This is a genomic window from Neobacillus niacini, assembly GCF_030817695.1.
Classification (GTDB): Bacteria; Bacillota; Bacilli; order Bacillales; family Cytobacillaceae; genus Neobacillus; species Neobacillus niacini_F.
In genome coordinates, this window is the sequence record NZ_JAUSZQ010000002.1 from 2,503,579 (window position 1) to 2,734,264 (window position 230,686).

Sequence of the window (230,686 nt, forward strand, 5' to 3'; positions counted from 1 at the left end):
GTCTTGAAGGGTTGCAGGTAACTGTAACCTTTAAGCGTAGACAGTTAGCGCAATGGGCCGTAAGCCAAATGGTTGAAGGGATTGAGCTCCGAAATATTTAACTCGAGAGGGCTGATGGGTTTGCCTCTGCAGAAAGCAATATTTCTATTAACGATATGGCGAGATAACAGAAACCTCTCCGGAGTCGGTGACCATGGCACATTAGATATTGGATGAGGATAAATTCAAGAAAAACTATTCTATGCAAACATTACATAGAGCAATTCAAATTTTAAGATCTTTTTCAATTGATAAAAATATGCTTACATTAACAGATTTACATAAAAAAAACAGGTCTATCAAAATCGAGTTTGCAACGATTATTGTCTACCTTGGTTTTTGAAGGACTACTGCAAAAGAATGAAGAAACCAAAAAGTATCAGTTGGGAATTGAACTGCTATTTTTCGGAAATTTAGTAGAAAAAAATACAAGTTTATTATCGATACCTAAACCCGTGATGGAAGCTATTAGGGAGCAAACAAGTGAGAGTGTCAGCTTAAACGTTATTGAAGACCATAAACGAAAATGTATTGAAAACCTGCCAAGTAAATATGAGATTCAAACAAGACACATGTGGGGCAGGAATCTCCTCTTTATGCTGGGGCTTCTGCAAAAGTCCTGCTGGCTTATTTTTCACCAAAGCAGCTTGAGAGATATGTAAAACGTATTGAATTGGAAAAAATTGCAGATAATACGATTACTCTTAAAGAAACATTAGTGAATGAGTTGAATAGTATTAGGAATCAAGGTTACGCATTTAGTAATGGAGAACGGGTAAAAGGCGCTGTATCCATAAGTGCACCTATTTTTAATCCATTTAATGAAATATTAGCTGGAATGTCCATTATCATTCCATCCGCAAGATTTGAGGAATATAATTCGGAAGAGTTAATTGAACTATTAAAGAACGGTACTTCGGAAATAACTAATAAGTTAAAAACATTTAATTAAATAACTCATTTTTTAAAATGATACCCATAAAAACGGCATGAGGTTTATTAACTCTCATGCCGTTTTCTTTTTTAAAGCCACTTTTAAGATAAAAAAGGGATATATAGTTGACAGAATATTATCAATAAATTAAAATTATTTCATACCATATTCAGATAATAGTTACCGTAATACGATAAAAGTCGGTTTGTCAATTTAAAAAAAGGAGGAGCAGGGAATGCAGCTGATGTCCTACATGAAAAAATACTATCAGCTTAAAAACGTAATGGAAACTACTGGGCTTACTTATGGATTGTCCGATAAAAGAACGGTTGCCCTCAGCCACGAACTAGATTCATTAATAACTGAAATTATGAGAATTAAATATCCAGTAACAGATCGACAAGCAAGTAAGTATGAAAAAATCATGAAGTAGAAATATCTTACAAACTCTCATATTTCATAATGGAGGATGATCATGTGTTAAAGAAAGTTTTAATTGCCAATCGCGGCGAAATTGCTGTTCGTGTCATTCGCGCGTGCAAAGAATTAGGAATTAATACAGTCGCTGTATACTCAGAAGCAGATAAAGAAGCATTACATGTGCGGCTTGCAGATGAAGCATATTGTATTGGGCCACACTTATCAGCCAAAAGCTACTTAAACATCACAAATTTGCTGAGTGTTGCGAACGTTACCAATGCAGATGCTATTCACCCCGGTTATGGGTTTTTGGCAGAAAATGCTGATTTTGCCAAACAATGTAATGAGAACAACATCATTTTTGTCGGACCATCGCCTGAGGCAATCAGTAAAATGGGGGCAAAAGCTGTTGCACGAGAGACAATGCGGGTAGCAGGTGTGCCGATTGTCCCCGGTACAGCTGGGGTTATTGAAGATATGGAGGAGGCACTTCAGATTGCTAGAAAGATAGGCTACCCTGTAATTGTAAAAGCAACTGCTGGCGGCGGGGGCAAAGGGATGCGGGTTGCGGAAAGTGAAGAAGAACTAAAAAAGGCTATTTCCATGGCGCAGCAAGAAGCAGAAACGGCTTTTGGCAATTCGGGTGTATATTTAGAAAAATATATCGAGGAACCACGTCATATTGAAATCCAAATTATCGGTGATAATTATGGAAATGTAATGCATCTAGGGGAACGAGATTGCTCTATTCAAAGAAGGCACCAAAAACTAATAGAAGAAGCGCCATCCCCTGCACTTAACGGAGAATTAAGAAGGAAAATGGGCGAGGCGGCCTTAAAAGCGGCAAAAGCGGTTCAATACTCTGGAGCAGGTACGATTGAATTCTTATTAGATAAACACAAGAATTTTTATTTTATGGAAATGAATACAAGGATTCAAGTGGAACATCCTGTAACGGAGTTTATCACAGGTGTTGACTTAGTCAAAGAACAATTATTGGTTGCATCTGGGCAAAAACTTTCGTTTACCCAAGAAGAAGTAAAGATAAATGGCTGGGCAATTGAATGCCGTATTAATGCGGAAAATCCAGATAAGAACTTTATGCCTTCACCAGGGAAGGTTGGATTTTACCTGCCGCCTGGGGGTCTTGGGGTCCGTGTTGATAGTGCGGTTTATCCAGGTTATACGATATCGCCATTTTATGACTCAATGATTGCGAAGTTAATTGTTCACGGAAAAGACCGGGAAGAAGCGATAGCAAGAATGAAAAGGGCATTAAATGAGTTTGTTGTCGAAGGAATTGATACGACGATTGCTTTTCATCTTCGATTATTAGAACATCCTGAATTTATTTCTGGAGATTTTACAACGAAGTTCTTAGAAATTCATGACCTATCAGTTTCACCTATATAAAGGGTTACATAAATCAAATATGATTGAAAAATATCAATTAGAGGAGTGTTGAGACATGTTTAAAATCAATGAAATTAAAGAATTAATACGTACGGTAGACCGTTCTACAATTGGAGAATTAACGATTAAAGGGGAAAACAATCAGCAAATTACCATCACGAAACAAATGAATGTCGGACAAGTCATCTATTCCGGTGAAATTCAAGAATCAGCTATTCCTAACCCAACTCCAGTAATAGCCGAGGCAGCCCCCGTCAAAAACCAGGAGCCGCCCGGTCAACAGCCTCATGAAAGTCAAGCACCTGTAACGAATGTAGATGAAACATCCACTCAAACCATTAACGCTCCAATGGTTGGAACTTTTTATTCTTCCCCTACACCTGAATCAGAACCCTATGTAAGAGTAGGCGATCAAATATCGGAAAATACGGTACTTTGTATTGTCGAAGCGATGAAGCTGATGAATGAACTAGAAGCGGAAATCAGCGGTGAAGTGGTTGATATTCTTGTGGAAAATGGCCAAGTGGTTGAATATGGTCAGCCTCTTTTCCTTGTTAAAACTGCGTAAGAAAATAGGAAGCACACAAAAGAAAGGAGGAAAAGGAAATGGATATGTTCGATAAAATTGAAATAATGGAAGTAAGACGTGAAAAAGTTATGTTAGGCGGCGGTGAGGAACGGATTGAGGCCCAACATGACCGTGGAAAATTTACAGCAAGAGAGCGGATTGAATTATTGATAGATGAGGGAACATTTGTTGAAATCAATCCGTTTATTGAAAATCGCGGTCTAGAGTATGGTGCCGGGGATGCGCCAGGTGAAGGGGTCGTGACAGGTTACGGTAAAATAAATGGCCGTGTCATTTTCTTATTTGCGCAAGATTTTACTGTGTTCGGCGGTGCGTTAGGGGAAATGCACGCAGCCAAGATTACCAAAATTATGGATTTAGCAGCTGAAAATGGAGCACCTGTAATTGGGTTAAATGATTCCGGCGGGGCGCGAATCCAAGAAGGTGTATTGTCTCTCAATGGCTATGGCCAGATTTTTTACCGTAACTCTATTTATTCAGGGGTGATCCCGCAAATTTCCGTTATATTGGGACCTTGTGCAGGAGGAGCTGTTTATTCACCTGCTATTACAGATTTTGTTTTTATGGTAGAAAAGACCAGTCAGATGTTTATTACCGGCCCAAAGGTAATTGAAACGGTAACAGGTGCAAAGATCAATAGTGAGGATTTAGGCGGTGCATCTGTACATATGTCAAAAAGCGGAAATGCCCATTTCGCAGCAGCTACCGAGGAAGAGGTTTTAACAGAAGTACGGCGATTAATCAGTTTTCTGCCGTCAAACAATGAAGAAAAGCCACCTTATAAAAAACCGGAAAACAAAACCCCAATCAATGAGCGAATCGATGAATTACTTGATGTTGTCCCAATTGACGGAACCAAGGTATATGATGTTCGGAAAGTGATTCGGTTAATTGTTGATGATGAAGATTTTATGGAAGTGCAGCCAAAGTTTGCAAAGAATATTGTCATCGGCTTTGGACGCATCAACGGTGATACCGTTGGAATCATCGCCAATAATCCAAAGACGATGGCGGGAGGGCTTGATATTGATTCCTCAGACAAATGTGCTCGTTTTATCCGTTTCTGTGATTGCTTTCAAATTGCATTAATCACCTTTGAGGATGTAAGTGGTTTTATTCCTGGAATCCAGCAGGAGCATGGCGGTATTATCCGTCATGGGGCAAAAATTTTGTACGCGTATTCGGAAGCGATTGTTCCGAAAATTACGGTGATTCTTCGTAAAGCATATGGCGGTGCCTATGTAGCTTTAAACAGTAAAGCAATTGGGGCCGACCTAGTATTCGCTTGGCCAAATGCGGAAATTGCCGTGATGGGACCTGCTGGGGCAGCAAACATTCTTTTTGCAAAAGAAATCAATGAAAGCAGCAAGCCCGAAACTGTCCGCCAAGAGAAAATCGATGAATACCGCGAGCGCTTCGCCAATCCGTATGTGGCAGCGGCAAATGGGATTGTTGATGACGTCATTGATCCGAGAGATACAAGATATAGGATAGCGAGCGCCTTAGAAGTGCTAAAAAACAAGAAAAAAGGCTTACCGATGAAAAGACATGGAAATATACCACTCTAACCTTTCAAGGTAATTGTGAAATAGCCATTTCAATACTAAAAAAACTTAAAGAGGGGAGCGAGCGATAAGCAAATAGGTAGATGCTTACGCGACTTATAATGAAGAAAGTTTTAGATCAATTTTCAGAATTTGAAATCCCAAGTTATAAAAAGTGGCGTGAAGTAACAGAAAAATCCCTAAAAGGCACTACCTTTGAACAAGGGCTTGTCACCGAGACCTATGAAGGGATTTTGCTTCAACCAATGTATCGGAAGGAGGATGCAGAAAATCTTCCTTTTATTCACACTTTACCAGGTAAAGCCCCGTTTACTCGAGGTACACACACACTTACAAATGGATGGGAGATCAATCAAGAAATCAATGTTGCTACACCAATAGAATTTAATAAAGTTGCACGGCACGATCTTAACCGTGGGCAGACTGCACTAAATATTGTCCTTGATACACCAACGAAATGGGCCGTAAATGCAACTGATGTAGCTTCAGAAGCCGGTAAAGCGGGCCTTTCGATTTCAGGGATAAAGGATATAACCAACATATTAGAAGGTATTAACATTAAAAATGTCCCCATTCATGTTCATGCTGGAGCCAATTCATTACCGCTTTTTTCTCTGTTTATTGCTCATTTAGAACAAGCAGAACTGCCTGTAGAAGACTTGTGTGGATGTCTAGGAATGGATCCGCTTGGGGAACTAGTGACGAGTGGATCATTACCATATGAGTTAGCGGATTGTTATACACTAATGACCGATCTCACCAAATGGGCAAATTACCACACACCAAACTTACAGACCGTGCTGGTTCATGGAAATGCCTATCATAATGGTGGAAGCAGTGCGGTTGAAGAATTAGCTTTTTCCTTATCAACTGGGGTTGAATACTTACACGAGCTTACTAGTCGGGGTGTAGACGTAAATATAGCCGCAAGATGTATCCGTTTCTCGTTTTCAATGGGATCAGATTTTTTTATGGAAGTGGCAAAATTACGGGCAGCAAGAGCACTTTGGGCTAGAATTGTTGAAACTTTTGGCGGGAATGAAGAAGCTCAAAGGATGACAATACATGCACGAACATCTGCATGGACAAAAACGATTTTTGACCCGTATGTGAATATGCTTCGAGCTACAACAGAGGCTTTTGCTGCCGCAGTAGGCGGAGCTGACAGTATACATGTTAGCTGTTTTGATGAAGCAATTCAAAAATCAACCGATTTTTCACGGCGAATTGCACGGAATACCTCAATCATTTTAAAAGAGGAAGCACAAATTGTCAGGGCCATCGACCCTGCTGGTGGTTCATGGTACGTTGAAGTTTTGACAAATGAAGTAGCAAAAAAGGCCTGGGAGCTTTTCCAACAAACAGAGGAAAAAGGCAGTATGTCGCAGGCGATAATAAATGGATTCCCACAAGAAGTGGTTCAAAGAACTGCCGTAAAACGAGCAAGGAATATTGAGCAGCGGAATGATATTTTTGTCGGGACAAATATGTATGTGAATAAGGATGAAAAAGGGCTAGATTGGCCAGCAGATGATGAAACAGCCCAAATTGTTGATCATCTTCAACAGGTCAAAAGTCGAGCCTATATTCCGGTTGGAAGCTTAATTGCCAAAGCAAATAAAATCGAAGCTGCTGTTCAGGTAGCGAAACAAGGAGCTTCGTTAGGTGAATTGGCGAAAGCTACAGGGAGAAAAACGGAAGCAGTTATTTGTGCGAAAGCGATCCTACCTACTCGAGGCGCCATTTCGTTTGAAGAACACCTTAAGACAGAAGGAGCTGCTGTATCATGATTAAACCTGATTTCAGCCAAATAACATACACAGACGAGGTGAAAGCAGAATTTAACGATTGGCGTATCCAAGCAGAAAATATTTCTGGTAAGTCTTTAAAAGAATTAGCGGTTTCTACCTATGAATCGATAGAAGTAAAGCCGCTCTACACAAAAGAAGACACAAACGGAATGAAGCATTTGAATTATACAGCGGGAATTGCACCCTTTTTCCGCGGGCCATACCCGGCCATGTATAAAACGCAACCATGGACGGTTCGTCAATATGCGGGCTTTTCAACAGCGGAAGAGAGTAATGCGTTTTACCGCAGAAACTTAGCGGCTGGTCAAAAGGGCCTTTCGATTGCTTTTGACCTCGCTACACACCGAGGTTATGACTCCGATCATCCAAGAGTAGTGGGTGATGTGGGGAAAGCTGGGGTTGCCGTTGATTCCATTCTGGACATGAAAATTTTATTTGATGGAATTCCACTAGACCAAATGTCAGTTTCGATGACAATGAACGGTGCTGTTTTACCCATCATGGCCTTTTACATTGTTGCGGCTGAAGAGCAAGGAGTACCGCAAGAAAAGCTTTCCGGAACGATACAAAATGATATTTTAAAAGAATATATGGTTCGGAATACCTACATTTATCCACCGGCACCATCAATGAAAATTATCGCAGATATTTTCGAATATACATCAAAGTATATGCCAAAGTTTAATTCAATTAGTATCTCAGGTTATCATATGCAAGAAGCAGGGGCCACAGCCGATATTGAATTAGGCTATACGCTTGCAGATGGATTGGAGTATGTCAGAACAGGCTTGAAAGCCGGTATGAATATAGATAAATTTGCTCCACGTCTATCTTTTTTCTGGGCAATTGGAATGAATTACTTTATGGAAGTGGCAAAAATGCGAGCAGCTCGGTTAATTTGGGCCAAGCTGATGAAAGGGTTTAACCCGAAAAACGAAAAGTCGCTGGCACTTCGGACACATTCACAAACATCTGGATGGAGCTTAACAGAACAGGATCCCTTTAATAATGTTACACGTACGTGTATTGAAGCAATGGCGGCTGCCCTCGGTCATACCCAATCGCTTCATACGAATGCACTTGATGAAGCAATTGCCTTGCCGACCGATTTTTCTGCTCGGATTGCCCGTAATACACAATTATACCTTCAGAGTGAGACTGGAATTACCAATGTATTAGACCCATGGGGCGGCTCTTATTATGTGGAGTCACTAACCGCTGAATTACTAGAAAAAGCTTGGGCACATATTGAAGAAATCGAATCACTAGGCGGGATGGCAAAAGCGATAGAAACAGGATTGCCAAAAATGAGAATAGAAGAAGCTGCTGCAAGAAGACAGGCCCATATTGATTCTGGTAAAGAAGCTATAATTGGTGTGAATAAATACCGTCTGGAAAAAGAAGACCCCCTTGAGATTTTAGATATCGATAATACAGCCGTTCGTGAAGCGCAAATTAGCCGCTTAGAGAAACTTCGTGCTGAAAGAGATGAGTCAAAAGTTGAAGCGGCATTGCAAGCGATCACAAAAGCAGCTGAAACGGGGGAAGGAAATGTCTTAGGGTTAGCAATTCATGCTGCTCGTGTTAGAGCAAGCTTAGGAGAAATTTCGGATGCATATGAAAAAGTTACGGGGCGGCATAGGGCAATCATTCGCTCCATTAGTGGAGTATACAGAACGGAGTTTGGTGAAGAAGACCAAGTAAAATTAGTGCGTGAAATGGCTGACCAGTTCGAAGAAAATGAAGGTCGCCGTCCTCGAATTATGGTTGCGAAAATGGGTCAGGATGGACATGACCGAGGAGCAAAGGTAATTTCGACCGCTTTTGCCGATCTAGGTTTTGATGTGGATATCGGTCCATTATTTCAAACCCCTGAGGAGGCTGCCATTCAGGCTGTCGAAAATGATGTCCATGTACTAGGGATGAGTTCGCTTGCGGCTGGACATAAAACGTTACTTCCTCAAGTCATAGATGCACTAAAGCGTTTAGGCAGAGAAGACATTGCTGTCGTGATAGGCGGTGTAATTCCATTCCAAGACTATGATTACTTGAAAGAAAAAGGAGCCTCTGCCATTTTCGGACCCGGAACGGTGATCCCGGTTGCAGCACAACAAGTGATTGAGGAAATAAACCGTCGTCTTGGCTTCGCATCGGGAAATGATAATAAATGAAAAATTTATGTCGATATGTTGCGGCAATTGAATAGCTATTCCAATAAACAAACGTTATTAAAGTAGAAGGGAGGACGGAATGACTGAGGAAATAAAGGTCCAATCAAATCAGCTCTTTCCGCCTAGACGAAGACAACTTTCGGTTGATGATTATGTACAAGGTGTAATGAATAGTGATCGTGCCATTATTGCACAAGCGATAACATTGGTGGAAAGCAATTTACCGCACCATAGAGAAAAGGCCCAAAAAGTATTGAAACAGCTCATGCCATATACCGGAAAATCAATTCGGGTCGGTTTTACAGGAGTTCCGGGGGCAGGTAAGAGTACGTTAATTGAATCATTTGGGATGATGCTCTGTGAGCAAAATCATCGAGTTGCAGTATTAGCCGTTGACCCGACAAGCAGTATTTCCAAAGGCAGTATTCTCGGGGACAAAACGCGAATGGAACAACTCTCCCGCCATCCAAACGCATATGTTCGACCATCACCTTCAGGTGGGACATTAGGCGGGGTCACGAAAAAAAGTCGAGAAACGCTTCTTATTTGTGAGGCCGCAGGGTATAACGTAATTATTGTTGAAACGGTGGGAGTCGGTCAAAGTGAAATAACTGTCCGTTCCATGGTGGATTTTTTCCTAGTGTTGATGTTGACTGGTGCGGGCGATGAATTGCAAGGAATAAAAAAAGGTGTGATGGAATTGGCAGATGCGATATTCATCAATAAAGCTGATGGTGCAAACAAACAATCTGCCATCACTGCGAAGATGGAATACAATCGATTGCTCCATTTCATCCAGCCGATCACGGATGGCTGGGAAACAAAGGCGTTTACCGTGTCCGCATTAACAGGCGAAGGCATATCGCACATATGGGAGGTTATTGAGAAATATAAAGAGGTCACTATTCGTACAGGAATATTTGAGACGAAAAGAAAAGAACAAATGATTAACTGGGTCCATTCTATGATTGGTGATAAGTTAAAGGAGAGATTTTACGGGAAACCATTGATGAAACAATCGATTGCCGAAATAGAGCAGCTGCTTATTCATGGTCACACTTCACCGTCGCTCGCTGTCCAACAGTTATTCAGAATCTATGATGAAAAACGATAAGAAACGATAAGGAAATAAGGCAGGCAAACATGGCAAAAAAACAGTGAGAAGATAAGTGTAAATGAGGGGGAACAGGCAGTGGTTGAAAAGATAGGTATTGTTGGAGCCGGAACAATGGGAAATGGTATTGCTCAAGTTGCCGCAGAGGCCAGTTTTCGAGTCATCATGCAGGATATCGATGAACGTTATGTTCAAAAAGGATTAGATACTATTAATACAAACCTTCAACGAGCGGTCTTGAAAGGAAAAATGAAGGAAGAAAGAGCTCGGGAGATTTCAGGGCGAATTTATGGCACTGTGAATTTACAGGACTTGTCAGAAGTTGACATTGTAATTGAAGCTATTATTGAAAAAATGGATGTGAAAAGGGACTTATACAAAAAACTAGATAAGATTTGTCAATCATCAACCATATTAGCATCCAATACTTCTGGTTTAAGCATTACAGAAATTGCCGGTTATACAAACAGGCCAGACAAGGTTTTAGGAATGCACTTTTTCAACCCTGCTCCGGTAATGAAGTTAGTGGAAATTATTAAGGGGCCGGGTACTTCTAAGGAGTCTATTCAAATAATTAGTAATTTGGCAGAGTGTTTTCGGAAAAAGAGTATTTTAGTAAATGATGCCCCGTTATTCGTGGTCAATCGGATTCTAGTATCCATGCTAAATGAAGCGGTCTTTGTTTTGTACGAAGGGACCTCTAGTGCAGAGGACATTGACCAAGCGATGATGCTGGGAGCCAATCATCCGATTGGGCCTTTAGCATTAGCCGATTTAATCGGCCTTGATACGTTGCTATACGTCATTGAAACACTTTATACCGAGACTGCTGATTCTAAGTACAGGCCATGTCCGCTCTTGAAGAAGCTAGTTAGGGCAGGACATATTGGGAAAAAGAGCGGTAAAGGCTTCTATAGTTATCAGTAGAATAGTATTTTGGTTTTTTTGTTTAATAATTGATATTTGGAGTGTCTGTTTAAGTAAAGGAGTTACCTTCTCAACAAATGGAGGACAAAAAAAGGGTGAAACTTAGGAATCATTGGGAGACATTATAACATTCTCGGAAGTCAGGGGTTAGTGAAGCAATAAGTAGGATTAACCCAAATCAAACCATTTTCGTTGCTGGATATTGCAACGAACCACAAACATTAATCGAAGAACTGGTTGTTCAGAGAGATTAATGGGGACAACTTTATATATAAGTGCAGCTGGCAGACCTTTATTGTATGCAAAAGAGGAAAGTCTTCCTTATTTTCGAATTTCACACATTTCTTTCCACTTCAGGCTTAAAATATGCAATCTGTGAATATATTCCGATTAATTTATCTCTAATCCCAAAATTAGTCCAAGAATCAAAAGTGGATGTGACCTTTATTCAGGTTACACCCCCTAACAATGACGGCTTTTGCAGTTTAGGTATTTCGGTTGAGGCCGTCCATGCTATTGTAAAAAGGCAGATTAATTCTTAGCGGAAGTAAACGAGCAGATGCCATTTACCCACGGGAATACCTTGATTAGTGTTGACAAAATTGACTGTTTTGTTCCGTCATCCCGGCCGCTTCTTTCAATTCCCGATTGCAGATTGAGCGATGTCGAAAGACAAATAGGTGAACATGTGGCTAGTCTCATTCCCGATGGTGCTACCATTCATGGGGAATAGGTAATATTCCGAACAGTGTTTTATATGCATTAAAGGATAAAAAGGATTTGGGGGTCCATTCAGGTTCCATTAGAGATCCAATCATTGGTTTAATTGAAAAAGGGGTCATTACGAATCGAAAGAAAACAATCCTCCCGGATAAAGTGGTTTGCACGACATTACTTGGGACGGACTAATTATATAAATAAGTTAACAACAATCCCCTGATTGAACTTCATCCTGCGGAATTTACTCATAATGGAACCATTTTAGCCCAAATCGATTATTATATTTCAGTTAATGCAGCATTAAATGTTGATCTTACGGAGCAAATAAATGCGGAATCGATCAATAACAAAACGATTGCCGGAGTTGGCGGGCAAATGGACTTTATTCGCGGTACTCAGTATTCAAAAGGTGGAAATTCAATTATTGCAATGCCTTCCACATAAATGGAGGGAGAATATCTCGAATTAAAGCATCTGTAGATAAAGTTACTTCGCTAAAGTCAGAAATCGACTATGTTGTGACGGGATATGGGATTGCAAATTTGTTTGGGAAGAGCCTGCATGAAATTGCACAAGCATTAATTTCGATTGCACATCCAGATTTTCGGGATGAACTAGAGTAACAGTGGGGAAGATAATTTTTATCCAATAAAGTTAATTGACAGAATGTTTTAAATATAATATTATTAATTTATACCGAAATTCAATTGTAAACACCGTTATACGATAAAATAATGCGCAATTGCCCCAGAGAGGGTTAAAATTGAAAGGAGAGAATCTTATGGGTGATGTTTATATAGTTGGAGGAGCACGGACACCTTTCGGAAGTTTTGGTGGGGGTTTAAAGGATGTTTCTGCAACAGATTTGGGAGTGATCGCAAGTAGAGGAGCAATTAAGAAAAGTAATATCCCAGTTGAAGAGATTGGTCATGTGTTTGTCGGAAATGTGATTCATACATCCAAAAATGCCTCTTACTTAGCAAGGCATGTTGCTTTAAAAGCAGGAATTCCGATTGAGACACCTGCTCTAAGCCTTAATCGGTTATGCGGTTCTGGATTGCAGGCTGTCGTCTCAGCAGCTCAATCGATTTTGTTACATGATACGGAAGTGGCATTAGCAATAGGGACAGAAAATATGAGTCAGTCCCCACATGTATTAAGAGATGTCCGTTTTGGGACGGGTCTTAAGTCACCACAAATGGATGACATGCTTTGGGCTACGCTGACTGATGAATATACTGGTTGCGGCATGGGTGTCACGGCAGAAAACCTGGCAAATAAATATGAAATAACCCGGGAGGAACAAGATCAATTCGCCGTTCAATCCCATCAAAAGGCTGCAAAGGCGCAAAGCTCGGGCAGATTCCAACAAGAAATTACCCCTGTAACAATAACGGATAAAAAGGGGAAACAAATCATTGTATCAGAAGATGAACATATTCGTCCCAATACATCATTGGAAGGCTTAGCAAAATTGAAACCTTCCTTCAAAAAAGATGGAACGGTCACTGCAGGAAACGCCAGCGGTATCAACGACGGGGCCGCCGCCTTAGTTCTGGCAGGGGAATCCTATCTACAAAGAAACTCTGAAATAAGACCTATTGCTAGAATTCTATCATGGGGGATTACTGGAGTAGATCCCCATATCATGGGAATTGGACCGGTTACTGCTAGTTTACTAGCTTTAAAGAAGGCAGGGCTCAGCATTAACGATATCGATTTATTTGAATTTAATGAAGCATTCTCTGCCCAATTTCTTGCAGTTCAAAAAGAACTAGATATTAACCGGGAAAAGGTAAATGTAAACGGCGGTGCCATTGCTTTGGGACATCCAGTTGGCGCAAGTGGGGCAAGAATCATTCATTCCCTGGCAATTGAATTAAAAAATCAAGCGAAAAAGATTGGTCTTGCTTCGCTCTGTATTGGCGGGGGACAGGGGATTACCATCATTATTGAAGCAATCTAAAAGGAACTCCTTTCAATATAATCAAAGGAGAAACGAAAGCCGAATTTTGAATAGAAAAAAAGAAATTTTGTTAGATTAATAGGAGGGTAAAAGATGAAAATTTTCGTCATTATGAAACGAACCTTTGATACTGAGGAAAAAATTAGCCTTAACAAAGGGAAGATTGATCAAAGCGGGGCAACTTTTATCATCAATCCTTACGATGAATACGCTATTGAGGAGGCAATTTTGCTACGTGACCAGCATGGCGGGGAAGTAACCGTTGTAACAGTCGGCGATGAAGACTCCGAGAAAGAACTTCGTACTGCATTAGCCATGGGGGCGGATAAGGCTGTATTAATTAATAGTGAAGATATAGAGGAACTCGACCAATTCACAACCGCAACACTCCTTGGTACATATTTAAAATCACAAGAGTATGACATTATTCTTGGTGGGAATGTCGCGTCTGATGGTGGTACTGGACAAGTCGGTCCGCGGGTCGCAGAAATGTTAAGTATACCGCAGGTAACAACTATTACAACCCTTGAAATAGCAGATGGCAAAGCAACCATTATCCGGGACGTTGAAGGGGACGAAGAAACGATTCAGGTGTCCCTTCCAGTTCTCGTTACAGCCCAACAAGGATTAAATGAGCCGCGTTATCCATCCTTGCCAGGCATTATGAAGGCAAAGAAGAAGCCGCTTGAAACCATTGATCTTGATGATCTAGATCTTGAAGAGGAAGATGTTGAAGCAAAAACTTCCACAGTACAAGTATTTCTTCCATCAGCCAAAAAAGCGGGAAAAGTTCTTGAAGGTGATGATACTGCAAGTCAAGTTAAGAAATTAGTGTCACTATTAATGTCTGAAGCAAAAGTCATTTAATGGGGGGATCGTAATGAGTAAAAAAGTATTAGTAATTGGGGAAGTACGTGATGGAGAATTACGGAAAGTATCACTTGAAGCAATTGCTGCTGGGAAAGTAGTAGCCGGAGGTGGAGAAGTAGTTGGGGTACTTCTTGGTGAAAAAGTCGACGTACTGGTAAACAGTTTCTTTCAATATGGTGCAGACCGGGTCGTTGTTATTAATCATTCAGCTCTAAAAAGCTATACAACAGATGCCTATCAACAGGCACTCCTACAAGTTATCAAAACAGAGAATCCAGAAGGAATAATCCTTGGTCATACTGCAATTGGGAAAGATTTATCACCAAGATTAGCGATGAAGCTTAAGGCTGGATTAATTTCTGATGCAATTGCAGTAGAAACTAATGGGGATGAAACAGTATTTACCCGACCAATCTATTCCGGTAAAGCATTTGAAAAAAAGAAAGTAAAGGAAGGAATTATTTTTGCCACAATTCGTCCTAATAATATTACAGCCCTTGAGAGGGATGATTCTAGAAACGGTGAAATTAAACAACTTTCTGTAGAGATTCAAGATCTCCGCACTGTGATAAAAGATGTTGTTCGAAAAGCAGTTGGTACTGTCGATTTATCAGAGGCAAAAATCATTATTTCTGGAGGCCGCGGCGTAAAAAGTGAAGAAGGATTTAAGCCGCTGCAAGAATTAGCTGATGTTTTGGGCGGAGCAGTTGGAGCTTCCCGCGGTGCCTGTGATGCTGGTTATTGTGACTACTCTTTGCAAATTGGTCAAACAGGCAAGGTGGTAACGCCTGATTTATATTTTGCGATTGGAATATCAGGAGCGATTCAACACTTAGCAGGAATGTCCAACTCCAAAGTCATTGTTGCAATTAATAAAGATCCAGAAGCCAATATTTTTAAAGTGGCGGATTATGGAATTGTCGGCGATTTATTTCAAATTGTACCAATTTTAACAGAAGAGCTTAAAAATGTATTACATGTAAAAGAGACAGTGTAAGTAATAGTAGAATTGATCATAGAAATTCCAATATTTACTGTTATAAACATCATTGGTTTACTGCTAGTACTTTCTTCTCTATAAAATATAAGTTATTAAATAAAAAGGGGTTGTCCAAAAATCATTTAAAACTGACTTTTTTGGAACCTCTTTTTATTTTTTTAAAAAAATTGTGTTAAGAAATTAGGGATGTTGATTCCCACTAGAGGTGCTTCACTTCCCGCGGGCGTTCCGAGGAGACTCCGTGGGGTCTCCCATTCCCCGTACTCCCGCAGGAGACTCGCTCCTTAAGCGTGGACACTTAGTAAATGGGCTGTTAGCCAAATGGTTGAAGGGATTGAGCTCCGAAATACTTAACTCGAGAGGGCTGAAGCGTTTGCCTGTGCAGAAAACAATATTTCTATTTCGATATGGCGAGATAATAGATACATCTATTCTTGTTAAAAAGTAGTAATCCGGTATTTTGCCTTTATCTATGAGGATATCAAAAAGCATAATCATGTAATTGCTCGTAGATCTTCCGAACTATATTAAGGTCATTTTATCTATTTCAGTCTGCAAAGTTTGATTTATCTGAAAATTAGAAATTGACTATGAAGTAATTAACCTTTATAATATTCATTACAGGTATAATAAACCGATAGGTGGTAAAAGACCGCTTGTGATTTAAAATATAATAAAGAGGTGCAAAAAATGAAAGCTCTCCAAATACCCGTGGTGGACCTTCCAAAACATACCGAAGATTTAAGGTCAGAAGTTAGACAGTTTATCAAAGATGAGATAGCAAGTGGTTCATTTGAACCGAGGTGCGATTCTTGGTTAAGTGGGTTTTCAGCTGGATTTTCAAGAAAACTAGGAGAACAGGGCTGGATAGGCATGACTTGGCCAAAAAAATATGGCGGGGGGGAAAGATCCTCTATTGAAAGATATATTGTGACGGAGGAATTATTGTCCGCAGGAGCCCCTGTTGCTGGGCATTGGATTGCTGACAGACAGTCTGGCCCGCTTTTTCTTAAATTTGGAACGGAAGAACAAAGGGAATTCTTTTTACCGAAGATAGCTAAAGGAGAATGCTTTTTTTCCATCGGTTTGAGTGAACCGAATGCGGGTTCAGATTTAGCTGCCCTCCAAACCAGAGCAGTTAAGGTCGATAAAGGGTGGATTTTAAATGGAAGCAAAATTTGGACAAGTGGAGCTCATAATGCGCACTACATGATAACGCTTTGTCGGACCTCTCCTATGAATCCAGATAACCGCCATGGTGGAATGAGCCAACTAGTTGTGGATTTAGCTGCACCTGGAGTAACCATTAGACCTATTCACCTTATGACAGGAGAACATCATTTTAATGAAGTATTCATGGAAGATGTTTTTGTACCAGATGATATGGTAGTTGGTGAGATTGGAAACGGTTGGAAACAAGGGATGGCTGAATTAGCTTATGAACGAAGTGGTCCTGAACGGTTTCTAAGTACCTACCCGCTCTTAAATGAACTGACAAATAGTTTATTAGAAAATGGAGATACAAAAGGTTTGAATGAGGTAAGTAGGGTAATATCGAGATTATGGACATTGCGGAATATGTCTTTAGGCATTGCCCAAATGTTAGAAGATGGAATTCCTTCAAATATTATTGCATCTTTAGTAAAAGACCAAGGAACGAAATTTGAACAAGAAATGGCTGAGATTGCTAGATTAATTGTATCAGTCACTCCATCTACACAATCGGATTCTCGATTAGGAAGACTGATGGCGCAGTCCATTCTTCAGTCTCCAGGATTTACTTTACGTGGAGGAACGACCGAAATTCTTCGGGGAATTGTTGCTAAGGGGGTTATTCAAAAATGAGTGAAATGCAAGAAATGATTATGGAATCTGTTACTAAACTTTTTGATAAGTATTCAACGAAAGAAGTTATTAATGAGTCAGAAAATGGACGTTGGGCGCAAGAATTATGGGAACAGTTAGTGGAAAATGGGATGGTAACGGTCGCAATACCAGAAGAATTGGGAGGCAATGGGGGGGATTATTCCGATGCGTTAAGTATTTTGCGTTTAGCTGGTAAATATTCTGCTCCTATTCCACTTGCTGAAACTTATTTAGCGAATTGGATTTTGATGGGGTTAGGTGAAAACGTAACAGACGAAATCACGACTGTTTCCTGTTCAAAGGATGTAAATCCTATACAGCTTCAGAAAAATGGCGATGGTTGGGTTGTTTTTGGTAGTGTAAAGCAGGTACCTTGGGCGCGATTTGCGAAAAAGTTATTAGTAATGGGAGAAACATCGGAAGGCTCAATCGTAGCACTTATTCCACTAAAAAATGCGAAAATCATTCAAGGGGAGAATCTTGCTGGGGAAGCAAGGGATGAAGTGATATTTAATAACGTTTATCTACATGATTGTAAAACAATTAAAGTGGATGGGGTTTTACAAAAGAAAAATATACTTTATGGTGGGGCGCTAACTCGTACTGCTATGATGGCGGGTGCTTTAGAGAATATCATGGAGTTAACCGTTCAGTATACAAATGAGCGCTCTCAATTTGGCAGACCAATTCATCGTTTTCAAGCGGTTCAACAACATCTAGCAATGCTAGCAGGCGAAACAGCTGCAGCGAGTACTGCTGCTAATTGTGCGGTTGATTCCTATGGGAAGGATTTATTCACTAATGAGATTGCATTTGCTAAAATTCGCGTCAATGAGGCTGCAGGAAAGGCGAGTTCAATTGCTCATCAAGTATTAGCGGCAATTGGATTTACATATGAGCATACGTTACACCACAGTTCGCGTAGACTTTGGTCATGGAGAGATGAATTTGGAACAGAAACTGATTGGGAGCAGATTGTAACGGAGCAGCTAGTCACTTTAAAACAAGATGGACTTTGGTCAATGATTACAGGGAATGAAAATAAACATCAAAAGGTGGAATTATAAATGAGTGATTTGATCTTTACTGTAGAAAATGATATTGCTAGGATCACCCTAAATCGGCCGGACTCCTTAAATGCTTTTAGCTTAGAAATGATTGATTTATGGATTGGTGCATTGGAAACGATCCGTGACTCCGACAATATTCGGGCCGTTGTTTTGAATGGTAATGGTCGAGGATTCTGTGCTGGTGGTGATGTTAAAGCCATGGTAAGAGGAGAAGGATTCCTTCAAAGTGATGGACAGTTGGACATTACCTCCACAGCGTTGGCTCGAAAAAATTCAATTTGGAAAAAAGTACAAAGAGTACCTTTGATTTTACAGGAAATTGATGTTCCAGTCATTGCTGCTATTCATGGAGTTGCCTTTGGAGCAGGATTTGACATGGCCCTTGCCTGTGATATTAGAATAGCTGCAGAAAACACGAGAATTTCCGAAAGTTATGTGAAGGCTGGTATTGTGCCAGGTGATGGTGCTGCATGGTTTTTACCAAGATTAATAAGAATGGATAAGGCTCTGGAATTGTTATGGACAGGTAAACAATTATCAGCGCAGGAAGCGAAAGAGCTTGGACTGGTGACCCATGTGGTTGAGGATGAAAAGTTGAATGATTTTGTGAATGAATATGTTGAGAAACTGGCAAATGGTCCAAAGGAAACAATGCGTTTTATTAAAAGAGCGGTCTATCAAGGTCAGGAAATGAGCTTGCGTAATTCCTATGATATGATTTCATCTGCAATGGGAATTGTGACCGAGCTTGAAGATTATCAAGAAGGTGTTAGGGCAATTGCAGAGAAAAGAAAACCAAACTTCAAGTAACCTTGAACTGCTGCCAGAAAAGGGCAGTGGTTTTTTATGATTAACTTTTAGTTGGAGTTTTTGACAATAGTAAGCTATGAAATTCATCTTCCCAAAACCATTAATTGAAAATTAAAAGATAATCGAGAAGTATGAGTAAAATTATTGTAGGTAAAATTTAACTCCTTCTTTTGGTGAAGGATCGAAAGATCGTTCACCAAAGCTACTATGAAGTGATATCGTTCCTTAAATCTTAAGTTTATAGGTGGGGAGATAAGCAAATGAATAATTCAAAGCTGTGGACGAAGGATTTTATTATTTTTACGTTTGCATCATTTTTTTTGAACTTTATATTTTTCTTATTATTGGCAACTATTACGGTGTATTCAATGGATGTATTTAACGCCTCAGAAAGTAAAGCTGGACTTATTGCTGGTATTTTTTCTGTCGGCATGGTTGTATCTCGTATCTTTATAGGAAAATATATGGATTGGTTTGGACGTAAAAGGCTCTTATATAGTGGATTAATTTTGTTTTTGATAGCGTCATTAATGTATTTGTTCGTTAAGAGTTTGACCTTTTTAATCATTGTGCGATTAATCCATGGTGTGGGGTTTGGAATAAGTACATTGATAATGACTACAGTCGTCTTGGATACTCTTCCAAAGGAAAGAAGAGGGGAGGGGGCTGCTTATTTTAATTCATCTGCTACGATTGCAACGGCAATAGGGCCATTTCTTGGAATCTTCCTGCTTCAGTATACAGAACACAAATCACTATTTATTTTGCTATCTATAGTTGCTATTGTAAGTGTTTTAATTTCACTATTTGCGAGAATCCCAAAAACAGAGATTACAAAAGAACAACTTGAAGAAATGAAAGGGATTAGGCTTAAACAGTTTTTTGAAGGGAAGGCACTGCCTATTTCCATTGTCGCCGGCCTTATAGCGGTAGCTTATTCAGGAGTCATTTCATTTCTTACTCCTTATGCTATTGAGATAAAGTTAACAACTGCAGCAAGTATATTTTTCATTATCCTAGCTATGTCCTCATTTATTTCAAGATTTTTTACTGGACGGTTGTTCGATACTAAAGGAGAAAATGTTGTTATGTATCCAGCAATATTATTGTTTTCGTCTGGTATTCTGATTCTTAGTCAGTCCCATCATGGTTTTGTCCTTTTAATGGCTGGATCGTTAATAGGAATTGGGTTTGGGACGATATTTTTCTGTTCCCAAGTCATAGCATTAAAAAAATCACCACCACATCGGGTAGGATTAGCTATTGCAACTTTCTTAACATTTATCCAAGGAGCATATGGGATAGGACCATTTTTATTAGGATATCTAATTTCTGTGGTTAACTATCGTGGAATGTATATTACTTTAGCTATTTTATCCCTGTTTTGTATCTTTTTATATTACTCACTTCATGGTAAGGAAAGTACAAAACGCATACAAACTTCAAATGAATATTCTAAAAATGTATAGGCTAGCCGATACATTTTGAAATATTCAATTGATTAAATTTTAAAGTATAAATGAGTTCACATGCATTACTAAAAAAGGGGGCTTGTATTATGGTTGCTGTACCTAAACCTGCATCCACAGTCGTACTAATGGATGATTCAAGAGTTTATTTAACAAAACGGCCAACATCAATGAAATTTTTAGGGGGATATCATGTTTTTCCTGGCGGGGCCATTGAAGAAAGGGATCAAAACATAAATAGGAATTATGTAAATACTGAAGGGACAGAAGCTTCTCTCACTCCTGCTCATTACATAGGTGCAGCAAGAGAGTTGTATGAAGAGGTAGGTGTTTTGTTAGGAACCAAGAAGGATGGAACCCCAGTGCGAATACCAAAGGAAAATGAGCTACAATATAGGAAACAACTTTTAAATCGAGAAATTTCATTTTCCCAATTGTTAGAAAATGAAGAACTCAATTTTAACATACAATGCCTAACTTATTTTGGTCAAATTATTACACCAGAGAATCACCCCATTCGCTTTGATACGCGTTTTTTCCTGGCAAAGCTCCCTCAAGGACAATATCCATCACCTGATCAAACGGAGATCGAAGGAGCAGACTGGTATTCGCCTGATGAGGCTATAAATGCTTTAAGAAACAAGAAAATAAGACTGGCACCCCCAACAATCTTAACCCTTAAAACAATAATGAACTATCAAAAAGGTGGTACGCTTAGGATGAAAGTAACAAAAGATGATATATCTACACTAATTCAAAAATTACGAGCGTTCTGGAATGAATAACAAGAATAATTGTACGAATGATTTTTTATTTCTATTAAAACGGTCAAATTATTTTTCCGTAAATTATGATGATGAATGACCCCCTGCTCTCCGCAAGAAGGGAAAAAGGCATATGAGAATTCATGAAACAAATTCATGTATTTTATGGCCTTTTTTTTGTTCCCACTTCCTCATTCGTTAGATGTTGTCTAAAAAGAAACTATGAATATATTATGCTTAAATAAAACCGAAGATTGATGATTATTTGAAATATTATTTACAATCGAAAGATTTTGCTCCTTACTATTTAGGAAGAATTTAATAAGTGAATTTAAGAATAATTAAATTATTTTCTGATAATTCATAATTGACTAATGATTTAAAAGTATATATAATATTGAATAGAGGATACCATTACCGATAATTGATATATTTAGTTAGGGGGGTGTTAGTATTTAGAATTATTCAACAAGAGTTAAAATGCAAGAAAGTACAAACGAATTAATTTAAAGAATAGATGTGAACCTGAACAATGAAAAAATATACAATTAGGGGCACTATTTTTTCTCTTTTTCTCTGTATTTACTTAATTTCCGTTACTTTTAAAGTCGACGCTCTTGTTATTGGAGTAAAGATTCTATATTGTCTAACATTAATTATTTCCTTGCATTCTACTGAATGGAAAAGCAAATTCCTGTCATTTATTTTTATCATTTCAAGTTTTGTTTTGTCTTACTACAGTGGACATAACATTGTATCGTTACTTGATGGATATCCAATGGTGCTAAGTGTGTTAAGTTTAATGGTTATTATGCCGATTTTTTCACTGCCTATTGAAATGGGCCCTTATCCACAAGCAGTTGAAACATTGTTGATGGCAAAAAAACGTAGAATGGGCTCCCATTTTTTTTATAATTTAACAACTTTAATATCATATTTATTAGCAGCATTCATAAGTATGGCTGCAATTGTAATGACTAAAAGTACATTGTCAAAAGCTATTCGATCATTTAAAAAAGAATATCAAATTCAAATAAATATAAAAGCATTAATTAGGGGTTTTTGTCTAGTAATAATTTGGACACCTGTTGCTGCTATGAGTTTATCTGCATTAGAAAGTGTTAAAGGTTCCTGGATTACTTATTTTGTACCTGCATTATTTTTAAGTCTACTTTTACTCGTAATAGACATAATAATTGGCTTTTGGGAAATTCCTTTGACCTACGCTAATAATAAAAAGGTTATTAAAACTGAGAATCCAATACAGACCAAAAAATATTTGTATGCTAATTTATTTGAACTTATCTTTATCTTTATAATATTTATTATTTCATCCAATTTCTTTGCGCATCTAGTTAATGTCTCCTTAATCCATGCATTGTGTGTAATGTCGATTATCATCACTATTGTTTGGGCTATTAGAATAAGAGAGATTAAGAGTATTGCTTACAAAATCAAGTATACCTTCTTAATAGATATATCCAATAAAGATGATCAATTCTCATTGTTTTTGTCCCTTGGTCTGTTTTTATATTCCTTTGAACATAGTATTTTTTTAGAGTTGTTTAATAATATTATTAGTATAATTTTTCCATATTTGGGTGTAGGGCTTATCTTTATTATTGGTTTTATTCCAATTCTATTATGTCAAATTGGAGTTTTCCCCATATTATCCGTGATATTGCTAGCAGGTACTATTGATCCAGAATCAATAAAACTAAAGGCTGAATGGTTTGCGTTACTAATAACAGCGGGGGGTGGAACGGCATTTATGTTTAGCCAATTAAGCGCCACTAACCAATTTATCGCACAACTATTAGAAGTATCTTCGTTAAAAGTTGCTAAAAGTAATAAAAAATTTGCGCTAGTTCTTTGGTTTGTTTCTTGTCTATATGTAATTTTTCTTCAACATTTTTTCTCATAGACACATTCAATAAATTTAAAATAATTGATTAAAAAATATAAAATTGGGAGGAATAATTGTGGCTGGAGCATTGGAAGGTATACGTGTTCTTGATTTATCTAGGGTTTTGGCAGGTCCATTTAGCTCAATGATTTTAGGGGATTTAGGTGCAGATGTAATAAAAGTGGAAGGACCTAGGTCAAAGGATGATACAAGATTTTGGGGGCCACCATTCAAAGGTAATGAAAGTGCTTTTTATTTTTGTACTAATCGAAATAAACGGGGGATTACTGTCGATTTAAAGACAATCGAGGGTCAGAATATAATAAAAAAATTAATTGCTGAATCGGATGTAGTTATTCAGAATTTTAAAACTGGAACTCTAGAGAAATTTGGATTAAGTTATGAGGAAATGAAGAGCATAAATCCTGGTATTATTTTGGCTTCAGTTACTGGGTTTGGTGCTACCGGACCATATAAAGAATTCCCGGGATATGATTATATAATCCAAGCAATGTCAGGATTAATGAGTATAACTGGCGACAAACAAGTAGGTCCTACTAAAGTAGGTGTAGCTATCACTGATGTGATCACTTCTTTATATACGACAATAGGAGTTTTGGCAGCGTTAAATGAAAGAAATGAATCAGGAGAAGGCCAACATATAGATATTGCTCTACTAGATTCGGCAGTATCATCATTAATAAATATAGCTAGTAATTATTTAACCTCTGGAATGGTTCCTGGACTTTTGGGGAATCAACATCCGAATGTTGTCCCATACCAAACATTTGCTTGCAAAGACAGAGAAATGGTTATTGCTGTTGGGAATGATCGGCAATTTAAAAAATTTACGGAAGTAATAGGTAGACCAGAACTTGCTGATGACGAGTTGTATAAAAATAATCCTAGTAGGTTACAAAATAAAGATAAACTAATTTTAATCATATCAGAAGAACTAAAGAAAAAAACCTCAAGTGAGTGGCAACCATTACTACAGAATGCAGGTATACCTAATGGTCCAATTAATGATATGAAAAGTGTTTTTGAAGATCCACAAGTAAATGCAAGAGAAATGATTGTGGAAATGGAACATCCAACTGCCGAAAAAATTAAAATTGTTGGGAGTCCATTAAAACTTTCTAAAACACCAGTAGAGATTAAACGACATCCACCTCTATTTGGTGAACATACGAACGAGGTACTCGAGGAACTTGGATATACGATAGAAGATATAGAAAATTTGAGGAATTCTGACGTAATTTAATAAGAGGGGGCTATTTGATGGTCCCTAAATATACTAGTAATAGAAGCTATACCCTATTTATAAAATAGGGTATAATTAATATAAACATAATTATATTGTCATATTTATTTAGGGGGATATTACATGGATGACAATAACTTTAAGAAAAATTATTCAATGCAAACTTTACATAGGGCCATTCAAATCTTAAGAGCGTTTTCTACCGAAAACAAAATGCTTTCTCTAACTGAATTGCATAATAAGACGGGATTATCTAAATCAAGTTTACAACGTTTACTTTCAACCTTGGTATTTGAAGGTATTTTGCAAAAAAATGAGGAAACTAAAAAGTATCAACTTGGTATAGAATTATTATTTTTAGGTAATTTGGTTGAAAAAAATTCGAGTTTATTATCAATTGCGAATCCAATTATGAAGTCCATTTCTGAAGAAATTGGAGAAACCGTATCTTTGAGCGTAATTGAAGAGAATAGACGTAAATGTATAGGGACAATTCAAAGTAAATATGAACTTCAAGCAAAGGTGTTTGTTGGTCAGGAATCCCCTTTGAATGCTGGGGCCTCAGCAAAAGTACTGTTAGCTTTTCTGCCAGAGGAAGATTTAGTAAAGTACCTTCGGGAAATTGAGCTGCCCAAATTGACTGACAACACTATCACATCTAAAGATGAGTTGTTAGATGAATTATCTAAAATCAGTGACCAAGGCTTTGCAATCAGTTACGGTGAACGCCTTAAAGGAATCATAGCGATAAGTGCACCAATTTTTGATCCCTTTAATGAAATATTAGCTAGTTTAACTGTTGTTATACCAACTGCGAGATTTGAAGAGTATAAAAAACAAGTGCTAATTGATCTTATAAAGAACGGGGCATCAACAATAACGCAAAAAATAAAAACAATTAATTAAATTTATTGAGGAGCATTTAAAAGATTATGCTCCCTTTCTTTTTTACAAACTTTTTCAATATTTAAAATTCAAAAATTATTTTATTTTTGTTATTCTTTATAAAGACGCTTATAAGGAGGGAATTATTTTTGGTCCTTAAGAGTGAAATGAGGAAGTATATTTACAATGTGTTTAATAATGCTAGTGTAGTGGATAAGCAAAAATATGCAATCCTAGGTTTTAATAAATATTTTTCGTTTGAAATAGCGAGTTTGTTCAGTTATTCAATGATTAATCAAGTGGGAATCGGGACTAGATTGTGGACCTTTGGAAAGGAATCTTCTATTACAGATATTATGGAAGACTTTAGTGAAATTCCAGTATTATTTACGGCGATAGAAAATAAACAAGCACAATGCTTTAAAGAGGATGAACTTGTTATAAGATTCCCAAATAAGTACATTGAACGATTTAATATTTGTCATGATTTCTATGTTGTTCCAATAACATATAACAGCAGTGTTATCGGATGTTCAACCCTACGAAAGCCTAGAGAATCTTTCCATTCCCAAAAAGAAGTTCTCCAAGAACTGACCTTTTATGGACAACTTTTAGGTGAATACTTTGAAATAGAGAGAGTGAAGAAAAATAAGCGTAAAAAATTAAGTGACCGGGAAACTGAAGTGCTTCAACGCATGGCTTTTGGGGAAACAATTAAAATAATGGCCGCTAATATGGGGATTAGTGAGTATACTGTGCGGGATTATATTAGATCTACATTTATCAAACTTCAAGTTGAACATCGAGCCCATGCAGTAGCTGAGGCGTTAAGACAAGGGTATATTTCTTAGCCGCAGTAGTTTTGCCATGGAAATTTCTCTTAAATAGAAGAAGCATTTGTTAGATTCTTTTATTAAATAAAGCTTACTATCGCTTTCAACTGCTAGTTATACGACCATCCTTCGTCTTGAAAACAATTTTGCCTGTAGTTTGGCTTTCACCAATCCATTTATCTAGAGCAGATGGTGTTAGATCGTGCTCACGAACGAGGTTTACCTTCAGGCACAGTAGCACCATATGCTTCTCTTTTAGTCATTGTAAATTATCCTCAACTTTATTATCTGTAGTCTACTTAACCTTATAATTTCTGTCTAGACAAGTTTAGCCTATCCAGAAATCCCAATACAGACTATTTTTAAAGGTCATTCAGATTGTTATATACAGTCTTTGAAAAGATTAGCCCCCTTCATTTTAGGGGGTTTATATCGTTGGTCAATTGCTATAGAGTTATTAATGAAAGCACTTACAAATAATTTTAAGAGGTGGATGATCCATGAGAAAAGAAATTATCTCACTTACAAAAGGACTCGATAGAAATTCATTTGCTTACCAACTATTTACAAAAGCCAAACGTCACGGGGTATGGAATCCAGCTGACATTGACTTTACCCAAGACAAGAAAGATTGGGCACAATTATCGGATGCCCAAAAAGATAATATGAGATTGCGATTTTCAAGATTTATTTCTGGTGAGGAGTCAGTAACAATGGACATCCTTCCAATGATCATGACAATGGCTAAAAAAGGCTGGATTGAAGAAGAACTATATTTGACTTCCTTTTTATTTGAAGAGGCAAAGCATGTTGACCTTTTCCATATCCTACTAAATGAACTTGGGGAGTCTTCAGACCTTTCTCATTATCATTCAGATTCACATAAAAAGATGTTTTATGAACTTCTCCCACAAATCATGAATCGTCTATTGGATGACCCGTCTAACAAAAATATTGCTGAAGCTGCAGCTTTCTACAATATGTTTACCGAAGGAGTACAAGCTGAAACTGGATATTTTGGTCTTTATGAAGGCATCATTAAATCGAATTTAATGCCTGGTTTAGCAGAAGGAATCGCCAATTTAAAAAGAGATGAATCACGACATATTGCATTTGGCACGTACCTTCTACAACGATTGATTTCTGAGGAACCAGAATTATATGACTTTGTTTGTGAAAAAATGGAAAAAGAATGGATGCCAATTGCAGCTGAAGTTTGGAAGGGATATGCCTCTGACGCAACGGATCCTTTTGGTGTGAAAATCCAAGATGTATTGGATTTTTCAGAGAAACAACTTAGAGTAAGGATGAATATTTTAAAAAATGCAAGTCTAAATAAAATGGATGTAATTGAATTAATTTAAGTATGACGTGGCTCGTAGATTACTAATCTATGAGCTTTTAAATGACTGACAGAAAAAGAAAAGGGGATATTATATGACTCATACAAAACAAATATTAGAATATTCGTTATATATTAATGGGAAATGGCAGGAGTCCGTTAGTGGTAAATCTTTTGAAGTGAAAAATCCAGCAAATGGAGAAGTTGTAGCGAAAGTTGCACAGGCGGGCAAGGAAGATACTGAATTCGCGATTGCTACAGCACGAAAGGCCTTCGAATCTGGGGTATGGTCAAGAAAAAAATATAAAGAAAGAGCGGATATCCTTGGTGTATTTGCCAGCAAGTTATTAGAAAATGCAAAAGAAATAGGATATTTAGAGATTATAAGTTCTGGTGCAATTGCAAGGCGGGCAAACATCGATGCAATAAAAGCAGCCGATTTAATTAATCAAACGGTAAAAAAGCTACTTCAATTTCCACAAGTGGAGTTTCTCCCAGTTGTTGGTCCAAATCAAAATGAAATTTGGAGAGAGCCTGTAGGGGTCGTTGCGGCAATTACTCCTTGGAATTATCCAATGCTACTAGCAATGCTGAAGATTGTACCAGCACTCGCAATGGGAAATTCAATTATTGTAAAGCCCGCTTCTAGTACTCCTTTAACGACATTAAAAATAGCTGAATTAGCTACCGAAGCTGGAATTCCAGATGGTGTATTTAATGTCCTTCCGGGTCCAGGGGCTGATGTTGGATCAATTTTAGCAACTCATCCTAACATTGATAAGGTCGCATTTACAGGTTCGACTGAAGTTGGAAGAGAAATTATGCAACTTGCTTCAGGGACAATAAAAAGGACGACTCTTGAACTAGGTGGGAAGTCTGCAGCAATCGTTCTGCCAGATGCTGACCTTGGAATTACAATTCCAGGAGTTCTATTTGGTTTTTGTTTTCATTCAGGACAAATCTGTCAATCCGGCACGCGTTTATTAGTTCATGATTCAATCTATGATGAAGTGGTGGAACGCCTTGCAAAACAAGCAATGAAAATTAAGATAGGAGATCCTCTAGATGCGACCACAGGAATGGGGCCAGTTATTTCAAAAACACAACTTGACATAATTCTTGGTTATATCGAGAAAGGAATCAATGAGGGTGCTCGATTAGTATGTGGAGGTAAGCGATTAGCAATTGAAGGCTTAGAAAATGGATATTTTATTGAACCGACAATTTTTGCGGATGTAAACAATAATATGACAATTGCAAGAGAAGAAATCTTTGGTCCGGTTCTCTCGGTCATCCGCTATTATTCGGTTGATGAAGCGATTAAAATTGCAAATGATTCTATTTACGGACTAGCTGCAGGGGTGTGGACAAGTGATGTTAATGCTGCTAAACGGATTGCTAGTCAATTACAAGCAGGAACAGTATGGATTAATGATTGGCACACAATGAGGTATGATGCTCCATTCGGAGGATACAAACAAAGTGGAATAGGCCGAGAACTAGGTGAAGATGTACTTTATGAATATTCACAAGCTAAACATATTCACACTTCTCTTACGACTGATTTAAATAAAAAGCCCACTTTTAAAATTCTATATTAGTTCAAAATCTATTTAAAGGAAAAAGGTGATTAAATGGAAATAAGTACATTTTTTGAGTATTCCACAAAAACTATTATAAATAGTGGCGCTGGGTCTAGGGTGATGTTACCGAGCTTAATAAAAAGATTAGGCGGGAGCCGAGCGATTCTATTTACGGATAAAGGTTTAAATCAGGCAGGTGTAACAGAAAAAATCACTGAATTATTTGCTGAAATGTCTGTACCCGTACAGCTAGTAGGAGTTTTTGATGAGATTGAACAAGATGCACGAGCAAAGACAGTGAATAAAGCGATTAAAATGGTAAAAGAATTAAATGGTGATACACTTCTTGCTCTTGGAGGCGGAAGTGTCCTAGATACTGTGAAAGCAGTTAGGTGGGCATTGCAAAGGGGACATAATGAAGTTGAAAAGGTGTTAACTTTTAGCATTAAGGAACAATGGCATGAGGCAGAGGAAAATACCATCCCGATTATTGCAATTCCGACAACCGCTGGTACGGGTTCAGAGGTTTCAACAGCAGCATTAGTATATAATGAAGAATTAAAACTAAAGACTGCATTGACTAGCCCATATTTATGTCCTGATATCGCCCTGCTTGATCCGGAATTATCGGTCGGGTTACCTCCAAGGATTACAGCATTTACTGGGATGGATGCCTTAACACATGCTATCGAAGGATATTTTTCTCCTCGTGCTAATCCAATAACAGATGCTTATGCCATCCAGGCAGCAAGATTAATAGCAGATAATTTACCTACCGCGGTAAAGCAAGGTACAGATGTTGATGCGAGGGCAAAAATGCTGATGGCTAGTTCGATGGCTATTCTTGCATTTACACTAACCACTAGTGTAATCCCCGTTCATAACCTTGCCCATGTTTTTGGAGCAAAATATGGTGTCCCGCATGGACTAGCAAATGCAGTCTTACTTCCGGAAGTAATGGGGGCAATGCCTGCCCTATATCTTCCTAGAATACAGGAATTTGCCGCTCATTTGGGTATCGTTGAAACCTCTCAAAAACAAGGAAAATTGCCTAAGAGAAGTGGTATCGTATATTCGGAATTTAAGAGATGAGATTGGACTGCCAAATACTTTTACTGAGTTTCAAATTGAAAATTTAGATAATATTGAGTTATATGTTCATAATGATCCTACGGCACTTGGATTTAAGATTCCAGTTGATGTAATATCACAAATTGCTAATAAGGTTTCCGGAATCCGATCTAAAGTTATTTAAAATTTGATAGATTAAAAAAATGATACAATTACTTAGACAACAAGTATTCAACTTTGTAAGAGAATACTTGTTGTTTTTTCAATTTTATCCCTGTAAAACCAAAACGCCTGGAATGAATATCCAGACGTTTTGATACATTAAATTGAATACCCGATTTATGATTTCACTTCTTCTACAGCGCCTTCAATATAACCGAAGCTTGCGAATTTAGGATCTGGTTTTCCGCCCCATTGGTCTGTTGTTTTCGGGTGCCTTTCCAATAATTTTGCTTTTCTTGGTTTTTCTTCCGGGAACTCTTCCATTTCAAAACTATATTCTACAGTCAAATTATCTGGATCCTGGAAGTATAGGAATATGGAGCCCGATGGACCATGTCGCCCTGGCCCAAAAGTAATTGGTACTTCATTTTCAATTAAGCGATTACGGCCTCTTCCGACATCATCAATGTCGGATACCATGAAGTTGATATGATGAAGTTGATGTCTTTCCCCACGGGCAATTGCGAAAGTATGGTGATAAGGATTTGGAAATACACGCATCCAAGCAAGTGTTTCATCATGATAATCAGAGACTTTAAAGTTCATAACCTCTGTTAAAAATTCCAGGCATTTCTCGAATTCAGGAACCTTGATAACAACATGTCCAAGTCTAGCAATATTTGTATGTGTTGGTTGGAATTCTGTTGCCATTTGTGTAATATCACTATAAAATTCAAAGGTAATTTGGGTATTAGGATCATGAATTCTGAATGTTTTTCCTTGACGAAGGGCTCTTTGCTCTTCTTTGTCAAGGAATTTAGGGTCTAGCCCAACATTTTTAAAATGATTATAGGCGATTTCAAGCTGTTCTGGGTCTTCGACTTCTAAGCCTACGCGCTTAAGACCAGGTGTACTGCTTGGGTATAATACAAGATTATGGTGATCCCTGCTGCATCTGAAGAAAACAGGACCGTTTTCCGATTGTTCTACAAGTTTTAAACCGACAATATTTTCGTAAAAATCACGTGATTGGTCAATATCTGTAACATTTAAAGCAACATAGCCTAATTTTTGATAACGTATCATTCCGGCACCTCCAAATTTTATAAAACAATACTTACTTTTCCTTGTGGTCTTAAAGAATCTAAATCCATTAGTACTCGTTTTTCTTTTATTTTTATTTCCCCATTTACCTTAGTAAGTTTATAATCAATCCTTCCTACAAAGGGGTCTAACTTTTCTCTTTTAGAACGATAAGTTACGAAATTACATGTTACTTCAGCGATTTCGTCTTCTATCCCTCTAATTCTGACATTGCTAAATAAATGACGTGTCCGAGAATGAGGATATTCGACATGAGCTTCTTTTTTTAGTAATCGCTCTGCCCGCTGAACAATCCTTTGATGATTATCTGAAATGATGAACAATTCTTCCCGGAAATCTGCATCTAATTTATCGGTAGGAGGGACTAGATAATGGGCATCTTCGGTAAAGAGTCCTGCCCACTCAATTAATTTCCACTCATCAAGCAAACTAGCTTCGTAGTATAAGAAATCTTCGACTTCGATTCTTGTCATTTCCATATTAAAAGGCACCTCTTTCTATTCCTTGGCCATAATTTCATTCCATTGTTTCCAAAAAACCCGCATATGGTACTCATCTGTACTGTGAGGAGTCTCTCCGGCTAACTCCTTATTCATTCCCTTATTAACGTTATTCCATTGTGCTTCTTTATTGTTTTCATATCCTTCCTGACATAGTTCAAGTGCTTCGTTATCATCTGGAGTTGCGAAGCCGCCAGGTCCTAAAAATTCTAAGAAATTATTGATTCTTCTTTCTTTAAACTCAGTATTTTCTTCTTTAGGAGCGATTGCCCATTGGTTTACCTCCATGTAGCCTGGTTCCACTGGATAAAACGTTCTTAAGGTTACAGCCATGATGTTATTTACAACGAGGTTTGGAAAAATAACCATATTATAGTCATTTTCATAAATTCTTTTTGCATATTCTTCTCCAAAGCGATCAATTAATTTTTTTTGGATTTTCTCAATATCCTCTTTTGCTTTTTCCCCAAATGCAGGAACCCACCTAGCTACCGGTCTGCCCCAAGGTAAAGAATTTTTTTCAGTAACAAAATGTCCATTTCCTAGGTCCTTCGCTACATTATAATTTGATCCTACTTTTGGCATTTGCCCATTTCCATTTTGTTCTTTTAAAATCTCAAAATAGGTTTTATGTGTAGGAATACCGTGATATCCATCCGCGCTATTTTCTACAAGTAATTTCCAATTGGCCCTCATACTATATTCATGGGTTCCACCTAAAATTTCCATTCCAATTTCTGATTGATCTAAAACCAAATCAAGATACTCTTTAGCTCCGGCCAAGTACTCCTCTAGTGAGATAGCGTTTTCATCAAAATTTACAAAAATCAATCCTCGATAATTTTCAATTCTAGGAACTTTTACAAGGTCAAATGAATGATCGCAATTCATATTATCCGCATAACCATCACGACCAGGTGCTCCTACCAATTCACCTTTGGAATTGAAGGTCCAGGCATGATAAAAACATTGGAAGTTTTTGGAGTTCCCTCGGCGATCACGGCAGACCATAGCGCCACGATGAGGACATGCGTTAAGAAACGCCTGAATCTTCCCCTCACTACTTCGGTTATAAATTAAATTTCTACCTCCAACCTTCCTCATAATAAAATCATTATTATTTGCTACCTCTGATTCATGTCCTAAGTAAAGCCAGCATTTATCAAAAATCTTTTCCTTTTCCATCTCCAATATTTCTTTTTCAGTAAATACTTTTCTAGCTACCTTAAATTCACATTTCTCCTTATCTTCTTTGATATAATGTTGCTGTTGTTTTGTTGTTGTTTGGGACATAATCATACTCCTTTTGGTGTTAATAAGAATATTTAAATATTTCTGTAATTTAATGCTAACACTCGCTATAATATATGTAAAATATTTGTTATGAATATTCATTATTCGAATAAAGTATATCCTTAAAACGATTTTGTAGGAGGGCATGTAAATTGGATATCAGACAATTACGATATTTCATTACAGTAATAAAAGAAGGACAAATCACTCGTGCAGCAAAAAAATTAAATATGACACAACCTCCTTTAAGCCAGCAATTAAAACTGATGGAAGAAGAACTAGGTACTCCATTAATTAATCGGACAGGAGGGAAGGTCCAATTAACGACGGCAGGGAAAATATTATATGAAAAAGCGGAACCAATACTACTTCAATTTGATGAAATCATTGAAGAACTTAAGGAAACGGCAGACGGATTACGTGGTGAGCTCTCTATTGGTTCTATTAGATCGTTTGCTCTCTCAAAATTCCCTCCACTACTAGTAGACTTTCGGAATCGTTTTCCACTAGTCACCTATAAGATATGGGAAGGGGATCCATCTAGCGTATGTAAACTTTTAGAAAACAGAGATATTGAACTTGGCATTATTCGCTTCCCAGCTAAAATCGATATGAAGTTAGAGCAAGTAAGTTTAAACGTTGAACCTTATGTTGTCTGTATACCTAAACAGTGGGAAAAGAATCCTGTGAAAACTGCTGTAACTATTCAGGAAATTAAATATATCCCATTAATGCTCGTTCATAATAATTACAAAGAGGGAAGTTATGAAAAGATTGTTAAGGAATGGAAAGTGCGAGGTTATAGCCCGAATATTATTTGTGAATGTCAGGATGCAGCAATTCTACTATCCCTAGTAGCAGCAGGTGTAGGTGCTACAATTATTCCAAAATCCATAACATCATCCTATTCAACCGAAAATATCAGAATCATGGAAATTAGTGATTGTTCGCTTCAGTCGGAGACAAAGTTAGTTTGGTCACATTCTCACACGCTTTCTAAAGTTGCGAAACGGTTTATTGAAACATTAAGGTAGCGATAAGACATTTAAGGAGAATAATAGAAGGATTACCAGATTGCATAGGTAGGTACTGTGACAGGGGAAAGGATATTAGTCAAAGGATTCTAAATTCCCAAGGATTTAATTTTTCACTTGAGAATTTAGAATTTATTCATTTCCTACGCATAAGTGCAGTAAAGTCTCTATCTACGCCCTTACAACGCTTGCCAGTCAGCAAGTTTTCTTTAAAAGTTAACCATTCATATAATTAGGTAGCCATAAAGCGAGTTCTGGGAATATCATCACAAGAGCAATACAAAGTAAAAATAAGAATATAAACGGCCAGACAGCTGAGTAAATTTTTTGTAAACTTATATCTGGCGCAACACCTTTCATAATAAATATACTCATTCCAAATGGAGGGGACAGACCGCCAATACATACTGCAATCGTAAATAAGATACCAAACCATACTAAATCAAATTCTAAAGAAGTTAATAATGGTAGGATTAACGGTGCTGTGATTAATAGGACGGCAATGGTATCCATTACCATACCCAAAGCTAAAAATACGGCCATGATTATTAATAAAATCAGCCAGCGGTTGATATCAACTCCAGTAATGTAGTTTGCTATACTTTGTCCAATCCCTGTAACGCTTACTATTCTGGCGTAAGCCACGGCACCGATAACAATCCAAAACACTAAGGAGAAGAGTTTGGTTGACATTAAAAACATATTCTTAATATTACTAAAAGTCAATTTTCTTTTAGCGGCAGCTGCTACAAGAGCACCAACTACACCTACGGCCCCAGCTTCTGTTGGGGTAGTAATCCCAAAGTAGATGGATCCTAGTACAACTATAATTACAAGCATTGGAAGGGCAATTGACTTTAGTGAAATTAGTTTTTCCTTAAATGTAAATCGTTGATCACTACTAATAGCTGGTCCCATCTCTGGTTTTATGAAACATAATACTAACGCATATATTATGAACAATATAGCTGCTAAGATTCCAGGCACAACACCTGCCATAAATAAAGCACCTGTGGACTCACCAGATTCTGATGCATATACGATTGCAACGATACTCGGTGGGATGAGAAGACCTAGTGTTCCCCCCGCCATGATAACACCGATTGTTAACTTATCATCATAGCCCCGTTTTAACATCGACGGTCTAGCAATTAGGCCTAAGGTAGCTGTTGCAACGGAACTGATTCCAACCATAGCTGCAAAAATGCTTGATATGATTACAGTTCCGGCCGCTAACCCGCCGCGCAATCCGCCAAACCAACGGTAAATACATTCATACATGTCATCAGCTAAATCACTGTACATTAAGATAGCAGCCATAAATATATAAAGCGGAAGAGCAGTAAGGGTAGATTTCGTAAACTCGCTAAATGACCCTAGAACAAAGCCATCGATACTTGGAAGTCCATCCCAGAAAATAAAGCCAAGAATTAGAGAAATACCACCCATTGTGAAGCCAACGGGTACACCGATTCCGAGAAATAGAATTAAAGAACCAAAGATAATAAGTGAAATCAACCCGATATCCATTCTATAGTCCCTCCTCTGAATCGTATAGTACCTCTCCGGTTACAATGATATAAACATCATTAATTAATTTGACTATACCTTGAAGGGCGAGTAAGAGACCGCCGATGGGAACCATTAACCATTTTGTCCAAAGTGGTATTATCAAGGCCCCACTAGTTTGCGCACCAATAGAATAGTAGTGAAGCACATAATCTGTGCCTAACCAAAGAAAGGCAACAGCTATAAGAAATAAAAATAATAGATAGATTAAATCAATTAATGATCTTATTCTTAATGAAAACTTATCAAAAAAAATATCGACGCGAACATGCTGTTTGATAACTACACCGTAACCACCCAACAGAAAAGCAATTAAACCAGTACAGATAAGTGCTATATCAAATCCATATCCGGTAGACGAATTAAAAAAGTACCTAAGTACAACATCAGCAAATAAAAAGGCAGTGGCAATGGTGATTAGAATTCCCGCGACCCACATCATCGAATTGTTTATTTTAGTAATGACATCCATTATGTTAACTATACTTTTTTTCATGTTTTATCTCCCCCCAATAGAAAATAAAAGGAAGAAGAGAACAAGGTAGGGTTAAAAGCTAACTTCAGTCATTTCACTTGTTCTCTTCTATTTATTTTGTGTTTACTAGTTATTTATTTAAATATTGTTTTAAATACTCTTGCCCTTCTTCTGAATTGAGGTAGTTTTCCCCTTCCTCAACTAAGATGTCATATATTTTTTTGGTTCTTTTATTAAATTTAGAGTAGTCTTTCCAACTGCTTTCAATTGCAAGTTCCCTCATCTTCTTATATTCATCTAAATCCATTTTGACGACTTCAACATCATGTTCGTTCGCAAAATCAATAGCCTTTTTGTAAGTTTCCATTGACGCGTTTCTAGTTTCTTGTTCCATTTCTTTAGCTACGTCAGAAATTGTATCTTGAAGATTTTTTGGCAGGCTATTCCATGTGTCTAAATTCATAACAATATCACCCATTCCATATTGCCAAGGCGGAATCGTTACATAATCAACAACTTCATGCAGATTGGATGTCTCTAATGCAGAGTATGGATAGGTGAAAGCATCAATGGTTCCTCTAGACATTGCTTCATACAATTCTGAATAAGGGACAGATGCGATTCCAGCGCCCAAATGCTTAAAGTAGGAAGTGGAAACATTAGTTACTGAATTAATAAGGGTTCCTTCAAAATCTTTAACGGATGCTAGCGGTTTATTAGAATTAAAGCCAGAAGGACCTGACGTCCAATTAAGCAGCAGCTTTACATTGTATTCTTCAAGGGCTTGACTATACAACTCACGTACTTCCGTGTCGTACAATGTACTAAACGTTTGCTCTTCACTAATATTCCAATAAGGAAGAGATAAAAATAATCCTTCAGGAATCTTATCGCCCCACATTGCAGCATTACCGTTCTGTATATCAAAAGTACCTTTGGCCAGTGCATCAATAGCTGTTTCTTGACCAGATAATTGATTGGTGTAAAAAATTTCAATCTTTACTTTTCCATCTGTTCTTTCTTCTACCAATTCAGCAAAACGTTCTTGGGCAAAATATTTTGGTTCCCAATCGGTAACAGAAGCTGTAAAGGCAGAGTTCATCTGCAATGTAAAGGTTTCATCATTAGAACCTGTATCTGTATCACCTGATGCTGTTGTTTCATTTTTTCCACATGCACTTATTACAATAAGAATTAACATGAAGATAGCAAATAAATATACTTTTCTATTTTTAAAATTACTAACCATTACTTGATGTCCCCCTGACATATATTTTTTTCCTAATCATTCTAAAGCAGAAAGGCAAAATGTAAACGATTGTTATTTTTGAAATGCTAATGGCTTGTAGTTGTTAACTTGAAGATAATAGGTAGGTTTTTTTTTAGTTTTTTAACAAGAAACATAACCCATAAAGAACGAAAGGTGTGATTCCTCATAGTAGAAAATAACTGAATAAAAACATATTAGTTATCTGAAACCCCTTTCATTTTTCCGTGTTCATTATTTACTAGTAATCCCTCCTCTCTATTACTCTTAAAAAATTTCTTCCATCTTTTTTTGTTGCTAGATAAATAGTGAGTCCCTTTCTTGTAGAAGAGGCGCAAATATAATTAATATGGTAATTATATTCAAGTTATTAAATAAGCAAGAATCGTGCCAAAACGTATTGTGGGTAATTACAAGTCCAAGCCATTCATTGTTATAAAAAAAGTGTCGCAATAATGTTCAAACTTAGTTAGTATTTGTATGTATTTCAAACATCCTTGCCAAGTTGAACCATAAAGCATTTATTACAACAAATATTAAGGATATTCAGGATGTCACACGGGTAATTCATTCAGTATTGTTTAAATGAAAGACAATAGGATGTTTGTGATAGTTTGACATTCAAACAGTTATGGGTTCGTTTCCAGAAATAAAGAATATAGGGAGAGTGTTTACTATTTATAAAGAACATTAGATATCATTTGGCATGAAAATTGCTAGTAATAATGGTGTGGTGTGATGAAGAGAATTTGTTTACAAGTTAAGGAGGAAAATAAGAATGGTAGAATTAGTTAGTGTAAAAAAAGAGGCTGGGATAGCTTTGGTGACGATAGACAATCCACCTGTAAATGCGTTAAGCAGGAAAGTATTAGAGGAATTAGCTAGTGTATTCGCAAACCTTGAGGATGATCCTGGGGCAAATGTTGTCATTCTAACCGGTGCGGGTAACCGTGCTTTTGTGGCTGGTGGAGATATCAAGTCATTTCCGAAACGTTTAAATATGAAAAAATCTGAACTAAAGTTAAGCAATATGGAAAATCACGAAATTTATAATCAACTGGCTAATTTTCCTAAACCCACCATTGCATTTCTCAATGGCTACACATTTGGTGGAGGATGCGAACTTGCGTTAACATGTGATATTCGAATTGCTGAAGAACAAGTGCAGTTAGGCTTGCCGGAAGTGAAATTAGGTCTTTTTCCAGGTGGCGGAGGGACACAGCGACTGCCACGATTAATTGGGGAGGCAAAGGCAAAGGAACTAATGTTTACAGGTGAAGCCATTTCAGCGAGTGAAGCGAAAGAAATTGGCTTAGTAAACCAAGTGGTACCTGAAGGGGAAGGGTTGCAAGCTTCTTATACGGTGGCGAAAAAAATGGTCAATCATTCGCTTCAGGCATTGAGTCGAATAAAGAGGGTTATTAATGAGGGTGCTGAACTTCCGCTTAGTTCTGGATTGGAATTAGAGGCGGAAGAGTTTGCAAGTATTTTTCAAACACAGGATGTTAGGGAAGGAGTGCAAGCTTTTCTTGAAAAACGGAAACCTAATTTCCAGCATCGTTAATGGTAATGGAATCATAAATCTTTATACCCAATCCTAGCTTAACAAATGGAGAGGAAGATATTTTAATGGAACAAAAAGAAGTGAAATTCCCAAAATATTCGATGAAAGTCGATGAAGGAATCTATCAAATTACCCTTCCTACACCATATCCTGTAGGACCAGTAAATTTATACTTAATCGAAGGTGAAATATTAACATTATTGGATGTTGGCCCTAAGACAGAGGAGGCATGGGAAGGGCTAGTGAATGGGGTGGAAGAAATTGGTTATACACTTGATGATATAAAGCAAATTCTTATTACACACTACCATCCCGATCACACCGGCATTTTGCAACGGGTAAAAAGAGAAACTGGAGCAAGGGCACTAGGGCACCCATTACTTGGGCGGTATCTTCGTTTTAATGAAGAATTCATCAATTTTCGAGCTGGATTTTTCCACCAATTATATAAGGAAAACGGGGTCCCAGAGGAGTTTTTTGATTTAGTAGAATTAAATGAAGCAAACAGAAGACGATTCTCAGAACCAAGTGAAATTGATATTGTCTTAAAAAATACCCAAACGGTTCCAGGATTGAAGGATTGGCAGGTGATTTATACACCAGGACATTCGCAGGATCATCTATCGATATATAGAAAAAATGATGGGGTATTTATCGGTGGTGACCACATAATTGAAAACACATCCACCAGTATCTCGATTGAACCCCCATGGGACGAAACGAGCAAAAGGCCGCAACCACTTATTCAATATCGAGCGGCATTGGAAGTGTGTGCTAATCTTGAAATAACTAAAATCTATTCTGGACATGGCAACCCAATAGATAATCATAAAGAAATTATCACAAAGAAACTTGAGAGTCATTGGCAAAAAGCAATGGAAATTTTCGGCCTAATAGAAGTAGATAAAAAAACAGCCTTTGATTTAACGAAGCTACTCTATCCAAAAAAGTATCAAAAACTGCTAAACCTTACGTTAGCACAAACAATTGGGCATTTAGATTTATTATTGTTAGTACAACAAGTCAATGTTCAAAAAAAAGATGGTGTCTTTTATTATTCAAAACAAGGACCAATCTAAAGGTAGAAAGGAAAAGATAATATGTTAAAAGGCATTAAAGTAATTGACTTTTCGCAAAATGTTCCAGGTCCATATGCCACGTTGCGGCTTGCTAATCTTGAAGCAGAGGTAATAAAAATAGAACCAAAAACAGGTGAAAGTGCGCGCTTTTCAAGAGACAATCCTAAAGAGGAATCAAATTTATTTAAGAGCATGAACAGAGGGAAAAAAAGTATTGCCCTTGATTTAAAAAATATCGAGGATCAAAATTTGGCCAGGGATCTGATTAAAAAAGCGGATGTGTTAATCGAAAGTTTTCGTCCTGGAGTTCTTAGTAAGTTAGGTCTTGGTTATCCAGAAGTAAGTCAAATAAACTCAAAGATTATTTATTGCTCCCTATCAGGGTACGGACAAAATGGACCACTGCATCAATTTGGAAGCCATGATTTGAATTATATGGCTTTGAGTGGTGTATTGTCCCAGTTGACAGACAAAGATAATAGGCCTGTCCATCCAAGTATTACCTTAGCTGATTTAATTGGCGGGATAGCTGCTAGTGAATCAATCGTCGCTGCCCTTTTTCAAAGAGAAAAAACGGGAAAAGGTTGCTATTTAGATGTTTCAATCCTTGACGTAATGATTTCCATGATGAGCATTCATAGTTTAATAGAATCTGTAACTGGCGAAGAGTCAGGACTCCGTGTATTAAATAAAAATGTCATTTGTTATTATTTATATGAAACAAGTGATGGCAGATTCATTAGTTTTGGAGCATTAGAATCAAAGTTTTGGAAGAATTTCTGTTACGCAGCAGGTAAGCCGGAATGGCTATCTGCGCAATTTACTCCTCCAAATCCAGATAATCCCATTTTTCTTGAGATCCAGGGGTTATTTAAAAGCAAATCATATGCTGACTGGGTAGCTTTTTCTCAAGAAGTAGACTGCTGTATGGCTCCAGTTGTAAAAACAAGTGAAATTCATCAACAACCATATGTTAAGGAAAGGAAGCTTTTGTTTAATGAAAATGGAATCAGACAGACCGTTACACATTATTCACAAAGCAAAGAAGAAAAAACCTACCCTAAGCTCGATGAGCATGATATTGAAATTTTAAAAAAAGTTAAGTAACTCAATAAAAAAATGGCGTGGTTAATAAAACCACGCCTTTTATTGTGTTCGATAAAATTATTAGAAAATATGCAAAATTTGTAATATTGTATTTACTAGTGATAGAATAGTTTTAGATTCAGACGGGAAGGGGTGTTGATTTGAATGCTTCATTTAAAAAATGTGATGGAACCTGTGAAGGAGTGTTTATTTCCAGAAACTTCGCTTATTCAGACAATAAAATTTATGAAAAAGACGAAATGGAATACCGTACCTGTAGTAAATCAATCAGGTAAATTAATCGGTGTTTTTACACGCAGTAGTCTTTACAATATGCTGTTATTAGAGCTCGATTACTCAACGCCAATAGAAAATTTTATTAAGAACGACATTGGGACTACAAATCAGCATAAAGAACTTAATAACATAGAAGAAGGTATATCAAAAAGTGAAGTAGGAACAGGAATTATTGTTGATGATGATAGGAAACCCGTTGGAATATTAACGCCACAGACAGCAGCGAAAAATTATATAAAGAACACTCGTTTGTTAAAAGAACAACTAGAAATCATTTTAAATACCTCTAACTTAGGCGCAGTAATGACGGATGAAAGTGGAAGGATTATTTTTGTTAATTATGTAGTTACTAAGATGATTAATCAGCCGGCACATACATTAATATCAAATAATCTACAAATGATCATCCCAAATTTGAATCTTTCCGGTGATGAGAGAGAAGCGACTTATCAACTAAAAATCAGGGAAAATACGTACATTGTTCGATTGTCTAGATATAGGAAAACGAGAGAAAATCATGGTTATATAGCATTATTTCAAAATACTTCAGAAATTGAAAATTTGGCACAAGAATTAAAAATAGTCAATCGATTGAAACGTGTCCTTCAAACAATTATTGATCATGCTTATGATGGGGTAGTGATGATAAATGAAGAGGCTAAGATTACTTTTTATAGTCCTCAGCTCATTGAATTATTTGAATTGGAGAACGAAACAATCAATGGCAATCATGTCGACGAAGTTTTACCTCAACTCCATTTATCAAATGTTCTGAAAACTGGGGTTGCTGATATAAGTGAATTAATGGAGAAAAAGGGAATTAAATACATGATTCATCGGATTCCTATTTATCAGGATGAACAAATTATTGGTGTCGTTGGGAAAATTGTTTATCGACAATTACACGAGGTTCGCGAACGGTTTAGAAGTTATGAGTCATCTGAAAGAGGAGTGAAAAATAATAAAACAGAGGAATCAAAATTCACTTTTAATGAGATTATTACGGAAGATTCACAAATGAAAAAGTTAATAAAAAGTGGTTATAAAGCTGGCAAAGGCAATACTACTATCCTAATTAGAGGGGAAAGTGGTACTGGTAAAGAGTTATTTGCTCATGCATTACATAGTTCGAGTTTTTGTGGTCAAGGTCCATTTATTACCGTAAATTGTGCTGCGATTCCTGAGCATTTACTAGAGTCTGAGTTTTTTGGCTATGAAGGTGGAGCTTTTTCGGGTGCAAATCAAAAAGGAAAGATAGGAAAGTTTGATTTAGCAAATGGTGGCACTCTTTTTCTAGATGAAATTGGGGATATGTCTCTGCCTCTTCAAGCAAAATTACTTAGAGTTTTACAAGAACGAGAATTTTACCGAGTTGGTGGAACGGAGAGAATCGGGGTAAATGTAAGGATTATTGCTGCTACAAATAAACCGCTTGAGGATATGGTAAGTGCAGGAACATTCAGAGAAGATCTATTTTATCGACTCAATGTTATTTCGGTTGAATTACCTCCGCTAAACAGGCGAAGGAAAGATATCTTATTATTAAGTGAATTCTTTATAGAAAAGCTCAACAAGCAAAATGGAACGAGTATCCTAGGATGGGAGCCTTTAGTGGAGCAGGTTTTACTTGAATACGATTGGCCAGGAAACATTCGTGAGTTGAGAAATGTCTGGGAAAGAGCGATGATTTTTGCTGAAAGCGGAAAGGTAAAACTTGAAGACTTACCTGATTATTTACTGAAAAAGGTGGGGTATGATCTTGGATTTGAGGATTCAGAAGATGAAATGTGCGATTTTTCTTTAATGGAAAGAGCTGAGCAATTTGCTATTCAAAAGGCATTGGTACAAGCGAATGGAAACAAAAGCAAAGCATGTAAGTTGTTGGGGATTAGTCGTTCGCTTTTATATGATAAATTAAAGAAATATGAATTTGAAGTATGTGAATAAACATGCTAAATAATAAAGACAAAAGGTAGGTATCCTTCTTGATACGAAGGATCCTGTCTTTTTTTGTTTTATTACAGAACATTAGGTTGATAGTGGTGTATGTTTTATAAACAATATTCACTGTACCGGATGGGAGAAATATAAATTTAAATATATAAGCCCAGAGCGGTCAACTCCTTTAAGTTTTCTATGGACCTTTTAATATATTTGGAATGAAAATTGCATTCAGTTAAGTATGGAAAAATATTTTATCTTGAAAAAGTACATTAAGGAGGAACCAATTTGAAAGAGGAAGTTGTCATTGTAACAGGTGGAGGAAGTGGTTTAGGAAAAGGAATGGCAAAAAAATTTGCTTCAAAAGGTGCATATGTAGTAATAACGGGAAGAACATTAGAAAAGTTGAATAACACAAAAAATGAAATAGAAACATTTCAAAATCAAGTCTTATGTATACAAATGGATGTAAGGGATTACCATTCAGTTGAAAGGATGGTACAGGAAACAATTGAACGTTATGGAAAAGTAAACTATTTGGTGAATAATGCGGCTGGAAATTTTAAATGCCCTTCTGAAAAATTATCGATAAATGGATGGCATGCAGTTGTGGATATCGTATTAAATGGAACTTGGTATTGTACTCAAACTGTTGCAAAAGAATGGATTAATAAGAACCAGTCCGGTTCTATATTAAATATTTCAACAGCCTATGCTTGGACAGCTAATCCGGGTACGGTTCATTCTGCTGCAGCAAAAGCAGGTGTTCTCGCAATGACACGAACACTTGCTGTCGAATGGGGACAATATGGTATAAGGGTTAATGCCATCGCACCAGGACCAATTGAAGAAACTGGGGCAGCAGAATATTTATTTCCTTCGGAAGATGATAAGAAAAGATTATTAAAAGGTATACCTGCTAATCGGCTTGGAAAAATAGAAGAAGTTGCAAACCTCGCAAGCTATCTAATTTCTAATGAAGCCCAATATATAAACGGTGAATGTATCACGATTGACGGAGGGCAATGGTTAAAAAAGTAAGGGAGTCCTTTTCAATTTATTAGAGCAGGATAGGGAATAGTTTGCTAGGTCCAATTTAAAATTGATACATCCTAGCAGTAAAGAATTGAAATAAGAGAGTAGCAATACGCGAGCTGGGTGAAGGGAGAGAAGATTATGCATTATGCTTACAGAAATATTCGAGTGGAAAAGCCAATTTCAAATATTGCTGTTATGAGCTTTATTCGTCCTGAAAAACTGAATTCTTTGACCATTGGTGTTATTGATGACATGTTAGACTTTTTAACAAGGTTAGAGAATGATAGTGAAACTACTGTATTAGTTATGCGTGGAGAGGGAACTAGAGCGTATTGTAGCGGATTAGACTTTGACAATGTGTATCCATCTGAGGTGAAGGGAAATTCTACTTATTCTTATGAAATTCAAAAAAAGTTATCTCGGATTGTGCTTGCAATAAGAAATAATCCACAGATTTCGATTAACCTCTCATTTGGTTACAGTATAGGTAGTGGTTTTTTTACGGCAATGGCCTCTGATATAAGAATAATCGCAAGCAATGTGAAATTTTCAGTTCCATTAATAAAAATGGGGATGGGGGCTTGTGACATTGGTTCAAGTTATTTTCTATGCAGAGAACTTGGTGCAGGACCTGCTAGAGACTTACTTTTGACTGGAAGAATGCTAGAAGCCGAAGAAGCAATGCGTCTTGGATTTGCTTCTGAATGTGTTCCATTCGAAAGGCTTGATGAAATTGGGATGACTAAAGCAGAAGAAATTGCCCAGTTAGATCCCATCGCTCTAAAGTTTAGTAAGCAAGTGCTTAATTTTGCCGAAAATGCAAATAGCCTTGAAGATGTATTAATGTTTGAGAACAGAAACAATCAGCTGATTAGGATATACAAAGGTGAAAGAAAATCTATCTAGTATGGAGGGAATGGAAATGAGTTATAAATATCAAGATATCGAAATTAAAAATAAAGATGGTATATGTTTAATTACATTGAATAGACCAGATAGGAGAAATGCGATTGCGCCGAATATTAGAAAAGAATTAATAGATATTTTTAAAAGAATACAACATGACAATGAAATTAGTGTGGTAATTTTAACAGGTAAGGGGAATGCTTTTTCTGCGGGAGGAGACTTAAAGTATTTACAAACAATAGGTACATCAATAGAGGGTAGAAAAAGAATGAAAGACGGACAGGAACTACTCCTTGCAATGTTGGAATTAGATAAACCGATTATTGGAGCTGTAAATGGTGTGGCAGTGGGTGCAGGATTTAGCCTAGCATTAGCATGTGATATTATTATTGCGTCTGAATCTGCATTATTTTTTCAAAGTTTTACAAAAGTCGGTGCTGTACCGGATCTTGGGGGAGCCTATTTTCTTTCTCAACTGTTAGGACCCTATTTAGCAAAAAAAATAATGTTTTTGGGAGAGAAAATCTCCGTAAAGCAGGCTTTCGATTTGCACATAGTGAATAATATTTGTTCTGAAGAAAATTTAATGGAAGAAGCTTATTTAATCGCAAAACAACTGGCGAATGGCGCTGGTACTGCGATTGGATTGACGAAACAGTTGATAAATAAAAGTATAAATGGTTCCCTTCAAGAAGTTTTGGAATTAGAAGCTATCTATCAAGGAGTATGCTTTGAAACCGATGATTTCAAGGAAGGTGTATCTTCTTTCTTAGAAAAACGGTCACCGATTTTTTCAGGGAAATAAGGGATTGGTTCAACGGGGAATGGGTTCTATTTAAAACAATTACTGAATGATTGAGCACCATTATTAATTTGTCAGACCAAAGTCCAGTTTATTTTTGGGAAAAGTTGAAGCAGGTTCATAAGTGCGAATTAAATAGACTGTGGTATTTGTAAAAGGGGGAATAAAATATGGGCATTGAAGTCAAAAAATTAATAATACAGGAGAATACAGAGACAGTGCTTAATAAAATCCAAATACCTTCCATTTCTATATATAATATTTTCGAACGGTCAGCACAGGACTTTCCAGAACATATAGCCGTTATCAGTGGGGAAAAAGAAATTTCTTATTCTGAATTAAAGAACTTAGTTGATTGTTTCGGAGCGGCGTTATATTCTCGAGGGTTTAAGAAAGGTGAGAGATTCGGAATCATGCTGCCCAACTCCTTAGAATATTTAATTGCCTATTTTGCAATACAACGTCTAGGTGGAATTGTAGTCCAGGTGAATCCTATGTATAAGGCTTCTGAATTGAATCATATGTTGAGAGATTCTGAAGTTGCGTGGTTTATTTGTCGTCAGGAACAAATACAAAAGTTGGACAAGATTGGATTTGCTGATAATCTTAAAATCATTTTAACAAACCAAAGTGACGAAACACATGAAACCGTATATGGATTGATAAATGAAGGTCATCAAGAATTACCTCCATTAAATATAAACAGTAAGGATGATGTTGCAGTTATTCAGTATACAGGTGGGACGACTGGGAGATCTAAAGGAGTAATGCTTACTCATTATAATATTGTGGCTGATTTTCATCATCAAGATCCGACAAAGGCTGGTCTTTTATCCCCTGCCAATGAACGAATTCTGGGGATCGCACAATTGTTTCACGGTATGGGTATTTCAGGACTATTGCAGATAATAGGTATTGCTGGAACGTATATTCCTATTGAAAGGTTCCAGATTGACCAATTATTAGAACTGATTCGAAGATATCGTCCAACCATATTGTCAGCTGTTCCGACTATCTTTATTTCACTACTCAATCACCCTGATTTTTCTAAAAAGGATTTAACCTCGCTCAAATTTTGTGGTTCAGGGGCGGCTCCTGTTCCAAGCGAAGTTGTAAATGAATTCGAAAAATTATCTGGAGCTCGGATTGCTGAAGGCTATGGTTTATCAGAAGCTACCACAATGGTACCAGGAATCCAGTGATAGGTTTAAGAAAGCATGGTAGTGTAGGTATTCCAGTTCGAAACACAGAGGTGAGAATTGTCGATTTAAGCACAGGGACCAAAGAAATGCCACCTGGAGAACCAGGTGAGATCATTGTTAAAGGTCCTCAAGTTATGAAAGGATATTGGAAAAATCCAAAGGAAACTGCGAATGTTCTCCGAGATGGCTGGTTGTACACAGGGGATATTGGAACGATGGATGAAGATGGTTATATCTTTATTGTTGGCAGGAAAAAAGAAATGATTATAGCAGGTGGTTATAATATCTATCCGATTGAAATAGAAGAAGTAATCTATCAGCATTTTGCAGTAGCAGAAACTTGTGTATTTGGAGTTCCGGACAACTATAGAGGCGAGACAGTAAAGGCTGTAATTGTGCTAAAAAAAGAGATGAAGGTTACGGTGGAGGAGATTATTGAGTGGTGTAATGAACGGCTTGCCAGATATAAGGTTCCAAGGTTGATAGAATTCAGAGAATCATTACCAAAGACTGCTGTTGGAAAAATTCTTAGAAAAAGTTTAATAGATGAGGAAATAAAGAAATTGACTTGATTAATATAAGAATAATAATTGCGTAATTTAATTTAAGAGATTTTTTTTAGTTAATGGCGAGGAAGTATTGTATTAGATAACCGAAATATAGAAGAACTTGTGGTAAACTCTGGGCTTCTTATTTAAAAAAATTTAGTAAATTCAAAATAATTAGGAATTAACATTTAAATATTTCTTTTATGGAGGGTTATTCATGTGTATAAGAAGGTTAATTATTATTGGTGTTACTTTAAGTATTGTTTTATTTTTAGCAGCCTGTGGGGGAAAAGAGAATACAAATAGTACAGGTGGTGAATCTGGAAAAGGGGCAGAAGAAATAACGATGGTAGCAAACTTTCTTCATCCTAATAGTCACCATACAGTCGTTAATGCCTATAAGCCATGGGTAGAGTATGTAGAAGAAAAAACCAATGGACGAGTTAAAGTAGAATTGTATACAGGTGGAGCACTTGGAAGTTCTACAACTGTATTACAAGACGTCAGTGGCGGTGTATATGATTTTGGTGGTCCAATGACTCCAACATACCATTACGATACAGAAATTTTCCCGCTTACGATTGGCGATTTGCCATTTGCATTTTCTGATATAGAAAGTGCTGCAAATGTCATGGATCAATTTATTGAAAAACATGCACAAGAAACGTTTAAAGATATTGTGTATATGGGAGTAACAGCTAATGATCCATTTACTTTGATCTCAAGTAAACCAATCAATACGTTTGAACAAATGAAAGGGTTAAAAATAAAGGTGGGTGGAACAGTTGCTGGAGAACTTGCAAAAAGCTTAGGAAGTACCCCAGTTGCCATCGCATATGAAGACACATACGATGCCCTTCAAAAGGGAATTGTTGATGCTGCACTATTTCCTGGTACTGGCTCCATTTCAAACAGTTATTATGAAGTAGCTCCTTATATGACTAATATTCCTGCATACATGTCATATAATGTACCTGTAATGAATAGAGCTTTTTACGATAATCTTCCAGATGATTTGAAGAAATTATTTGAGGAAGATTTAGCTCCAAAACTGGTAGAGCTCTACGAAGACACCTATTTAGCAGAAATCGAAAAACTCGAAACTGAATGGATAGATGCCGGTGGAAATGAATTTATTAATTTACCCGAAGAGGAAATGAAAAAATTTAAAAGAACAGCAAAACCAATTTGGGACCAATGGGTTGAAGAAGCTAATAAGAGAGGCTACCCTGGTGAAGAAATGATGGAAGATTTTATAGAATTGATAGAGAGTGAGGGACTTGAGACCCCATTTTAATTAGTCACTTACTTAGTGAAAAGTGGGAGCAAAATAAAAATATAAAGTTTGAGGTAAGGTTTTCTTCTTTCTGTTTGGGAGAAGGGGGCCTGCCCTCTTTTGTTTGAAAAAAAGACATTTTGCGTGTATAGCAGACACACATTATTAAGACGATGTAGGTTTTTCGAACAATATTTAGGGAAAAGAGAAAAAGCCACACAGAGTGTTAGAAAATAGAATGCTAGAAATATACACATACAATGAAAATACTACTGGATTCAATTTCTAAGGAATGAAATGAATTATTGGCACAATAATTGCATTATTTAAAGTGTACAAAAATATATCCAGTTAATAGGGGGAATGAAAATGAGAGAAGTGGTTGTAGTCGATGCTATTCGTACTCCTGTTGGGAAGCGTAATGGTAGTTTAAGTTCCGTTCGTCCCGATGATATGGCAGCTCAAATCTTAAGGGGGTTAGTAATGCGTACCGGAATATCACCGGGATTGGTTGAAGATGTGATTTTAGGATGTGTCATGCAAGTCGAAGAACAAGCAATGAATATCGCACGTGTAGCTGCATTAATGGCAGACTTTCCAATTCATGTTCCTGGTACTACAGTTGATCGGCAATGCGGTTCAAGTCAGCAAGCTGTTCATTTTGCAGCTCAAGCAATAATGAGTGGAGATATGGATATTGTGATTGCAGGTGGAGTTGAAAGTATGTCTCGAATCCCGATGGGATCAACGAGAAAAAATACGACATGGAGTGAAAACTTAACATCACGGTATGAAATGAAAGGACAAGGGGTTGGAGCTGAATTAGTTTCTCAAAAATGGGGATTGAGCCGTAGCCAGCTCGATGAGTATTCATTGGAGAGCCATAGAAGAGCCATTCAAGCACAAAAAGAAGGACGGTTCGAAAGAGAGATTATGCCAATTGAAGTTACATTGGCGGATGGCTCCAAATCAATAATGACTCAGGATGAAGGTCCGCGTAAAAATACAACAATAGAAAAGTTAGGGTCACTAAAGACAGTTTTCAAGGAAGATGGTGTAATACATGCTGGGAATTCTAGCCAGATAAGTGATGGTGCTGCTGGTATTCTTTTGATGTCAAAAGAAAAAGCAATTGAACTAGGCTTAAAACCACGGTTTCGGATTATTGCTCGTTCGGTAGTTGGTTCGGATCCTACGTTGATGCTTACAGGCCCAATTGAAGCATCAAAACGGGTACTAAAAAAAGCTAAGCTTACAATAGATGATATGGATATCTATGAAGTCAATGAAGCGTTTGCACCTGTCCCCCTAAGCTGGTTAGAAGAATTGAAAGCAGATCCACAAAAACTAAATCCAAACGGGGGCGCAATTGCATTAGGACATCCGTTAGGGGCTAGTGGAGCGCGGTTAATGGTTACGCTCATGCACGAACTTGAAAGAACTAGGGGACAATATGGCCTTCAATCAATTTGTGAAGGCGGCGGCATGGCCAATGCGACAATTATCGAAAGAATCAATTAAATAAAGTAAAGGGAGGATACCTAAATGGAAATGAAAAATAATGTAGCAATTGTTACAGGAGGAAGTTCAGGGTTAGGTGAAGCCGCAGCTAAACATATTGTTGAAAAAGGTGGAAAAGTAGCGGTATTGGATTTAAATGAGGAGAAAGGTCTTGCCTTGGTAAAAGAACTGGGACAGGAAAATGCTCTATTTATAAAGACAGATGTCTCCAATGAATCAGAAGTTCAGACAGCTATTAATATTACGGTTGAAAAATTCGGGAAAATTACTACAGCAATAAATTGTGCAGGAAGAGGCGTAGGTAATCACCCTAAAAAGGTGATTAATAGAGGAAATGAACCACATGGCCTTGATACGTTTTCAAAAGTGATTCAAGTGAACCTTATTGGTACATTTAATGTGCTTCGCTTAGCAGCGCAGCAAATGGCAGAAAACACTCCTAACGAAAATGGCGAACGCGGAGTCATTATCAATACTTCATCCATAGCTGCTTACGAAGGTCAGATTGGTCAAGTAGCATACAGTGCTTCAAAAGGTGGAATTGTAGGCATGACATTACCAGTTGCCCGTGATTTAGCAAGGTATGGAATCCGTTGTGTGACGATTGCTCCAGGACTAATGGATACTCCTGCATTTGGTATGGTATCTGATGAAATAAGAACATCGCTAGAAAAAATGGTACCGTTTCCATCCCGCTTAGGTTACCCAAATGAATATGCAATGCTAGTACAGAGCATTATTGAAAATCCAATGCTGAATGGGGAAACAATCCGCCTAGATGGCGCTATACGAATGCAGCCGAAATAAAAGTATTGAAGGATAGCATACACTTATTAAAATATTATTTTGATAAGTGTATACTTCATGATTTATTAGATAAAAAGATTATTATACTTAAACTAGCTATTTACTATTAATTGAACGTATATGAACAACCACTTAAATAGCAGAGTAAAAAAATTGGAGGGATTTTTCAGTGGATAGAGCTTTTATGACGGCAGAACATGAAATTTATCGCAGTTCACTTAGGAGATTCTTGGAAAAGGAGGCGCTACCCTACTTCGATGAATGGGAAGAAACGCGAGAAGTCCCAAAATCCTTTTGGAAAAAGTTTGGGGAGCAGGGCTTTTTATGTCCATGGGTTGATGAAAGGTATGGTGGATTAAATGCTGACTTCGGCTATTCAGTGATCTTAACAGAGGAGCTTGAAAAAGTAGGGAGCGGTCTCGGAGGTCCACGACTTCATAATAATGTTGTTATGCCTTACATTGAAGCTTTCGGCACTCCTGAGCAAAAAGAAAAATGGTTACCCAGGAGTATTACGGGTGAGTTAATCTCCTCTATTGCTATGTCAGAACCAGGGGCTGGTTCGGATTTATCAGCCATAAAAACAACTGCTGTTAGAGATGGCGATCATTATGTAATAAATGGAGAAAAAACATTTATCAGTAACGGGATATCAACTAATTTTGTCATACTTGTCTGTAAAACAAACACAAAAGTAACCCCACCACATAAAGGGATTAGTCTAATTGTTGTTGATGCAATTGATGAAGACATCCCAGGTTTTAAAAAAGGAAAAAAGCTAAAAAAGGTAGGACAGCACAGCGCAGATACGGCTGAATTAATTTTCGAAGACGCAAGGGTTCCCGTCGGAAATCTTTTAGGAGAAGAAGGGCAAGGATTTTATTACTTAATGAAGAATTTGCAGCAAGAACGATTAATGATGGCGATTTCCGCCGTTACTTCAGGACAAAAAATGTTGGAGCTGACGATTAAGTATGTTAAGGAAAGAAAGGTTTTTGGCAAAGAAATAAGCAAATATCAAAATACCCAATTTAAACTTGCCGAAATGGCAACCCAGGTTGAAATTGCCAGAACCTTTGTCGATAATCTTATTGGCAAACATATGGAAGGGAAAAAGATCATTAAAGAGGTGTCAATGGCTAAGTGGTGGACAACGGAAATGGTGAAAAAAATGGTTGGGGATTGTATGCAGTTGCATGGTGGATATGGCTACATTGAGGAATATGAAATTGCAAGGATGTACCGGGATCTTGCGGTTACCACTATTTATGGAGGAACAAGTGAAATTATGAAAGTAATCATTGCTAAGGAATTAGGTCTTTAATCAATAATAGCTGGCAAACCAAGTATTTTTAAGGAAAAGTTTTTTACTTATATTTGTAGTAAATTGTTTAAAATAAATTTACCTTTTTTAGGAGGGAGTGCTTGAATGAATGTCGTTCATCTACTTATAAATAGTGCAGAGCGTTTTCCCGATAAAACAGCTGTCAAGTTTAAAAATAATGAATTGAGCTACCAAGAACTTCAAAATAAAGTCTTGAAGTTAGCAACTGGTCTAAGTGGTGTCGGAATTGGAAAAAACATGAATGTTGGCCTGATGATGCAAAATGGTTTTGAATATATCATCTCCTACTTTGCGATTCTTGCAGTGGGAGGCACTGTTGTTCCGATTAATCCGCAATTAAAAGAAAAAGAGTTAACTTATTTAATAAATGATTCGGAAGCAAAAGCACTTTTATTTGACGAGCTATCTTTAGAAACTGTTGATAATACGAAAACTGAGTTAATAACTGCGAATATACTTATCAAATTTCTTGGTCAAAATAACCCTTCTTGTGATTGGACAAAATTACTTGATAGCCCCCAACTAGATGAATATGAACTTGCTTTCTTAAAAGGGAATGATACAGCACAAATTATCTACACTTCCGGGACGACAGGCCGACCAAAGGGAGCAATGATCACCCATAACAATGTTTTGTGGATGGTAAAAGCTTTAGCAGATGTAAGAGAAACAAACGAAGGGGACCGTGTACTTGTTGTTGCCCCACTTTTTCATGCGTTTGCAAAAGTAGGAGGCTTTTTAGGCTCTTTTTACAAAGGTGCAACAATTATTCTTGAAGAACGATTTAACCCGGATAAAACGCTAGAGTTGATTGATTGCGAGAAAATAACTGTATTTAACGGGTTGCCTACAATGTTTGCTAAAATCATTCAATCTCCCAAATTAAAAGAATATAATTATTCCTCTCTACGTATTTTAGGTTCGGGAGGTGCAAGCATTCCTGGTGAGCTTCTTAAGAGAATAAAAGCTGATTTGGGTGTTGAAGTTCTTGAAGGGTACGGACAAACCGAATCTACTGTTTGCATAACGACTCAGCGGCCACGTGAAGTAAAGGTAGTCGGGTCTGTTGGAATCCCAATACCAGGAGTGGAACTTCGGATAGTGACCCCTGATAATCAGGATGTACCTCAAGGTGAAGTAGGAGAGATTATTTTTCGTGGTCCAAATGCATTCAAGGGATACTATAACAAGCCCGAAGCAACGGCTGAAACCATCTCCAATAGCTGGGTCTATTCAGGGGATTTAGGTTATCAGGACGAAAAAGGGAATTTGTTTATCGTTGACCGAAAAAAAGATATGATCATTCGAAGTGGATACAATGTGTTTCCGCGTGAAATTGAAGAATATCTTTATGCCCACCCAGCTATTCTTGAATGCGCGGTTATTGGGGAACCAGATGATATTGTAGGAGAAGAAATTGTTGCCTATGTCGTTACAAAAAATGAAATAACGGAAGAGGAACTTTCTTCTTATTGCAGAAAAAGTATGGCGAAATACAAAGTACCTAGAATTTTCCGGTTTATGGACGAACTCCCAAAAACGACAACAGGTAAAATTACGAAGGTTTCCTTAAGAAAAAATAAAACCTTAAACAAAACTAAATAAAATCCTTCTGCAGGTAAATGGGGATAAGGGGAAAGAGACTTTTCAGGAAACAAGTTATCGCTACTATATTCAGAATAGTATAAATTTATAGTTAACTAAAATTTTTGGGGTGTTGTAAGTGAGCAATGTTGGTTTTAGAATTTTCAAGGAAATACCTAGAATAGAAAGAAAGGAAGTGATAGAGGAGTTTCGGCAAATACCGACCTCAAATATTGCCGACATGATGGGACGGTTTGCATCCATTGGCGGGGAAATAAGAGCTTTTCATAATCAGGGATTGTTGATGGCAGGTCAAGCGTTTACCGTTCGAGTTTCTCCTGCTGATAATTTAATGATGCATATGGCATTGGAATTGGCTCAGCCTGGCCAGGTTGTCATTGTAGAAGCAGGTGGAGATGTTACCAATGCAATTACTGGTGAAATAATGTGCACCTATGCAAAGCAAAAGGGAATAGAAGGTTTTATTATTGACGGTGCCATCCGCGATCGAGCAGGTATTTTAGCATTGGATTTTCCAGTATATGCGAAAGGTCTACAGCCGAGAGGCCCGCACAAAGATGGTCCAGGGGAAGTGAATGTTCCAATCAGCTGTAATGGGGTTGTCATTCATCCCGGTGATATTGTAATTGGCGATGATGATGGTGTTGTCGTTATTCCTTTAGAAGAAGCAGAAGGGGTACTAATAAAAGCGAAAGAAAAGGTGGAACAAGAGCGTAAAATGATGGAATCCATCTATGCTGGGACATTAGATCAATCCTGGGTTTACAAGAAGATGGAAGAGAAGGGGTGTGATATTTATGATAAATATCCAAGCCGTAGAATTGGAGAATTACGTTAGGGAAATTTTTTTAGCAGTCGGTCTTAATCAAGAGGAAGCCATAGAAACAGCCAAACATTTAGTAACAGCTGATCTTAAGGGAGTAAGTTCACATGGTGTCCACCGCGTACCTATCTATGTAAAGCGTTTAAGGCTTAATGTCATTAGCAATAATTCTTCTATTCTAGTAGAAAGAGAAACACCGGTAAGTTTAAAGGTGAATGGCGGAAATGGGATAGGTCCGTATGTAGTACGCCAAGCGATAGAGTTAGGGATACAAAAGGCCAAGGATATAGGGATGTGTGCCGTTGCTATCCATCATTCCAACCATGCAGGTATACTGTCATACTACACTGAATTAGCTGTCAAGAACGATCTAATAGCGTTTGCAACAACGAACGCACCAGCTAATATGGCACCATTTGGAGGGAAGGAACGCTATTTTGGTACGAATCCTTTTTCTATTGGTGTGCCTGCAGGAAATGAACTGCCATATATTTTAGATATGGCTACTAGTGTTGTTGCTAAAGGGAAAATTATTAAAGCAATGAATGATAACAAATCGATACCGTTAGGCTGGGCTATTGATAAGGATGGCAATGATACTACGGATTCCAAAGCTGCATTTGATGGTTTAGTATTGCCATTAGGAGGAGCTAAGGGGTATGGATTGGCATTCATGGTGGATATATTTTCAGGGATATTAAGCGGCGCTAATTGGGGTCCACATATCAATGATTTATACAGTAATTTTGAAACTCCACAAAATCTTGGCCAATTCATTTGGTTGATGCGTCCGGATTTATTTATGGAAATGGAAGATTTTAAAGCGAGAATGGATCAAGCAATTAGGGAGATTAGGTCAGTAGAAAAGACTCCAAGTATAAGCCGTATTTACATCCCAGGCGAACTGGAACACGATCTTTATGTAAACAGAATGGAAGAGGGTATCCCTTTAGAAGATACAATATGGACTGAATTAAAGTTATTAGGTGATGAGTTGGGCTTAAATAAAAGTTATGTGATTTAGGTAAATAAGAGAATTAGGAGGAATAAAAAAAATGAAATATGTTCAAAACACAAATGAATATGTTATTCGGCTCCAAGATAATCAAAAACATTTATATCATATTGATATTAATGAAAATGTATTAAACGATTTTTTGGCCAAAGTAAAGGATATTAACGTACAGCGTATAGAATATGTTCCGTTTATGCGCTTTTTTATAGCAAGTGAGTTAAGAAACTTAATTGGTGAAGATTTTCATAAAACACTTAAAGGGATATTGCAAGAAAGAGAAACAGGTGGTTTTACATTAGGTGTAGAGCATGTAACGAATGATAAGAATGATTATTTAAAAATTTCTACCGCGATTACTCATTTGGTAGGGATTTCAAACTTTGATTCGATGACTGGAACCTATTATGCTAGTTTTGATGTAACGCATTCGGATGATAGTGATACCTATTTGCGACAGCCATATCGTACTTTAGAGTTTCATACTGATGGTACCTTTGTGAAACAGCGTACTGACTGGCTTCTTATGATGAAATGGGAGGAAAGAAACGCCAACGGTGGGGATTCGCGGCTTTTGCATTTAGATGACTGGGATGAGATGGACAAATTCAGAAATCATCCGCTTGCAGGTCATAAGTTTAAGTTTTCTTATGCCCATAAACAAAGTAAAAAAACAGAGGACGATGTCTATAAAACTACCTTCTTTGAGATGAATAATGCTACATGTATTAACTTTAACGACCAGGCGACGCATCCGGAGACGGTTGAACAGGGCGTTTATTTAAAGGAGCTTTCTGATTCCATGGAAAATTCGCCTGGAGTTCAGACTTTACCATTGCCAGAAGGAAGATTAGTTATGTTAAATAATCATTTTTGGCTGCATGGAAGAGAGGCATTTAAGGAGGACCAGGGTTTATTTCGTCAACTAATGAGACAGCGAGGAAGCTTTGGGAACTAGTAATTTAGTGGGTTTTTATTAGGGTTACTGAAATTTTAAAATTTCAAAGTCAGGAGGTCGATGCGAATGATAGCAGCGATTTTAAGGGATGTTGTCAAACCTGGTGAAAAAATTGCAGAAATATATCTTGAGAATGTTCCGGATCCAGAACCGGACACCGGTGAAGTAGTTGTACGTTTAAAAACAGCAGCTTTAAATCGACGTGATGTCTATATTCGCCAGGGACTCTATCCAAAGATTACAGCACCTTCTATTCTAGGTTCAGATGGGGCTGGTATGATTGTGAAACTGGGTGAGGATGTCCAAGGGATGGAAATAGGGGATGAAGTGATAATAAATCCTGGTCTAGATTGGGGAGATGACCCTAATCGGCCAGGTCCTGGTTTTTCTGTGTTGGGTATGCCAACAGATGGAACCTATGCAGAGTACATTAAAATATCTGCAAAAAGTGTCTTTCCAAAACCAAAGCACCTTACTTGGGAGGAGGCTGCTGCTCTTCCATTAGGTGGTTTAACCGCTTATCGGGCCGTGGTGACAAAAGGTCGTGTTAAGACTGGGGATACAGTGATTATTCCTGGGATTGGAGGGGGTGTTGCAACTTTTGCACTCCAGATAGCTGTTGCTAAAGGAGCCAAAGTTTATGTGACATCAAGCAGTAATGAAAAAATAGAAAAGGCGATAAAACTTGGTGCTTCAGGCGGTGTGAACTACCGTGAACAAAATTGGTCCAAACATTTAAAAGAGCTAACAGGTGGGGCCGACTTATTAATTGATAGTATCGGGGGAGAAGTATTTCCGGAATTAATTAGCCTTGCTAATTATGGTGCCCGAATCGTTTCGTTTGGAGCAACTCTTGGTCCGGTTAAAAAAGTAGTTATGCCTCGTATTTTTTTTAAGGAACTGACTATTAAGGGTACTCAGTTGGGATCAGACAAAGATTTTGTTGAATTAATAGGTCTATATGAAAAAAACAAGATAAAACCAGTGGTCGATAGTGTCTTTTCACTTGAACAGGTTAACGATGCACATAAAAAAATGGAGAGTGGCTCCCAGTTTGGTAAAATAGTCTTATCCATTTTATCTTAAATGGCTGGCATGCAGTCGTTGATATCGTCTTAAATGGAACTTGGTATTGCACTCAAGCTGTTGCAAAAGAATGGATAAATAATAACCAACCTGGTTCGATTTTAAATATTTCAACTTCCTACTCATGGACAGCTAATCCAGGTACGGTTCATTATTAGCGATGGATCGTACCCTTGCTGTAGAATGGGGGCATTATGGAATTAGGGTGAACGTAATTGCCCCTGGCCAAATTGCTAGAAAATATTAGGAAATATTCCTTTAAAGCGTTTAGGAAATACAGAGGAAATTGCGAATCTTGCAAGTTTTTTACTCTCAAAGGTCGGAATATATTAATGGAGAATGTATAATTATGGACGGTGGTCAGTGGTTAACAAAAGCTAGTTTTTAAGTTGATTTATGCAAAACAATAATAGTTCAATTAGTAGGGTATCACTATCCATTTTGAAATGAAAGAACCAAGCAAATAACAGAGGTACTACGTGCTGAGAATGAATAAATCATGTGTAAGGGGAGAAATAGTTGTAATAGAAATAAAAGTAAAATTATGCATAAAATATTTTGAATATTATAAAAATTAATATTCTAGGAGGAGTTAATAAACCATGAGCCAATCAAATCGAGTTGTTAATCCATTAATTGCCTTAAGTATGTTAAAAAGGAACGATAATTCGTTTAATCCTTTCCCTTGGTATAAAAAAATGAGGGAAGAATCCCCGCTACTTTATAATGAAGAATTGGATTGCTGGAGTGTTTTTTCATATGAAATGGTCAAAAGAGTAGTAGAAAATAAAGACTATTTTTCAAGCGCAACTGGGGTAAAAAAGGAACAATCCTTATCAAGGTCAATGATAACTATGGATCCTCCTCTGCACACAAAAATACGCAGTATAGTAAATCGTGCTTTTACTCCGAGAGTCATGAAGGCATGGGAACCGCGTATACATGAGATTACCAATGAATTAATTGCAAAAATGGAAGGGAAACGAGAAATAGATTTCATTGAGGAGTTTGCAGGACCATTACCAGTTATAGTAATTGCTGAAATGCTGGGAATTCAGTCAACAAATATGAAAAAGTTTAAAGAGTGGAGCCATATTATATTCAGTACACCAGTTGATAATTCTGATGAGGAAGTACGAATATGGAAAGAAGCCAAATTAAAAGCAGAAGCGGAATTGGAAGAATTCTTTAATGAAATTATTGCTGACAAGAGAAAGAATCCAGGTGACAATGATATTATTTCTATATTAGTTAAAGCAAATGAAGTTGGGGAAAAGTTATCTGGAGAATACATTGTGCCATTTTGTAACTTATTATTGGCAGCTGGTAATGAGACAACAACGAGTTTAATTGGCAATTCCATCTATACTTTCGCAGAGCAGCCAGAAATCTACCGAAGTCTTCAAAGCAATCCTTTGTTAGTATCACATGCAGTTGAGGAATCGTTAAGATTTCGAAGTCCTGTCCAAGTAATGAGAAGAATTGTTAAGAAAGACCTAGAGTTTTATGGTCAACAATTAAAAGAAGGACAACTCGTATTTTTCTTTCTTGGAGCAGCGAATCGTGATGAACGTGTGTTTGAAAATCCAGAAATCTTTGACTTGAATCGCTCAAATAAAAGAGATCATATGGCATTTGGCGGGGGAATTCATTTTTGCTTAGGTGCTCCTTTGGCAAGACTTGAAGCAAATATTGCTATATCAAGTTTACTAAAGAAATATTCAGCTTATGAGTTTCCTTTAACATTTGAACTTGATCCAATTCCTAACAGCGGTGTGGGCTATGGTTTAAATAGTCTTAATCTATTATTAAAACATAGATAATGTATCTTAAACAAGTATTTACTATATTAAATAAATATTTATTATTTTAAACTCCATAGCTTACTAGGATTGGATCCAAGTATGTAGTGCCTAGTAGTCTATTAAATTTCAAAAATAGTCCAATCATTTCGGATAACACAGATTATTAATAATAGGACAATTTAAACTAAATGGGATACTAATTGTGATTAATTGACACAAACAATTTAAGGAGGGAAATTTCTTGATGATTAAATCTATGGATGAATTTACTTTGACAATCAATGGAAAGCAAATAGAAACGAAAGAAACGATAGGAGTGATTAATCCAGCAACAGAAGAAATAGTAGGCCACGCACCTGTAGCCAGTAAAAATGATTTAGATCTGGCAGTAAAAGCTGCAAGAAGTGCCTTTCCAAAATGGGCCTCTAGAAGTTTTGAAGAACGAAGTGAATTAATTTTACAATTTGCAAACGCTATATCCGAGAATCAAAAAGAGTTAGCAAGTCTTTTAACTCTTGAACAGGGGAAACCCCTTTCTTTTGCAGAAAGAGAAATTAACATGGCTGTTTATTGGTTGAAGGAAAGTGCAAATCATAGGCTGTCCACTGAGGTTCTTGAAGAATCAGAAACAACTTATATCGAAAAACACTACACTCCACTTGGTGTAGTTGGGGCCATAGTCCCATGGAACTTTCCAGTACTCCTTGCAATGTTTAAAATTCCATTGGCACTTTTATCTGGAAATACTTTGATCGTTAAACCATCGCCATATACACCGTTAACAACCTTAAAGATTGGGGAAATTGCAAGTACAATTTTTCCAGATGGAGTTTACAATACACTATCAGGGGATGATGCTCTTGGTCCGATGATTACTGGGCATCCAGGTATTGATAAAGTTAGTTTTACTGGTTCAACTGCAACAGGAAAAAAGATTATGGAAAGCGCTGCAAAGAATCTAAAGCGTGTTACCTTGGAACTTGGAGGTAATGATGCAGCAATTATTTTACCAGACGTATCTATTGATGAAGTGATTCAACCGATATTTTGGGGGATGTTTCTAAATAGTGGGCAAGTTTGTATTAATGCAAAACGTATTTTTGTCCACCATGACATTTACGATAAATTTGTGGATAAATTAATCGAATACGCAAAAACGGTACGTGTAGGTAATGGTCTAGAACCTGCTTCACAGTTAGGACCAGTACAAAATTTAGTTCAATATAAAAAGGTAAAGAATTTAATAAAGGAAGCCAAACAAAATGGTTTAAAATTTGCATTCGAAGGAGAAGCCCCCAGATCGGGCTACTTTATTCCAGTGACCATTGTGGATAATCCTCCAGAAAATGCAAGAGTCGTAACGGAGGAGGCGTTTGGACCTATAGTCCCTCTATTAAAATATCAAAGCTATGAAGAGGTCATAGAACGTGCGAATAGGAGCCAATATGGATTAGGCGGTTCAATCTGGGGGAAGGATATCGAGTTAGCCAAATCCATTGCTGATAAATTGGAAACAGGAACAGTGTGGATAAATGAAATAGGTGCTTTATCTCCTACAATCCCTTTTGGAGGCCATAAACAATCTGGCTATGGAATTGAGGGTTCGGTGGAAGGGCTCAAAGAGTATACAAATACAAAAATTATTAGAATCAACAAAAGATAATAATCCTAGATTTTATATTCTAACCAACTTACTATATTTCTTTCTGTTAGGAATTTGTAATTTAGTGAGGGGAATTTCAATTGAGAGTTGCTTTTGATCTCTTCCTTGACTATGTTCTTATTTATTTTTTTGGAACATAGATCCAAACAATAATGAATTGATAGGAGGTATTCCCTTGAAAATTAAAGCAGCGGTTACTCACAATATCGGTGAAGATTTTAAAATTGAAGAAGTAGAATTGTCGAATATAAAAGAGAATGAAGTATTAGTAAAAATAGTTGCAGTTGGTGTTTGCCATACTGATGCAGTTGCATGGCAAGCGGGCATTTCTCCCTTTCCGATTGTATTAGGACATGAGGGTTCTGGAATTGTAGAGAAAATTGGTTCAAATGTTAGAGCAGTTCTGCCTGGAGACCATGTTGTTCTGTCCTATTCCTCTTGTCGTGAGTGTGCAAATTGTCTTTCCGGACATCCCTCGACATGTATAAGGTTCGCCGATTTAAACTTTAGGGGAAAAATGGAAGATGGGTCAACTCGCTTATCCCAGAACAACCATCCAATCTCAACATTTTTTGGTCAATCTTCTTTTGGGACCTATGCTATTGCGAATGAAAAAAACATTGTAAAAGTAGAAAAGGATATTGATTTAGCACTATTAGGGCCCCTCGGGTGTGGAATCCAAACAGGTAGCGGGACGGTATTAAATAAATTAAGACCAGGTTTTGGTTCTACTATCGCAATTTTCGGATGTGGTGCAGTAGGCTTAAGTGCGGTAATGGCAGCTAAAATTGCAGGATGCAAAAGTATAATTGCAATTGATATAAATGATGAACGATTAAATTTAGCTAGTGAAATAGGGGCAACTTATATTTTGAATGGCAGCAAGGAAGATGTAGTAAACGAAATTACAATGTTAACTAATGGGGGTGTAGATTTTGCTTTAGAGACCACCGGGGTGCCCAATGTTGTGAAAAAATCAATAACAGCGTTAAGACCTCATGGAAAATGTGCAGTTGTTGGAGTAACACCAGAAACAACACTTGATATCAATGATATGGTATCCAAAAGTAAAACATTGATAGGAGTTATCGAAGGAGATGCGATACCTCAATTATTTATCCCCGAATTAATTGCGTATTACAAAGATGGTAGGTTTCCATTCGATAAATTGGTAAAATATTATCATTTTGAAGAAATAAATCAAGCATTTGAAGATTCTAAAGAAGGTTTGACTATTAAACCAATATTGAGAATAAATTGAATGTGAAGTTATAGAGAAACTATTAAACCGTGTTATTTTGGTTAATCCCAATAATATCCCTATCAAAATGAGGTTATTTGTATATTTAAAGTTCAAATCAAACGCCTCCTGATGCATTACAGAAGAAGATAATAAATGCAAATATCTTTGGAGGTACCGGAACCATTTCAAATAGTTATTACGAGGTGGCTCCTTATTTGACAAAAGTGGATGCTTATATGACATATAATGTCCCAGTTATGAATCGTAAATTTTATAATTCACTACCAGATGATATTAAGAAGATATTTGATGAAGAGTTAAATCCAAAATTTGTTGAATTAATGACAAAATCATATCTCAATGAAATTGAAAAACTTGATTCGCTTTTTGTTGATAGTGGAGGGAAAGAAGTTATTACCCTTTCAAAAGAGGAATTGGATAAATTCAAGGGAACAGTGAAACCGATATGGGATCAATGGGTTGAAGATGCGAATGAAAGAGGTTATCCAGGGGAAGAAATGATGAATGACTTTATCGAATTGCGCAAAAGTGAAGGGCTTCAAACTCATTTCTAATATTTTAATATTAGAAATTTTAAAGGGCTGGCTTAATAAAAAATTCATTTATTTTTGAGTGCAGCCTATATTTTTATCCATTTTATTAATATTGCTAGGAAAGGAGAATGAATCATGAATTAAAATTATACCAATATCCTCGTAGAAAAACCTACATCAAAAATTGCGGTACTGAGCTTAATTAATACCGAAACATTAAATTCTTTGACTGGCGGGGTGATTGATGATTTAACTGATTTTATCACCAAAATTAAAATGGATGAGCAAACCACAGTTTTAATCATGCGTGCAGATGGGACAAAGGCAATTAGTAGCGGTATGAATTTTAAGGACGTGTTTCCTTCAGAATTAAATACTACTGCACACGCCTACTCGATTCAGCAAAAGCTATGTGATGTCATTGCTGGCATAAATAACACTCATCAAATTGTGATCAATCTATCCTTTGGGCACTGTAATTTACAAGCTTAATTAAATTTTCTAATTGTATTAAAAATGAATTGGGACTCCTAATTCAAATACATATTAAACGGGAGTGATATTGAATCAACCAACCTTTACTGAGACTAAGCCTTGCCTGAGTTGCTAAATGTATTTTGAAAAATTAGTCAAAATTCGGAACGCTACAAGATTTGATTTAAATTAATTCCTTTTTTTAGAGCTGTTCCCAAATTTAAAACAATTATGGGAATAGCTTTAATTTTTTTCAAGCAATGATTATCGACCAAATACTAGTATTAACTAAAACTATTGTCAAATCTTGTAATCTGATACAATAATATAGTATATTTAAGGGCTTCATTCCTCCTGCTTTTTTCCTAGTTACTAGTATTCCCTTTGGAAATGAAAACCTATTTATTACAATTGGATCAAAAAATATATGATTATTAAGATTTTTTAGACAATATTGTCAAAAAGGGAATAAAATAATAATTTTTGGTTGCAATATTCTGATAATTAGATTAATATAAAAATATAGAATGTTACTGATAACAGTTACCGTATAACGGTATATTTGAATTTAGGGGAAACAAAATGGAAACCATTAAAAAAGATTTGATAAGGTATGATCTTGAAAAATGTTAATTTAAAGTTCCACGCCAAGCTTTTTACGAAAAAACATTTTTAAAGGAAGAAAAGGTAAAAATTATTTTTCTAAATGTTGGCTTTATGTTGGTCATGAATCGGATCTACTAAAAAAGGTGATTTTCGAACTAGGAGAGCAGGAGGGCGCCCAATTGTTTTTACTTGAGGACAGGTTTGCGAAATTAGGACATTCATTAATTCTTGTCTCATAGAGGGGTAATAGTTTATCGGGGGCAGAAGGGAATACAAAGCGTTTCGCTGTTTTTATCAATCTTGGGCATATAATAATGAAGGGGGATTAGTTGGACAACCCGGACCTTAGACGGGTATCTTGGAAATATTTTTAATAGGAAAATTATTAAAACCACTCAACAGAATTGGAAGCGTTTTATTTAGTGAGTAATTGCATAAAGAATTTAGCTTGTTGATAATGTCAAGTATCAGATTGCTTTCCCAATAGTTATTTCTTTAAAACAAATGAAGGAAATTGTGAGAAAAAAAGGTATTAAGGTTGGCAACATCCAAAATTATTTAAAAAGGATGACGGTTTATTAATGATAATTGATATGCACACCCATTTTACTCCAGAAAAATTGCCGGAAATGAGGAATCTGGCTGGTAGTAACCTATGGCCAATAATGGAAATGACAAGTGAACAAACTGGCAATGTCCTAATTTCAGGAAAGGTGTTCCGGAAATTAACCAATCAATCATGGGATGCTAACCGACGAATAGAAGACATGGATAAAGAAGGTATTGATATTCAAGTGATTTCGCCAATGCCCGAACTTTTATCCTATTGGTTTGAGCCTGAAGATACATTGGAGTTTTCTCGATATATTAATGACAAACTATCCGAACTAGTTCAGGTAAATCCTAAAAGGTTTTACGGGTTGGGAATGGTTCCCTTGCAGGATCCTCAATTAGCAGCAAGGGAGCTAAAAAGATTAAAAAAGGACTTTAACTTAATTGGGGTAGAAGTAGGGAGTAATGTCAACGGACGTCCTATCGGTGATCCTTATTTTCATCCTTTTTTTGAAGCTGCCGAAGAGGAGGGCATGGCAATATTTGTTCATCCCCTCCATCCTTTAGGGAAAGAAAGATTAATAGGACCGATGCAACTCCAAGCATATATTAACTTCCCATTTGAAACAGGATGGGCTGGAGCATCTCTTATCACTGGTGGTGTTTTAGAAAAATACCCGAATTTACGTATTGCATTAAGTCATGGTGGAGGAAGTTTGTTTTCCATTTTACCTAGATTAGAACATGGTTGGAAAACAAATGAAAGCCTTAAAGCTTTAATGAAAAAGTCTCCAATGGAATACGGTAAAAAGTTGTATTTCGATACTTTAGTATACGACGAACTTACATTACGGCATTTAATAAACCTGATTGGAACTAGTAATTTACTTATAGGGTCCGATTACCCATATCTTATTAGAGAAAAATCCCCAGGGAACCGGGTCAAAATGCTCAATCTTACTGAAGAAGTGGAGAAAAGTATTTTTAAGGCCAATAGTTTAAAGTTTCTCGGAATTTAATAAGTAAAATTTTAGCTACATATAGAAAGGTGAAATACGATGAATGGAAATAATCATAATCAAATAAGTGAGATTGCAAATTATTTATGGCAAGCAGAATTGGGGGGGGAAGAAGTTACTAAAATAACAGAAATTTTTGATAATGTTACTTTAGAAACTGCCTATCAAGTTCAACTAGTAAACATTAATAAAAAGGTTACAAATGGAGATAAAATAGTTGGGAAGAAAATTGGCCTGACGTCAAAAGCAATGCAAGATCTATTGCAGGTCGACCAACCAGATTACGGTCATTTACTTGCTAGTATGAGTGTGCAAAATAAAGGCTTAATCTCTGTAAATCAAGTGTTACAGCCGAAAGTAGAAGGAGAAATTGCCTTTGTCCTAAAAAAGGATTTAACAGGTCCAGAGGTAACGGTAGAGGATGTGCTTGAAGCAACAGATTATATATTGCCAGCTCTTGAGATTGTTTCTAGTAGAATAAAAGATTGGAAAATATCATTGAATGATACGGTTGCAGATAATGCTTCTAGTGGTTTATTTGTATTAGGGGAACAACCAATTCCTGTTGAAAAAGTAAACCTTAAAACAATAGAAATGGAATTCTTCAAAAATAAATCATTGGTAAATACTGGGGTAGGAACTGCAGTATTGGGAAATCCAGCTTATTGTGTTGCATGGCTAGCTAATAAACTGTCTGAGTTTGGAATTTCCCTGAAAAAGGGGGAAATCATTTTATCAGGTGCGCTGTCAGCTGCTGTAGATGCTGTTGAAGGGGATTTGTTCACTGCCCGTTTTACACACCTTGGTGAAGTAAGTGTTAACTTTAGTGAGTAAAAAAAGGGGGGTGATGAATAAACGCTCTAGTAAACGCTTTTACAATCCTTTTGATATTTTTAAGTGGTTACATTTAGGTCTTGTTATAATACCAAGTTTGAAAAGGAAAACCACAGAAAATTAATCAAGATTTTTAGATAAGAATAAGTTAAACATAAACCATTTTATATTAACTACTATTAATCTACCTAGTTTTGTTGATTTATTATTAAAGACAAAAACTATTCAATCAATTAGGAGGATCTTACATGAGAGTAAAGAGTTTAGGTATTTTTGGTATTATCTTTGGAATTGTATTATTTTTATCAGGTTGTGGTGGTTCTGATAGCACAAGTTCTAGCGATGAATCTAGTGGGGAATCAGAAGAATCAATAACAATGGTGACTAATTTTTGGCAACCTACTGCACACCACACAGTGAAAAATGCATTTGAACCTTGGGTGGATTACGTAGAGGAGAAGACCAATGGGAGAATCAAGGTAGACCTATACTCCGGAGGAGCACTTGGTTCTTCAACAACTGTATTACAAGATGTTAGTGGTGGTGTTTATGATTTTGGTGGTCCATTGGTTCCAACATACCATTATGATACAGAATTATTTCCACTGACAATTGGAGATTTGCCTTTCGCTTTCCCTGATATCGAAAGTGCAACTCGGGTAATGGATCAATTTATTGAAAAGCATGCACAAGATTCATTTAAAGATATTGTGTATATGGGGATTGGTGCAAGTGATCCATATACATTGATTTCTAGCAAACCGATTACAAAGTTTGAACAAATGAAAGGGTTAAAATTAAGGGTAACTGGAACTGTTGCTGGAGAACTTGCAAAGGGTTGGGGAAGTACGCCTGTGGCTGTTGCATATGAGGATACGTACGATGCCCTTCAAAAGGGAATTGTAGACGCTAATATCTTCCCTTCAACTGGATCGATTTCTAATAGTTATTTTGAAGTAGCACCATATTTGACAAATATACCTGCTTACATGTCCTATCAAGCACCGGTTATGAATCGTGCTTTTTACGATAAACTTCCAGACGATTTGAAGAAATTATTTGAAGAAGATTTAGCACCTAAATTGATAGAAATGTATGAGGATACCTATTTAGCAGAGGTTGAAAAAATTGAAACGGAATGGATTAATTCTGGTGGAAAGGAATATAAAGAATTTCCAGAGGAAGAATTAGACAAATTTAGAGGGACAGTTAAACCAATTTGGGATAATTGGGTCAAAGAGGCTAATGGTCGAGGCTTGAATGGTGAAGAAATGATGAACGACTTTATTGAATTGTTAGAGAGTGAAGGACTTAAAGCACCATTTTAATTCGTTTCTCCACAGGTATCTATACCCATACTAGGTGTATAGATACCTATTAAAAGAAAGTAGGTGTTTCGTTTGCAAGTTTTTCAAAAAATAGTGGATACTATCTCGAATATTTCGAAGTGGATTGCACTTACTGCGATTATGATTATGATGTTGTTTATTATGGCCGCAGTTACAAGTAGGGCATTTCATAATCCAATCATTGGTGATTTCGAAGTGGTTCAGTTGGCAATGGTCGTGACAATTATGTTTGGTTTAGGTTATACCCAATCACAGGATGCTCATGTTAAGATAGGTCTAATTGTTGATCGGCTTCCAGCCCGTTTTCAATCCTTCATTGATGTCATCGCTTATTTAATGACATTTGTCGTTTGCATGGCGATTACTTATGTATTTTGGGGTGTTGCAATGAAGAATATGTTGGATACCGTTATCTCCTCAGAACTAATGCGTATTCCGCATTATCCATTTAATTTTATAGTTGCAATTGGTTTTTTCATTTGGGGACTTGAAGCTTTATTGAGGTTTATTCTCTCAATTAATAAAACATTTAAAAGGAGTGTACCTGAGGTAAAGGAAGAAGAGGTGAACACACAATGGATTTAGAAATAATAGCACTTATCGTTTTACTCGCTATGTTTGTTCTAATGTTTTTAAAGATTCCTATTGCGATTTCAATGGCAGTTCCTGCATTTGTTGGAATTCTCTATTTAAGGGATTGGACCGTATTAAAATCAGTTATTGAAACAGTTGTTTGGAAACATAGCTATAGTTATACCTTATCAACAATCCCACTGTTTGTATTGATGGGGGAAATTCTTTTTGTGACAGGCATAAGCAGTTCATTATTTGAGACTTTTAGAACTTGGGTTGGAAGGCTAAAGGGAGGCTTGGCAGTCGCAACCATTGGTTCATCTGCACTTTTTGCTGCAGCTTCTGGTTCAAGCTTGGCTAATACTGGAACAATGGGTGTCATCGCTTCCAAAGAAATGACTAAAGCTGGTTATAGTAAGTCCCTTGCAGGAGGCTCTATCATTGCCGGCGGAAGTTTGGGCATGCTAATTCCACCAAGTACCATGTTTATTATTTATGGAATGATGACTGAAACCTCGATTGGTAAACTTTTAATTGCAGGTATCATTCCTGGAATTGTGCTTAGCCTTTTATATGTAATTACTGTCTATGTATCTATTTTAATCAACCCAAGCCTTGCTCCTAGAGGAAAAGGAAGCAGTTGGAAGGAAAAATTCTACTCTTTGAGGCATACAGGCTGGATTTTACTATTATTTTTAATTGTAATTGGTGGTATGTACATTGGGTTGTTTAGCCCAACGGAAGCAGCAGGTGTCGGAGCATTTTTTGCATTAATCATTGCATTATTGATAAGAAAGCTTACGTGGCAAAATTTCATTGAGTCGTTATCAAGAACATTGAAAACAACAGGTTTTATCTTTGCTATAATGTTAGCAGCTTTTTTGTTTAACTATTTATTAACCATTACACGACTCCCACAAGCATTAGCAGGATTTTTCACAGATTTGAACATGTCTCCATTTGCCCTTTTCTTGTTGATCGTCTTCATGTATCTCATTCTCGGAGCTATAATGGATACAATGGCCATGATTGTCATAACTGTTCCTATTATTATGCCGTTGATTCAAGCGATGGGCTTTGATTTAGTATGGTTTGGCGTATTTATAATTCTTGTAGTTGAAATGGCAATGATGTCTCCTCCAGTAGGAATGTTATGCTTCGTCTTAGATGGTGTTGCCCCTGATTTAAAAATAGAAAATATTTTTAAAGGAGCCATACGATTTATGATTCCAATCCTTGTATTAGTTATGCTGTTGTACTTTGTTCCAGAAATTGCGACGTTTTTGCCAGATAATATGAGGTAACCAAAATATTAACCATTTAATTTTTTAAGGGGAAAAGGTGTGGGCAGACAAGGTGTTGTTATCGGGTCAGCCTTGTATTCAATTGATTTTTTTGCATTCTTTTGGAAAAATATAACAACAACTTGCGGAATATTATTAATAATTATAGTATTCCGCTTTTTTATGCAAGTTGACTGCTACATTAAATGCATAATCTAGTCTCCCTAATTGATCTACAACTCTAGTAAGCAATTTTTTGTGTCTATCTCTTTAGTAACATCTGTTTTGATACCAATAAACCGCTCACCAAGTATATGTTCGCTATCTTGTAGTCCCTTATTTATGTCCGCATCATAAACAAAGGCTCCTTTCTTAATTAATTACTACGATTTTCGAAAAATTATTTTGTGAAGTATTGACAGTAAATTTTGAATGTTATAAAATTTGTATAAAGATAACGTATACCGACATACGATAATCGGTTCCAGAAAGGTATAATTCAATCGAAAAAAAGGGGGTATATTATTGGCCAGAATAATTACAAGAACTGAAATAGAAGATTTTTTATTTTTTGAAGCGAGTTTATTAGATGAGTGAAAATTTGAAGAATGGGCATCGCTATTTACAAATGATGCAAATTATCTTGTTCCGCCAACAGACAAACTTGATGCAGATCACCACGAAGAACTTTTTATGATTTCAGACAACTATGAAAGAATTGTTCAAAGAGCAAAAAGGTTATTTAAAAGAGAAGCACATGTTGAATATCCTCATTCTAGGACTCGTCATACTACTAGTAATGTAAGAATTGAAAATAGGGAAAATGAAGTCATCGACGTTACCTGCGATTTTATTACATACCGCTCGAAGCGAGAAAAGTTAGATTCATTTATTGGAAGGATCGATTACAAGCTGGTTGAGCAGAATGGTGAACTAAAAATAAAACAAAAGCGTGTATTGTTGGACTTAGATTCATTAAGGCCACAAGGGAAGGTAAGTATAGTTTTATGAAAACCTTTACTTCAGAAAACTGTAGAAATCTTACCATAGAAAGGGGGTGTATTGGATGAATAATAATCAATTATTAGCAGGGAAAGTTGCTGTAGTTACAGGAGCAGCTAAAGGGATTGGCTTTGAGCTCGCTTTGGATTTAGCAAAAAATGGTGCAAATATATTAATTGCAGATGTGTTGGAAACCGAGGCTAAATTAGCTTGTGAAAAATTAACTGAAGCTACAAATTGTCAATCAACATATTATATTGGTGATTTGAGTATTGAAGAGCATAACATTCAAATGATTTCTAAGGCACTAGATACATGGGGAAAAGTGGATATCCTTGTAAACAATGCAGGTGGGGGCGTTATATTACCCTTTTTGGAACAAACTCCTGAAACATTAAAACAAACGATTGACCGTAATTTATGGACGACACTTTGGGCTTGTCGCACGGTTTTACCACATATGATTGAACGCAAATTTGGAAAAATCATAAATATTGGTGCCGACTCTGTAAGAAATGGCTTGCATAACCATGCTGCCTATAATGCAGCAAAGGGTGGAGTCCATGCCCTAACTACTGGACTCGCTCGAGAATTTGCAGGTTACAATATAACCGTTAACACTGTTGCGCCATGTATGGTTGCAACTGAACGGGTAAAAGAGAAAATGAAAGCTCCTAATCAAGACATGGAAGAATTCCTTAAAGTAATACCATTAGGAAGACCAGCAGAAATGTCTGAAGTTGCTTCTATGGTTAGCTATTTAGCTTCAGATAATGCGTCGTTTATAACGGGACAAGTAATTAGTGTAAATGGTGGAAGTACGATGTTGTAATTTTAATTATTTAATAGATTTATAGATTAATAAAATTAATGCCTGAACGGGGGAGAAAAAATGTCTGATTTAAAAGAAGCATATGTAAAAACAGGTAACTTTTCGACACATTATTGGGAGCAAGGTGAAGGACATCCTGTCATTATGATCCACGGTGGGGGAGCAGGAGCCGATGGTTATGGGAACTTCAAAAAAAACTTGCCGATTTTTGCTAATGCAGGTTTTCGTGCTATTGCTTATGATATAGTCGGTTTTGGAAAGAGCGATAAACCTGATCCGAAGGAATTCGATTATACTTATGAGGCAAGGGCAAAGCAGTTGATTGATTTTATAGATGCTTTAGATTTAGAACCAGTCACATTGATTGGAAATTCAATGGGTGGAGGTACTTCTTTAGTAGCTACCCTAAAATCTCCGGAAAAAGTTAAGAGATTAATCCTTATGGGTTCGGCTGGGCATAGAAGACCACAGACTCAGGAAGAAATACAAAAATCAAATGCCAGAAATGCACTTTATAATTTTAAACAAACAAAGGACGGTATGAGAAATTTAATAAGCGGTTTAACAAATGATGCCTTTGAACTTGATGAAGATTATCTAGATTATCGATTTGAAATTACTCAATTACCTGGAACGATGGAAGCATATAGGGCAACAATGAAAAATTTAACAGAATTAGGATTATATCTTGAGAAAGAACAACTTGAAGCGATAAAACAAAATACACTTTTTGTTCATGGGAAAAAAGACAAAATGGTTCCTATTAGCCATTCATATGAGATGTTTGAGCATATAGAAAACTCACGTCTTTATGCAATTTCCAATTGTGGTCATTGGGCAATGTTAGAGTATCCAGAAGAATTTAGTAAAGTTTGTATTGACTTTATTAACGAATTTTAATAATTTTTCAAAACCCTAAATTTATCATCACAGGAGGAAACAATGATTAGATACAAAAAGTTAGGTTATGTTGCTTTAAATGTAACAGATATTGAAAAGTCTGCTCAATTTTATGAGGAAGTTGTTGGTCTCCAATTAGTAGAACGCGTGGAAAATGGACCAGTGTTTTTTAGATGCAGCCGCGATCATCACAACATTGTTCTATATTCCGGTGATGAACCTGGCCTTAGAAGAATAGGGTTAGAAGTGGAAGACCCAGAACAATTGGATATTGCATATAACTATTTAAAAGAACAAGGTTTAGATCCGATTGAATTGGATGTCAAAGAACGTCGGGAACTAAAACAAGATCGAACGTTTCGTATTGAAGACCCAGTAGTTGGGGTAACATATGAGTTTTATTCAGATATTACTCAAGTTGCAGAAGAGTTTAAACCGACGGTTACTAATATAGCCCGCTTAGGACATGTTGTTCTCAATGTAGTTGAATTCGATGAAGTATTGAAATTCATGACTGAGACGCTTAACTTTAAGCAATCCGACCGTGTAGGGGAAAGAGTAGTATTTTTGAGATGTTTCCCTAATCCTTATCATCATTCTTTTGCGATTGGCAGGTCTAATAAAAATTCATTGCACCATGTGAATTTTATGGTAACAGATATTGATGATGTTGGTAAAGCGCGCAATCGACTGAATAACTATGAAACGCCGATAGTATTCGGTCCCGGTAAACATGATCCATCAGGAAGTATCTTTTTATATTTCTTAGATCCGGATGAGATGACGCTTGAATACAGCTTTGGTATGGAAGAATTTCCTGAGGAAAAGCATCGTAAGGCTCGTTTATTGGATAATTCTCTTCCTATTATTGATACATGGGGCGGAAGACCGGATCCGAAAATGGCTAAAGTAGGGAAGCTCAATTAACCTAAGTTTTTATCAAGGAAATAACTCATTTTTATTGATAGGTTTGTCTAGTTGATTCTTGAATCTGTATAAATCTATCATAAAATGATAGATTAACTAACTGGTTATATTGAGTTTCTTTAAAGTTAACAGATAGGAAAGTAAAACGGAGTATCGTCCTACAGTCAAATGAGTTGTTTTGCTACTTGTTACTATTGACTGCTTATGGAGATACTCTTTTTAATTTTGTGAAATAAATGGAAAAACGAATGTTATGGGGGGAGATATTGTGCTGATTGGTGATTTATTACAATTGAAAGCAGAACAGCAGCCTGACCATCCATTTTTATTATTAGATGAGGATACGTATACATATATGGAATTTAACCAAAAAGTGAACCAGTGCGTAACCTTTTTACAAGAAAAATATTATATAAAAAAAGGGACTCATGTTTGTGTAGCCCTTCCTAACGGTATCGATTTTTTATTGATGTTTTTTGCTGTTGCTAAATTAGGGGCAATTCTAATCCCGGTTAATCCAAAATTTAACGCTGATTTACTATCCTATATTATCTCTCAAAGTGAAAGCTCACTGTTTGTCCACCAAAAAGATATTGATACTTCGAATACTGTTTTGGGTGTCAAAAGTTTAGCTATTGATAATGGTCAGCTTTTAAATTTCATTCGCGACATGCCGGAAGCGGAGCGGTTCGAAGAGGATCTTCATTCTTATGAAACGTTCAGTATTATTTATACGTCTGGTACAACTAGCAGACCAAAGGGAGTAGTGAGTACTCATAAAACCTATATAGCAGCCGGGAAAGATATGGTTGATGCACTTCAGATTTCTAAGGATGAAATTACCTATCTATTTTTACCATTGTTTCATGCTAATCCGCAATTTTATGGGATTATGTCTGCATTGGTGGCTGGAAATACACTTTTAATAGATAAAAAGTTTTCAGCAAGGGAATTTTGGAACAAAGTTCGAAAGCAGAGCTTTTCAATCTTTACCTATGTCGGAACAGTGCTATCTATATTAGCTAAAACATCCCCAACAGAAATGATTCCAAGTATGGTTCGAGGTGTAGGTGGAGGGGCACCAGCAGAGGTTTGGACACATTTACAGACAAAATGCGGACTAACAATCCATGAACTTTACGGGATGTCAGAAACAGGGGGTTTCGTAACAATAAATTCATGTGAAGAGTGGAAATTTGATAGTGTTGGAAAAGCAAGAGAGTGTGTAGAGGTTGCCATTTTAAATGAAAACGACCAAATTTGTTCTATCGATGAGGTTGGTGAAATTGCGGTCCGGCCAAAAGAGCCTTTTGTTTTATTTAATGGTTATTATAATGATACTGAAAAAACATTAGAAGCAATGTCAAATCTCTGGTTTCATACAGGTGACACTGGCTGGATAGATAATGAAGGCTATCTGCATTTTAAAGGGAGAATAAAGGATATTATTAGAAAAAAGGGAGAAAATATTTCTCCTTCCTATATAGAAGAAGTTTACCAAAGAATTCCTGCCATTAAAGAATCTGTATGTATTGGTATCCCAGATAATATGGTTGGGGAAGAGATAAAATTATGTGTTGTTATGGAGGAAAATAATTATCAACCTAATGAATTACATGAGTGGGGCAAACAACATCTTCCTGAAGAAATGATCCCGAGATATTTTGAGAGAATGGATCAGTTTCCAAAGACATCAACGGAGAAAGTTGAAAAACATAAACTGAAATACATTAATGCTCAGGTTATTGATATAAAAAATAGTATTTTAAATTAAATATTCGGTTCCTAAATAAATAGAGGTGATGATAAAGTGAACGGATTAAAAGTGGATCATATCACGATTGCTGTTAAAGATTTACCAAAAGCCAAGCAATTATTTACTATGCTTTTTAATGGTGAATTTATTAAAGAGATAGAATTAGAGGAACAAAATGCACGGGCAGCCTATTACTTATGGAATGATATAGTGATTGGGCTGGAGACTCCTTTAAGTGATTCAGGGGACATCTATCGCTTCCTCGAAAGAAAGGGGGAAGGGGTTCATCATATTGCTCTTAATACAAATAAATTAAGCAGTATTAGTGATGAATTAACTGAACTTGGTGTGAAAATCATTGGTGAACAGGAAAAGGATAGGGTGAAAAGAGAAGCATTCACCCATCCTAAGACGTCTTTGGGAGTTCTTCTCCAATTAATGGAATGGGAAGAGCCTTATAAGAGTTCTTTGGAGAAAAGGTTAGAGATACTAGGAGAAGAATAACAAATGATTTAGAGAGTATGGGTATACTATATCAACTCTAGGAGGTATAAAGTGGAGGCAATGCAAACGGTTGGTTCAATTATTAAGAATGTAAAAAATGAAAATAGAAAAACATTAACTGAAATCGAGTCGAAAGAAATCCTAAATGAAATCGGTATAGCAACACCTAGATTTGAATTAGCGACAACTGCTGATGAAGCAGTATTGTTTGCAGACAAACTTGGGTATCCTGTTGTATTAAAAATTGTATCACCGGAAATTACACACAAATCTGATGCAAACGGGGTAATGCTTAATTTATTATCCGCAAATGAAGTAAAGAATGCTTTCAGTAAAATCATAAATAATGCATTTAAATACGATGAATCAGCACGAGTATTAGGTGTATCTGTCCAAACGATGATTAAAAAGGGAACTGAAGTAATTATTGGGATGAAACGTGATGAAAATTTTGGTCCCGTATTATTGTTTGGATTAGGTGGGATTTTTGTAGAGTTATTGAAGGATGTATCCCTAAAGGTATTGCCGCTTGATGATGTGGATATTGATAAAATGTTTGCGGAAATTAAAGGCGGAAAAATACTCAATGGCTACAGAAATTCGAAACCTGCCGATTTGGAGGAATTAAAGCAAATTATTAAGAAAGTGGCTCAATTATCTTCTGAATATCCAGAAATTTTTGAATTGGAGTTAAACCCGGTATTAGTTCAGGAAAAAGATAAGGGTGCGATTGCATTAGATGCGCGTATTATACTTCAATAATAAGGATGTGAAATAGATGAGTAATTATAGTGTAATAAATAAATTAATAAATCCTAAATCCATTGCCATAGTAGGGGCTTCGAATAACACAAATAAACATGGGGGCAGAATTATCGCCCATTTGTTAAAACATCATTATCCAGGAGAGATATACCCAATTAATCCGAAAGAAACAGAAATTCAAGGTTTTACATGTTATAAATCCTTAGACGAGGTACCTTTTAATATTGATTTAGTGTGTTTTTTAATCTCTCCTAATTATTTAATGGATGGATTGCGTTCATGTGCAAATAAGAAAATTAAGATGGTAATGATCCATTCTTCTGGGTTTGCAGAAATAGGTGAAGATGGTGCCCAAATCCAAAAGGAGATTGTACAATACGCTAGCGAAAATGGGATTAGAATTTGTGGACCAAATACAATTGGTGTTGCGAATGTAAATAATCATGTTTTTGCAAGTTTTAGTATGTCGATGATGACAGATGTAGTACCAATGAATGGTACCATTTCCTATATAACGCAAAGCGGAGCAGTCGGCGGTGCGATGTTAAGCCAAGGCTGGGAAAAACACATCGGGATCAATAATTGGATAAGTTCAGGCAATGAGGCAGATTTAGATACAGCAGATTTTATTGACTACTTAGCTGAGGATAAGATGACAAAAACCATATGTGTTTTTCTCGAAGGCGTAAAAGATGGCAGGAGGTTTATCGATGCCTTAGCTCATGCAGCAAATCAAAAAAAACCATTAGTTATGTATAAAAATGGTCGAAGTGAAGTAAGTCAAAAATCTGTACAGTCACATACTGGTGTACTTGCTGGTAATTATGATGTATATGAAGCCGTTTTTAATCAATTTGGCGTCATTAATGCAGTCGACTTAGACGACCTTTTTGACTATGCAATTGCTTTGGACTCCCTTACTCACATCAAGGGAAAAGGGGTAGGAGTTATCTCATCGTCAGGTGGAGCTTGCACACTAATAACAGACAACTGTATTAAACATGGATTAGAAGTACCGGATATTACAAATGTAAGTAAACAAAAGTTAATGGATATTGTACCAGATTTTAGCACACCTCAAAACCCGTTTGACACAACAGCCCAAATTTTAAGTGACCCAGACTCATTTAAACAAAGTTTAAAAATATTGATTGATGATAGCAATCTTGACGTGATCGTAGTTATGCTAACGACTTTAGGCGGTGATTTAGCGAGTAAAATAGCAGATGATATTATTGAACTTTCAAAGAAAACAAAAAAACCTATCATTGTAGCTTGGACTATAGCAGAATCACTGGCAAAGGAAGGAATGGATAAACTTCGGAAGGCAAAGGTTCCACTTTATCCGAGTGGGGAAAGAGCAATAAAAGCATTGGCTGCCACAGTTAAATATAGCTCTTTTCAAAGTGAATGGGAAAAGAAGAAAGATAATTATAATGCCTGTTTATTTTCAGAAAAAATCATTACTATCTAAGTGGGTTTATTCAGGAAAGGAGGGGCATTTTGAATTTATCATTAACAGAGGAACAGCTTAGCTTAAGGACAATTATCAAGGATTATACAAAAAACTGCATCGTACCCACCGCTGATGAAAGGGATCGTGCGGATGTCTATCCAGTGGATATCATTAAAGACATGGCTAAATTAGGTTATACAACCTTAACTGTTCCGCAACAATTTCGAGGCGAAGGCCGTTCTAAAGTAGATCTCTGTATATTAATGGAGGAAGTAGCATATGGGTGCGCAGCAACAGCTATTTCCTTAATAACCATTTTCCAAGCACAAACGATGCTGTTAACGTTCGGTAATGAAAAGGTGAAGCAAGAATACCTTCCTATGTTTCGAGACGGGCTTGTTGCATCTTATTCATTAACGGAAGCCGCCCGTGGCTCTGATATCCGTTCAGTGGATACGAAAGCAGTAAAAAAAGGGGATAAGTGGGTAATCAATGGAAAGAAAACATTTATTACGAGTGGTTCAGCGGTAGAATTTTTTATATTGCTTGCAGAAACGGATAAGGGTGTTTCTATTTTCGCAGTGGACCGAAATCTTCCAGGAATTACGATTGAAACTGGAGAATATTCACAAACCTTTGGGTTGAGGAATGGACCGCACATGGATGCCTATTTTACGGATGTCATTCTCCCGGATTATTGCTTGATAGGCGTAGAAGGAAAAGGGGTAAAGCAGGCTGTAACTGTGCTGAATAATAGCAGAACTGCAGCAGCAGCTATTAGTGTTGGAATCGCTCGTGCTGCCTATGAAAATAGTTTGCATTGGGCAGCAAATCGGTTGGCGTTTGACCAAAAGGTAATCGATTTTCAAGGTATTCAATGGATGTTTACCGATATGTTAACAAATATTAATGCTGCAAGACTATTAACTTATCAAGCTGCATTCCTTCTTGACGAAGGTAACCCAGCAATAACAGAGGCTAGTCAAGCTAAACTGTTTGCTGGTCAAATGGCGACAAAGGTTTGTACGGATGCTATTCAAATTTGTGGCGCTTATGGAACAACGGTAAACGCCCCTTTTGGAAGGTATTTAAGAGACGCTAAGGCATACGAAATTGCAGGTGGCAGTAATGAAATCCTACGTAACTCAATCGGTAAAGAAATAACAAAAGAATTTTTTAAGAAACAAGTGGTTTGATTTATTCAGAATCTGGGAGTGTAAATAACAATGAATGAAAACAATACTTTAGCTGATGGTTCATTAAAAAAAGAAAAGTTAGTTATACTCCTATTAGCTTTTAGCTCAATCCATGTTATAACCAATACAGCGATGTTTACCCTTGCCTTACCTCAAGTAATGGAACAGTTTGCCATCGAAACAGCAGGTGCTTCCTGGATTATTACTGGGTATACCATTGTACTTGCTGTTTCTACTCTTGCATTCACGAGGTTGGCAGATTATTTGTCACCTCGATTTTTATTAATATTTGGAATCATGTGTTTTGGTATTTTTTCTATCGTAGGATTCTTTAGCCATTCTTTTTGGATGTTAATAGCAGCGCGATTGCTTCAGGCGGCTGGTGCTGGTTCGATATCTGGGGTAGCGTTAATATCTGTTTCACGATATGTACACCCTAAAAAACGAGGGAAAGCAGTGGCAATAATTTTAGCTGCCAACTCCCTTGGACTTGGATTAGGTCCAGTCATAGGAGGAGTTATCACGACTTACATTGGTTGGAGTTACCTATTTTTAGTAACTAGTCTGGTGCTATTATCTGTACCCGTTTTCTATTTGTATTTGCCGAAAGCTCCTCCCAAAAAGATATCACTCGACTTTCTCAGCGCTGGATTAATTGCGGGAGGGTCGGTTACGACACTTTTATTTATTACAAAATACAATTTTTGGGCATTGATTGCGAGTATAATTATTTTTTATTCCTTTTGGAGAAGGATAAAACATTTCAATAATCCATTTGTTCAGCCTGAGCTTTTTAGTAATAAGCGCTTTATTACTTTAGTTATGATTAATGTCATTCCTTATATGAATAGTATGGCGATTTTATTCTTATTTCCGCAATTTCTTATTCGGGAAGTAGGCTTAACAGCAGCTGCAGCGGGATTTATTATCCTCCCAGGGGCATTAATGACGGTTTTAACTGCTAGAATAATAGGCAGTTGGATTGATAAACATGGTATTTCCCTTATTCTGAAAACTTCCCCATGGGTAATATTACTAGGTCTATTATTAATCGGCTTATTTGGCTATCGTTCGATTTTTACATTATTAATTTTATATATTTTTGTGAGCGTAAGTGCAACATCCCTATATACCAGTGCTACGAATGAAATAGCTAATATTCTTCCAAAAGAACAGCTGGCTGCTGGGACAGGATTATTGCTATTAGCTAAAATTTTAAGTGGTGCGATAAGTGTCGGGATTATTAGTAGTGCATTAATGTTGCAGCAAGACTTAACCCTTACCCAAGCAACTTCTAATATTTTTATTGGGATGGGGTTTTCTATGGGAATTGGAATATTATTTTCTTTACTCTATCTAAAATTAAAACACAGCAGGGAAACACTTCAGGTAGAGATGGGAGTAAATAAAAAAGTTTAAATTTGCAGTTAAACTTAGGCTTGTACCCCTCAGATGGATTATGCTCGACATTCATCCATCTGAGTAATTTTTTTGATCAGCGACAATTCTTATAGACTTGTTTCCCATTTTTTATTTTTTTACCTCAATTATTTATGTTAGTTAATAATCGCCGTTTGCCACTTGTTGCTGAATTGTTTTGATAAAGTCTCTTGTCGATGCGGATAACGGCTTTTCTTTTGAGCGGATATAGCCGCATATGACTGTTGAACGTTGATGATTAATAAACGGGATAGGTACAATTTTTGAATGCAACGGACCATAATTGCTGTTAAAAGAAAACTCCGATAGGATGCTTATCCCTAAGCCTTCTGTAATTGCCTTTTTTATCGTTTCAGTGTTGTCAGTCTCAAAGATAACCTTCAAATCACCATGTTGACTTGAAATTTCTTCAAAAATCGGAATGGTAGGTTTGTGTACGATAAGCGTTTGAGAATGAAGATCTTCCGGTGTTATTCTTTCTTTAATTGAAAGGGGAGAATCCCTGTGAACACATGCGTACATTCTGCCTTGAAACAGTGTGTCGAAATATAGGGTATTTTCATACTTTTCTTTTAAATCATTCCATAACACCTCGTAGGTTGAAAATATCCCTATATCTGCCTTGTTTTCTAGGATTATATTAACAACGCGCTGCATTTCAATCACTTTAATGATGGTATTCGGATTATTGGCTTTAAATGTAGATATCGTCTTAGGCAGCATTTTTAATAAAATACTTGGACTGGAAACGATGGTCAACTCATTTGCTAATTGCAGTTGGTGTAGGTAGGTTACTCTCTCTAAATCTAGGATTTTATCTTTAATTTCATATAGTTTTTCAATTATTACTTTTCCTATTTCAGTAGGTTTTGTCCCCTGTCTAGAGCGTGTAAAAACTTTCACCCCATACTGCTCCTCAAAATTCAATATTGACTGACTGATGGCAGAAGTGGATATATGAAGGTTGTTTGCTGCTTCTGAAATAGACCCAGTTTTTCCAACTTCAATTATATAGTGCAATTGCTCCGTTTGCATAAATACTTTCCCCCATGTCTTTAAAAAAATTAAATTGAATGGTTTTATTTAAGATTTATTTTAGATTATACCAATTTATAAAAATATAACAATTATTTAATTTATATGGTTGTAAGCGCTATTTGAGATGTGTTTTTTATTCCGGAAAAAGTGGATTTAACTAAAGTAAAAACTGATTTACTATATATGAACCTATCGATATAATTAATATTGTAATATTCAAATAAAATATACTTTTCAAAAAATGGAGGAATGAGATTTGTTTAATTTTACTGATGAACAAAAGATGATTCAAACTACTGTTAGAAACTTTGTGCAAAAAGAATTAATTCCTATTGAAAATGAAGTGTTAAAAAACGAACGTGAAGGGAAACCAGGTTTAAGTAAAGAAAAGCTTAAAAGAACTTCAATTAAAGGGAAAAGAAATGGGTTTTTGGGGTATTGAAACTCCTGAAGAATATGGCGGAGCAAATATGCCTCCTACTACCCAAGCGATAATAAAGTTGGAATTGAGTAAATCCTTTGTTCCTTTCAAATTTGGAGGTTGGGTACATAATATTCTCTTTTCTTGTAATGAAGACCAGAAACAAAGGTACCTCATTCCCGCAGTACAAGGCGAGAAGGCTGTCTGCTTTGCCTTATCTGAAGCAAGTTCAGCATCTGATGCAACCAATATGCAGACAACGGCAAAAAAGGACGGGAATGATTGGATTATTAATGGAGAAAAAATCTGGATTACTGGTGGTCACTCAGCTGATTTTGCCATCGTTTTTGCTGCAAACGATAAATCAAAGGGAGCAAAAGGTGGAATTACTGCATTTCTAGTTGATCGCGAGATGGGATGGAAATCTGAGCTAATTGATACAATGGTATCTAACCATGAACCTGCAACACTAATTTTTGATAATGTCCGCGTACCTGAGGAAAATGTAATTGGAGAAGTAGGATATGGATTCAAATATGCAATGCAATTTATTAACCATAATCGTGGATATGTAATTCCTGCTTATAGTATTGGTGCAGCTGAAAGAATGCTATCTATGGCTGTGGAATATGCAAATACACGTACTTCCTTTGGAAAGCCTCTTGCTGAAAGACAAGCTATTCAATGGATGATTGCAAATTCAGCTACAGATATTGAAGCTGCAAAAGGATTTCTTTTCCGTTCTGCTGCTTTGGCAGAAAAAGAAGGTTCTTGGAAAACTGGTAATGATAGTAATCAATTCCGTACGCTTTCTTCAATGGCGAAATTATACAATGCAAATATGGTCAACCGAGTTGTTGATGATGTGATGCAGATCTTTGGTGGAATGGGAGTAACAAAAGAATTACCAATTGAACGCTGGTATCGAAATGTAAGGGTTTACCGTATTTTTGAAGGTTCTGATGAAATGCTTCGTCGGACAATTGCTAAAAACCTGCTTAATGAAAAAATTAAGGTCGGGGAAATAGAATAATATAGGAAAATTAGCACTGATGGATAGTTAAGGAAATCTTCATTTTCTATCAGTGCAATATTTTATTTTGGAGGTTGTTATGGCTATTCAATTAGAAACAATTAGACCGTTACTGGATCCCAAAAGCATCGCGATTATAGGTGCTTCTGCTGATTTCAATAAAATTGGTGGCAGACCAATTAAAGCATTGCTTGATCATAATTATCAGGGCGAAATTTTCCCAATCAATCCAAAATATGATTCAATAGCAAATTTGGCCTGTTATCCCAGTTTAAGCGATGTACCTAGTGAAATTGATTTAGGGATCATTATTCTTCCTGGTTCAGCAGTACATAAAGCAGCCATTGAATGTGGTGAGCGTGGAGTTAAGGCAATTATTGTTATGAGTGCAGGGTTTGCTGAAGTAGACGAAAGTGGTAAGGCAAAACAAGATGACTTACTAGAGATTTGTGAAAAGTATGGCATGAGAATGCTTGGACCCAATACTGTAGGTTTATTTAACCTTTGGAGTGGCGTAATGGCAAACTTTGGCATAGCTCCTTACTTGGGAAGTGTTGAAAAAGGAAAGATTGGCATGGTTAGCCATAGTGGATCGTTTTCGAGCGCGTTATTTTTACATGCGTCCCGAAATAATATCGGATTAAGCTACTTTGTAGGTATTGGCAACCAGGCAGATGTAGATGTAGCTGATTGTATAGCGTACATGGCTGAAAGTTCAAATACAGATGTCATTCTTTGTTATTTTGAAGGGATAAATGACTTAAATAAACTAGAAGAGGCTTTAAAACTAGCAAAAGAAAATAATAAAGCTGTTTTAGTTCTTAAATCCGGCCGGACCGCAGCAGGGAAAGAATTAGCATTAAAACATACATCAAGTGATGCTGGGGACGACTCAGTATATCAGGAACTATTTAATAAATATGGTGTGTACCGTGTCAATAGTTTCGAAGAGATGTTTGATATTGCTAAAGCCATCGTTTTATGTGGAATTCCTAGTGGGAAAAATGTAGCTGTTTTTTCAATTTCTGGAGGTGCAAATATTTTATTAGCTGACCAGTTAATCGAAAATGGTGTGCATTTTGGTCAGCCTGATAAGGAAACACAAAAGGAATTGTTGGAGATGGTTCCGTTTGCAAATTTGGCAAATCCAATAGACATGACAGCTCAATTACTAAATCAGCCAGAAATTATGCGTGAATTTATCAAGAAAGTGCTGTCTCAAGGAAATTACGATATATCATTAGTATATTTAGCGAATATTTTATACAACGAAAAAACGTTAGATCAGTATTTAAGTATCTTTAAAGATTTAAAAGAGACCTTTCCTAATATGCCATTTATATTGTCAAATTCAGCTCAAACAGAAAAAGTCTTTGCTGACTTAGGAATTGCTACTTATGATGACATTTATCGTATGGGAAGGGTAACCATCGCATTGAATCAATTTCATGATAACTTCAATACCGATAAAATAAAAGCACATTCATAAAATAAAGAGGGAGTGTCTAAGCTGAATATTGCCATTGAAACAATGCTGAATCACCGATCGCTTAGGAATTACAAAGATGAACCTATACCGGAGCCAGTTCTTGACATGATCATTCAGGCAGCACAGGCTGCTCCATCGTGGATTAATGGTCAACATGTGTCAATTATTGTGGTTAAAGATAAGCAAAGAAAGAAAAAATTATCTGAATTAACAGGGAACCAAGCACATGTTGACAAAGCTCCAGTGTTTCTTGTTTTTTGTGTTGATTTTTACCGTGCTGGCATTGCAGCTGAAATGGAAGGGTACGATTTTGTTATTCCGAATGAAATTGATTCTATTTTGATTGGCGCAACAGATGCGGGAATCATGCTAGGGAATGCAATCACTGCAGCTGAGTCTCTTGGTTTAGGAATTATCCCTATTGGTGGGATTCGTCGAAATCCCCTTGAAGTGATTGAATTGCTTGAATTACCAAAGTATGTATTTCCTTTATGTGGATTATGTATAGGTTATGGTGCTGACTCCCCTTTACAGAAACCAAGACTGCCTAAAGAGTCTGTAGTCCATCATGAAACCTATAACCATGAGATAAAAGGGTATATTGAAGCGTATAATCCTCAGATTTCAAATTATAATTTGGAAAAGTCGAACGGTGAACTATCGACGAATTGGACACAGCGAATAGCGAAATATTATAGCACCCAAAAGTATAAAAGTATTTATAAAATGCTAAAACAACAAGGTTACAACGTGGAAAAAGAAAAATAGAGGGGAATCATTTTTTATCCTCCAAAAATGCTGATAGTGACAGTAAATTCAAACTAAGGGAGTGTAATGCTATGAATGAAAGCGTATTAGTAGAAAAAGAGAATACCATTGCAAGTATTATGTTGAATGAGCCAAATTCTCTTAATGCCCTTAGTCTAAATTTGCAAAAAGAATTGTTAAATTCTTTAATAGATTTAAAAGATGATGTTTCTACGAAGGTAGTTGTTATATCTGGAAAAGGGAGAGCTTTCTGTGCCGGTGGAAATATTAAAACAATGAATCTTGGAAAACCTCTATATCAAGTAAAGGAACAAATGGATAAAGCTAGCGAAATAGTTAAACTTATTCATAATTTTAATAAACCCATTATTGCTGCGGTTCATGGCTATGCTGCAGGTGCAGGCTTCAGCATTGCTCTAGCATCTGATTTCATTGTGGCCGAAGAAGACGCAAAGTTTAGCCTTGCATTCAAAAATATAGGTCTTATTCCAGATTTAGGGGCTCATTATTTTCTAACAAATATTGTTGGTCCATGGAAAGCCAAGGAATTGATTTATCGGGGAGCAAAAATTACTGGGGTAGAAGGTCGAGATTACGGATTTATCAATAAAGTGGTTCCTAAAGGACAAGTTTTAGAAGCTGCCTTTGAATTAGCAACTGAATTAGCTCTTGGCCCTACTAGGGCATATACTTATTCAAAATCAATTATCAATCAGTCAGTCTATAAAACACTTGATGAAATTATAGAGTTAGAAAATTACTCTCAAAGTTTATTAAGGGGAACAAAAGATAATCGGGAAGGAATAGAAGCATTTCTTTCCAAGCGATTCCCAGAGTTCTCTGGAGAATAGTCATGCGCTAGAATATAAAGACTTATTATAGTTTATTCTGGAATGAGGAGTGATAAATTGGATACCTTGGATTTGAAGCTAGCGTTAAAACCTAAAGGTGTTGCTGTTTTTGGTGCATCTGCAAAGATTGGATCAATAGGAAATAAAGTTGTAAATAATTTTAAAAACCGAAACTATACAGGCGAAGTCTATTTGGTTAATCCTAATTATCATCAAATCGAAGGGTATCCTTGTTTTCCCTCTCTACTTCAAGTTTCAGGGAATGCTACCATCGACCTTGCCATTATTGCATTACCGGTGAAAGCAATGGAACATGCCATTCAAGAATGTGTGATAAAAAAAGTCCGGGTTGTATTAATTGTCAGTGGTGGTTTTGCGGAAATTGGACCTGTAGGATTACAGATTCAAGAAAATATCGCTCAAATGTGTAAGGAAAATAATATTCGAATTATCGGTCCCAATACATTAGGTATTTATAATGTGAAGGATCAAATTGTTCTCGGTTTTGGGTCTATCAAGGAACTTTTAAAAGGGGACGTTGGTTTGGTCACCCAAAGTGGTGGGGTTGGTTCAATGCTATTTTCGATGGGGATGGAAGAAGAAATCGGATTTTCTTATGTTTATATGATGGGTAATCAGATTGATGTCACCACTGTTGATACACTTGAACTTTTAGTCGATGACGAGGATACCAATGTAATTGGGGCATATCTAGAAGGAATTCCAAATGGAGAATTATTTAAACAGGTTTCAGAAAAAGCATTAGAGCAACATAAACCTATTATCGTATATAAATCAGGAATAACAGATGCAGGGCAGAAAGCTGCCCTTTCACATACAGGTTCACTAACGGGGTCAGCAGAAGTGTTTGAATTAGTTGGGAAGAAATACGGAATTATATCTGTTGATGGAATTCCGGAATTTATAGATGCAATTAAAACATTTAGATCAGGAAAGAGATCAAAAGGAAATCGCGTTGCTTCGGTTGTTATTTCAGGGGCTGTCGGAATAATGATAGCTGATGGCTTATCGAAACAAGAGTTTATTCTACCAGAACTATCTGAAACCACGAAAGAAAAATTGCGACTAGAAATACCTAGCTACTTAAATATAAATAATCCAGTAGATATTGCAACAACTTTGTATACAAAGCCAGCATTATTTAAGCATACTATTGAAACCCTCATCGAAGCAGAAGAAGTGGATATGCTGCTTATCGATTTTCCAATAACTTATAAAGACAAAGAAATGCTTTTTGCCCCAGATATAGTCGAAGTTGCAAATAAAACGACTAAGCCTATTTTTGTTATCTCCCACGGACCGCAGAAATTAGTATTCGAATTTAAAAACTTTTTAAGTAAGAACAATGTTCCTGTTTTCAATTCTGTAAATAGTGCCACAAAAATGGCAAGAAATTTACTTGATTACGAGGAAACATACACTAGAAATGTAAATTCTGCTATCCTTTCTCATGAAAGTATGGTTAATAAAGAAGATTTACCTTTTATTCAACCAGATAAGAACGTATTAACCGAACCAGAAGTAAAAAAAGTCTTGAAAAGGTTTGAAATTCCTTCTCCAAAAAGTGTTATTAGCAGGAGTTTGGAGGATTTGCTTGAGGGTACAAAAAACTTAAATTACCCTTTAGTTGCCAAAGTTGTGTCCCCTGAGATTACGCACAAAAGTGATGTGAATGGCATTGTGTTACCGATTAACAGTGAAGAGGAACTAATCAATGCTTACCATTCTATTCTTAAAAATGTTTCCCAACATAAACCTTTTGCATCAATTGAAGGGATACTAGTTGAGGAACTTGCGAAGGGACCATTTATTGAAAAACGATTATGGGAGTTACCAGGGATCCTATTTTTGGACCAGTTATCTTATGTGGTCTAGGTGGGATTTATGTTGAAGTAATTAAGGATGTTTCTAAACGGTTACTCCCTATTTCAAAACAGGATGCAATTGAGATGATAAAGGAATTAAAGGGATATAAAATTTTTACCGGAATTAGAAATGGTGTAACTTACGATGTTGATGCTTTAGCAGATACCCTAATCAAGGTTTCAAATATTGCATCTTCTTTAGGAGATGAATTAGAAGACTTTGAGATTAATCCTTTAATCGTCTTTGAAAAGACAAAAGGAGTTATGGCATTAGATGGGCTTATAACAAGAAAACAAGGAAAAGGGGTAAATGTTACTCTTTAATTGATATTAGCAAAAAGAAAATAATTTGTTTTGGTAGTTTTATACCAAAAGCCAGTATTAAATGGGGTGCGGAAATGATGCTTATTGTTTGTGAAAAACATGTCACTAATGGGGTGAAAGAGATAGATGCACCTCATGTCCAACGAATTATCAATTTAAAAGATAAAGGATGTCTATTTTGTAATCAAAAAGCCAGTTACAAAATATTTGAAATTCTTGATATCAATCCAACATTACGCAATAGGCTTAAAGTGCAGAAAATGCTTCAATTTGCAAATGAAACCTAATTAGATACTGAAAAAGTTAGACAATACAATATTTTGGACGAAAACTATTATTAAGGGATGAAAGGGAGGCCGATTTTGTTGGATTTTGAAACTATCTTATTTGAAAAGAGAGGGCAAATTGCTCTCATTACACTTAATCGACCTGAAGTAATGAATGCAGTTAATCGTAGGCTATCGGTTGAAGTTGGATTCGCTCTTGAGGAATTCAATAACGACCCTGATCTACGTGTAGCCATTATAACTGGTGCAGGAGAAAAAGCGTTTTGTGTTGGTTCTGATTTGAAGGAAAAGTTAGAGATTGGTCTTTCGATTCCTGATGAAATCAAAGAATGGACAGAAAAATTAAAAGAATGGGGATTTGCTGGGATTACCAAAAGGCATATTTCTAAGCCAATTATAGCTGCCGTAAATGGATATGCCCTCGGTGGTGGATTTGAAATTGCCCTTTCCTGTGATTTGATTGTGGCATCTGAAAAGGCATCTTTTGGATTGCCAGAAGTAAAACACGGTCTTATTGCTGGTGCAGGAGGTTTACTGCGTTTGCCTAGGAATATTCCTGTTAAAGTAGCAATGCGAGCAATTTTGACTGGTAAGAGTTTGTCAGCAGAAGAGGCAAAAAGTTGGGGAATTGTTAATGAAATTGTTCCTCACGATGATGTTCTCTCTGCAGCTATTAGGCTTGCTGAGGATATTATTAAGAATTCCCCGACAGCTGTTAGCTTTAGTAAAGAGGTCGTATACCGTGGGTTAGACTCAACGCTTACCTTTCCACCTGATGGATGGAAAATAAATGATGATTATATTTCTCAAGCCTTTGATAGCGATGATGCTAAGGAAGGGATCCGGTCTTTCGTCGAGAAGAGGGAGCCTAATTGGGGTAGAAATAATAATCAATAGACATGAATTTTACTTAAAATATAAAAATCTTGAAGTGGCAGGTTCTTAACTATGAATTATCAATATATTAAAGTTAAAAATGAGGAAGGGATAATTAATATCACATTAAATCGTCCCCCTTATAATGTTCTTCATATTCCAGCGCTAAATGAATTACTGTTTGCTTTCAATGGGCTAAGGAAGCGGAAGGGACATTAATCCTATTGGATGCTGAAGGGAAATCGTTTTCATCTGGGGTTGATATTGGTGACCACAAGCCTGGAAAAAGTGATGAGATGAACGTATTTTATCAAATTTTTAAGACAATGTTTGAAATCGAAAAGCCGATTATTTGTGCTGTGGATGGTTATGCTCTTGGGGGCGGCTGTGAATTGGCGATCTGTAGTGATATTGTAGTTGCATCAGATAGAGCAAAGTTTGGTCAACCTGAAATCAGAGTTGGTGCCATTGCCACACTTGCTGTTTATATGTTGCCGCGGCTTTTGTCTTGGCCAAAGGCAATGGAACTTCTTTTGAGCGGAGAACATATTAGTTCGGAAAGAGCAGAAAAAATAGGTTTGATTAATGCGGTTTTACCTAGTGTAGATTTTGCAGAAGAAGTAGATAGCTACATTCAAAAGTATTTAAAAAACAGTCCCTTACTGCTTAGAAAAGTAAAGAAAGCTCTTATGGTTAGTAAGAATAAAGAGTTTGAAGAAGCTATAGTAGATGTTAGAAAAATTGTGAACGAAGAAATATTAACTTCACATGATGGGATTGAAGGACTCAATGCATTTTTGGAAAAGCGTAAACCGGTATGGTTAGGGAAGTAAAATTCATTTATTTTCATTTGCGGTAATTTAATAACAAAATAAAGGAGTTCTTTTAAAGAATGATTGATACTAGTTTTATTTGAATAAAAAGTGAGGTTGAAGAGTTTGAAATTGAGAAAGGGGCTATTCGTAACTTTGTTCGTGTCATTGGTGATAACAATCCATTGTATCATGATGAAGAGTATGCTAAAGCACACGGTTTTGAAAGTATAGTTGCTCCGCCAACATTTGTATCAAGTTTTCGGTAACAAAAACAAACATGCCGATATTTGAAGATTTAAAGACTCTCCATGGAGGACAAGAATATATATATGAAAGACCAGTTGTTGCAGGGGACAAATTAAAATGTACAAAAGAAATTGTTGACGTTCAAACAAAACAAGGAAAAACCGGACCAATGACATTAATAATTACCGAGGATTGGGGAGAGGATTTAAGTGGAAATTTAGTGTTCCTTGGTAGAAGAACAATTATCTTAAGGTGAGAGGAAAGGGAAGGGGCAGTATGATTCCGTTTAATGAATTAAAAATTGGATTAGATTTAGGTCCACTAATAAAACCACCGATTGAAAAGGTAGATTTAGTAAAATATTGTGGAGTTGCCCAAGATTTTCACCTAATTCATACCGATGACGAGCTTGCACGAAAAGATGGTCTGCCCGGCGTTATAGCCCATGGAATGCTGAGCATGGGTTATCTTTGTCAATTAGTGGGACAATTGGTAGAAACGAAAGGATTTATACGGCGTTTGCAAGTTCGATTTACGGGAATGGTTTTCCCAGGAGATATCATTACATGCAGAGCAAAGGTAATTAATATAAATGAAAATACGCGTACAGTTGAGTTAGAGGTAACTGCAGAAACATCAAATGGTAAAATTGTTAGCATTGGTGAGTCGACGTTAATATATTATTAATAAATCACTAGGTTTTGTGTTAATCTAATTAAAATATCCTGAATTTTCAATTTTATTATTTTATTCAAAAAAAGGCCCTTTAAAAACAACTTATTAGGTGGAAACCTGTTCAAATCTACTGATAAAGGACAAATTTCATGGACAAGAACATGATTATTAAACCAAAAATTTCAAATGGACACTGGATTTCACCTTTAAATTAACTATTTATTGAATGGGAGATTGTATGGAACTAAACCTAGTAAATAAGAATGCAGTTATTACAGGTGGTAGTACTGGAATTGGATTATCGATTGCTAAAGAAATGATAAAAGAGGGCATAAATGTACTTATTGTCAGCAGAAATAAAGAACATCTCTTAAAGGCAGAGGAGCTTCTTACAAAGAATAAATTGCTTAAACATCAGCAAGTATATATTCTACAATGTGATTTAATGAATGATGAAGCTGCAAAGGAAATTAAAGAAAAGGCTGTTTCTCTATTTGGGCGAATTGATATCCTCGTAAACAATGCTGGATCGGCACCAGCTGGCTCATTTTTAGAATTGACAGATAAAGACTTTTTTGATGCTTGGAATTTAAAATTATTTAGTCATATACGTTTAACCCGCGAAATATCTTCCCAAATGATTGAACAAAGAAAAGGGAAAATTGTAAATATTATTGGTATTAGTGGTAGAACACCATATGCAACTTTTCTCCCTGGAAGTACTACTAATGCAGGTTTTCTGAATTTTACAAAAGGCTTATCCAAAGCTTTGTCACCATATAATATTCATGTAAATGCTATTTCACCAGGTGTTACAGCAACAGAACGGTCTGAAACACTGGCTAATCAAAATGCTAAAACAAAGGGGACTACGATAGAGGAAGAAAAGGCTAGAGTAAGAGCTGCAATTCCATTAGGAAATTTAGTTGACCCAAAGGAAATTGCCTATATGACTCTATTACTCGTCTCTGATATCATGCAGTCAATAACTGGAACGGAAATTACGATTGACGGTGGTCAACAGCCGGGAATGTAACCAGTAAATACCATATCGACATCAAGGCCTCTGACCTTTGCTGTTCTGAGGTTTAGTCTATAATGCCAAATCATAGGGTTGGATTAAAATTAAAGTTCAATTTAGTATAGTAAACTATTAACAAACTCTTCAATGAGGGGTGAAAATATGAAGAAAATTGGTTTTATAGGTTTAGGTAGGATGGGACTTCCAATGACTAAAAATCTATTAAAAGCAGGTTATGAAACATATGTCGTCAGTCGAAGTCGTTCACCAATTGAAGAGGCTATTTCTCTTGGAGCAAAAGAAGCTTCTTCTGCTAGGGAGTTAATACGAACGGTTGATCTAGCATTCACATGTTTACCAACTCCGCAATCGGTTATCGATGTATATCAAGGGAACAATGGAATCATTGAAGGATTAGCCGAGGGTAAGATAATAATTGATACTTCAACGATTAGTCCAGACCTTAGCAGGAATTAAGTGAACAAATTTCAGCAAAGGGCGCTACCTTTCTTGAAGCACCTATCAGCGGCGGAAGTATTGGTGCAGAACATGGCACTTTAACTATTATGTGCGGTGGCGATAAGAATGCTTTCAAAGAATCATATGAGGTTCTTAAAGTGATGGGTGAATATGTAGTGTTTGTGGGCCAAGTAGGTAATGCGAGTACAATTAAACTCATTAATAATATGTTATTTGTTGCAAATACAATTGCACTTTCTGAGGCCTATTCACTGGGAGAGAAGGCAGGGATAAACTCCAATATATGTTTGACATTATTAAACGAAGTACAGGTTATTCAAAGTCGATTGATTTTATTCGGGGGAATAAGATTGATCAAGGTTTAAATAGGCTGCTTGAAGGAAATTTATTTAAGAAAGATAAACAGATAATAATAGAACTTGCCAATGAATTGGATGTACCCCTAATGATTGAAAAAAAGGAAATCAAATAAAATATTATTATGAATATGTGGGAAATATTCCCTCCTTTATTATGTCGGGAATTTAGCATTATATACTAAGTAGTGATGTATAAGCATTTTTTGAAAGATTTTTTCACAAACAAATTTACTGAGGATAAATAACATTTTGTTCTTCAAAAGTAAAAAAATGTTTAAAATATATTCTGAAAATTATAGGTTTAATTTATATTTTGAAAATTCTATTTTATTAATAATTAATAATTAATAATGAATCCCGTTATACGATAAAAAGAGTGAGTTATATAAAAATGAAATAGCTAAAGTGATGGTGATTACAGTGGAAACAAATACTGAAATTAGGGTAAAAAATGACGTTATTGATGAATTAGGACATGTAAATAACAGCATTTATATAACTTACCTTGAGCAGGCAAGGAAAGAATGGTATAGCTTAGCCGGGATTCCTATACATGAAATGCTAAAAAAATCAATTGGGACTGTAGTATTAAGACTTGATATATTTTTTGTAAAAGAAGCCAGGGAAGGTGATATTTTAAAAATAAGAACCAATCCCGTCCGAATGGGAGAGAAAAGCTTTATATTTGAACAAATTATCTTTAATCAAGCGGGTGAAATCATAACAGAAGCAACGGTTACAAATGTAATGTTTGATTTAACAGAAAGGAAAAGTATCCCTGTTATTCAAGAAATATCTCGTCAATTCCAGAGTGCGATGGCATGCTACAAGTAGGAAGAGTATATGTGGGGGAATTTTTTTTTAGGGGGTTATTTACATTGATAAATCATATTGTAATAATAAAATTTAATAATACTACAACCGAAAATGAAATGAAAGATGTATGTTAGAAGATTCAAAGCAATAAATAATCTAATTCCCGGCTTATTTGCTACTGAAGCTGGAATTACTTTTTCAGAACATAGTAAAGGTTTTAAAAAAAAAGTGCCAGGCACCATTGAGCTGCACCCCGAAAGTTAGAGTGAAATCTAACCTTTGGGGTGTATTTTTATGGAAAAATATAGTGAAAAGTTTAAATTAATGCTTGTAAAGGAATATCAAGAGGGGAAATTGAGCTATAAGCAATTGGCAGAGAAGCATGGTATGAAAACCAGTTCCCAGATTAAAAGATGGGTTAAAGTCTTCGAAAAATTCGGAGCGGAAGGAATAATGAGGAAGAAGCATAAGGAAACTTATCCTGTTCAATTCAAGCTTGATGTATTAAGCTTTATGAAGAGAACAGGTTCTTCTGAAACGGAAACAGCCCTCCATTTTGGGTTAACGAATCCTCCCTTGATAGCTTCATGGAAGAAAGCTTTTCATGAGGCTGGTGTTGAAGGCCTGAATAAACTTAAAGGACGACCTTCTATGTCTGATAAAGCAAAGAACAAAAAAAGCACGGAACCAAAAGAAATGACTTATGAACAAAAGTTGGAAAAAGAAAACGAACTTCTACGTTTAGAGGTAGAATACTTAAAAAAGTTGCGAGCTTTTCAGATAGATCCGGATGGCTATCTCGAAAAGCACAAGCAGCGTTATCATTTGAACTCAAAGAAACCTTCAAATTAAAAGATGTTTTACAAATCGTCGGCATTCCCGAATCCTCTTACCATTATCATATTAAAAACATGGAGAAGGATAATCCAAACCAGGAATTGGAGGAAAGCATTCAATCCATTTTCGAAGAACATAACGGAAATTATGGTTATCGTCGTATTCATTTAGAATTGAAAAACCGTGGTATCAAAGCGAATCCTAAGAAGGTTCAACGCATCATGAATAAGCGTGGACTCAAGGGAGATAAGTTCAGATTAAAATCACGTAAGTACAGCTCTTAAAAAGGAACGACGGGAACTGTTGCCAAGAACCTTATCAATCGCCGCTTTCATACAAATGTGTGTCATCAAAAATTAACGACAGATATTACAGAATTCAAGTGTTCAGACGGTGTAAAACTGTATCTAAATCCAATAATGGATATGTTTAATGGTGAAATTCTATCGTACGGGATAAGTATGCGCCAGACCCTAGAATTAGCGCTCAAACCTCTCGAGGAAGCTCTAGAAATTGTAAAAGATTCAAGGTTTAGAACAACTGTACATTCTGATCAAGGATGGCATTATCAACATAATAAATGGGTAAAAACGCTCAAAGAAAACAACGTGTTCCAGAGTATGTCGCGAAAAGGAAACTGTTTAGATAATTCGCCCATGGAGTACTTTTTCGGATTACCGAAACAAGAAATGTATTATGGGGAAGCACTGTGCTCTTTTGAGGAATTAAAAAAGAAATTGAAGAATATATCAATTATTATAATAACAAGCGAATAAAGCAAAAATTGGCAGGCATGAGTCCGGTTCAATACCGTATCCATACCAGCCAATTAGCTGCTTAATATAAAACTCTAACTTTTCGGGGTCACATCAATATCGCGGCTCTTTTTCCAAAGATTTATAATCCAATTTTTTTGTCTAACATACCTGGTTTTTTAGTTCCTTCAATAACGGTGTATTCATTCTTTTTGTAGGCAAACCAATAAGCCATTCCAATAAATAGTGCTCCGCCAACGGCATTTCCTAAAAAAACAGGGATAAAATTACCTAGATAATCCATCCATGTGAGGTGCCCTGCAAATATCGCTGCTGGTATGACAAACATATTGGCCACCACGTGTTGGAATCCAATCGCGACAAAAGCCATGGTTGGGAACCATATCCCTGCGATTTTACCCATCATGTCTTCACTACCATATGATAACCAAACCGCTGCTGCCACAAGCCAGTTGCAGCCGATCCCTGAGACAAAAGCTTGAAGAAAGGAATTATCCACCTTATGTTCAGCAATATGTACGGTACTTTCCAAATAGACGCCTGTTTCTGTTAAACCTACAATATGCCCAAAAAAGTAGGCTACGAATACAGCGCCTAAAAAGTTGCTTACCGTGATGAACAGCCAATTTTTCAAAACTTGTTTTGTTTTTATTTTGTTTGCAAATTTTGCTAATGGAAGCACCATCATATTTCCTGTGAGAAGTTCCCCGCCTGCAATTAATGTAAGGATGAGTCCGATCGGAAAGACAGAGGCACCGAAAATCGCGCTAAGTCCGGATAAACCTTCGGATAAGGGAGCTGTAACACGTATATATAATAGGAAACCTAATGAAATAAATGCACCTGCCTGGAAACCTAACATCATCGTTGTTAATAATGGGTAACTCGTCTTTTTCATTCCATTTTTAATTGAAATGTCCAGTATTTGATCGGGTGTATATAATGACATAACAGTATTTCCTTCTTTCTAACGGCTAATATTGTGAAGAATATCACATATTGATTCGTCTTTATTTTAACGCAATACAGCACAAGAAGCTGTGAACATTTCATTAACTTTTTTATATAGAAGACTTGGCCACACATTTCTATCCCCGGCGCGTAAGCTAGTGTAATAAGAGTTTTCGAAAGGGGTTGAAATGAGGTGTCAAGGCTCAAAGTCGCTATCATTACTCCAGGCGTTTATCCGATTCCTGGTAGAAAATCCACTTCTGTTGAGTTAGTTGTACACAAAACATCCAATCTGCTTCAAAAAGATGTGGATGTAATCATATATCCGAGAGGACTTGATTAAACACATCCTCTACTTATCTACTTACTATAAAATTCTTTAAAACTACAGCGAATGGGTGTGTTTTACGGGTAAGAAACAACCTGGCAGCATACGGTTGAGAGACAGTTAAAGCTTTACCGACAAATGCAGGAAGAATAAAATGTAAAAAATAAAAGTCACAGGCATTGCTGTGGCTTTTTTTTCTGACTTTTAAGTCACTTTTTTTTGCATATATACAATGGCTTCAAACCAGTCTTATGAATGATATAATAATTATTTATTTAGGGTTTGTTATTTTAAGAAAAATACTAAAATATATAATAAGTCTGTTCGTATTTTAATAGGTTATAATCAATATTATTAGTATTGTGTGGAACATTGGTATGGGGGAATGGTTTAATGGCTGCAGTGAAGTCAGTAAAAATTGATGGTGAAAATATACATATCTTTAATAGCGTAATCTATATCTTTGAGTCCCAATCGGGGTATACGCTTGAATTAGATTTAATTGTCAGCGAAGTTACGGAAAGAAAATATAAACAAGAGCATACACTAATCATTGAGATTGAGCTTGAGGACGGTAGAAGCATAAATTCGATTATGCACCTAAAAACACTTCCTGGTGGATTACCACAGCTTAACTTATTTTGTGATTTAGGTGATATTGATGAATATAAAGATTTTGATAGAGTGGATGAAAATAGTTCATGGTTTCCGAATGTAGAAGAGGGAATTACGTTAGAAGAGATTAGAAAAGTAGAAATGCCGAATGAGAACATTAGCCTAAAATTAAATCTGCCTATCGATCAGGTTGAATGGTTAAAAAAGCAAAAAAGAGCTAGTTTAAATGAAATTGTAAAAGAGTTTATATCTGAATATTGGAAAAGAACAGAATAAAAGCTTAATAAAGGAGTTATCTTGTAAGAAGTGGAATAAATATATTAACGGATTATACTATTTTTATAATAAAGGGGTGGTACTCAAGATTTGATGGTGTGGAAATCCATGGTGCGCATGGATTCTTAATATAAAATTTCTTTTCTTCATTCTTCAATCAGCGTACAGACAAATGGGGAGGGAACATTGAAAACCGATTGCGTTTTCCTCCCGCGGTAGTTCAAGAAGTTATAAAAGTAATTGAGAAGCATGCTACAAAACCGTTTATTCTTGGATATAGAATTTCTCCTGAAGAATCTCCACTAGAGAATGGATTGCGAATAGATCTTCAATTCTGTTACATTGAAGAAGCTAACCATGATGAGTGTTAAGAGCAAATTTACATTTTCATTAAGTTATCAAGGCCAATAATATCATTAATAAAAGAATCGCTTACCACTTCATCAGTAGAAAACGTCTCCATACCTGAACCAATGTCAAAAGCTACTTTTCCATAATTTTGGGCAATATGCGAGGCAAGAATAACGGCATTAACCCCTGCTGAAAGAAAACATATGTCATAGGTGAAATCGTTTAGTTTTTCTTTTACATTCGGAATATCTTCATATTCGTAAATTGGAATAGTCCCCACAATGGTGCAGCCTAAATCTTTTGAGTATTTTGCTTCAAGTGCACTCTTGGCTTGTGGAGCTAGTGATCCAATCAATAACACTTTTCTGTCTTTTAAAATTTGTTTAAATTTTTCTTCTTGTGATTTCATAAACACCCTTCGGATATTGGCCTCAAAGATTTCATTTGGCTGAATATTATAGAGTGAGAATACTCGTTCTGTTATGGTTTTTGCATTTGTTTCTAACGTATTATATCCAATTATATCTGCCCCTTTAACTGCTTCTAGTGCATCTTTCTGTGCCTGAGGGTTAGGGAATCGAATCCCCCTATGGTAAAATCCGTTCTTAATTCCTTTATTAGCAATTTTTGCTTCCCTGCGAAGGTGAGATTGAAAGTTCTTTAAAACAGGATCACGTTTAAACATGTCTTGTCCTATCACAACGGCTTCCGTTTGTCCTACTGATATGATGGAACACGGTTGTTTTTTATTTAAAGACTCTAAAATTCGGTCCATTAATTGAGCACTGCTTAATTGTTTTGTATCCATAAGTTCTCCCCTTTCCCTGTAAAATAAAGTGTGCATTTCTAATAAAATATGTTGGTTATCTTATAGATGTGAACAAAATATTCTTTAAACATGGTCAATAAAAAGTGGGAAATCTGTTGTTAGAATTAAAGTGAGATAGACATGAAAATTAAAATCCATTTTGCCTAAGGCAATAACACCTCGGCTGCATAATTTAATTATTACAATTTACATTTTATAAAGATCGTTATCGACTTTAATTTTAGGAGGCAATTAAAATTGAAGGATGTTTCAATTCTCATTCCTTACAGACAAGATAACGGACCGCGGGATAAAGCATTTGAATGGGTAAAGAAGTATTACCAAGCATTAATGCCGGATGCAGAATTATGTATAGGCAGTTGCAAATATAGGATTTTTTCCAGATCGCAAGCTATAAACGATGCGGCATCAAAAGCAACAAGAGATGTTTTTGTCATTGTGGATTCAGATATCTTCTATGATCCAAAGCTCGTTAAAGAATCAATTGAACTGCTAGATCAAGTTCCTTGGATTATTCCTTATGATACTATTCATATGATTTCTGAAAAAAGTTCTTTAGAACTGTATAGCTCAGAACCGGAGTTTCCACTTAACAGTAAGCTGGAAACGAGTATAAAAGGTGGATATCATGGAGGAATGAACATAGTCCCAAGAAGGTATTTTGAGAGGGTAGGTGGATTTGATGGCAGGTTTTGTGGCTGGGGTGGGGAGGATGATGCATTCGCCTATTCAATGAATACGTTGTGTGGTGAATATAAAAGATTAGATAAAGAAATATTCCATTTATGGCACCCGCGGCGCAGTGGACAAGGTGGGTTAAAGGATTATAATCCTATCCATAGTCTATTTAAAAGATACAAATGGGCCAACGGAGATCGCAAGAAGATGCAGCGTCTAATTGATGAGAGAAAAACTGATTTATCTGGTCAATGTTATGAAGTCTAACCGATTATTCCAGTCGAGAATTACTCGACCCATAAGGGAGTGAGGGCTTGTTGAAAAAGATAAAACTTCTTGTTATTACTGGTGATTTCAGCAAATATGTATCTCCAGAGTTTTATCATCTATTAAATGAAGCGGCGAAGTTATCAGATTTAACTGTTTGGCATGAACCAGGTCATATAAAGGATATTATTAATACTCTTCCATCACGCCCCGATTTTATTTTTATCAATGAATTTGGTGAAACCAATACCCCGAAAGTTTCTGGACTCGAATCATTAGACATCCCATTCGCTATAAATATGCACGATATCCATTATCATAAAGCGCAACGAAGAGAAGAACTGAAATCTTTAAATGCAAGAGCGATCTTTACTTATTATCGAGACAAATTTGATGAATGGTACCCAGAGTTTGTGAGTAAAATGAGATGGTTGCCGCACCATGCCAATACTAATATCTTCAAAGATTATGGGCTGAAGAAAGAGATTGATTTTCTTTTAATGGGTGCTGTACATTCAAGGATTTATCCATTGAGATATAAAATTCTTGAGTCCATGCAGAATAAACCCGGTTTTGTTTACCATGAACATCCTGGTTACCGCAATATCGAAGACCATGAAAAATACACTACATTTGCTGGTGAAAAATATGCAAAAGAAATAAATCGGGCCAAAATCTTTTTTACATGCAATTCAAAATATAAGTACACTGTTATGAAATATTTTGAAGTTCTCGCATGCAAGACCTTATTGTTAGCGCCTGTCTCTCCAGAAATCATTGATTTAGGATTGATTCCAGGTAAACATTTTGTTGCTATAACGGAAAAGGATTTTCAAGAAAAGGCAGAGTATTACTTGCGTCATGACAAAGAAAGGGAAGCGATCGCTCAAGAAGGGTATCAATTCGTGCGTGAACAGCACTCCACTGTCCAGCGTGGACGTCAGTTTGTAGCGATGATTAAAGACCTTCTAAATGAATAATGAAATGGGAGCTGATAAAATGAAATCGCATCCTATAGAAGACATTACTTCCTCTGAGATGACTAAGCTTTTAGGATTAAAACATGCAGAAATTGTAGACCGGGAATTAATTCTTAAAAACAGTTACTCTAAAAAAATTGAGAAAATCAGATTGAGGATAAACTCAGGAAAAGATACAAAGGATTTTTTCGTTAAATATGGAACCACACCTTCATTTATAAAAGAAATATTATTTTATGATGCACTGTCTCAACCAGTAAGAGACCAAATAACTAAACTATTTTCATATCAATTTAACCCAGCAAGATATATCATGATTTTTGAATGGATAAATGGGGGAAATCCTGATTTTTTGAACAAAAATGTTATCTCAAACGTTTTCAGGGATTTAGGAGTTTTTGCAGCAAGCTATGAGGATCCCATTATTAAATATCAACACGGCAACACAGGTGCCCTTTTAACTGGAAATACTCATTATGGTAAGGATAAGGTAGAAGATCTGGTAAATGATTTATTTGTAAGGAAAGAAAATTTTAATATCTTCTTGGAATTATCCGGACTAGCAAAAAGAAAAGTCAAATCGGTTAACAGCATAGGCGGAGAAAAATTGGCAGTATTTCTAATGAATTGCGAAAATGGGTTAATTGACCGTATTATAGATACCATTTACCATATGCCTCTCACCATTCATCCAGGGGATGTATCTAAATTTAATCTGTTAATCAGAGAGCCGAATAATCAAACAGTGGTTTTGGATTATGAAAATATAAAAATAGCCCCAATGTGCATGCTGATGGAATACATTGGCGAAAAGGATATTCATGTTCCTTCAGAGAGCCTTTCAACATTGGCTCTGCAATCATATTTGAATGGCTGGAATTTAAAAACCGAAAATAAAATCGATTGGAGAAGCTTTTATAATAGTTACATTTGTAGCAGGATCATGTACAAATTCTATTTACTGGGGTGGTGGCTAAAAAAAGAAGGTTCAAAGAGGGATCCAGGGAGGGAATGGATTTTAAACCATGTAGATGATTTATCTTTTCTAATAGATCAAATCGAAAAAATTGATTAAAAATCATAATAGAATCACTGGGATCTTCCTCCCACCATTATTTTTTTGCAAAAAAGAGTAACGTTCACATGTGAAAATAGGGACATCTGTCGTTTCGTTTATGCCATGCTAGAATACTATACTCCAAAGGTCCAAAAAGGAGTTGTATCTAGTTGAAGGTTTTGGTAACAGGTGGAGCTGGTTTTATTGGTTCCCATACTGTTGATTTACTAGTCGACAGCGGACATGATGTATTCGTCATTGATAACTTAAGTACAGGTCGAAAAGAAAATATAAATCCGAAAGCCTCTTTTCTTCATTTAGATGTCAACAATAAAGAAGTGGAGCAGCTTTTTTGTAATTTTCGGCCTGATGGCCTGATTCATTTGGCTGCAAAAGAGGTTTCGCCTGGCAATCCTTTTAAAGAGGTAATGGACCACATTACCGGGACAATACGATTGTTATCTTATTGTGACAAATATAGCGTGAAGAAAATAATTTTTGCTTCTTCGGCAGAAGTTTATGGAGGGAATCATCCATTGCCACTTCATGAATCCTTATCTAGTTCCCCCATTTCTTATAATGGTGTATCTAAATTCACATGCGAATGTTATATAAGCCTCTTTCAACAGTATAAAAAGATCCGATATACTATTTTGCGTTATGCAAAGGTTTATGGCCCAAGACAGGCTGTTTTTGCTGAAGAAGGAGATGTTACCGTATTCTTAAACAATATAATGGAGAACAAACCTATCACTATTTATGGCACTGGTGAACAGACAATGGATTTCATTTACGTGAAGGATGTGGCTAAAGCAAATATAGCGGCAATAACAAAAGGCGATAATGAAATAATAAATATTGGTACAGAACTTTCCACATCCATTAACCAGTTATTTCATATTTGTAATGGTATTTTAAAAAGTAATCTTGTCCCAAAATATGAATCAGCCAAGGTAGAAGATTTACCACATTTTTTACTTTCAAACAGTAAAGCAAGAAAGGTACTAGGATGGAAACCTTCTTACACGCTGGAGGAAGGATTAATGGAAACAATTTATAGCTTACTAAATCCCTGACGAAAATCATGCAGTTTAAACAACAAAAGCGGATAGCCAAATGGCTATCCGTTTTCATTAGGATGTTTGCTCCGTGTGTCTAGGTTCATATTTCGTTTGTAAACCTGAATCAAATCATTGGTTACTCGTTCAATACCAAACCTCTTTTCTACAAGTTCGCGGTTTTTCTTTATGTTCGAACTATCTGATGATGACTCGGACAGGAAAATTTCTGCAAGGTCATTACAAAACACTTCTTCAGAAAAAGCTGCTTTCCCAGCATGATCTCCAAAATGCAGCATACAGGCTTCATGAAAGTTGTTGGGGGTGATGAAGCCAACATATCCTGCCGACCCGACTGCGATGACTTTTGTTTCACAAGCCATAGCCTCCAATGCAATTCTGCCGGTGCCGACTACACAATCTGCACCACGGTATATTCTTTCCATCTCTTTTCTTTCACCCAGCACATGAATAAAGGTTTCCCCGTTTTGGTTATTGACTTTGTTTGCGCTTTCCATAATTAACTTGAGTCTTCGTTTGTTATTGGGACTGCTGCCAACTATCGCCACATGCATGTTGGAGAGGAGTTTTTCCCGTACTGCTGAGCATGTCTTGATAAATGCATCGCATAATTTGAATTTTTGCCGGTTGCCAAGTCGCGCAGCATAAACAATAAGCGGGGTATCAACAGGAATTCCCAATTGATGTTTAAGGCTTTGCCGATCATGAGTAGAATGATATTTCATCATATCAATTCCGTTATGAATCAAAGTAGAGGGAATGCCTTTAGCATCCAACCACTTCTTGATAGGAGCACTTACACTAACAAAAGCTTTATGCTCATGGTTTAATTTAGGGAAAATATCATAATAGGTTCCATGAACGGTATAAACTAAAGGAAGGTTAAGCTCTCTGGCGGCATGGTCAGCCAACTCGGCAGATTTATCATGGGTATGAATGATGTTAATGTGATGGTTCAAAATGAGTTTGCGAACTTCCTCTAATCTATTGGGTGCATTTTTGGAGCCAATATACACAGGACAGCCTAATAAAGTAAAATCTTCATGCATGTTGCCGCCCGTAAAACTATATATGGTCACATCAATCCCGCAATGGAGTAACTGCTTTGTTAAAGACAGGGTGTGGGTTTCTGTCCCGCCGATATTCAGACATTCCAACATCATTAATAATCTTATTTGGGTATGAGTCATAATCGTCCACCTTAATATTGACAATTCATTCATTTTTCCTCTAGTCTTTTACTCTTTCATTAACAATACTAAGCATCCTTTTCTTGCTTTTTCCCGCATCAACATAACGTTTTAGCAGAGCGCAATTCGCCTGGTAATGGGGATTGCTTTTCGTTCTGACTCTTGGGTGCCATAAATGGAAGATATCTGTATCCAGCCTTAAATAAGGACCGCAAAGGGTGTTGACTGAGTGGCCAAAGGCATCATCTTCAGCTCCGTACCCTAGGAATCTTTCATCAAATCCACCGACTGCTTCAAAGTTTTTGCGCGGAATTATATTTAACCCACCCACAAAATTACGTGCTCCTGCATCTGCCGTTTTAGATACTTCAAAATCAATTCGTGGAGGCCAGGAAGGACCAGTATTTAAGAGCTCATTTGTACTTTTTTTTGAAATATGTTTCACACGAGAATAAGGTATGATCCAGGCATGCTCATTGAGGAGCTGAACGGACTTATTAATGATGTCAGGATTTAAAATAATATCTGCGTCAGCAATAATAAAAATATCCCCTGTTGCTTGCTTTGCAGCATTATTTACTGCTTGTGCTCTGGAAAAAAGAGGGGTGGTGCAGTCGCTGATACAAATTTCAGGTTCAGGAAGCATTTTTTTGTAAAATGCTTTTACCCAGCTAAACGCCTGATCCCTTGGACCATTATCAGGTCTATAAGGCATAAGTATCGATAATTTTCCCATAACAGCCTCCAAAATTAAAAAGAATGATAATAATGAATGAAAAGGTTTTGTTCTTTAGATTAGGTATAGTTGTAAAGTTACCAATGATTTTCAGATTGTTAACCATCCTGGTCTTAACCACCCGTCTACTTTATGATATGCGTATAGAAGGTTAATGGTTTACGTTGGGTGATTTTATCATTTTAAAAAAATAATAGATAAGCCCAATAACTTAAATTGCATCTTTCATAAGGTATATAAAGACGTACAAGTTATAAAAACTCGCCAATTAGCCTTGTTAAAGGAATCTGTTAACAGTAGTTGGAAGAATTTTAAAAGGATGGGAGAAGTAAATGAAGGATGCACAACTATTAAATAGTGAAATGCTTATGGATAAAATTTTGTTTGCTTTAAACAATAAAAAACCACTTTCAGTAATATCTGTTGGTGCAACAGAGTCTTTTGTCATGGCACAATATACCATCTTTTCCGAGGAAGAGTTTATGAACCATCCGGAAGCACGTGTAGCTAACAAGGGGATAAAAGCAGGACTTAAACATCGAGGAGTCCGGTTCCCAAATATAACGCTGCGAGATGAGGTTGTAGATGCAGTTCGAAAAGCTGATATTATTGGGTACAACACAATTGTAAAAACCATGGACGCTGGACTATTAACGGAGAAGGTATTTGAAGCTTATGATATTAATCCACATTATATATTCGAAGCAAATCTTCGGCGTGTATTTATGTTTTCTCAAAAAGAAAAATTTGAAGAAATGCTACGAAATAAAAATATTTTATTAATTAGTTCGATAGCTGATAAGGCAAGAACAGGACTTAATAATAGATTAAAAGACAAACTAAAGTTCAATATTGTGGGGACCATAAGTATTTATGAATATGAAGATATTCCAAGGGTTAAAGATGAAATTTCAAAATATAATTTTGATCTTGCATTAATTGCTGCAGGTACAAATGCAATCATTATTGCTGCCCATATTGCTGGTGAATACGGCAAAGTGGCAGTTGACATAGGTTCTGGGATGAAGAGTTTATATACGGATAAAATTGTAAAGGATCGATGGCTAAAAAGCATTATTGGTCTGGACAATATTATGAAAATGTAATTGGTTGCAGGATATCGGAATTAATATTAAGCTCCAAATTCAATAAATTTAGTAATAAGGGACTAATCTATAGAATAGCAGGTGGTCTTATGAAGGTTTTAGTAACAGGTGGGTTGGGGTTTATTGGTTCGCATATAGTTGACGGATTAATTGGGGAAGGATATGACGTGGCTGTAGTCGATAATATGGTTTCAGGAATGAGGAAAAACCTTCATTCTCAAGCGACATTTTATCAAATGGATATCAGGGATCAAGAAATCGAAACGGTTTTCCGGACTGAAAAACCGGATTGCGTCATCCATCAGGCGGCTCAAGTTTCAGTACAGCATTCAATGGAAAATCCATTATATGATTGTTCTCAAAATATTATAGCTACAATTAATCTATTAAATGCATGTAAAAAATTTGGAGTTAAAAAATTTATTTTTGCCTCAACTGCAGCAATTTATGGTGTGCCAGAAGATTTTCCCATAAAAGAAGATCATAAACTAAGACCGCTTTCTTTTTATGGTCTATCCAAGGCTACTTGTGAAGAGTATATTCGAAGATACTGCAAATTATATGATATTAATTATACCATTTTAAGGTATGCCAATGTTTATGGACCAAGACAAAGTAAGGATGGAGAAGCTGGAGTCATTACCATCTTTATCAATCAATTAATGAACAAAAATCCAATTAATGTATATGGAGATGGTAAACAAACTAGAGATTTTATTTATGTAAAAGATGTTGCGAGAGCTAATATCCTAGCTTTAACTAGAGCGCATAATAAAACTATTAACATCAGTTCTAATAAAGAAACTTCACTAAATCATTTAATTCAAGAACTAACTGTACATTTTGGTGGAAATAAGGACATTAAAATCAATTATCTTGATAAAAGACCAGGCGATATCTCTAGGAGCTGCTTGTCAAATGTAAGAGCAAAAACAGATTTAACCTGGGAGCCTACACCCGAATGGGATCTTTCAGGTGGGATAGCTGAAACAATAAAGTACTTTAATTTAAATAACTGATTACAATGAAAAGCTTATTTCAATTGATGTATGAGCTTTCTTTTCCTTTATGGAGAAGTGCAATCCAAAGTTAGAGGTTTGTCTTTTTATTGGTTATCTCTTGGGAAATGCATAAGAGTGATATGGGTTAAGAACATATATTTATCGGTAAGGATTGTTTGGAAAGTCTCCACTAGGAGAGATTATTTTAATCAAAGTACGGAACGTGAATTATGCAAAAGCGGGTTTGGGAGGAATAGTCAAATGAATAAAGAGGATGAATTGATGATTGCCGAAGAGCCAATATCCATCATCTTGGCAACAAATCGACCTGAATCTTTCGATACCATATTTGCTAACTATGAACGACAACTGTGGAAGGAAAAAGAGCTTATCATTATTTTAAACAATGATACTATGGATCTTGAAACTTGGAAGAAAAAAGCAACTGTTTATGGAAAGGTATCTGTTTTTCAGTTACCTGAAGAAACACCTCTTGGGGATTGTTTAAACTTTGGAGTAGAGAAAGCAAAATATACCTACATTGCCAAAATGGACGATGACGATTATTATGGTCCATTGTATTTAACAGAAGCAATCACAACGTTGAAACAATTTAACGCAGATGTTGTTGGAAAACGAACGTGTTTTATGTATTTAATTAATGAAAAGGAGTTAAGGCTGAGGTTTCCTGGAAGGGAAAAACGAGAAGTTAGCATCCTGCAAGGAGCAACGATCTTTACTACAAAAAAGCTGCTTCAATTAATTCCATTTGGGAAGAAAAATCTTGGCGAATGTCTGCACTTCCTAAAAAGATGCAAAAAAAAGGGACTTAAAATTTACTCTTCAAGCTGCTATAACTTCGCGATATTAAGAAATCATGCTCAATCCCATACATGGCGCCCTTCAAGTAAATATCTATGGAAAACATCAAGATTATATACACGTACAGAAAACTTCAGGGAAATTGTGAATGCCCCAACTAATAACTAGAAAAGTCAAGATTGGTCCTTTGCCCATACCTACTTTGTGTTATGTGATGTGATTAAGGTCCGTGAATTTCTATGTCAGGGGGGCAACGGAATGTATGGTGATACCATTGGGATTTTGCTTTCAAAGAAGGAATGGATGAAGCTAATGGAACAGGAGGAGCAGCATAAAACATGTGCTTATCAATATTCCAGGAGCGGAAATGATTTAGGAATGGAGGTTGCTTTTTTTCTATCCCCGATATTTCTATATTAGATCAAAAAGGAAAGTCATTTTCACTAAAGCGGGATGGGACTGTTCTGGAAAATGGATCCGTGCCTATTCCAACGATTACTATAACCCTATTAAGTACAATCGGAAAAAGAATATAAAAAAATTGAGGAAACTGTCACAAATTTCCGGAATTAAAGTGTTCAAAATGACTTTGGGAATAGTGATGAAGCAGCACTTTCCATTAGTCTTTTCCATTATATTGCTGCAGATGAGAGAATTGTTTGAAGAAGTAGGGATACTGTTGGCTAATACGAAAGATGGTTTTCGGTTTATTACCAAAGGAAAAAGAAATGAAATATCGAAATGATCTTGTAAGTGGTAAAATACCTTTTGTTCGAGTGTTAGAACAGGAAAGCGTATATTTTAATCCTTGATGTTTAACTTATATCGGACAAATTATTACACCTGAGGAAAGCGATTCGTTTTGATACCTGTTTTTTTTAAGCAAAACTTCCAGGACAAAGCCCAGAACCAGTTGAAAACGAAATTGAGGGAGCTAGCTGGTTTAAACCGGAAGAAGCATTAACTGCTTTTCAAAATAAAAAAATTAAACTTGCACCACCAACCATTCTTACTCTTCAAGCTATCATTCAGTATAATGAAAGCGGTGTTTTAAAGATGTCTGTTACAAAAGAGGATTTAATGAAATTGCTTAAAGATTTATAAAAAATTACTTGTTAAACCATGCAAAAGGGGAATGGATACATGCAAATTACATTTGATAATATTTTTATTCATAGTCATGTCGCAGCTGAAAATAGTCTATACAAACACTACCATTTTCCTGAAATGTTATCGCGATATGATAGTAATTTTATTGAGTTTAAAACCTTTCCTACATTAGAGGAATTAAAAGAGGCGGAAGGTTTTTTACGAGATTTCCATCGGAAAAAAGGTCAAAAGCATGTGAAGTTTAAATTTCCTGTCAATGAAAAGGTCCCTAGTAAGTTGGTGAATTACTTAAATCAGAAAAATTATGATATTGGTTTTATAGAATTATATGCTATTGAACCAAATCAATTTCCATACGTAATGGATCACCCACACGCTGAGGTTCAAATTGTAACAGAACAAAATTTAAAAGCTTTCCTTGCTTTACAGTATCAACAGGATATTGTATTTGGCAGTAATTTTGCCAATCAAAAGGTAGAATTAAATAAGATGATTTTTGAGGACCCGAATTTCATGCAGCTGCTTGCGTTATATAAAGGAACTCCAGCGGGGGCAGTGGATGTTATTATTTCAGAAGATACAGCTGAAATTGATAACTTAGGTGTGGATGAAGCTTTTCAAAGAAAAGGAATCGGCAGCAGAATTCAAAAATTTGTTATGGATACCTTCCACGATAAGACAGTTATTCTTGTTGCAGATGGCCAGGATACCCCAAAAGAAATGTATAGAAGACAAAACTACCAATATCTTGGTTGCCAATATTACAGCCAAAAAGTTGAAGGTTGATATAGATCAATTAAAAAAGTAAGGTCGTTTACTATAAAGGTAAGCGGCCTTTGTTGCCTTATGGATATAGTACCAAGTGAAAAATAAATTTTCTGAATAGTTTTTATATATTGACACATTAGTCATAAGTGACTACAATTTTATATATAGAAATCTGATTAAATAGGAGAATAATATGAAAGCTGAAAATTATTCAAGAACTGACCGTCGAAAGGCATTTATACGCGAGCAGATTGTAAGTGGTGCTTTGGAATCTTTTTCTGAAATGGGCTACATGAAAACGACTGTGAATGATATTACTTCACGTGCTGATGTGGGGCATGGAACCTTTTATCATTATTTTAAAAATAAGCAGGACCTCCTAAGTAAGTTGGTAGATGAACTGGCGGAGAAAGTGGATGATTATGTTCAGCCAAAGAATATGCAGTTAACGGTTTACGAGAGAATGAAATATGAAGCACAAAGAATTCTTGAGTACTACGTCAATAACAGCAGCATTTTGCTCGCGTTAAAAGAAGCGCTGATGGTGGACAGACAATTTGAGGAACAATGGCTAAAAATAAGTGAAAGCCTATTTAAGCGAATTGAGCGCGATATCAAAGGTTCAATCCAAAAAGGATACTGTCACGATGTGAATGTTGACGTCACGATTCGAGCTTTAACATGTATGTTTGAAGGATATGGACATCATTTGATGGTACAGCCAGTGACTCCAGCAGAAATACAAGAGGTTGCTCAATCATTGACAGATTTATGTTATAAAGCTGTATTTAAGGAATAATGTATTCGATTTACTGGATAGCCAGAATAAGCAGCGAAGTTACACCCTTTTGTTGCTTATTCTTTATGGTTGATTTTCCTTTGATGGAATATTTCGTACTTTATGTAAGCGTTCACAATAGAATGTAAACTTTACAGATACAAATAAACTTTAATTTTTATCACTAGTGATTGTTACTTTAAAGTTTATTTGATTCTTTTAGCCTATAAATGACAGTGTAGTCATATACGATGACAGTGTCATTATGGGAAAGTTAAAAGGATAATAGCCCTATGCTGGCGAACTTTAAAGGAGGTGAGGAAACCGTTATCATACCTGCACATAGGCAGTACCCTTGAAATCATACTTAGTAGTCTGCATAATGAACCAAGTCCAAATGGGTGAAAACCATACATTCGTTTTTTGTGCACCTATAGATTCTACAGTGAAAATGGAGTCTTTATTAAATGGATGCAAAGGGAGAGGATTAATTTGGCGAAACACGAGGTATATCACTTCTACGGTATTAAAGGAGTCTTACTGGCCGGCTGATACTTCACTTCCATTAAACGATTGGACTGTTGCCCAAGTTTTAAGGGAGGTGACAGCGGAAGTTCCTGACCGGATTGCATTAGTCAAAGGAGTTGCGGATCCGGCAAAACGCAGAAGGTGGACATACAGTCAGCTGTTAGCTGATTCTGAACGTGTTGCGTCTGCATTGCTTACAAAATTTAAGCCTGGGGAACGTATAGCGGTTTGGGCTCCAAATGAAGTGGAATGGGTACTGATTGAATTTGGCTGTGCGATTGCAGGAGTCACTTTAGTGACTGTTAACCCTGCGTTAAGGGAGAAAGAACTAGATTATTTGTTACGTCAATCAGAAGCAGCAGGAATGTTCCTTGTTGATGAATACCGTGGCTATAACATGCTCGAGGCCGTTACCAATGTCCGAAAAAATTTACCATTACTGCGTGAAGTGATTCGATTTGCAGATTTTGAGGAATTTATGAATAGCGGTAGTGAATCAGCTATTTTTCCAGTAGTAAAGCCGGAAGATCCTTTTGTCATCATGTATACCTCTGGTACAACGGGTAAATCCAAGGGTGCCATCCTTCACAATAAAGGCATAACCAACTCTACTAAATTTATGGCAGAACGAGCTGGAATGGAAGTTGGCGGTGTATGGGTGAATGTTATGCCGCTTGTTCATATGGGCGGCTGTGGGTTTGCGGTACTGGGAACCCTTCAACAACGAGGTACTCATGTACTCGTTAATGCCTTCGATCCAGGACTGTTTCTTGAATTGATCGAAAAAGAAAGAGGTTCGTTTGCACTCCTGGTACCAACGATGGTCGAAGCCATCTTAAACCATCCTGATCGGAAAAAATACAATCTCTCAACCTTTAAATCTCTACTTTCCGGTGCCTCTAAGGTTGAACCTTATTTAGTTCGACGAGTTAAAGAAGAACTTGGCTGTGGGATGTCGATTGTTTGTGGTCAAACCGAGATGCATGGTGGAACGACGCAAACGCACCTTGATGATTCCCCGGAGGACCAAGCAGAAACAATTGGGCAGCCATACCCGCATATTGAAGTCAAGATTGCTGATCCTGCAACCGGCGAAGTGCTTCCACTTGGTATGGATGGGGAGATTTGCTGCCGCGGGTATCAAACAATGATTGGCTATTATAATATGCCGGAACAGACAGAAGCCACTCTTAAAGATGATGGCTGGCTGCATTCAGGCGATATTGGCTCCATGGATGAAAGAGGTTTTATTAAAATAAAAGGCCGTTTAAAGGATATGATTATCCGAGGCGGCGTCAATATATATCCAAGTGAAGTGGAATCACTGTTGCGAGACCACCCTCAGGTTGCCGAAATTGCAGTTGTTGGTATGCCTGATGAGTATTGGGGAGAACAAGTCACGGCGCTTATCATCCCAACTTCCTTTGATGATCTGCCGACAGAATCTGAACTTACAGAATACTGTAAGGCCAATATGGCTGGCTTTAAGAGACCAAGGAATTGGTACTTTGTTAAAGAATTTCCAAAAACTGCGGCAGGGAAAATCCAGAAATTTAAGCTGCAAGAAATGGTCAAAAATGGTGAAGTTCAACAAAATACCAATTTAACACAAATTTAGAGCTTATGAGTAATCAAATAAAACAGTCTCTTAAATTGCATTTGTTAAGGCGGTATTTGTGAGTCTCTTGTGGGTGTCTCCAAATTTGGAGCACCCTCTGGTTTTGGTTTTCTTGATTGACAATGACTTAACATCACAAAATTTATATCCTCATATACGGTATTAATATTCTGAGTATTCAAATTATTTTAGGTTATACTTTGAACATTATTATGAAGGGGAGATTCATTTGAAGAAGGACAATATTTATAGTACGACTCGTTTAACGGAATCCTACTGGCCAGCAGACACTTCCAGGCCATTACTAGATTGGACACTTGGTCAGGCATTAAGAGAGGTAGCTGCAGAAATTCCAGATCAGGTTGCATTGGTGGAAGGGATTCCAGATCCTTCTCTCCGCAGGAGGTGGACCTATGCTCAATTACTTAGGGACGCTGAACGGCTAGCGACAGCCTTGCTAAATAAGTTTAAGCCTGGGGAACGAATTGCAGTTTGGGCACCAAATGTCGTAGAATGGGTGCTGATTGAATTTGGATGTGCCATTGCTGGAATGACCATGGTTACTGTTAATCCAGCATATAAAGCAAATGAACTAGAATATGTTCTTAATAAATCACGTTCAGTAGGTTTATTCTTAATCGAAGAGTATAGGGGGCATGATATGCTTGCCACCGCTAATCATATCCGTTCGAATGTTCCAAGTCTGCGAGAAGTTATAGGAATTTCCAGCCTCAACGATTACATGGATACTGGTAAACCTATTATTTTTCCAAAAGTAGATCCATTAGACCCATGTATTATCATGTATACCTCCGGAACCACCGGTTTCGCAAAAGGTGTTCTTTTTCACCATAAGGGGACTGTTAATGCATGTTATTTTAATGCGGAAGGTGCAGGTTTGGAAGTTGGTGGTGTGTGGGTAAATCCTATGCCTATGTTCCATATTGGCGGCTGTGGACTAGCCACAGTTGGTGTGATCATGCTCCGGGGTACTCAGGTTTTGGTACCTTCATTTGAACCAGGGCTAGTTCTGGAATTGATTGAAAAGGAAGGCGGGACATTTTCACTCCTAGTTCCTACAATGATAGAGGCAGTATTAAACTATCCTGAACGCAAGGAGTTTGATCTTTCAACTTTGAAGCATTTCATGTCCGGTGCTTCTAAAGTAGAGGCAGCATTGGTCCAACGAGTCAGAACTGAATTAGGGATTGGCGTTTCAATTGTTTTTGGTCAAACTGAAATGCATGGGGTTGTTTCACAAACCCATCGTGAAGATTCTATAGAGGATCAAACTGAGACTCTTGGCCAACCGATGCCTCATTGTGAGATTAAGGTTGCTGACCCAGAAACAGGTGAGGTATTACCGATTGGGGAGCAGGGGGAATTTTGCTACCGTTCCTCTTATCAGACGATGTTAGGTTATGATGGCATGCCTGAAGAGACTGCAAAAGTTCTCACGCCTGATGGGTGGTTTCATTCAGGTGACCTCGGTTCCATGGATGAACGCGGATTCCTAAGAATAACGGGTCGATTGAAGGATATGATTATACGTGGTGGTGAAAACATTTACCCTGCTGAAATTGAAGGCCTGCTAAAAAATCATCCAAAAATATCAGATGCAACAGTAATCGGTCTTCCTGACGAATACTGGGGAGAGCAAGTAGCGGCTGTAATTATTCCGAAGAACCTTGAGGATAAACCGACGCCTGAAGAGTTGACCGAGTACTGTATAGAGAATCTGGCTGGTTTTAAAAGACCAAGATTTTGGTGTTTTGTCAGTGAGTTTCCAATCACTGCAACAGGTAAGCTTCAAAAATTTAAACTTCGGGAGTCGATTTTAAAAGGCGAACTTCAATACGTAAAGAAATTTGCAGAATTTAAGATAATAGCAGAGTGTCTTTCTTGGGTGTTCCGATAAAAGGGACACCCTATTTGTTTTAAATTGTATAAAGGTAGCAAAGTATACTTTGCGCCGCACATTTGACTAGTTAGATTTATTTGAAAATTATATATTTTTAAATATTGACATCATCGTCATATGTGACTACAATGTTGATAAAGGTAAAATTTATAAAAAATAGGAGTTAAAAATATGAAAATGTCTAGATCTCAGAAGACAACGAAACCAGACCGACGCAGGACCTTGAATCAGGATCAAATCAAGATATGTGCTATGGAAGTGTTTTCTGAAATCGGTTACATGAAAGCGACTGTCAAAGACATAACGACAAGAGCTAATGTAGGACATGGAACCTTCTACCATTACTTCAAAAATAAAAATGACCTCCTAGACCAATTAGTAGACGACCTTTTCGAAAAGGTTAATCAAGATGTACAGCCTAAAACTTTGTCGGAAAGCCTTTACGAAACGATGAAAGATGAAGCCGGTACAATATTAGACTTTTACAATCAAAACAGAGGGGTACTCCTGGCATTAAAAGAAGCGATGATGGTGGACCAGCATTACAAAGATAAATGGCTGAAAATAAGTGAAAGGTTATTTAAAAGGATTGAGCGAGATATCAAAGGCTCCATGAAAAAGGGATACTGCCACAACATGAATATCGATATTACGATTCGAGCACTTGCTTGTATGTTTGAAGGTTATGGACATCACTTAATGCTGCAGCCTGCCAGTCCGAGGGAAACACAGATAACTGCTGAGTCTTTAACGGACTTTTGCTATAAAGCGGTTTTTAAGCTCGAAGCCTAAGTATTAGAGTAGTAGCTGTTGCTATTCAATGAAACCTAGGTACATAGGAAGTAAACAAAACAAAATAGTGAACAGGGGGTTAGCAATAACATGCAGGATGTTTATATTATCGGGATTGGGATGAACAAATTTGGCAAGTACCCTGGTGAGACAGTCAGGACGATGGCCGAGCAGGTAATCCAACAATCTTTGGAAGACGCAGGGATAAGGAAAGAGGATTTACAGGCTGGATTTTTCTCGAATACTTTTTGGGGAATGTTTGATAAGCAACATTCCATCCGAGGTCAGGTGGTTTTCAGGGGAATGGGGATAGACCGAATACCTGTAACCAATGTCGAAAATGCATGTGCGGGAGCGTCAACTGCACTCCACCTAGCGTATACCGGCATTCGAGCTGGCATGTATGATGTCGCAATTGCGGTAGGTTCTGAAAAGCTTACTAACCCCGACAAAGCTAAATCTTTATCTGCGTATTCTAGTTGTATGGATGTAGAAAATTTCGATAAGCAGATCAATACGTTATTGGAATACGGGAAGAACCTAGAAGTTGTACTTCCTTCTGATGAATCAGCACCTGGTGCTGGAAGAAGTGTTTTTATGGATGTCTATGCGATGATGACTCGTTGGCATATGAGCAAGTATGGCACGACTCAAAGACAACTAGCAGCGATCGCATCGAAAAACCATTTTCACTCTTCACTCAATCCAAAAGCGCAGTATCAGAACAGAATGAGCATAGAGGAGGTTATGAATGACAGTCCTGTTACATATCCTTTGACTCGCAGTATGTGCGCGCCGGTTGGGGACGGGGCGGCGGCAGTTATCGTTTGTTCTAAGAGGTTCTTGAAAAAAATAGAGAAATCACGTCCAGTAAAAATTCTTGCCTCCGTCCATGGTCAAGGTACGGATAGAGACCTTGATGGTGAGGATATCGGTGAAAGACTTGCAAAAGAGGCATATGAAAAAGCAGGGCTTGGTCCACAGGATATTGATTTAGCAGAGTTACATGACGCTACGGCTTATGGTGAACTGCACCAAAGTGAAGCGATGGGATTTTGCCCTCCTGGTGAAGGCGGAGTACTAGCAGAATCAGGTGCTACAACGCTAGGCGGAACAATTCCAATCAATACAAGTGGCGGACTTGAAAGCAGGGGTCATCCAATTGGGGCTTCCGGTCTTGCACAAATATACGAAGTTGTTACCCAGCTAAGAGGAGAAGCAGGAAACAGACAGGTTATTGGAGCAAAAATTGGTCTTGCTGAAAATGGAGGCGGCAGTATTGGAGTTGAAGAAGCTGCCATGTGTATTCATATCTTAGAAAAAGTGTAAGTGGAGGTATTGGACTATGGATTATAACTTAACAGAAGAATTATCGATGTTAAAGGATATGACCTATAAATTTGCAGTAAATGAAATTGCTCCTCATTCAGCGGAATGTGATCGAGAAGAGAAATATACTCCTGAAATTGTAAAAAAAGCTGCAGAACTAGGACTTGTTGGAGCCTGGATACCTGAAGAGTATGGCGGCGCTGGAATGGGGATATTAGGTCAGGCCATCATTACAGAACAGCTATCACGTGTAGACATGGGAATTGGTACAAACATTATTACGGCAAGCTTTGGATGTGAAGCGATTTACCTATACGGATCCGAGGAGCAAAAGCAAAAATATTTACCGAAGGTTTGTAAAGGCGAGTGGGTTTCATCAGGGGCTTTCACCGAGCCAAATGCAGGAACGGACGCTGCCGGTTATCAAACTAGGGCAGTTCGTGATGGTGATGATTTCATTATTAACGGCAGCAAAATCTTTATCACCAATGGTACCGTCAGTGATTTTATGGTGGTGCAGGCAATTACACAGCCAGATGAAAAAAGACATAAGCGCTTCTCGCAAATTATCGTTGATGCCAATAGTGAGGGAATCACAAGAAGTAAGCTTCATGGAAAATTAGGAATACGTTCCAGTGATACGGCACAAATTTCCTTTGAAAATGTCCGCGTTCCTCAGTCTAATCTGGTTGGTACAGATGGAAAAGGATTCCCGCAGCTCATGCACTTTTTTGATATTACACGGATGATGGTTGCTGCACAGGCATTGGGGATTTCTCAGGCATGTCTAGATGAAGCTGTCAAATATTCGAAAGAGAGATATGCCTTTGGTAATCCAATCGGTAGTTACCAAGCGACGATGACAAAATTAACGGAAATGGCAGTGAAGGTAGAGACACTTCGAAATATCGTTTATAAAGCGGCGTGGCTCGTTGATACAGGAAAACCTGATTTTACTCTATCAGCAATGGCAAAATACTTAGGCGGTCAGACGGCAGTCTTTTGTGCGAATGCAGCGATCGAAATTCATGGCGGGTACGGATATATGGAGGAATACAATGTCCAAAAATGGTACCGTGACGCGAAAATTCTTGAAATCTATGAAGGAACGAAAGAGGCCGAGGTAATGGCCATCGGCCGTGTACTCCAGTCTTAATCTCAATAAAAATATCTGAATATTAAACCTTGTCTGAAAAAGGAGATAACCATGATTACAAATCTTGAAGGAAAAGTAGCCCTCGTAACAGGCGGAACAAATGGAATTGGAAAAGCAACTGCTTTGAAGCTTGCAAAAAGTGGGGCTGATATTGTAGTAAGTGGTAGAAATCACGAAGCAGGAATGCAGGTGGTTGCGGAAATTGAAGAACTGGGCAGAAAGGCAATATTTTTAGAATGTGATTTGTTTGTCTATGATTCTGTTAAACAGATGGCAGACCGTGCCGTTGCTGAAATGGGAAAGATTGATATTTTAATAGCAAATGGCGGTGCTACTGTTCAATATGCAAAATTCTTTCACGAATTAGACCCAAATGATTATGACGGCTGCTTAAATAGCCAACAATCGTCTAGGCTTTATGCAATCCGGGCATTGCTCGACCATATGAGAGAGCAAAATTACGGGAAGATTGTCATCATTACTTCTGATGCAGGAAGAATTGCGACCCCAAGGGAGTCACTGATTGGATCGGCGGCTGCAGGTCTTGTACTGATGAACAAAGCGTTGGCAAATGAGTTTGCACGCTGGCAAATTCGCGTGAATGCTCTTTGTTTAACCGTTATCCAAGACACTCCAGGTTTTGATGCTGTAATGGCTACAGAAGCAAGTCATATTTTTCAAAAAGCTGTTGACCGTGCCAAGCTTGGTTTACCAAATGCGGAGGATGTTGCAGAGGCGGCGCTTTTCTTTGCTTCACCTGAATCCGACAGAATTACCGGTCAAATCTTAAGTATCAACGGCGGCCTTTCATTTGCAGGATAAGTCTTCATATTCTTTTTATAAAAATAGGAGGGAACACGATTATGTACCAAAATTTATCATCAGATGAAATCTTAACTAAATTAGCCCAAATAGCAGCGGACCCTTACGAAAGAGCGAAGGAATGGAAAATGGAAACCGGCTCCAAAATCATTGGCTGCTATATCATGCACTTTCCAGAAGAGTTAATTCATGCAGCAGGTGTTTTACCAATTGTCCTTCAAGTGAAGGAGGAACCTATTACTACAGGTCACGCCTATTATCCTTCCTATTTCTGTGGTCCGACCCGCAGTATCGTCGATCAAGCCGCAAAGGGAGAATTAGATTTCTTAGACGGTTTTGTCGGTGGAGATTATTGTATCCAAGCAGTCGGTGGTGCAGAAGTTGTAGGGAATCTTCTACCAAAGGTTAATAACATGTTTTTCCGCTTGCCTGTTGGAAATCAAGCATGGACCCATGGAGATATTGTTACAGGATTAAAAGAATTAAAACGAGACATTGAAAGATTCGCAGAGAAAGAGATTAGTGATGAGGACATCCTAAATAGCATTCGCATCTATAATAAAAACCGCAGCCTAATTAGGGAAATATACGAGTTAAAATCAGTCCATCCATCGCTGCTAACTTCTAGTGACATGTTATCGATTATTAAATCTAGCATGGTCATGCCGAAGGAAGAGCATAACGAAATTTTAGAGAGTCTGCTTCCCAAGCTTCAAGCTAAGAAGGATTCTATTAAAGAAGAAGGTGTGCGTGTCTTCTTATCAGGAAGCTTCTGCGGCGCACCGAAAAATGAAATATTGGAGCTTGTGGAACAATCCGGAGCTGTTGTCGTAGGAGATGATCTTTTTCACGGCTATAGATATATCAGTGATAATATCGCTGAGGACAGAGATCCACTGGGAGCCATCGCTGCTCATTATATTGATAAAAATACAAACGTCCCTTGTCCCACTAGATGTGACCCTAAAACCGATTGGCCACAATACCTCGTTGATTCTATGCGAAAGTATAAGGCAGACCAACTTGTCATCGTGATGGCGCAATTTTGTGAACCACATATGTTCTTTTATCCAGATATCAAAGATGCTATGCAAGCAGCTGGAATCCCACATCTACTCCTAGAAATCTCACACGAACTAGACTCCATTGAAACGATAAAAACTAGATTAGAGGCTTTTGTAGAAATGGCTGTTTAAGGATTTTATAAAAAATCAAACAAAATTGAGAGGAATGATGATAGATGGCAGTACAGGAAGCGAAAAGAGCGAATCGATTAAAGTCCGGAAAATTGGTTAATAAGCTTGTTAATGAGTATTGGGAAGATCTGATTAATGCCAAGAAGACCGGTAAAAAGGTCGTTTATACAACTGGTCTCCCAATTGGACCGTTTATGGCAGCTCAGGATATGGCTTGGATTCATGGGGAAGGGTACGGTGCCCGTGTAGCGGCAAGACATGAGGAAAAAGAACCGCAAACCTTTGCTGAAAACAAAGGATTTAATCGTGAACTTTGTTCCTATGCGCGAACACAAATGGGTTGTGCGATGTTCGCTGAATTAGGTGTACCGGATGATTTGAATCCAGGACCCATCGCAACGGAAATCCCAGCACCAGATGCGATAGTAACTTGTTACCCAGGCTGTTCAACTGGACCACAGTGGGATTGGGCAATCGAGCGTGTTTTTGGTAAAAAAATCCCTTGGTTCAATGTCGTTATTCCGTATCATATGGGGCGAAACGGTTCTACCTACATGAAAGGTGAAGAATTTGAGGAAAACGTAAAATACGTTGTTAGACAGTTTGAAGATTTAATTAAATTTTTAGAGGTAGTAAGCGGAAAGCCATATAACTGGGATAAATTCCAAGAGTTAATGGGTGTAACGAAAAAAGTTGGAAAGCTTCGTATGGAAGCGATGGAATTATGTAAGGCAAAACCGGCACCTGCCAGCTTCTTTGATTGGTCGATTCAAATTGCACCTGTCAACTATCTCACAGCATGGCCAGGAACAATCGAAGCTATGCAAGCCGTAAAAGACGAGGTTCAAGAAAGACTTAACAATGGTGTAAGTGCTGTTCCGAATGAGAAATACCGTATTTTCTGGGAAGGAATTATGAACTGGAATAAGCTGGGATGGATGGCTGATAAGTTTGCAAGTTATGATGCCACAGTTGTTGCCGGTCGATATACGCACATGGCCTTCTGGCACGAGCCGGATACCATCGACCCTGAACATCCGTTAAGAGGAATTGCGATTAATCATTTGGAATGTCAGCTTAACCTTGGTTACCCGATTACGGAAGAGCGAATGATGACACTTTCTAAAGATTATTCCATTGACGGGATTGTCTTCCACGGTGCAAGAACGTGCCGATCTTTCTCTCGGTCACATTTCTTGTTAGCTGAAAACTTAAATAAAAAGATGGGCATTCAATCTACTTCCTTTGAGGGAGATATGGTTGATGATTCCTTCTATAAAGAAGAACTCGTTAATACTCGTATTGAGGCATTAATTGAGAGTCTCGAAGCGCAAAAAAGTAGAGGATAAAAATTAGTGTAACTGTCCGGGACGATCGTTCCCGGACAGGTGAAAAACGGAGATAGGTTATAGCTAAGGAAAAAACAGAAAGATGAAGGAGAGAGTTAGATGACATCAAAAAGTGATGGTTCTTCCTTTTATACAATGGGTGTAGATAGCGGTTCCTTAACAGGAAAAGCAGTAATAATTGATGGAAATCGCCGGATTGTTTCTCATAGCGTCAAGCAGTTGGGCTTTGTTAGTCAAAAAGCTGTCATGATGGCAATTGAAGACGCTTTGGAAAAAGCAGGATTGGTTCTCAATGATATCGCTTATACCGTTAGCACTGGTTATGGACGAAAAAGGTTAGAAATTGCAGGTAAGAATTTAACGGAAATTAGTTGTCACGCAAAGGGAGCCAACTACCTCTATCCTGAAGTAAAAACAGTCATTGATATCGGCGGTCAGGACAGCAAGGTAATAGCGGTCGACCCATCAGGAAATATTAAAAACTTTGCGATGAACGATAAATGTGCTGCTGGAACTGGACAATTTCTTGAAGTACTGGCACGAGCTTTGGACGTCGAATTAACTGAAATTGGCGAGTTGTCGCTGCAATCAGATGCGGATATCAAAATTAGCTCTATGTGTACAACATTCGCTGAGTCCGAAGTAATTTCTCTGGTGGCGGAAGGTCATTCAACGGTAGACATTCTTTCTGGTATGCATAAGGCGATTTCAGGGAGAATGAAAGGATTGGTGGGCCGTGTTGGAATGCAGTCTCCAGTAATGATGACAGGTGGAGGCGCGAAAAATATTGGACTGGTGAAAGCGTTAGAAAAAACGTTAGGTGTGTCTATTTTTATTCCTGAAGAACCTCAGATCATCGGTGCCTTGGGGGCGGCATTATTTGCCAATGACTTTGCGACAGGAATACGGAAAAAAGTAGAAGAGGAGCTGGACTTAGATAAATCCCGTGCACCGGCTAAAGATTGCGGCAGCTGCTCCGTTCAGAATTATCAATTAAACAAAAACTAGTTCCGCTTTTGGGGAAAGGAGAACGTTATGCACTATGAAACGATTCAATTTGAGCGTCGCGGTGCCGGCGCTTGGATTATTTTAAATACTCCAAAGAATATGAATTCTGTTTCGTTATCTATGCTTAGTGAATTAGAGCGGGCTTTAATAGAATGTGAGTCCGATAGAAGTATCAAGGCCGTTATCCTTACAGGTGCAGGTTCTGCCTTCTGTGCTGGGGCGGACCTCAAAAATGTTCTTTCGTCCTTAAACAATTCAGAACCTGGGACGAAGGACTTTTTAGATATGTTCGATGAGGTTTGCGGTCTGCTTCGTAAAATGCCAAAACCGGTTATTGCGGCCGTCAATGGTTTAGCACTTGCTGGGGGACTAGAGATAGTCATGTGCTGTGACATTGTTTATGCTGCAGAAAGTGCCAAGATGGGGGATGCACATTCTAACTTTGGTGTATTTCCTGGTGCGGGCGGTGCGGCAGTGTTGCCGAAGAAAATTGGGCTAAATCGGGCTAAACATCTTCTTTTCAGCGGTGATATCATCTCTGCTGCTGAGATGGAAAGGTTCGGATTGGTTAATCAGATTGTTGCTGACCAACAGCTAGTAGAGGAAGTTGAAACCTATGTTGAAAAGTTAGCGGCTAAAAGTCCTTTGGTGCTCCGCCGAATGAAAGAAGTGGCGAACGCCTCGGTGGATCAAACACAGGATGCGGCATTACGCCATGAAATGCTTCATTTACGTCAGCATGTTCGGTCGTACGACTTAGCCGAAGGACTAAAAGCCTTTGCAGAAAAACGTAAACCTGAATTCAAGGGTTATTAAGAGGAGCGGGGGAAGGTATGAAAATTAAAAATCGGGTATTTATCGTTACCGGTGGTGCCTCAGGTCTTGGTGAGGGCTGTACGAGGATGTTTGTCGAACAAGGTGCGAAGGTCGGAATTTTAGATTTGAATGAAGATCGCGGAGAAAATCTTACGAGAGAACTTGGGGAATCCGTTGTTTTCTGCAAGACTGACGTAAGTGATGAAAATTCTGTACAACAGGCTATAGAAACTGTTTCTGTCACTTTTGGTGGGATTCATGGGGCAGTGAATTGTGCTGGTTTAATTTTTGGAGCAAAGGTCCACTCCAAGAAGGGACTTTTTCCTATGGATAAGTTTAATAAAGTAATCCAAGTAAATCTTGTCGGGACGATGAATGTGGTTCGATATGCAGTCCAAGAAATGTTAAAGAATGAACCCGATGAAAATGGGGAAAGAGGCGTGATTGTGAATACTGCTTCTGCAGCAGCATTTGGAGGTCAGCTAGGACAGGCAGCATATAGTGCATCAAAAGCTGGAGTTGTGGGAATGACCCTTCCAATTGCCCGGGAGATTGGCGATTATGGGATGCGGATTGTTGCTATCTCGCCAGGTCTATTCGATACGCAAATGTCTAGTGGAATGCCTGAAAGTTTTAAACAGGAAGTATCTCAGCATATCCCATTCCCAAAGAGGCTCGGCATGCCGTCTGAATACGCAGCAACGGTTAGACATATTATTGAGAATCCTTATTTAAATGGAACAACGATTATGCTCGACGGTGCAGCACAGCTGCCAGCGAAGTAAATGGGGGACACAGCCATGACCATTGAATTTCGTAAACAGGGAGAAGTGTTTAGTTTTCAAGATAATCAAGGAAATGATATCGAACGTAAAACAGAAATTCGGTTTGACCCGCTGACAGGGGAATCAGCGCGACTTATTTTTGATCCGGGTTTGAAAATACAGCCGCCTGATTATACCGAGGCTTGTGAGCAAACAGGCGGAAAAAATTGCCCGTTTTGCAGTGAAAATTTACAAAAACTTACTCCTTTATTTAAGAGGGAAATTACAGCGCAAGGGAGAATTACACAAGGAGGTGCTGTCGTTTTTCCGAATCTTTTCCCCTATAGCAAACATAATGGTGTAGTTATTTTTTCTGATCAGCATTATGTTAGGTTAGAAGAATTTACAGTCGAAATGATAAAGGATGGCTTCTTAGCTGCACAGTCCTACGTTCAACGGGTAGCCGCTGTGGATTCTAAGGCGAGATATGCTTCTATTAACTGGAACTATCTACCATTATCAGGAGGGAGTATTCTTCATCCTCATATACAAGTAATGGTTTCAGACTCTCCATCAAATTATCAGAAAATGGTAGCAGAAAAAGCCCTAGATTTTAAGAAAGATATGGGTAAGGAATATTTTACAGCGTTATGTGAAACTGAAAAAACACTAGAAGAAAGATGGATTGGCGAAGTAGGAGATATTGCTTGGCTGCATGCCTTTGCGCCGAAAAGTCATAATGATTTCATCGCTGTTTTTTCAAAAGCCTATTCCATTGATGATGTAAAGGAACAGAATTGGATTGATTTTTCGACAGGTTTACGTGCATTATTTGCTACTTTGAATGAACAAGGATTTGCCAGTTTTAATTTAATGCTCCATATTTCACCAAATCCGGAATCAAAACAGCCGATTCATGTTCGCTTGATTCCACGTCTAACCCTTGGACTTCTAAATACGAGTGATATCAACTTCTTCCAAGCCCTTCATCAAGAACCACTGTCCTTTAAACTACCAGAAGAAATAGCAGCTATAGCCCTAAAGCATTTTGAAAAAATACAATGAAACAATGGAGAGGAGAAAAAAATGGCTGGAGCACTTGAAGGTTTAAAAATATTAGATTTTAGTACATTGGTTCCGGGACCCTATGCCACCATGTGTTTGGCTGATTTGGGTGCGGATGTCCTTAGGATAAAATCGGGAACGCGGCCAGATGTAGTCGATTACTTACCCCCTTTCCTACCTGGAACAGAGCTGTCAGCTGTATCGGCACAATTGAGCAGGAATAAAGAGGTTATGACCCTCAACCTTAAAGATCCTCGCGCAGTAGACGTGATTCATCAGCTTTTAGGAGAATACGATATTATTATCGAACAATTCCGCCCGGGTGTGATGGCGAAACTGAACCTTGATTACGATAGTCTTAAAAAAGTTAATCCTAGATTGATTTATTGCTCGTTGACAGGATACGGTCAGACAGGACCGATGCGGGATCGTGCAGGTCATGACATTAACTACATAGCCATGTCGGGTGTTGCTTCTTATTCAGGAAAAAAAGAGACAGGTCCTCCACTGATTGGAATACAAGTAGCAGATATTGCTTCCGGCTCCAACAATGCCATTATTGGAATTCTATCGGCCGTCATCTACCGAGAGCGGACTGGGAATGGTCAGCATATCGATGTTTCGATGACCGACGGAATGATTGCGTTTAATTCGTTTATGCAGGGTGCCAGCTATCTAGTAAATGGTAGAGACATTGGGATGGAGGAAAACCTTCTCAATGGAGGCTCTCTTTATGACTACTATGAAACGCAAGATGGCAGATACCTTAGTTTCGGTGGCGTCGAGCCACAATTTTTCAAGGCTTTCTGTCAAATCATTGGTCGACCTGATTTGACTTCAGGAGGCGTGGAGCCAGAAAACGTGGCTCAAATCAAAGAGGAGATTTGTGAGATTTTAAAAACGAAGACGTTAGATGAGTGGATGGAATTATTTAATGCAACAGATGCCTGCGTTGAGCCGGTGCTTACATTAGGTGAAGTCTTAGAGGGCCCGCTCGTTAAAGATAGAGGCATGGTGGTCGAAGTTCCGGGACCGAATGGAACGAAAGTAAAACAGATTGGTAATCCGATTAAGTTTTCAGAGTCTATTCCTCAGTATCGTCACACAGGTATCCCTTTATCACAAGCGAATACAGAAGTGGTAATGAAAAATCTTGGCTACTCTCAAGAGCAAATCGAAGAGTTTGGCAAGACTGGTCTATTCAGCTAATAGAGTTCATTTTTAATAGAATGTAGGAGGTAAGAAATTTGTTAAAGACACTTTTTGTAAAATTAAATGTTGAAAATAAGACAGCGGTTATTACGATTGAAAATCCACCAGTAAATGCACTTAGTGCACAAATTATGGAAGAGCTTGATCAGACTTTAGATGTAGTTAGGGAAAATTCTGATGTTCAAACTGTTATTATTACGGGTGGTGGTGACAAAGCGTTTGTAGCCGGAGCAGACATTAAGCAGTTTATTGATATGACTCCTAATGTAGGATACGAGCTTGTGAAAATTGGCCACCAGATTTTTAATAAGATTGAAAACTTTGAAGTACCTGTTATAGCGGCGATTGAAGGATTTACTCTTGGAGCTGGTTGTGAATTAGCGATGGCATGTGATATTCGGATTGCAGGTGAAAAAGCGTTATTTGGACAGCCTGAGGTAAATTTAGGAATCATTCCTGGATATGGTGGTACACAGCGTTTACCTAGATTAGTAGGAGCTGGAAAAGCGAAAGAGCTTATTTTTACTGGTGATAACATCGACGCGAGTGAAGCATATCGAATTGGATTAGTAGATATTCTCGTTCCAGCTGGGGAAGCACTAAGTCGGGCTCATACTTTATCAGCGAAGATTCAGAAGAAGGGACCACTGGCTATCAAAGCTGCCAAGAAGGCAATTACCAATGGACTTGATTTGCCGATGGATGAAGCATTAGAACTTGAGGCAGTCCAATTTAAAAGCCTTTGTTCCACTGACGATCAAAAGGAAGGCGCGAGAGCCTTTTTAGCGAAGGAAAAGCCACAGTTTCAAGGAAAATAAATTTGTATAGAGGAGAAATAATAATGTCTCAACCTATAATCGTAAAAATTGAGAACGGAATTGGTTCTATTTTTCTTAATCGACCTGAAAAGTTAAATTCTTTATCGACCGATTTAGTAGAGGATCTTACAGAAGCGCTGCTCAGTTTGGATAAAAATCCTGAGGTGAAGGTGATTGTCCTATCAGGTGAAGGGAAATCCTATTGTGCTGGGGGAGATTTAGAGACGATTCAACAGTTTACAAAACAAAGTGAAATTGCTGCTTATTTAGAAAAAGCGATAAATGTAACTAGAGTAATTTTGAATATGGATAAATATGTGATATCTGCTGTTCATGGATATGCAGCCGGAGCAGGATTTAGCCTAGCACTCGCTTCAGATTTTATTGTTGCGGACTCCTCCGCGAAGTTTGGTTTAAGTTTTGTGAATATTGGAGTTATTCCTGATTTGGGATTAATCAAGTTACTGTCTGAACGAGTGCCTACTGCCATTGCTAAGGAATGGATTGTTTCCGGAAAGATTTTAGGTGTAGAAGAGGCTAAGGCATGGGGGATTGTTAATAAGGTAGTTGATGGAGATTTACTTCAAGGCGCAAGTGAATTTGCCCAGAAAATCTTGAAAGGGCCGCCATTAAGTAATCGATATGTGAAGAAAATGTTGAACCATTCGGTGCAGCTCCCTTGGGAGGCATTTTTAGAACAAGAAACGATGGTTCAAGCCCACCTGATAGCAAGTGAAGATATGCAAGAAGGGGTAAATGCTTTCCTGGAAAAACGGGCACCTGAATTTAAAGGAGTTTAATTTTTTGAAAAAAATATTTTGGAGGGTATAACATGTCTATCAAAACCATCGGTGTGATTGGGGCAGGAAGTATGGGATCTGGCATTGCTCAGGTAGCAGCTTGCGCAGGTTTCCAAGTCATTTTATCGGATATTCAAGAGGATTATTTAACAAGAAGTTTAGGTGTAATCAGAAAGAGCTTGGAGAAGCTTTTCTCAAAAGGCAAACTTAATGACTCTGTTGAAACCATTTTAGATCGTTTTACGGCAACTACTAGATTGGAAGATTTGAAAGACGCTGACTTAGTATTCGAAGTTATTATTGAGAATATGGAGAAAAAGAAAGAGTTGTATAGTAAGATTGACCAAATATGTAAGCCAGAGACGATTTTCTGTTCTAATACCTCTGGATTAAGTATTACCGAGATGGCATCTGCTACGAAACGGGCAGACCGGGTTATCGGAACTCACTTTTTTAACCCGGTACCGCTTATGGAACTTGTTGAAATCATCCGTGGCAATGATACATCAGATGAGACCTATTTAATCGCCAAAGATTTGTGTGAAAGCTTTGGTAAGAAATCAATAACAGTCAATGAAGCACCATTGTTTGCCGTAAATCGTATCTTAGCGCCAATGATTAACGAAGCCATTTTTGTCCTTCAAGAAGGCGTAGCAACTAAGGAAGATATCGACCTCGGTATGAAATTAGGAGCCAATCACCCTATCGGACCACTAGCACTCGCTGACATGATTGGCCTCGACGTCATGCTCATGGTATTAGACACGCTCTACCAAGAAACAGCCGACTCCAAATACCGACCAGCCACACTATTAAGAAAATTAGTTCGAGCAGGACACTATGGGAGAAAAACCGGCCGCGGATTCTACGATTATTAAAAGGTATCTTGGTGCCTGTCACCGCTCGTGGACAGTGTCCGTCTGAGGTGGACAATTGATAACAGGCCGAATTCTATATTTTTATAGATTCGGCCTGTTTTTTTAGATTCTATTATGGGGTGATAAAACTGGAAACACAATATATAAAAAATCCATTTGATCATTTACTAAATTGTAAATATGAAAGAATAAGTGAATCCAATTTGAAAGTGACCTTACCTGTACAGCCATTACTTTTAAATACAGTAGGGTATGTACAAGGTGGGATTATCAGTTTATTAGCAGATTTAGCGATGGGCAATATATGTAATACCTTTAATGAAGATGAAAACTCTCCCCAAACACAATCAGTTGTAACAGTCGATTTAAAAACAACATACCTAAAAGGAGCCAAAGGAGATTACCTTATCGCAGACGCCAACCTAATCAAAAAGGGCAGGACCCTTAATCATACAGACTGCTTCATCTACAATGACCGAAACGAACTAGTCGCAAAAGCAAATGGCATTTTTGCTAATTTGTAATCGTTATAATATGGTGCCTGTCACCGTCTGTGGACAATGTCCACCTGAGACGTACAGTTGAATACCTTAAGAATATTCGGTCATATGAAAACGCCAAACCTTTAATAAGGGTTTGGCGTTTTTACTACCGTGATAATATAGTATCATGGTTGTTTTGGTTTGGTGGAACCATCCGACAAACGTTTTTCTAATTATATTCCTTCACCTGATTTCTATTTTTAAAGAATATCCTAAATTGCTGAGAAGGGTGAAATTATTTTTTAGTTAAAAAAGTTTTCAATTGTTCCTAAATTGGAAGAGAATAAATATACTTATGAATCTTTTAGTATGGTATCTTTATGAAGGTAGACATTTATAGGGGGTAGTGCCTGCATGTTTGGTACCACATTATGGTATTTTTCTATTCTAATTTTTGTAATGGTAATTTCTTATAAAACAATTAAGCTAAAAACTAAAAATAGATTAACTCCGAGTAATATTGACTCTCAACTAGCCCGAGTCATTGCTTTCTTAGAAGAAAATGGGGGCAATCATATATCCCATCTTATTTTGTTACAGGATAAAGATGTATATTGGGCAGCGGAAGAACAAGTATTAATTGTTTATAAGAGAATGGGTAATAAAATAGTTGTACTAGGAGATCCGATAGGTCCAGAGTCATTGATTCCGCAATCTATTAAAGAATTTCAAGATTACAGTGTAAGAAAAGGGCTTAAGCCGATATTTTATCAAATTAGTCCTCGATTTATGCATTTGTATCATGATACAGGCTATCGATTCTTAAAGTTAGGGGAAGAGGGTATTGTTAGTCTCCATAGCTTTTCGATTGAGGGCAAACAGGGAGCTAAACTACGAACTAGGGTTAATAAGTTTACCCGTAATGCTTATACGTTTAGTGTAATCATGCCACCTTATTCACAGGCTATCCTTTCTGAGTTAAAGGGGATATCAGATGCTTGGCTTGGAAACCAAAAGGAAAAGGGATTTTCAGTTGTTTCTTTTAGTGAGGAATATGTTTCTTGTTTTCCAGTAGCGCTATTAAATGATCCAGATGGGAAAGTTATAGCTTTTGCCACACTTGCAAGTGATCATAAAAAGTCGATCACCATTGACTTAATGAGAAAATTACCCGATAGCCCACATGGAACAATGGATGTTTTATTTATTCAAATCTTTAAATGGGCAAAAGAAAACGGATATCAGAATTGCAGCTTGGGTATGGCGCCACTCTCAAATGTTGGAGATTGTAAATACTCCTTCCAGAGTGAAAAGTTCATTAGACTGGCCTACCTGCATGGAAATTCAATGTATAACTTCAAAGGACTCAAAGAATTCAAAAGCAAATTCGCCTGCGGATGGGAACCGAAGTACCTAGCATACAGAAAAACCTTCCTGCCCATAGTAATCATCCAACTGCTGCTACTCATCAACAGCACACCACATCCAAAAACCGTAGTAGACAAAATTAAATACCTAATGAAAAAAACAGGATAAAAGGGCGCCATTGGGTGCCTTTTATCCTGTTTTTTTAGTGCCTTTTTTAGTACCTTTTTCGGTGCCTGTCACCACTCGTGGACAATATGGCCTATTTGTCCGTATGGGGTGGACAGTTGAGATGTTTTGTTGGGTTTTATCTTCTTTTATGATCTTTTTTCTCAGGGGTTTCATCCTGAACGTCGAGTCTGTCATCTTGGTTTTTATAATCGTTATTGCTTTCGTTTATATTCGGTTTACGTTCATATCGAACAGGACGGAAATTTACATCATTTTCTCGATTTAATGATTCTCTTTTTTCAGGGTTACATGCTGTTAATAATCCTAGTGTAAGAAAAGTAATCAAAATAGTTATTTTCCATTTTCCGTTCATAAGATTACTCCTTGATTCCGTATTTTGGATTTATTTTTACTATGCACGTTGATGGGATTTTTAGTCGTAAAGTGAAAAAACCCGCTATTTTTGTTTGGATAGCGGGTTAGAAAATTTTTAGGATTTTTAAAATGAAGTACGGGATGAAGGTTAAAAATGCTAAAAACAAAAAATTGTATATACTAAATTTTAGCAGATATTTTTTTCCATCGTTTGGATTGTTTTGAATATACAGTTTATAGGAAATTACACTAGCCATGGAAGCAATAATGGTTCCATGTCCCCCGATATTTACCCCTAATAATAAAGGTTTCCAATTGGTTGTGAATTCTGCTAAAAGGATAGAAGCAGGGACATTGCTGATAATTTGGCTTATTAGAATTGAGCTGAAATAGATGGAACCGGCGTCCTTCAAACTTGCAGTTGCTACTGTGTGCATAGCTGTTGTATTTGAGATATTTCCAACAAAGATAAAAAAACAAATAAAAGTTAATAGCAGGAAATAATCAATTTTAAACAATAGCTTTCGATTCAATATGGCAACTGTCATTAAGGTAATGATTAACGCAACTTGGTAAGGAATGACACCAAATATGGAAGCGATGATAACGACTAAAACGATTCCCCATACCAATGTTCTCCTCGAATCTGTAACCTGTATCGGGGGAATCTCTACCTTCAATTCTTTTTGATCCAGTCTTTGAATGAAGAAATATAAAGAAATGATACCTAGAATAGGAATTACTATCACTGTTGCAAAAAAAGGCATAGGTGCTATTCCATAATAAGAATAAATAAACAAATTTTGTGGATTTCCCATTGGAGTGAGACTGCTTCCGATATTTGCTGCGATTGTTTGTAATATAATCGTATCCATCATGGGCATTTTAGTTTTTCTGTTTATCACGAGGGTCAGGGGTATAAACGTAAGTAACGCCACATCGTTGGTAAAGATCATTGAGCTGAAAAAACATAAAAGTATGAGAATGGCTGACACTGTTTTACTATTACTGCATCTATTTAAAATAGAAATCGCAAATTTGTCTAGAACTCTAAGTTCCTCAAAAGCCTTAATCGCAATCATTAGATTAAATAAACTAATTAATACGGGAAAATTTAGGTACTCTGCTTTAGGAGTTTGAAATATACAGCTCCCAACTGCTAACACAAGAGAGATGGTAAAAACGATGTCTTTCTTTAGAAAGCTAAGGTCAAGCTTGGTCTTACTCTTATTTTGAATTAATACAGAATCTTTCACAATTCACCACCGATAATTTATGTTTACTAGTGATTTAACACCGTAAAGATTCTATCATGGTAATAAGGATTTGAGAATAAAAAAATCACACCAGGAAATGTTTGGGTGGGAAATTTTGTATTATCAGCAAAAATGGTATAATATGCTACTGTGGTCAATAACAAATGGTAATGGAGGAAATAAAATGTATACAGCTGTCTCACATTTTATCAACGAATGGAATCAAGAAGCAGTATCAACCCAAAAGGTTTTAGATGCTTTAACAGATGAGTCGCTTCAACAAAGAGTTTCGCCGGAAGATCGCACATTAGGAGAAATTGCCTGGCATATTGTTGCGAGTACACCTGGTATGTTAATGGAGTTTGGTGTTACAGTAAAAAGTTCGTTAAACGAAGCTGACCTTCCAACTTCAGCTAGGGAAATAGCAGAAACGTTCCGGAATGTTAGTTCAGAAACGAGTGCCGCTATAAGTGAACAGTGGACAGACCAATCACTAAGTGAAACAAAAAATGTATTTGGAATGGACCTGCCAAGAGCTGTTATGCTTAATATGCTTAGCAAGCATATCATTCATCATCGTGGACAGATGACCGTTCTTATGCGCCAAGCTGGATTAAAGGTCCCAGGTGTGTATGGGCCTTCCCGAGAAGAATGGAGCCAAATGGGGATGGACGCAAACTCTCTATAGAGAAGGACTTTGTATGGGTTAAAGCCGTTTTTCACGTTTGTGAAGCGGCTTTTTTGTTGAATAAAGAGATACTCCTTGACAATTGAGCTGCAAAATTAATTACCTGCTTTTTGACAAATCTCTCAGACTTTTGATGTATTTTGTAGAATAAAATCGAAATTTATTTATTTTGGATGTATAATAGATTCTTGTGTTGGTCTATTAAAAAGAAGGAGGTAGATTTCGATGGAATGGACTTTATTCGGATTGTTTCTTCTTTCCGCATTATTGCTAGTTTTTTCAATAGTTAAGACATATCGTGACTCTAAGCTTGAAAAAAAGCAAATTGATTTAGTACATGTATCCATGATGAAAGAAATCAATAGCATTCAAGACTCAATCCGAGATATCGAGCTTGATATAGAAGTGGTAACAAAAGAAGCTGGAATTCAACTTACTGCAGAAGAGAAGCTTTTTATACGTGAAGTAATAGACTTATATAGACGTAATTACTCGATTGAAAGCATCGCTGAGATGAAAGAAGTACCAGTCAATGAAATTGAACAGCTGCTAACACCTTATCTGAAAATAAAGGATGAAGGGGGACTAGTTGCCAATGCGAATTAACTTATTGAGCAGCTTTGCAGCAGGAATCTTTATTGCCACAACGATTTGTGGAGTTGTTTATTTCACCGATGATACTACAACTCAAAATGCTTCGGCTAAATCCTCCGAAAAGGGTCAACTAACGGCAGCGCAGATGAAGGAAGAGCTTGAATCTGCCGGTTATGTTGTTCAAACGAAAGAGGAATTAGAAAAGACTTTGGAAGCAGCAAAGGGCATTGAAACTACGCCTGCTGATTCAGAAGAAAAGAATAAACCCGTAACCGAAGTAGTAGTCAATGTAGCAGATGGAATGACTAGTATTGATGTTGCGAATGTACTCGTTCAGGCAAGTCTAATCCCTGATGCGTTTACCTTCACGCAGGATATAGAAGCTAGAGGTTTACAAAACGCCTTACGTCCAGGTTCCTTTACAGTCAATAGTGGAATGTCATACGACGAAATCATTGGTACTATTTTTACAAATTAATTTAGCATAACAAAAGCCATTCTCACCTTGAGGCGGCTTTTCTTCATGTATGAATCTACTAGTATATTCCAAAAGTCCTTCGATATGATAAAATAATAATATTATATTTAGAGGAGCTATCAGATGGATAAACTAGAGAGTAATGATTAAAAACGTTCTAACACCGGCACTCGTCAAAAGAGGTCGGTGTTTTTTTCATTTAGGTAAAAATAATTATATCCATGATAAACGATAGGATTTATAATAAAATGGAATAAATTTAGTGTGCCGAAATAAATTTAGGAAGATATTATAATTTAAAGGTGTTGGAGAGAATGAAAAAAACAGAAAAAGAACTAAATATGAAAACGTTGTTCATTTTCTTTATTCCCTTAGCATTATCTGCGAGTCTTGTTACGATATCCCATATTATTATCAACAGTACGTTAGTTAGAGCAGATAATTCTGAATTTATTTTGGCAAGTTATGCAATCGCTATGAGTCTATTTGGAATTACGGAGCGGCTGGGAAATTTGCTTCGTCAAACTTGTTCTTCATTGGTGAGGGATAAAGGTTCGTATAAATTAATGTCCCATTTTTCCTATTATCTCATTGGAAGTCTGATGATGGTTGCATTTGCAGTGGCTTATACACCGGCTGGAGATTTTATTTTTTCAAAAATCTTTGGAGCCAACGTGAATATGGTGGATGATATAAAGGCTATCTACCAAGTACTTATCATCGTCACGATTTTTTCTGCACTTCGTTGTTTAGCCCAGGGAGTTATTATTTATAACCGACAAACCAAATGGTTAACAATTGGAATGGTCATTAGGCTTGCTGCCATGTATTTGTTGTCGTTATATTTCATTCACACTGGTCACATTACAGGCGTATCCGGTGCGATGATTTTTTTAATTGGCATGATTGTCGAATGTATCATCAGCTTCATAGAAGCAAGGTCCTTAGTTCGCAAAATGCCCGAGAAGCATGAGCTGAAAATAGAGTCTAAGAAAAGTATTTTTAAATTTTATAGTCCACTTATGTTATCTTCTGTGATTGTTGTTATGATTGCTCCTGCCATCAACATTGCTTTAGGTAAAACCGTTGATATTGAGCTGGCGATTGCAAGTTATGCCATTGCCATGAGTGTAACTCAATTGATTTTAAGCTTTTTCACCTATATCCATCAAATCGTTATCAATTTCTATGGAGAACATAACGCCATCGTAAAAAAGTTTTTACTTTTGGTCGGTTTTGTCCCGTGTATTTTGGTAGCTGTTTTATCGTATACTCCGTTGGGGGAATGGTTCTTTGAACATGTCATCGGGGTCAGCGGAAGGTTGTTGGACGCAAGCATACAGGTATTCAAAGTTACGATGTTAATGGCGCTTGTGTTTCCATTTGTAGATTTCTTTAACGGTTTATTAATGGTGTACAAACGAACAAAGGTAACGATTATTTCTCAGTCCGCCAATTTTGTCGTTACCTTGATTGCTTTAATCGTTGGCGTGAATTTTGCTTCGCAATGGAATGGTTCAATCGGGGCGATAGGCCTTTCGCTGGGAATATTAGCTGAATTAATTGTCGTTAGCAGCTTTGTTCAAGCAATAGAGCGTAAACAAGGTAAAGTGGCAATGTTTCAAATAAAAGGGCTTTTGAAAGCAGGAAAAAATCGTTAATGTTTAGCTATGAAAGGGCTGCATAAGTCCCTAAGTTAAATTAGACCTCATGATTACATCATGAGGTCCGTTTTTTTCTATTCATTCTTAGAAGTTAAAGTTATCAGGATCTGCACCGAATCGTTCGTTTTTGTTTAAGGCGTTGATTTTTTGAATATTGCTTTCAGTTAACGAAAAATTAAAGATATTGGCATTTTCGATGATACGGGCTTCTTTGACTGATTTTGGAATCGTGACAATTTGATTTTGAATATCCCATCGTAAGATAACTTGCGCAGTGGTTTTGTTATACTGCGCTGCGATTTCTTGTAGCACAGGGTGCTCTAGAAGTCTTCCTTGACCTAGTGGAGCCCATGCTTCTATTTGAATTTCCTGTTTTTTGCAATAGTCACGAAGTTCAGGCTGTGCTAAAAGTGGGTGTAATTCCACTTGGTTAACCATTGGTTTAATCTCAGCTACGGATAGTAAGTCTTCTAGATGGTGAATTTGGAAGTTGCTGACGCCAATTGCCCGAACACGACCTTCTTTATAAAGTTGTTCAAGAACCTTCCAGCTTTGCTTATACTTTTCCTTTACAGGCCAATGGATTAAATATAGATCGACATAATCAAGTCCAAGTTTTTGCAGGCTCGTTTCAAACGCTTCTAACACGGAATCATTTCGCTGGTCTTCATTCCACACTTTAGTCGTAATGAACAACTCTTCACGAGGAACTCCAGATTCCTTAATCGCTTGACCTACACTTTCTTCATTTTGATAAAGCGCAGCTGTATCAATACTTCTGTAACCAGCTTTAATCGCCGCCTTTACAGATTGGAGAGCTTCTTCACCCTCCTGAACCTTATATACACCAAGGCCAAACCAAGGCATTTTGACTCCATTATGTAGGGTTGTAGTATCTTGTAAACTATTCAACTTAATCTCCTCCTTCGTTGGTATCGAACCACCTTTAAGTATATTACGTTTAAATAGATAGAATCAAATAATTGGAAACAGGAGATTAATTTGATATGTTATCTACGATTTCCTTTATATGATATGAGGGGATGGCAGCTCCAACAATTTCTTTGGAATCTATTTGATGATTTTGCAAGGTGGCAAAAATCACTCCCACGACTTCACCATTTTGATTTAGTACTGGGCTGCCACTATTCCCCTTATAAATCGGGGCTGCAATCATCATAACCGGCACATCCCAGTCCGCTAATTGAGCCTTCCCTATGATTTTGCCTTGATTAGCTATTTGGGTAAAAGCTAATGGATTTCCGATAAAGATGATTTCGTCTCCCACCCATCTTTCCCAATCCTTGTCGATAGCTAGGGGAAGAAAAGGGAGGTTTTCGGCGTCAATTTTAACAATCGCCACATCTATTTCCGGGTGTTTCGCGATTACCTTGCCCGTATATGACTCCCCCGATTTAAAATGGACATTTACTCTATTTGTACGTTCTGCCACATGTTCATTGGTGACAATTAATCCAGTAGGAGAGACCGTAAAGCCAGTTCCTTTTACCCCATCCCATTCAATTGTTACAACCGATTTTTTGTATTCTTTCACGTCAGGCTGCTTTGATAATTGATTTGACACTTTAACAAAGTTTACCGCAGGGAGGTTGAAAATGTTAATCCACACCTCTAATCCGCTTATCAAAAGCGCAAGTACGAGCAGGGCACTAACGATTTTAACCATAAACCTTTTCCGTTTTTTCTTTTGAAGTTTCTCTTTTTCCCATTCATGTTTATCGTCCGGATTAAAAAAAGCCTCCCAGTCGATCTCGTCTTCTGTGTGTTTAAGATCATCATTTTCCTTATCCACGTTTATCCCTCATTACACATTTTCTATATCTCTATTATATCGAAAAACGAATCATTATTAATCAATCAAAATTTCATGATAAAATTTAATAAAAAGGTGAGAGGACATAAAGCATGGAAATAAAAAAAGTATCTATTATCGGATTAGGAGCATTAGGAATTTTATTTGGGAACCATTTTGCCAAGAGAATGCCAAAGCAAGACGTAAGAATTATTGCCGACAGAGTCCGTATCGAAAAATATAAAAAAGAACATGTCTACTGTAACGGTGAACCTTGTGACTTCCACTATGTAACACCTGAAGACCATTGCGAACCAGCAGATTTACTGATTTTTACCGTGAAATACGAAGGCTTACATGAAGCCATCCAAGCTGTTCACCATCATGTAGGAAAGGACACAATTATTTTATCCGCCTTAAATGGAATTACAAGTGAGGGGATTATCGGGCAAGTTTATGGGATGGATAAGATTCTTTATAGTGTAGCCCAGGGGATGGATGCGGTAAAAGTTGGGAATAAGCTTACATATGACCATATGGGAATGCTTTGCTTCGGTGATCAAAATCCTGGAATCATTTCGGAAAAGGTAAAGAGGGTTGGAGACTTTTTTGCTAATATTGATTTTCCATATGAGATAGACACCAATATGAACAAGAGGCTATGGGGGAAGTTCATGCTCAATGTTGGAGTTAATCAGACCGTTGCTGTTTATAAAAGCAATTACGGTGAAATTCAACGGGAAGGCGAAGCAAGAGAAACCATGATTGCTGCGATGAGAGAGGTCATTATGTTATCAGAATACGAAGGGATTAATCTAACAGAAGCTGATTTGAATTATTGGTTAAGCGTATTAGCCACTTTAAGCCCAGAAGGGAAACCTTCCATGGCGCAGGATTTGGAAGCACGACGATATAGCGAGGTAGCTTTGTTTGCTGGAGCAGTACTAGAGATGGGTGAAAAACATCGAGTACCAACCCCTGTTAACAAAAAACTATATGATACCATCATATCGATTGAAAGCAACTATTGAAAAATAGAGCCAGGCATCATCCTGATTGGATGATGCCTGGCTCTTTGTGTAAAAATTATTAGTTTGCAGCACGTTTTCTTTCATCTTTTTTATCACTTTGATAACCGTTAGCCCAGAATTCTGCATTCTTAATACCTAATTTAGTAGAATTAAATTCTGGGTCCAGGCCTTGCTTCAGCTGTGCTTCATAATCCTTTAGAGCGATATTCGCTGGTTTAAATAATAAAAGAATCGCAATTAAGTTCAACCATACCATGATTCCAAGTCCGATATCACCCATTGCCCATGCTGTCTCTGCGGTTTTTCCTGATCCATAGAAAGTAGAACCTAAGAGAATAAATTTTAATATGATCATAGCTAATTTTCTTTGTTTGCCTTTAATTAGATAAGCAAGATTGGTTTCTGCAATATAGTAACTACGCAAAAATCGTCGTGAAGGCAAAGAAGAATAGAGCAATTGCAATAAATCCAGATCCGAGTCCTGGGAGGATAGTATCAACTGCCGCTTGGGTATATGCAGGACCGGTTTCTACTCCTTTAAGATGCTCAACCAAGACTTCCCCCGTTTTTTCATTTACGGTATTGTACGAATTTGTAAATAGAATCATAAATGCCGTCGCTGTAACGATTAGGAACACGTCTAGATAAATAGAAAAAGCTTGGACTAAACCTTGTTTTGCCGGGTGTGATACTTCTGCGGCAGCTGCAGGGTGAGCACCAGTTCCTTGTCCAGCTTCATTCGCATATAGACCACGCTTTACACCCCACATAATGGTCGAACCGAGAATACCACCGAACATTTCCTCAGCGCCGAAGGCACTTTTAAAAATCAGGGTAAATACTTCTGGAATTCTTTCAAAATTAACCGCAATGATTGCTATAGCAATGAGTAAATAGCCGGCCGCCATAAAAGGCACGAGAAATTCTGCAACTCTTGCAATGCGCTTAACACCACCGAAAATAATAAGCCCCATTAGTAAAATAAGCACCAAACCGGTAATTGTACTGTTAATCCCAAATGCATTGTTGACGCCTTCTGCAATGGAATTCGCCTGAATGCCTGGCATGAGTACGGCCATCGCGAGGAGTGTGGCAACTGCAAAAATAACAGCGAACCATTTCCAGCCAAGTCCCTTTTCAATATAGAAGGCAGGACCGCCTCGATATTCGCCATCTTGCTTTTCTTTATAGATTTGAGCAAGAGTGGACTCAACAAAAGCAGATGCTGCACCAATAAAGGTAATTACCCACATCCAAAATACTGCTCCTGGGCCACCAAAAGCAATGCCCGTTGCCGTTCCGGCAATATTCCCGACTCCAATCCGGCCGGATAAAGACATGGCCAATGCTTGAAAGGAAGAGACACCCTCATTAGAGCTCTTACCATTAAATAAAAGACGTACCATTTCCTTTACATGACGAATTTGTAGAAATCTTGTCCGTACACTAAAATAAAGTCCAACTGCACAAATAAAGATAATGAGTGGTGCGCTCCATAAATAACCATTAATGCTAGAAACAAGTTGTTCAAACATAGAATCCCCCCCTTTGTTATGTATTACGTGGTTTATACTTTCAAGATGTTGTACAACATGATGATATTAAAAGTATAAAATAATATAGGTTGATATTTCAGTAGAATATTCTATAAATTCCCTATATTATGACTTTAATAGTGTTAACTGTATACTAAAAAGGACAAACTTCATTTTTATGAAGCTTGCCCTTTACCTGTGATACCTACTATTTATGGTTTCTTGAGAATGCATGGATTAAAACACTCTTGATAATACTAGGCGTCATCAAGGATGTGATCGGTCGAACAAGGTTCATCACTTTGACAAATGTATCGTAGACCTTTTGATTTTGCGATGACAAAAGGAAGACTTTTTTTGCATACCATTGCTGTATAAAAATACCAAATGGTCGTTTTCCCGTGGTAGCAGGATACCGAAAATCCTCTGTAATGACCATGTTCCATATAGGAGAAATGATTTTTGCTGCCTTTTTATGAAAGGCTTTTGGAATTTTACGCCGTTCACCGTTATCAGTCTGGAACAGCTTTTGCAATGCTTGGGCCTCTAGAATGGCTATACTCATTCCTTGACCAAATACTGGATCAATCCTACAAATCGTATCTCCAATGAGTAATATCCCATCTGGTATATTTTCCATCTTATCAAAACGCTTCCAAACGATTTGAGGAATGCGATAGAGAGCAGTTTTCGTAATGGGAGTCGAATTTTTTATTGTTTCATAGATATCAAGCCTCGGCAGTTTCTTTGTTAGCATTCCTGTAGATCGTTAAATTTCAGGTTTGAAAAAAATAGAGCCCCTCAGTAAGATACGAGTATAGAGTCCAATTCTAACTCAAAGTCTTAAGGAGGAAGCCCTACTATGAATTTTAAAATGCAAGACAAACAAAATCAACTAATTGAAAGAATTTCCGATAAACATATTATTGTTGGTGTTGATATCGCTCAACAATTACACGTTGCACGAGCTGTTAACTTCCGTGGAATTGTAGTTGGAGATCCACTTACATTTGAAAATAATGAAGAGGGGTTCGTAAAACTATTAAGTTGGATTCAAAACTTACAAAAACTAAAAAACTTAGATTCAACAATAGTGGGTATGGAACCTACAGGACATTACTGGATTAACCTATCAAAATGGCTGGATAAACAAAACATTGAGGTAGTTACTGTGAATCCTCACCTAGTAAAAAGGAATAAAGAGAATCGTGACAATACTCAATCGAAGAGTGATAAAAAAGATGCCCTCGTCATAGCGGATATGGTGAAAAACGACTATTATTCCTTTGTTCGTCCAACATCAGAATCATTTGAGAAACTTAGAGTTCTAATTTCTAACCGTGATGTAATTGTTAAACGTCTCGTGATGTCTATTAATCAAGTAAATCGATGGGTGGATGTGGTCTTTCCAGAACTCAGACAAGTGTTTAAAGATGTTTCGTGCAAAGGGGCCATCGCAACCCTTCGTTTATTCCCTACACCGGGTGAAATATCTTCACTTGAAACACTAGATGTCATGAGGGGGTGGAAGTCTTTAATGAAACGACAACCAGGACCCAAGAAGGCTCAATTACTAATCAATCTAGCAAAATCCTCTATTGGGACCGGACAAGCTCTTGATGCTTATAAATTCCATTTAGAACAATTATTAGAGGAATATGACCTCGCTGTAAAACAACTCGAAAGAGTTGAACAACAAGTTAAAGAAGTTCTCTACAAAATACCATTTGCAAAAAAACTACTTATGATTAAAGGAATAAGTGAAATTTCATTAGCCGGGATACTAGGTGAATCAGGAGATCTAAGTGGTTTCTCCCACGGAAACTCTCTATTACGTCATGCGGGATTGCATCTAGCTGAAGCAAGTTCAGGCAAATGGAAAGGCCAGATTGTCATTTCAAAGCGTGGAAGGTCAAGACTACGACGATTCCTCTACTTAGCAACTATGAGCCTTGTGATGAATAACCCTGAGTTTAAAGCCGTCCATTCCCATAATGTGAAGGTAAAGAAGATAAAGAAAATGAAATCAATCATGAAACTGATCGGTAAACTAGCAAGGATTTTTGTAGGAATAGCACGACGAAACGAGTCTTATTGTCCAAATAAAGTCCAGGTATCAATCCCTTTAGCAGCATAGAAAAAAAACATTAGTTATATAAAATGTATCATTTAAAATAGTTAACTTTAATTTTGAATGTTGTCTTATTCGTAGGATTTCAAATATGTACGGAGTACCAGGTTTCTTGAACAAAAGGGCACTGTGACCCATCAGGTTAGCATAACTGGCCTCCACCCCTTGGATAGGCATGACGAAGGAATGAGAGGGCAATTGACCCGTTGAGACATGGGAGGGAAAGCCTCCAGGGGCGGCGTGGAGATGTACATTATATGGTAAAATATGGAGTGATAGCTGACTCCTTTATTTAACTATGCCTTCACGAAGTCAAAATAATCTGAACTCATTTCATTTACCCGTAAATCCAATTCAAAGGGTTATGAAATCCTGCGAATAAGTGAGCATTCGAGAGATATTCGTATCAAACTGAGGGAGTTCAAGAAAGCCGTTGTCACTTTTTATAACTTCTTTATCATTAATAGCTTTATGATATCCCATGACGGTTACAATATAACGATTTTCCTCCACGCTTGAGATCGTGCCGCCTATTTTTTCCTGAGGCGGGTTGGGATACACCATCTTAATCTTCCAGTCTCTTTCCTGATTTACTTTCAGCTGATATTGTTTACTAACATAGCTTAAGTTGATTTCAACTTTTTCTTCAGGAATAGGTGTTCCTCGATTATGTAACCAATTAGACGTAAGACTGCGTACACCGCTGGCATCCACTACTAAATCTGCTAGTATCGGTCCAGTTTTTAGTTGAACACCTGTGATTCGATTTTCTGCTTCATAATATAAAAGGTCCTGAACGACTTGATTGTAACGTATTACAACATTTGGGATTCGTTTTATGTATTGTTCTATATGCCATTCTAAATGCGGGCGTGTTTGGAGTGTGGTCCTGTAGCCGCCATCATATCGAATTTTCCATGCTCCATGGTGAAACCATGCAAGATCAATGGTTGAATTGATTTTCACAGCCCCGCTATCATAAAATTTCTCGGTAATACCAGGAAACAGCTCCTCGAGACCATATTCGCCAGCATGTAGAAGGGCATGTAAATGTTCACCTTGCGGGGCGCCCTTTCGTGCTGCCGGTCCTTCCAGTTCATTGTCACGTTCGAGGATGATTACTTCTTTATATACATCCGACAACACACGTGCAGCCAATTTACCCGAAATACCTCCACCAATAATAATTGCTTTTTCCAATGAGGACATGAGATGGAACACCTGCCAAAATAATAATTTTCATAGAAAAAGTAACCCACATCTACGTTGGGTTACTTATTTAGAACAATAAATCAGGCACCAAGCTGATCCAAAATGTATGACGAATTCTGTTCATCCCAGCGAAAAACGCCTTCTTGGAGCTGGATGACCGAATCGAAAGGGCGAGGAATTGGTAAATTTCCTACCTGCTCAAGCAATTGCTCCCTCAATTGAAGAAGTTCCTTTTTGGAAGCAATGCGAATCACTTGATTTAATGTGAGATTCTTTACACTTATGTTCTTACTGGAACAAATACTTTCTTGGAAAGGCTTGTTAAATTGAATCATCATTTCTAAATCATTTAAGCATGCCACACCAAAAACATCTTTTATGGTGTCATCGTATTTAAGTTGATAACCTGTTGCAAATTTAATGATATTCTTTTCGGGATTTTCTAAAATATAAATCGTATCAATTTCATTTTTCATTTATTAGCACCCTTTTTAAGCAGCATGCAAGTTTAATCACTACATCACCACTTTAGTTTGTTAAATACAACTATTTTATTATAGCATAACTTCCTATTTTGGTGTAAGAGACAACCTCTATATGACGTTTGTCATAGTCTGCATATGACACCTGGTACTTACACGAATGATTTTATTTCCTTATACTTGATTTAACGACACAAACAGAAGGGAATTAAAATTATGTCAGTACAAGAAAATACGAAGAATTTACGAAAACAAGTTGCTCCTTTTGAAGGATCAACAACAAAACAAAGTATATGGCAGATCATTAACACGGTTGGACCGTTTATTATATTGTGGTTCCTTGCCTATCAAAGTTTATCTATTTCTTATTGGTTGGCATTGGTTCCTATGATTGCTGCAGCAGGGTTTTTAGTACGAATTTTTATTATTTTTCATGACTGTACCCATCATTCATTTTTTAAAAACAGAAAAGCAAATCGTGCAGTTGGTACAGCAATGGGAGTTTTAACATTATTCCCGTTTGATCAATGGGGTCACGAACACTCTGTTCATCATGCAACAAGTGGTAACTTAGATAAGCGTGGTACAGGAGATATTTGGACACTAACAGTCGATGAATATTTAGCAGCACCGCTTAAATTACGTATAGCCTATCGTTTTTATCGTAATCCGCTTGTTATGTTTGGAATAGGACCAATCTATGTTTTCATGCTTAAGAATCGTTTTAACCGAAAAGACGCACGTAAAAAAGAACGAATGAACACGTATTTAACGAATTTAATACTTGTTGCTCTGATTACACTGCTTTGTATGACAATTGGCTGGCAGTCGTTTCTCCTAGTACAAGGTACTATTTTCATGATTTCAGGTTCGACAGGTATTTGGCTGTTTTACGTACAGCATACATTTGAAGATTCTTACTTTGAAGAAGATAAGGATTGGGAATATGTGAAAGCTGCGGTAGAGGGAAGTTCTTTTTACAAACTGCCTAAACTTTTACAATTCTTAACAGGTAATATTGGTTTCCACCATGTTCACCATTTGAGCCCAAGAGTTCCAAATTATAAATTAGAAGAAGCTCATAATCAGACAGAACCATTAAAAAACGTTCCAACCATTACACTGGCGACAAGCTTAAAGTCACTTCGTTTCCGTTTATGGGATGATAATGCTAAGAATTTTGTTGCATTTAAAGACGTGAAAGCTTTAGCAAAAAAACGTATTTCTGTTCAAGCAAAACCAGAATTGTAATATCACCCAACTTGGCTGACTCTCCGTACACGGGGAGTCTCTGCATGAGTAGCAGCTGCCTGATAAGGAGAGATTGAAGATGATTCGAATTGTAATCGCAGAGGATCAGGCGCTGCTGTTAGAGGCCATGGGGAATCTGTTGAACCTGGAAGAGGATATCGAAGTCGTTGGTCAGGCAGGCAATGGGTTAGAGGCACTTACTCTGGTAAAAAAATTACAACCTGATGTTTGTATAATGGATATCGAAATGCCTGAAAAAACAGGCCTCGAGGCAGCTGAAGAGTTACAGCATATCAACTGTAAAGTCATTATTCTAACCACCTTTGCCAGACCAGGATATTATCAGCGTGCCATGAAGGCGGACGTAAGGGGATATTTACTAAAGGACGATCCTAGTGAGCAATTAGCTTCTTCCATACGAAGTATTATGGATGGAAAGCGAATTTTTTCTGATGAACTCATGGACGAAGTGACGAGCGAAGATTCAATTTCACAAAAACCTACTCATCACAACAAAACAGGATCAGTTAGAAATTATCTAACCTCCATTATGGATAAAATAAAATTACCTACAGGGTAAAGCATCCAATCTTCACTGGATGCTTTTTTTTGTTTTGTTAGATAAATATTTAGAAAACATCAAACCACATGGGTTCATCGTCTTCAGGGTCACCATTATAATTAATTAGAATTTCTTCTTCTTTTTTGATGTCACGATAGGCATAAATATCAATGGTTTGGTTTTTCAGATTAAGCTTATATAATGCATTGGGGGTATAGGAATGGTTAAACAGTGAACCGTATCCAAGTGCTAACGCACATTCTTCTAAATCCTCACCCCACCAGAATACATATTCAATCATGATGGTTTTTTTCAAATATTTATACTCATCTTTAGCGGAAATAATCACAGGTGCTTCATGAATGAGCTCACCTTTCTTGATGTCACGGGTTGCGAATATTCCTCTGCCATACTTTGATTTCTTTACTTCAAACATAGAATGATCACCACCATCATTAAATGAAGAACTTTTTATTACTCTATGTATGAATGGGAGATTTTGTTTAAGTAATCCTATAAATAAAGAGTATTTAGGAGGAGCATTATGACGCTAAATCATAAAACATTTTGTGCGAACGAGTATGATCCATTGAAACGCGTAATTCTTTGTCAGCCCCAATATATGACCATCCGTGAAGTCATCAACGAAACACAAAAGGAATTTAAGGATGAGGGGATACATATAAAACGCGCGCTGGAACAACATAGGGAGTTTGTTAGAACCCTAGAAGACCATGAAATTGAGGTTGTTCTATTACCTTATCACAAAAAATACCCAGAGCAGGTGTTTACGCGTGATATTGGCTTTACCCTTGGACAAACCATTTTTGTTGCGAAAATGGCTCACGATGTTCGTATCGGGGAGGAAGATGTTTTAAAACAGTGGCTAGATGATGAAGAAATGTCTTATTTCAATTTGGCAGAAGACAGGATTGAAGGCGGAGATGTAATTATTGATGGGGAGACCATTTACGTTGGATTAAGTAACCGGACTCATCAGGAGGCCGTAGAACATTTGCAAGGTCTCTTAATCCAATACGATGTAAAAGCCATCCCTTTTAAGGAAAAATATCTCCATTTGGATTGTGTATTTAACGTTATATCCCCTGATACTGCCCTGATTTATCGGCCCGCCTTAACAGAGGAGGATATCGGCCTTTTTTCATCTCGCTATGAATTAATTGAGGTTTCAGAGGACGAACAATTTACACTAGGAACAAATGTATTAAGTATAGGGAATAAGAAAATTTTAAGTTTACCCATTAATAAACAAGTGAATCAAAACCTGCGTAACCGTGGATTCGAAGTAATAGAAGTGGATATTTCAGAAATCATTAAATCCGGTGGATCCTTTCGCTGCTGTACACTGCCCATCTTAAGAGGATAAGAAAAAGGCTGTCCGAGTAATTCGGACAGACCTTTTCATAAAATCACAAGTTACGTTATAAACCTTGTTGATTTCGTAATGTTTGTTCAGCCAACGCGACAAGACGTTTGGTCATTTCGCCACCGACTGAGCCATTTGCTCGTGCGGTCGTATCAGCACCAAGTTGAACTCCAAACTCGTTGGCGATTTCTTCCTTCATTTGATTCAGAACATTGTCTGCACCAGGAACCAATAGTTTGTTTCTAGCCATGATACATCACTCCCGACGAAGTTTTTTGAGCAATGTAGAATTGCTCGTATTTAATTTACCCTTATTATTATCCTAGATTCGTGACACTAATTGGCATAATAGTTCTGCGTATAATAAGGCTGTGATTTCTCATTAAAGGCTACACCGACTCCTAAGTATTCATAATCCTGGCGAAGTATATTTTCCCGGTGTCCAATTGAATTCATCAATCCCTCGTGGGCAAAAATACTGCTTAATTGACCATATGCCAGGTTTTCCCCCGCAGTATGGAAGGCAACAGCATCCTCTTTCATTCGATCAAATGGCGATTGTCCTTGAAGATTCTTATGATCGAAATAATCATTCTCGGCCATATCGGCACTATGCTCTCGAGCCGTTTCTCGAACATGGTCATCCCATGTAAGTATAGGGAGTTGGTGATTCACTCGGGTTGCATTGGTTAAATCAAACATTTGATATTCTAAGCCTTCTTTTAAGGTTGGCGAGGATTCCGTATAAAAATCCTTTTTATTATCCTCCATCGTTTTGCTGATGATTTGTATCGCTGTTACGGTATTATTCTCATGCTTGTCATAAAAAATCGTCACATAAGCATCATCGAGTAAAAATAAATCATTGTCACTATCCTCTTGAAGCTGATATATGACCATTCCTTTTTGAACTTTTGTTATCGGTTCGCCGAGAATACTACGAACACTTTCCTTCGATGAAGTACCAATTTTAATTCCATTGGTAGAGGTCAACAAATCTTGGTTGGTGTATAAACCGGCAGCTTGATCATTGTTATCATACATCACCATAAAAAAGTTATGGTAATTATCATGATACGCATGCCAATTTACACCATACTCATTGAGCGAAGTACGCTTTGCTAATCCTAGATTATGCTCAATGTCAGTCTTTATATTCCCAAGCTCGATATTGTGAATAGAAAACGTTTGTTTAGTTGGTGGTGTTAACTCTACCTTTTTCTCCGGTGCTTCATTCAACTTTTCTTGGGTTAACGGCATTTCTTCTAGTTGAAAACCAAGCTGTTTCAGCATCTGCTGGATATCATCGTATAAAACACTAATCGTTTCCGGTACCTCAAGATTTTCTTTTAACGACGAGACAAAATTAGCATGGAGGTCGGAATTATCCAGCTGTTTTGTAATAAAAGGCCAGGAAATATATAGTAAAAATAATAAGGCAATTAATCGTAGTAAACGAAACATCATCTTTCCTCCAATTCTATTAGGAGTATAGCCAATTTCGATTAACTGTAAAATAAATTAGCCCTGAAATCAAGATAAATTTTGCGTTATTCTCATTATATCTGCGATAAACAGAAAATATCTGTGTTAAACGAAATATATATGCATGTCTAAAAATGAAAATGTCAGGCACACCATCTCCGGGTGCCTGACATTTGCTTTAGATCTCGAGGATAATCGGGAGAATCATCGGTTTTCTTTTTGTATGCTTGAACAAATACTGTCCGACTGATTTTTTAATATTTTGCTTCATCACGTTCCACTGGCGGATATTATCTGCTTCTAATTCAAGAATCACTTTTTTAACGAGGCGGTTAATTTCTCTTATCAAATCCTCAGATTCCTTTACATAAACAAATCCACGGGTAATCGTGTCAGGACCTTGGATAATTTTTCGATCGGATTTGCTGATGGTTAACACAATCACGAGCATACCGTCTTCTGATAGCTGTCTACGGTCTCTTAAAACAATTTCCCCGACATCACCTACACTTATTCCATCTACATACGTGTCGCCAGCCGGTATATTTCGTGTCTGACGGGCCACTGAATTTTCAATATCAACGACATCACCATTTTTAATAATGAATGTATTTCCTTTTTCAACACCAACCGATTCAGCCAACTGCTTGTGATGATGAAGCATTCTATATTCACCATGAATCGGGATAAAATAGGTTGGCTTCATCAGGGTTAGCATGAGTTTCAGGTCTTCCTGGTAGCCATGACCGGAAACGTGCATACCTGTTGAGCTGCCTGAGCCATATATGACCTTAGCCCCCAGTTGAAATAAGTTGTCGATAATCTTAGAAACCCCTTTTTCATTTCCTGGGATAGGTGACGCGGCTAAAACAACAGTATCTCCAGGATAAATGGTTGCATCGCGATAATTTCCTGTTGATAACCGCGCAAGAGCTGCATTTGGCTCACCCTGACTTCCTGTACAAAGAATCGCAACCTTATCAGGAGGAAATTGTTCAATCTCATTCGCACTGATGAGCATCCCTTCTGGCATATCTAAGTATCCGCGTTCCATTGCAACATCCACCACGTTAACCATACTTCGTCCAAGTAAGGCTAGCTTACGATTTGTCTTAATCGCTGCCTCAACCACCTGTTGAACACGGTTCACGTTTGATGCAAAAGTGGAAAGAATAATTTTTCCATCTGCCTTAATAAACGCCTCCAATAAATGGTCACCAACCATTTGCTCGGAAGGAGAAAGGCCCTTGCGTTCGGCATTGGTACTTTCCGAAATTAAGGCAATGACACCTTTTTGGCCAATTTCAGCCATCTTATGAATATCGCTATATTGGTCATTTGATGGGGTTAAATCAAACTTGAAGTCGCCTGTATGAACGACATTTCCTTCTGGTGTGTTAAAGACTATACCTAGGCAGTCAGGGATACTATGACTCACCTTGAAGAAGGAAACCCCAATTTCTCCGAATTCCAATGTTGATTCGGAATGAATGGTAACAAGTTCAGTATCCCGAAGCAGGCGGTGCTCTTCTAACTTTAATTCAATTAACCCCAATGTAAAACGAGTTGCATATATAGGAACTTGATTAAATTTCTTCAAAAAGAAAGGAATACCGCCGATATGATCTTCGTGACCGTGTGTCACAATCATTGCACGGATTTTGTCCTGATTTTCTTCTAAATACGTCATATCAGGGATAATGAGGTCAATCCCCATCAGACTCTCGTCCGGAAATTTACCGCCGCAATCGATAATAATGATATCTCCACCATACTCAAGTACATACATATTTTTACCGATTTCATTAATACCGCCTAGGGCAAAAATCGACAATGCTCTTTCACTCATTTTTCATCAAACCTCCCGATTTACACTTACATAGTGTTAAGTATTCCCTTAAGAAGAGATGAGTATGTTGAATGAGTGACTGTTCCTTCAAAAAATGAAATTTTTTATTTTTAAAAAATGTATTGATTTTTCTAAAAATAACATTTAATATATTTTTATATTAAACCTATAGATTTAATCGGAATTAAAAGTAGTCAACTACGGAGGACCAAGAAAAGGGCGCTATAGACAAGTGCCCTTTCAGTAAACACCGCATATATTTATAACTAGCTAAATCCATTTTTTCAGCATTCAAGTGGATTATTTTTAGGAGTGAATGTTGACTGAATTACTCAACATTAATGGAGGAGGGATGGAATGAAGGTATCGAGCAAAGGTGAATATGCTCTAAGAGCTTTGCTTCAGCTTGGAAATCATCAAGGTAATGTACTAGGTATTCAAGAGATATCTGAAAAAACCCTGGTAAGCATTCATTATTTAGAACAAATCTTACTTCAATTAAAAAAGCTAGGTTATGTTACGAGCAAACGAGGTGCCAAGGGTGGTTACATGCTGCAAAAGGAACCTCGAGAAATCAATATTGGGGAAGTCATTCGGGATTTGGAAGGTCCTCTGTCACCAATGAGCTGCGCATCCATTACAAAATATGAGCCTTGTCCATTAGAGGGGGGATGTCAATTAAAGCCCTTGTGGTCGATGGTGCGCGACACCATTGCGTTTGTATTAGAGAGAACAACATTGGAGGATTTACTTTTAAACCGAATTACGAAGCTAGAAGGAGAGGATGTCATTGTCGTCAAAAGCTCGTCTGGATCAACAGGTGATGGAAAAAATAGCTAGTCTATTAGAAGGCTTGGAATTTGGTACCGTTCAAATCACTGTTCACGATTCACAAATTACCCAAATAGACCGCTTAGAAAAGCACCGTTTGCCGCTAAAAAGCAAACAGATAACGCCATTAACAAATCAATCTAAAAGCAGGTAATAAACATAATGAATAGCTGCCGATCGGACACACCGAAGGCCCTTTAGTATCTTGTACATGTGCCATGTACAAGGATGAAACTAATGGGGCTTTTTTTATTGGAAAAAGCCTACTAACTAATAGAGGGGTCAATAAACATGATGAAAAAAATTTGGATTACACTATTATCGCTAACTTTACTTTTAGTGGCCGCATGCTCGAATCAAAGCACCACAACTGAGAAAGATACAGAAGCTCCCGCTGTAAAAAAAGAAGTAGAACTATTAAACGTATCATACGATCCAACACGAGAATTTTATGAAGAATTCAACAAAAGCTTTGCCGCTTATTGGGAAAAAGAAAAAGGGCAAAAGGTAACCATCAATCAATCTCATGGTGGTTCCGGTAAGCAGTCACGATCTGTTATTGACGGTTTAGAGGCTGATATTGTTACTCTGGCACTCGCTTATGATATCGATGTCATCGCAGAAGCAGGAAAACTTCCAGTGAATTGGCAGGAACGACTAGATAATAACAGTTCTCCTTACACCTCTACGATTGTGTTTCTTGTTAGAAAAGGCAACCCAAAAGGCATTAATGATTGGGATGATCTCGTGAAAAATGACGTATCCGTGATTACTCCAAATCCGAAAACGTCTGGCGGAGCTCGCTGGAATTACCTAGCTGCCTGGGGATATGCACTGGAGCAAAATAACGGAGACGAAGCAAAAGCAAAAGAATTTGTCACCAAACTCTTTAAAAATGTTCCGGTTTTAGATTCCGGAGCACGCGGTTCTACCACCACGTTTGTGGAAAGAGGTATTGGTGATGTACTGATTGCATGGGAAAACGAGGCCTTTTTAGCCCTAAATGAGTTAGGCAAGGATGAATTTGAAATTGTCGTTCCATCTGTAAGTATCTTAGCAGAGCCGCCAGTTACTGTTGTCGACGAAACAGCCAAGAAACATGGAACAGAAGAGGTTGCTAAAGCATATCTAGACTATCTGTATACTGAGGAAGGCCAAGAAATTGCGGCTAAAAATTATTACCGTCCGCGTTCAGAAGAAGTAGCTAAAAAGTACGAAGACCAATTCCCTGAAATTAACTTATTTACGATTGACGAAGTTTTTGGCGGCTGGAAAAATGCCCAGAAAACCCATTTTGATGATGGCGGTGTCTTTGACGAAATCTACAAACCGTAAGAATAAAGGAGAGTTTTAAGTGGCTAATAAGAGAAAGCGACATCGAGTTTTACCGGGATTTGGTCTTTCCATGGGATACACACTCATTTATTTAAGCTTAGTGGTGTTGATTCCAATTGCATTCCTATTCTTGAAAGCATCTACGGTCAGCCTTGCAGAATTTTGGGAGACCGTTACGGATGACAGAGTGGTCGCTTCCTATAAATTGACGATTTATACTTCGTTTATCGCAGCTTTGGTTAATGCGGTATTCGGGACTCTGATTGCCTGGGTATTGGTAAGGTATGATTTTTATGGGAAACGAATCATTGATGCCCTGGTAGACTTACCGTTTGCTCTTCCAACGGCGGTTGCAGGGATTGCACTTACCACGATTTATGCTCCTAATGGCTGGATAGGGCAATACTTTGAAGCGATGGGGATAAAGGTAGCTTATACGCCGCTCGGTATTATGGTTGCCTTAACTTTTATCGGACTTCCTTTTGTTGTACGTTCGGTTCAGCCGGTACTGCAGGATTTAGATCGTCAGTATGAGGAGGCAGCCTCTACACTTGGTGCCAGTTCGACTCAGATTTTCGTGAAAATTATCTTACCGGCTATTTTCCCCGCTATCCTAACAGGATTTGCCCTTGCCTTTGCAAGGGCTTTAGGGGAATATGGCTCTGTTGTATTCATATCCGGCAACATGCCGATGAAAACGGAAATTGTTCCTTTGCTAATCATAACAAAATTAGAGCAATTCAATTATGCCGGTGCTGCCGCGATCGCCGTTGTCATGCTTGTATTCTCATTCGTTCTATTATTCTTAATCAATTTTTGGCAATGGAGAACGACGAAAAAGTATCAAATGAACTAGGGGAGATAGGGGAATATGATTGTTCAAGAGCTTCGAGAGAAAAATGTAAAAGCCAATTCCGAGCCAGGTCTCCTAAAAAAGTGGGCATTAATCACCATTGCCTTAGGATTTCTAGGAATCTTCATTCTTGTGCCTTTAATCGCTGTTTTCTCTGAGGGACTAAATAAGGGAATTGAGCTGTACTTCGCATCTTTGACAGAACGTGACGCTTTATCGGCGATTAAATTAACGTTGCTTACAGCTGCGATAACGATTCCAGTTAACACAATTTTCGGGGTGTTGGCTGCTTGGTCCATTACAAAGTTTAATTTTAGAGGTAAAAATATTTTAATTACCTTAATTGACATTCCGTTTGCAGTTTCACCGGTCATTGCCGGGCTCGTTTTTGTCCTTTTGTTTGGTTCACAGGGAGTATTGGGTCCGTTTCTAGAGGCAAATGATATCAAGATTATCTTTGCGGTACCAGGAATCATTTTAGCGACTATTTTTGTTACCTTCCCATTTGTGGTCAGGGAACTGCTCCCCGTCATGGAAGAGCAAGGAACAGAAGAAGAACAAGCCGCCATTACGCTTGGTGCAAGCGGCTGGCAAATGTTCTTTCGGGTGACATTACCCAATATTAAGTGGGGGTTACTGTACGGAATCATTCTTTGTAACGCTCGAGCCATGGGTGAATTCGGTGCAGTATCCGTTGTTTCCGGCCATATTAGAGGGTTAACCAATACCATTCCTCTTCATGTTGAAATTTTGTACAACGAATACAATTTCACTGCTGCATTTGCCGCTGCTTCCTTACTAGCACTTTTAGCGATACTAACATTAATTTTAAAAAGCCTCGTGGAGTGGAAAACGAAAAAACACTAAAAGAGATTATGTAAAATTATGTGTGTTATTAAAATGGAGGATTGAACAAATGGGGATTACAATCAAGGATGTATCAAAGGCGTTTGGAAACTTTCCGGCGGTTAAAAACGTAAATCTAGAAATTCCTACAGGAGATTTTGTAGCCTTATTAGGACCATCAGGTTCTGGAAAAACCACTCTTCTAAGGCTCATTGCAGGTTTGGAAGGGTTAGATTCTGGAGGAATCTTTTTCAATGACAAGGAATACACTTATAAAACGATTAAAGAACGGAATGTAGGATTTGTTTTTCAAAATTACGCGTTATTCAAGCATATGACGATATTTGAAAATGTAGCTTTTGGATTAAATGTAAAACCAAGAAAAACCCGTCCCTCTAAAAATGAAATTACTGAAAAGGTAAATGAATTGTTAAAGCTCGTTCAATTAGAGCATCTTGCCACTCGCTATCCTTCACAGCTTTCAGGGGGGCAAAGACAGCGGATTGCATTGGCAAGGGCACTTGCCGTAGAACCAGAAGTCCTGCTTCTTGACGAACCGTTTGGGGCACTCGATGCAAAGGTTCGTCAAGAACTGCGTCACTGGTTAAGGGAAATTCATCAAAGGCTAAACATTACCACCATTTTTGTTACCCACGACCAAGAAGAGGCATTAGAAATGGCAGATACCGTAGTCGTGATGAATCAAGGACAAATAGAACAAATTGGGTCTCCAGAGGAAGTGTATCAAAAGCCAGCAAATGCGTTTGTTTACAGTTTCTTAGGAAGAGTTAACGAGTTTCGGGATTCTAAGATGTCAGAGGCAATCAGTTATATTCGGCCGCATGAAATTGTTCTGCGAAAATTTTTACAAGGAAACAGCATTTTGTCTGAGGTTTCACATATTCATATTATCGGGTCCACCGTAAGGATTGAATTAAGACGCCAGGATACGGGTGCTCTTTTTGAAGCCGAGATGAGTATCGATCAGTATCAAAGTATGACTCCTGTCAAAAGGGGCGATATTCTTTTTGCTGAATTTAAAAATATTATTGTCTTTGATCATCATAAGGAAAATAAACTAGCCCATGGAGGAAAAATAGGGATTAGAAACTCTTTAAAAAGCAAATTAATATAGAAGGAAACGGTGCTAGGAAATCCTGGCACTTATTTTTATGGAGGAATCGTTATGATTGAAATATACATATATTAGGCATACATTAGAAATAAGAAGTTTTGTAAAAAACTATGGGAAGGGCGGATAAGATGAAATATAATTTTGATGAGATTGTTAATCGGAGAGGTACTTATTCTGTAAAGTGGGATGGAGGCCAACTCATAAAAAATATGGGTCTAACTGAAAGATATGATGAAGATACCATTCCGTTATTTACAGCTGACATGGATTTACCGGTTCCACAGCCCTTAATCGAGGCATTACATAAGACCGTTGATCATCGAATCTTCGGTTATTCTGTATTTCCCGATGAGTATTTTGAAGCCGTACAGCATTGGTTTAAAAAGAGACATGATTGGGAGTTTAAGAAGGAAGATATCGTCTACAGTCCGGGGACGGTCCATGCCCTGAATGTTGCGGTAAGGGCACTTACAAAACCAGGAGAAGGAGTCATCATTCAAAGACCTGTTTATCCTCCATTTACATCGTCGATCAATGCGAACGGAAGAACACTTCTGAATAATGCACTTATCGTTGATGAGGAAGGCTATTATTCGATTGATTTTGCTGATTTTGAAGAGAAGGCTTCAGATGAAAATACGAAAATGTTTATATTGTGTAACCCACATAATCCAACCGGAAGAGTGTTTACTACCGATGAGCTGAGAAAATTAGCTGATATTTGTGCGAATAATGATGTATTGATCATAGCAGATGAAATTCATGGCGATATCGTCCGACGTGATCAAACCTTTATTCCAATTGCAAAAGCAGCTCCTGAGCATGCTGACAAGATTATCACGTTTACGGCCATAAACAAGACCTTTAATGTAGCAGGACTTCATTGTACCAATGTGATTATCTCAAATCCTGAGCTCAGGAAAACCTTCTTTGGCGTCATGGGCATGCATTTACCGTCACCTTTTACCGTCTCAGCCCTCCTTGCTGTTTATCATGAGGGAGAAGACTGGTTAGAGCAGCTGAAAGAGTACATTGACGGAACCATGGAATGGGCAGTCGACTTTTTAGCAGAGAAAATGCCAAAAGTGAAGGTAAGAATACCTGAAGGAACCTACATAATGTGGATGGACTTCAGCGACTACGGCATATCCCCGGATGAAGTTCATGACCGGATTTATAACAAAGCAAATGTTTTATTGGAAGATGGAAAAATGTTCGGAGAAGAAGGTCTGCACTATCAAAGAATCTGCATTCCATCACCAAGACCGATGATAAAAGAAGCATTCGAACGAATCGCTAGAGAGTTTGAAGATTTGAAATAGGTAATTGGAGATTAGTTGCGGATAGGCTGGGATTAGTTGCGGATGGGCTGGAATTAGTTGCGGATAGGCTGGGATTAGTTGCGGATGGGCTGGGATTAGTTGCGGATGGCTGGGATTAGTTGCGGATGGGCTGGGATTAGTTGCGGATAGCGGGAATTAGTTGCGGATAGCAGAGAATACTTGCGGATAGCGGAGAATACTTGCTGATAGCAGAGAATACTTGCGGATAGCAGAGAATACTTGCGGATGGCAGAAAATACTGACGTATAACCAGAAACACTGTCGCATAAACCAAAACACTGGCGTATAGCCGAAAATACTGACTTATAGCAAAATGCTAGCAATATGATAGCAATCATTACACAAGCTGATATCCCTAAATAAGCACTAAGTTTCATAGGAGTGGTGATATGGAGAGTAGTATGCTTCAAACCTGCACGAACTTGATAAAGAATGCAAAAAACATTGTCGTCCTAACGGGTGCAGGAATTAGTACCGAATCAGGTATCAAGGATTTTCGTTCCCAAACAGGGATTTATCAAATGGCCCCTGAATATATTCTCTCACTTGATAATTTTTATCATAACCCAGCGGGGTTTTATCAGTTTGCTATTGAAAATCTTTACCACCCAGAAGCACGTCCGAATCAAGGACATGAAATCCTCGCTAAATGGGAAACCGATGGGAAGGTTAGCCATATAATCACGCAAAATATTGATGGTCTCCATCAAAAAGCAGGTTCTAAACAGGTAATCGAATTTCATGGGACCATGAAAACCGCTTCCTGTCAAAACTGTGGAAAAACCTATTCGACTGAAGAAATGATCAACAAACGAAACACGATGGAAGAATTTTATGTTTGCGACCACTGTAGTACGCCTGCCAAAAACCAACGGTATATTAAACCCGATGTCGTCCTATTTGGAGATACCGGTGAATGGTTTACGATGGAGGGCTTCAATGAAATTATTAACATCATCCTTCAAGCGGACTGCTTATTAGTATTGGGAACAAGTTTAAAAGTAACCCCATTCTCCACATTCCCACAATATAGAAGTGAAGGTACCCCATTGATAATAGTCAATAAGGGTGATACACCTTATGACAAGAACAAGGATACTTTTGTCATCTTTGACTCAATCGGAGAAACATTAACAAAAATAAATGATAGTATAAATCCACCCATATTTTAAGGGGGTGGATTTTCCGCATTCATTGAGTAGAGGGGTTTTTTTATTTCAATTTTCTAAATAGATTGACAATTAGAAGCGAGGAAAATAAACTTAAAGGGTAGATTTCTTTACCATAAAGCAGAAACACTGTTTGTTATTACGTAACAAAGCGAGGTGAAACGATTGATTACGAGTGAAAATCTAACTGAATTAAAAACAGTTTTTAAAGACATCCAGATTAATGAAGAAGACCACAATCATCCACTAGGGAATACTGGCAGAATAACGATTTTTCCAAAAACAGAACAAGAAATTTCAGCTGTTTTAGCGTATGCCAATACCAATAAAAACACTGTCTTTATCATGGGAGGCGGTACGAAAAGAGGATATGGGGGGTTGCTTGAAAAAGCAGACATTCTCTTATCGTTAGCTCAATATACTGGAATCGTTGAGCATAATCCAGGGGATATGACATTGACGGTAAAAGCTGGTACCCCATTCCAAGAGATTCAAAACTATTTAGCACCATACAAGCAAAGAGTTCCACTTGATCCTTTCATTCCGGAACATGCGACAATGGGGGGAATTGTTTCCGTTAACGATAGCGGCCCAAAAAGACTGGGATATGGGGCTGCCAGAGACAATGTGATCGGCCTCCGGATGGTCTATCCCGACGGAACTCTGATTCGTTCAGGTGGAAAGGTAGTAAAAAATGTTGCCGGATATGATATGAATAAGTTATTTATCGGAGCAATGGGCACCCTCGGTGTTGTATCACAAGTGACGGTAAAGCTGCGTCCGATAGCACAATATGAATCTATTCTTATTGTATCCTTCTCTGAAAGAAATGTTGAAGAGATTCGAGCATTTGCTGTCAAGGTGCTTGATTCGATGATTGAACCCATTAGCCTCGAGTTACTTAACCCCTCCTTTGCTGGGAAATTGACAAACATTAATCAATACACATTGCTTATATCGTTTGAAGATGTAAAAAGCTCCGTACAATATCAAGAAAATGTTATCAGAAGTATTGTCCCTGATAAAACCACCCTAAGATCCCTATCACAAAATGAAGCAGCTTCCTTCTGGGATAATTTTTACTACCACCAACCTAACGGCTTAACAAACGTAACCACCACGGAGGCAGTACTCAAAGTTGGCGTTGTCAACTTAGATACTATCAAGATTTTAAAAGAGGCAGAGCTAATCGCTGATGCTTGTCATGTCTCCATCGAAGCACATGGCGGTTTAGCGACGGGCATATGTTACCTGACCATTCGTGGCGCAAACGAGGATATTTTATCTGCGATTCAACACATAAGAAAAAGTGTCATGAAGCTTGGTGGATATGCCATTGTAAAGCACCTTCCATTTTTTCTCCGTAAAGAAATAAATGTTTGGGGAGAAGAAACCCCGGCACACTTTCTCTATGAAGGGATCAAGCAAAAAATTGATGCAAACAAAATCATAAATAAGAATCGTTATGTCGGAGGGATATAGCATGAGTGTGAAGGAAAGTGATTTAAACCAAGACACGCCTTGTACATCCTCTCTAGGAAACTATTTATGGCGAGATCCGCCACAGGAAAAAAAGTGGGCGGATTGTGTACATTGTGGCATGTGCTTAGAATCTTGTCCTACATATGAACAAACCGGAGAAGAGCAGCATTCACCACGAGGCCGTGTCTATCTCATAAAGGCAGTAGCAGAAGGAAAGCTGAATGTGGATGAACATTTTGCGAACCCCGTTTTTTCCTGTCTCGATTGTCGTGCCTGTACGACTGCCTGCCCTGTTGATGTTGACGTTGGCGGGCTGATTGAGGAAGCAAGAGGACAGATCCGTCAAGCGGTGCCGCTTAAAGGCTGGGAGGGAGCGGTAAACAAGTTCTTTCTTCATGGTGTGTTCCCACATCATAATCGCTTACGTTCTCTTGGCGGTCTGTTAAGGTTTTACCAGCGGAGCGGATTGCAAAAGGTCGTCCGAAAAACAAAGCTAATCAATATGCTGCCACAGCATTTAGTCGAACTGGAATCCATTATGCCGGAAGTCAAAAGGTCTGTTCGCAAAACTCTGATAAAAGCTAAAGGTGAAACCAAGCAAGAAGTGGCGCTGCTGACTGGCTGTGTAATGGATGTATTTTTTAGTGATATCAACGACTCTACCATCAATGTTCTCACAAGGAATGGAAATGACGTGAGTATTCCGACAAATCAAACCTGCTGCGGGGCACTGCATGTTCATGCTGGTGACCGCGAAATGGGCAGGAAGCTTGCAAAGCAGAATATCGAAGCGTTTGAAAAGGCAGAAAAGGTCATCGTCAATGCTGCTGGGTGCGGGTGCATGATGAAGGAGTATGCAGAATTATTCCGTGATGAACCAGAATGGAAAAAACGTGCGGAAATATTTGAAAAGAAGGTAGTCGATATCTCCAAATACTTGCACGACACCGGCTATGAAAAACCAAAAGCAGCCATTCATACTCGAATCACCTATCATGATGCCTGCCATTTAGCACACGGGCAGGGGGTAAGGCACGAACCTCGTGACATTTTGCTCGATATTCCGGGAGTAGAAATGGTGCACATGCCAAACGCAGACCGCTGCTGCGGGAGTGCGGGAATCTATAATATTACCAATCCTGAAATGGCGGATGCTGTTCTAAAAAGTAAAATGGAAAACGTCCCAGAGGATGTTGAAATGATTTCGATGGGTAATCCCGGCTGCATGATACAAATGGCATTAGGTGTGCAAAAATACGGCAGAAGCCAAAAGATTGTCCACACCATTCAGCTTCTCGACTGGGCCTATCAAAAAGAAGAAGGGGATGAACAAAATGTCCTTCTTAAAGATTGATACCACTGACAAGCATATTTTTAATCTTGCAGCAATCGTAGGCGGACTGCGTTCTATTTTATATAAAGAAGCAGACCTGCTCGCATATGATTGCGATGGATTTACAATTCATAAGCATTTGCCAAAAGCAGTAGTATTTCCAAAAAACACTCAAGAAGTATCCAAACTAGTAAAATACTGTTCTGACAATGGTCTCCCTTTCTTAGCCCGTGGTGCTGGAACAGGTTTGAGCGGAGGGGCCATTCCTGTGAATGGCGAAGTTATCATAAGTATGGTGCGTATGAAAAAGCTAATCAGTGTTGATCTTGAAAATAGAAGAGCAGTAGTGGAACCAGGCTTTGTTAATCTTAAACTTACAAACTCCATTTCAGATAGAGGTTATTACTATGCCCCCGACCCTTCGAGCCAATATTGCTGCACGATTGGCGGGAATGTAGCAGAAAATGCAGGTGGTGCACATTGTTTGAAATACGGAGTCACCACGAACCATATTCTTGGTCTAGAAGTGGTACTTCCGAATGGAGAGATCATTGAGATTGGCAGGAATGGTCTTTTGGATGAACCCGGATACGATTTACTCGGACTCTTGACTGGTTCTGAAGGAACGCTCGGTATTGTTACGAAAATCACCGTCCGTATTTTAAAAAATCCAGAAGGAAAACAGACGGTTCTCGCTTATTTTGACAAGGTTGAAGATGGCAGCCAAGCTGTTTCTGATATTATCTCAGCAGGAATTGTTCCCGCAGCACTGGAAATGATGGACAAAACAGCGATTGAAGCGGTGGAGGCGGCTGCATTTCCTGTTGGTCATCCAAAGGATATTGAGGCAGTTTTACTTATAGAAGTTGATGGTATAGCCGCAGGCATAGAGGAACAAATCAACCAGATTTTGGAGGTTTGTAAAAAAAGTAATGTTCGAGAGGTCCGTGCGGCCAAAGATGAAGAAGAAAGAGGAAGGTGGTGGGCTAATCGTAAAACAGGATTTGGAGCGATGGGTGCGATTTCACCTGATTATTTAGTACAGGATGGGGTTATTCCGAGAAGCAAGCTTCCGGAGGTCCTGAAGAAAATTGCACAGATTAGTAAAGAATCCGGTTTGCGGATTGCCAATATTTTTCATGCGGGCGATGGAAATCTCCATCCACTCGTTCTATTTGATGCCCGTAAACCGGGTGAAATCGAAAAAGCATTAGAAGCTGGAAGTCTTTGTTTGAAGGCTTGTGCAGATGTTGGCGGAACGATCACTGGTGAGCATGGGGTAGGAATCGAAAAACGGGAAGAAATGCGTTTTGTTTTTAAAGAGGAAGAAATACTCGCACAAACCAATATCCGTGAAGTATTTAATCCAAGTAATCTCTTAAATGCCGGGAAACTCTTCCCGACACCGGGGCGCTGCGTGGAAATAAAAAAAGAAATCAATGCGAAGTAGAAAAGCTGTTAGGGAGGAATGTTGAATGAATAAATATGTGAATGTAGGTAAATTACAAGTAGCGAGTGAATTATATAAATTTATTAATTCTGAAGCATTGCCAGGAAGCCAAGTGGACCAGGGTCAGTTTTGGTCAGGGTTTGAAGAAATCATTAAAGAGTTGACTCCGAGAAATAAGGAATTGCTTGCTAAAAGGGATGAATTGCAAACGAAAATTAATAGATGGCACCGGGAAAATAAAGATTTTAAATTTGATAGGTACAAAGCATTTTTAGAAGAAATCGGCTATCTCCTGCCAGAACCAGAAGATTTTAGTATTTCTACTGAAGGTGCAGATGATGAAATTGCGCTTAAAGCAGGCCCTCAATTGGTTGTACCCGTTGATAATGCCCGCTATGCCATTAATGCTGCAAATGCACGGTGGGGAAGCTTGTACGATGCCTTATACGGTACAGATGTGATTAGTGATGAAGGCGGAGCACAAAACCAAGGTGATTATAATCCTGTCCGTGGGGAAAAGGTCATTGCTTTTGCTAGAAATTTTCTTGATGAAACGATCCCTTTACAAGTTGGGACACATAAAGAGGCAGTAAGCTATACCATTGACCAAGGAAGTTTGATGATTACCTTGCGTAATGGAGATATTACTACGTTAAAAAATGAAGAAAAATTTGTTGGGTATCAAGGTGAGCCTGATCAGCCTTCTGCTGTCCTATTGAAAAATAATGATAATTACTTTGAAATTCAAATCGACCGAAGTCATTCTATCGGAAAGACAGATGCTGCAGGTGTAAAAGATATTCTCCTAGAATCGGCTCTTACATCGATTATGGACTGTGAAGACTCTGTGGCAGCAGTCGACGCACAGGATAAGGTTCTTGTGTATCGGAATTGGCTAGGCTTAAATAAAGGCAGCCTTAGTACTACTTTTACAAAAGGAAAAAAAACCTTAACCCGCACACTCAATCCAGATCGCAATTATGTGTCGCCTAGTGGCAGTGAATTTACCTTGCCAGGTCGAGCATTAATGCTGGTTAGAAATGTAGGCCATCTGATGACCAATAATGCCATTCTAGATGGAAACGGGAATGAAGTACAGGAGGGGATTATCGACGCTGTTGTTACCTCTCTGTGTGCAAAGCACTCTCTAATTGGAAACACCACTTTCAAAAACTCAGAAAAAGGATCTATCTATATTGTAAAGCCAAAAATGCATGGTCCAGAAGAAGTCGCATTTGCAAATGAACTTTTTAATAGAACAGAAGATTTACTCGAGTTAGCCAGAAATACACTGAAAATTGGGGTCATGGATGAGGAACGCCGAACTTCGTTAAATCTTAAAGCCTGTATCAAGGAAGTACAGGAGCGTGTTGTCTTTATTAACACAGGATTCCTTGATCGGACGGGTGATGAAATGCACACGTCGATGGAGGCGGGTGCGATGATCCGAAAGAATGAGATGAAATCTACGCTATGGCTGCAAAGCTACGAGAAATCTAATGTGAACAATGGTCTTTCTACCGGCTTCCAAGGACGTGCTCAAATCGGTAAGGGAATGTGGGCAATGCCTGATTTAATGAAGAGCATGCTCGAGCAAAAAATAGGACATTTAATGGCAGGAGGAAATACAGCATGGGTTCCATCGCCGACAGCCGCAACACTGCATGCACTTCATTACCATCAAGTAAATGTAAAGGATGTACAAAATGATCTTCTCGGCAGTATTTCTGATTTACGGGATGATATTTTACAAATTCCGGTTTCTGATCAAACGATCTGGAGTCCAGAAGAAATCCAAGCCGAGCTTGATAATAACGCTCAAGGAATACTTGGCTATGTTGTAAGGTGGGTGGAGCAGGGAATCGGCTGTTCAAAGGTACCTGATATTAATAATATAGCGCTCATGGAAGACCGAGCCACTCTTCGTATTTCCAGTCAGCACGTTGCGAACTGGCTGCACCACGGAATTTGTACAAAGGAACAAGTGGTTAAAACGCTAGAGAGAATGGCTAAAGTAGTAGATGAACAAAATGCAGACGATCCTGCCTACAGACCAATGGCCAATGACTTAGAGCAATCAGTTGCCTTCCAGGCAGCATGTGATTTAGTGTTTAAAGGCTATGACCAGCCAAGTGGATATACGGAACCAATCTTGCACAGCCGCCGTCTCGAAGCGAAAGCAAAATATTCAGTTCGAGCCTAATCAAAGATGTAGTCAGGGCATTTTTTCAAAATGCCTGATGTAGGAAGGCATTTTCTTCAATTATGCCTTAGCAAAGAGGTGGGTAAGTTTGCAAAGAGATAATGTGGTAAAGTCCGTAAGCAGGGCACTAGATATTATTGCACTTGTGGGTATGAAAAAGGGCGGTCTTGGTGTTACGGAGATTGCTAATCAAATTGATATCAATAAAAGCTCTGTTTTTAGAACATTGTCCACCCTTGTTCAATATGGCTATATCGAACAGGATCATGAAACAGGGAAATACAAGCTCGGGCTTAAGTTCCTGGAAATTAGCTCAAAGCTGTTAGAATCTATTGATCTAAGAACTGAAGCAATGCCATTTCTCCAAAAGCTTGAAAATAAGACGAATGAAGTGATTCATCTTGTTGTCTATGACCAGGGAGAAGTGGTTTATATTGAAAAATTAGAAGGAAATGAAACCTTACGAACCCACTCAAAGGTTGGAAAAAGAGCTCCGATGCATTGTACGTCCGTTGGGAAGGCGATACTTTCCCATTTGCCTGAAAGTGATGTTCTGGCTATCCTTAACCGCAAAGGGTTGCCGTATCATACAGACCATACGATTACTTCGACGGAAGAATTCTTGCGTGAGCTAAAACAAATAAGACAAAGGGGTTACGCGTTAGACTTAGAAGAAAATGAGTATGGTATTACCTGCATCGCTGCACCTGTTTTTGATCATTTAGGAAATGTCGTAGCGGCTGTCAGTATATCAGGTCCAACGACACGAATGACCACCGAGCGTTTGAACCAACTCGGACCAATTATGATCCAAACAAGCCAGCAAATATCAGCAAGACTCGGGCATGTTAAATAAAACAAGCCGCAAAACTTGGAAGAGTTTTGCGGCTTTTCTTTTACATTTTTACAATAAAGCGTCCTCTGGCCTGCCCTTGTAAAATAATCGGGAGAGTCGCTGGAAGCTCTTCTAAACTTATTTCTTTGGAAATGGATTCTAAAACTTCCGGTTTAAAATCACTGACCATTCGCTGCCAAAGTGGTTTACGGACTTCCATTGTACAATAGACAGAATCAATACCAAGAAGATTGATCCCACGCAGGATAAACGGAAACACCGTGGCAGGGACGTTGCCGCCGCCTGTTAATCCACTGACCGCCACTGAACCATTATAGTGGATTTTACTTAAAATAGCTGCAAGTGATTCTCCGCCAACTGGATCAACGGCACCAGCCCAAAGCTGTTTATCTAACGCTTTGACCTTTCCGTTGTAAACTTCCTCCCGAGAAATAACCTCTTTGGCACCAAGTTTATGTAAATAGTCGTATTCACTTTCTTTTCCAGTGCTAGCAACAACTTCGTAGCCTCGTTTTGCCAAGATGGCAACAGCGATACTTCCTACTCCTCCAGTTGCGCCTGAAACTAGCACTTTTCCTTTTTCAGGAGAGAGTCCGTTTTCTTCAAGTCTTTGTACCGAAAGTGCGGCCGTTAACCCAGCTGTTCCATAAATCATAGATTCTTTTAAAGAAAGGCCAGCAGGTAATGGTACAATCCAATCAGCGGGAATCCGTGCATATTCACTGTAACCGCCATAATGGGAAACCCCAATTTCATAACTGGTGGCAATGACTTGGTCTCCCTCTGAGAAACAGGGGTCTTCCGAAGAAACAACCACTCCAGCTAAATCAATCCCTGGTACAAACGGGTAGGACCTGACAATTTTCCCTTCAGGAATACTGGCTAAGCCGTCTTTGTAATTAATACTAGAATAAGCAACATTAATTAATACTTCACCCGCAGGTAAATCATTTAAAGAAATATGTTTAATCCCAACCGAAAAATCACTTTCTGTCTTATCAACGACTAAAGCCTTGAAATCCTCTTTCAAAATAATAACACCCTCCCCAATATAAAATTTTCCATTTCCATCATACTACATTATTATTAATGTATAGAACTCTGAATTGGAGTGATGCTTATGTTTGCAGCAGGACAAAAGGAAATGCAGAAAATGGATCAGTACACCATTGAAAAAATCGGCTTACCTGGCGTTGTGTTAATGGAGAATGCGGGAGCTAGATTAGTAGAGGAAATACTCAAAAGTACAACTAGCAGCAATCCAAAAGTGATTGTTTTAGCAGGAGGCGGCAATAATGGCGGTGATGGTTTCGTCATCGCACGCAGGCTATTTGATCATGGATTACATCCAAAGCTGTGGTTATTAGCAGACCCTGAACGAATAAAGGGCGATGCTAAATTACATTTAGATATTTATCTGAATAGAGGATTACCGCTAATTCAACTTCAAAAAAATAACATGAATACACTTCAGGTTGAGTTATGTCAGGCAGACATTATAATCGACGCCATTCTAGGAACGGGTGTAAATGGTCCAGTTCGAGAACCTCTAAAAGACGTTATTTCGTTGGTTAATACATATGAAGGTAAGAAAATAATCATTTCAGTTGACATTCCATCAGGGGTTAGCAGTAATACGGGTAAGGTTGAGGGAGAAGCCATCAAAGCATCAAAGACGATTACCTTTGTGTTCCCGAAAAAAGGATTCTTTTTAAATGAAGGACCTCAACATATTGGTGAGTGGAAGGCAGTAGACATTTCTGTACCGCCTACGATTGTTAAAGATTTAGAATTAGATTTACCTAAAATAATTACCGAACATCGAGCCAAGGCTGCTATTCCAATACGATCAAAACATGGTCATAAGGGCACTTTCGGTCATGTGCTTATTCTAGGCGGTTCTCGGCAATATGTCGGTGCTCCAATCTTCTCAGCAAAATCTGCCTTGCATTCTGGAGCTGGACTAGCCACACTAGCAATACCAGAAACGATTTATCCAATGGCAGCTGCACAAAATCCTGAATCTTTGTTACTGCCTTTGTCAGCTGAGGATGGACATTTTGCAGAAGGTGCAATTGATGAACTCGGGCCATTGCTCCATCAATTTGACTGTGTTGCAGTTGGACCAGGAATAAGCATATTTCCAAACGGAGAAGAGTGGATGAATGCATTATTCTCTAACCTGACCAATCATCCCGTGGTTATTGATGCAGACGCTCTTTACCTAATCCGCAATCAAATGGATATGCTTAAAAACTATAAGGGTCAGGTAATCATGACTCCTCACCCAGGAGAAATGTCAAAGCTGTTAAATATATCGGTGAAGGAAGTAGAAGAAAATCGACTTGAAATCGCGCGTCAATTTGCTAAAGAGCATTCAATCTATTTACTTTTAAAAGGACATCGTTCTGTAATCGCAGCACCATCGGGAGAACTATACATAAACCCACATGGTCATGATGCCCTCGGAAAAGGCGGGAGTGGTGACGTTTTAACAGGACTAATTGCGTCTTTTCTTGCTCAAGGAGCACCTCCACTAAACGCGCTAATTTCTGCTAGTTATTTACATGCTCGTGCCGGTGAAGAGAAAGCAAAAGAATTATCCAGATATGGCGTAATGCCTTTTGATATCATCGATGGGGTAAAGAGGCTTTTAAACGAATTGTAACATTCTTATTTATGTACTAAATTTAATACTTTGAACTAAAATAGAAAAAGGAAAAAATTTTATAAATTGATAGAATGTTCTTCGGGGTGCTTTATTTTTTCAAAAGTTTATCTTGTTGAAACCTATTAACCTATTTATCCGTCTTTTAATTTAGGCTCTGTTATAACTGAATGTTGATTTCACTGTGTTTGAAATATAAACGGAAAAATTCCGGCTAAATTGGGAAATACCCATATTTCCTTAAAAATAAAGGAAGTTTTTCCGGTTATATTATCCAAATCTTTGGATTTTGTCTTATTTAGAGCAGTTAATCGGAAAATCTCCGCTTATATCTGCTTCTTAAGCTGCCTCTATATACATTAGCCGGAAATTATCCGCCTATGAGTTCTCATACCTACACGAAAATCAACAATGAATAATAATAGAGCCTTAATTTGAAGCAGCATAGAGATTTGATAAGGAGTGATTGATTTGAAGCATTTTTATAAGTTGACGGTATTTGCTATTATTCTGGCATTAATAGTATCTGTAAGTAGTACAAGCAAGGTGTTAGCTAATACGAACGGCAATACTGAAGAGAGTATCAATGAAAAGTTTGGGCTGCCCATCGTGGTTTACGGGGAAGCATTATCAGCTGCTCAAAAGGAAGAAGTGAGAGATCTTTTAAACGTAACGGACACAAGCAAAGTGAAAGAGATTACGGTTTCTGGAGAAGACTTAGATAAGTATATTAAAGGTGATGCACATTCTAATATGTATTCCTCTGCTAAAATCACTCGGAAGGATGCGGGTGAAGGACTTGTTATTAACCAGGTAACACCTGAAAATATTACAGAGGTTACTGATGAAATGTACGCAAACGCCCTGTTGACGGCTGGAATTCAAGATGCAGTTGTAGATGTAGCTTCTCCAGTAAAAGTTAGTGGACACTCTGCATTAGTAGGGATTTATAAGGCTTATGATGAAGGTGAAGGCGCAACGTTAGATTTAGAGCGTACAGAAGTTGCCAATGAGGAATTAAACCTGGCTACTGATTTAGCAAAAAAAGAAGGACTGAATCAGGATAAGGTAAGTGAACTGCTAACAGAAATCAAAAAGGAAATTGCTGAACAAAACCCTGCAACAAAAGAAGAAGTTGCAGCGATTATTGATGAAAAATTAAAGACGCTCGAAATCAGCTTAAGTCCTGAGGACCGTCAGCTATTACTAGACTTATTTGAAAAAATGAGAGACTTAAATATTAATTTCGATAATGTTAAATCACAGCTTGAAAACCTTACCCAGGATATTCAGCAGCGGATAGAAGAAGCAGTAGGCGACAAGAATTTTCTTCAGCAGGTAGCCGATTTTTTTAAAGAATTAATAGAAAGTATCAAGAGTATATTCTCGTAAGTCTAAGGCTCAGTCATTGAACTGAGCCTTTTTTTGTAATGAAATTTTAATGATAAAAAAAAGAGGAATAGCAACAGGACTATATAAAAATCCCCATTTTTTTGTTAAAATAGTATTTAAGGAAAAAGTTTCGACAAAATTCAATAAAAATCTGCTTTAGTTAGATTATAATAAATACTAGCGTAATAAATCTGCTAATAGCTTCAGATCTTAAAAATAAACATTTGAATTTTTTGAATTTTGAATAATGAGATAATGAATTTTTGCGGGAGCAGGAGGAAATTTGTCATGTGGGATTTTGAAATGGATATAGATCAAGTAGCTAGAATAAAAGTAATCGGTGTTGGCGGCGGCGGTAATAACGCTGTAAACCGTATGATTGAAGACGGTGTTCAAGGTGTTGAATTTATTGCGGTTAATACTGATGCTCAAGCACTTAAACTATCAAAAGCAGAAATTAAAATGCAAATCGGTGCAAACTTAACGAGAGGTTTAGGTGCTGGTGCCAATCCAGAGGTTGGCAGAAATGCAGTAGAGGAAAGCAGAAAGCAGATTCAAGAAGTTCTAAAGGGAGCAGATATGGTCTTTGTTACCGCTGGTATGGGCGGAGGCACAGGGACTGGAGCTGCACCGGCGATTGCCCAAATCTCCCGTGAGCTAGGTGCATTGACCATTGGTGTTGTGACACGTCCATTCGGATTTGAAGGCCGTAAACGTGCAACGAATGCAGCAGCTGGGATTGATTTAATGCGTGAAGCAGTAGATACATTGATTATCGTACCAAATGATCGTCTATTGCAAATCGTAGATAAAAAGACTCCTATGATTCAAGCTTTCCGTGAGGCAGATAACGTGCTCAGACAAGGTGTACAAGGGATTTCCGATTTAATTGCCGTACCTGGATTAATCAACCTCGATTTCGCAGACGTGAAAACGATTATGTCTAATCAAGGGACTGCCTTAATGGGTATAGGTATGGCGAAAGGTAAGGATCGGGCTGTGGAGGCTGCGAAGAAAGCTATTTCAAGTCCATTGTTAGAAACGTCTATTGATGGAGCTCAGGGTGTTCTGATGAACATCACTGGCGGCAGCAATTTAAGTCTATATGAAGTGCAAGAGGCTGCTGATATTGTTTCTTCTGCTGCTGACAAGGAATTAAACATGATTTTTGGTTCGATTATCAATGAAGACTTAAAAGATGAAATCATGATTACGGTCATTGCAACAGGATTTTCAGAAACAGAACTATCTGCTAAAAAGAACACAGTGAGTCCTTCACGGGATATTACTTCAAGACCACAAACTCAAGGTATCTCACGACGTGAACAGAATGTTCAGGAAGATTCTGCACCTGTTCAGGACAGACAAAGACAACATTCAGAAGATACGCTTGATATTCCTACGTTCCTGCGTAACCGTAATCGAAGATAATACCACCACTAGGGCTGCTGAGAACCATCTCGGCAGCCCTTTTTGGCTTCAAAAGTACAATTGATTCAATTTCGACAATATTTTAAAAACTATGAGGAGCAATTGAATCATTTATGCTAAAATAATAGTGAAATAACAACAGCAAGGAGAAATCGCTATGTTGAAAGATATTTTTATAGGCTTATCCCAAAATCAATTTTTAAATAATGCGGCTAAAAAGTATGGCTTAAAAATGGGTGCACAAAGTGTGGTTGCCGGTACCAATATTGATGAAGTAATCAAAAGTATTAAAGAACTCAATTCACACGGAATCTCTTGTACGGTTGATAACTTAGGCGAATTTGTCTTTAAAGAAGAAGAGGCAACAGACGCAAAAGAACAAATTCTGAATGTCATAGAAGCCATTCATGAGCATAAAGTGGATGCTCATATTTCATTAAAACCCACGCAATTAGGTTTGGATATCGAATACAGCTTTTGCTTAAGCAACTTAAGAGAAATCGTTGAACGAGCAAACAAATACGGTATTTTTGTAAACGTTGACATGGAAGACACCGGTCACCTACAGCCTACTTTTGATGTTTTGGATGACTTGTCTAAGGAATATGATAACGTTGGAACCGTTATACAGGCTTATTTACTTCGTGCTGATGAATACCTCGAAAAATATAAAAACTTCCGTATGCGGATTGTAAAAGGTGCTTATAAGGAGCCCGCTGAATACGCCTACCAAAATAAAAAAGATATCGACGCAAATTTTATTAAACTGATAGAATGGCATTTAGTAAACGGGAAATTCACTTCAATCGCAACTCATGATCATAATGTCATTAATCATGTAAAGGCATTTGTTAAAAAGAACAACATTCCAAATGAGCAGTTTGAGTTTCAAATGCTCTATGGTTTTAGAAAAGACATGCAGCTGCAGCTGGCTAAAGAAGGCTATAACTTCTGTACGTATGTACCTTTTGGAAATGACTGGTATGGCTATTTTATGAGACGGTTGGCAGAAAGACCGCAGAATTTAAATCTAGTCGCAAAACAAGTATTTAACAAGAAGACAAATACGATTATAGGTGTGGCTGCGGGTGCATTTTTGTTAGGTAGATTGACGAAGGATAATAAGAAAAAACGTAGATAAGTGGATTGAAAACTCCTTTCAAATGAAAGGGGTTTCTTTTTTTGTAATTGCTAGGTCTAAAGAACTATTCTTATTAAAATTGACAAGTTTGTACCTGATGGATAATAAGTATTGATTGATGGACGGCATTTTATAAAAGGGGGAAATTTAATGAATAAAAAGAGGTTGTATCTTCCTATGGTCATTCTCTTAACATTCTCTATGATTCTAGCAGCTTGCGGTAACAAAGAGGAGGGTGGAGGAAATCCGGCAAATGAAGAAAAGGAAAAGCCGCAATTTATTAGTATTCTAACGGGTGGTACCGGTGGAACGTATTATCCATTAGGCGGATCCTTTGCAGAAATTATTAAAGATGCAACGGGAATTGACGCAAATGCAGAAACAAGTGGCGCTTCAGCGGAAAATATGACCACCCTTAAGAATGGTGACGCTGAAATTGCCTTTTCTCAAACCGATATCGCTTCGTATGCTGCCGAGGGGAAATTAATGTTTGAAAACAACAAGGTTGATAATGTAATGGCGATTGCCACCTTATATCCAGAAACCATTCAAATTGTTACTACCAAAGAATCCGGAATTACATCGGTTGAAGATTTAAAAGGTAAAAAAGTTTCAGTAGGTGCACCTGGTTCCGGCACAGTTGCCAATGCTGAGCAAATTCTTGAAGTCCACGGCATGACATTTGATGATATTCAAAAACAAGATTTATCATTTGATGAGTCTACACAAGGGATTCAAGATGGTACGATTGACGCAGCTTTTGTAACAGCAGGGACGCCTACTGGTGCGGTTGAAAGTCTAGGTGCTACCGAGGATGTGGTTATTGTTCCAATTGAACAAGATAAAATTGATGCCATAATTGAAAAATATCCATTCTATGTAAAAGACGAGATACCTTCTGGAACATATGGTTTGGAGTCTGCTGTTACTACGGTAGCTGTTCAAGCAATGCTAGTGGCAAGCAGCGATCTTGCGGATGACGTTGTTTATGACATTACGAAAGCAATCTTTGAAAATCTTGATAAAGTGACTCATGCCAAAGGGAAATTAATCAAGGTCGAGAACGCATTAAACGGCGTCGGAATTGAAGTTCATTCTGGTGCCCAAAAATACTTTGATGAAAAAGGCGTAAAAGCACAGTAAAAGAATTAGTTTGTCAATGAATTGGCCGGCCGGAATAAAAGCCGGCCTCCTTTTTCCAAGAGAAAGGGAGGGGGAAATGCGTAGATTTCAATCTATCCAATATCTAGTAATCTTTTTTATTATCCTTATCATTTTAGCAATCATACCCTTCCAGAAAGCTATTGTCTTCCAGCCAAATCGCAGCAATGGAGAATTCGCCTATATTCCTGTAAATAACGAAACTCTTTTCGGAATCAAATACACCCATTCTATTCATTTATCAGATGTGGTAGAAAGCTATAAAATTACTCGCGGCGAGAGAATTCAACAATATGAGCTTATGTATGAAGATTTTGCCATCGGAATGCCTTCCAATGCTGAATATGGGGAAACCTTCGAACAAGTAAATGGCGCATATTACATCAAAAACATGAAACGGGATTTTCCTTTCTTTCACTTACGAATCGGACAGGTTCGTGCCAATCATACAGTGATTTTTAAAAATAAAGAATACCCGTTATCGCGTTCAATCAGACCTGGCACGTCTGTAAAGGTTGAAGTCCGTAAATTGAACTTTTTTAAGCAATGGAAAGGAGTGAATATCCTTGAGTCACTTTGAAGAAACACTGTCAGAGGCAAAGCAGCAGGAGCTTTTAGAGAAATATGATCCTGAAGCTGGAACACGAAAGCTAAAGGGACTTCCTCTTTGGATTGCATTCGGAGGTTTATTGGCCTTTTCTCTCTTTCATTTATATACTGGAATATTCGGGATGTTAACCGCTCAGCTGCAGCGTTCGATACATTTAGGTTTTGCGCTCGCACTCATTTTCTTGCTATTTCCTGCTCGAAAGAAAAATCGCGGAAAAGAGTTTAAGGTCGTTTGGTATGATATCATCCTTGCACTCGTTTCGGTCTTCGTTGGTGCTTATTGGCCGGTCATGATCGATGATTTGGTCCTACGTACAGGAAATATTACACAAATTGATTTCTTAGTTGGTCTCGCAGCCATTTTACTTGTGTTAGAGGCAACTAGGAGGACGGTTGGTCTGCCAATCACCATTATTGCCATTATTTTTATGGTTTACGCTGTTTTTGGACCGTATATGCCGAGTGCCATCGCACACCGAGGGTTAGAATTGGATCGGTTAGTCCAGACGATGTTCTTTACAACGGAAGGAATTTTGGGTACACCGATTGGCGTATCTTCGACATTCATCTTTCTCTTCTTATTATTTGGTTCCTTTTTAATTAAGACAGGAGTAGGTGAGTATTTTAACGATCTTTCGATTGCGATCGCCGGCAGGAGTGTGGGGGGACCTGCGAAGGTTGCGGTTTTTTCGAGCGCTTTACAGGGAACCATCAGCGGCAGTTCTGTTGCAAATGTCGTAACATCTGGAGCATTTACCATTCCCATGATGAAAAACCTCGGTTATAAAAAGGAGTTTGCAGGTGCAGTTGAGGCGGCGTCTTCCACAGGCGGGCAGTTAATGCCGCCGATTATGGGAGCGGCAGCGTTCTTAATGGTCGAATTTATCGGGGGTATTTCCTACTGGGAAATCGCAAAGGCAGCGGCAATACCGGCTGTTCTATATTTTACCGGTATTTGGATCATGACTCATTTTGAAGCAAAGCGAATTGGTCTTCGCGGGTTAACAAAGGAAGAAATGCCAAGCAAGAAAGAGGTCTTTGGTAAACTCTACTTATTAATTCCGATTATAGCGATTGTTCTTTTGTTAATGACTGGAATGAGTGTTATTCGCGCAGCATTATGGTCGATTGTCATTACTGTAGTTGTAAGTGCCATTAAAAAAGAAACAAGGATCGGATTTAAAGGAATTATTGAAGCTTTAGTAGAGGGGGCACGGTCCGCTTTAGGTGTTGCTGCAGCAACGGCTGCTGCAGGTATCATTGTCGGTGTCGTTACAAAAACAGGATTAGGATTAAAAATGGCAAACGGGCTTCTCGATATTGCAGGAGGAGCATTGCTGCCAACCTTGTTTTTGACGATGATTGCTTCCTTAATCTTGGGAATGGGTTCACCAACGACCGCTAATTATGTCATCACTTCAACGATTGCAGCACCTGCGATCATTTTGTTAGGAGTCCCTGATTTATCTGCTCACTTATTTGTGTTTTATTTTGGTATTGTGGCGGATATAACTCCACCTGTTGCTTTAGCTGCATTTGCCGCAGCGGCAATATCAGGCGGAGAGCCGTTTCGAACGGGCGTGGAGTCAACAAAGCTTGCGATATCTGCGTTTATCATACCATATATGTTTGTCTTATCACCGGAGTTACTGATGATAGATACCACTTGGACTTATCTCATTTGGGTTGTATCTACAGCCTTTATTGGCATGATAGCCATTAGTGCAGGAGTTATCGGTTTTTGGGTGCGAAAATTGAATTGGATGGAACGTATCGTTTCTCTTGGTGCAGGAATATGTTTAATTTATCCAGAAAATATCTCCGACATCGTCGGTTTAGTATTGTTTACGATCTTACTGGCTTTGCAATATTTTTATAAACGAGGTCAGATTCATAACGTGCAAAACTGAATGAAAGGTAAAAATTCGGGACTTCATTTTTGAAGTCCCGAGTTTTTGATTTCTTTCATTATTCTACTCTTTTAATTCTGCCTTGAAATTATAGAAATCGCCGTTTATGATAAATTTTTGTTTATTTGTAAAATAAATAAGAAGTCTTGAACCAGGGGGACACATGGCAGTAAATAAATTAGCTAAGACTTAACGACTAGATAAGGGAAATCGTACTTATGACGACTTCTCTTTTTTTATTTGGGGCAATGTTAGAATTGTCCTATCCAAACCTCCGTTACTTTACCGAATAATATTAGATTAGTATAAAATATGAACGGCCATCGTTTGATGGCTGTTTGCTATTATTCCTGTTTTAATTAGCAATGGTTGTGAAACTTTTTGATTTGTCCGCGGATTTCTCCGTCAGGATTTTGGACTGTATGGGCATTGACATATGTTTTACCATCTCTCATAAGTTCTATTAAATCTGAAAGTGATTGTCCCATTAGGGGACCAACAAGATCATCTGCTGTAATGATTCCTTCAACGACTCCTTTTTTTACACTTATACTAGGGTCAGCTGGACCAAATAGAAAGACGACAACAGGACCGTTTACACCTCTTCTCCCTAAATGAATATGAGCCTGAGTAAAATTATCAAGATTATTTACAGTTAGGCGATATCCAATCCTTCTTTCATCTCTGCTAACTTTAAATTTTGCAAACCCAAAAGCATCTGTTCGAACAGGCGGGACCTCCTCGGAACCTTCTAATATCGCAAAAAACAGTTGATTATTTTCCATATATATCCTCCAAAAAAACTTAATTTATGTATCATATTTTCTAGAGGATAAATTGCTTGTACGAATGTCCTAAGGCATTGAAACCATTGCATCTTCATAAAAATTTTTTCGCTGTTTTTATTTTAGATTTAAATTCGGTCGAATAATTTCGGCAGTTTTTTTATGTGTAATCATAGTGAATCAATTTCGTAAAAAAAGATAGGTTTGTTAAAATAAGAGTAATTAGGAGGAACGTACGATGAAAAGATGCGGCTGGGTAAATCAGGATCCACTTTATATCGATTATCATGATTATGAATGGGGCGTGCCGGTATATGATGATCGTTTGCTATTTGAATATTTGAACTTAGAGGGGGCACAAGCAGGCTTGAGCTGGTATACGATACTTAAAAAGAGAGAAAATTATCGTAAGGCATTTGATCATTTTGAACCTAGTATAATTATTTCCTATGATGAAAAGAAAATCGAAGAACTTTTACAAAATGAAGGAATTGTGCGAAATAAACTCAAAATCAATGCCGTCATGACAAATGCGAAGGCATTTTTGAAGGTGAAGGAAGAATTTGGTTCCTTTAGCACGTATATTTGGTCATTTGTTGATGGTAAGCCTATTATCCATCACTTTAAAGATTTATCAGAAGTTCCAGCTACGACGGATATAAGTGATAAATTAAGTAAGGATTTAAAAAAACGCGGCTTTAAATTTGTTGGCTCGACAATTTGTTATGCCTTTATGCAAGCAACAGGAATGGTAAATGATCATTTAGAATCATGCATTTGCTCCAAAAAAAACCAGGAAAAAAGCACATAAATCAGTCTGTTCTTTATAATGAATGGACTGTAAACGTTTGATATAATTTTATTATAAGTTATATTAACCCTTTACTCTGCTGATGTTATATAATATATTGTTCTTAATAGGGAACAAAAGTAAATTTTTTCAAATTGTTTTGAAACCAATTTGGATGAAGAACGTCTAATATGATGAATCCAATTTCAGGAAAATTTTTAGGAAATTTGCAGGAATTCTGTGTTGGAAAGCGAAATAGATTAGAAGAATGAGAGCAAAATCCTTTATCTGAATATTCGGAAGTGCTTCGTGAGGAATGACGAGATTTGGGGGAAAAGAGGAGAAGGTATAAATGTCTATACGGACCTGGGCGATTTCATTCATATTAGTTGGCAGTTTAATAGGGTTAGCAGGATGTGCGGAGAAAACAAACGGCGAGGAAGCTGAGCTGGAGCACAAAGTAACAGAACTCGAAAAGAAGCTTGAAGAGCAAAAAGCTGCAGAAGAAGCAGCAAGGAAAGCAGCGGCAGAAGCAGAAGCAAAACGTAAAGCTGAGGAAGAAGCTAAAAAGCCAAAAGTGGTTAATGTAGTGGATCCAATTTCAAAAAACATTATTAAAAGCCTCATTCCAGTCGATATGGGGTTTGGAACAGATAATGTAAAATATAAGAATGAGCTTGAGAATTGGGCTAAGGAGTTAGCAAGAGGAACAGATACCACTCCAGGTTATGACTCGAAAATGGTCCTCGATAAAATTGATGCCAATGGGCAAGTCATTAAAGGGAAACCAAGAGTCATTCTTGAAGAAGCAGAACTAGTGAATAAAATTATCGAAGCGTCAGTCAAGGGAGGAGATGTTGTTCTTCCAATCTATGTGACCGAAAGCGGCTATAAGCCTGAGGATGCTGCCAATTTATCCGAAGTGGTCGTAGCAACATATACAACGAAATTTAATCCTAGTATAACAGGAAGAAATAAAAACATTGAATTGTCTGCACAGGCAATTGATAATGTCATTGTTGGAACAGGAGATATTTTCTCTTTTAACCATACGGTCGGACCGAGTGACGAAGCACATGGATATCAGCCAGCCCAAGAAATCGTTAATAAGCAATTGGTCATGGGAATTGGCGGTGGTATTTGTCAAACCTCCTCTACCTTGTTTAATGCAGTTGACCAATTAGCTATCGAATATGTGGAATGGCACCATCATTCCTTGACAGTGGGGTATGTACCTGTAGGACGGGATGCAACGGTTTCATATGGCGGTAAAGATTTTCAATTTAAGAATACTGCTGGTGTGCCGTTATTGATTAAAGCCGTTTATAATCCGAATGGAACCTTAACCGTAGAAGTTAGGACATCTGCAGCATACCAAAGCTTACTTCAAAAAAGATAAGTTCATATGGAAAGACATGTGAGCAATCAATCACATGTCTTTTTTGCATATTAATGAAGCCTATTTCTGTGTGAACCCAAATAAACTAGGTCCCAGCCCTGTCCAATAGTAATGTACTGAATAGTTTATCCTGAGAGTACAATCTGTCAGGAGATGAATATTGATGCAAAATATGAATAATATGGAGCCTAGTGAACTGTGTCAGGAGTTCGCTAGAATACTTGGTGCAACACCTTCGGTAATCAATGGGGTATGTACAGCAACGAGGTCCAGGACGAATATCCATCCTGTGGTTTTAGGCCGTCGGGCTGAATCATTTATGTTTGTTCCACAGGCATTTTCTTTTGAAAATATAGGACGAGATGGCAGGGCATTATGTTTGGGAGAAACCGTTATCCTTCAAGATGAGATTAATCCTTTTATTACAAGGCTGCGCGAGGATGGAATTATTGTAACTGCCCTGCACAACCACTGGCTGTTTGAAGAGCCTCGTTTGATGTATATTCACTTTGAATCGATTGATGAGCCGCTAGACTTTGCTAGAAAGGTCGCAGATGCACTAGAGGTACTGACTACACGGAACATGGGTCGTTCAAGTAGAGTTCGACAGGCAACAAATAGAAGAGCAGAAGAACTATGCGAGGAGTTTCACGATATTCTTGGAGGCATGAGCACGTTCGAAAATGGTGTTTGCATGGTGATGAATTCGCGGACTAATATCATGGCGCGTATATTAGGGAGGAGAACCAGATCGTTTCTAGCATTACCGCAAATGTTTGTGTTTGAATCGCTTTCCTCGGACGGACGGGCTCTTTGTAGCGGGGAGACAGTGATTCTTCAAGAAGAACTGAATCCATTTATCAGTATTCTGCGTGAACATAATATTATCGTAACAGCATTCCACAATCACTGGCTTTTTGAGAATCCAAGGCTTATGTATATTCATTTTGAAAAAATCGACCGGCCACTCGATTTTGCAAGAGATGTCAGGGACGCATTATCTGTTCTAACAAAAAGAGAGATCCGACCTACTAACTCATAACATGAAAAACCACGATGATCGTTCCCAATCATCGTGGTTTTTCGATTTATTCTAAGCCTTCAATCGTGATTTCTTTGGCAGGCAGGAAGTCTTCATCCGTATCCAAATAGGTGACATTTACCTTATCTCCCTCTTTAAGATAAATGATCATTGGTTCCTTTTCAGAAGATAGGATATAACTTTTCTTATTGTCTAAAAGGAATGACACGACAGTGAAGTCTCCAGTCTTTTCTTTATAAACACGGAGAACAGTACCGGTTATCTCTTTTTCCTCCGCATTCGAACTGCCATCCACTGAACCGCCGCCTCGTTGGAGAGCGGTTTTATATTGTTTGAGAGCTTCGTTAGGAGTAACCCCAAACACGGAAATTTCCGGATTAGCGGCCGATACAATAAAATAATTCTGTAAGAACCCATTGGAATCCAGTACAGGAGTTAACCAGCTTGCTTCACCATAAAAGTTATAGATTACTGGCATTTCACCATGCCATTTCTTTTCAATAAATTTCTTTTCAATTATTTGCAGGGCTCCTTGTGAATCCATATAAGATTCTTCAGGGTTCCCCGTATAATAAGTCGCCTCTCCTGTACGGGAGTTGGTCAATGAGTAACCGAGCATGGAATCGACGCCTTCTTTAGGTGAGGTAAAGTCAGTGAAATAATACATAACTCCTTTTTGATCGAAAATAGGACTTACATTTGCCTCCGTTCCTTCGTCGGAAGGCAGTTTCACATCTGACTTTCCGAAGAGACTATTCCAAAATCCATGAACATAATTTCCAAAGTAGCTGTTTTGCAGGCTGACAATTTCAGGTGATACGGCACCATCAATAAACTTAGGAACATTCGCTAAAGTATATGACTTTGTGTCCCCATTTTCCGAATCTACTACAACAACACCGTGAACATCAAAGCCATTTCGCGCTGAAATAAATTGACCGTACGAGCGGATGTAATAAGGCTTCCCATCATCATCGATTTCTAATTGAACATCGCCATAGAAAATATGTTTCGGCAACTGCATACGAATATGTCGTTCAACATCTTTATTAAAATAGGAAGAAGGTGTATAAATCATTGCTGACTTGATAAACTTTGGATTATCAGAAGAATCAGTGGCACTTAACGTAAAGTAACCAGGTGTTTCTTTTCCTTTCCACCATTTGAAAAATCCAGAAAACTCAACAGGTGCGATATAGACGTAATCTCCATTTACTTTTTGAATTTGAAGATTACCCAACTCGTAATAGCTCGTGTTTGGCACTTGTCCAAACGCTTTTTTCATTTTATTGCGGGCAAATTCTGGTGGTACACTAGCAGGTGTTTCTTTTTCATCAAAAGTTTTAATTTCCACTTTTTGATCCATCTTAGCAATCTCATATTTTTCATCTGCGTTATAGAGAAAGGCTGTGAGAAAGTAAATCCCAAGGATTAGACTTGCCGCAAACAGCAGTGCTTTCACTTTCCTTTCCAGCCCAGTAGAAATGAGTACACCTAATGCAGTAATAATAATGGCAAGAACCCATAAGGACGATAGGTTTCGATCATAATTCGTAAAATAATAGTAAGCAAAAACAGAAGGAATCAAAATAACAATTAAAGTAATAATTGCTCCAGGAATGAACCTTTTAGCCCCGTTAGAACTCTTCTTATTACTTTTCTGGCCAGTGGACTTTTCATCTCTATATATCGGTATAAGAACAAGAGCAGAAACAATAGCAACAATCAAAGAAAATAAAAACATATTCCCCATAACCATTTCTCCTTTTTTAAGATATCTATTTTCAGAGTCCCTATTTATACGATTGTATAGGTATAAAGTTTCAATAAGTTTTAGCAATAAGAAAAGCTCCCTCTGAACATAATTCAGAGGGAGCTTGTACCTTATTGAGGCTTTTTGTTTTCTTCGTTTGAACTTCTTACATCTTGTCTGACTGGAGTCAGTTCTTCAGAAGCTTCTGTTTGGTATTGTAATTGCCTTGTTTGCTGTTGTCCGCCTTGATCTTTAAGAACATTATTTGCAACATATTTATGGAACATATATTCAAATAATGCAACACCAATAGCGGCAATTAAAGACATTGAAAAATGATTGTCTCCGTAGGTTAGGCTTCTGCTCATCAACCATATGATGAGAAATGCTAAGCCAAAATCTGCAATGGTTGCTACAGTATTATTGGTTCTAGGTAAAATTAGCAGATCTCCGATAAGATAGGCCGCCACACCAAGAACAAGTGTGATAAGAAAGATGTTGCCAAATGACATGTCATAAAGTAAACCGAGGATAAGCGACAAAAGGACAAGACTTGAAACAAATTTAATTGCCATTGCTTTTACGTGTTTCATTCTTTCCACCTCCTTTGAAAATTATTGTGTATAATTTTTTAATTATTATTCATTACAGTCGTTTCCAGCTTCTTTTGGAAGAAATCAAAAAAAGTGCCGGGCACCGCAATTAGCGGTACCTGGCACTTTTATTACTCGTATGATTTTACTAATTCATCAATTAGTGAACCGACAAAAGCTACTGCTTTACAGACTGGCTCTGGGGTCGACATATCTACACCAGCATGTTTCAAAAGCTCGAGTGGTTTCATGGTTCCACCAGCACGCAGGACTTCCAGCCAGCGGTCAACAACAGGCTGACCTTCTTCCTGGATTAATTGTGCCACTACAGTAGAGGCAGTCAATCCAGCGGAGTAGGTGTAAGGATATAAGCCCATGTAATAATGTGGCTGGCGCATCCAAGTCAGGCTTGCACCTTCATCGATTTCCACCGTATCTCCCCAGAATTCAGTAAGTACTTCTCTGGTCACTTCAGATAAAGTATTAGCAGTGAGGGCTTTTCCGTCTTCTGCTAACGCATACACTCTGCGTTGATATTCAGCCTCTAGTAAATGAGTGACAAAATTATGATAATACGTTCCTAATATCTGAAGCACTACCCAGCAATGCATTTGTTTGTCGTTATTATTTGCTAAAAGGTGCTGTCCTAATAAAAGCTCGTTCATCGTAGATGGAGCTTCAATAAAATACAAAGAAGGGCGAACATTCATGATTCTTTGATTTTTATTAGCCAGATAAAAATGTCCTGCATGACCGAATTCATGTGCAAGGGTGAAGCAGCCACGCATATTATCCTGCCATGTAACTAAAATGTATGGGTGTGCACCATAAGGGCTAGAACAGAAGGCACCTGTGGATTTACCGATATTATCTGCAAGATCCACCCATCGCTCTTTAAAGCCTTTTTCAATGATTTCGGTATACTCTGTGCCCATTACCTTCAATGATTCCAAGATAAGGTGACTTGCTTCTTGATAGGTTGTTTCAGGATTAAAATCAGGATCTAATGGTGCTTTTAAATCACAAAACTTCATGACATCAAGGTCTAAAGCCTTTTTCTTTAGCTGAGCAAACCGGCGCATGTGAGGGGCAAGCTCTTTAAAAATAATATCAATTTGGTTGTTGTACATTTCAAGTGTTACTTGCTGTGGTTCTAAAAGCATTTGTTCAACTGACTGATAGTTTCGTAATCGAGAAAGTGTTACTTGCTTTTTTACTTCAGTAGAATAGGCTGCTGCAATCGTATTTTTGTATTGTTTTAGCGTTGAAACGAATGAATCATATGCTTTTCTGCGCGTTTCTGTATCGGCAGAAAATTCATAGCGGTTTTCAAAAAGAGCAAAAGAAACAGGTAATTCATGCCCTTCACTATCCGTGATAGGGGCATAGTCCATGTCTGCTAATTTAGCCATGTTATAAATGGTATAAGGGGCACCATGTACCTCTCCTAAAGCGGCTAATACTTCTTCTGTTTCTGGTGAAAGTCGATGTTTTTTCGTTTCAAGCAGCTCGACTAAATCTTTTCGGAAAGGTTGAAGCTCTGAATTCTCTTGAAGATATTTTTCAATCGTTCCTTCTTCAAGTGAAAGGATTTCAGAATGAATAAATGATAATGCAGATGTCATCTTTGTCCTTAGTGTTGCTAATTTGGCAGAATTAGCCTGATTATCAGGATCAGTTCCATCAGCGGATTGCTTTAAGCTTGCATAGGTCGCTGCTTTGACCATTTTCATTAATAGGTGTTCTTGAGCCATCAAGCATGCTGATAACTCTTTTGAACTAATATGTAACGTGCCTTTAAAGTGCTCAATCTTTGTGGTATCATTTTCAATCACTGCAAGTTCTGCTTCCCATGCCTGATCTGACACAAATAAATCATCAAGTTTCCATGTTAAATCCTCTGGAACCTCTGAGCGGGTAAGCCGCTTTTCAACCGTTTTTTTCATTTAACTTCTCCTCCTCAAAACCTTCGAGTTCCTAAGTAATATCATATATTATGTGAATATTAAAGCAAATAAAAAATGAGTCGAAGTTTTTACGTTTCGACTCATTCTATTCACCATTCTCTAGGTTCATAATTAAGATCACTAAATAATTGCTGCTTTTCTTTTTTCGTTAGATCTCTCCATTGACCAACAGGGAGGTTGCCTAAGTGAATATTCATAATCCGAATTCGCTGAAGACGGACAACGGAATATCCGAGAGCCGAGCACATCCGACGAATTTGCCGATTCAACCCTTGCGTTAAAATAATTTTAAACACAAACTTTGACAGTTGTTCCACTTTACATGGGAGTGTTTTCGTATCTAAAATTCTAACTCCTGCTGACATGTTTTTCAAAAACTCAGAAGTAATCGGCTTATCTACTGTTACGATATATTCTTTTTCATGTTTATTCTCAGCACGCAGTATTTCGTTGACGATATCTCCGTCATTGGTTAAGAGGATTAACCCGTCTGAATCTTTATCTAATCTTCCAATGTTAAAAATTCGAAGAGGGTGGTTCACTAAGTCAATGATATTACCTTTGATATGTCGTTCTGTTGTGCTTGTAATCCCTACAGGTTTATTTAAGGCAATATAAACATAATTTTTGGCGACCCTAATGGTTTCACCGTTGACACGAACCACATCTCCAGGCTCAACCTGACTTCCAACCTTTGCAATTTTTCCGTTAATCGTAACTCTACCTTCTTCTATCCATTTATCCGCTCCGCGCCTAGATGTTTTTCCAGACTCGGAAATAAATTTATTTAATCGCAGGTTAAACACATCCTTAATTTCGTTCAATATGTTCTTAGAATACTTAACTGGCAGCTTAATTTCAAGGTTGAACTTACTTGGTTTTTACCTAGAGCAACTCTTTTTCGTATTTCTTATAAAGTTCGAGCAGGGGAAAAAGGTTTCTCTAGACCCACTAGATGTTTTTGTTCAATAATATAGAAGAGATAAGAAGTGGGTGATGAAAATGTTAGAAGAACAAGGATTTTTGGATTTAAAAAGAGGAGAGCGCGGTGCTATTATTAGTATTATTGCCTACATTTGTTTGTCAGCATTAAAACTAGCAGTTGGATATATAGCAAATTCCGAGGCATTGAAAGCAGACGGTTTAAATAATGTAACAGATATCATTGCGTCAGTGGCAGTTCTTATAGGTCTAAAATTATCTCAAAGACCGGCAGATGATGATCATCCATACGGTCACTGGAAAGCAGAAACCGTAGCTTCCATGGTTGCCTCCTTTATCATGGCAGCCGTGGGTCTGAAGGTTGCATACGAAGCAATCATTAGTATTTTTTATGTACAAACAGGATCTCCAGATGTTATCTCTGCCTGGACAGGGCTTTTTTGTGCGTTCGTGATGTACTTGGTTTATCGGTATAATAAAAAACTAGCAATGGAAATTAACAGTCAATCTGTCATGGCGGCAGCAAAGGATAATCTCTCAGATGCCTGGGTAAGTGTAGGTACTTTTATCGGTATCATCGGTGCACAGTTTGGACTCCCTTGGCTTGATCCTTTAGCAGCAGTACTTGTTGGACTCCTCATTTGTAAAACAGCATGGGACATTTTTAAAGAAGCATCACTCTATTTAACGGATGGATTTGACGAAAAGCAAATCGATATTTATAAAGATACTATCCATCAATGTCATGGCGTTAAAGGTGTTAAAGAAATAAAAGCGAGGAATTACGGTAACAACATCGTCGTGGACGTCGTCATACTGGTTAATTCGACATTAGATGTGAAAAAGGCTCATGATATTGCCACAACAGTGGAAGAGGAGTTAATGAGGACACATAAGGTTTATGACGTACATGTTCACGTAGAACCTAAGTAAGACGATACATAAAAAACAAAAAGGATGGAGCTTTTATGCTTCATCCTTGCTTAAACTCTCTAGTAATTTCTCCTGCGCATTTTATATACCAGCATATTATTGCCATCCCAGCCTCTTGTGATAATGAAATTACCACTTATCGTTTCATATAGTTTTACGCTGCTAGGATTTGATTCATCCCGTTTTTCTTTCGGGGTATGATCGGTTGCCACGTTTTCGATAGTGTTATCGGCTGCAACTTCTTCGATGGTATTATTGGCTGCCACGTCTTCAATCGTGATTGTCGGGCTTTTTTCTGTATCTACGCTTAGAGAATCCCTGTGCTTTGGTCTATGACCCCAGAACTTGGAAGAATCAAATATTGATCTTTTTTCCTCCAATAGTTGTTTCTTGTCTGCCGTGAAATCTCTCATTGTTTGCACCTCCTGTAGCGTTATAAAGCAGTAAGCCACTGCTCCTCCTTAGTAAAACAATCCATTGTTTTTACTAATTTACGTATAACTACCTAGAAATGCATGGGCAAATGCTCAGTCGATAAAATTCTCATAAGCCAAATGTCTATTTTAGTGTTCTTCTTCGTTTTCCTCCAATTGTTGAAAGAAGGCAGTTATGAGTTCGTTAAGCTGTAGTAACTCTTTTTCCCAGATACCTGCAGGGTTATTTTGCAGTGTTTGGAGGGTGCTTTCGATTAGGAATTTTCTTGGTGCACGAGTATGCATGATTTCTTCTTGGATAAAATCTATCAGTTCGTGATATTTTTCCTGGTCTTTTTTATCTTGAAAGTGTTTTGAGATGCAATTTCTCATAGCACTGACGATTTTATAAAATTGAACGATTAATTCATGATTATTCTTCTGAAGCCCAGGGAGCCATTTTTCTAAAAGCTCAGGGTCGTGCAATTGTTCATCCGCTACCGCTACTTCGTTCACCATATTAACTAAACGATTCACACTATATCTGACAACATAACTAATTTTCTCATTTGAATCGGTTGCCAAGCGATTGTATTGGAGGTTGTTCTGCAGGAGTCCCTGAAACATAATCGCACAATCTAATAAATATGGTTTATTTTTTTCACCGAAAATATCGATAAATCTGCTAAACATCCATCTAAGTGAACGTAATCGTGCAACGCGGATAAATTGTTTCAGGTCAGCGTCATTTGTAGAAATAACTTCCTCATATAAAGTAATTAACTTATTTTTTCTAGTAGAGATCATTTGCATTTCTAATTGTTTAATAAAGACCTCGATATCTGAAGGGCTTTTCCCAATTAATAAATCGTTTCGCTCCTTTTGGAGTTGCTTATAAATTGTTTTATAAATAGCAATTAACAGCTCACTCTTTGATGAAAAATATTTGTAAAAGGTTCCTTTTGAGATACCGCTAAAATCTAAAATATCCTGAATCGATGTCGCTTGAAAACCTTTTTCAATAAATAACTGATGGGCCTTATTAATGACATGCTGTTTTCGATCATTCATTTTATCACCTATCATCTGAAGTATACTACCTGTATAAAAATATACTACATTATAAGTCTCGGCTTTACAAACCTATAATTTAACGGGAATTTTTTGATTGCAAAAAATGAACTATCGGTATATTATTAATAAAGTATGAAATAGCGGTATAAAAAAATGAACAATGAGTTTATACAGGGGGTATAGAACATGGAACAGATAAAAAATGAAACGAAACGCCCCCCATACGGGATTATCTCAATCCTGATGATTGGGGCTTTTATTGCTTTTTTAAATAACACTTTACTAAATATTGCACTGCCATCTATTATGGCTGATTTAAAAGTTGACGCGTCAACTGTGCAATGGTTAACTACTGGATTTATGCTAGTGAATGGGGTATTAATTCCTACAACTGCTTTCTTGATCCAAAAATATTCGGTCCGCAAGCTTTTCCTAGTAGCCATGGGCTTGTTTACAGCAGGAACCATTCTGGCAGGGTTTGCCCATTTGTTCCCAATGTTATTAGCAGGCAGGATGACCCAAGCAGCAGGTTCAGCAATCCTAATGCCGTTATTAATGAATGTTATGCTAGTCAGCTTCCCAATTGAAAAAAGAGGAGCAGCCATGGGTATTTTTGGATTAGTTTTAATGGGGGCGCCAGCAATTGGCCCAACATTATCTGGTTGGTTAATTGAACATTATGACTGGAGAATGCTGTTCCACTTTGTAACACCCATTGCAGCGATTATCCTATTAATCGGTTTCTTCTTATTAAAAGATAAAAAAGAAAAAGTTGATATTCGACTTGATTTCTTATCTGTTTTACTAACAAGCGTGGGCTTTGGCGGTTTGCTTTATGGGTTCAGTTCAGCAGGAAAACAAGGCTGGGACAGTCCACAGGTTTATTTGACAATTACTATTGGTGCAATATCATTGCTTATTTCCATCTTACGTCAACTAAAACAAGATAAGCCGATGCTTAATTATAGAATCTTTAAGTACCCTATGTTTGCTTTATCGTCTGTAATCTCTATGGTGCTTACGATGGCTATGTTTTCGGGGATGCTTTTGCTGCCGATTTATGTTCAAACGGTACGCGGCATATCTCCATTTGACGCAGGCCTAATGATGCTGCCTGGTGCAATCATTATGGCACTTATGTCACCTGTTACAGGTAAACTTTTCGATAAATTTGGCGGACGTCTTTTAGCAATTATTGGCTTAGGAATCACGGTGATAACCAGTTATCTGTTTAGCCAATTAACACTTGAGACAACGTATACTCAATTACTGCTTTTATTCTCAGTCCGAATGTTGGGGATGTCGATGGTCATGATGCCAGTTTCTACGAATGGTTTAAACCAATTACCTGCGCGTTTCTATCCACACGGTACTGCTATGAACAACACGCTTCAGCAAGTATCTGGAGCAATCGGAACGGCCCTTTTGGTAACCGTGATGTCAAACCGTGCAGAGTCAAAGGCAAAAGAGCTTGGTGAAGCAGCAATGGCAAACTTGACTGAACAGCCAACACAAGAAGCTTTAGCTCAAATGGAGCAGCAAATCATGATGAGCGCAACATTAGACGGTATTAATTTTGCATTTTTCGTATCCGTATTTATTGCTTTAGTTGCACTAGTCCTTGCCTTCTTCATGAAACGTGTGAAGCAAGCAGAAGATAAATTAGATGAGAACCCTGTTGGAAAAAAAGTAGTAAATAATAAACTTGTAGAAAATTAATGTGAATCTAGACGCCTAAACTCTTTTTGAGTCTAGGTGTTTTTTATAGTAAAAATTTGCTTTTTTAATTGCGATAACTCTATAGTAATAGTGGGAATTTTTTAAATAGGAGGTTTTAAAATGGAAATCAACTCGAACTCAAGTTTTAATGAAGCCTATATCGAACGTTGCAGCAAGGAAACAGAAACGATGATTGCTAACGAGTCGTCGAGTTTTTTAACCAAGCCAATTACATATTTAAAAGAACACAAAAGTGAATTTATTTATGTAGAGTCTGCTTTGTTTCAAGAAATCGGTGTCGAAGGTGTGTCGCTCGAGGTTGATGATGTATTCGGAACCTATGATGTCATGTTGGGTTTAAAGCTTCAGAAGAAGTTTGAAAAAGTATTAAAGGAACATCTTAATAACTCTTTACAGGGGGATGAAGCAAAATTTGATTTAGTGTTTAGCCATGATGATGGTTTATGGGATTTGAACTTCGCCTTAGATTACATAGAGGGATATAGAGAAAATCTATCCATACATGAGTCCCTTCAATTAATTCACCAGTTTTTATCTGCTTTAGTACATACCATTAAACAAACAACCAGCTGAAATATGCTGGTTGTTTGTTTGTATCTGCGTTAACATAATAGTAAGGGAGGGAGATTTTTTGAGAGTTATATCATTGTGCCCAAGTAATACTGAAATAATGGAATACTTAGGTTTGTCTCATCTTTTAGTGGGAGTGGACGATTATTCAGATTGGCCCGCGTCTATTTCCAAGCTTCCAAAATTAGGACCTGATTTATCAATAAATATGGATCTTGTTGAACGACTGAAGCCAGACCTTGTCCTTGCTTCTTTGAGTGTTCCAGGGATGGAAAAGAATGTTGAAGCGTTAGTAGAGCGCGGCATCCATCACATCGTTTTAAATCCCCAGTCTTTGACGGACATTGAGGAGGATTTAATCAAGACTGCTGAGGCTCTGAATCAAGCCGAACGCGGGAAGGCAGCAGCAAAAGCATTTCGAGATAGGCTTCATGCAGTCAAACAACAAGGATTAAAAGTAAACAAAAAGCCTTCTCTTTATTGGGAGTGGTGGCCAAAACCGATTTTTACTCCAGGTAAAATCAATTGGCTTACCGAAATCTCTGAAGCAGCGGGTGCCATCAATGCCTTCGGTGATGTGGAATTAGCCAGCGTTCAGACAGATTGGGAGGACGTCCTGAGAAGAAAACCTGATTTTATCTGCCTTGCTTGGGTAGGAGTAAGAAAGGAAAAAGTTCAGAAAAATAATGTTACTAAACGTCCAGGATATGAAACGCTTAGGTTTATTGACGATAGCAGAATCCTTATCCTTGAAGAAGAACTATACTGCCGTCCATCCCCAAGGCTGTTGGATGGTCTAGAAAAACTATTTACCTTAATTCATTAAATGAAAAACGCTTGGATCTTGTATTAAAGGGTTCCGTTTTGAGGTGCTTTTCTTAAAATACGTCCCGAAATGACAGTGGTATTGGCTGTCTTGTCCTTAATCGAGTAACCAGCTTAAGTAAAATAAGCGGAAATTTTCCGGTTAAATGCAAAATGGAGCGGATTCGGGGTAATAAGGGGAGGTTTTCCGCTTATACAAAGAAAAATCTCGCATTTGCGAACTTTTTGAGTAAATAGGCGGAATCTCTCCGTCTATTAAAGCTTTTTTTAATAATAATTACTAATTTAGCGGAATTTTTCCGCCTATTTATCAGCACGGGTGCTTAGCCTGATCCCACAACCGATAACAATGATATAACATTTATTTTAAAAAACATTTTCCTTGCCATTTTTTATTGGAACCTTTTGTGCATGGTATAATTTCCTTATGTGATTGCTTAATGTTGAGAGGGGCTTTTAAAATAATGGGTGTAAATAAAAAAACGGCACTTGTGCTCGGGGCTACAGGCCTAATTGGAAAAGCATTAGTCAAAACACTAAGTGAAAATGGGTACTATCAAAAAGTACATTTGTTGGTTCGCAGACCGATTGAAATTGAATCTGATATATGTGAAGTACATATCGTTGATTTTGATGAACTACATAAATACCATGAGTTATTTCAAGTTACAGATGTCTTCTGTTGCTTAGGCACAACGATAAAAGCAGCAAAGACAAAAGAAGCATTTCGTAAAGTAGATTACGAATATCCCATTGAGGCTGCCAAACTAGCAAAGGAAAACGGCACAGAAAAGTATCTCATTGTCAGTTCTATGGGTGCTGACACCAAGTCATTATTCTTTTATAGTCGAGTAAAGGGAGAGGTGGAGGAAACTCTGTCTAATTTAGACATACCGTCACTCCATATTTTCAGACCTTCATTATTGTTAGGAAAGCGGGAAGAGTTTCGATTGGGTGAAAAACTTGCTGAAAAAGCTAGTGGTGTATTGAACAAGATCATGATAGGTCCTATGCGTCCATACCGAGGGATACAAGCAAGAAAAGTTGCTGCCGCGATGGCCGTTGTCGCACAGTCCAATAAAAAGGGAAAACATATCTATCTTTCACATGAAATAGATTCTATGGTCGGGTTCTCAGTATAGAATAAGCTTTAAGCTACTTTAAGACACCAAGCAAAATGGATCAATTTGCTGATTGTAAAAAAGCTAATCAATAATATCAATCGTAAGTGTACCCATTAGGTGCACTTTTTTGTCTTCGTTAATGTTCGGCAATTAATTCACTAATGTCGAGAACTTATTTGTTAGATTAACTGTCAATTTTTTAACTTAACTCTATTTTATATGTAAATATATTGGTTTTTCCGCAAAATGTAAATGAATACAAATCAATAGCAGGTTCGATGTGATTTTACAAAATTTTCTGTTCATATGTGATAAATTGGTAAAAGAGTAACATTGGTACAAGAATAACTCCCATTTATCAGCTACACTATTCATCGCAAATTTCCCTTCAAAACATCATCTAGTATTAAGAATCACCGTTCATGTTTCTCTTGAGTCTGGTTTTCTATTAGTAGAATACGAGCATCATTTTACGGTTTCCAAAACAAAATATATTTTTTGTGGTCTGTAAAATTATAAATAGATGCAGAATTTTTAGTAAAACCACTTTTAAAAAGGAGGGCTTTTTATTGGAAAAAACACAGCGAATTTCCACTGCCAATCTGGAACGAAACTTTCAGGAAGTGGAACGTCCACTTACAAATCAAGAAGCGTTGGAAGAATCGAATCGCTGTCTTTATTGCTATGATGCCCCTTGTATTAAGGCATGCCCCACAGGTATCGATATTCCAACTTTTATAAAAAAAATTGCCTCAGGAAATTTACTTGGCTCCGCGAAAACGATCATGTCTTCTAATCCGGTTGGTGCAAGTTGCTCTAGAGTATGTCCAACAGAGGAGCTGTGTGAAGGAGCATGTGTCTTAAACCATGCCACAAAACCCATTATGATTGGAAACCTCCAGAGATATGCGACAGATTGGGCCATCAAAAATGAACAAACGATGTTTGAGCCAGGAATGCCAAATGGTAAATCTGTTGCTGTAGTGGGTGGGGGACCGGCGGGACTTTCAGCAGCCAGAGAATTAGCTCGTTTTGGATATGAAGTAACAATTTTTGAAGCGGCCGAAAAAGCGGGTGGATTAAATACCTACGGAATTGTCTCTTTCCGACTTCCTCAATCCATCTCCTATTGGGAAGTGGAACAGGTTGAAAAGCTTAATGTAACCATCAAAACCAATACAAGAGTTGGTAAAGATGTGCCCGTAAAGGATTTGCTTGAAGATTTTGATTGCATTATTTTAGCCGTTGGCATGGCACATGTTCCTCATTTAGGTATCGAAGGTGAAAACCTCAAGGGAGTCTACGATGCCATTGAGTTTGTAAAGGGAACAAAAAGCGGAAAATTATCTAAGGATTTTGTTGGGAAGCGTGCCGTTGTCATCGGTGCAGGAAATACAGCCATTGATGGTGCAACTTGTTCAGTACGTTTAGGTGCAGAAAATGTAAAAATCCTTTACCGACGAACAGAAGAAGAAATGACCGCCTATGATTTTGAATATGAATTTGCCAAACAAGACGGTGTTGAGTTTCGCTGGTTAACAGCACCTAAAAAAATTATTGGAAATGAACAAGGAAAGGTAACCGGGATAGAATGCATCAAAATGAATCTTGATGAGTCAGATCAGGATGGGCGCAGAAGACCTTATCCGGTTGAGGGATCTGAATATGTTCTTCCGGTGGATGCAGTTATAAAAGCGATTGGCCAAACTAGGCATTTGGAGTTAATTGAGGCACTAGAATTACAGCATGATAGTGGTGTAGTGCAAGTAAATAAAGAAACCTATCAAACATCCAATCCAAAAATATATGCTTGTGGTGATGTTGTTTTCGGAAAAGGCAATGGCGACGCAATGGTGGTTACAGCTGCACAACAAGGGAAACTCGCAGCATATAGCATCCACAAACAATTCTCAGCTTCTGGTATAGTCCAATAATTTTTACCATTGCCAAGGATATAAAAATGTAAACGCTTTCCCTCGTTGAAGCATGTTTCTATTAAAAAGGGGTGAATTCATTTGGCTGATTTACGTACTAATCTCGCAGGAATAAAATCTCCTAACCCATTTTGGTTAGCTTCTGCACCGCCAACCAATTCAGGGTATCAAGTCCAGCGAGCCTTTGAAGCAGGATGGGGAGGGGCTGTATGGAAGACATTAGGTGACCCCATCTTAAATGTTTCCGCTAGGTTTGCGGCGATCAGTTTTAACGGTCAGCGAGTTGCTGGATTCAATAATATCGAATTGATAACGGACCGGCCATTAGATGTTAATTTAAAAGAAATCTATGAAACGAAAAAGAGATTTCCAAACCATGCCATTATTGCGTCCTTAATGATGGAGCCAAAACAAGAAAAGTGGCATGAATTGGTTAAACGTGTTGAGGATGTTGGGGTGGATGGTCTGGAATTAAACTTTGGCTGTCCACATGGAATGGCTGAACGAGGAATGGGGTCTGCCTCAGGGCAGGTACCAGCCTTAGTAGAACAGCAGACTTACTGGGTAAAGGAAGTGGCAAAAACTCCTGTCATCGTAAAACTTACACCGAATATCACGGATATTACTGCGACTGCCGAAGCCGCATGTAATGGCGGAGCGGACGCTATCAGCATGATTAACACGATTAATAGTTTAATGGGTGTCGACCTAGATACCTGGAATACGATTCCTCATGTTGCTGGGAAGGGGGCGCACGGCGGTTATTGTGGTCCTGCCGTAAAACCGATTGCTTTAAACATGGTAGCAGAGTGTGCGAGGCATGCGAATATTAATGTTCCTATTTCTGGTATTGGAGGAATCTCGAACTGGCAGGATGCTGTTGAATTTATGCTAATGGGTGCAACGGGTGTCCAAATTTGCACGGCTGCTATGCATCATGGATTCCGTATTGTTGAGGATATGATTGAAGGACTCAGTCATTATTTAGATGGCAAGGGAATTAAATCCGTAAGCGAAATCATCGGGAAATCCGTCCCTAAATATTCGGATTGGGGTAATTTAGATCTTAATTATAATATTGTGGCAAAAATCAATACCGATGTGTGCATCAATTGTAACAAATGCCATATTGCCTGTGAGGATACTTCCCATCAATGTATTGACATGTTAACAAACGAAAACGGGGAGGGTTATCTGAAAGTTAGAGAAGAGGATTGTGTTGGTTGTAATCTCTGTTCTATTGTCTGCCCAGTGGATGGAGCAATCGATATGGTGGCAATACCAAATGAATTGCCAGCGATGACCTGGAATGAAAGACAGTCTGCCTTGAGTCTTGCAGCAGAATGTAAGATTGATAGTCATAAATAAGAAGGGAGAAATCGTATGAAGAAACTGATTAAAAATGGAACAATTGTAACAGCCTCAGATACCTATACAGCAGAAATATTAATTGAAGACGGAAGAATATCTCAGATTGGCACGAATCTATCAGCACAGGGAGCAGAAATAATCGACGCCAATGGCTGTCTTGTTATTCCTGGGGGGATTGATCCGCATACCCATTTAGATATGCCTTTTGGAGGAACCGTGACAAAGGATGATTTTGAAACGGGAACCATGGCGGCAGCTTTTGGGGGAACAACAACGATCATTGATTTTTGTTTAACGAATAAAGGTGAACCTTTAAAAAATGCGATCCAGACATGGCATGTAAAATCGAAGGAAAAAGCGGTAATCGACTATGGTTTCCATTTAATGATTGCCGAAATCAATGAGAATGTATTGAATGAACTTCCTTATGTGATTAATGAAGAAGGTATTACCTCTTTCAAAGTGTTTATGGCTTACAAAAACGTTTTTCAAGCAGATGATGAAACGCTTTTTCGAACCCTTGTTTCGGCAAAAGAACATGGAGCGCTTGTGATGGTCCATGCTGAAAATGGGGATGTCATTGATTATTTAACGAAAAAGGCCATCGCGGAAGGAAACAAAGATCCAATCTATCACGCCCTTACCAGACCGCCTGAACTAGAGGGGGAGGCAACGGGAAGAGCGGCGAAACTCACCGGACTAGCAAACTCGCAGTTATATGTGGTTCACGTTTCCTGCGCGGATGCGGTTGAAAAAATCGCCGAAGCACGCAGCAAGGGCTTTGAGGTTTGGGGTGAAACCTGTCCGCAATATTTAGTTTTAGATCAAAGTTACTTAGAAAGACCAAATTTTGAGGGTGCAAAATATGTTTGGTCTCCTCCGTTACGGGAGAAATGGAATCAAGAGGTGTTGTGGAATGCCTTAAAGAGTGGCCAGCTGCAAACGCTTGGTTCTGATCAATGCTCCTTTGATTTTAAAGGACAGAAGGATTTAGGAAGAGATGATTTTACCAAAATTCCTAACGGTGGACCGATTATTGAAGATCGACTATCGATTTTGTTCTCTGAGGGGGTGAAGAAGGGGCGCATTAGTCTTAATCAGTTTGTTGATATAACTTCTACTCGAGCGGCAAAATTATTTGGCTTATTCCCGAAAAAAGGGACAATTTCGGTGGGGGCAGACGCTGATATCGTCATCTTTGATCCACAAGTAGAAAGAGTGATCTCTGCTGAAACTCACCATATGGCAGTCGATTACAATGCTTTTGAAGGAATGAAAGTCACTGGAGAGCCAGTTTCCGTATTATCACGAGGTGAATTCGTCGTGAGGGATAAGCAGTTCGTCGGCAAACCAGGATCAGGCCAATATCTAAAGAGAGCCAAATACAATGTGAATGTACCAGTGAACCGAAACCAAACCTTATCCATTTAGCACCATAAAATAGAATACTATTTTCTCCATTCATTGTTGAACGACTCCAGCAATTGCTTGCTTCAAGAAGGCAGGCAATTGCCCTAAATAACCTCAGTTGTTGTCGGTGATTGAATTTGAATATTTAAATTCTTTTATTTAAAACCGAAAAAGGAGTGTTCATATGAAGAAAAGCCACTTAAAGTCTTCTGATTTATTACCAATTCAACAAAAGGACAGAAAAGTTACAAAGTTAGGATATTCGTTTATGTGGGTCGGGATGGTAGTGGTACTCGCTACCTTTGCTATTGGAGGTGCAGGAGTACAAAGTCTCTCCTTACCACTTGTTATTCTTGCTACCATTATCGGTTCACTCGCCATCGGATTTTTCATTTCCTTAATTGCTGATATCGGCATAGAGCACGGATTGTCATTCCCAGTGTATATGAGAGCCCCATTTGGGACAATCGGAACCCATATTCCTTCCATCACTAGGGGAGTTACCGCTTCAGCTTGGTTCGGGATCAATACCTATTTCGGCGCAACGGCCATGAACGGCATTTTAAATATTTTATTTGGATTTGAGAATTGGTTTGTCTGCTTTATTCTTTTTGCAATTGTTCAATTGGTAAATACGGCTCTAGGGATTAAGTCTATTGAGCGGTTTGCTGATTTAGCAGCGCCAATTATTATCCTAATCTCGATTTGGATGTACTCATCATTATCTGACCAAGCACAAGCTGCTGGCAGAGACGTTTGGAGCTGGGTAGAATCGCCTGTTACAGGCGGTGCGGCGTTTACAGCTTTTCTAGTTGTTATTTTTAGTAACATGGGCTTCTGGGCAACATTGAGTGCCGATATTCCATCAATTTCGCGCTACATGAAAGCTCCAGTAAACGAAAAGAACTGGTTTAAGAGAAATAAAAGTTCACTAATCGGAAATCTTATAGCCATGCCATTAACACAAACCTTTATGATCATCATCGGTGCGGTCTCTTATATTGCGGTATTAAATGCCGACCCTGTCGTTGCACTTCAAGAATCAGCCAGCGGATTAGTCCTTGCCGTTTTACTGTTGATGATTGTATTAGCCCAGTGGTCAACGAATACTGCTGCGAATGTGGTTCCAGCTGCAACCATTTTCTCTAATGTAGGAGGACCGAAGTTTCCTTTTTGGGCGGGTGTTATCACAGCAGGAATCGTGGGTACGATTGTTCAACCATGGGAGTTATTCGGGGTTATCATTCCAATTCTTCTAATTGTTGGCGGCGTATTGTCAGCAATCGTAGGCATTCTGTTTGCGGACTATTATTTAATCCGTAAAAGACGAGTAAATGTTCCGGCGTTATACGAAGACCAGGGGCAATTTAGATATTGGGGCGGTGTGAATCTTGCAGGCTTTATTGCTTGGATTATTGGCGGTTATATCTCCTATTTATTCCCGGCATACGGATTTTTAGTAGGGTTCTTACTTGGAGCAGTCATCTATTATGTGTTGGCGAAATACTGGTGGTTTAGGAAGTATCAACAAGCTGAAATTGAAGATCCATCTGATGCAAAATATCTAGGAATTTCAGTCGGGCGTGATTGGGTTATTGAAGAAGATTACGAGTCTGTCATCGAGGAAGCACCTGCTAGTTTAAAATTTGATTAATGAAAATTTCTAAATTATAGGGGGATACGATGTCAGATTATCAACAATATCTAAATGAACGAGATAAGCTTGATTTTTTTATTCAGAAGGGTTTTCGAATTAATGCTGTCCATGAACATCTTGATGGTGCCTCAGTTGAGTTTTACCACCCGAGCAGCAAGGAAAAAGAAATATTGCTTATTGGCACTGCTAATGCTAGAAAGTATTTTTCTAGTTTACTTATTAAACAGAATTTAGGCATAAAATGAGTTTAGAAGTATCAAAAGGGGATTGGTGCTTGTTACCCGTCCTCTTTTGAAATTTTTGTTTATAACACATTCATTTAACTAAGGAGGGGAATCGATGAGCGTGACAAAAAAGGATACTACCGTTCTACAAAATTTTATTAATGGCGCTTGGGTAAGTTCAAACAGCAGTCAGACACTAAATGTGCCAAATCCAGCAACAAATGAATTACTAACAAAGGTTCCTGTTTCAACGAAAGAAGATGTCAATGCGGCCGTTGCAGCAGCAAAGGAAGCGTTTAGCAAGTGGAAAAAGGTTCCGGTTCCAAAACGGGCAAGAATATTCTTTAAATATCATAGTCTATTAAGTGATAACCATGAAGAGTTAGCAAGATTGATTGTCCAAGAAAATGGTAAAGCATATAAAGAGGCATATGGAGAGGTTCAGCGTGGTATTGAATGTGTAGAATTTGCCTCGGGTGCACCTACCTTGATGATGGGTGAAACATTATCTGGAATTGCTGAAGAAATCGATTCAGAGATGTTCCGCTATCCATTAGGAGTTGTTGGGGGAATCACTCCGTTTAACTTTCCGATGATGGTGCCGCTTTGGATGTTTCCATTAGCCATTGCCTGCGGAAATACCTTTGTGTTAAAACCATCTGAACGAACACCGATTTTGGCTAATAGATTAGCAGAGTTGTTCTCTGAAGCGGGAGCTCCTCCTGGAGTCTTAAATGTCGTTCATGGTGCACATGATGTTGTAAATGGATTACTCGATCATGAAGATATTGCGGCTATCTCTTTTGTTGGTTCTCAGCCTGTTGCAAAGTATGTTTACGAACGAGCTGCAGCTAAAGGTAAAAGAGTTCAAGCGCTATCCGGAGCGAAAAATCATCATATTGTCATGCCTGACGCCGATATGGATAAGGCAGTACAGCATATTATTTCTTCAACGTTTGGAAGCGCAGGGCAGCGCTGTATGGCATGCAGTGCGGTTGTTGTGGTCGGTGACAATGAACAATTTGTTAAGGCGTTATCCAAAAAAGCTGATGAGTTAATCATCGGTAATGGAATGGATGACGAGGTGTTATTAACTCCTGTCATTAGAAAGGAACACCGTGACAAGGTTCTGGGGTACATTGAAAAAGGAATTGCAGAGGGTGCTGACTTAATCCGCGATGGACGCAAAGAAATTAGTGACCATCCAGAAGGGAATTTCTTGGGACCAACCATTTTCGATCATGTTACTCCTGAAATGACCATTGCCAAGGACGAAATTTTTGCCCCCGTTTTAAGTCTGCTCCGTGCGGGCGATTTAGATGAGGGACTGGAATATATTCGAAAATCCAGATATGGAAATGGAGCCACCATTTATACAAATAATGCAAAGGCAATCCGGCAGTTCCGTGAAGAAGCTGACGCGGGTATGCTCGGTGTTAACGTTGGTGTTCCGGCAACAATGGCGTTCTTTCCATTTTCAGGCTGGAAGGATTCCTTCTATGGTGATCTCCATGTAAATGGGAAAGACGGCTTAAACTTCTATACACGTAAAAAAATGATTACATCCCGTTTTGAAGCATAAAAAAGGAGGGACGGAGCATGGTTCAAACAGGTCGTCCGCATGAAGAATTACTTGCACAGGATGATAAATATTTATGGCATTCCATGAAGCCTTATAATCCCAATGCAACCATAGTTGCCACGAAAGCAGAAGGTTCTTGGGTAACCGATGCCAATGGAAAGCGCTATTTAGATGGTATGGCTGGATTATGGTGCGTGAATGTCGGCTATGGAAGAACAGAACTTGCCGAGGCAGCGTATGAACAGTTAAAGGAAATGGCATATTTTCCACTTACTCAAAGCCATATTCCGGCTATCAAACTTGCTGAAAAATTAAATGAGATGCTTGGCGATGAATACGTCGTCTTTTTCTCCAACAGCGGTTCAGAGGCGAATGAAACGGCTTTTAAAATCGTCCGTCAATATCATCAGCAAAAAGGGGATGTTAACCGCTACAAAATAGTATCCCGTTACCGAGGTTATCATGGAAATTCCATGGGTGCTCTAGCAGCAACAGGGCAAGCACAAAGAAAATATAAATATGAGCCGCTCACTCCAGGATTTATTCATGTTTCTCCACCAGATTCATATCGGGATGATGTTAATGTAAGTGATCCAAGGGAACTGTCATCAGTAAAAGAAATCGATCGGACCATGACCTGGGAGCTAAGTGAAACGATAGCTGCGATGATTATGGAACCTATCATTACCGGCGGGGGAATTCTAGTCCCTCCTGAAGGATACATGAAGGCAGCCAAAGAGGTTTGTGAAAAACATGGGGCTCTGTTAATTGTAGATGAAGTAATTTGCGGTTTTGGTCGAACTGGAAAAGCTTTTGGCTTTATGAATTACGATGTTAAGCCCGACATTATCACAATGGCGAAAGGGATTACGAGTGCGTACCTGCCGCTATCCGCAACGGCTGTTCGGAAAGAAATTTATGAAGCGTTTAAGGGAACGGAAGAATATGATTATTTCCGTCATGTGAACACCTTTGGGGGTAATCCTGCTGCTTGTGCCTTGGCATTAAAAAACCTAGAAATTATGGAAAAAGAAAACCTTTTTGACCGCTCGCGTGACCTTGGTAAACAAGTGGTCAATGAATTAAGTGACCTTCTTCAGGATCATCCATTTGTTGGCGATGTCCGTGGAAAAGGATTATTGGTGGGAATCGAATTAGTAAAGGATAAGAAGACAAAGGAACCTTTGGAGGTAACACTAGTTAATCAAGTAATTGCCAATTGCAAACAGGAAGGGTTGTTAATCGGTAAAAACGGCGCCACTGTTGCGGGATACAATAATGTATTAACCCTTTCACCGCCATTAAATATTAAACAGGAAGATATAAATTTTATTATTAAGACTGTTAGTAATTCAATTAAAAAACTCAAATAAGCATTAAAAAGTCCTAAGTGTTAAAAAAACACTTAGGACTTTGACAACCAATAAAAAACGAAAAAAATCTATAATTGATTTTATAACGAACATACCGGGGCGAAGATTAGATATAATGTCGAAATTATTCACTGTATAACATTTTACTAACTACAGATTTTTTACAAGTTAGATTTATTTTTATGGATAAAACATGCTATAGTAAATTGACCATTTAGGCTAACTAGCTTTTAATTTGAGGATGAAAAAGATGACGAAGACGGTTTATATGAAAGAGTGGCAGCAGGCACTGCAAAATGAAATACTTTTTTTAAAAAAATATGGCAGTAACAAATATAGAGTGACCAATGGCAGACTGCTATCCAACGATGGCACATTTACCTATTATTTTGACACTGCCTTTGCATTAAAAATACCAGTTGGTTCTTCTATCACGATTGTATGGGGCGGGGTAAAACAGGGAGGAAGGACCCTATCTTCTGAGGGGAAGGGGATTATTGTTCAATTAGAGAAATCGTTAGGTGATTTAATTCCTGAAGCCTATATCTATCACGATCCATGGGAGCTTCTAGAACAGCTTATCGAACGGTTAGATGAAGTCAACAAAAACAAGCAGAAACGTTTAAGAATCAACCGATTAATGGACCCTTCAATGCCCGCAAAACACCCGATTGAAAAGATTAAAAGCAATGTCCATGAATTAGTTCTACGCTCAAAATACAACCCCGTCACCTTTGTATGGGGACCGCCTGGAACGGGTAAAACCTATACACTTGCACGGGTTGCTGCAAATAAATATTTTCAAGAAAAAACGGTACTAATTCTTTCGCATAGTAATCAGGCAGTAGATGTATTAATCAGTGAAATATCGGCTTTTATTAAAAAGAAAGACCGCTTCAAAGAAGGGGATGTGCTTCGCTACGGTTCTAATACTGGAGTAGGAGAGGATTGCGAAGAAGCACTTACCACCAGTCAGCTTCTCCAAAAACAGGAACATAGTCTTGTAGAAGATAAAAATGCATTCATAGAAGAAAGAAAAAACCTAAAACAAGATATAGCCCGTTCCTTTAGTAAAAGGGATACGAATCAGCTATTGGAACTAGAGAAAAAAATTACAAGAGTGCTTGAAAAAATACGTCAAAAGGAAATAGAGTTTGTAAAGAATGCCTTTGTGGTTGGATCCACGCTTGCTAAAGCAGCAAGTGACCCTGCTATATATGGGAAGGAATTTGATGTTGTTATTTTGGATGAAGCAAGTATGGCCTATGTTCCACAGGCAGCATTCGCCGCTTCGCTTGGTAAACGAGTAATCATTTGCGGAGATTTTAAACAATTACCGCCAATTGCTTCCTCAAGAGACTCGCTCGTAACAAAATGGCTGAAAGAGGATGTTTTTCACCGAGCAGGTGTTGTAGATTGGGTTGAGGATGGTAAGCTCCATCCACATTTATTCTTATTGCAAGAACAGCGAAGGATGCACCCAGATATCTCTGCGTTTACCAATCGATACATTTATCATTCGATGGTAGGTGATCATCCAAGTGTTCTAAGCAGCAGGAAGAAAATCGTTGATTTTGCACCTTTTCCCGGACGGGCTGCCATCCTTTTAGATACAAGTTATATGGGTGCTTTTTGTATAAATGAAAAAAGTTCTAATTCAAGATCCAATCTATGGCAGGCTCTGATTTCTTTTCAATTGATACATGAATCCTATCTCGGTGGTGCCCGTTCCATTGGGTATGTAACTCCCTACCGGGCACAAGCAAATTTAATGGATCTTTTGCTGCAGGATTTATATGAAAAAGAACGGTTAACGGCAGATATCGTTTCTGCTACCGTTCACCGCTTTCAGGGCAGTGAAAGAGATGTAATGATCTTTGATACGGTTGATTCCAATCCACAGGAACGGGCGGGCATGCTATTAACAGGTAAAGATAGTGAACGACTCATTAATGTGGCGATTACACGAACAAAGGGAAAGTTTATTCATGTCTCTAATATTGCTTTTATCCGCAAACATGTCTACAATAGGAAAACGATTAGACAGCTTGTTGAACATCAAGAAAAGTACCAGCAAAGTGTTAGAACAAAGGATATTGGTATGTGGATTAAAAATCAGCATCTTAAGTTAAAGTGGATCCATGCACTAAAATTAGACAAGGTGCTTAAGGACATAGAAAATGCACGGTCTTCTATTGTTATTTCCTTACCAGTAACGATTGTTTTACCAGAGGCATGGACAAATGTTTTGGTTCATCGTAATTCGTCCGCCACACTCACTGTTATTTCTGAGAAACCCATTCCAGAAATACAGGCTGACTTATGGCAGGAGGCTGGATGTGCGTTCCCGTTTGTCGTCATTGACGAGCATATTCTCTGGCTCGGTTTCCAGTTAGGAAGAGGAAAAGGGTTACAGCCTCCCTTTATTGCAGCAAGATTAAATTCAGAAAAGGTATGCGAATATTTAATCGGACAGATAGTAACAAAAACAATAGACTAGGGAACTAAAGTAATGATTTAATTTTCAAAAAACGTCCTTGACAATTCGCTCATTTCTATAGATAATAAATAAAATTACAAATTGTTAATGGTATGGGATTAGTAAACTTGGGAACGTGCTAGAGAGTGAAACCCACAGGCTGTAAGGTTTCTCACGGGAAAGAGATTGAACCTGCCCTTTTCGCACCGCTTATGCAAACATAAGCCGTTTTCCCTCGTTACGGAGTCAAAGTGGATGCTTTTTCGGCATCAATGAAGGTGGTACCGCGGAAACGATTTTTCCGTCCTTTTTATAAGGACAGAAGAGTCGTTTTTTATTTTTTTAAGAGGGGTAAGAGTAGGATGAAGAAACAACTTGTAGTAGTGAAAATAGGAAGTAGTTCGTTAACTACAGCTTCAGGGACGATTTCTGAAGAGAAAATCCGTGACCATGTCGAAGCACTTGCCTGCATAAAAGAACAAGGCCATGATGTCATACTGATCTCATCCGGTGCAGTAGCAGCAGGATTTGGAGCGTTAGGGTATCCGACACGGCCAAAATCTACAGCGGGAAAGCAGGCTGCAGCAGCAGTAGGTCAGGGATTATTGATGCAGCATTATCATTTACAATTTAAAAGGTTTGGTATTGTCCCGGCCCAAATTCTATTAACTAGAGAAGATTTTTACAGCCTTGAGCGGTTTCACAATCTTTATAATACCATTACAGAACTGCTTCAAAGGGGCGTTATACCGATTATTAATGAAAACGATTCTGTTTCGATTGAGGAATTAACCTTTGGTGATAATGATATGCTGTCTGCACTTGTAAGCGGGTTTTTACATGCGAATGCGTTAATCATCTTAACGGATGTAAATGGTTTATATAATGGAAATCCAAAAGTGATGAAGGATGCGAAAAAATATGACTTCATTCCGAGGGTTAACGATGAACTGCTTGAAGCAGCAGGAGGCAGCGGTTCTTCGGTTGGAACAGGCGGGATGAAATCGAAGCTGCTGGCAGCGAAAAAGGCTCTTTCCTTCGGGGTTAGTGTCTTTGTCGGGAAAGGTCTGGGGAAGGAAAAACTGTTAAATATCTTAGAGGGTAAAGGCGACGGAACTTATATTGGAGGCTCTTTTCAGACACAAATGCAAAAGAAAAAGCAATGGATTGCTTTTCATTCTCATACTGCTGGCGTTGTGGAGATTGATGACGGTGCAGAAGAAGCAATCGTTGCTAATGGAAAAAGTTTGCTGCCTGTTGGTGTTACAAATGTTATTGGTGATTTTAATGCGATGGATGTTGTCGAGGTTCACAATCAAAAAGGCGAATTGATTGGCAAAGGACAAACCTATTATTCTGCAAAAAATCTACAAATGGTCAAAGGTTTACCTGGTGAGAAAACGAAAGATTTTTCAATCAATAAACGTGCAGAAGTGATTCATCGAAATAACTGGGTCTCTCTGCCAGAGGAGTGAATTTTGTAATGAGTGAATTACTAGAAAAAGCAAAAAAACTAAAAACAGCCTCAAAAGCTCTTGCTATACTTACTACTGAAGAGAAAAATGAAGCCTTAGCGAAAATGGCTGACCGATTACTGACAGAGAAGGAATTGATTCTTACTGAAAATGCCAAAGATATCCAAGCAGGAAAGGAAAATGGATTTTCTCCTTCTTTGTTGGATCGGTTATTGCTTACTGAAGAAAGAATTGAACAAATAGTGGAAGGGATTCGTCAGTTGATTGAACTCCAAGATCCAATCGGGGAAACGATTGAAGCTTGGGAGCGGCCAAATGGTTTGCAGATTCATACCGTTCGTGTTCCGCTTGGTGTCATCGGTATGGTGTATGAAGCGCGTCCGAATGTAACCGTGGACGCAGGCAGTCTTTGCTTAAAAGCGGGAAATGCTGTCCTTTTAAGAGGAAGTACTTCGGCTCTTCACTCTAATAAGGCACTTGTGAAAGTCATGCGTGACGCTTTAGCTGAAAGTAAGATACCAGCAGATGCGGTTCAACTGCTGGAGGATACGAGCAGAGAAACGGCTTCGCAAATGTTTAAACTAAATCAATATCTTGATGTTTTGATACCTCGCGGGGGTGCAGGTTTGATTCAATCTGTTATCCAAAATGCTACCGTACCTGTGCTTGAAACGGGTGTTGGGAATTGTCATATCTTTATTGATGAAAATGCACAAAAACAAATGGCTGTTGATATTACGATTAATGCAAAATTGCACCGTCCTTCTGTATGTAACGCCGCTGAAACCCTTCTCCTTCATGAGAATTGGCCATATATACCAGAGATTCTTCATTCCTTAAAGGAAAAAGGAGTAGAGCTTAGAGCAGATGAAGAGCTTGCTGCACAATATCCATTTGTAAAAAAAGCGGTAGAAGAGGACTGGCAGAATGAATTTTTAGCACCAATCCTAGCCGTGAAATTGGTTAAGAGTGTAAAGGGAGCCATCCAACATATTGACGAGTACGGAACAAAACATTCGGAAGCAATCATCAGTGAAAACGGTGAAAATGTACGGTTGTTCTTCCAGGCAGTGGATGCAGCGGTCGTTTATCATAATGCCTCCACCCGCTTTACCGATGGGGAACAATTTGGCTACGGAGCGGAAATTGGGATTAGTACACAAAAACTGCATGCACGCGGCCCAATGGGGTTAAGAGCGATAACGACTACAAAAGCAATTGTCCAGGGTACAGGTCAGATTCGTTCATAATAAGTATTAGAGAACAAGGCAGATTCTTGTTCTCTATTTTTTTTCAATCATTGATTATGTGAGAAATGATTTCTGTTATAATATTATAAGAACGTATATTCTTATTCGGAGAAGGTGAGATTCTTGACTAATTCCGTTCAAATTGCGGTTAGAACGCTCGTGGAACATGTTTATAGCAGTGGCAGTATTGATTCCAGGTTCAGATCACAGTCCACGATGTTAGATGGAACAAGAATTCACCAAAAAATCCAACATACATATCAAGAAAGTGATCAAAAGGAAGTTTATCTTCGGGCTGACCTGTCTTTTAAAGACCTTGTATTTACAATTGATGGCAGATGTGATGGTTTATTATTCCGCGATGGAGCGTTAATCATAGATGAGATTAAATCCACCTCGCAGCCGTTGGAACACCTAGGACGAGAAGGTATTCCTGTTCATTGGGCACAAGCAAAAATGTACGCTTATATCTATGCTAAGGATCACCTGCTTCCGGAGATTTTTGTACAGCTAACCTATGTACAGGTTGAAAGTGATGAGAAAAAATATTTTAAACAGTGTTTTACATTTGAGGATTTAGAGATATTTGTTCATGAGGTAGTAGAGCGTTATTATCCTTATGCAAAATTACTTCATGACCATCGGAAAGCTAGGAATGAAAGCAGTAAACAACTTGTGTTCCCGTTTGAGTCTTACCGTGCTGGACAAAGGAAACTAGCGGGTGGTGTTTATAAAACGATATCAGAAGAAAAGAGTTTGTTTGTAAAAGCCCCAACTGGTATCGGCAAAACGATTTCAACCTTATTCCCAGCAGTTAAAGCAATGGGGGAAGGCTATCTAAATCGTATTTTTTATCTTACCGCAAAAACCATTACCCGAACAACGGCAGAAGAGGCTGCAGAACGTATGCGATCCTGCGGGCTATGTATGAAATCCGTTACGATTACGGCTAAGGACAAGGTTTGTTTTAAGGATGAAACGAAATGTCAGAAGGACTATTGTGAGTTTGCGGATGGCTACTATGACCGAATAAATGAAGCCATTCTAGATATCATGTCCAATGAAAGCTGTATGAATCGTGAGGTAATTGAGAAGTATGCACGCAAACATTTCATTTGTCCCTTTGAATTCTCTATCGATCTTGCTTATGTCACTGATGCTGTCATTTGTGATTATAATTATATATTTGACCCTCGCGTCTCATTAAAACGCTTGTTTGAGGAGCAGAAAAAGTCCACACTTTTATTAGTCGATGAAGCACATAATCTGGTTGATCGCGGAAGAGAAATGTTCTCTTCCTCCTTAAACAAAGATTCATTTCTCCAATTGAAAAAGGAATTTAAAACTGTTAATAAGGTTATTTATGATTATTCTTCTAAAATAAATGCTTGGTTTATTTCTTTGAAAAAGAATTATGGCGAGCAGAGTGAGTTTACTCTTGAGCAGCTGGATGAGGAATTGGTCGAGTTGTTAATGCAATTTAATGAAGGTGCTGAACTTTATCTGCAAAGAGAGAACGCTCCAAATCTATTGGAGCTGTACTTTCAAGTAAATGCTTTTTTGAAAATAGTTGAATTACTTGATGATCATTATGTGATTTATGGAGAGAAAAATAAAAACGATATAACATTAAAGTTGTTCTGCATCGACCCATCCAAACTGCTGCAGAAGATGGGGAAAAACTATCGGTCCAAAGTCTTTTTTTCAGCTACTCTATCACCACTATCTTATTATCAGGATATACTAGGCGGGCAAGTGGACGATTATACCCTGTCGATTCCTTCGCCATTTCATGAAGAACAGACCGATATTTTTATCAAGCCGCTCTCGACTAGATATCGTGACCGGGAGAGAACTAAAGCATCAATTACATCCATGATTCATTCATTAGTTCAGAACCGTCCAGGTAATTATTTAGTCTTCTTTCCATCCTATCAATATTTATTTGTTGTATACGAACAGTTCATAACAGAATTCCCGGGTGTTCATACCTTACTTCAGGGTGCGGGAATGTCTGAAGAGGATAGAGAAGCATTTTTAGAGAAGTTCAAACCGAATCAAACAGAGACATTGATTGGTTTCGCCGTACTTGGCGGTGTTTTTTCAGAAGGTGTCGATTTAAAAGGTGACCGGCTAAATGGAGTGGTTGTGATAGGTGTAGGTCTGCCGCAGCTTTGTTATGAACGTAATCTCATAAAGGATCATTTTAATCAAAAGGAAAAAAGCGGCTATGACTATGCCTATGTATTTCCTGGAATGAACAAGGTATTACAGGCGGGCGGACGGTTAATTCGTTCAGAAGAGGACCATGGGACGATTGTGCTGGTAGATGACCGGTTCTTACAAAGGCAGTATCAAGACCTGCTTCCACTAGAGTGGCGAAATTTTACGGTCATATAGGACCATTTTATCTAATTGGATGAAAGTTTGACTATTTACTCTAAATTAAATAAAATTAGACTATACAATCTAATTTTTTGTACAAAGGAGTTAGTCATGAATCATCCTATTTCCATTTTTATACTAGATGTCAGTAACTCTTCGTCCGCTGAAATGGGAGAAGAATTGACGAACTACTTAGATGAGCTAGTAAACTCAATTACTGTTTGGACAAAAGAGTTCGGCCATTGCAAGGTAAAACACCGTGCTGGCGATGAAATTATCTTTGCTGGTTATGGCTATTCCACTGCCTATATTATCGCATTTTTTATAAGCAGGGTTTGGAAGTATCGTGACCATACCCCTTATTTTGGTTTGTCTTTTGGGGATAGTGATAAAGAGTTAGAAGAAGTTGATATTGAGAAATGGATTCACCCGTTAATTAAGCAGGCAAGATATGCGAATGACTTATTAAAAAAAGAGCAAGTCAGACCGCTATTTAAATTTGAACTTGATCAATTTTATCAAAAAATTTCACCGTTTCCTTATAACCAGTTTCGGAATGAGTTTGAGGTTTTAATCAATTCATTATTACGTGTCCAGATGACCATGTTGAAAGAGCAAACACCTATTCAGGAACAAGTTTTTACCTATTTTCTTATCTTACAGCAGCAAAAAGCAGTAGCAAAACTGCTTGAAAAAACAGCACCGACGATCTCTAGTCATTATAAAAAAGGAAAATCAGAAGAAATCATAAAGGTTTTTACGGAATTGGTCACTATTTTAGATTCGCTGCAGGAAAAATCTTATAACCAAAAAGCAAACAGTGAATCATTGATGGAATCCATTCGACATCATTTAAAGATAAATCACATGAAACAATAACCCGATAGAGAGGAGTTTCCATGCTTTTATTATCCCTCATTCTCGCCCATCTCATAGCTGATTTTTATTTGCAGACCGATGAAATGGTATTAGATAAGATGAAAAATATTAAGAAGCATATGAGTCACCATTTTCTTTTAAATTTACTGGTGCTGACTGTTTTTTACCTTGTTTCTTTTAAAGAAATGAGTGTTTTTAGTCGTCTCGTTTTTCCGTTGGTTTTTATTGTGAGCAGCCATTTTTTAATCGACATACTTAAAATCAGGCTGTTTGATACCTTAAAAATAAGCCATGAAGAAAACCTAAAAAGAGCTAGTTTTTTCCTGATTGATCAGTTAATACATCTTGTGTTGATATTGCTTGCTGGACAGTTGTTTTTAGGAGTTAAACTTGCAGGCATTCATGAGTTCTTTCTCTACGGGAAGGAATTGGGAACTATCAACTCTGTTTTATTCATTTTTATAGTCATTATTCTTGCCACTAGTGTAAGTGGTCATTTGATTAAAATCATTCTAGGCTCACTGCCTAATCAACTTTTAACCTTTGAAGGAAAATATACATTTAAAAATGAACGGCAAGAGGCGCAATTTGCTAATAATCATAGTGGTAATCGAGCATTGACAGAGGAATACAACTACACGATTTTTAGTAAACACGATCTCTCCCGTGGGAAATTAATTGGTTATATTGAGAGATTACTAGTCTTAGTGTTAACCTTCTATAGTGCTTATCCAGCCATTGGATTTATCGTCGCGGCAAAGTCGATTGCTCGGTTCAAACAAATGGATGACCGCAATTGGGCTGAGTATTTTCTGTTAGGTACGTTAACATCGATGTTCATAGGAATTACTCTTGGAATACTTCTGCGGGAAGTGTTGACCTAGACACCACTGATTAGAAATAATCGTGGTGTTTTTTTGTAATTTGTATTTTCTATGTCATAATTAAAAAAGAGGAGGGAAGAATAATGCGATTAAAAGGTAAGAAAGTTGTTAGTCTTGTCCATCATGATTTTGAAGATCTTGAATTATGGTATCCCATTCTAAGACTTAGAGAAGAAGGGGCAGTTGTTCACTTAGCAGGTGAGAAGGCTGAGGATGAATACATAGGTAAATACGGTGTTCCCGCAAAATCGGATTACTCCTATAGTGACATTAAAGGAGAAGAGTACGATGCTATTTTGGTTCCAGGAGGATGGGCGCCAGATAAAATCCGCCGCTTTCCTGAAGTTCTTTCACTGCTTCAAAATTTCGAAGAAAACAAAAAGCCGATTGGACAAATCTGCCATGCAGGATGGGTTCTAATTTCTGCGAAAATATTGCAGGGTAAGAAGGTAACAAGTACTCCTGGGATTAAGGATGATATGGAAAATGCAGGTGCAACTTGGTATGATGAACCGGTTGTGGTCGACGGACATTTAGTCTCAAGCAGACGCCCGCCGGATTTACCGGATTATATGCGGGAATTTATTAAAGTCATCGAGCAAAAATAAGTTATTTTAAGCATTATTTCCAGGCTTTTTAGAGATACTTATGGAATGAATGCTTATTCTTATAATGAGAGGGAGATGTGCCGTGGCAAATATTGAAGTAGGAGAAGTTTTTACGATTAGTGATGAAACAGATCAGGAGCAGGAAGTAGAAGTATTAGCTTCTATCAATATAGAAGGCACCAATTATGTAGCGGTAGGATTTGTAGAAGATATTAATGAGGAAACAGAAGAGGATATAGATATCTTTTTCTTAAAGGTTGACGAAGAAGGAGATTTAACAGCAATCGAAAGCGATGAGGAATTTGATAAAGTTTCTGCTGCTTTTGAAGAGATCATGGATGAGGAAGAGGAATAATTATTGGATAATAAAAAAGCTGGCATTTGCCAGCTTTTTTATAGTCTGTTTAAATACAGTTTTTGAAGATCTTGTTAATCTTGCTTTATTTTTAGTTTTTTCATTCGATACTGAAGGCTTTGGCGGCTTAATCCTAGTACATCTGCAGTTCTTGAAATGTTGTAATCATTATTTTTCCAGACATGTTCAATGTAGGACTTTTCAAAGTATTCCATTTGATCCTTCAGTGAAGCCGTCATATCTGTCCCTTCTTTCAAAAACATATCAACGGAGACAGAAGGAGTGTTTCTGTCTTTTACATGCAATTTGCTTCGATATTGATAGGGAAGATGCGAGTACTCAATTAGTTCTTCATCATCCATCATAATGTTCATAGCCGCTTCAATCAGGTGTTCTAGTTCACGGACATTTCCATGCCAGCCATACTCTAGAAAAGAAGCTTCGACCTCTTCTGATAATCCTTTAACATTCATTTGAAAGAGGTCGTTGTACTTCTTAATAAAAAGCTGGGCAAGCAGCGGAATATCTTCTTTTCGCTCTCTTAAAGGCGGAATGAAGACAGTAACGACACCAAGACGGTAATATAAGTCCTTCCGCATATGGTTATTAGTTACCGCATCAATCGGGTCCTCGTTAATATTTGCTATTACACGAACATCAACGGGGGTATCTTTTGTATCCCCAACCCGGCGGATGGTTTTTTCTTGAAGTGCACGAAGCAGTTTAGCCTGAAGGTTTAGATTAAGAGAATTAATCTCATCAAGTAACAACGTTCCTCCATTTGCTTGTTCAAATAATCCTGGCTGGTCGATGGCTCCGGTAAATGCACCACGCCTTGTGCCGAATAGAAGACTTTCTATTAAGTTATCAGGCAAAGCCGCACAGTTTTGAGAGATAAAGGGGCCGGAAAACCGACTGCTGGCATTATGTATACTTTGGGCAAACAGCTCTTTTCCAGTTCCGGTTTCTCCCACAATTAAGACGTAAGATGAGGTCCGTGCGGCACGCTTAGCACCTTCAATCACTTCCTTCATCACTGTACTGTACCCTGTAATACTATCAAAAGTATATCTAGTGTTACCTTTACGAGTGATATTCCCTTTTATTAAACGTTCCAGCTTGGTCACGTCGTTGGCGATTTCAACTGCACCTAACAGTTCTTCGTTTTCATAAATAGGAATGGTATTGTTGTTGGTGGTTATTTCCCGGCCTTTGTTATTAAAGTAGGTTTGTTTAACATTCTTTGTCTCTTTTCTATCTTGAAGCGCTTTTACAAGTGTGCTAGTTTGATCTTCTTTAAACATAAAGACATCTAACAGATTCTTATTCATTACATCCTGGATGTCCATCGATTCCATTTGGGCCATTTTATAATTATAAATAACGGTATTTCCTGAAGCATCTACAGCATGGACCCCAACGTCCACTTCATCTAAAATCCTTTTATACATGGAAATAAGATACTGCAGGTATTCTAGTGTTATTTTTGTCTGATCCATGAGAGTCATTCCCCTTATTGTTTATCATTTCTATTAAAACAAATAATCTGAAATAGCGCAAAATATTTTTGCGTTAAATATATTTTAAAAATTTTGCGCATAAAAATTTTGCGTTTAATAATATAAATCCCTTATTAATATAGATTTTACGTTTGGCACGGAACTTGCATTATGTTATTTTGTACAAACGACAAGGGGGAAAAAGAATGAAACCGTATACGCATGAACCATTTACTAATTTTTCAGAAGAAGCAAATAAACAAGCATTTCAACAAGCTCTTTCATATGTTCAATCCCAGTTAGGGAAGGAATATCCAGTTGTGATTGGCGGAGAGTCTATTACAACCGATAAAAAGATTCAGTCTATTAATCCAGCTAATAAAGAAGAAGTCATTGGAAGTGTTTCGATGGCGGACCAAGAACTTGCCGAAAAGGCCATGCAAACAGCATTAACTGCATTTGAATCTTGGAAAAAGTGGAAACCTGAACATCGAGCCAATATCCTATTCCGTGCGGCAGCGATGTTACGCCGCCGTAAACATGAATTTTCAGCGTATCTAGTAAAAGAAGCTGGAAAGCCATGGAAGGAAGCAGACGCGGATACTGCAGAAGCGATCGATTTTATCGAGTATTACGGTCGTCAAATACTTCGCATTAAAGAAGGTTTTCCTGTTCAAAGCCGTGATGGGGAATACAATCAATATCACTACATTCCACTAGGTGTAGGTATTATCATATCACCTTTTAACTTCCCATTGGCGATTATGGCTGGAACAACAGTCGCAGCCATTGTCTCTGGTAACACCGTTCTGTTAAAGCCAGCTAACTCAACACCAATTGTGGCTGCAAAATTTGTAGATCTTATGCATGAGGCGGGACTTCCAAATGGAGTATTAAACTTTGTACCTGGAAGTGGGGCGCAGATTGGGGATTACCTAGTAGACCATCCAAAAACACGGTTCGTTTCCTTCACTGGTTCACGTGAGGTAGGCTGCAGAATCAATGAACGGGCTGCAAAGGTACACCCAGGGCAAATTTGGATCAAACGTGTCATTGCAGAAATGGGCGGTAAGGATACAGTTGTTGTTGATAATAATGCCGATTTAGATTTAGCTGCAGCAAGCATTGTTTACTCAGCTTTTGGATTCTCTGGTCAAAAATGTTCTGCAGGCTCTCGTGCAGTTGTACATCAGGATGTTTATGATGAAGTGCTTGAAAAAGCTGTTGCGTTAACAAAGACACTTACACTTGGTAACCCAGAGAATCTTTCTAATTATATGGGTCCAGTGATTGATGATAAATCATTTAAAAAGATCATGAATTATATCGAAATTGGTAAACAAGAAGGAAGATTAATGACTGGCGGAGAGGGCGATGACTCTGAGGGTTACTTTATCCAACCAACAATTTTTGCGGATTTAGATGAAAATGCCAGACTTATGCAAGAGGAGATCTTTGGACCAGTTGTGGCTTTCTCAAAAGCTCGTGATTTTGATCATATGATGAAAATCGCAAACAACACAGATTACGGTTTAACAGGTGCTTTAATTTCTAATAACCGTGAGCATATCGAACGTGCGCGCGAAGAATTCCACGTGGGAAATCTTTATTTTAACCGTACGTGTACAGGAGCGATTGTTGGTTATCAGCCATTTGGAGGATTCAACATGTCAGGAACAGATTCTAAAGCAGGCGGTCCCGATTATTTACTGCTTCACATGCAAGCAAAAACGACTTCCGAAACGCTATAAGGGGGAAATAAAATGAATACTACAACAAATAGAACAACTGAAATTATCGAACAAACACAAAAATTTGGTGCCAACAACTATCATCCACTGCCAATCGTGGTATCGAAAGCAGAAGGAGTATGGGTGGAAAGTCCAGAAGGAAACCGCTACATGGATATGCTGAGTGCTTATTCTGCGGTAAACCAAGGACACCGCCATCCTAAAATTATTAAAGCCTTAAAAGATCAAGCAGATAAAGTGACGTTAACCTCACGAGCTTTCCATAATGACCAGCTTGGTCCGTGGTATGAGAAAATTTGCAAATTAACCAATAAAGAAATGGCACTTCCAATGAACACTGGTGCTGAAGCGGTTGAAACAGCTCTTAAAGCAGCCCGCCGCTGGGGCTATGATGTAAAAGGAATTGCACAGGATCAAGCGGAAATTATTGCATGTACTGGAAACTTCCATGGCCGGACAATGGGTGCAGTATCCTTATCATCTGATCCTGAATATAAGAGAGGATTTGGCCCAATGCTTCCGGGCATAAAGCTCATTCCTTATGGAGATCTTGAAGCATTAAACACTGCTATTACGCCTAATACAGCTGCATTCTTAATTGAACCAATTCAAGGTGAAGCAGGAATCATTTTACCACCAGACGGATTTCTAAAAGCTGCGTCTGATTTATGTAAAGAACATAATGTATTATTCATTGCCGACGAAATTCAAGTTGGCTTGGCGCGTACTGGAAAAATGTTTGCTGTTGAATGGGAAGAAGTTAACCCTGACATGTTGATTTTAGGAAAAGCATTAGGTGGAGGCGTATTCCCAATTTCATGTGTGGTGGCTAACTCCGATGTTTTAGGCGTTTTTAATCCAGGTTCACATGGGTCCACTTTCGGGGGAAATCCACTTGCTTGTGCGGTGTCAATTGCAGCGTTAGAAGTCATTGAGGAAGAAAAACTAGCAGAACGTTCACTTGAATTAGGCAATTATTTCCTTGAACAATTAAGAACAATCAATCACCCTCGAATTAAAGAAATAAGAGGCAGAGGTTTATTTATTGGTGTGGAACTGACAGAAGAAGCAAGACCTTACTGTGAGCAGTTAAAGGAAGAAGGCTTATTATGTAAAGAAACACATGATACTGTTATTCGTTTTGCACCGCCGCTTATTATTACGAAAGAAGATATCGATTGGGCTGTTGAGAAGATTACAAACGTTTTAGCTTAAAATCATAATTTCATATTCCACTAAAATAAGAGGTGTCTAACATGTCTGTTAAGACAGTGATAAATGAAATGTCAAAAGAACAACAAAAAGAAAAGGAATCTTTAAATTTATACTATTCTACGCAAACAGTGATACAGGAAGCGCTAACCAAATTAGGCTATAATAGCGAAATGTATGAACTATTAAAAGAACCGATTCGTTTATTAACAGTCCGAATACCGGTCCGCATGGATGATGGTACGGTAAAAGTATTTACCGGATACCGTTCACAGCATAACGATGCAGTTGGACCAACAAAAGGCGGTGTGCGCTTCCATCCTAATGTAGATGAAGCCGAAGTAAAAGCCCTATCGATATGGATGAGTTTAAAGTGCGGGATAACTAACCTTCCATATGGCGGAGGTAAAGGCGGTATTATCTGTGACCCTAGGAAGATGTCTTTCAGAGAACTTGAGAGATTAAGCCGTGGTTATGTTCGTGCAATCAGTCAGATTGTGGGACCAACAAAAGATATACCAGCCCCAGATGTTTACACAAATTCACAAATCATGGCATGGATGATGGATGAGTACAGCCGTTTGCGTGAGTTTGACTCGCCAGGATTTATTACGGGTAAGCCGCTTGTATTAGGGGGGTCACATGGACGTGAAACCGCAACAGCCCAAGGTGTTACCATTTGTATTAATGAAGCGGTCAAGAAAAAAGGAAAAGATTTAAAAGGAGCTCGAGTAGTTATCCAAGGTTTTGGAAACGCAGGCAGCTACTTAGCTAAATTTATGCATGATGCAGGTGCGAAGGTAGTCGCTGTTTCCGATGTATATGGCGGGGTTTATGATCCTGATGGACTGGATATTAATTATTTGCTTGATAGAAGAGATAGCTTCGGTACATTCTCACAGCTTTTTAATGATACCATCAGCAATAAAGAATTACTTGAATTAGACTGCGACATTCTGGTACCGGCTGCCATTTCCAACCAAATCACCGAAGAAAATGCTGCTAATATAAAAGCCAGCATTATCGTTGAAGCGGCAAATGGACCTACCACTCTTGAAGCCACAAAGATCTTAACAGAACGTGGAATTCTTCTTGTTCCCGATATACTTGCAAGTGCCGGCGGTGTAACGGTTTCTTATTTTGAATGGGTGCAAAACAATCAAGGGTACTATTGGACGGAAGAAGAAGTAATGGAAAAGCTTGAGAAGGTAATGATTCGTTCTTTTGACACAATATATCAATTAGCTCAGACACATCAAGTGGATATGCGGTTAGCGGCTTATATGGTTGGAATAAAGAAAGTAGCCGAAGCTTCACGATTCAGAGGCTGGGTTTAATCAATACAAAAGCCTTGCAGAACACAATCTGCAAGGCTTTTACGCTTTTATTTAATAAAGCGTTTGATTTGTTTTAGTGCGTCTTTACGATTTGGATATCGAAATGGTAGATCAAAGGTAGTGGTTTGTTTTAAGATACTCTTCTGGTGAGAGAAGATATCAAAGCTGCCCCTGCCATGGTAGGCTCCAATTCCACTTTCACCAACACCGCCAAAAGGGAGATATGGAGAACTAAGGTGCATGACGGTATCGTTTATACAGCCGCCGCCAAAAGAGATAGAATTTAGGATCGTTTCTTGGAACTCTTTGCTTTCAGAGAAAATATAGAGAGCTAATGGTTTAGGGTGTTCATTAATTTTTTGAATTATTTCTGCTTCATGATCATATTCAAGGACTGGGAGGACGGGGCCGAAAATTTCTTCCTGCATCACTGGGTCGGCCCACGTAACACTGCCAAGGATTGTCGGCTCAATGGTAAGAGTATCCTTAGAAGAATTCCCGCCATGGAGGATTACTCCGCTCGAAAGTAACCCTGTTACACGATTAAAATGACGTTCACTTACGATTCTCGTAAATTCACCATTTTTTACGATATCCTCATATAGCTCATTAATACTTTCTTTGAAGGTTTTTAAAAATTCTTCCTTGATGTCTTTGTTTACATATAAATAGTCAGGTGCCACACATGTTTGACCAGCATTGATAAACTTGCCCCAAGCAATCCGTTTTGCTGCTAATTTAAGATTCGCATCATGATGAACGATACAAGGACTTTTTCCTCCTAATTCAAGCGTAACAGGAGTTAAGTGCTTTGCGGCCGCTTCCATAATTACCTTTCCAACTGTAACACTTCCAGTAAAAAAGATATAATCGAATTTTTCTTTTAGTAAAAGCTGAGTGGTTTCAGCATCCCCTTGGACAACAGAAACGTATTCTTCTGGAAATGTCTTATTAATAAGACCTGCCATAAGCTTAGATGTTTCTGGTGTTAGTTCAGAGGGTTTAAGGACCGCACAATTCCCAGCAGCAATCGCACCAATCAGTGGAGCTATGGCTAATTGCAAAGGGTAATTCCAAGGAGAAATGATCAATGCTATCCCATATGGTTCAGAATAAATATAGCTCTTTGATCCTATTTGCGTCATTGCCGTCTTCACTTTTCTCGGCTGTGTCCAATCTCTAATATGTTTGAGAGTAAAACGTATTTCCTCCAGTAATATTCCCATTTCGGTAATATAGGAGTCAAAGTCACTCTTATTCAAATCCTTCTTAAGAGCGGACATTATTTCTGTCTCATTTGAACGAATCATGTCCCCTAAGGATGTTAATGCTTCTATTCGGTATGATATATCTTTTGTTTTTCCAGATTGAAAGAAATCACGCTGCCTTTTCAATAAATGATGAAACCCTTCCATAAGCGCACCTCCTAATAGATAGGGATATTCTATCACATCTTATTTTAATAACCAGTTTTGATTGGAGCAAAATGGAATAATTTTGTATGAATAAAAATTATCGGAGAATACTAAGATTAAAATACCATTGAAGGAGATAGAAAATGTCTATTGAATCAGGAATGAAGTATCAAATTTCTCAAAGTATTAAGGGGAATTTTAATTCGGCAGAATCGTTGACAGTTACCACTAATAATGGGATTACCGTTCAATTCACACTAGAAGATGGAAAAGGTCATGGGTCAATGCCACTGGATCATTTAAACTATTTATTGAAGAGAGCAAACCTTACCCCGGTGACTTCGAATAAGAGAATCCTATTAAGTGCGGAAAATGAAGAAAAAATAGGATGACAAGCAAAGCCTCCTCGTATTACAAGGAGGCTTTAGTCTGGAGTGACCGAAGAGCGTATAAAGGGGTATTTGGGTCAATGCAGGTAGACTGCTGGGCCGAAAATCAAAATGAACAAATCTTTTGTCACTCCAGCTAATTTATTCTTTCACTAACATTTTTAATAAATAGGCAGCATAGGCTTCAGAGATTTCTTCTGCACTTTGAGGACCATTTTGGTCATACCATTCTTGGATCCAGTTGAGAGCACCCAAAACAATTAAACGAACCATTTTTACATCCACAGGAACAAATGCACGTTTTTCTATACCTTCCTGAATGATTTTATCAAAATAATGAGAGTAATTTTTTCTTAGTTCGAGAACTTCTTGTAGCTGCTTTTCAGAAAAGTTATGATTAGGCTTCGATAAAGCCATAAACATTGATTTTTCACTAGTAGCAAGTAGAATATGTTCCTTAATGGCATTTCTTAGCTTTTCGACTGGGTTGAGTTCACTTTCAATAACTTTCTCAATTCCATCTAGACAAATCTCCATAATCATTAAATGGCATTGATACAGAAGGTCATCTTTATTTTTAAAATAGTAATACATCGATCCTTTTGTCATCAGAAGCTTGGCGGCAATTTCCTCCATCGTTGTTCCTTGGTATCCTTTTTCAACAAGAACCGCTGCAGCAGAACGTAGGATTTCCTGCTTTTTTTTCGCCATTTTCTGCGCTCTGAAAGAAGACATGACTTAAACCTCCTAACTTATCAATCTTACAATTCTATATATTTTTTTCCACTTAGTGATAATTTTTTTACCCTTTGTTTAAATATAGAACAGCAAATGTGAAAAATCAACGGATTTTAAACACAGGTTCAAAAAATAAATCAATTGTAAAATTATAAGAAAATTGCTATTATTTAAAATAGGGATGTAAACGTTATCACTAAAGGTATTTTGTTAATAAGGAGATGATAGTTTGTTACCTCTTGAAGGCATACGTGTCCTTGACCTTACAAGACTTCTGCCAGGACCTTATTGTTCAGTACTACTGGCTGATTATGGAGCAGATGTGATAAAGGTGGAAGATCCCAAAAACGGGGATTACGCCCGCTGGTACGAACCAAGAGTAAACGATGATCAAAGTGCTATGTTTATCTCATTAAATCGTAATAAACGCAGCATTACCCTAGATCTTAAAGACGAAAAGGATAAAAATGCGTTTATTTCTTTGGTAAAAACAGCAGATGTCTTGATAGAATCATTCCGGCCTGGGGTTATGGATCGTCTTGGACTTGGGTATGAGGAGTTAAAGGTACATAATCCTAAACTAATTTATTGCGCGATAACCGGTTATGGGCAAACGGGACCATACGCCAAAGAGGCAGGACATGATTTAAATTTCCTGAGCTATTCGGGGCTGCTGCATTTACAAGGAGCTCCAAACGAAAAACCTCTCATTCCTTCCGTTCAAATCGGTGATATTGGCGGGGGGGCATTGATGGCTGCAGTGGGAATCTTACTGGCCATTATTGATGCGAAGAAAACGAACACTGGTCAATTTGTGGACATTTCCATGCTTGATGGTGCGCTGTCATGGATGCATACGATTCTGCCAAACTACTGGACTTCCGGCGAGATGCCAAATCGCGGGGAACTAACTTTAAACGGCGGGAAAGCATGCTATGAGGTTTATAGAACAAAAGATAATCGATTTATTTCAGTTGGCGCACTTGAACATAAGTTTTGGAAAAATTTTTGCAAAGTCATTGATAAGGAAAAATTAATAGACCAACTGGATGAACCCCTAGAACAGCAGCGCATAATGAAGCAGGAAGTTCAAACAGCTATCCAACAAAAAACATTGACGGAATGGCTTGAGCTTTTCAAAGGTATTGATGCCTGTGTCTCCCCAGTTTTAACTCCAGAAGAACTCGCAAATGATCCACAAATTAAACATCGTCACATGATTGAAGACGTCATACACCCAAAGGCGGGAGTAATCAAGCAAATAGGAAATCCTATTAAACTATCAAACTCAACTGTTACAACTAGACGGCATGCACCCGGTTTAGGGGAACATACAGATGAAATTTTGAAAGAATTAGGTTTTTAATAAAAGAAAGGGGAAAAGAAGATGAGAATACAAGAATCCATTGCCTTGGTAACAGGCGGTGCTTCTGGGCTTGGAGAAGCAACTGTTCGTAATATTGTTAAAAACGGCGGTAAAGCCGCGATTCTAGATCTTTCAGAAGAAAGAGGCTCAGCTTTAGCAGAGGAATTAGGAGAAAATGCTGTTTTTTACAAAACGAATGTAACGAGTGAGGAAGATGTACAGAATGCAATTGATTCAGCGATTGCTCAGTTTGGCAGTATAAATACTGTAGTGAATTGTGCAGGTATTGCTGTTGCAGAAAAAACGGTAGGAAGAAATCAAGCTCATAGTTTTGATAGTTTCAAAAAAGTAATTGAAATCAATTTAATTGGCACCTTTAACGTCATTCGCCTTGCTGCCGTTCAAATGGTGAATAATCAACCAAATCAAGAAGGCGAAAGAGGAGTTATTATCAATACCGCCTCGGTTGCCGCATTTGATGGTCAAATTGGTCAGGCAGCTTACAGTGCTTCGAAAGGTGGTGTCGTAGGAATGACGCTTCCAATCGCACGCGACTTGGCGAAATCAGGAATCAGAGTGATGACCATCGCACCTGGTTTAATTGAAACACCTCTTTTCGCTTCACTAACGGAACAGGCAAAAGCTGCATTGGAATCACAAGTTCCATTCCCATCCAGACTTGGACGTCCTTCTGAATATGCCCAATTAACACAGTCTATTATTGAAAATGCCATGCTTAATGGTGAAACCATCCGCTTAGATGGCGCCATTCGTATGGCCCCAAGATAAATTTTACAAAAAAATCATATTTAAATTGGAGGAAGATATTATGCGTGAAGTTGTTATTGTTGAGGGTGTTCGTACACCTGTTGGGAAAAGAAAAGGGCTATTAAGTAACGTTCGACCGGATGATTTGGCTGCTAAAGTCTTAAGAGAATTAGTAAATCGTGCTGGTATTTCACCAGGAATTGTACAGGATGTCATCATGGGCTGTGTTTCACAGGTAGAAGAACAGGGTCTAAATATTGCACGTAATGCGGTACTAATCGCAGATTTCCCTATCCATGTACCTGCAACTACAATAGATCGTCAGTGCGGATCTGGTCAGCAAGCCATTCATTTTGCGGCTCAAGCCATTCTCAGCGGTGATATGGATATTGTCATTGCCGGGGGAGTAGAAAGCATGACACGTGTTCCACTTGGTTCGACTCGTCAAAATTCAACATCAAGTGAAGAGCTGACTTCGAGGTATGAAATTATTCACCAAGGTTTATCGGCAGAAAGAATTGCTGACAAGTGGGGATTTACACGCACCCAGTTAGATGAATTTTCCGTAGAAAGCCACAATCGTGCCTTGAAAGCCCAAGAAGAAGGAAGATTTGAGAGAGAAATCATGCCATTAGAAGTAACCCTAGAGGATGGAAGTACAGTTGTTGTGAAACAAGACGAAGGACCGCGTAAAGGGTCTACTATTGAAAAATTGGCTACACTAAAAACAGTTTTTAAAGAAGATGGAAAAATCCATGCAGGAAATGCCAGCCAAATGAGTGATGGCGCTGCTGCTGTATTATTGATGTCACGTGAAAAAGCGGAGGAATTAGGGCTTAAACCGCGCTTCCGAATTGTTGCCCGTTCTGTAGTAGGTTCTGATCCAACATTGATGCTGACTGGTCCAATTGAAGCAACAAGACAGGTTCTAGCTAAAGCAGGGCTGACAATTGAAGATATGGACACCTACGAAGTAAATGAAGCGTTTGCTCCGGTACCAATGTGCTGGTTAGAAGAAATTAAGGCAGACCCTAAGAAATTGAACCCTAACGGGGGAGCGATTGCCCTTGGACACCCACTTGGAGCAACAGGTGCAAAATTGATGATTTCAATGATGCATGAATTAGAGAGAACAGGCGGCCGCTATGGCTTACAAGCTATTTGTGAAGGCGGCGGTATGGCCAACGGAACAATCATTGAAAGAATTAGTGAATAAGAACGAATAAAGGGGAAGAAGCAGCAAAAATTTATTTTTGTTGCTTATTCCTTTTTAATTAGGCTGTGTTAAAGCTATTTGTTGTTTTTTGCACCCTGTTAATTGGAGCGGAAGGCACGAAGACTCCTGCGGGAGGACGGGGCAGGGGAGACCCCGCAGGCGCGTAGCGTCGAGGAGGCTCCCCGGACCGCCCGCGGAAAGCGAAGTGCCTGGAGTGGAAATTAACAGACAAATTTAACACAGCCAAAGGTAAATAAGAAGTAAGAGGGAGGAGAAGGGTTTTTGTTCAATGAATTCGGTGTAACACAAGTAACCATACCGCTGCCTTTTCGACTAAATCATGTAAATTGCTTTTTAGCTGAAGGGACAAACGGGTGGACCATTATAGACGCAGGACTAAATAATGATGTATCCAGGGACATATGGAGACCTATCATAGAAAAGCATGAAATAAAGGACATCATTCTGACTCATTACCATCCAGACCATTTTGGCTATGCAGGCACACTGCAGCAGCTTACAAATGCAGAGGTATGGATGACAGAAATTGATACGGAGGCTGGGTTATCTTATTGGGAACCAGATTCATTAGAAATTGTAAATCAAAACTATAACAGATGTGGGCTTCCTGATCATTTACCTCAGGAGCTTACGACGGATGAACAGGGTTTTAACCCACAAGTAAGGCCATATCCAACGGTTCAACATTTTCTTGAAGAAGGAATGAAAATCGTATTCGGCAAATACGAATACGAGGTTATCTTCACACCGGGGCATTCCGATGGATTAATCACTTTATTTAATAAAGAGAATAGTATCTTATTTTCAACCGATCATATTCTACCAAGAATATCTCCTAATATTTCATACTGGTTCAGAGGTAATCGGAATCCATTACAATCCTTTATGACTTCTTTGGAAAAAATTAAAGAATTGAACGTTGACTATGTAATCCCTTCTCATGGGGAGCCATTTAGAAATGCCAATCAAAGGATTGAAGAATTATTGGAACATCATCTTCAAAGATTAGCAGAGACGTATGACGCTATTAAACAACCGGCTACCATCTATGAGGTTAATCAACAGTTGTTTCGAAATTTGAATATCCATGAAACTCGTTTTGCTGTTGGAGAAACACTTGCTCATTTGGAGTATTTATATATAAACAACCAATGTAAAAAATTTCTTCAGGATGGTACCTGGTATTACGAAGGCATTTAATTTTATACTTTGCGCAGTGGTTCAAAGTTTTGGGAGGTTAGTAATGGAAACTATTTTTACACTTCAAACACGAAATGAAGATATAGATCAATTAGGTCATGTGAATAATTGTAGATACGTTAAGTTTTTGGAGGATGCTCGTGTAAATTGGTATGAAAATTGCGGAATATCTTTAATGGACTTTCAAGAAATGAGTATTGGAACGGTTGTTTTAAAAATGGAGGTTTTGTATCGAAGGGAAGCAAATTTGGGAGATCATTTAAAAATTATTACCCGTCCAGACTATTTAGGGAATACAAGTTTCGTATTAAAACAAGATATTTATAATCAATTTGATGAACATATAACAGATGCCAAAGTGACAATGGTAATGTTTGATACTTTATTAAGAAAAGGTATAAAAGTAATCGATCAAATCGCTCAGAATTTTCGTTAGTCTTTCATTTAAAACAGAGCATTATTGGTGAATAAATGCTCTGTTTTACTGCAAGATTTATGTATACCTGTAGGAGGAATCGCACTTGTTAATCCTTAGAACGCTGTATTAGAATAAACCGCTATTAAAACAACCGCTTTACAATCCCCAACATTTTTCACCGTGTGTGGAACACTTGCATTCCAGCTAAAGGAGTCACCTTCTTCTAAGATTACTGAATCTTCTCCTTGCTCTGCTAAAACTTTCCCTTCTAGCACTAAATGACATTCTTCTCCTTCATGCGCGTGGGCGTCTCCAATCGAAGCGCCTGGTGGAAACTCCACACTTCTTAAGCTCAAGCCACCCATTGATGAAATGTGTTCTATTTTTAACTGATTTAATGAGGTTGTTGTTCTGGCATCTTTTCTGACTACGCGTAAATGCTGTTTTTTTTCTAATAATAAATAAGGTAATGGAACCTCCAAATAGTTGGCAATGGTTTGGAGTGTACTAATCGAAGGTGAGGTGTTATTATTTTCTACATTGCTGATAAATCCCTTTGAAAGGCCAGTCCCTTCACACATTTGGGCTATTGTGATTTTTTTTCGATTTCTTATTGCACGAATTTTTGCGCCGATATCCAGTTTGACCACCCTTTATCTGTTTCCTAATATAGAACATATTTATATATTAGCAAAAATTCTATTGACAATCCATAAGATTCGTTGTTATCCTATAAGCAACAAATGTTCATATTAAAAAACATTTTATTTTTTATTAATGTGTTTACAAATATGAATCTTTATTAACTAATAAAATACACACGGAAGGGATGAATATATGAGTGCGCCAATGATCTATGAGCTTCGCCGTCCAAAAGAGATCCATCCTGATAAAGAATATCCCGCATTGTTTATCATGCATGGAATCGGCAGTAATGAACAAAACATGCTGTCTTTAGTAAACGGGTTAGAAGAACACTTCTACATTTTCAGTATTCGCGGTCATCTCTCGCAGCCACCAGGCTTTGCTTTCTTTACGATTGAAGGTTACGGCAAGCCGCATCGAGAAATGTTTGATGAAGGCGTAAGTAAGCTTACGAGCTTTATTGACTATGCATGCGAACAGTATCCGCTAGATAGATCTCATTTATACTTGTTAGGTTTTAGTCAAGGTGCGATTTTAGCGATGACGCTAGGCTTAACACTAGGCAGTAGAATTAAAGGAATTGTAGCACTAAGTGGTTACATTCCGGCATTTGTAAAAGAAGAGTATGAGATCAAGCCTGTGAATGAAGTTTCAGTATTCATTTCACATGGAGAAATGGACCAAGTGCTTCCATTTGAATGGGGACTTGCCAACAACGAGTATTTTGGTCAATTGGGTGCAAATGTTACTTTTAAGACATACCAAGAAGGACATAGTGTTTCCTTAAGGAATTTGCAGGATTTTACAAACTGGTTAATGCAAGATTTAAAAAAATAATAATACATTAAGGGAGAGACAGAAATATGAAAAAGATAGAAGTAAGTACATTCATTTTACGTTTAGTATTAGGGGTTACGTTTTTTGTTCATGGTTTAGTAAAGTTCCAAGGTGGAATTGAAAATATTGTTGGCTGGTTTGATTCCATCGGTCTTCCAGGTGTTTTAGCGTATGGGGTTGCATTGTTAGAAATGGTTGGAGGACTTGCATTAGTCGTTGGTTTAGGCAGCAGAATTGTATCAGGATTGTTTGTGTTATTAATGCTTGGAGCAATTGTAACAGCAAAATTAGCAGGCGGCTTTTTAGGAAATGGTCAAGGTGCTGGCTGGGAATTAGATTTAGCATTACTAGCAATCGCACTATTTATTGCCATCAACGATAGTAAGATGTTTGCGCTAGATAAAGTGATTTTCAAAGGACAAAATAACCAGACACAATCACTTTAGTAAAGGAGGGAATAGGACTATGATGCCATCACTTTTTATCGCTCATGGTGCACCATTGCTTGCGATTGAGAACAATGAGTATACTCAATTTTTAAATCAATTAGGCCATTCTTTACCACGCCCAAAAGCAATTGTTTTATTTTCCGCCCATTGGGAGTCTAGAGCGCAAAAAGTAAGCGAAGTAGACCAATATGACACCATTTATGATTTTGGTGGATTTGACCCAGCGCTCTATACGATTAAATATCCAGCTAAAGGATCACAGGAAATTTCTAATGAAATAATTGACTTATTCAAAGAAAATGGTATTCCTTTTGACATTGAAACGAAACGCGGCTTGGATCATGGTGCATGGGTGGTGCTTCGTTTACTTTACCCAAATGCAGATGTTCCCGTTATTGCAATGTCGGTTAACCCAGCTCTTACTCCGGAAGAACAATATAAAATCGGAAAATCACTGGCTGCGTTACGTGCTAAAGATGTTCTCATCATTGCCAGCGGAGGAACCGTTCATAATTTGAGAGCAGTGAATTTTGCGGAAAATGGACAAATAGATACATGGGCAGTTGAGTTCGATGATTGGTTAGCCCATCACCTTCATACATGGGATACAGATTCATTGTTTAAGTATGATTCACTCGCTCCAACTGCACAATATGCTGTACCTCCATATGGAAATGAACACTTTATTCCGATTTTTTACGCAATGGGGGCAGCGGATGATAGTCAAAAAGCAAAATTATTACATCGCAGCTTCCGATATGGGAACCTAAGTCATAGTGTATGGCAATTTGGAGAATAACCACTTTTTATTATATCTACAATCAATCCATAAATCGGTATCCTACCCAATTAAAATCATTGGTAGGATGCCTTTTTCATTTATAAAAAGGGAATAATAATTCTAATTAATTGTCATATAGGTGTGATTATTGATATAATAATTCGGTTATTAATATAAAGAATGTATAAAAGTTAGTAAGGTGGTAAATATGAATCAATATTATCGAGTGTTATTGTATTATAAATATGTCAATATAGAAAATCCTGAAGAGGTTCAGCAAGAACATCTTCAGTTTTGTAATGAAATAGGTCTTAAAGGCCGTATTATTATTGCATCTGAAGGAATTAACGGTACTGTATCAGGTACAGTTGAGCAAACTGATGCTTATATAAAATATATGGATGAGCACCCGCTTTTTGCAGGTACCGTCTTTAAAATTGATGAATCAACGGAGCATGCATTCAAAAAAATGCGTGTACGTCTACGACCAGAGCTTGTTACATTACGTTTGGAAGACGATGTAGATCCTCTTGTTACAACCGGCAAGCATTTAAAACCGAAAGAATTTTTCGAAGCTATGCAAAGAGAAGATACGGTTGTGATTGACGCACGTAATGATTATGAATATGATTTAGGTCATTTCAGAGGCGCAGTTCGCCCTGATATATTAAATTTCCGTGATCTGCCGGACTGGATTCGAGAAAATAAGGAACAATTCGAAGGTAAAAAGATTCTTACGTATTGCACAGGCGGTATTCGCTGTGAAAAATTCTCTGGCTGGCTTGTAAAAGAAGGATTTGAGGATGTTTCACAATTAGAAGGCGGAATTGTGACGTACGGAAAAGACCCAGAAGTTCAAGGGGAATTATGGGATGGACAGCTTTATGTGTTTGACGAGCGTATTAGTGTGCCAGTCAATCAAAAAGAGCATGTGGTGGTAGGTAAGGATTATTTCACAGGTGAGCCTTGTGAGCGTTACGTAAACTGTGCGAATCCGGAGTGTAATAAAAAGATTCTCTGCTCTGAGGAAAATGAACACCGTCATTTAAGAAGCTGTTCACATGAATGCAGAACGCACCCACGAAACCGCTATGTTGCTCAGCATGGATTAAGCGAAGAAGAAGTAAAAGAAAGATTAATGAATTTACAAGCATAAGAAAAAGGCTGCACGCTCTTCGTTAAGAGTGTGCAGCCTTTTGTTATTTCTTTGCGAGGATATCGCTCGATTTAACTAGTTCATTATATATTGCTATTGTTAAGCTATGTGGACCCTTACTGTCATGACCAGCCTCCCACAGCATCATTCCACCAAAGCCGTGATCAAGTGCTAGATTGGTCTTCTTTTTAATGGTTTCAACACCATTATAATGATAAGTCGTTCCATTCATACTCACTGTATCATTCACAGCGTTTGCAGGATCACTGTTTACGATAGCACCATAAGAAACCTGTTTAATCGCAGGGTCTTCAGGCTGAGCATAAAAAGGAACTCCTAAAACAAGCTTTTCTTTTGCCAGATTGTTTTGATCAAATAGATTGGACCAATAGTTTACTATATTCTCCGTAAAAGGATAAGGAGATAGATTAGCTGCATTGTATCCGCCATCCCATTGACCATCATATGCCATAATATTTACATGATCAACATACTGAAAGGTGGAAGGTTCAAAAATGACAAAGCCCATTTCGGTGCCTGTCACCGCATGGATTTTTGCATAAACGGCAATCGATAGCTCTTTGCCTTTTGGATGCAGCTGCTCGCTTAGTTCCTTCGCAAAGGCAGCCAGGTTTGCAGCATCAGCTTTTGAACGAGGATGTTCGAAATCAATATCAATCCCGTCTAGTTTTTCACGGTCCACGATACTAGTAAGTTCGTTAACTAGTCTCGTCCTAGAATCAGGATTACTGATGGCTGTTTTAAATGGTTCATAGGATTCCCCGCCATTAATATGAAACCAGCCGCCAACCGCTAAAATTACTTTTGTATTGTGTTTGTCAGCTTCTTTAACCATCGCTCGTAGATTATTAATAGCTGAATCACCATTTAGCAATATCCCTCCATCTGCTGTCGGATGAGCAAACGAGAAAATTACGTGTGTTAACTTTGAATAATCAACCACATTCGGATCACGAAAATCCTGTACATAACCCATTAACACTTTAGATTCCTCGAAACTTTCCCCTGGAATCGTTTTTTCTGCAAGTTTTTTTGTTGATTCTGAAGCTTTTTCTATTATAAGCGGCTTTGACGCTTGATTTATTTTATTTTTTGAATATAACACTCCTGTAAAAATTCCCCCTGTAAAGGTAATAAGGATTACCAGGGCGAGGAGGATTGTTCGTTTCTTCATCAATTGATTCCTCCCTATTATTCTCTGACTTTAAAATTGTATCAAAAAATGAAAGGAGGAAGGGATGGTAATATCACCCTTGATAATAAAT

The 230,686-nt window shown here is 38.0% G+C and carries 217 protein-coding genes and 7 pseudogenes; 188 read left to right on the forward strand and 36 right to left on the reverse strand.

Features of this window, described 5'->3' with window-relative positions; translation table 11 throughout:
• Window positions 1-350: 350 nt before the first annotated feature.
• The 30 genes from QFZ28_RS12970 (at window position 351) to QFZ28_RS13105 (ending at window position 30,423) form a co-directional block, all read left to right on the forward strand.
• Window positions 351-701, forward strand: coding sequence for a hypothetical protein (locus QFZ28_RS12970; RefSeq protein ID WP_373428067.1), 351 nt, complete (start codon window positions 351-353; stop codon window positions 699-701).
• Entirely contained in the window at window positions 614-991 is a 378-nt protein-coding gene (locus QFZ28_RS12975) for an IclR family transcriptional regulator (protein ID WP_307195007.1), read from the forward strand. The genes QFZ28_RS12970 and QFZ28_RS12975 overlap by 88 nt, the downstream gene beginning before the upstream one ends.
• 217 nt (window positions 992-1,208) lie before the next feature.
• A complete protein-coding gene (locus QFZ28_RS12980) occupies window positions 1,209-1,406 on the forward strand; it encodes an aspartyl-phosphate phosphatase Spo0E family protein (protein WP_307195008.1) in 198 nt (65 codons plus the stop codon).
• 44 nt (window positions 1,407-1,450) lie between these two features.
• Window positions 1,451-2,806 carry an acetyl-CoA carboxylase biotin carboxylase subunit gene (gene accC / locus QFZ28_RS12985; protein ID WP_307195009.1) on the forward strand — a complete coding sequence of 452 codons (1,356 nt, stop codon included), beginning with the start codon at window positions 1,451-1,453 and terminating at the stop codon, window positions 2,804-2,806.
• Window positions 2,807-2,861: 55 nt separating this feature from the next.
• Window positions 2,862-3,374 carry an acetyl-CoA carboxylase biotin carboxyl carrier protein gene (gene accB, locus QFZ28_RS12990; protein ID WP_307195010.1) on the forward strand — a complete coding sequence of 171 codons (513 nt, stop codon included), beginning with the start codon at window positions 2,862-2,864 and terminating at the stop codon, window positions 3,372-3,374.
• A gap of 38 nt (window positions 3,375-3,412) precedes the next feature.
• Window positions 3,413-4,963, forward strand: coding sequence for an acyl-CoA carboxylase subunit beta (locus QFZ28_RS12995; protein ID WP_307195011.1), 1,551 nt, complete (start codon window positions 3,413-3,415; stop codon window positions 4,961-4,963).
• Window positions 4,964-5,061: 98 nt separating this feature from the next.
• Window positions 5,062-6,750 carry an acyl-CoA mutase large subunit family protein gene (locus tag QFZ28_RS13000; RefSeq protein WP_307195012.1) on the forward strand — a complete coding sequence of 563 codons (1,689 nt, stop codon included), beginning with the start codon at window positions 5,062-5,064 and terminating at the stop codon, window positions 6,748-6,750.
• Window positions 6,747-8,942, forward strand: coding sequence for a methylmalonyl-CoA mutase (scpA, locus tag QFZ28_RS13005; protein WP_307195013.1), 2,196 nt, complete (start codon window positions 6,747-6,749; stop codon window positions 8,940-8,942). Before QFZ28_RS13000 ends, scpA begins: the two co-directional genes overlap by 4 nt.
• A gap of 79 nt (window positions 8,943-9,021) precedes the next feature.
• Complete coding sequence (gene meaB / locus QFZ28_RS13010) at window positions 9,022-10,056, forward strand: methylmalonyl Co-A mutase-associated GTPase MeaB (RefSeq protein ID WP_307195014.1); 1,035 nt, start codon at window positions 9,022-9,024, stop codon at window positions 10,054-10,056.
• A gap of 78 nt (window positions 10,057-10,134) precedes the next feature.
• The gene (locus tag QFZ28_RS13015; protein ID WP_307195015.1) at window positions 10,135-10,983 is read left to right on the forward strand and encodes a 3-hydroxybutyryl-CoA dehydrogenase; all 849 of its coding nucleotides are present in this window, start codon (window positions 10,135-10,137) and stop codon (window positions 10,981-10,983) included.
• A gap of 299 nt (window positions 10,984-11,282) precedes the next feature.
• Window positions 11,283-11,525, forward strand: a complete 243-nt coding sequence (locus tag QFZ28_RS29765; RefSeq protein WP_373428068.1) for a hypothetical protein — start codon at window positions 11,283-11,285, stop codon at window positions 11,523-11,525.
• 41 nt (window positions 11,526-11,566) lie between these two features.
• The gene (locus QFZ28_RS13020) at window positions 11,567-11,716 is read left to right on the forward strand and encodes a hypothetical protein (RefSeq protein ID WP_307195016.1); all 150 of its coding nucleotides are present in this window, start codon (window positions 11,567-11,569) and stop codon (window positions 11,714-11,716) included.
• 47 nt (window positions 11,717-11,763) lie between these two features.
• Complete coding sequence (locus tag QFZ28_RS13025; RefSeq protein WP_307195017.1) at window positions 11,764-11,892, forward strand: hypothetical protein; 129 nt, start codon at window positions 11,764-11,766, stop codon at window positions 11,890-11,892.
• Between the two features lie 69 nt (window positions 11,893-11,961).
• The gene (locus QFZ28_RS29770) at window positions 11,962-12,147 is read left to right on the forward strand and encodes an acetyl-CoA hydrolase/transferase C-terminal domain-containing protein (protein WP_373428132.1); all 186 of its coding nucleotides are present in this window, start codon (window positions 11,962-11,964) and stop codon (window positions 12,145-12,147) included.
• 11 nt (window positions 12,148-12,158) lie between these two features.
• Complete coding sequence (locus QFZ28_RS13030; RefSeq protein WP_307197021.1) at window positions 12,159-12,326, forward strand: acetyl-CoA hydrolase/transferase C-terminal domain-containing protein; 168 nt, start codon at window positions 12,159-12,161, stop codon at window positions 12,324-12,326.
• A gap of 158 nt (window positions 12,327-12,484) precedes the next feature.
• Window positions 12,485-13,669 carry an acetyl-CoA C-acetyltransferase gene (locus QFZ28_RS13035; RefSeq protein WP_307195018.1) on the forward strand — a complete coding sequence of 395 codons (1,185 nt, stop codon included), beginning with the start codon at window positions 12,485-12,487 and terminating at the stop codon, window positions 13,667-13,669.
• Window positions 13,670-13,762: 93 nt separating this feature from the next.
• A complete protein-coding gene (locus QFZ28_RS13040; RefSeq protein ID WP_307195019.1) occupies window positions 13,763-14,536 on the forward strand; it encodes an electron transfer flavoprotein subunit beta/FixA family protein in 774 nt (257 codons plus the stop codon).
• A 13-nt stretch (window positions 14,537-14,549) separates the two neighbouring features.
• Window positions 14,550-15,536 (forward strand): electron transfer flavoprotein subunit alpha/FixB family protein, encoded by a 987-nt coding sequence (locus QFZ28_RS13045; RefSeq protein WP_307195020.1) that lies wholly within the window; start codon window positions 14,550-14,552, stop codon window positions 15,534-15,536.
• 693 nt (window positions 15,537-16,229) lie between these two features.
• Window positions 16,230-17,384: an acyl-CoA dehydrogenase family protein gene (locus tag QFZ28_RS13050; RefSeq protein ID WP_307195021.1), complete on the forward strand. Its 1,155-nt coding sequence runs from the start codon at window positions 16,230-16,232 to the stop codon at window positions 17,382-17,384.
• A complete protein-coding gene (locus QFZ28_RS13055) occupies window positions 17,381-18,472 on the forward strand; it encodes an acyl-CoA dehydrogenase family protein (protein ID WP_307195022.1) in 1,092 nt (363 codons plus the stop codon). Before QFZ28_RS13050 ends, QFZ28_RS13055 begins: the two co-directional genes overlap by 4 nt.
• Complete coding sequence (locus QFZ28_RS13060) at window positions 18,473-19,285, forward strand: enoyl-CoA hydratase/isomerase family protein (protein ID WP_307195023.1); 813 nt, start codon at window positions 18,473-18,475, stop codon at window positions 19,283-19,285.
• A 260-nt stretch (window positions 19,286-19,545) separates the two neighbouring features.
• Entirely contained in the window at window positions 19,546-20,754 is a 1,209-nt protein-coding gene (locus tag QFZ28_RS13065) for an MFS transporter (protein ID WP_307195024.1), read from the forward strand.
• Between the two features lie 89 nt (window positions 20,755-20,843).
• Entirely contained in the window at window positions 20,844-21,539 is a 696-nt protein-coding gene (locus QFZ28_RS13070; RefSeq protein WP_307195025.1) for an NUDIX hydrolase, read from the forward strand.
• 781 nt (window positions 21,540-22,320) lie between these two features.
• The gene (locus tag QFZ28_RS13075) at window positions 22,321-23,442 is read left to right on the forward strand and encodes a hypothetical protein (RefSeq protein WP_307195026.1); all 1,122 of its coding nucleotides are present in this window, start codon (window positions 22,321-22,323) and stop codon (window positions 23,440-23,442) included.
• Window positions 23,443-23,500: 58 nt separating this feature from the next.
• Window positions 23,501-24,688 carry a CaiB/BaiF CoA transferase family protein gene (locus tag QFZ28_RS13080; RefSeq protein WP_307195027.1) on the forward strand — a complete coding sequence of 396 codons (1,188 nt, stop codon included), beginning with the start codon at window positions 23,501-23,503 and terminating at the stop codon, window positions 24,686-24,688.
• Between the two features lie 123 nt (window positions 24,689-24,811).
• On the forward strand, window positions 24,812-25,594 hold the full coding sequence (locus QFZ28_RS13085) for an IclR family transcriptional regulator (protein WP_307195028.1): 783 nt from the start codon (window positions 24,812-24,814) through the stop codon (window positions 25,592-25,594).
• Window positions 25,595-25,722: 128 nt separating this feature from the next.
• Window positions 25,723-26,424, forward strand: a complete 702-nt coding sequence (locus QFZ28_RS13090) for a response regulator transcription factor (protein WP_307195029.1) — start codon at window positions 25,723-25,725, stop codon at window positions 26,422-26,424.
• Window positions 26,425-26,906: 482 nt separating this feature from the next.
• Window positions 26,907-27,770, forward strand: a complete 864-nt coding sequence (locus tag QFZ28_RS13095; RefSeq protein WP_307195030.1) for a R2-like ligand-binding oxidase — start codon at window positions 26,907-26,909, stop codon at window positions 27,768-27,770.
• A 73-nt stretch (window positions 27,771-27,843) separates the two neighbouring features.
• On the forward strand, window positions 27,844-29,349 hold the full coding sequence (locus tag QFZ28_RS13100) for an aldehyde dehydrogenase family protein (RefSeq protein WP_307195031.1): 1,506 nt from the start codon (window positions 27,844-27,846) through the stop codon (window positions 29,347-29,349).
• A gap of 102 nt (window positions 29,350-29,451) precedes the next feature.
• The gene (locus QFZ28_RS13105; RefSeq protein WP_307195032.1) at window positions 29,452-30,423 is read left to right on the forward strand and encodes an iron-containing alcohol dehydrogenase; all 972 of its coding nucleotides are present in this window, start codon (window positions 29,452-29,454) and stop codon (window positions 30,421-30,423) included.
• A 318-nt stretch (window positions 30,424-30,741) separates the two neighbouring features.
• Here the strand turns inward: QFZ28_RS13105 and QFZ28_RS13110 are convergent, their stop codons facing one another.
• From QFZ28_RS13110 to QFZ28_RS13120, 3 genes are read right to left on the reverse strand one after another with little or no spacing between them, the layout of a single operon-like run.
• Window positions 30,742-31,650, reverse strand: a complete 909-nt coding sequence (locus tag QFZ28_RS13110; RefSeq protein WP_307195033.1) for a VOC family protein — start codon at window positions 31,648-31,650, stop codon at window positions 30,742-30,744.
• A gap of 17 nt (window positions 31,651-31,667) precedes the next feature.
• The gene (locus QFZ28_RS13115; protein ID WP_307195034.1) at window positions 31,668-32,147 is read right to left on the reverse strand and encodes an aromatic-ring-hydroxylating dioxygenase subunit beta; all 480 of its coding nucleotides are present in this window, start codon (window positions 32,145-32,147) and stop codon (window positions 31,668-31,670) included.
• An 18-nt stretch (window positions 32,148-32,165) separates the two neighbouring features.
• Entirely contained in the window at window positions 32,166-33,461 is a 1,296-nt protein-coding gene (locus QFZ28_RS13120; protein WP_307195035.1) for an aromatic ring-hydroxylating oxygenase subunit alpha, read from the reverse strand.
• Window positions 33,462-33,613: 152 nt separating this feature from the next.
• Between QFZ28_RS13120 and QFZ28_RS13125 the strand changes: the two genes are divergently transcribed.
• A complete protein-coding gene (locus QFZ28_RS13125) occupies window positions 33,614-34,495 on the forward strand; it encodes a LysR family transcriptional regulator (RefSeq protein ID WP_307195036.1) in 882 nt (293 codons plus the stop codon).
• Between the two features lie 216 nt (window positions 34,496-34,711).
• On the opposite strand, the gene QFZ28_RS13130 is transcribed toward QFZ28_RS13125, so the two are convergent.
• From QFZ28_RS13130 to QFZ28_RS13140, 3 genes are all read right to left on the reverse strand, one after another.
• Window positions 34,712-36,025 (reverse strand): TRAP transporter large permease, encoded by a 1,314-nt coding sequence (locus tag QFZ28_RS13130; protein ID WP_307195037.1) that lies wholly within the window; start codon window positions 36,023-36,025, stop codon window positions 34,712-34,714.
• Between the two features lies 1 nt (window position 36,026).
• Window positions 36,027-36,560, reverse strand: coding sequence for a TRAP transporter small permease subunit (locus QFZ28_RS13135; protein WP_307195038.1), 534 nt, complete (start codon window positions 36,558-36,560; stop codon window positions 36,027-36,029).
• A 109-nt stretch (window positions 36,561-36,669) separates the two neighbouring features.
• Window positions 36,670-37,788 (reverse strand): TRAP transporter substrate-binding protein, encoded by a 1,119-nt coding sequence (locus QFZ28_RS13140; protein ID WP_307195039.1) that lies wholly within the window; start codon window positions 37,786-37,788, stop codon window positions 36,670-36,672.
• A 796-nt stretch (window positions 37,789-38,584) separates the two neighbouring features.
• Between QFZ28_RS13140 and QFZ28_RS13145 the strand changes: the two genes are divergently transcribed.
• The 39 genes and pseudogenes from QFZ28_RS13145 (at window position 38,585) to QFZ28_RS13335 (ending at window position 81,414) form a co-directional block, all read left to right on the forward strand.
• On the forward strand, window positions 38,585-39,370 hold the full coding sequence (locus QFZ28_RS13145; protein WP_307195040.1) for an enoyl-CoA hydratase: 786 nt from the start codon (window positions 38,585-38,587) through the stop codon (window positions 39,368-39,370).
• A 65-nt stretch (window positions 39,371-39,435) separates the two neighbouring features.
• Complete coding sequence (locus tag QFZ28_RS13150) at window positions 39,436-40,449, forward strand: MBL fold metallo-hydrolase (RefSeq protein WP_307195041.1); 1,014 nt, start codon at window positions 39,436-39,438, stop codon at window positions 40,447-40,449.
• Between the two features lie 21 nt (window positions 40,450-40,470).
• Window positions 40,471-41,556 carry a CaiB/BaiF CoA transferase family protein gene (locus QFZ28_RS13155; RefSeq protein WP_307195042.1) on the forward strand — a complete coding sequence of 362 codons (1,086 nt, stop codon included), beginning with the start codon at window positions 40,471-40,473 and terminating at the stop codon, window positions 41,554-41,556.
• A 165-nt stretch (window positions 41,557-41,721) separates the two neighbouring features.
• Complete coding sequence (locus QFZ28_RS13160) at window positions 41,722-43,779, forward strand: sigma-54-dependent Fis family transcriptional regulator (protein WP_307195043.1); 2,058 nt, start codon at window positions 41,722-41,724, stop codon at window positions 43,777-43,779.
• A gap of 282 nt (window positions 43,780-44,061) precedes the next feature.
• Complete coding sequence (fadH, locus tag QFZ28_RS13165; protein WP_307195044.1) at window positions 44,062-44,814, forward strand: 2,4-dienoyl-CoA reductase; 753 nt, start codon at window positions 44,062-44,064, stop codon at window positions 44,812-44,814.
• A 135-nt stretch (window positions 44,815-44,949) separates the two neighbouring features.
• Complete coding sequence (locus tag QFZ28_RS13170) at window positions 44,950-45,717, forward strand: enoyl-CoA hydratase/isomerase family protein (protein ID WP_307195045.1); 768 nt, start codon at window positions 44,950-44,952, stop codon at window positions 45,715-45,717.
• 16 nt (window positions 45,718-45,733) lie between these two features.
• Window positions 45,734-46,522 (forward strand): enoyl-CoA hydratase/isomerase family protein, encoded by a 789-nt coding sequence (locus tag QFZ28_RS13175; protein ID WP_307195046.1) that lies wholly within the window; start codon window positions 45,734-45,736, stop codon window positions 46,520-46,522.
• 167 nt (window positions 46,523-46,689) lie between these two features.
• Window positions 46,690-47,721 (forward strand): AMP-binding protein, encoded by a 1,032-nt coding sequence (locus QFZ28_RS13180; RefSeq protein WP_307195047.1) that lies wholly within the window; start codon window positions 46,690-46,692, stop codon window positions 47,719-47,721.
• Window positions 47,718-48,293 carry an AMP-binding enzyme gene (locus QFZ28_RS13185; protein ID WP_307195048.1) on the forward strand — a complete coding sequence of 192 codons (576 nt, stop codon included), beginning with the start codon at window positions 47,718-47,720 and terminating at the stop codon, window positions 48,291-48,293. Before QFZ28_RS13180 ends, QFZ28_RS13185 begins: the two co-directional genes overlap by 4 nt.
• A 193-nt stretch (window positions 48,294-48,486) precedes the next feature.
• On the forward strand, window positions 48,487-49,566 hold the full coding sequence (locus QFZ28_RS13190; protein WP_307195049.1) for a TRAP transporter substrate-binding protein: 1,080 nt from the start codon (window positions 48,487-48,489) through the stop codon (window positions 49,564-49,566).
• 348 nt (window positions 49,567-49,914) lie between these two features.
• A complete protein-coding gene (locus QFZ28_RS13195; RefSeq protein WP_307195050.1) occupies window positions 49,915-51,066 on the forward strand; it encodes a thiolase family protein in 1,152 nt (383 codons plus the stop codon).
• A gap of 24 nt (window positions 51,067-51,090) precedes the next feature.
• Window positions 51,091-51,873, forward strand: a complete 783-nt coding sequence (locus QFZ28_RS13200) for a 3-hydroxyacyl-CoA dehydrogenase (protein WP_307195051.1) — start codon at window positions 51,091-51,093, stop codon at window positions 51,871-51,873.
• 169 nt (window positions 51,874-52,042) lie between these two features.
• Window positions 52,043-53,197, forward strand: a complete 1,155-nt coding sequence (locus QFZ28_RS13205; RefSeq protein WP_307195052.1) for an acyl-CoA dehydrogenase family protein — start codon at window positions 52,043-52,045, stop codon at window positions 53,195-53,197.
• 105 nt (window positions 53,198-53,302) lie between these two features.
• Complete coding sequence (locus QFZ28_RS13210) at window positions 53,303-54,823, forward strand: class I adenylate-forming enzyme family protein (RefSeq protein ID WP_307195053.1); 1,521 nt, start codon at window positions 53,303-53,305, stop codon at window positions 54,821-54,823.
• 118 nt (window positions 54,824-54,941) lie between these two features.
• Window positions 54,942-55,661: an RraA family protein gene (locus QFZ28_RS13215; RefSeq protein ID WP_307195054.1), complete on the forward strand. Its 720-nt coding sequence runs from the start codon at window positions 54,942-54,944 to the stop codon at window positions 55,659-55,661.
• Window positions 55,621-56,670 carry an Ldh family oxidoreductase gene (locus QFZ28_RS13220; RefSeq protein ID WP_307195055.1) on the forward strand — a complete coding sequence of 350 codons (1,050 nt, stop codon included), beginning with the start codon at window positions 55,621-55,623 and terminating at the stop codon, window positions 56,668-56,670. Before QFZ28_RS13215 ends, QFZ28_RS13220 begins: the two co-directional genes overlap by 41 nt.
• Before the next feature lie 31 nt (window positions 56,671-56,701).
• Entirely contained in the window at window positions 56,702-57,616 is a 915-nt protein-coding gene (glaH, locus tag QFZ28_RS13225) for a glutarate dioxygenase GlaH (protein WP_307195056.1), read from the forward strand.
• 66 nt (window positions 57,617-57,682) lie between these two features.
• A complete protein-coding gene (locus tag QFZ28_RS13230; RefSeq protein ID WP_307195057.1) occupies window positions 57,683-58,702 on the forward strand; it encodes a zinc-binding dehydrogenase in 1,020 nt (339 codons plus the stop codon).
• A pseudogene (locus QFZ28_RS13235) lies at window positions 58,699-59,090 on the forward strand (SDR family oxidoreductase); the annotation flags it as partial. The gene QFZ28_RS13230 and the pseudogene QFZ28_RS13235, both read left to right, overlap by 4 nt.
• Before the next feature lie 214 nt (window positions 59,091-59,304).
• Complete coding sequence (locus tag QFZ28_RS13240) at window positions 59,305-60,525, forward strand: cytochrome P450 (protein ID WP_307195058.1); 1,221 nt, start codon at window positions 59,305-59,307, stop codon at window positions 60,523-60,525.
• Window positions 60,526-60,751: 226 nt separating this feature from the next.
• The gene (locus QFZ28_RS13245; protein WP_307195059.1) at window positions 60,752-62,170 is read left to right on the forward strand and encodes an aldehyde dehydrogenase family protein; all 1,419 of its coding nucleotides are present in this window, start codon (window positions 60,752-60,754) and stop codon (window positions 62,168-62,170) included.
• A 175-nt stretch (window positions 62,171-62,345) separates the two neighbouring features.
• The gene (locus tag QFZ28_RS13250) at window positions 62,346-63,431 is read left to right on the forward strand and encodes an NAD(P)-dependent alcohol dehydrogenase (RefSeq protein WP_307195060.1); all 1,086 of its coding nucleotides are present in this window, start codon (window positions 62,346-62,348) and stop codon (window positions 63,429-63,431) included.
• Window positions 63,432-63,556: 125 nt separating this feature from the next.
• A pseudogene (locus QFZ28_RS13255) lies at window positions 63,557-63,988 on the forward strand (TRAP transporter substrate-binding protein); the annotation flags it as partial.
• A 162-nt stretch (window positions 63,989-64,150) separates the two neighbouring features.
• Window positions 64,151-64,459: an enoyl-CoA hydratase/isomerase family protein gene (locus tag QFZ28_RS13260; RefSeq protein WP_307197022.1), complete on the forward strand. Its 309-nt coding sequence runs from the start codon at window positions 64,151-64,153 to the stop codon at window positions 64,457-64,459.
• A gap of 1,169 nt (window positions 64,460-65,628) precedes the next feature.
• Window positions 65,629-66,618 carry an amidohydrolase family protein gene (locus QFZ28_RS13265; RefSeq protein ID WP_307195061.1) on the forward strand — a complete coding sequence of 330 codons (990 nt, stop codon included), beginning with the start codon at window positions 65,629-65,631 and terminating at the stop codon, window positions 66,616-66,618.
• Window positions 66,619-66,657: 39 nt separating this feature from the next.
• Window positions 66,658-67,452, forward strand: coding sequence for a 2-keto-4-pentenoate hydratase (locus QFZ28_RS13270; protein WP_307195062.1), 795 nt, complete (start codon window positions 66,658-66,660; stop codon window positions 67,450-67,452).
• Between the two features lie 248 nt (window positions 67,453-67,700).
• On the forward strand, window positions 67,701-68,780 hold the full coding sequence (locus tag QFZ28_RS13275) for a TRAP transporter substrate-binding protein (RefSeq protein WP_307195063.1): 1,080 nt from the start codon (window positions 67,701-67,703) through the stop codon (window positions 68,778-68,780).
• 93 nt (window positions 68,781-68,873) lie between these two features.
• A complete protein-coding gene (locus QFZ28_RS13280) occupies window positions 68,874-69,386 on the forward strand; it encodes a TRAP transporter small permease subunit (protein WP_307195064.1) in 513 nt (170 codons plus the stop codon).
• Window positions 69,377-70,678 carry a TRAP transporter large permease gene (locus QFZ28_RS13285; protein WP_307195065.1) on the forward strand — a complete coding sequence of 434 codons (1,302 nt, stop codon included), beginning with the start codon at window positions 69,377-69,379 and terminating at the stop codon, window positions 70,676-70,678. Before QFZ28_RS13280 ends, QFZ28_RS13285 begins: the two co-directional genes overlap by 10 nt.
• Window positions 70,679-71,266: 588 nt before the next feature.
• Window positions 71,267-71,668 (forward strand): annotated as a pseudogene (locus QFZ28_RS13290) (aromatic-ring-hydroxylating dioxygenase subunit beta); the annotation flags it as partial.
• A gap of 55 nt (window positions 71,669-71,723) precedes the next feature.
• The gene (locus QFZ28_RS13295; RefSeq protein WP_307195066.1) at window positions 71,724-72,491 is read left to right on the forward strand and encodes an SDR family NAD(P)-dependent oxidoreductase; all 768 of its coding nucleotides are present in this window, start codon (window positions 71,724-71,726) and stop codon (window positions 72,489-72,491) included.
• A gap of 60 nt (window positions 72,492-72,551) precedes the next feature.
• Entirely contained in the window at window positions 72,552-73,391 is an 840-nt protein-coding gene (locus QFZ28_RS13300; RefSeq protein ID WP_307195067.1) for an alpha/beta fold hydrolase, read from the forward strand.
• Window positions 73,392-73,433: 42 nt separating this feature from the next.
• The gene (locus QFZ28_RS13305) at window positions 73,434-74,318 is read left to right on the forward strand and encodes a VOC family protein (RefSeq protein WP_307195068.1); all 885 of its coding nucleotides are present in this window, start codon (window positions 73,434-73,436) and stop codon (window positions 74,316-74,318) included.
• 268 nt (window positions 74,319-74,586) lie between these two features.
• Window positions 74,587-76,092: a class I adenylate-forming enzyme family protein gene (locus QFZ28_RS13310; RefSeq protein ID WP_307195069.1), complete on the forward strand. Its 1,506-nt coding sequence runs from the start codon at window positions 74,587-74,589 to the stop codon at window positions 76,090-76,092.
• 36 nt (window positions 76,093-76,128) lie between these two features.
• Window positions 76,129-76,578 carry a VOC family protein gene (locus QFZ28_RS13315; protein WP_307195070.1) on the forward strand — a complete coding sequence of 150 codons (450 nt, stop codon included), beginning with the start codon at window positions 76,129-76,131 and terminating at the stop codon, window positions 76,576-76,578.
• A 60-nt stretch (window positions 76,579-76,638) separates the two neighbouring features.
• Window positions 76,639-77,340: an acetate--CoA ligase family protein gene (locus QFZ28_RS13320; RefSeq protein WP_307197023.1), complete on the forward strand. Its 702-nt coding sequence runs from the start codon at window positions 76,639-76,641 to the stop codon at window positions 77,338-77,340.
• A 16-nt stretch (window positions 77,341-77,356) separates the two neighbouring features.
• Complete coding sequence (locus tag QFZ28_RS13325; protein ID WP_307195071.1) at window positions 77,357-78,817, forward strand: acetate--CoA ligase family protein; 1,461 nt, start codon at window positions 77,357-77,359, stop codon at window positions 78,815-78,817.
• A gap of 29 nt (window positions 78,818-78,846) precedes the next feature.
• Window positions 78,847-79,995: an acyl-CoA dehydrogenase family protein gene (locus QFZ28_RS13330; protein WP_307195072.1), complete on the forward strand. Its 1,149-nt coding sequence runs from the start codon at window positions 78,847-78,849 to the stop codon at window positions 79,993-79,995.
• Between the two features lie 30 nt (window positions 79,996-80,025).
• Complete coding sequence (locus tag QFZ28_RS13335; protein ID WP_307195073.1) at window positions 80,026-81,414, forward strand: MFS transporter; 1,389 nt, start codon at window positions 80,026-80,028, stop codon at window positions 81,412-81,414.
• 141 nt (window positions 81,415-81,555) lie between these two features.
• Here the strand turns inward: QFZ28_RS13335 and QFZ28_RS13340 are convergent, their stop codons facing one another.
• Window positions 81,556-82,470 carry a LysR family transcriptional regulator gene (locus QFZ28_RS13340; RefSeq protein WP_307195074.1) on the reverse strand — a complete coding sequence of 305 codons (915 nt, stop codon included), beginning with the start codon at window positions 82,468-82,470 and terminating at the stop codon, window positions 81,556-81,558.
• 286 nt (window positions 82,471-82,756) lie between these two features.
• Here QFZ28_RS13340 and QFZ28_RS13345 point away from each other — a divergent pair.
• The 21 genes and pseudogenes from QFZ28_RS13345 (at window position 82,757) to QFZ28_RS29790 (ending at window position 96,498) form a co-directional block, all read left to right on the forward strand.
• Window positions 82,757-83,927: pseudogene (locus QFZ28_RS13345) on the forward strand (acyl-CoA dehydrogenase family protein).
• A 79-nt stretch (window positions 83,928-84,006) separates the two neighbouring features.
• Window positions 84,007-85,416: an acetate--CoA ligase family protein gene (locus tag QFZ28_RS13350; RefSeq protein WP_307195075.1), complete on the forward strand. Its 1,410-nt coding sequence runs from the start codon at window positions 84,007-84,009 to the stop codon at window positions 85,414-85,416.
• A 21-nt stretch (window positions 85,417-85,437) separates the two neighbouring features.
• The gene (locus tag QFZ28_RS13355) at window positions 85,438-86,184 is read left to right on the forward strand and encodes an NADPH-dependent oxidoreductase (protein ID WP_307197024.1); all 747 of its coding nucleotides are present in this window, start codon (window positions 85,438-85,440) and stop codon (window positions 86,182-86,184) included.
• Between the two features lie 71 nt (window positions 86,185-86,255).
• Complete coding sequence (locus tag QFZ28_RS13360; protein ID WP_307195076.1) at window positions 86,256-87,035, forward strand: enoyl-CoA hydratase/isomerase family protein; 780 nt, start codon at window positions 86,256-86,258, stop codon at window positions 87,033-87,035.
• 57 nt (window positions 87,036-87,092) lie between these two features.
• Window positions 87,093-88,931, forward strand: a complete 1,839-nt coding sequence (locus QFZ28_RS13365) for an acetate--CoA ligase family protein (protein ID WP_307195077.1) — start codon at window positions 87,093-87,095, stop codon at window positions 88,929-88,931.
• Complete coding sequence (locus QFZ28_RS13370; RefSeq protein ID WP_307195078.1) at window positions 88,880-89,245, forward strand: acetate--CoA ligase family protein; 366 nt, start codon at window positions 88,880-88,882, stop codon at window positions 89,243-89,245. Before QFZ28_RS13365 ends, QFZ28_RS13370 begins: the two co-directional genes overlap by 52 nt.
• A 74-nt stretch (window positions 89,246-89,319) precedes the next feature.
• Complete coding sequence (locus QFZ28_RS13375; RefSeq protein WP_307195079.1) at window positions 89,320-89,532, forward strand: hypothetical protein; 213 nt, start codon at window positions 89,320-89,322, stop codon at window positions 89,530-89,532.
• Between the two features lie 78 nt (window positions 89,533-89,610).
• Window positions 89,611-90,429 (forward strand): enoyl-CoA hydratase-related protein, encoded by an 819-nt coding sequence (locus tag QFZ28_RS13380; protein WP_307195080.1) that lies wholly within the window; start codon window positions 89,611-89,613, stop codon window positions 90,427-90,429.
• Between the two features lie 152 nt (window positions 90,430-90,581).
• Window positions 90,582-91,241: an enoyl-CoA hydratase/isomerase family protein gene (locus QFZ28_RS13385; protein WP_307197025.1), complete on the forward strand. Its 660-nt coding sequence runs from the start codon at window positions 90,582-90,584 to the stop codon at window positions 91,239-91,241.
• 146 nt (window positions 91,242-91,387) lie between these two features.
• The gene (locus QFZ28_RS29775; protein WP_373428133.1) at window positions 91,388-91,489 is read left to right on the forward strand and encodes an FAS1-like dehydratase domain-containing protein; all 102 of its coding nucleotides are present in this window, start codon (window positions 91,388-91,390) and stop codon (window positions 91,487-91,489) included.
• Between the two features lie 11 nt (window positions 91,490-91,500).
• On the forward strand, window positions 91,501-91,725 hold the full coding sequence (locus QFZ28_RS13390) for an FAS1-like dehydratase domain-containing protein (protein WP_307195081.1): 225 nt from the start codon (window positions 91,501-91,503) through the stop codon (window positions 91,723-91,725).
• 20 nt (window positions 91,726-91,745) lie between these two features.
• The gene (locus QFZ28_RS13395) at window positions 91,746-92,156 is read left to right on the forward strand and encodes a MaoC/PaaZ C-terminal domain-containing protein (RefSeq protein WP_307195082.1); all 411 of its coding nucleotides are present in this window, start codon (window positions 91,746-91,748) and stop codon (window positions 92,154-92,156) included.
• Window positions 92,157-92,370: 214 nt separating this feature from the next.
• Entirely contained in the window at window positions 92,371-93,180 is an 810-nt protein-coding gene (locus tag QFZ28_RS13400) for an SDR family NAD(P)-dependent oxidoreductase (protein ID WP_307195083.1), read from the forward strand.
• Between the two features lie 147 nt (window positions 93,181-93,327).
• Window positions 93,328-93,752, forward strand: a pseudogene (locus tag QFZ28_RS13405) (NAD(P)-dependent oxidoreductase); the annotation flags it as partial.
• A gap of 33 nt (window positions 93,753-93,785) precedes the next feature.
• On the forward strand, window positions 93,786-94,010 hold the full coding sequence (locus tag QFZ28_RS29780) for an NAD-binding protein (RefSeq protein ID WP_373428134.1): 225 nt from the start codon (window positions 93,786-93,788) through the stop codon (window positions 94,008-94,010).
• The gene (locus tag QFZ28_RS13410) at window positions 93,929-94,117 is read left to right on the forward strand and encodes a hypothetical protein (protein WP_307195085.1); all 189 of its coding nucleotides are present in this window, start codon (window positions 93,929-93,931) and stop codon (window positions 94,115-94,117) included. The genes QFZ28_RS29780 and QFZ28_RS13410 overlap by 82 nt, the downstream gene beginning before the upstream one ends.
• A gap of 295 nt (window positions 94,118-94,412) precedes the next feature.
• Entirely contained in the window at window positions 94,413-94,838 is a 426-nt protein-coding gene (locus QFZ28_RS13415; protein ID WP_307197026.1) for an acyl-CoA thioesterase, read from the forward strand.
• 276 nt (window positions 94,839-95,114) lie between these two features.
• A complete protein-coding gene (locus QFZ28_RS13420; protein ID WP_307195086.1) occupies window positions 95,115-95,672 on the forward strand; it encodes a transposase in 558 nt (185 codons plus the stop codon).
• 59 nt (window positions 95,673-95,731) lie between these two features.
• Window positions 95,732-95,941 carry an IS3 family transposase gene (locus QFZ28_RS13425; protein WP_307195087.1) on the forward strand — a complete coding sequence of 70 codons (210 nt, stop codon included), beginning with the start codon at window positions 95,732-95,734 and terminating at the stop codon, window positions 95,939-95,941.
• 57 nt (window positions 95,942-95,998) lie between these two features.
• Complete coding sequence (locus tag QFZ28_RS29785) at window positions 95,999-96,433, forward strand: transposase (RefSeq protein WP_373428069.1); 435 nt, start codon at window positions 95,999-96,001, stop codon at window positions 96,431-96,433.
• Window positions 96,394-96,498 carry an IS3 family transposase gene (locus QFZ28_RS29790; RefSeq protein WP_373428135.1) on the forward strand — a complete coding sequence of 35 codons (105 nt, stop codon included), beginning with the start codon at window positions 96,394-96,396 and terminating at the stop codon, window positions 96,496-96,498. The genes QFZ28_RS29785 and QFZ28_RS29790 overlap by 40 nt, the downstream gene beginning before the upstream one ends.
• A gap of 56 nt (window positions 96,499-96,554) precedes the next feature.
• On the opposite strand, the gene QFZ28_RS13430 is transcribed toward QFZ28_RS29790, so the two are convergent.
• Window positions 96,555-97,382 carry a formate/nitrite transporter family protein gene (locus QFZ28_RS13430; RefSeq protein ID WP_307195088.1) on the reverse strand — a complete coding sequence of 276 codons (828 nt, stop codon included), beginning with the start codon at window positions 97,380-97,382 and terminating at the stop codon, window positions 96,555-96,557.
• Window positions 97,383-97,577: 195 nt separating this feature from the next.
• Here QFZ28_RS13430 and QFZ28_RS13435 point away from each other — a divergent pair, with 195 nt between their 5' ends.
• The 3 genes and pseudogenes from QFZ28_RS13435 to QFZ28_RS13445 all read left to right on the forward strand — a co-directional run.
• Window positions 97,578-97,727, forward strand: a complete 150-nt coding sequence (locus QFZ28_RS13435) for a hypothetical protein (RefSeq protein WP_307195089.1) — start codon at window positions 97,578-97,580, stop codon at window positions 97,725-97,727.
• A 378-nt stretch (window positions 97,728-98,105) separates the two neighbouring features.
• The gene (locus tag QFZ28_RS13440) at window positions 98,106-98,603 is read left to right on the forward strand and encodes a hypothetical protein (protein ID WP_307195090.1); all 498 of its coding nucleotides are present in this window, start codon (window positions 98,106-98,108) and stop codon (window positions 98,601-98,603) included.
• Between the two features lie 89 nt (window positions 98,604-98,692).
• Window positions 98,693-98,926 (forward strand): annotated as a pseudogene (locus QFZ28_RS13445) (oxidoreductase); the annotation flags it as partial.
• Window positions 98,927-98,982: 56 nt separating this feature from the next.
• Here the strand turns inward: QFZ28_RS13445 and QFZ28_RS13450 are convergent.
• Window positions 98,983-99,762 (reverse strand): GT-D fold domain-containing glycosyltransferase, encoded by a 780-nt coding sequence (locus tag QFZ28_RS13450; RefSeq protein ID WP_307195091.1) that lies wholly within the window; start codon window positions 99,760-99,762, stop codon window positions 98,983-98,985.
• Between the two features lie 258 nt (window positions 99,763-100,020).
• On the opposite strand from QFZ28_RS13450, the gene QFZ28_RS13455 reads away from it, so the two are divergent.
• The 4 genes from QFZ28_RS13455 (at window position 100,021) to QFZ28_RS13470 (ending at window position 103,841) form a co-directional block, all read left to right on the forward strand.
• On the forward strand, window positions 100,021-100,728 hold the full coding sequence (locus tag QFZ28_RS13455) for a galactosyltransferase-related protein (protein WP_307195092.1): 708 nt from the start codon (window positions 100,021-100,023) through the stop codon (window positions 100,726-100,728).
• Window positions 100,729-100,778: 50 nt separating this feature from the next.
• Window positions 100,779-101,708, forward strand: coding sequence for a glycosyltransferase family protein (locus tag QFZ28_RS13460; RefSeq protein ID WP_307195093.1), 930 nt, complete (start codon window positions 100,779-100,781; stop codon window positions 101,706-101,708).
• Window positions 101,701-102,783 (forward strand): hypothetical protein, encoded by a 1,083-nt coding sequence (locus QFZ28_RS13465; RefSeq protein WP_307195094.1) that lies wholly within the window; start codon window positions 101,701-101,703, stop codon window positions 102,781-102,783. The genes QFZ28_RS13460 and QFZ28_RS13465 overlap by 8 nt, the downstream gene beginning before the upstream one ends.
• Before the next feature lie 152 nt (window positions 102,784-102,935).
• Window positions 102,936-103,841, forward strand: a complete 906-nt coding sequence (locus tag QFZ28_RS13470) for an NAD-dependent epimerase/dehydratase family protein (protein WP_307195095.1) — start codon at window positions 102,936-102,938, stop codon at window positions 103,839-103,841.
• A 44-nt stretch (window positions 103,842-103,885) separates the two neighbouring features.
• Here QFZ28_RS13470 and QFZ28_RS13475 read toward each other — a convergent pair whose 3' ends face one another.
• Both QFZ28_RS13475 and QFZ28_RS13480 read right to left on the reverse strand, forming a co-directional pair.
• Window positions 103,886-105,034 carry a glycosyltransferase gene (locus QFZ28_RS13475; RefSeq protein WP_307195096.1) on the reverse strand — a complete coding sequence of 383 codons (1,149 nt, stop codon included), beginning with the start codon at window positions 105,032-105,034 and terminating at the stop codon, window positions 103,886-103,888.
• A 40-nt stretch (window positions 105,035-105,074) separates the two neighbouring features.
• Window positions 105,075-105,770, reverse strand: a complete 696-nt coding sequence (locus QFZ28_RS13480) for a galactosyltransferase-related protein (RefSeq protein WP_307195097.1) — start codon at window positions 105,768-105,770, stop codon at window positions 105,075-105,077.
• 332 nt (window positions 105,771-106,102) lie between these two features.
• Between QFZ28_RS13480 and QFZ28_RS13485 the strand changes: the two genes are divergently transcribed.
• The 25 genes from QFZ28_RS13485 to QFZ28_RS13605 all read left to right on the forward strand — a co-directional run bounded on the left by QFZ28_RS13485 (window position 106,103) and on the right by QFZ28_RS13605 (window position 131,445).
• Window positions 106,103-106,876 carry a GT-D fold domain-containing glycosyltransferase gene (locus QFZ28_RS13485; protein ID WP_307195098.1) on the forward strand — a complete coding sequence of 258 codons (774 nt, stop codon included), beginning with the start codon at window positions 106,103-106,105 and terminating at the stop codon, window positions 106,874-106,876.
• A complete protein-coding gene (locus QFZ28_RS13490; RefSeq protein WP_307195099.1) occupies window positions 106,831-107,895 on the forward strand; it encodes an NAD-dependent epimerase/dehydratase family protein in 1,065 nt (354 codons plus the stop codon). Before QFZ28_RS13485 ends, QFZ28_RS13490 begins: the two co-directional genes overlap by 46 nt.
• Window positions 107,896-108,138: 243 nt before the next feature.
• Complete coding sequence (locus QFZ28_RS13495) at window positions 108,139-108,867, forward strand: glycosyltransferase (protein ID WP_307195100.1); 729 nt, start codon at window positions 108,139-108,141, stop codon at window positions 108,865-108,867.
• Window positions 108,868-108,957: 90 nt separating this feature from the next.
• Window positions 108,958-109,119, forward strand: a complete 162-nt coding sequence (locus QFZ28_RS13500) for a hypothetical protein (RefSeq protein ID WP_307195101.1) — start codon at window positions 108,958-108,960, stop codon at window positions 109,117-109,119.
• Between the two features lie 163 nt (window positions 109,120-109,282).
• Window positions 109,283-109,444, forward strand: a complete 162-nt coding sequence (locus tag QFZ28_RS13505; protein WP_307195102.1) for a hypothetical protein — start codon at window positions 109,283-109,285, stop codon at window positions 109,442-109,444.
• Between the two features lie 398 nt (window positions 109,445-109,842).
• Window positions 109,843-110,595: a GNAT family N-acetyltransferase gene (locus QFZ28_RS13510; protein ID WP_307195103.1), complete on the forward strand. Its 753-nt coding sequence runs from the start codon at window positions 109,843-109,845 to the stop codon at window positions 110,593-110,595.
• A gap of 175 nt (window positions 110,596-110,770) precedes the next feature.
• Window positions 110,771-111,376: a TetR/AcrR family transcriptional regulator gene (locus QFZ28_RS13515; protein WP_307195104.1), complete on the forward strand. Its 606-nt coding sequence runs from the start codon at window positions 110,771-110,773 to the stop codon at window positions 111,374-111,376.
• A 361-nt stretch (window positions 111,377-111,737) separates the two neighbouring features.
• A complete protein-coding gene (locus QFZ28_RS13520; RefSeq protein WP_307195105.1) occupies window positions 111,738-113,501 on the forward strand; it encodes a class I adenylate-forming enzyme family protein in 1,764 nt (587 codons plus the stop codon).
• A gap of 229 nt (window positions 113,502-113,730) precedes the next feature.
• Complete coding sequence (locus QFZ28_RS13525) at window positions 113,731-115,419, forward strand: AMP-binding protein (RefSeq protein ID WP_307195106.1); 1,689 nt, start codon at window positions 113,731-113,733, stop codon at window positions 115,417-115,419.
• Between the two features lie 174 nt (window positions 115,420-115,593).
• The gene (locus QFZ28_RS13530; protein ID WP_307195107.1) at window positions 115,594-116,214 is read left to right on the forward strand and encodes a TetR/AcrR family transcriptional regulator; all 621 of its coding nucleotides are present in this window, start codon (window positions 115,594-115,596) and stop codon (window positions 116,212-116,214) included.
• A gap of 90 nt (window positions 116,215-116,304) precedes the next feature.
• On the forward strand, window positions 116,305-117,543 hold the full coding sequence (locus QFZ28_RS13535) for a thiolase family protein (protein ID WP_307195108.1): 1,239 nt from the start codon (window positions 116,305-116,307) through the stop codon (window positions 117,541-117,543).
• 16 nt (window positions 117,544-117,559) lie between these two features.
• A complete protein-coding gene (locus QFZ28_RS13540; protein ID WP_307195109.1) occupies window positions 117,560-118,699 on the forward strand; it encodes an acyl-CoA dehydrogenase family protein in 1,140 nt (379 codons plus the stop codon).
• Between the two features lie 51 nt (window positions 118,700-118,750).
• Complete coding sequence (locus QFZ28_RS13545; protein WP_307195110.1) at window positions 118,751-119,521, forward strand: SDR family NAD(P)-dependent oxidoreductase; 771 nt, start codon at window positions 118,751-118,753, stop codon at window positions 119,519-119,521.
• 41 nt (window positions 119,522-119,562) lie between these two features.
• Window positions 119,563-120,717 carry a 2-hydroxyacyl-CoA dehydratase subunit D gene (locus QFZ28_RS13550; protein WP_307195111.1) on the forward strand — a complete coding sequence of 385 codons (1,155 nt, stop codon included), beginning with the start codon at window positions 119,563-119,565 and terminating at the stop codon, window positions 120,715-120,717.
• Window positions 120,718-120,761: 44 nt separating this feature from the next.
• Window positions 120,762-122,066, forward strand: a complete 1,305-nt coding sequence (locus QFZ28_RS13555) for a 2-hydroxyacyl-CoA dehydratase subunit D (RefSeq protein WP_307195112.1) — start codon at window positions 120,762-120,764, stop codon at window positions 122,064-122,066.
• Between the two features lie 99 nt (window positions 122,067-122,165).
• Entirely contained in the window at window positions 122,166-123,074 is a 909-nt protein-coding gene (locus QFZ28_RS13560; protein WP_307195113.1) for an acyl-CoA dehydratase activase, read from the forward strand.
• A 27-nt stretch (window positions 123,075-123,101) separates the two neighbouring features.
• Window positions 123,102-123,890, forward strand: a complete 789-nt coding sequence (locus QFZ28_RS13565; RefSeq protein WP_307195114.1) for an enoyl-CoA hydratase/isomerase family protein — start codon at window positions 123,102-123,104, stop codon at window positions 123,888-123,890.
• Window positions 123,891-123,907: 17 nt separating this feature from the next.
• Window positions 123,908-124,675, forward strand: a complete 768-nt coding sequence (locus tag QFZ28_RS13570; RefSeq protein ID WP_307195115.1) for an SDR family NAD(P)-dependent oxidoreductase — start codon at window positions 123,908-123,910, stop codon at window positions 124,673-124,675.
• Between the two features lie 15 nt (window positions 124,676-124,690).
• Entirely contained in the window at window positions 124,691-125,719 is a 1,029-nt protein-coding gene (locus QFZ28_RS13575) for a hypothetical protein (protein ID WP_307195116.1), read from the forward strand.
• A gap of 21 nt (window positions 125,720-125,740) precedes the next feature.
• On the forward strand, window positions 125,741-126,928 hold the full coding sequence (locus tag QFZ28_RS13580; protein WP_307195117.1) for a CaiB/BaiF CoA transferase family protein: 1,188 nt from the start codon (window positions 125,741-125,743) through the stop codon (window positions 126,926-126,928).
• A gap of 38 nt (window positions 126,929-126,966) precedes the next feature.
• Window positions 126,967-127,749 (forward strand): enoyl-CoA hydratase/isomerase family protein, encoded by a 783-nt coding sequence (locus tag QFZ28_RS13585; RefSeq protein ID WP_307195118.1) that lies wholly within the window; start codon window positions 126,967-126,969, stop codon window positions 127,747-127,749.
• A gap of 23 nt (window positions 127,750-127,772) precedes the next feature.
• Window positions 127,773-128,549 carry an enoyl-CoA hydratase/isomerase family protein gene (locus tag QFZ28_RS13590; RefSeq protein WP_307195119.1) on the forward strand — a complete coding sequence of 259 codons (777 nt, stop codon included), beginning with the start codon at window positions 127,773-127,775 and terminating at the stop codon, window positions 128,547-128,549.
• Window positions 128,550-128,581: 32 nt separating this feature from the next.
• A complete protein-coding gene (locus QFZ28_RS13595; protein WP_307195120.1) occupies window positions 128,582-129,427 on the forward strand; it encodes a 3-hydroxybutyryl-CoA dehydrogenase in 846 nt (281 codons plus the stop codon).
• Between the two features lie 119 nt (window positions 129,428-129,546).
• On the forward strand, window positions 129,547-129,951 hold the full coding sequence (locus QFZ28_RS13600; protein ID WP_307195121.1) for a PaaI family thioesterase: 405 nt from the start codon (window positions 129,547-129,549) through the stop codon (window positions 129,949-129,951).
• Window positions 129,952-130,323: 372 nt separating this feature from the next.
• Complete coding sequence (locus QFZ28_RS13605) at window positions 130,324-131,445, forward strand: phosphatidylglycerol lysyltransferase domain-containing protein (RefSeq protein WP_307195122.1); 1,122 nt, start codon at window positions 130,324-130,326, stop codon at window positions 131,443-131,445.
• Window positions 131,446-131,581: 136 nt separating this feature from the next.
• Here the strand turns inward: QFZ28_RS13605 and QFZ28_RS13610 are convergent, their stop codons facing one another.
• Both QFZ28_RS13610 and QFZ28_RS13615 read right to left on the reverse strand, forming a co-directional pair.
• Window positions 131,582-131,818: a hypothetical protein gene (locus QFZ28_RS13610; RefSeq protein ID WP_307195123.1), complete on the reverse strand. Its 237-nt coding sequence runs from the start codon at window positions 131,816-131,818 to the stop codon at window positions 131,582-131,584.
• 106 nt (window positions 131,819-131,924) lie between these two features.
• Window positions 131,925-133,076 carry an SLC13 family permease gene (locus QFZ28_RS13615; RefSeq protein WP_307195124.1) on the reverse strand — a complete coding sequence of 384 codons (1,152 nt, stop codon included), beginning with the start codon at window positions 133,074-133,076 and terminating at the stop codon, window positions 131,925-131,927.
• A gap of 184 nt (window positions 133,077-133,260) precedes the next feature.
• Between QFZ28_RS13615 and QFZ28_RS13620 the strand changes: the two genes are divergently transcribed.
• The 4 genes from QFZ28_RS13620 (at window position 133,261) to QFZ28_RS13635 (ending at window position 136,497) form a co-directional block, all read left to right on the forward strand.
• Window positions 133,261-133,764 carry a DinB family protein gene (locus tag QFZ28_RS13620; RefSeq protein WP_307195125.1) on the forward strand — a complete coding sequence of 168 codons (504 nt, stop codon included), beginning with the start codon at window positions 133,261-133,263 and terminating at the stop codon, window positions 133,762-133,764.
• 225 nt (window positions 133,765-133,989) lie between these two features.
• Entirely contained in the window at window positions 133,990-134,370 is a 381-nt protein-coding gene (locus QFZ28_RS13625; protein ID WP_307195126.1) for a hypothetical protein, read from the forward strand.
• Window positions 134,360-134,836: an aminodeoxychorismate lyase gene (locus tag QFZ28_RS13630; RefSeq protein WP_307195127.1), complete on the forward strand. Its 477-nt coding sequence runs from the start codon at window positions 134,360-134,362 to the stop codon at window positions 134,834-134,836. The genes QFZ28_RS13625 and QFZ28_RS13630 overlap by 11 nt, the downstream gene beginning before the upstream one ends.
• A 314-nt stretch (window positions 134,837-135,150) precedes the next feature.
• Window positions 135,151-136,497, forward strand: coding sequence for a multi antimicrobial extrusion protein MatE (locus QFZ28_RS13635; protein ID WP_307195128.1), 1,347 nt, complete (start codon window positions 135,151-135,153; stop codon window positions 136,495-136,497).
• 87 nt (window positions 136,498-136,584) lie between these two features.
• On the opposite strand, the gene QFZ28_RS13640 is transcribed toward QFZ28_RS13635, so the two are convergent.
• Together QFZ28_RS13640 and QFZ28_RS13645 are read right to left on the reverse strand one after the other, a co-directional pair.
• On the reverse strand, window positions 136,585-137,418 hold the full coding sequence (locus tag QFZ28_RS13640; protein ID WP_307197027.1) for an aldo/keto reductase: 834 nt from the start codon (window positions 137,416-137,418) through the stop codon (window positions 136,585-136,587).
• A gap of 79 nt (window positions 137,419-137,497) precedes the next feature.
• A complete protein-coding gene (locus QFZ28_RS13645; protein WP_307195129.1) occupies window positions 137,498-138,313 on the reverse strand; it encodes a S1C family serine protease in 816 nt (271 codons plus the stop codon).
• Window positions 138,314-138,426: 113 nt separating this feature from the next.
• Between QFZ28_RS13645 and QFZ28_RS13650 the strand changes: the two genes are divergently transcribed.
• Window positions 138,427-139,344 carry a ketopantoate reductase family protein gene (locus QFZ28_RS13650; RefSeq protein ID WP_307195130.1) on the forward strand — a complete coding sequence of 306 codons (918 nt, stop codon included), beginning with the start codon at window positions 138,427-138,429 and terminating at the stop codon, window positions 139,342-139,344.
• Between the two features lie 58 nt (window positions 139,345-139,402).
• Here QFZ28_RS13650 and QFZ28_RS13655 read toward each other — a convergent pair.
• Window positions 139,403-140,879, reverse strand: a pseudogene (locus tag QFZ28_RS13655) (alanine/glycine:cation symporter family protein).
• Window positions 140,880-141,087: 208 nt separating this feature from the next.
• Window positions 141,088-141,636 carry a hypothetical protein gene (locus QFZ28_RS13660; protein WP_307195131.1) on the reverse strand — a complete coding sequence of 183 codons (549 nt, stop codon included), beginning with the start codon at window positions 141,634-141,636 and terminating at the stop codon, window positions 141,088-141,090.
• A 105-nt stretch (window positions 141,637-141,741) separates the two neighbouring features.
• Here QFZ28_RS13660 and QFZ28_RS13665 point away from each other — a divergent pair, with 105 nt between their 5' ends.
• Window positions 141,742-143,016, forward strand: coding sequence for an IS110 family transposase (locus tag QFZ28_RS13665; RefSeq protein WP_307195132.1), 1,275 nt, complete (start codon window positions 141,742-141,744; stop codon window positions 143,014-143,016).
• Window positions 143,017-143,364: 348 nt separating this feature from the next.
• Here QFZ28_RS13665 and QFZ28_RS13670 read toward each other — a convergent pair whose 3' ends face one another.
• Complete coding sequence (locus tag QFZ28_RS13670; protein WP_307195133.1) at window positions 143,365-144,219, reverse strand: NAD(P)/FAD-dependent oxidoreductase; 855 nt, start codon at window positions 144,217-144,219, stop codon at window positions 143,365-143,367.
• An 83-nt stretch (window positions 144,220-144,302) separates the two neighbouring features.
• Complete coding sequence (locus tag QFZ28_RS13675) at window positions 144,303-144,698, reverse strand: hypothetical protein (RefSeq protein ID WP_307195134.1); 396 nt, start codon at window positions 144,696-144,698, stop codon at window positions 144,303-144,305.
• 222 nt (window positions 144,699-144,920) lie between these two features.
• Here QFZ28_RS13675 and QFZ28_RS13680 point away from each other — a divergent pair, with 222 nt between their 5' ends.
• On the forward strand, window positions 144,921-145,955 hold the full coding sequence (locus QFZ28_RS13680) for a fatty acid desaturase (RefSeq protein ID WP_307195135.1): 1,035 nt from the start codon (window positions 144,921-144,923) through the stop codon (window positions 145,953-145,955).
• A 79-nt stretch (window positions 145,956-146,034) separates the two neighbouring features.
• Window positions 146,035-146,535 (forward strand): response regulator, encoded by a 501-nt coding sequence (locus QFZ28_RS13685; RefSeq protein WP_307195136.1) that lies wholly within the window; start codon window positions 146,035-146,037, stop codon window positions 146,533-146,535.
• Window positions 146,536-146,584: 49 nt separating this feature from the next.
• Here the strand turns inward: QFZ28_RS13685 and QFZ28_RS13690 are convergent, their stop codons facing one another.
• Entirely contained in the window at window positions 146,585-146,953 is a 369-nt protein-coding gene (locus tag QFZ28_RS13690; RefSeq protein WP_307195137.1) for an SET domain-containing protein, read from the reverse strand.
• A 108-nt stretch (window positions 146,954-147,061) separates the two neighbouring features.
• On the opposite strand from QFZ28_RS13690, the gene QFZ28_RS13695 reads away from it, so the two are divergent.
• Complete coding sequence (locus QFZ28_RS13695) at window positions 147,062-147,904, forward strand: dimethylarginine dimethylaminohydrolase family protein (RefSeq protein WP_307195138.1); 843 nt, start codon at window positions 147,062-147,064, stop codon at window positions 147,902-147,904.
• Window positions 147,905-147,959: 55 nt separating this feature from the next.
• Here the strand turns inward: QFZ28_RS13695 and QFZ28_RS13700 are convergent, their stop codons facing one another.
• The 3 genes from QFZ28_RS13700 to QFZ28_RS13710 all read right to left on the reverse strand — a co-directional run bounded on the left by QFZ28_RS13700 (window position 147,960) and on the right by QFZ28_RS13710 (window position 151,238).
• Window positions 147,960-148,154, reverse strand: coding sequence for an alpha/beta-type small acid-soluble spore protein (locus QFZ28_RS13700; RefSeq protein ID WP_307195139.1), 195 nt, complete (start codon window positions 148,152-148,154; stop codon window positions 147,960-147,962).
• An 86-nt stretch (window positions 148,155-148,240) separates the two neighbouring features.
• Complete coding sequence (locus QFZ28_RS13705) at window positions 148,241-149,368, reverse strand: CAP domain-containing protein (RefSeq protein ID WP_307195140.1); 1,128 nt, start codon at window positions 149,366-149,368, stop codon at window positions 148,241-148,243.
• Window positions 149,369-149,567: 199 nt separating this feature from the next.
• Entirely contained in the window at window positions 149,568-151,238 is a 1,671-nt protein-coding gene (locus QFZ28_RS13710; RefSeq protein ID WP_307195141.1) for a ribonuclease J, read from the reverse strand.
• 357 nt (window positions 151,239-151,595) lie between these two features.
• On the opposite strand from QFZ28_RS13710, the gene QFZ28_RS13715 reads away from it, so the two are divergent.
• From QFZ28_RS13715 to QFZ28_RS13775, 13 genes are all read left to right on the forward strand, one after another.
• Window positions 151,596-152,078, forward strand: a complete 483-nt coding sequence (locus QFZ28_RS13715; protein ID WP_307195142.1) for an RrF2 family transcriptional regulator — start codon at window positions 151,596-151,598, stop codon at window positions 152,076-152,078.
• Window positions 152,023-152,223, forward strand: a complete 201-nt coding sequence (locus tag QFZ28_RS13720; RefSeq protein ID WP_373428070.1) for a YezD family protein — start codon at window positions 152,023-152,025, stop codon at window positions 152,221-152,223. The genes QFZ28_RS13715 and QFZ28_RS13720 overlap by 56 nt, the downstream gene beginning before the upstream one ends.
• A 140-nt stretch (window positions 152,224-152,363) precedes the next feature.
• Window positions 152,364-153,404: a sulfate ABC transporter substrate-binding protein gene (locus QFZ28_RS13725; RefSeq protein ID WP_373428136.1), complete on the forward strand. Its 1,041-nt coding sequence runs from the start codon at window positions 152,364-152,366 to the stop codon at window positions 153,402-153,404.
• 19 nt (window positions 153,405-153,423) lie between these two features.
• Window positions 153,424-154,260 carry a sulfate ABC transporter permease subunit CysT gene (cysT, locus tag QFZ28_RS13730; RefSeq protein WP_307195145.1) on the forward strand — a complete coding sequence of 279 codons (837 nt, stop codon included), beginning with the start codon at window positions 153,424-153,426 and terminating at the stop codon, window positions 154,258-154,260.
• Between the two features lie 15 nt (window positions 154,261-154,275).
• Window positions 154,276-155,124: a sulfate ABC transporter permease subunit CysW gene (gene cysW, locus QFZ28_RS13735; RefSeq protein ID WP_307195146.1), complete on the forward strand. Its 849-nt coding sequence runs from the start codon at window positions 154,276-154,278 to the stop codon at window positions 155,122-155,124.
• A 49-nt stretch (window positions 155,125-155,173) separates the two neighbouring features.
• Window positions 155,174-156,238, forward strand: a complete 1,065-nt coding sequence (locus tag QFZ28_RS13740) for a sulfate/molybdate ABC transporter ATP-binding protein (RefSeq protein WP_307195147.1) — start codon at window positions 155,174-155,176, stop codon at window positions 156,236-156,238.
• A gap of 128 nt (window positions 156,239-156,366) precedes the next feature.
• Window positions 156,367-157,560: a MalY/PatB family protein gene (locus QFZ28_RS13745; protein WP_307195148.1), complete on the forward strand. Its 1,194-nt coding sequence runs from the start codon at window positions 156,367-156,369 to the stop codon at window positions 157,558-157,560.
• A 410-nt stretch (window positions 157,561-157,970) separates the two neighbouring features.
• Window positions 157,971-158,753, forward strand: a complete 783-nt coding sequence (locus QFZ28_RS13750) for an NAD-dependent protein deacylase (RefSeq protein ID WP_307195149.1) — start codon at window positions 157,971-157,973, stop codon at window positions 158,751-158,753.
• 162 nt (window positions 158,754-158,915) lie between these two features.
• Window positions 158,916-160,232, forward strand: coding sequence for an FAD-binding oxidoreductase (locus QFZ28_RS13755; protein ID WP_373428137.1), 1,317 nt, complete (start codon window positions 158,916-158,918; stop codon window positions 160,230-160,232).
• 1 nt (window position 160,233) lies between these two features.
• Window positions 160,234-161,586, forward strand: coding sequence for a (Fe-S)-binding protein (locus QFZ28_RS13760; RefSeq protein WP_307195151.1), 1,353 nt, complete (start codon window positions 160,234-160,236; stop codon window positions 161,584-161,586).
• Window positions 161,567-163,015: an FAD-linked oxidase C-terminal domain-containing protein gene (locus QFZ28_RS13765; RefSeq protein WP_307195152.1), complete on the forward strand. Its 1,449-nt coding sequence runs from the start codon at window positions 161,567-161,569 to the stop codon at window positions 163,013-163,015. Before QFZ28_RS13760 ends, QFZ28_RS13765 begins: the two co-directional genes overlap by 20 nt.
• 25 nt (window positions 163,016-163,040) lie before the next feature.
• Window positions 163,041-165,218: a malate synthase G gene (locus QFZ28_RS13770; protein WP_307195153.1), complete on the forward strand. Its 2,178-nt coding sequence runs from the start codon at window positions 163,041-163,043 to the stop codon at window positions 165,216-165,218.
• Window positions 165,219-165,306: 88 nt separating this feature from the next.
• Window positions 165,307-166,074 (forward strand): IclR family transcriptional regulator, encoded by a 768-nt coding sequence (locus QFZ28_RS13775; RefSeq protein ID WP_307195154.1) that lies wholly within the window; start codon window positions 165,307-165,309, stop codon window positions 166,072-166,074.
• 40 nt (window positions 166,075-166,114) lie between these two features.
• Here the strand turns inward: QFZ28_RS13775 and QFZ28_RS13780 are convergent, their stop codons facing one another.
• Window positions 166,115-167,104 carry an NADPH:quinone oxidoreductase family protein gene (locus QFZ28_RS13780; protein WP_307195155.1) on the reverse strand — a complete coding sequence of 330 codons (990 nt, stop codon included), beginning with the start codon at window positions 167,102-167,104 and terminating at the stop codon, window positions 166,115-166,117.
• A gap of 90 nt (window positions 167,105-167,194) precedes the next feature.
• Here QFZ28_RS13780 and QFZ28_RS13785 point away from each other — a divergent pair, with 90 nt between their 5' ends.
• The 7 genes from QFZ28_RS13785 to QFZ28_RS13815 all read left to right on the forward strand — a co-directional run bounded on the left by QFZ28_RS13785 (window position 167,195) and on the right by QFZ28_RS13815 (window position 176,386).
• Window positions 167,195-168,742 (forward strand): NAD(P)H-hydrate dehydratase, encoded by a 1,548-nt coding sequence (locus QFZ28_RS13785; RefSeq protein ID WP_307195156.1) that lies wholly within the window; start codon window positions 167,195-167,197, stop codon window positions 168,740-168,742.
• A 471-nt stretch (window positions 168,743-169,213) separates the two neighbouring features.
• Entirely contained in the window at window positions 169,214-170,134 is a 921-nt protein-coding gene (locus tag QFZ28_RS13790; protein WP_373428071.1) for a DUF1002 domain-containing protein, read from the forward strand.
• Between the two features lie 288 nt (window positions 170,135-170,422).
• Window positions 170,423-171,565, forward strand: a complete 1,143-nt coding sequence (gene ftsZ / locus QFZ28_RS13795) for a cell division protein FtsZ (protein ID WP_307195157.1) — start codon at window positions 170,423-170,425, stop codon at window positions 171,563-171,565.
• Window positions 171,566-171,722: 157 nt separating this feature from the next.
• Complete coding sequence (locus QFZ28_RS13800) at window positions 171,723-172,706, forward strand: proline dehydrogenase family protein (RefSeq protein ID WP_307195158.1); 984 nt, start codon at window positions 171,723-171,725, stop codon at window positions 172,704-172,706.
• Between the two features lie 150 nt (window positions 172,707-172,856).
• Window positions 172,857-173,849, forward strand: a complete 993-nt coding sequence (locus QFZ28_RS13805) for a TAXI family TRAP transporter solute-binding subunit (protein ID WP_307195159.1) — start codon at window positions 172,857-172,859, stop codon at window positions 173,847-173,849.
• Window positions 173,850-173,925: 76 nt separating this feature from the next.
• Window positions 173,926-174,447 carry a DUF1850 domain-containing protein gene (locus QFZ28_RS13810; RefSeq protein ID WP_307195160.1) on the forward strand — a complete coding sequence of 174 codons (522 nt, stop codon included), beginning with the start codon at window positions 173,926-173,928 and terminating at the stop codon, window positions 174,445-174,447.
• On the forward strand, window positions 174,434-176,386 hold the full coding sequence (locus QFZ28_RS13815) for a TRAP transporter permease (protein WP_307195161.1): 1,953 nt from the start codon (window positions 174,434-174,436) through the stop codon (window positions 176,384-176,386). Before QFZ28_RS13810 ends, QFZ28_RS13815 begins: the two co-directional genes overlap by 14 nt.
• Window positions 176,387-176,745: 359 nt before the next feature.
• On the opposite strand, the gene QFZ28_RS13820 is transcribed toward QFZ28_RS13815, so the two are convergent.
• On the reverse strand, window positions 176,746-177,156 hold the full coding sequence (locus tag QFZ28_RS13820; protein ID WP_307197029.1) for a CHRD domain-containing protein: 411 nt from the start codon (window positions 177,154-177,156) through the stop codon (window positions 176,746-176,748).
• A 253-nt stretch (window positions 177,157-177,409) separates the two neighbouring features.
• Here QFZ28_RS13820 and QFZ28_RS13825 point away from each other — a divergent pair, with 253 nt between their 5' ends.
• The 3 genes from QFZ28_RS13825 (at window position 177,410) to QFZ28_RS13835 (ending at window position 180,402) form a co-directional block, all read left to right on the forward strand.
• Entirely contained in the window at window positions 177,410-177,982 is a 573-nt protein-coding gene (locus QFZ28_RS13825) for a DNA-3-methyladenine glycosylase I (protein ID WP_307195162.1), read from the forward strand.
• A gap of 331 nt (window positions 177,983-178,313) precedes the next feature.
• The gene (locus QFZ28_RS13830; protein ID WP_307195163.1) at window positions 178,314-179,360 is read left to right on the forward strand and encodes a VanW family protein; all 1,047 of its coding nucleotides are present in this window, start codon (window positions 178,314-178,316) and stop codon (window positions 179,358-179,360) included.
• Between the two features lie 163 nt (window positions 179,361-179,523).
• Entirely contained in the window at window positions 179,524-180,402 is an 879-nt protein-coding gene (locus tag QFZ28_RS13835; protein ID WP_307195164.1) for a DUF1259 domain-containing protein, read from the forward strand.
• Window positions 180,403-180,448: 46 nt separating this feature from the next.
• Here QFZ28_RS13835 and QFZ28_RS13840 read toward each other — a convergent pair whose 3' ends face one another.
• The 4 genes from QFZ28_RS13840 to rluF all read right to left on the reverse strand — a co-directional run bounded on the left by QFZ28_RS13840 (window position 180,449) and on the right by rluF (window position 185,521).
• On the reverse strand, window positions 180,449-182,155 hold the full coding sequence (locus tag QFZ28_RS13840; protein WP_307195165.1) for a hypothetical protein: 1,707 nt from the start codon (window positions 182,153-182,155) through the stop codon (window positions 180,449-180,451).
• Between the two features lie 131 nt (window positions 182,156-182,286).
• Window positions 182,287-182,748, reverse strand: a complete 462-nt coding sequence (locus tag QFZ28_RS13845) for a YndM family protein (RefSeq protein ID WP_307195166.1) — start codon at window positions 182,746-182,748, stop codon at window positions 182,287-182,289.
• A 131-nt stretch (window positions 182,749-182,879) separates the two neighbouring features.
• Window positions 182,880-184,694, reverse strand: coding sequence for an oligoendopeptidase F (pepF, locus tag QFZ28_RS13850; RefSeq protein WP_307195167.1), 1,815 nt, complete (start codon window positions 184,692-184,694; stop codon window positions 182,880-182,882).
• Window positions 184,695-184,804: 110 nt separating this feature from the next.
• Window positions 184,805-185,521, reverse strand: coding sequence for a 23S rRNA pseudouridine(2604) synthase RluF (rluF, locus tag QFZ28_RS13855; RefSeq protein ID WP_307197030.1), 717 nt, complete (start codon window positions 185,519-185,521; stop codon window positions 184,805-184,807).
• 190 nt (window positions 185,522-185,711) lie between these two features.
• Between rluF and QFZ28_RS13860 the strand changes: the two genes are divergently transcribed.
• Complete coding sequence (locus QFZ28_RS13860; protein ID WP_307197031.1) at window positions 185,712-186,590, forward strand: cation diffusion facilitator family transporter; 879 nt, start codon at window positions 185,712-185,714, stop codon at window positions 186,588-186,590.
• A 59-nt stretch (window positions 186,591-186,649) separates the two neighbouring features.
• Here the strand turns inward: QFZ28_RS13860 and QFZ28_RS13865 are convergent, their stop codons facing one another.
• Window positions 186,650-187,003: a hypothetical protein gene (locus tag QFZ28_RS13865; protein WP_307195168.1), complete on the reverse strand. Its 354-nt coding sequence runs from the start codon at window positions 187,001-187,003 to the stop codon at window positions 186,650-186,652.
• Between the two features lie 150 nt (window positions 187,004-187,153).
• Complete coding sequence (locus QFZ28_RS13870) at window positions 187,154-188,089, reverse strand: TetR/AcrR family transcriptional regulator (RefSeq protein WP_307195169.1); 936 nt, start codon at window positions 188,087-188,089, stop codon at window positions 187,154-187,156.
• 174 nt (window positions 188,090-188,263) lie between these two features.
• Between QFZ28_RS13870 and QFZ28_RS13875 the strand changes: the two genes are divergently transcribed.
• The 19 genes from QFZ28_RS13875 to QFZ28_RS13965 all read left to right on the forward strand — a co-directional run bounded on the left by QFZ28_RS13875 (window position 188,264) and on the right by QFZ28_RS13965 (window position 212,202).
• A complete protein-coding gene (locus QFZ28_RS13875; protein ID WP_307195170.1) occupies window positions 188,264-189,796 on the forward strand; it encodes a DHA2 family efflux MFS transporter permease subunit in 1,533 nt (510 codons plus the stop codon).
• 120 nt (window positions 189,797-189,916) lie between these two features.
• Complete coding sequence (locus QFZ28_RS13880) at window positions 189,917-190,390, forward strand: branched-chain amino acid aminotransferase (RefSeq protein ID WP_307195171.1); 474 nt, start codon at window positions 189,917-189,919, stop codon at window positions 190,388-190,390.
• Window positions 190,391-190,448: 58 nt separating this feature from the next.
• Window positions 190,449-191,213, forward strand: a complete 765-nt coding sequence (locus QFZ28_RS13885) for a cobalamin-binding protein (protein ID WP_307195172.1) — start codon at window positions 190,449-190,451, stop codon at window positions 191,211-191,213.
• A 463-nt stretch (window positions 191,214-191,676) separates the two neighbouring features.
• Window positions 191,677-192,354: an oxidoreductase gene (locus QFZ28_RS13890; protein WP_307195173.1), complete on the forward strand. Its 678-nt coding sequence runs from the start codon at window positions 191,677-191,679 to the stop codon at window positions 192,352-192,354.
• Between the two features lie 551 nt (window positions 192,355-192,905).
• A complete protein-coding gene (locus QFZ28_RS13895; RefSeq protein ID WP_307195174.1) occupies window positions 192,906-194,270 on the forward strand; it encodes an NAD(P)-dependent oxidoreductase in 1,365 nt (454 codons plus the stop codon).
• Window positions 194,271-194,351: 81 nt separating this feature from the next.
• Window positions 194,352-195,638 carry an NAD-dependent dihydropyrimidine dehydrogenase subunit PreA gene (gene preA, locus QFZ28_RS13900; RefSeq protein ID WP_307195175.1) on the forward strand — a complete coding sequence of 429 codons (1,287 nt, stop codon included), beginning with the start codon at window positions 194,352-194,354 and terminating at the stop codon, window positions 195,636-195,638.
• Window positions 195,639-195,653: 15 nt separating this feature from the next.
• Entirely contained in the window at window positions 195,654-197,072 is a 1,419-nt protein-coding gene (hydA, locus tag QFZ28_RS13905) for a dihydropyrimidinase (protein WP_307195176.1), read from the forward strand.
• Between the two features lie 163 nt (window positions 197,073-197,235).
• A complete protein-coding gene (locus tag QFZ28_RS13910; RefSeq protein WP_307195177.1) occupies window positions 197,236-198,705 on the forward strand; it encodes an NCS1 family transporter in 1,470 nt (489 codons plus the stop codon).
• A gap of 29 nt (window positions 198,706-198,734) precedes the next feature.
• The gene (locus QFZ28_RS13915; RefSeq protein ID WP_307195178.1) at window positions 198,735-198,953 is read left to right on the forward strand and encodes a hypothetical protein; all 219 of its coding nucleotides are present in this window, start codon (window positions 198,735-198,737) and stop codon (window positions 198,951-198,953) included.
• 94 nt (window positions 198,954-199,047) lie between these two features.
• The gene (locus QFZ28_RS13920; protein ID WP_307195179.1) at window positions 199,048-200,514 is read left to right on the forward strand and encodes a CoA-acylating methylmalonate-semialdehyde dehydrogenase; all 1,467 of its coding nucleotides are present in this window, start codon (window positions 199,048-199,050) and stop codon (window positions 200,512-200,514) included.
• A 17-nt stretch (window positions 200,515-200,531) separates the two neighbouring features.
• The gene (locus QFZ28_RS13925; RefSeq protein WP_307195180.1) at window positions 200,532-201,887 is read left to right on the forward strand and encodes an aspartate aminotransferase family protein; all 1,356 of its coding nucleotides are present in this window, start codon (window positions 200,532-200,534) and stop codon (window positions 201,885-201,887) included.
• Window positions 201,888-202,137: 250 nt separating this feature from the next.
• The gene (locus tag QFZ28_RS13930) at window positions 202,138-204,387 is read left to right on the forward strand and encodes an AAA domain-containing protein (RefSeq protein ID WP_307195181.1); all 2,250 of its coding nucleotides are present in this window, start codon (window positions 202,138-202,140) and stop codon (window positions 204,385-204,387) included.
• 341 nt (window positions 204,388-204,728) lie between these two features.
• Window positions 204,729-205,841 carry a glutamate 5-kinase gene (gene proB, locus QFZ28_RS13935; RefSeq protein ID WP_307195182.1) on the forward strand — a complete coding sequence of 371 codons (1,113 nt, stop codon included), beginning with the start codon at window positions 204,729-204,731 and terminating at the stop codon, window positions 205,839-205,841.
• An 8-nt stretch (window positions 205,842-205,849) separates the two neighbouring features.
• Entirely contained in the window at window positions 205,850-207,091 is a 1,242-nt protein-coding gene (locus tag QFZ28_RS13940) for a glutamate-5-semialdehyde dehydrogenase (protein ID WP_307195183.1), read from the forward strand.
• 123 nt (window positions 207,092-207,214) lie between these two features.
• Window positions 207,215-209,491: an ATP-dependent DNA helicase gene (locus QFZ28_RS13945; RefSeq protein ID WP_307195184.1), complete on the forward strand. Its 2,277-nt coding sequence runs from the start codon at window positions 207,215-207,217 to the stop codon at window positions 209,489-209,491.
• A 96-nt stretch (window positions 209,492-209,587) separates the two neighbouring features.
• Window positions 209,588-210,355: a hypothetical protein gene (locus QFZ28_RS13950; RefSeq protein ID WP_307195185.1), complete on the forward strand. Its 768-nt coding sequence runs from the start codon at window positions 209,588-209,590 to the stop codon at window positions 210,353-210,355.
• A 20-nt stretch (window positions 210,356-210,375) separates the two neighbouring features.
• Complete coding sequence (locus QFZ28_RS13955; RefSeq protein WP_307195186.1) at window positions 210,376-211,239, forward strand: DUF3307 domain-containing protein; 864 nt, start codon at window positions 210,376-210,378, stop codon at window positions 211,237-211,239.
• Window positions 211,240-211,322: 83 nt separating this feature from the next.
• Window positions 211,323-211,847: a type 1 glutamine amidotransferase domain-containing protein gene (locus QFZ28_RS13960; RefSeq protein WP_307195187.1), complete on the forward strand. Its 525-nt coding sequence runs from the start codon at window positions 211,323-211,325 to the stop codon at window positions 211,845-211,847.
• Window positions 211,848-211,911: 64 nt separating this feature from the next.
• Window positions 211,912-212,202, forward strand: coding sequence for a DUF1292 domain-containing protein (locus tag QFZ28_RS13965; RefSeq protein ID WP_307195188.1), 291 nt, complete (start codon window positions 211,912-211,914; stop codon window positions 212,200-212,202).
• Window positions 212,203-212,276: 74 nt separating this feature from the next.
• Here the strand turns inward: QFZ28_RS13965 and QFZ28_RS13970 are convergent, their stop codons facing one another.
• Window positions 212,277-213,701 carry a sigma-54 interaction domain-containing protein gene (locus tag QFZ28_RS13970; RefSeq protein ID WP_307195189.1) on the reverse strand — a complete coding sequence of 475 codons (1,425 nt, stop codon included), beginning with the start codon at window positions 213,699-213,701 and terminating at the stop codon, window positions 212,277-212,279.
• Window positions 213,702-213,907: 206 nt separating this feature from the next.
• Here QFZ28_RS13970 and pruA point away from each other — a divergent pair, with 206 nt between their 5' ends.
• From pruA to QFZ28_RS13985, 3 genes are all read left to right on the forward strand, one after another.
• Complete coding sequence (gene pruA / locus QFZ28_RS13975; protein WP_307195190.1) at window positions 213,908-215,452, forward strand: L-glutamate gamma-semialdehyde dehydrogenase; 1,545 nt, start codon at window positions 213,908-213,910, stop codon at window positions 215,450-215,452.
• A gap of 12 nt (window positions 215,453-215,464) precedes the next feature.
• Window positions 215,465-216,667, forward strand: coding sequence for an ornithine--oxo-acid transaminase (locus tag QFZ28_RS13980; RefSeq protein WP_307195191.1), 1,203 nt, complete (start codon window positions 215,465-215,467; stop codon window positions 216,665-216,667).
• A 68-nt stretch (window positions 216,668-216,735) separates the two neighbouring features.
• Window positions 216,736-218,001 carry a Glu/Leu/Phe/Val family dehydrogenase gene (locus QFZ28_RS13985; protein WP_307197032.1) on the forward strand — a complete coding sequence of 422 codons (1,266 nt, stop codon included), beginning with the start codon at window positions 216,736-216,738 and terminating at the stop codon, window positions 217,999-218,001.
• A gap of 47 nt (window positions 218,002-218,048) precedes the next feature.
• Here QFZ28_RS13985 and QFZ28_RS13990 read toward each other — a convergent pair whose 3' ends face one another.
• Complete coding sequence (locus QFZ28_RS13990) at window positions 218,049-219,416, reverse strand: aldehyde dehydrogenase (RefSeq protein ID WP_307195192.1); 1,368 nt, start codon at window positions 219,414-219,416, stop codon at window positions 218,049-218,051.
• A gap of 143 nt (window positions 219,417-219,559) precedes the next feature.
• Here QFZ28_RS13990 and QFZ28_RS13995 point away from each other — a divergent pair, with 143 nt between their 5' ends.
• Complete coding sequence (locus QFZ28_RS13995; protein ID WP_307195193.1) at window positions 219,560-219,808, forward strand: hypothetical protein; 249 nt, start codon at window positions 219,560-219,562, stop codon at window positions 219,806-219,808.
• 138 nt (window positions 219,809-219,946) lie between these two features.
• On the opposite strand, the gene QFZ28_RS14000 is transcribed toward QFZ28_RS13995, so the two are convergent.
• The gene (locus tag QFZ28_RS14000; protein ID WP_307195194.1) at window positions 219,947-220,540 is read right to left on the reverse strand and encodes a TetR/AcrR family transcriptional regulator; all 594 of its coding nucleotides are present in this window, start codon (window positions 220,538-220,540) and stop codon (window positions 219,947-219,949) included.
• 232 nt (window positions 220,541-220,772) lie between these two features.
• Between QFZ28_RS14000 and QFZ28_RS14005 the strand changes: the two genes are divergently transcribed.
• The 5 genes from QFZ28_RS14005 to QFZ28_RS14025 all read left to right on the forward strand — a co-directional run bounded on the left by QFZ28_RS14005 (window position 220,773) and on the right by QFZ28_RS14025 (window position 225,550).
• Window positions 220,773-221,909 (forward strand): CaiB/BaiF CoA transferase family protein, encoded by a 1,137-nt coding sequence (locus tag QFZ28_RS14005; RefSeq protein ID WP_307195195.1) that lies wholly within the window; start codon window positions 220,773-220,775, stop codon window positions 221,907-221,909.
• Between the two features lie 21 nt (window positions 221,910-221,930).
• Window positions 221,931-222,698: a 3-hydroxyacyl-CoA dehydrogenase gene (locus QFZ28_RS14010; RefSeq protein WP_307195196.1), complete on the forward strand. Its 768-nt coding sequence runs from the start codon at window positions 221,931-221,933 to the stop codon at window positions 222,696-222,698.
• Between the two features lie 40 nt (window positions 222,699-222,738).
• The gene (locus QFZ28_RS14015) at window positions 222,739-223,893 is read left to right on the forward strand and encodes a thiolase family protein (RefSeq protein ID WP_307195197.1); all 1,155 of its coding nucleotides are present in this window, start codon (window positions 222,739-222,741) and stop codon (window positions 223,891-223,893) included.
• A gap of 282 nt (window positions 223,894-224,175) precedes the next feature.
• Window positions 224,176-225,114 (forward strand): MBL fold metallo-hydrolase, encoded by a 939-nt coding sequence (locus tag QFZ28_RS14020; RefSeq protein ID WP_307195198.1) that lies wholly within the window; start codon window positions 224,176-224,178, stop codon window positions 225,112-225,114.
• 43 nt (window positions 225,115-225,157) lie between these two features.
• A complete protein-coding gene (locus QFZ28_RS14025) occupies window positions 225,158-225,550 on the forward strand; it encodes an acyl-CoA thioesterase (RefSeq protein ID WP_307195199.1) in 393 nt (130 codons plus the stop codon).
• 95 nt (window positions 225,551-225,645) lie between these two features.
• Here the strand turns inward: QFZ28_RS14025 and QFZ28_RS14030 are convergent, their stop codons facing one another.
• Complete coding sequence (locus tag QFZ28_RS14030) at window positions 225,646-226,173, reverse strand: helix-turn-helix domain-containing protein (RefSeq protein WP_307197033.1); 528 nt, start codon at window positions 226,171-226,173, stop codon at window positions 225,646-225,648.
• Between the two features lie 196 nt (window positions 226,174-226,369).
• On the opposite strand from QFZ28_RS14030, the gene QFZ28_RS14035 reads away from it, so the two are divergent.
• From QFZ28_RS14035 to trhO, 4 genes are all read left to right on the forward strand, one after another.
• Complete coding sequence (locus QFZ28_RS14035; protein ID WP_307195200.1) at window positions 226,370-227,014, forward strand: alpha/beta hydrolase; 645 nt, start codon at window positions 226,370-226,372, stop codon at window positions 227,012-227,014.
• 26 nt (window positions 227,015-227,040) lie between these two features.
• Window positions 227,041-227,460, forward strand: coding sequence for a DoxX family protein (locus tag QFZ28_RS14040; protein ID WP_307195201.1), 420 nt, complete (start codon window positions 227,041-227,043; stop codon window positions 227,458-227,460).
• A gap of 19 nt (window positions 227,461-227,479) precedes the next feature.
• Window positions 227,480-228,262, forward strand: coding sequence for a DODA-type extradiol aromatic ring-opening family dioxygenase (locus QFZ28_RS14045; protein ID WP_307195202.1), 783 nt, complete (start codon window positions 227,480-227,482; stop codon window positions 228,260-228,262).
• A 190-nt stretch (window positions 228,263-228,452) separates the two neighbouring features.
• Window positions 228,453-229,400: an oxygen-dependent tRNA uridine(34) hydroxylase TrhO gene (trhO, locus tag QFZ28_RS14050; RefSeq protein ID WP_307195203.1), complete on the forward strand. Its 948-nt coding sequence runs from the start codon at window positions 228,453-228,455 to the stop codon at window positions 229,398-229,400.
• Window positions 229,401-229,443: 43 nt separating this feature from the next.
• On the opposite strand, the gene QFZ28_RS14055 is transcribed toward trhO, so the two are convergent.
• Window positions 229,444-230,595: a glycoside hydrolase family 18 protein gene (locus tag QFZ28_RS14055; RefSeq protein ID WP_307195204.1), complete on the reverse strand. Its 1,152-nt coding sequence runs from the start codon at window positions 230,593-230,595 to the stop codon at window positions 229,444-229,446.
• Window positions 230,596-230,686: the final 91 nt, after the last annotated feature.

What these genes read in the sequence shown, in the direction of transcription:
- QFZ28_RS12980 (WP_307195008.1), top strand. Translation starts at nt 1,209, where the DNA reads ATGCAGCTGATGTCCTACATGAAAAAATACTATCAGCTTAAAAACGTA.
- accB (WP_307195010.1), top strand. Translation starts at nt 2,862, where the DNA reads ATGTTTAAAATCAATGAAATTAAAGAATTAATACGTACGGTAGACCGT.
- QFZ28_RS12995 (WP_307195011.1), top strand. Translation starts at nt 3,413, where the DNA reads ATGGATATGTTCGATAAAATTGAAATAATGGAAGTAAGACGTGAAAAA.
- QFZ28_RS13000 (WP_307195012.1), top strand. Translation starts at nt 5,062, where the DNA reads ATGAAGAAAGTTTTAGATCAATTTTCAGAATTTGAAATCCCAAGTTAT.
- scpA (WP_307195013.1), top strand. Translation starts at nt 6,747, where the DNA reads ATGATTAAACCTGATTTCAGCCAAATAACATACACAGACGAGGTGAAA.
- meaB (WP_307195014.1), top strand. Translation starts at nt 9,022, where the DNA reads ATGACTGAGGAAATAAAGGTCCAATCAAATCAGCTCTTTCCGCCTAGA.
- QFZ28_RS29765 (WP_373428068.1), top strand. Translation starts at nt 11,283, where the DNA reads ATGCAAAAGAGGAAAGTCTTCCTTATTTTCGAATTTCACACATTTCTT.
- QFZ28_RS13035 (WP_307195018.1), top strand. Translation starts at nt 12,485, where the DNA reads ATGGGTGATGTTTATATAGTTGGAGGAGCACGGACACCTTTCGGAAGT.
- QFZ28_RS13040 (WP_307195019.1), top strand. Translation starts at nt 13,763, where the DNA reads ATGAAAATTTTCGTCATTATGAAACGAACCTTTGATACTGAGGAAAAA.
- QFZ28_RS13045 (WP_307195020.1), top strand. Translation starts at nt 14,550, where the DNA reads ATGAGTAAAAAAGTATTAGTAATTGGGGAAGTACGTGATGGAGAATTA.
- QFZ28_RS13050 (WP_307195021.1), top strand. Translation starts at nt 16,230, where the DNA reads ATGAAAGCTCTCCAAATACCCGTGGTGGACCTTCCAAAACATACCGAA.
- QFZ28_RS13055 (WP_307195022.1), top strand. Translation starts at nt 17,381, where the DNA reads ATGAGTGAAATGCAAGAAATGATTATGGAATCTGTTACTAAACTTTTT.
- QFZ28_RS13060 (WP_307195023.1), top strand. Translation starts at nt 18,473, where the DNA reads ATGAGTGATTTGATCTTTACTGTAGAAAATGATATTGCTAGGATCACC.
- QFZ28_RS13065 (WP_307195024.1), top strand. Translation starts at nt 19,546, where the DNA reads ATGAATAATTCAAAGCTGTGGACGAAGGATTTTATTATTTTTACGTTT.
- QFZ28_RS13070 (WP_307195025.1), top strand. Translation starts at nt 20,844, where the DNA reads ATGGTTGCTGTACCTAAACCTGCATCCACAGTCGTACTAATGGATGAT.
- QFZ28_RS13075 (WP_307195026.1), top strand. Translation starts at nt 22,321, where the DNA reads ATGGTTATTATGCCGATTTTTTCACTGCCTATTGAAATGGGCCCTTAT.
- QFZ28_RS13085 (WP_307195028.1), top strand. Translation starts at nt 24,812, where the DNA reads ATGGATGACAATAACTTTAAGAAAAATTATTCAATGCAAACTTTACAT.
- QFZ28_RS13095 (WP_307195030.1), top strand. Translation starts at nt 26,907, where the DNA reads ATGAGAAAAGAAATTATCTCACTTACAAAAGGACTCGATAGAAATTCA.
- QFZ28_RS13100 (WP_307195031.1), top strand. Translation starts at nt 27,844, where the DNA reads ATGACTCATACAAAACAAATATTAGAATATTCGTTATATATTAATGGG.
- QFZ28_RS13105 (WP_307195032.1), top strand. Translation starts at nt 29,452, where the DNA reads ATGTTACCGAGCTTAATAAAAAGATTAGGCGGGAGCCGAGCGATTCTA.
- QFZ28_RS13110 (WP_307195033.1), bottom strand. Translation starts at nt 31,650, where the DNA reads ATGATACGTTATCAAAAATTAGGCTATGTTGCTTTAAATGTTACAGAT.
- QFZ28_RS13115 (WP_307195034.1), bottom strand. Translation starts at nt 32,147, where the DNA reads ATGGAAATGACAAGAATCGAAGTCGAAGATTTCTTATACTACGAAGCT.
- QFZ28_RS13120 (WP_307195035.1), bottom strand. Translation starts at nt 33,461, where the DNA reads ATGTCCCAAACAACAACAAAACAACAGCAACATTATATCAAAGAAGAT.
- QFZ28_RS13130 (WP_307195037.1), bottom strand. Translation starts at nt 36,025, where the DNA reads ATGGATATCGGGTTGATTTCACTTATTATCTTTGGTTCTTTAATTCTA.
- QFZ28_RS13135 (WP_307195038.1), bottom strand. Translation starts at nt 36,560, where the DNA reads ATGAAAAAAAGTATAGTTAACATAATGGATGTCATTACTAAAATAAAC.
- QFZ28_RS13140 (WP_307195039.1), bottom strand. Translation starts at nt 37,788, where the DNA reads ATGGTTAGTAATTTTAAAAATAGAAAAGTATATTTATTTGCTATCTTC.
- QFZ28_RS13145 (WP_307195040.1), top strand. Translation starts at nt 38,585, where the DNA reads ATGGTAGAATTAGTTAGTGTAAAAAAAGAGGCTGGGATAGCTTTGGTG.
- QFZ28_RS13150 (WP_307195041.1), top strand. Translation starts at nt 39,436, where the DNA reads ATGGAACAAAAAGAAGTGAAATTCCCAAAATATTCGATGAAAGTCGAT.
- QFZ28_RS13155 (WP_307195042.1), top strand. Translation starts at nt 40,471, where the DNA reads ATGTTAAAAGGCATTAAAGTAATTGACTTTTCGCAAAATGTTCCAGGT.
- QFZ28_RS13160 (WP_307195043.1), top strand. Translation starts at nt 41,722, where the DNA reads ATGGAACCTGTGAAGGAGTGTTTATTTCCAGAAACTTCGCTTATTCAG.
- QFZ28_RS13170 (WP_307195045.1), top strand. Translation starts at nt 44,950, where the DNA reads ATGCATTATGCTTACAGAAATATTCGAGTGGAAAAGCCAATTTCAAAT.
- QFZ28_RS13175 (WP_307195046.1), top strand. Translation starts at nt 45,734, where the DNA reads ATGAGTTATAAATATCAAGATATCGAAATTAAAAATAAAGATGGTATA.
- QFZ28_RS13180 (WP_307195047.1), top strand. Translation starts at nt 46,690, where the DNA reads ATGGGCATTGAAGTCAAAAAATTAATAATACAGGAGAATACAGAGACA.
- QFZ28_RS13190 (WP_307195049.1), top strand. Translation starts at nt 48,487, where the DNA reads ATGTGTATAAGAAGGTTAATTATTATTGGTGTTACTTTAAGTATTGTT.
- QFZ28_RS13195 (WP_307195050.1), top strand. Translation starts at nt 49,915, where the DNA reads ATGAGAGAAGTGGTTGTAGTCGATGCTATTCGTACTCCTGTTGGGAAG.
- QFZ28_RS13200 (WP_307195051.1), top strand. Translation starts at nt 51,091, where the DNA reads ATGGAAATGAAAAATAATGTAGCAATTGTTACAGGAGGAAGTTCAGGG.
- QFZ28_RS13210 (WP_307195053.1), top strand. Translation starts at nt 53,303, where the DNA reads ATGAATGTCGTTCATCTACTTATAAATAGTGCAGAGCGTTTTCCCGAT.
- QFZ28_RS13220 (WP_307195055.1), top strand. Translation starts at nt 55,621, where the DNA reads ATGATAAATATCCAAGCCGTAGAATTGGAGAATTACGTTAGGGAAATT.
- glaH (WP_307195056.1), top strand. Translation starts at nt 56,702, where the DNA reads ATGAAATATGTTCAAAACACAAATGAATATGTTATTCGGCTCCAAGAT.
- QFZ28_RS13230 (WP_307195057.1), top strand. Translation starts at nt 57,683, where the DNA reads ATGATAGCAGCGATTTTAAGGGATGTTGTCAAACCTGGTGAAAAAATT.
- QFZ28_RS13240 (WP_307195058.1), top strand. Translation starts at nt 59,305, where the DNA reads ATGAGCCAATCAAATCGAGTTGTTAATCCATTAATTGCCTTAAGTATG.
- QFZ28_RS13245 (WP_307195059.1), top strand. Translation starts at nt 60,752, where the DNA reads ATGATTAAATCTATGGATGAATTTACTTTGACAATCAATGGAAAGCAA.
- QFZ28_RS13265 (WP_307195061.1), top strand. Translation starts at nt 65,629, where the DNA reads ATGATAATTGATATGCACACCCATTTTACTCCAGAAAAATTGCCGGAA.
- QFZ28_RS13270 (WP_307195062.1), top strand. Translation starts at nt 66,658, where the DNA reads ATGAATGGAAATAATCATAATCAAATAAGTGAGATTGCAAATTATTTA.
- QFZ28_RS13275 (WP_307195063.1), top strand. Translation starts at nt 67,701, where the DNA reads ATGAGAGTAAAGAGTTTAGGTATTTTTGGTATTATCTTTGGAATTGTA.
- QFZ28_RS13285 (WP_307195065.1), top strand. Translation starts at nt 69,377, where the DNA reads ATGGATTTAGAAATAATAGCACTTATCGTTTTACTCGCTATGTTTGTT.
- QFZ28_RS13295 (WP_307195066.1), top strand. Translation starts at nt 71,724, where the DNA reads ATGAATAATAATCAATTATTAGCAGGGAAAGTTGCTGTAGTTACAGGA.
- QFZ28_RS13300 (WP_307195067.1), top strand. Translation starts at nt 72,552, where the DNA reads ATGTCTGATTTAAAAGAAGCATATGTAAAAACAGGTAACTTTTCGACA.
- QFZ28_RS13305 (WP_307195068.1), top strand. Translation starts at nt 73,434, where the DNA reads ATGATTAGATACAAAAAGTTAGGTTATGTTGCTTTAAATGTAACAGAT.
- QFZ28_RS13320 (WP_307197023.1), top strand. Translation starts at nt 76,639, where the DNA reads ATGCAAACGGTTGGTTCAATTATTAAGAATGTAAAAAATGAAAATAGA.
- QFZ28_RS13325 (WP_307195071.1), top strand. Translation starts at nt 77,357, where the DNA reads ATGAGTAATTATAGTGTAATAAATAAATTAATAAATCCTAAATCCATT.
- QFZ28_RS13335 (WP_307195073.1), top strand. Translation starts at nt 80,026, where the DNA reads ATGAATGAAAACAATACTTTAGCTGATGGTTCATTAAAAAAAGAAAAG.
- QFZ28_RS13340 (WP_307195074.1), bottom strand. Translation starts at nt 82,470, where the DNA reads ATGCAAACGGAGCAATTGCACTATATAATTGAAGTTGGAAAAACTGGG.
- QFZ28_RS13350 (WP_307195075.1), top strand. Translation starts at nt 84,007, where the DNA reads ATGGCTATTCAATTAGAAACAATTAGACCGTTACTGGATCCCAAAAGC.
- QFZ28_RS13360 (WP_307195076.1), top strand. Translation starts at nt 86,256, where the DNA reads ATGAATGAAAGCGTATTAGTAGAAAAAGAGAATACCATTGCAAGTATT.
- QFZ28_RS13370 (WP_307195078.1), top strand. Translation starts at nt 88,880, where the DNA reads ATGGGAGTTACCAGGGATCCTATTTTTGGACCAGTTATCTTATGTGGT.
- QFZ28_RS13375 (WP_307195079.1), top strand. Translation starts at nt 89,320, where the DNA reads ATGATGCTTATTGTTTGTGAAAAACATGTCACTAATGGGGTGAAAGAG.
- QFZ28_RS13390 (WP_307195081.1), top strand. Translation starts at nt 91,501, where the DNA reads ATGCCGATATTTGAAGATTTAAAGACTCTCCATGGAGGACAAGAATAT.
- QFZ28_RS13395 (WP_307195082.1), top strand. Translation starts at nt 91,746, where the DNA reads ATGATTCCGTTTAATGAATTAAAAATTGGATTAGATTTAGGTCCACTA.
- QFZ28_RS13400 (WP_307195083.1), top strand. Translation starts at nt 92,371, where the DNA reads ATGGGAGATTGTATGGAACTAAACCTAGTAAATAAGAATGCAGTTATT.
- QFZ28_RS29780 (WP_373428134.1), top strand. Translation starts at nt 93,786, where the DNA reads ATGGGTGAATATGTAGTGTTTGTGGGCCAAGTAGGTAATGCGAGTACA.
- QFZ28_RS13410 (WP_307195085.1), top strand. Translation starts at nt 93,929, where the DNA reads ATGTTTGACATTATTAAACGAAGTACAGGTTATTCAAAGTCGATTGAT.
- QFZ28_RS13415 (WP_307197026.1), top strand. Translation starts at nt 94,413, where the DNA reads ATGGTGATTACAGTGGAAACAAATACTGAAATTAGGGTAAAAAATGAC.
- QFZ28_RS13420 (WP_307195086.1), top strand. Translation starts at nt 95,115, where the DNA reads ATGGAAAAATATAGTGAAAAGTTTAAATTAATGCTTGTAAAGGAATAT.
- QFZ28_RS13425 (WP_307195087.1), top strand. Translation starts at nt 95,732, where the DNA reads ATGGAGAAGGATAATCCAAACCAGGAATTGGAGGAAAGCATTCAATCC.
- QFZ28_RS13430 (WP_307195088.1), bottom strand. Translation starts at nt 97,382, where the DNA reads ATGTCATTATATACACCCGATCAAATACTGGACATTTCAATTAAAAAT.
- QFZ28_RS13440 (WP_307195090.1), top strand. Translation starts at nt 98,106, where the DNA reads ATGGCTGCAGTGAAGTCAGTAAAAATTGATGGTGAAAATATACATATC.
- QFZ28_RS13450 (WP_307195091.1), bottom strand. Translation starts at nt 99,762, where the DNA reads ATGGATACAAAACAATTAAGCAGTGCTCAATTAATGGACCGAATTTTA.
- QFZ28_RS13465 (WP_307195094.1), top strand. Translation starts at nt 101,701, where the DNA reads ATGAATAATGAAATGGGAGCTGATAAAATGAAATCGCATCCTATAGAA.
- QFZ28_RS13475 (WP_307195096.1), bottom strand. Translation starts at nt 105,034, where the DNA reads ATGACTCATACCCAAATAAGATTATTAATGATGTTGGAATGTCTGAAT.
- QFZ28_RS13480 (WP_307195097.1), bottom strand. Translation starts at nt 105,770, where the DNA reads ATGGGAAAATTATCGATACTTATGCCTTATAGACCTGATAATGGTCCA.
- QFZ28_RS13485 (WP_307195098.1), top strand. Translation starts at nt 106,103, where the DNA reads ATGAAGGATGCACAACTATTAAATAGTGAAATGCTTATGGATAAAATT.
- QFZ28_RS13490 (WP_307195099.1), top strand. Translation starts at nt 106,831, where the DNA reads ATGGCTAAAAAGCATTATTGGTCTGGACAATATTATGAAAATGTAATT.
- QFZ28_RS13495 (WP_307195100.1), top strand. Translation starts at nt 108,139, where the DNA reads ATGAATAAAGAGGATGAATTGATGATTGCCGAAGAGCCAATATCCATC.
- QFZ28_RS13500 (WP_307195101.1), top strand. Translation starts at nt 108,958, where the DNA reads ATGTATGGTGATACCATTGGGATTTTGCTTTCAAAGAAGGAATGGATG.
- QFZ28_RS13505 (WP_307195102.1), top strand. Translation starts at nt 109,283, where the DNA reads ATGACTTTGGGAATAGTGATGAAGCAGCACTTTCCATTAGTCTTTTCC.
- QFZ28_RS13510 (WP_307195103.1), top strand. Translation starts at nt 109,843, where the DNA reads ATGCAAATTACATTTGATAATATTTTTATTCATAGTCATGTCGCAGCT.
- QFZ28_RS13515 (WP_307195104.1), top strand. Translation starts at nt 110,771, where the DNA reads ATGAAAGCTGAAAATTATTCAAGAACTGACCGTCGAAAGGCATTTATA.
- QFZ28_RS13520 (WP_307195105.1), top strand. Translation starts at nt 111,738, where the DNA reads ATGAACCAAGTCCAAATGGGTGAAAACCATACATTCGTTTTTTGTGCA.
- QFZ28_RS13530 (WP_307195107.1), top strand. Translation starts at nt 115,594, where the DNA reads ATGAAAATGTCTAGATCTCAGAAGACAACGAAACCAGACCGACGCAGG.
- QFZ28_RS13535 (WP_307195108.1), top strand. Translation starts at nt 116,305, where the DNA reads ATGCAGGATGTTTATATTATCGGGATTGGGATGAACAAATTTGGCAAG.
- QFZ28_RS13540 (WP_307195109.1), top strand. Translation starts at nt 117,560, where the DNA reads ATGGATTATAACTTAACAGAAGAATTATCGATGTTAAAGGATATGACC.
- QFZ28_RS13545 (WP_307195110.1), top strand. Translation starts at nt 118,751, where the DNA reads ATGATTACAAATCTTGAAGGAAAAGTAGCCCTCGTAACAGGCGGAACA.
- QFZ28_RS13550 (WP_307195111.1), top strand. Translation starts at nt 119,563, where the DNA reads ATGTACCAAAATTTATCATCAGATGAAATCTTAACTAAATTAGCCCAA.
- QFZ28_RS13555 (WP_307195112.1), top strand. Translation starts at nt 120,762, where the DNA reads ATGGCAGTACAGGAAGCGAAAAGAGCGAATCGATTAAAGTCCGGAAAA.
- QFZ28_RS13560 (WP_307195113.1), top strand. Translation starts at nt 122,166, where the DNA reads ATGACATCAAAAAGTGATGGTTCTTCCTTTTATACAATGGGTGTAGAT.
- QFZ28_RS13565 (WP_307195114.1), top strand. Translation starts at nt 123,102, where the DNA reads ATGCACTATGAAACGATTCAATTTGAGCGTCGCGGTGCCGGCGCTTGG.
- QFZ28_RS13570 (WP_307195115.1), top strand. Translation starts at nt 123,908, where the DNA reads ATGAAAATTAAAAATCGGGTATTTATCGTTACCGGTGGTGCCTCAGGT.
- QFZ28_RS13575 (WP_307195116.1), top strand. Translation starts at nt 124,691, where the DNA reads ATGACCATTGAATTTCGTAAACAGGGAGAAGTGTTTAGTTTTCAAGAT.
- QFZ28_RS13580 (WP_307195117.1), top strand. Translation starts at nt 125,741, where the DNA reads ATGGCTGGAGCACTTGAAGGTTTAAAAATATTAGATTTTAGTACATTG.
- QFZ28_RS13590 (WP_307195119.1), top strand. Translation starts at nt 127,773, where the DNA reads ATGTCTCAACCTATAATCGTAAAAATTGAGAACGGAATTGGTTCTATT.
- QFZ28_RS13595 (WP_307195120.1), top strand. Translation starts at nt 128,582, where the DNA reads ATGTCTATCAAAACCATCGGTGTGATTGGGGCAGGAAGTATGGGATCT.
- QFZ28_RS13605 (WP_307195122.1), top strand. Translation starts at nt 130,324, where the DNA reads ATGTTTGGTACCACATTATGGTATTTTTCTATTCTAATTTTTGTAATG.
- QFZ28_RS13610 (WP_307195123.1), bottom strand. Translation starts at nt 131,818, where the DNA reads ATGAACGGAAAATGGAAAATAACTATTTTGATTACTTTTCTTACACTA.
- QFZ28_RS13620 (WP_307195125.1), top strand. Translation starts at nt 133,261, where the DNA reads ATGTATACAGCTGTCTCACATTTTATCAACGAATGGAATCAAGAAGCA.
- QFZ28_RS13625 (WP_307195126.1), top strand. Translation starts at nt 133,990, where the DNA reads ATGGAATGGACTTTATTCGGATTGTTTCTTCTTTCCGCATTATTGCTA.
- QFZ28_RS13630 (WP_307195127.1), top strand. Translation starts at nt 134,360, where the DNA reads ATGCGAATTAACTTATTGAGCAGCTTTGCAGCAGGAATCTTTATTGCC.
- QFZ28_RS13635 (WP_307195128.1), top strand. Translation starts at nt 135,151, where the DNA reads ATGAAAAAAACAGAAAAAGAACTAAATATGAAAACGTTGTTCATTTTC.
- QFZ28_RS13650 (WP_307195130.1), top strand. Translation starts at nt 138,427, where the DNA reads ATGGAAATAAAAAAAGTATCTATTATCGGATTAGGAGCATTAGGAATT.
- QFZ28_RS13660 (WP_307195131.1), bottom strand. Translation starts at nt 141,636, where the DNA reads ATGCTAACAAAGAAACTGCCGAGGCTTGATATCTATGAAACAATAAAA.
- QFZ28_RS13665 (WP_307195132.1), top strand. Translation starts at nt 141,742, where the DNA reads ATGAATTTTAAAATGCAAGACAAACAAAATCAACTAATTGAAAGAATT.
- QFZ28_RS13670 (WP_307195133.1), bottom strand. Translation starts at nt 144,219, where the DNA reads ATGTCCTCATTGGAAAAAGCAATTATTATTGGTGGAGGTATTTCGGGT.
- QFZ28_RS13675 (WP_307195134.1), bottom strand. Translation starts at nt 144,698, where the DNA reads ATGAAAAATGAAATTGATACGATTTATATTTTAGAAAATCCCGAAAAG.
- QFZ28_RS13680 (WP_307195135.1), top strand. Translation starts at nt 144,921, where the DNA reads ATGTCAGTACAAGAAAATACGAAGAATTTACGAAAACAAGTTGCTCCT.
- QFZ28_RS13685 (WP_307195136.1), top strand. Translation starts at nt 146,035, where the DNA reads ATGATTCGAATTGTAATCGCAGAGGATCAGGCGCTGCTGTTAGAGGCC.
- QFZ28_RS13690 (WP_307195137.1), bottom strand. Translation starts at nt 146,953, where the DNA reads ATGTTTGAAGTAAAGAAATCAAAGTATGGCAGAGGAATATTCGCAACC.
- QFZ28_RS13695 (WP_307195138.1), top strand. Translation starts at nt 147,062, where the DNA reads ATGACGCTAAATCATAAAACATTTTGTGCGAACGAGTATGATCCATTG.
- QFZ28_RS13700 (WP_307195139.1), bottom strand. Translation starts at nt 148,154, where the DNA reads ATGGCTAGAAACAAACTATTGGTTCCTGGTGCAGACAATGTTCTGAAT.
- QFZ28_RS13705 (WP_307195140.1), bottom strand. Translation starts at nt 149,368, where the DNA reads ATGTTTCGTTTACTACGATTAATTGCCTTATTATTTTTACTATATATT.
- QFZ28_RS13710 (WP_307195141.1), bottom strand. Translation starts at nt 151,238, where the DNA reads ATGAGTGAAAGAGCATTGTCGATTTTTGCCCTAGGCGGTATTAATGAA.
- QFZ28_RS13715 (WP_307195142.1), top strand. Translation starts at nt 151,596, where the DNA reads ATGAAGGTATCGAGCAAAGGTGAATATGCTCTAAGAGCTTTGCTTCAG.
- QFZ28_RS13720 (WP_373428070.1), top strand. Translation starts at nt 152,023, where the DNA reads ATGTCATTGTCGTCAAAAGCTCGTCTGGATCAACAGGTGATGGAAAAA.
- QFZ28_RS13725 (WP_373428136.1), top strand. Translation starts at nt 152,364, where the DNA reads ATGAAAAAAATTTGGATTACACTATTATCGCTAACTTTACTTTTAGTG.
- cysW (WP_307195146.1), top strand. Translation starts at nt 154,276, where the DNA reads ATGATTGTTCAAGAGCTTCGAGAGAAAAATGTAAAAGCCAATTCCGAG.
- QFZ28_RS13740 (WP_307195147.1), top strand. Translation starts at nt 155,174, where the DNA reads ATGGGGATTACAATCAAGGATGTATCAAAGGCGTTTGGAAACTTTCCG.
- QFZ28_RS13745 (WP_307195148.1), top strand. Translation starts at nt 156,367, where the DNA reads ATGAAATATAATTTTGATGAGATTGTTAATCGGAGAGGTACTTATTCT.
- QFZ28_RS13750 (WP_307195149.1), top strand. Translation starts at nt 157,971, where the DNA reads ATGGAGAGTAGTATGCTTCAAACCTGCACGAACTTGATAAAGAATGCA.
- QFZ28_RS13760 (WP_307195151.1), top strand. Translation starts at nt 160,234, where the DNA reads ATGAGTGTGAAGGAAAGTGATTTAAACCAAGACACGCCTTGTACATCC.
- QFZ28_RS13765 (WP_307195152.1), top strand. Translation starts at nt 161,567, where the DNA reads ATGTCCTTCTTAAAGATTGATACCACTGACAAGCATATTTTTAATCTT.
- QFZ28_RS13770 (WP_307195153.1), top strand. Translation starts at nt 163,041, where the DNA reads ATGAATAAATATGTGAATGTAGGTAAATTACAAGTAGCGAGTGAATTA.
- QFZ28_RS13785 (WP_307195156.1), top strand. Translation starts at nt 167,195, where the DNA reads ATGTTTGCAGCAGGACAAAAGGAAATGCAGAAAATGGATCAGTACACC.
- ftsZ (WP_307195157.1), top strand. Translation starts at nt 170,423, where the DNA reads ATGTGGGATTTTGAAATGGATATAGATCAAGTAGCTAGAATAAAAGTA.
- QFZ28_RS13800 (WP_307195158.1), top strand. Translation starts at nt 171,723, where the DNA reads ATGTTGAAAGATATTTTTATAGGCTTATCCCAAAATCAATTTTTAAAT.
- QFZ28_RS13805 (WP_307195159.1), top strand. Translation starts at nt 172,857, where the DNA reads ATGAATAAAAAGAGGTTGTATCTTCCTATGGTCATTCTCTTAACATTC.
- QFZ28_RS13810 (WP_307195160.1), top strand. Translation starts at nt 173,926, where the DNA reads ATGCGTAGATTTCAATCTATCCAATATCTAGTAATCTTTTTTATTATC.
- QFZ28_RS13825 (WP_307195162.1), top strand. Translation starts at nt 177,410, where the DNA reads ATGAAAAGATGCGGCTGGGTAAATCAGGATCCACTTTATATCGATTAT.
- QFZ28_RS13830 (WP_307195163.1), top strand. Translation starts at nt 178,314, where the DNA reads ATGTCTATACGGACCTGGGCGATTTCATTCATATTAGTTGGCAGTTTA.
- QFZ28_RS13835 (WP_307195164.1), top strand. Translation starts at nt 179,524, where the DNA reads ATGCAAAATATGAATAATATGGAGCCTAGTGAACTGTGTCAGGAGTTC.
- QFZ28_RS13840 (WP_307195165.1), bottom strand. Translation starts at nt 182,155, where the DNA reads ATGGGGAATATGTTTTTATTTTCTTTGATTGTTGCTATTGTTTCTGCT.
- QFZ28_RS13845 (WP_307195166.1), bottom strand. Translation starts at nt 182,748, where the DNA reads ATGAAACACGTAAAAGCAATGGCAATTAAATTTGTTTCAAGTCTTGTC.
- pepF (WP_307195167.1), bottom strand. Translation starts at nt 184,694, where the DNA reads ATGAAAAAAACGGTTGAAAAGCGGCTTACCCGCTCAGAGGTTCCAGAG.
- QFZ28_RS13860 (WP_307197031.1), top strand. Translation starts at nt 185,712, where the DNA reads ATGAAAATGTTAGAAGAACAAGGATTTTTGGATTTAAAAAGAGGAGAG.
- QFZ28_RS13865 (WP_307195168.1), bottom strand. Translation starts at nt 187,003, where the DNA reads ATGAGAGATTTCACGGCAGACAAGAAACAACTATTGGAGGAAAAAAGA.
- QFZ28_RS13870 (WP_307195169.1), bottom strand. Translation starts at nt 188,089, where the DNA reads ATGATAGGTGATAAAATGAATGATCGAAAACAGCATGTCATTAATAAG.
- QFZ28_RS13875 (WP_307195170.1), top strand. Translation starts at nt 188,264, where the DNA reads ATGGAACAGATAAAAAATGAAACGAAACGCCCCCCATACGGGATTATC.
- QFZ28_RS13880 (WP_307195171.1), top strand. Translation starts at nt 189,917, where the DNA reads ATGGAAATCAACTCGAACTCAAGTTTTAATGAAGCCTATATCGAACGT.
- QFZ28_RS13890 (WP_307195173.1), top strand. Translation starts at nt 191,677, where the DNA reads ATGGGTGTAAATAAAAAAACGGCACTTGTGCTCGGGGCTACAGGCCTA.
- hydA (WP_307195176.1), top strand. Translation starts at nt 195,654, where the DNA reads ATGAAGAAACTGATTAAAAATGGAACAATTGTAACAGCCTCAGATACC.
- QFZ28_RS13910 (WP_307195177.1), top strand. Translation starts at nt 197,236, where the DNA reads ATGAAGAAAAGCCACTTAAAGTCTTCTGATTTATTACCAATTCAACAA.
- QFZ28_RS13915 (WP_307195178.1), top strand. Translation starts at nt 198,735, where the DNA reads ATGTCAGATTATCAACAATATCTAAATGAACGAGATAAGCTTGATTTT.
- QFZ28_RS13920 (WP_307195179.1), top strand. Translation starts at nt 199,048, where the DNA reads ATGAGCGTGACAAAAAAGGATACTACCGTTCTACAAAATTTTATTAAT.
- QFZ28_RS13925 (WP_307195180.1), top strand. Translation starts at nt 200,532, where the DNA reads ATGGTTCAAACAGGTCGTCCGCATGAAGAATTACTTGCACAGGATGAT.
- QFZ28_RS13930 (WP_307195181.1), top strand. Translation starts at nt 202,138, where the DNA reads ATGACGAAGACGGTTTATATGAAAGAGTGGCAGCAGGCACTGCAAAAT.
- proB (WP_307195182.1), top strand. Translation starts at nt 204,729, where the DNA reads ATGAAGAAACAACTTGTAGTAGTGAAAATAGGAAGTAGTTCGTTAACT.
- QFZ28_RS13940 (WP_307195183.1), top strand. Translation starts at nt 205,850, where the DNA reads ATGAGTGAATTACTAGAAAAAGCAAAAAAACTAAAAACAGCCTCAAAA.
- QFZ28_RS13950 (WP_307195185.1), top strand. Translation starts at nt 209,588, where the DNA reads ATGAATCATCCTATTTCCATTTTTATACTAGATGTCAGTAACTCTTCG.
- QFZ28_RS13955 (WP_307195186.1), top strand. Translation starts at nt 210,376, where the DNA reads ATGCTTTTATTATCCCTCATTCTCGCCCATCTCATAGCTGATTTTTAT.
- QFZ28_RS13960 (WP_307195187.1), top strand. Translation starts at nt 211,323, where the DNA reads ATGCGATTAAAAGGTAAGAAAGTTGTTAGTCTTGTCCATCATGATTTT.
- QFZ28_RS13965 (WP_307195188.1), top strand. Translation starts at nt 211,912, where the DNA reads ATGAGAGGGAGATGTGCCGTGGCAAATATTGAAGTAGGAGAAGTTTTT.
- QFZ28_RS13970 (WP_307195189.1), bottom strand. Translation starts at nt 213,701, where the DNA reads ATGGATCAGACAAAAATAACACTAGAATACCTGCAGTATCTTATTTCC.
- pruA (WP_307195190.1), top strand. Translation starts at nt 213,908, where the DNA reads ATGAAACCGTATACGCATGAACCATTTACTAATTTTTCAGAAGAAGCA.
- QFZ28_RS13980 (WP_307195191.1), top strand. Translation starts at nt 215,465, where the DNA reads ATGAATACTACAACAAATAGAACAACTGAAATTATCGAACAAACACAA.
- QFZ28_RS13985 (WP_307197032.1), top strand. Translation starts at nt 216,736, where the DNA reads ATGTCAAAAGAACAACAAAAAGAAAAGGAATCTTTAAATTTATACTAT.
- QFZ28_RS13990 (WP_307195192.1), bottom strand. Translation starts at nt 219,416, where the DNA reads ATGGAAGGGTTTCATCATTTATTGAAAAGGCAGCGTGATTTCTTTCAA.
- QFZ28_RS13995 (WP_307195193.1), top strand. Translation starts at nt 219,560, where the DNA reads ATGTCTATTGAATCAGGAATGAAGTATCAAATTTCTCAAAGTATTAAG.
- QFZ28_RS14000 (WP_307195194.1), bottom strand. Translation starts at nt 220,540, where the DNA reads ATGTCTTCTTTCAGAGCGCAGAAAATGGCGAAAAAAAAGCAGGAAATC.
- QFZ28_RS14010 (WP_307195196.1), top strand. Translation starts at nt 221,931, where the DNA reads ATGAGAATACAAGAATCCATTGCCTTGGTAACAGGCGGTGCTTCTGGG.
- QFZ28_RS14015 (WP_307195197.1), top strand. Translation starts at nt 222,739, where the DNA reads ATGCGTGAAGTTGTTATTGTTGAGGGTGTTCGTACACCTGTTGGGAAA.
- QFZ28_RS14025 (WP_307195199.1), top strand. Translation starts at nt 225,158, where the DNA reads ATGGAAACTATTTTTACACTTCAAACACGAAATGAAGATATAGATCAA.
- QFZ28_RS14035 (WP_307195200.1), top strand. Translation starts at nt 226,370, where the DNA reads ATGAGTGCGCCAATGATCTATGAGCTTCGCCGTCCAAAAGAGATCCAT.
- QFZ28_RS14040 (WP_307195201.1), top strand. Translation starts at nt 227,041, where the DNA reads ATGAAAAAGATAGAAGTAAGTACATTCATTTTACGTTTAGTATTAGGG.
- QFZ28_RS14045 (WP_307195202.1), top strand. Translation starts at nt 227,480, where the DNA reads ATGATGCCATCACTTTTTATCGCTCATGGTGCACCATTGCTTGCGATT.
- trhO (WP_307195203.1), top strand. Translation starts at nt 228,453, where the DNA reads ATGAATCAATATTATCGAGTGTTATTGTATTATAAATATGTCAATATA.
- QFZ28_RS14055 (WP_307195204.1), bottom strand. Translation starts at nt 230,595, where the DNA reads ATGAAGAAACGAACAATCCTCCTCGCCCTGGTAATCCTTATTACCTTT.